Below are 226,038 nucleotides of genomic sequence, written 5' to 3'. Positions count from 1 at the left end.
TCGTGCTGTTCCTCGTCTTCGTGCTCTACCCCATCATCTACAACGTCCAGGCGAGCCTGCTGGACTGGGACGGAGTCAACGCCGGCACCTTCGTGGGGCTGGGCAATTTCGTCAAGCTGCTGCAGGATCCGATCTTCCTGACCGCCCTGCGCAACTCGGCGTACTGGATCCCCCTGACCATCGTGCCGCAGGCGGTGATCGGCTTCCTGCTGGCGATGGCCCTGAACTCCACGCTGCGAGGCAGCTCGGTCTACCGGGCCCTGTTCTTCATCCCCGCGGTGCTCTCGCCCGTGGTGGTCGGGATCGTCTGGCAGCGGATCCTCGACCCGTCCAGCGGTGTCATCACGGCAGCCACCCGCGCGCTCGGGCTCACGGGGATTTCCACCGACTGGCTCTCCGACCCCCACACGGCCATCTTCGCGGTCATCGCCGTGAACATCTGGATGTGGACCGGCTTCTCGATGCTCTTCTACCTCGCCGGGCTGCAGCTGGTGGACACCAGCGTGTTGGAAGCGGCCAAGATCGACGGCGCCAGCGGGCTCCAGACCGTGACCCGCATCATCTTCCCCCTGCTCCGGACGACGCACCTGTCGTTGCTGTTGCTCGGCATCATCGGCTCTCTCAAGACTTTCGAGTTGGTCTACGTCCTCACCCAGGGCGGGCCCAACAACTCCAGCCAGATGCTGCCCACCTACGGCTTCCTGCAGGCCTTCCAGCTCCAGAGTGTCGGCTACGCCTCGTCCATCAGCGTCGTCCTGATCATCATCGCCGTGGCCAGCTCGTTGGGGATGGTCCGGGTGTTCGGTTCCGGCTTCGTGACAGGAGACAAGCGATGAGCTCGGTGCAGGACCCCGCCGCCCGCCCGATCAACCCACCGCGAAGTGAGAACGCCGGCCCCGCGCAGCGACGACGGACGCGCCGCAGCGGCCCCTCGCGCTGGGTGCATGCCCTGCTGGTGCCGATGGCCCTGCTGTGGATGGTGCCGGTGATCATGACGATCGGCTTGTCCCTCATGCCGGCGTCCAACCCGTCCACCACGGCGCTCGGCCTGCTGCCCGAAGCTCCGTCACTGTCCAACTACGTCCTGGTCTGGCAGCAGAACCCGTTGCTCAAGCACCTGCTCAACAGCCTGCTCATCACCGTCCCGTCCGTCGTGATCGTCGTCGTGGTCGGCTCGATGGCGGCCTTCGCACTGGCCCGGCTGAGGGTGCCGCTCAAGGCACTGCTGTTCGCCGTCCTGATCCTGGGCCTGGTGCTGCCCATGTCCGGCATCGTGGTGGCCGTGTTCAAGATCCTCCAGGCCATGGGGCTCTACGACTCCCTGGTGGGCCTGGTGCTGGTCTACTCCGCGCTGGGTCTGCCGTTCGCCATCATCATCATCAGGACCGCCTACCTGGCGATCCCCATCGAGATCTTCGAGGCCGCGCACGTCGACGGGGCCAACGTCTGGCAGATCTTCTGGCGGCAGTACTTCCCGCTGGCCAAACCCGCTCTCGCGGTCGTGGTGATCTGGCAGGTGATGATGTCGTGGAACGACTTCCTGCTGCCACTGGTGACCCTGGGCAACAACGACATCAAACCCCTGACCCTGGTCCCGCTGGCCTACCGCGGAATCTTCCTCAGCCAGCCAGGCGCACTCTTCGCCGTGCTGGTGCTCATCTCCGTGCCGGTGGTCGCGGTCTTCGTCGCCGTGCAGAGATACCTGGTCAACGGCCTGGCCGGGGCGGTCAAGTAAGCCCCCTGCGCGGCTCTGCGGCCGCACGTCAGCCCGACTCCGGTCCCCTTCTCCCCCTCCCAGCAGTATTCGCACCTCCACACACTCATCGTGGTGGCAGGAAGGAACAACCATGGACTTCAACGGCCGCTCCATTCTCGTGACCGGTGCGAGCGGCGGCATCGGCGGCGCCACAGTGCGCCACCTCGTCTCCGCCGGGGCCGCCGTGGTCGCCGCGGGCCGCTCCGAGCAAGCCCTGGCGGCCCTGGCCGAGGAGACCGGCGCTCGACCCCTGGTGTTTGAGCTGGACTCCGAGGACAGCGTCCGCGATGCCATCGCGGATCTGGATCTGTGGGGCCTGGTGAACTGCGCCGGCTTCGGCGGCGAGATCGCCACCCCGATGGACACCGACCTCGACGTCTTCGACAAGGTCATCCGCGTCAACACCCGCGGTGCGCTCACGGCGACGAAGTACGCATCACGTTCCATGATCCGCGGCGGCCGCGGCGGCGCCATCGTCAACGTCTCCAGCCAGGCCGGCCTCGTGGCCTTCGACGGTCACATCTCCTACGCCGCGTCCAAGGCAGCTCTGGACAGCATCACCCGCGTGAGCGCACTCGAGCTGGGCAAACACGGCATCCGCGTCAACAGCGTCAACCCCACCGTGGTCATGACACCCATCGCCGAGGGGCACTGGAGTCAGCCCGAGGTCGCCGAACCGGTCCTGCGTGCGATGCCGCTGGGCCGCTGGGCCACCCCTGACGAGGTGGCAGCCCCCATCACCTTCCTGCTCAGCGACGGCGCCGCGATGATCACCGGCATCACCCTGCCGATCGACGGTGGCTACACGTGTCGCTGAGCGCATACGACGAACTGGACGTCATCGGCGGAGGCGCCGCCTCGGTGGACCGGATCCTGTTGGTCGACGCCCCCCTCGGTGACAGCAAGGGGCGCGTGCTGCTGGAACAGGAGCGCTACGGCGGCAACGTCGCGACCGCGATGGTCGCTGCCGCCAGAGGCGGCGCCACGACCGCGTTCGTGGGGCACCTCCCGGCGCGGGACGTCGAGCCCGGCCTGTGGCAGTGCCTCCGGCACAACGGGGTGCGCCTGGACCTGGCCCGTACCGCCCCCGGCCAGCCGGGTATACGCGCCACCATCCTGGTGGATCCCGATGGCCGGCGGTTCATCGCCGTCGACGACGACGCACCCATCGGCCTCCCCGACGACCTGGATCTGGAGCTGGTCCGCCACGCCAAGGTGCTCCTGCTCGACGGCTACGCGGTGCCCGCCGGCGTCCGGGCCGCCCGAGCGGCGCGGGAGGCCGGCCGCGGCGTGGTGCTCGACCTGGAGAAGGTGCACCACCCGGAGACCGAACTGCTGGTCGACCTCAGCGATCACCTGGTGCTCCCGGAGAGTTTCGCCGTCCAGTGGACCGGCACGAACAGCCCCGCCCGAGCCATCGCGGCGCTCTGGCGGGCGGACCGGTGCGCGGTGGTCATCACCTGCGGGGACCGCGGCGCCTACTTCGTCTCTGCGGACGACGGCACCGCCCTCGGGACCGGTGTCCTGGACCGCATACAGCACCAGTCGGTTCCCCCCGTCCAGGTCAAGGACACCACCGGGTGCGGGGACGTCTTCCACGGCGCCTACGCCGCTGCCCTGGCGCGCGGACTGCCCATCGCCCAATGCGTGGCCGGGGCCACCGCCGCCGCCGCCGAGTGCGCCACCCGCGTCGGCGGCATACCCGCCGACAGCTGACCACAGGACCCGAGGTGACCATGTCCCCCATCACACCCACCCGGCCGCGGCTGAACACGTCCACCGCCTCGTCGGCCAGTCAGGACACACAACGACCCGGCTACGACCGCGACCTGGTCAGCCCGGGGGTGGTCCACATCGGGTTCGGTGGCTTCCACCGCGCCCACCAGGCGGTCTACCTCGACGACCTGTTGGCCGTCGACGACGGCGCCCGGGCCTACGGCATCTGCGGGGTCAATCTGCTCCGGCAGGACGCCGCCATGGCCGAGATGATGCGCGCCCAGGACAGGCTGTTCGTCGTGGCCGAACGGGGCGCGGACGGGCAGCGCTGCCGCGTGGTCGGGTCGGTGGTCGAGTACCTGTTCGCCCCGGATGAGAGCGAGAAAGTGTTGGCGCGCATGGCCGATCCCGCCGTGCGCATCGTCTCGCTCACCATCACCGAGGGCGGCTACTGCTACGACCCGGCCACCGGGTCCGTCGATCTCTCCGACGACGTCCTGCAACACGACATCGCGGACGCCCGCACCCCGCGCAGTGCTTTCGGCTTCCTGGCCGAGGCCTTGCGCCGCCGCCGCTCGGCGGGGGTGCCGCCGTTCACGGTCCTGTCGTGCGACAACGTGCACGCCAACGGCGACGTCGCCCGGCGCACCCTGCTCGCCTTCACCCAGGCACAGGACCCCGACCTGGCCGCCCACGTCGCCGAGGACGTCGCCTTCCCCAACGCCATGGTCGACCGCATCACCCCGCGCACCGCCCCGGCCGACCTCGAGGCCGTGGCCGAGGCCACCGGTCTTCACGACAGCTGGCCCGTGGTGTGCGAGCCCTTCCGGCAGTGGGTGGTCGAGGACCACTTCCCCCAGGGACGCCCGGCGTGGGAGCGGGTCGGCGTGCAACTGGTCGAGGACGTGCGCCCCTACGAGCAGATGAAGATGCGGCTGGTGAACGCCGGTCACCAGACGATCTCCTACCTCGGGCTGCTGCTGGGTCACGCCGACGGGGCCGGCGCGTCCGCCGATCCCACCGTCCGACGGCTGTTGGGTCACTACCTGCTGCACGAGGGGGCGGCGAGCATGCCCGCTCCACCTGGCGCCGACCTGCGGGCGTACTCCGCCGCGGTGATCGAACGCTTCGCCAACCCGGCCATCAGCGACAGCATCGAGCGGTTGACGATGCAGTCCTCCACGACCTTGCCCACCTTCGTGGTGCCGGTCATCCGGGACCTCGTGGCCGCCGGCCGTTCGTTCGGCGCCGCGACGGTGGTGGTGGCCTGCTGGGCCCGCGCCTGGGAAGGCATCGACGACTCCGGTCGTCCCATTTCACTGACCGACGCCAGAGCCGACGACCTCTCGGCGCGCGCACGCAGATCGCAGGCCGACCCCCTCGCGCTGATCAGCGGCAACCCGATGTTCGGCGAGCTGGGGAAGTGCGCGGAGTTCACCGACCGCTTCACGCGGGTGTTGAGGACCATGCACCGTGTCGGCGTACGGGCTGCGGTCGAGGCCGAGTTGGCGGAGCTCGAGCGCTCGTGAGGTGGCGGCGGCGCCGCGGTCCTGGAAGGGACGGCCGGCCCCGCGCTATAGGGGCAGCAGGCTCGACGACCCGCCATGACTCCACCCAGGTCGCATGAAGACCCGCCCAGCTACGGTCGCCACGTGCCCCCGCCGACCGCTGCGTCCACCCGCCGCATCCTCTACGCAGGCTTCGCCACCCGGCAGCACAGCGGAGGCGTGCACGTCCTCACCCAGCACGTGCAGCTGCTGCGGGCGGCCGGGGAGCAGGCCTGGCTGTGGCTGCCCGACGGCGCCGAGCGGCCCGGCTGGTTCGACGCCGACGTGCCGGTGCTGTTCGGCGATCGGGTGCCCGTCGGGGCGGACGACCTGCTGGTGGTCCCGGAAACCCCGACCGTCCAGGGCCTCGATCCGGCTCCCGGCGCCCGCACGGTGATCTTCGACCAGAACCACTTCTACACGTTCGCCGCCGGCGTCCCCGGGGACGATTTCCCCGGCTGGGTCCGGCCGCCCGCGATGTGGGCGGTGACTGCGGAGAGCCGGGACGTGCTCGCCGCAGCCCTGCCGCACCTACCCGTCGCCCTGGTCCCGAACATCGTGGACGGGGACACCTTCACCCCCCTACCCGCTGATCGGCTGCGGGTCTGCTGGTTCCCCCGCAAGCGCCCCCGCGAGGCATCGCTGCTCCGCCTGCTGCTGCGCAACGACCCCCGCTCCGCCGGGGTGGACCTGGTCGAGATGGTCGATCTGCCGCGGGCGGACGTGGCCCGCACCCTCGGCACCGCGACGGTGTTCCTCGCCCTGGGCCACAGCGAGAGCTTCGGGCTGCCGGTCGCCGAGGCGCTGGCCGCGGGGTGCCTGGTCGCCGGTTACGACGGGGGCGGCGGGCACGAGTTGTTCGACGCCCCCGGGGCGTGGCGCATCCCCGAACAACGACCACTCCTGCTGCGGGACACGGTGTTCGACCTGCTGGCCCGGTCCGGTGAGCTGGCCGGGGTCCGGGCGGCGAACCGGGAATGGGTCCTGGAGCGCTACACCCGGGAGCGCACCGCGGGCGCGTTGCTCGCCGCCGTGGCGGAGGCGTTCACCCGGCCCGGAGAAGCCACCGAGGCCACCCATCCGGCGGCCTGGCTGGACACCCTCGGGCCCCAGTTCACCGCCTGGGCATGAGGGACACCGACACGATCGAACTCAGCGGAGGCGGAGGGATTCGAACCCCCGAGGCTTTTGACACCTGGCCGCTTTCAAGGCGGCTTCCTTCGGCCACTCGGACACGCCTCCAACAGCACGAAGCCTAACCCGGGGCTCAGCGCAGGCGACGCGGCTCGATCACGGTCTCCCGGGCGGTGCCGATGCCGTCGGCGTCCACCTCGCGGACCACCCGGTAGGCCGCGCAGTTCGGCCGGTCCGCGACCGCCTCGACCATCTCCGTCCCCCGGTAGACCAGCCCCACGCCGTCGTCGGTGGCGTACCCGTCGGCGAGGGTGCCGTCGGCGATGAGCGAGTGGTAGAGCGGGCGACGCTGGCGCTCTGAGTCGTAGTGCACCCCGTTGGAGAACGGCAGGAACCCCAGCCCGTTCGTCACCGGGCGCAGGGTCGGGCCGAACGAATCGGTGGTGCCGCCCAGGTGCCAGCACAGCGAGCCGGCGGACACCCCACCGAGCACCACCCCGGCCTCCCACGCCGCGCGCAGGTGCTCGTCCCACCCGTGCAGCCGCCACAGCGCCAGCAGGTTGGCGACCGAGCCGCCGCCGACCCAGACCACGTCCTGCGCCAGCAGGTGCCCGCGCACGTCGTCCACGTTGGGCATCGAGAAGACCTCGAGATGCGAGGGCCGGAACCGGGCGGACAACGCGGAGTACATCGTGGTGATCACCGCGGCGTCGTCCCCGGTGGCCGTGCCCACGAAACACACCTTCGGAGTCCCGGTGGCGCCGGACAGATCGGCGGCCAGGTCGAACACCGGGCCGGCGTCCGCGTCGTAGCGGTCGCGTCCCCGGGAATCGAGCCCGATCGAGGTGGCCAGGATCGTGGGAGTGTCGGCTGCCATGTCGCCGAGGATAGGTCGACGGCCCGACCCCCTCCCGCCAGGTACGCAGGCCCCGATCGCGGTTACAGTTCGCTGCAGATCCGGCGCCCATTCCGGGCACGTCGGGCGATACTTCGCGCAGCGCGATCCTGAGAACGAGGTAGCCATGGACTGGTGGGTGTGGTTGATCATCGTGGTGGTGATCGTGGTCATCGCGGTAGGGGCCTTCATCGCCCTGCAGGCCAAGCGGAAGTCCGGCGGTGTGATCATCAACGACCGCTCGCGCCGTAAGGGCAAGGGATCCGGCCGATGAGCGTGCTGCTCCGCTCCAGCGAGATCACCAAGAAGCCCGTCGTCACCTACGGCGGTGAGGACGTCGCCCAGATCAAGGACGTCGTCTACGGCGCCAACGGCGGCCACGTCGAGGGCTTCACCCTGGCCGGGCGCGGGCTGTTCGCCGGCCCCCTCAAGACGGCCATCGCCTGGTCGTCGGTCGTCGGACTGGGCCCCGACGCGGTGATCATCGCCGACGAGTCCAGCCTGGTCCCCACCGACGCGATGCTGGAGTCCGCGGTGGCCTCCGGCGCGGCCCCCGGCGGCGGCGACGTGCTGGGATCCCAGGTGCTCACCGACGACGGCACGGCGCTGGGCACCGTCGTCGACGTGATCATCGAGGTCAGCAAGTCCGAACAGGCCGATGTCGTCGGCTACGAGATCGACCCGGCCGAGAGCCTGGGCCGCGGCAAGAACCGACTGCTCATCCCGCTGCCGGACACCCTGGCCGCCTCCGGCGAGCACCTGATCGTGCCGGCCGCGGCCCGGGACTTCGTCCGGGACGACCTGGCCGGGTTCGGCGCAGCGGTGGAAGACTTCCGAGCACGGATCAAGGGGCAGTGATGTTGTTCTCCGACACGAAGAGCCACAAGGTGGTCGCCACCGACAGCGCCGAGACCGTCGGCAAGGTCGCCGAGTTCGTGGTGGATCCGGCCGAGCACCGGATCATCGCGCTGGGCCTGAGCAAGACCCCGGGCGACGGGAACATCCTCCCGTGGTCGAGCATCAAGGGCTTCGGCGCGGACGCGGTCACCGTCACGCAGGCCGACACCCTCGTCGTGCCCGACGCCCAGGTCACCGCGCTCAGCGGCAAGAACAAGGTGCTGCTCAAGAAGCGCGTCCTGGACACCACGGGCCTGGGCCGCGGCTCCGTCCGTGACGTGGAGTTCGACGGGACCACCGGGGTCATCACCTCGCTGGTGCTGGACGCCGAGAGCATCCCGGGCGACCGGCTCGTCGGCATCGGCTCCTACGCCGTCATCGTCCAGGCCTGATCGACGCCCCTCCGGGGCCTGAAGGGATTCCCGTGTCCACTTCCCCAGCCCCGGCGAGCACCACCGACACCACCGGCCGGGCCCCGCTCAGCGGGCCCGGCTGGTGGAAGTCGGCCGTGGTCTACCAGATCTACCCGCGCAGCTTCGCCGACTCCGACGGCGACGGGATCGGTGACCTCGGCGGGATCATCGCCAAGCTCGACCACCTCGCGCAGCTCGGCATCGACGTGCTGTGGCTGTCCCCGGTGTACCCGTCACCGCAGGACGACAACGGGTACGACATCAGCGACTACCAGGACATCGAGCCGTTGTTCGGCACCCTCGAGCAGTTCGACGAGCTGCTGGCCGCCGCCCACGACCGTGGCATCCGACTGGTCATGGACCTGGTCGTCAACCACACCTCCGACGAGCACCCGTGGTTCACCGCGTCCCGCTCGAACACCGGCGACCCGAAACGGGACTGGTACTGGTGGCGTCCGGCCCGGGAGGGGTTCGAGCCCGGGACCCCCGGCGCCGAGCCGAACAACTGGTCGTCCTTCTTCAGCGGACCGGCCTGGGAGTTCGACGAGGCCTCCGGGGAGTACTACCTGCACCTGTTCTCCCGCAAGCAGCCCGACCTGAACTGGGAGAACCTTCAGGTCCGGGAGGCCGTCTACGCGATGATGCGCTGGTGGCTGGACCGCGGCGTCGACGGCTTCCGGATGGACGTCATCAACCTCATCTCCAAGGACACGGCGCTGCCCGACGGCCGGCCCACCGGGGACGGCCTGGGTGACGGCACGGCCTCGTACACCTGTGGCCCGCGCATCCACGAATTCCTGCACGAGATGCACGAGCAGGTGTTCGCCGGCCGGGACGCGGTGCTCACCGTCGGCGAGATGCCGGGGGTGACCGTCGAGGAAGCCGCACTCTTCACCGACCCCGAGCGGGCCGAGGTCGACATGGTCTTCCAGTTCGAGCACGTCGGGCTCGACCAGGGCGCCACCAAGTGGGACGTGCTGCCCCGGGACCTGCTCGCCCTCAAGCGGAGCTTCGGGCGCTGGCAGGACGGGCTGGCCGACCGCGGCTGGAACAGCCTCTACTGGAACAACCACGACCAGCCGCGTGCGGTCTCCCGGTTCGGCGACGACGGTGAGTTCCGGGTGGCCTCGGCCAAGACCCTGGGCGCGGTCCTGCACCTGCACCGCGGCACGCCGTACGTCTACCAGGGCGAGGAACTGGGCATGACCAACGCCCCGTTCGACGGCCCGGGCGCCTTCCTGGACATCGAGTCGGTGAACCACTACGCCGCGGCCACCGCCCTCGGCGCGAACGGCGACGACGTCCTCGCCGCGCTCCGGGTGATGAGCCGGGACAACGCCCGCACCCCGATGCAGTGGGACGACTCCCCCCACGGCGGGTTCACCACCGGCACCCCGTGGGCCCCGGTCAACCCCAACACCACCGAGATCAACGCGGCCGCCGCGCTGGCCGATCCCGACTCGGTGTTCCACCACTACCGGGCGCTGGCCGATCTGCGGCACTCGGTCCCGGCGGTCGTGCACGGCGACTTCACCATGCTGCTGCCGGACGACCCGACCGTCTACGCGTTCACCCGTCGACTCGACGACGTCACCCTGCTCGTCGTCGGCAACTTCTCCGGATCACCGGCGACCGTCGACATCCCGGACGCCGCCGACTGGGCCCGAGCCGAACTGCTGCTCGGCACCCACCCGGTGGATGCCGGCGCCGGGCTCACCCTGCAGCCGTGGGAGTCCCGCGTCCTGCGCCGCTGACGTCGCGCTCGCTCAGTACTGCCCGGCGGCGGCGTTGCCCCGGCGCTCGGCGATGTCGTCGCGGGCCACGTACTTCGCCACCGCCTCGGCGGTGAGCGGAGCGACGCCGCCGACGGAGTAGGCCGCCGTGCGGACCTGCGCGCCCTTCACGGCCATGGCCGAGATGCCGTCCACCCCACCGACCGTCGGCGCCGTGACCACGATGCCGTGGTTGCCGAGCAGGATCAGCGCCGGCAGCTCCCCGGTCTCCTCGACGCGCTGCACCAGGGTCCGGTGGAACACCCGGCCGAGGTCGATGCCGGGCTGGGCGTACGGCACGAACAGCGGCTGCCCGATGACCACGGCCTCGTCGGAGTAGACGTGCCGGTCGAACGCCGTCTCCGCGTGCACCGAGCTGAGCAGCCCGACGATCGCGGTGGGGTGGGTGTGCCCGACGAAGGCGATGGGCGAGACCGCTTGCACGGCAACGTGGACGAGCGCCTCGATGGATCCTCGCCGCCGCTTGCCGGCGATCTCCCCGGCGTCCAGCGCGGCGGTGAGATCGGCCTGGGTGCTGGCCGGATCGGTGATCAGCGCCTGCAGCTCCTCGACCTCGACGACCACGAAGTCCTCCGCCGTGGCCGCGGCCATGTGCACCCCGGAGGCCTTGACCGCCAGGCGGCCGTCCGGCAGCAACTGGGAGGTGTTGCCCTCGGCCAGGATCACCAGATCGCGTTCGGGACGGCCGAGGGAGCGGGTCAGCTCGATCAGTTCGGCGGTGACGAGTTCGGGCGCATAGATCGCGGTCATCGGGATCCCTCCGGGGCACGGCGTCGGCGGCAGGAGCCGCACGGTACCGCGAGCGTTCACACCCCGGGACCGGCAGGCCCCTGCCGGCGGCTGCTCCTTCCCCCGCACATCACGGGCGAAACACCCCGACGCTGCCACCATGACCCATCTGCACACCCCCGGTCCCCGAATGGCCGATGACGCACGCACCACCGACCACCCCGGCCGGGGACGGACAGGAGCATCCGCATGGCATCCACCGGAACCACCCGCCCGACCGTCGCGGTCATCGGCAGTGGTGTGGCCGGGTTGACCGCCGCCCACCTGCTGGAACGCGACTACGACGTGCACCTGTTCGAGGCCGACGACCGGCTGGGCGGACACGCGCACACCCACGACGTCACCACCTCCGACGGCGGCGTCGCCCGCCTGGACACCGGCTTCCTGGTCCACAACGAACGCACCTATCCCCACCTGATCCGGCTGTTCGCCGAGCTCGGCGTCGCCACCCAGGACTCCGAGATGTCGATGAGCGTCCGCTGCGACGGCTGCGGACTGGAGTACGCCGGCGCTCGGGGCGTCCGGGGCCTGTTCGCCCAACCGAGCGCCCTGCTGCGGCCCCGTTATCTCTCCCTGCTCGGCCAGGTCAAGCGGTTCCATCGCGAGGCCCGTGCCGAGCTGGCCCGACCGGACACCGGCGAGCTGACGACCCTCGGTGAGTTCATCGATCGCGGCGGGTACTCCGAGTACTTCGCCCACCACTTCCTGCTGCCGGTGGTGTCCTGCGTCTGGTCGTGCGGTTTCGACGGCGCCCGCGCCTACCCCGCGCGCTACCTGTTCGCCTTCCTCGAGCACCACGGCATGCTCGCCGTCACCGGCTCCCCCCAGTGGCGCACCGTCGTCGGCGGATCGCGCACCTACGTCGACGCGGTCGCCGCCCGACTGACCGCGGTGCGGACGTCCACCCCGGTCCGCGCGGTCCTCCGGCACGCCGACGGCGTCAGCGTGTGGGACGACGCCGACCGGGTGCACGAGGTCGACCGCATCGTGGTGGCCACCCACCCCGACCAGGCCCTGGCCCTGCTCGGTGACGCCACCGCCGAGGAGAAGCAGGTGCTGGGCGCATTCGAGTACACGACCTCGGACACGGTGCTGCACACCGACTCCCGGCTGCTCCCCCTCGCCTCGGGCGCCCGGGCGTCGTGGAACTACCAGATGGATTCCTGCGCCTCCGACGACCGCGCGGTCAAGGTCACCTATCACCTGAACCGGTTGCAGCGGGTGGACGATCGTCGCGACTACCTCGTCACCCTGAACGACCCCGGCACCATCGACCCGGCCACCGTCATCGACCGGATGACCTACGCCCACCCCACCTACACCCGGGAGTCGGTGGCCGCCCAGCAGCTGGTGCCGTCGATCAACACCGAACGGACGGCGTTCGCCGGGGCGTGGCAGGGCTGGGGGTTCCACGAGGACGGATGCGCGTCGGGGGTGCGGGCGGCCGCCGCCCACGGGGTGACCTGGTGAGCCTGCTCGTTTCCCGGGCCGGTGGGGCGGCGCTGCCGGAGGCGGAGCCGGCAGCACTGCCCGTGCGCGAGCCGGTGGGCGGGCCACGATCACGGGTGGGTCGGACGGCGATGATCTACCGGGCCCGCACGGTGCACCAGCGGTTCGCCGAGGCGCCGGGCGCCACCCGGCGACGGTTCGCATACGCCACGACCAGCTGGCTCATCGATGTGGACGCTCCGCCGGTGCCACCACGCCCGCTGGCCCCGTTCGCCCGGTTCCTGGCCGCGGACCACCTCGGCACCGGGCCGACCCTGGCCGGCAACGCCCGCGCCCTGCTCGCCGAGCACGGGATGGCTGCGGACACCATCCTGCTGCTCACCGGCCCGCGCATCCTCGGGCACGTGTTCAACCCGCTGTCCGTCTTCTACTGCCTGCGCGGCGGGGAGACCGTGGCCGTGCTCGCCGAGGTGCACAACACCTACGGCGGGCGGCACGTGTACGTGCTGCGTCCGGACGCGACCGGCCGGGACGAGGTCGACAAACAGTTCTACGTCTCGCCCTTCCTGCCCTCCGGCGGGCGCTACCGCATGCGGGTACCGGTGCCCGGTGACCGGCTCAGCGTGGCCGTCACCCTCGAGCAGGACGGCCGACCCCTGTTCGTCGCCACCCTCACCGGCGCCGGCTCCCCCGCCACGGCGGGCCGCCAGCTCGCCACTGCGCTGCTCCGCCCGCTGTCCACCCTGCGGACCAGCGCACTCATCCGCTGGCAGGGCATCCGCATCTGGCTCCGCCGCATCCCCGTGCAGCCCCGCCCCGCCGACGCCACGGCGGACGAGCGGGGCCGCTGAGGGGTGAGCTCCGGGGGGAAGCCGGGCCCGCGTTGCTCCGAGCACCAGGCGTTGCTCAGCGGAGGGAGCGGTGCTCACGGCCGGCCGCGAGCAGCGCGCCCCGGAACGAGCAGGGACGTCCGGGAGACGCGGATGCGATGGAGCGGGTGAGCCGCAATAACCGCGCCGTCAGTGGTTGCTACCGGTGGCCACCAGGACCCCGCCGAGGCCGACCATCATGACGCCGCCGCCCGCGGTCATCTGCGACAGACGGCGCGGGTCACGCCCGAACCACCCGCGGGCCGTCCCTGCGATCAGTGCCCACACGCTGTCGCAGCACAGGGCGATCGCGGCGAACAGGCAGCCGAGGACCGCAAGCTGCACGGGCACCGAACCGGCGTCGCGGCTGACGAACTGGGGCAGGACCGCGACGAAGAACACGAGCGTCTTGGGGTTGGTCGCGCCCACGACGATGCCCTGCCAGAGCTGTCGACCACTGCTGGGCACCCGCGCCGCACCCGACGGCAACCCCGTCCGGCCGTGACGGTGGCGGATGGCCTGGACACCGAGATACACCAGGTAGAGCGCCCCGACGATCTTCACCGCGATGAACAGCGCGACGGACTCGGCGATCAGTCGACCGAGCCCCACAGCCGTCAACACCGTCGCCGGCAACGTCCCGATGGCGTTCCCGAGCACCGACAACAACCCACCGCGCCGCCCGTACGCCAGCGAGCGGCCGATGGTGAACAACACGCTGGGGCCAGGGATGACGATGAGGACGACGGCGGCGAACGCGAACGCCACCGCATTGGGCAGAGGCACCATCGCTGACTCCCACGCTCGCAGGCCGCGGCACGGACCGCGCGCACACCTGGCGGAGACGCTAGCTCATGGGCCGACCCGACAGGTCACGACGACGGCGGCCCCGTGGCGGAGTCTGCGCGGCCGCCGCCTCACCCCGTCGGGGACAGGCATCTCAGCGCACGGACGGTGCGGTGAGGGTGTGGAGGTCGAGCAGGGAGAACGCCTGGTCCAGCTGATCGGACAGGGCGTCGACACCGCCGGCCCGGCCGGCCATCACCCAGCGCCGCACGCAGAGATGGACGGCCAGCAGGGCGAACTCGGCCAGTAGGAGCAGGCGCAGGTCGTCGGCGGGACGCTCCAGCCGCTCCGCCACCCCCGCGCTGATCATCCCGACGAGGACCTCGTCGCTGGCCCGGGCGGCCGCCTGGAGCTCGGGTTCGGTCTCAATCAGCACGATGTAGTCGTCGCCGCCCTCGGCCAGCCGGATGGCCAGCGCCCCGAGCACCCGGCGCAGCAGGTCCGCGAGGTCCGTGTCGGCGGGGGCGGCCCGGACCAGATCGAGGAGGTCGTCGGCCCAGCCCTCGCCGTGGGCGGCCAGGCATTCGGCCTTGCCCGCGAAGTAGTTGGAGAACGTCCGTCGGGAGACACCCACCCGCTCGGTGACGTCCAGGACGGTGAACTGGGCGTACCCGAGGGTGAGGGCCAGATCGGCGGCCGCCGCGGTCAGGGCACGGCGGGTCGCATCCTTCTTGCGCGCCCGCAGCCCAGCACGGTCCGTGACCTTCACGGACGCACAGTAACAGCCGGGGCACAACGGGCACCCTCGTGCGATCCGGCAGGACGAGGCACGACGACGATGCCGGTCGACATGCCTAGAGTGGTTCGTCCGCGCGGCCCGCGCACCGGCGAACGAGGGAATCCATGAAGTTCAACGAACGCGCACGACTGGACACCTCCCAGGTGCAGGACCGCCGCGGCAACGGTGGTGGTGGTGGTGGTGGTGGCTTCGGCGGCGGCGGTGTCCGTCTCCCCCGCGGCAAGGGCGGTCTGGCCGCCGGCGGCGGCGGCATCGGTCTGATCGTCATCGTGGTGATCGTGCTGTTCAACGTGTTCGGCGGGTCCGGGGGCGGCAGCACCACGGACACCTCGGGCGGTGGTCTCGGCGGGCTGCTCAGCAACGGGCTCGGCGCCGTCGGTCAGGGCCAGACGGCGGACAACGCCACCCTCGACCAGGAGTGCCGCACGGGCGCCGACGCGAACACCAACGACGCCTGCGCGGCGGTGGCCGTCATCAACTCCGTGCAGGCCTACTGGGCCGACGCCCTGGCCGCCTCGGGCACCACCTACCGCGAGGCCGACACCGTCTTCTACCGCGGCCAGACGCAGACCGGCTGTGGCACCGGGTCGTCGGGGATGGGGCCGTTCTACTGCCCGGCCGACACCACGGTCTACGTCGACCTGACGTTCTGGGACGACCTGCGCACCCAGTTCGGCGCCAACGACGCGGCATTCACCCAGGCCTACGTCCTGGCGCACGAGTACGGGCACCACGTGCAGAACCTGCTCGGCACCTCCGACCAGGTCGGCCAGGCCACCGGACCCGACTCGGGCTCGGTGCGACTGGAACTGCAGGCCGACTGCTACGCCGGCACCTGGGCCGACCACGCCACCACCGTGCCGGGTGCGGACGGCGAGGTGCTCATCACCGAGATCACCGACGCCGACATCGCCGCCGGGGTGGAGACCGCCGGCAAGATCGGCGACGACTCGATCATGGGCCGCAACGGCGGCCAGGTCGACACGTCCCGGTTCAGCCACGGCAGCGCCGAGCAGCGGCAGAAGTGGCTGACCACCGGCCTGCAGAGCGGGGACCCGGCCGCCTGCAACACCTTCGACACCGCCGACCTGGGCTGAGCCGACTCCCGGGGACGGCTCGGGTCAGGGCAGGGCGGGGTCCGGCCGGGAGCCGCGCCCGGAGAGCACGATCGCCCCGCAGATGGCCGCGATGCCGACCACCTCGGCGGCGGACGGGATCTGCTGCAGCGCGAATGCTCCGGTGATGGCGGCGGTCACCGGGAGCAGGGCCAGCAGGATGGCGAAACGCGCCGCGGCCGTCCGCCGCAGCACGAGCTGTTCGAGCACGTAGGGCACGACCGAGGACAGCAGGGCGATGCCCAGCAACACCAGCAGCCGCCGCGGATCGGCCCGTACGCCGTCCCAGCCGAACACCACCAGGGGCGACCAGACGATCGCGCCGGCCGTCATGCCCACCGCGAGCGAGTCGACCCCGTTGCGGACACCGGCGATGCGTCGACCCAGCACGATGTAGCCGGCCCAGGTGATCGCGGAGACGGCGATCGCGGCCAGCCCGATGAGGGTGCCCGTCCCCGAGCCGGTCTCCAGGCTGACCCCGGCGAGCAGCACCACCCCGGACGCGGCCAGCACGATCCCCAACCGCTCCCGCCAGTGCCGCCCGGTCATGGCCGCGACGCCCACCGGGCCGAGGAACTCCAGTGCGACCGCCGTGCCCAGCGGCAGGTGCGACAACGCCAGGTAGAATGAGACGTTCATGGTGGCCAGCACGATGCCGAAGACCGCGGAACCGGCCAGCTCCCGCCGCGACCAGCCCAACCGCCACGGACGGCGCCAGGCCAGCAGTACCAACGCCGACACGGCCAGCCGCCACCAGGCCACGGAGACGGCCGGGATGACGGCGAACAGCCCGATGGCCAGCGCCGCCCCGTAGTACTGGGTGAACCCGGAGACCAGGAAGAGCACCGGCGCGGGGATCGCCCCCGTAGGACGAGATCGAGGCACTCGGGCACCCTACGGCGGTGCGGACGCCGACCCGTCCACCGCCGCCCCGGCCGACCTGGCCACCACCGGCGTCGCCGGGAGCCGTCGGTCGGCCGGGCTAGCCTGGGGCCCATGAAGGCCGTGGTGGTGACCGCCCCGTCGCAGGACGGGCAGAACCCGACGTTGTCCTGGCAGGACGTGCCGGACCCGGCGATCGGGCCGGGCGAGGTGCTGCTGGAGGTGACCGCGTCGGCGGTCAACCGGGCCGATCTGATGCAGGCGCAGGGGCAGTACCCACCGCCGCCGGGCGCCTCGGACATCCTCGGGCTGGAGTGTTCGGGCCGCATCGTCGAGATCGGCACGGACGTCACCGGCTGGGAGATCGGCCAGGACGTCTGCGCACTGCTGGCCGGCGGCGGGTACGCCCAGCGGGTCGCGGTCCCGGCCGCCCAGCTGCTGCCGCTGCCCACCGGCGTCGACCTTCTGCACTCGGCCGCACTGCCCGAGGTGGCCTGCACGGTCTGGTCGAACCTGGTCATGCTGGGCGGCCTGCGCGACGGCCAGACCCTGCTCGTGCACGGCGGCTCGTCGGGCATCGGCACGATGGCGATCCAGGTCGGACGGGCCCTCGGCGCCGTCGTCGCGGTCACCGCCTCCCGCGCCACCTCACTGGAGGCCTGCCGGGAGCTGGGCGCCGAGATCGGGATCAACTACCGCGACGAGGACTTCGTCGAGGCGTTGCGCGCCGCCACCCAGGGCCGCGGCGCGGACCTGATCCTCGACGTCGTCGGGGCGAAGTACCTGTCCCGCAACGTGTCCGCGCTGGCCGACGGCGGCACCATCGTGGTCATCGGCATGCAGGGCGGCCGCACCGCCGAACTCGACCTCGGGGCCCTGCTGGCCAAGCGCGGCCGGATCGCCGCCACCGCCCTGCGGTCCCGCCCGGTCACCGGGACGGGGTCCAAGGGCGACATCGTCGACGCCGTCACCCGCCATCTGTGGCCGCTGATCGCGGACGGCAGCGTGCGGCCCGTCGTGGACTCGGTGTTCGACGCCGCCGACGCCCAGGCCGCGCACCAGCGGGTCGCCGAGGGCGGACACGTCGGCAAGGTCCTGCTGCGCATGCCGTGACGGCGCCCGCTGCCACACCGCCGACGGACGATCCGTCCGACACCCTGACGTCGAACGCCCCACCCGACACCCGACCCAGCACCGACACCGGAACACCGAGGAGACAGCAGTGAGCGAACCGACCAGCCAACGGGTCGTCGTGGTGGGCCAGGACGGCCAGCCCGTGGGAGTGGCCGAGATCCCCGCCCACGGCCAGCCCGACGGCACCCCGGACGGCGGGCCGGGCGCCCTCATCGGTGAGCCGGCCAAGGTCATGCGGATCGGCACCATGATCAAGCAACTGCTGGAGGAGGTGCGGTCGGCGCCCCTGGACGAGGCCAGCCGCGCCCGGCTCAAGCACATCCACCAGCAGTCGGTGCAGGAGCTGGAGGACGGACTGGCCCCCGAGCTCCGCGAGGAGCTGGAACGGCTGTCGCTGCCCTTCTCGGAGGATTCGACCCCGTCGGACAGCGAACTGCGCATCGCGCAGGCGCAACTGGTCGGCTGGCTGGAGGGCGTCTTCCACGGCCTGCAGACAGCGTTGTTCGCCCAGCAGATGGCCGCCCGGGCCCAGCTCGAGCAGATGCGCCGCGGCCTCCCGCCCGGCGGTGGCTCCGGCGACCAGGGCGGCAGCGCTCTCGGCGGCGGGACCGGCCAGTATCTCTGACCACTCGCCGCCGGTGACCCGGCGCCGAGCTGACCGGGGCGGTACGTCACGCGGTGTCACACTGACCCGGTGACCAGCCCGGACGACCGCGCGATCCCGAGCAGCAGCGCCGTCGGGCCGGGAGGGCCGGCAGCGCAACCGTCATGCACGGAGACAGCCATCCTGGAGACAGCCGCCCCGGAGGCGGGGCCGGGCACAGGCGTCCAGGCCCCTCCGCCGACCGAGGCGGACCGGGTGCCAGGGACCGTCACGGCACCCACGCCGGGCACGGCAAGCACCGTCAGCCGGCGAGTCGCCAGGGTGGCCGGCGAGGGCTTCACCCGGCTCGCCGAGCTGACCCTCATCGGCATCGGCCTGTTCGGCCTGTTCACCGAGTGGGACATCGAGGACGTCGAACTGCTCCTGCTGTTCGACCTGGTGGCGATGGTCTACCTGACGGTGGGCCTGGTCGTCGTCCGGCGCCAGCGCCGACCCACGCCCCTCGACCGCGCCGTGCTGCGCCAGCGGCTCCGCTTCGACCTGCTGTTCTCCGTCACCGCCGCGCTGATCGGGCTCTACTCGGCGCTGACCGTGGCCGCGTCCGACCCGGACCCGGAGAACGCCGAGGTGATCACGGCGGTCGGGGTGTTGACCGTGGTGCTGTCCTGGATGCTGCTGCACGCCGGCCACGCCCGGCACTACCGGAACGTGTACGCCCGGCTGGGCGGGGGGCTGGAGTGGCCGGTGGCCACCCCGAACCCGGCCCGTCCGCCGAGCACGCGCCCCACCCCCCGGCAGCTGGACTTCGTGTACTTCGCCTACGCCATCGGCACGTCGTTCGGCGCCACCGACGTGCTGGTCACCGAACGGGGCATGCGCTGGTCTGTCCTGCTGCACTCGTGCCTGGCGTTCTTCTTCAACGCCACCGTGCTGGCCTTCCTGATCAGCCGGCTGTCGTCGCTGTAGCGCCCGGGACCGTCACAGCGCCCGGGTCTCCTGGTGGTCGCCGTCCGGATCCAGCACCGCCGACGAGACCGTCCCGGCGGCCACCGCGGCGGCGACCTCCTGGATGCGGCCCTGCAGCATGGGGGTCGCCTCGTCCCAGACGGTTCCGGCCGCCGCGTCGGCCCGGCGTCGGGCGATACCGGCGAGCGTCTCCAGCACGACCCGGTTGCCGAGGATCGCGGTGACGTCCGAGACGTCGTACGGCGGGGCGACCTCGACGATCTCCAACCCGACCAGGTTGCTCTCCCGCCCGATCCGGCGCACCGCGTCCAGCAGTTCGCGCCCGGTGAACCCACCCGGCTCGGGCGTGCCGGTTCCCGGGGCCATTCCCGGGTCGACCACGTCGATGTCGACGGACAGGAACACCCCGTCGGTGTCCTGCCCGGCCGAGGCGATCGCCTCGCCGAGGACCTCGTCCAGGCCGCGGCGGCGGATCTCGGCCATCTCGTAGCCGCGCATGCCCTGCTCCTCCATCCAGGCGAGCTCGGGCGGTTCGGGCCAGTAGCCGCGCAGGCCGATCTGCAGGAAACGATCCCCTCGCACGGCGCCGCTCTCGATCACCCGCCGCATCGGCAGGCCGTGGCCGACCAGCGAACCGAACTGGATGTCCCCGGTGTCGGCGTGCGCGTCGAAGTGGATGACCGCGATCCGCCCGTACCCGAAATGCTCGGCCAGGCCGGTGATGTCGGCCATGGCGATGGTGTGGTCACCCCCCAGCACGACCGGGATCTTGCCGGCCGCGGCGAGCACCTGGACCGCGTCCTGCAGCGCACGCAACGAGCGGGGCGTCTCGGTCGGGGCCATCTCGACGTCACCGGCGTCCACCACGCCGAGGTCGAGCAACGGGTCCACCCGCAGGGCCAGGTGCGGCCGTGATCCGGTGTGCTCGGAGTAGTCGCAGGTGCGCAGGGCCAGCGGGCCCATCCGCGCCCCGGACCGGTAGGAGGTGCCGGAGTCGTAGGGGGCCCCGAGGATCACCGCTGCCGCGTCCGCGTAGGAGGTCGGATCCCCCAGGTCGCATCGGGGAACTCCGGTGAAGGTGACATCGGGACCGAACATCACGCCGTAGCGCGCCATGCTGTTCCTCTCGCGGGCCGCTCGATCGACCAGCCGCCGCCGACCCAGCTTGCCAGCGCGGCCCAACGGAACCCAATCGGCGCCGGCGAGGCCGGACCCGACTCTTGACGCGGCACTTGTTTATTGCAAGTGTCAGCGCATCCCACTCCGGGCCGACCTAGAAGGAGACCGCGATGATCTCGATGTTCGTCAACCTGCCGGTGACCGATCTGGAGCGCGCGAAGGCGTTCTACACGGCGCTCGGGTTCAGCATCAATCCGCTGTTCACCGACCACAACTCGGCCTGTGTCGTCGTGGAGAAGGACCACAGCTACTTCATGATCTCGGTGCGGGAGTTCTTCCAGTCCATGTCGGTGCTGCCCATCGGCGACCCCGCGGTGAGTCCCTCGTCCTCCACGGCGATCTTCCTGGACAGCCGGGAAGCGGTCGACGAGGCGGTGTCGGCCGGGCTCGCCGCGGGCGGTGCGGAGCCGGCCCCGGCCCAGGACTTCGGCTTCATGTACCAGCGGGGGCTCACCGACCCCGACGGCAACGTCGTCGACTTCGGGTGGATGGACCCGGTCGCCGCCGACCAGGGGCCGGCGGCCTTCGCCGAGCAGCAGGCCTGACTGCGTGGCCGCTCGCGAGTACGGGCAGTACTGCGGGATCACCCGGGCCCTGGAGCTGATCGGCGAGCGCTGGGCCCTGCTGCTCGTCCGTGACCTGCTCGTCGGCCCACGCCGGTATTCCGAGCTCGCCGCAGGGCTCCCCCGCATCCCGACCAACATCCTGGCCGCGCGGCTCAAGGAGTTGCAGGACGCCGGCATCCTGCGTCGCGCACCGCGTTCCCGCGTCATCGTCTACGAGCTGACCCCCTACGGCCGCGAGCTCGAGCCCGTGGTGCTGGCGCTGGGCGCGTGGGGGTTCAAGGCGATGGGCGACCCGCGGGACGAGCAGATCATCACGCCCGACTCGATGACGATGGCCCTGCGGACGGCATTCCGCCCCCTGGTGGCGGCGGACCTGCCGGCCACCGTCTACGCGACCCGGCTCGGCCCCGCCGAGCTGCTCGTCCGGGTGGACGGGGCCGCTCTGGCGGTGACCCGCGGGGACGGACCGGCCGATCTGACGTTCGCCGCAGGTCCGGGCATCCGCCGACTGATCTCCGGCGAGCTCGCCCCGGACCGCGCGATCGCCACCGGGGTGGTCGAGGTGCTGCACGGACGGGGGGAACTGCTCGACCGGTTCGCGAGCACCTTCCACCTGGCCGCCGCGTGACCGGTCCGGTGGCTCAGGAATCGAAGCCGAGCCCGAACCGGTCCAGCGTGCGCAGCCACAGATTGCGCTGACCCTCGTTCGCGTCCGCCCGGGCCACCGACCACTTGGTCAGGTTGATCACCCCGGACCGCAGCGGCTCGGGCGGGAAGGGCACCGGCTTCTCCCGGATGGTTCGCATGCTCGTCAGCTCGGTGCGCGCACCCGACAGCAGGTCGAGCATCACCTGCGCCCCGAACCGCGACGAGCCCACCCCCAGTCCGGTGTAGCCGACCGCGTAGGCGACCCGGCCGCCGAAGGCCGAGCCGAAGAACGGGAAGAAGCGGGAGCAGGTGTCGATGACCCCGCCCCAGGTGTGGCTGAATCGCAACCCCTCGAGCTGCGGGAAGGTCTGGAAGAAGTGCTCGGCCAGGGTCTGGAAGGTGGCCGGGCGCTGGTCCAGGGACGGGTCGATGCGGCTGCCGTAGTGGTAGACGACGTCGTAGCCGCCCCACAGGATCGTGTTCTCCTCGGTGAGCCGGTAGTAGTGGAACTGGTTGCCGGCGTCGGACAGCCCCTGCCGGTCCTTCCAGCCGATGGACTCCAGCTGGGCCGCGGTGAGCGGCTCGGTGACCATCGCGTAGTCGTAGACCGGGACGACGTAGGGCCGGATGCGCTTGAGCAACGGCGGAAAGGCATTGGTGGCCAACGCGACCCGGTCGGCCAGGATGCTGCCGTGGGCGGTCGTCAACAGCATGCCCGGACCCTGCGGGGTCAACGTGTCGACGTGACTGTCCTCGAAGATCCGCACCCCGAGCGACGCGCACGCGTCGGCCAGCCCCCAGACCAGCCGGGCCGGGTCGACCAGCACGGTGTTGTCCTTGCTCCACAGTCCGGCCCGGTACGTCGGGGAGGACACCTGGGCGCGGGTGGCGTCCCGGTCCAGCAGGACGGCGTCGTCGCCGAAATCGAGCATCCGCTCGTAGTCGACGCGGAGGTCCTCGACCTGGTAGGGCTCGGTGGCGATCTTCATCTCGCCGTTGCGCTCGAGCTTGCAGTCGATCGCGAAGTCCTCGATGGTCCGGACGATCCCGGCCAGGTTGTCCCGGCCCAACCGCTCCAGCCGGGGCATGTCGGCCGGGTACCACTCCATCCCGTTGGCCTGGCCGTGGGTGAGCGAGGCGGTGCAGAAACCCCCGTTGCGGCCGGACGCCGCCCAACCCAGCCGTTCCCCCTCGAGCACCACCACGTCGCGCGACGGGTCGGCCTGCTTGGCGAGCAGCGCCGTCCACAGGCCCGAGTACCCACCCCCGACGACGACCAGATCGGCCCGGGCCGTCCCGGCGAGCGGGGGGCGGGGATCGGGGGCGTCGACGTCGTCGAGCCACCAGCAGAGCGGTTGGGCGTCACGGAGCGAGGCGGCGGCCGGGGCACTCGGTCTTCGACCCGGTGGGGCGGAGACCGACGCGCCGGCGGGAAAGGGCCGGGGAGTCATGACCCATGGTGACCGCTGGCCGGGTGGGACGGCAAGGTCCCGGCCGGGGGGCGTCGTGGGTCACCCGGGCGTGTCGGGGCGCCGGCACCCCCGACGCTCCCCGACACTGCCGGGCATGCGACTTCGACCGGTCCTGCGCGAGAACGACGAGGGCGGCGACACCGACCGGATCGGTGCCCTGTCCGACGGCGTGGTGGCCATCGCCCTCACGGTGCTCGCGCTGACCCTCACCGTGCCCACGGTGGGCGGCTCACCCCAGCAGTTGTGGGCCGCACTGGTGCTGAACGGTCGGGAGTACGTCACGTTCCTGTTCTCGTTCTGGCTCATCGCGCAGCTGTGGATGGTGCACCGTCGGGTGCTGCCGCACTTCTCCGCCATCCCCGCCGCGGTGGCCTGGTGGAACTTCCTCTACCTGGGCGCCATCGTGGTGCTGCCGTCCACGGCCAACCTGCTGACCGACAACAGCGACAACCCGGTGGCCGTCACGCTCTTCGCGGCGAACCTGGTGCTGTCCTCGCTCGGCCTGCAGATGATGTCGGTGGCGGCCCGCCGGGCCGGGGTGCTCACCGGGTTCGACGACGAGTCCTGGGCCCGCAACCGCGTCCGGGCCCTGACCATCCTCGCCGTCCCCCTGCTGGTGATCGCGGTGTCCTGGTTCGACGCGTCCACCGCGGAGTGGTTGTTCGCCCTGATGTTCTTCCAGGAGGTCCCGGCCGCCCTGATCTCCCGGGCCCGGTCGCGGCGGTCCTGACCGCCCCCGGCCCACCGACCCGGGGGCGTGCCATGCTGGCCGCATCCTGATCCAGCGCACTCCAGGGGGCCGCGATGAGCACGCCGACGACCGATCTGCACGACCTGTCCAGCCTGGTCGGGGAGCCGGCCGGGGCCGCCGAGATCGGCAGCCGGGCCGCCGAGCACCTGTGGATGCATTTCACCCGGATGGGCACCTACGAGCACGCTCCGGTCCCCACCATCGAGCGGGGCGACGGCGCGTACATCTGGGACTCGAACGGCAAGCGGTACCTCGACGCGCTCTCCGGACTCTTCGTCGTGCAGGCCGGTTACGGCCGCGAGGAGCTCGTGCAGGCGGCGACCACGCAGATGCGGAAGCTGCCGTTCTTCCCCATCTGGTCCTACGCCACCCCGCCCGCCGTCGAGCTGGCCGAACGGCTCGCGGCCGCCGCTCCCGGCGACCTGAACAGGGTGTTCTTCACCTCGGGCGGCGCCGAGGCGGTGGAGACGGCCTGGAAGTTGGCCAAGCAGTACTTCCGGCTGACCGGGAAGCCCGGCAAGTACAAGGTCATCACCCGCACGGTCGCCTACCACGGCACCACCCAGGGAGCGCTGGCCCTCACCGCCGTCCCCGGCTTCAAGCAGGCGTTCGAGCCCCTCGTGCCCGGGGCCGTGCACGTGCCGAACACGAACTTCTACCGAGCCCCCGAGCATCTCGCCGACGACGAGAAGGCGTTCGGCCGGTGGGCCGCCGGCCGGATCGAGGAGGCGATCCTCATGGAGGGCCCGGATTCGGTGGCCGCGGTGTTCGTCGAACCCGTGCAGAACGCGGGCGGCAGCATCCCGCCGCCGCCCGGGTACTTCGAGACGCTGCGCGAGATCTGCGACCGGCACGACGTGCTGCTCGTGTCCGACGAGGTGATCTGCGCCTACGGCCGGCTGGGCACGCTGTTCGGGGCGGACAAGTACGGCTACCTCCCCGACATCATCACCAGCGCGAAGGGTCTGACCTCCGGCTACTCGCCGCTGGGCGCGGCCATCGTCTCCGACCGCATCTTCGAGCCGTTCCGCACCGGCACCACGGTCTTCCCGCACGGTTACACCTTCGGCGGGCACCCGGTGTCCTGCGCGGTCGGTCTGGCCAACCTGGACCTCTTCGAGCGGGACGACCTGCTGGGCAACGTGTCCCGCAACGAGAACGTGCTGCGCGCCACCCTGGACGGGCTGCGGGACATCCCCATCGTCGGCGACGTGCGCGGGGACGGCTACTTCTTCTCGATCGAACTGGTCAAGGACCAGGGCACCCGGGAATCGTTCAGCAAGGCCGAGAACGAGCGGGTGCTCAAGGGCATGGTCGCCAAGGGCCTCTACGAGCACGGGCTCTACTGCCGCGCCGACGACCGCGGCGACCCGGTGGTGCAGTTCGCCCCGCCGCTCATCTGCGGTCCGGCCGAGTTCGACGAGATGGCCGGCATCCTGCGGACCGTGCTCACCGACGCGTGGAACCGGCTGTGACGTCCGTCTGACCCCACCCGAGCGTCCGCGCCCCGGCCGACGGCTCGGAGCGCGGACGGCGGCGACGGTCAGAGCGCGGTCAGCGGACCCGGAGCCGTCGGGTCGGGCTCGGGCCCGGTCGGGTCCGGGAAGGTGCCCGGGGCCGGCTCCAGCGGGTGCGGCTCGGCGGGCGGCAGCGGCACGGGCGGCCCGACCGGGTCCGGAGCCGGACCGGGCTGGGCCGGACCCGGCGTCACCGGATCGGTGCCCGGCGTCGGCAGGCCGGGGGTGGGCAGCGGGCCGGGGACGTCCGGATTCGGACTCTGCGGGATCGTCATGTCGGCCAGTGTGCCCCGCCGTCGCCGGCCGCGCCCGGCTGCGCCGCGCTCAGAACCAGCGTTCGAGCACCTGCGCGACGCCGTCCTCGTGGTGCTCCGGCGCGACCTCGTCGGCCACGGCGTGCACGTCCGGATGCGCGTTGCCCATGGCCACCCCGTGGGCGGCCCAGGCCAGCATCTCCAGGTCGTTGGGCATGTCCCCGAACACGATCGTCTCGGCCGCGCTGATCCCCCACTGCCCGGCCAGCCGGGACAGGGTGGCGCCCTTGTTGACACCGGCCGCGGCCACCTCGATCAGTCCGTCGTCGGAGGAGTAGGTGACGTGCACGTCGTCCCCGGCAACCTCGCGGGCGGCGACGGCGAGGGCCCGGGAGTCGTGCCCCAACCGGATCAGCAGCTTGGCCGCCGGTTCGGAGAGCAGGTCGTCGCGGTCGGTGAGCTGGAACTCCGCATCACCCCACGGGTGGTCGTAGCTGCGCTCGGCCCAGCACGATCCTGCATCCACCCCGAGGCGCTCGACGGCCAGCGCGGTGCGGCCCGTTCGCGCGTCCAGGGCGCGGACGAAGTCGGTCATCACCGTGGTGGTCAACGGGGAGGTGCCGACGATGTCGCGGCGGCCGACGTCGAAGACCACGGCCCCGTTCAGGCAGACGGCGGTGCCGGTGAAGCCGGTGTCCAGCACGGGCTGCAGCCACCAGATCGGGCGGCCGGTGGCGACGACGACCCGCACCCCGGCCTCCTCCGCCCGGCGCAGGGCGTCGGCGTTGCGGCGGGACACCCGGCCGTCGGCGTCCAGGAGGGTGCCGTCGAGATCGGTGGCGATCATCCGGGGCGGGGCGGTCAGGCCGCCCGGTGACGGGGTCGGACGTGCGGGGGCGGTGCTCACCGCCCCATTGTCCGCCATGGGTCCGACCGGCCGGTGCCGGCCGTGCCTCCGCGGGTCAGCCGGCCGCCCCGGCACCCCCGCCCGTCCACCGCTCCTCGACCCGGCCGAACCGCCAGTAGGCGGCCGACGCGCCCCACACGACGAGGAACGCGGCGACGACGAGATAGCCCACCAGATCCAGCCCGAGCCCGGCGATCCAGGTGGTGAGCGGGTCGGTCAGGCCGGCCCGGTCGTGGACCACCGAGACGAGTTCGATGAGGCCGATGATCAGGGCCACGGCCACCGACAACCCGGTGGTGGTGAGGTTGACGTAGATCCGCCGCACGGGCCGGATGACCGACCAGCGGTAGGCGGCCTGCATGACGGCGCCGTCCAGGGTGTCGAACAGGCTCATCCCGGAGGCGAAGAGCAGCGGCAGGACGAGCACGGCGTACCAGGGCAGCCCGGTCGCCGCGCCGGTGCCGGCCAGCACGAGCAGGGAGATCTCGGTGGCGGTGTCGAAGCCGAGCCCGAAGAGGAACCCCAGCGGGTACATCTGGCCCGGTCGGCGGATGCGCCGCAGCGCCGGTCGCAGCAGCCGGGTCAGCAGGCCCCGGGACTCCAGCGCCTCCTCGAGTCGGGCCTCGTCGAGCTCCCCGCCGCGGGCCTTCCGCCACACCCGCAGGATGCCGAGGAAGGCGACCAGGTTGATCAGGCCGATGAGGACGAGGAACAGCCCGGAGACCGACACCCCGATGACGCCCAGGGTCTCGTGGGCGGTGGACCCCTCGTCGACCAGGGTGCTGACCACCGAGGCGCCGGCGGCCACCAGCACGGCCATCACGAAGACCACGCTGGAGTGACCCAGGGAGAAGAACAGCCCGACGCTGACCGACGGCCGACCCCGGGCGACCAGGGTGCGGGTGGTGTTGTCGATGGCGGCCAGGTGGTCGGCATCGAAGGCGTGCCGGACACCGAGCACGTAGGCGGTGAGCGCCAGGCCGATCCCGAAGACCGAGTCACCGACGGTGAACCCGCCGGGGAGGACGGCCACGAACAGCACGCCGAAGGCCAGCACGTGCAGGGCCGCGACGATCGCGAGGGCCCCGGCGGTGCGCCGCCGCCACTCCCGCCCGCCGGTGATCGCCGGGGGCAGCACGGGTTCCGCCGACGCGGCGGCGGGTGATGCGGCGTTCATGGTGTCGCGGTCTCCAGGTCCGGGTCGTGGGGCACCACCGCGCGCGCTGACCCCGGGGTCAGCGCTTGCCGGCGTCCGGTCCCCAGGCCGCGAGCACGGCCGTCTCGATGACAGCGGCCACCGCGTACAGCACGATCGACGAGACGACGGCGAGGACGACGACCGTCCACACCCCGCCGTAGTTGCCCTGGCCCTTGTACGTGGACAGCACGCCGCCCAGCCCGTCGAACCCGGACAGCCACTCGGCGAGCATCGCGCCCACGATGGCGCCGGGGACCGAGATCCGCACCGAGGCCAGGAACTGCGGCAGCGCGGAGGGAACCCGCACCTTGAGCAGCGCGGTGAGGGGCGATCCACCGTTGACCCGGATGACGTCCAGCGACTGGGGCGAGGCGGACCGCAGCCCCAGGGTGATGTTCACCAACGCCGGGAAGAGCACGACGATGGCCGCGATGGCCGCGATGCCGAGCTTGCCCTGACCGAAGATGAGCAGCAGCACCGGCGCCATGGCCACCAGCGGGACGGACCGCAGCAGCATCGCGATGGGCATGAACGCGACCTCGAACGGCTTGAGCAGCACGAAGCCGGCCGCGATGACCAGGGCGATGACCAGTCCGGTGACGAAGCCGATCGCCGCGTCGAGCAGCGTGGTGCCCAGGGCGTCGAAGGCCCCGGACCGCGCCATCTCGGCCGTCATCGAGGCGGGGCGGATGCCCGCGGCGGGCTTGGCGCTGAACAGGTACGCCCACACGTCGCCGGGCCCCTTGCCAACGAACTTGCTGACGTCGAACAGCTTGAGCAGGCCGATCCACAGCAGGCAGAGGGCACCGAGGGACACCACGATGGTGACCACGGCGACGCCCGCGCGCTTGGCGGCGGCGCCGACCACCGACGGCGTCCGGGTCGACTCCGCCGCCGGGGTCGACGCCGGGGTCGGGGCGCTGCCAGTGGTGACGGGGGACGCGGTGGTGGTCATGAGCCGCTCCGGGAGGTCGAGCCGCCGGACCACGGCGTGACGAAGCGGCCGACGAGGCCGACGGCGGCGTAGCCGGCTCCGGCGATCAGGCCGCTGGCGATGGCCAGGTACCACAGACGGGGCGCGTCGGACTGGGTCTGCGCCGCGATCAGCGCTCGGCCCAGGCTCGAGTCCCCACCGCTGCCGAGGTACTCGGCGAGCACGGCGCCGAGGAAGGCGGCCGGGGCGGAGATCTTCAACGCGGCGAACAGGTTCGGCAGGGCCGAGACGATCTGCACCTTGCGCAGCTGCGCCCATCGCGAGCCGCCGTAGGCCCGGACCAGATCCATGCTGGCGCGCGGAGCGGCCCGGAACCCGAGCAGGCAGCCGACCACGGTGGTGAAGAAGACACTGAGCGCGGCCAGCACGATGGAGGCGCCCTGCGGCGCGTCCCGGCCGGCCACGATGACCAGGATGGGACCGATCGCCACCAGCGGGATGCAGTACGTGGTGATGGCGATCTGGGTGACCACGCCCTCCAGCACCGGGATCAGCAGCACCGCGGTGGCCAGCACGACGGCGGCCAGGTTGCCCCACAGGGCGCCCCAGAGCGCGGCCCCGATGGTGCCCTTCGCGTTGTTCCAGAGGGTCTGCCACTCGTCGCCGTTCAGGAACAGCGCGAGGACCGAGGTCGGGCTGGGCACCGAGCCGCTGGCCTGCCACAGGGTGGCCGAGGCCAGCCACCAGACACCGACGATGACGACCACGCCGACGAGGCCACCGGCCCAGGCGGGCACGGTGAACCCCCGACCCGGCGCGGGCGCCGGTCCGGACGGCGGGGTGGTGACCGGTGCGGGCGCGAGGGTGCGCGCCTCACTCATCGCCGGCCGCCCCACCGGACGCGCCGCGACCGAACAGGATCTCCGACAGCTGGTCGACGTAGGCGTGGAACTCGGGGGTGCGCATGAGGTCGGGGGTGCGGGGCCGGGGCAGGTCGATGGTGACGACCTCGGCGACGCGGCCGGGCCGGGGGCTCATCACGGCGACCACGTCGGACAGGAAGACGGCCTCGCTGATCCCGTGGGTGACCATCAGGGTGGTCGCGGGCTTCTCGGTCCAGATGCGGAGCAGCTCGACGTTCAGCCGCTGGCGGGTCATGTCGTCCAGGGCGCCGAACGGCTCGTCCAGCAGCATGACGGTGGGCTTGACGACCAGGCAGCGCGCGATGGCGACCCGCTGACGCATGCCGCCGGACAGCTGCGCCGGCTTGGCGCCCTCGAACCCGGTCAGCCCGACCAGCTTGATCAGGTCCTCAATCAGGCCGGGCTCGGGGCGGATGCCGGCGACCTCCAGCGGCAGCCGGATGTTGCTGGTGACCGACCGCCACGGCAGCAGGGCGGCTTCCTGGAAGGCGATGCCCAGCTCGTGGTTGCGCTGGATCTCCGTCGTGGACTGCCCGTTGATCAGGGCCGCCCCCGAGGTCGGCGTCTCCAGGCCGGCCAGGATGCGCAGGATGGTGGACTTCCCGCAGCCGGACGGCCCGAGCAGGGACAGGAACGAGTCCCGGCGGGTGCCCAGGTGCGTGTCGGTCAGCGCCGTCACGGACTTGCGGCCCATCGTGAAGACCTTGCTCAGGCCCTGGATGTTGATCCCGGTGGCGGCCCAGGGCTGGGCGTCCGGGTCGGTGGTGCTCAACGCCGTGGTGTCGTTCGCGCCGGCCGGAGCGGTGCCGGCGCCGTGGGCACCGTCGGTGAACCGTGTTGCCTGCGGGGCGATCTCGGTCTCCGGCATCGTCCGGGCCTCTTCCCTGTCGAGTCTTCTGGGGTCGTGCGGTGGTCCGCGCCGGGCCGTCCCCGCCGCGACCAGGATCGGCCGCGGCGGGGTGGGGGTCAACCGGTGATCAGGTCGGGGTTCTCGGTGTAGACCTCGTCGAGCAGGCTGAGGTCGAACAGGGTGGCGGCGTCGATGGTGACGCCGACGAGGGCGAGCGCCTCGATGATCTGGGCCTGCAGGGCCTCGGTCAGCGTGAACAGACCGTTGGCCGCGGTGTCGGCGCTGGCGACCAGTTCGTTCTGCGCGGTGGCCTGCTCGGTCTGCCCCTCGACGTTCAGACCCAGGTCGGCGCCGTAGGTCTCGACGACCAGCTTGGCCGAGCCGGCCGGATCGGCCACGGCGTCGGTCCAGCCGCGGATCTCGGCCTTCAGGAACGCCTTCAGCTTCTCGCGGTCGCTGTCGATGGTGTCCTGCAGGACGGTGAACGTCTCCGCGGTCAGCGGCAGGCCGTTGTCGGCGAACGCGAGCACGACGGGGGTGAAGCCCTGGGCCTTGACGATGAACGGCTCGTTGACCGTGTAGGCCATGAACCCGTCCACGGTCTTCTCCGTCAGCGGGCTGGGCTCGTACTGCACGACGGTCTGGGTGAGCTCGGACGGGTCGATCCCGTTGGCCTTCAGGAAGCCCTCGAAGATCGTCTGGTTGGTGCCGGCCTGGATGCCCAGGGTCTTGCCCTTGAGGTCCTCCGGCGTCCGGATCGGCTTGCCCTCCTCCAGCGAGAGGATGCAGAAGGGGTTCTTCTGGAAGGTGCTGCCGATGATCTTCAGGGGCGCGCCCTGCTCGACGATGAAGCGGGCGGTCGCGTCCGGGGCGGACAGGCCGACGTCGACCGTGCCCGCCAGGACCAGGGCGTCCGCGCTGTCCACCGGGCCGGTGACCAGGTCGACCTTCGAGAAGCCGGCCTCGGTGTAGTAGCCCTTCGAATCGGCGAAGAACTCGCCCGCGAACTCGATGTTCTTGATCCAGGACAGCTGCACGGCGATGTCGCCGTAGGTGCCGGGCGCGACGGCCCCGGCGGCCGAGCTCGCGGCGGTCGCGCCGGAGGACGCGGCGCTGCTCGCTGCGGAGGAGGCGGCCGACGAGGCACTGCTGGTGGCCGTGGTGCCGCCCGACGAGCAGGCGGCCAGGGCCCCGACACCGGCGGCGCTCAGGCCGGCCAGCCGCAGGAACGAGCGGCGACTGGACAGGTGGGCGGCCAGACGCGCCGGGGACTGCGGGTCACGAGGGGACATGCGGGCGACTCCTGGGGCTTCGGGCGTCCCTGCCCCGGGCGGGGACGGACGGGTGGGACTCGGCGGAACGAACTCTTCGGTCGATCTGGGCGGGACGATCTCTTCGGACGATCTGGGCGGGACGATCAGGACGGGCCGCGCGCGTGGGCGACCCACCCCGTGTTCCGACTGTCCGAATCTAGGAACGGCATGCGCCGGTGGCGTGAAGCCCACGTAACAGCCACGTTGCACGGCGCCGTCGGAGACCTCACCACATCCCAGTCGTCACTGTGCGCAGTCGGACGGACGGGCAGGGCGATCAGCTGAGTGCCGCGGCGCGCACACCGGGCCAGACGCCCAGGAGCGGCGAGCCGGCCGTCTCCGACCGGACACTGCGCAGCAGAGTGCCCGGCCCGGCCAGCTCGAAGCGGGAACCGGGGTCGGCCGGAGCGTCGGCGGGGACCTCGGCCAGCCGTCGTCCCAGGACGGCGATGGTGTCGAGCACGCGGGCCGCGCCGAGCACGCCGGTCAGGCCGCGGTCGACGGGGTCGGCCAGGTCGAGGTCCTCGGCCAGCAGCGGATGGCCTGCGAGGTCGGCCCGGGTCACCGATCGCACCGCCCCGCCCCGCTCCCCCGTCCGCCCGAGCACCAGCACGTCGCGCACGGTGGCCGTGGCGCCCTGCGCCAGGGAGATGTCCAGGGTGCGCACCGTGTTCGCCCCGTCGGCGACGACGAACGGCTCCCCGGACCAGACCAGGGTCCCGCCCGCCTCGACCGACGCCCGCACCGTCCAGGACGACGCCTCCCCGGCCGCGTCGTAGGCCACCGTGCCGGCGATCTCCACCACCTCGAGCCAGGCTCCCGGGCCCACCGTCAGCGCGACATCCACGTGGTCACCGCCGAGCAGCAGTGCCCCGGTGGCGACCAGCGCGACCGAGGCACCGGTGTCGGTGACGCGCATCGGTCGGGGGCTGAGCTGCCCACCGCGCAGGTGCACCCGGGCACGTCCGGGCGCCGCCCGGACGCCGACCTCGATCACGCCTGAGCGGGACCGTGCGCGTGCCGGGTGCGGTCGCGCAGGGCGAACGCCGGGCCCGTCGCCGGGGGCTCGTCGCCCGCGACCGGGTGGGTGGTGCCGTCGGCGTGGGTGTGGGGCTCGTGCGTATGGGGCTCGTCGTGACTGTGCGCGTGCCCGCCTTCTTCGTCGGCGTGACTGTGCACATGTCCCCCGCCTTCTTCGTCGGCGTGACTGTGCACATGCCCCCCGCCTTCTTCGTCGGCGTGACTGTGCACATGTCCCCCGCCTTCTTCGTCGGCGTGGAAGTGCGGGGCCATCGGGCCCGGGTCGACGGGGACGTGGGAGCCGCCGCGGAACTCGGCGAGCAGGCCGCGCAGCCAGGCGGTGAGCTGGTCGACGGAGTCGCGGTCCAGGCGGGACAGACCCAGCACGGGGCGCCCGTCGCGGGCGGCGCTGGCGTCGGCGACCATCTGCGGCACGTCGACCCCGACGTACGGGCCGAGGTCGGTCTTGTTGACCACCAACAGGTCTGCCCGGCCGATGCCCGGCCCACCCTTGCGCGCCACGTCGCCGCCGCCGGCCACGTCGAGCACGAAGATCTGCGCGTCGACCAGGGCCGGGGAGAACGTGGCGGTCAGGTTGTCGCCACCGGACTCGACGAGAACGACGTCCAGCGGGTCGAAGTCGGCCTCGAGGTCCTCGACGGCGAGCAGGTTCATGGTGACGTCGTCGCGGATCGCGGTGTGCGGGCACGCGCCGGTCTCCACCGCGCGGATGCGCTCGGGGTCCAGCACGCCGGCGGACTTGAGGAACCGCGCGTCCTCGTCGGTGTAGATGTCGTTGGTGATGACGCCGAGGTTGAGCTCGCCGTTCATCTCGCGGCAGATCAACGCGATCAGCGAGGACTTGCCGGTGCCCACCGGGCCGGCCACACCGAGCCGGAAGGACCGGGTGGCGACGGGGGCCTCGTGGACGTGGTCGTGGATGTCGGTCATCTCAGGCCTCTCAGGCACGGAACAGCCGCTGGGTCGACAGGGCATGGACTTCGGCCCACTGCTCGAGCAGGGGCGCACCGCGTGCGGGGATCTCCGCCACCTCGCGGAGATCGGACAGGGCGCTCACCATACGCTCGATCTCCGGGGCGGCCCGGACCACCCACAGCGTCGCGAGCACGGGGTCGGTGGGCTCCAGTTTCAGTGCGGCGGCACTCACCGTCTGCACGTCCTCGTAGCCCATCAGCCGCACGAGCTGCGCCGCGGACAGGCCGGCGGCGGCCGCGGCCGCACCGAGTACGACCGCCCGGCCCGGTCGGGTCAGGGCGGCCACCGCACAGATCCCCGCGTCGGTCGGCCACACCCGCCGGACCAGCCGCAGGTAGCCACGGCCCAACATGGCGGAGACCTCGCGCAGCGCCGGTGACACGGTGCGTGCCCGCCAGGCCGCGTCCACGGCGGCCAGACGCTCCGTGAGATCGGTGGGATCGGGGTCGTCCAGGGCGACGCGACGGGCGACCACGGCGGCGCCGGCCTCGACCGCGGTGACCGTGCGCAGACGTGCGGTGAGGTACCCGGGCAACTCGGCCATGGACATCCCCGCCCGCAGAGCGGGTTCCAGCCCGGCGGACTGGGTGTGGGCGCCGGTCGGCAGACGCGCGTCGGCCAGCAGCATCATCATCAGCTCGGCCGCGCCGCCCGTCTCGGCGGGCGCGGACGTTCGGGCCGGAAGGGTCGACGGCTCGGTCGGGGCGGGCACCCCTGCACCCTAGGGCGCGCAGCGGCGCGGCTCAGACCTGGACGGCGTTGCCGCAGATGCCGCAGACCTCGACGGTCTGCTTGGCCCAGCGGGCGAGCGGGATGAAGAACACGGTGAACTGCTTGGACTGCTGGATTCGTGACCACTGGGTGGTGTTGTTGCAGCGCCCACAGGTGCGCACCTGCCCCGCACCCAGATCGCGCTGCTTGCTGCCGAATCCGAAGAGGAAGAACATCCCTCCACCGTACGGAGCGGATGCGGCCGGCCCCGTCACGACGGACGGGGCCGGCCGACGATCAGTTCAGCGCCCGGGTGCTCGCCGGCAGCACGCCGCCGCCGACGATGTCCGCGGCGGCGTCCTGCAGCGCGGTGAGCGCGACGCGCTGGGTGAACGGGCCGGTGGAGACCCGGGCGACGCCCAACTCCTGCAGCTCGCGGGCGGGCAGCGCCGCGCCGGGCGGGCTGATCAGGGTGAGCTTGCGGGGCCCGAGAGCATCGGCCACCACCCGGATCTCGTCACGGTCGACGAGGCGGGGCACGAAGACGACGGGCGCGCCGGCGGCCAGGAAGGCCTGCCCACGGCGGATGACCTCATCCAGCAGGGCGGTGCGGTCGGCGTCCTCGTCGGCCAGCACCAGGGCATCGGTCCGCGCGTTGAGCACGAAGTCGATACCGGCGTCCCGGCCGGCCTTCAGCACGGCCTCGACGGCGGCCACGGCCTCGTCGAGCGGCTTCATCCGGTCCTCAAGATTGCCGCCGACGACGCCGAGCTCGATGGCCTTGGCGGCGGTGGCGCCGGCATCGCCGTAACCGGATTCGAGATCCATCGACACGGGGACGTCGACGGCACGCACGATCCGGCCGACCATGTCGAGGTGCAGCTCGAGGGGGATGTTCTCGCCGTCCTCGTAGCCGAAGGTGGCGGCGATGGAGTGGCTGGCCGTGGCCAGTGCCGTGACCCCGGGGACGGCGGTCACGGTGGTCGCGGAGATGACGTCCCACACGTTCGCCAGGACGAGGATCTCGGGGGCGGTGTGCAGGTCGAGGAGGGTGCGGGCGTTGCGCTGGAGATCGGTCACCGGGCCCAGGGTAGGTGACGCCCCCGGGGCCCGGTGGCCCGGTCAGAACATCGAGTAGAGCTGGGCGAGCGGCAGCACCGAGGCCGGCGCCGGCTCGACCCGTTCGCCGTCCACGTCGATCGCGAACGTCTCCGGATCGATGTCGATGCGGGGCAGCGCGTCGTTGTTGATCATCTGCGCCTTGCCGACGTCGCGGGTGGGCTTGACCCCGACGAGCTTCCGGCGGAGCCCGAGCCGGTCGGCGAGCCCGTCCTCCAGGGCCCGCGGAGCGACGAAGGACACGGACAGGTCGGCGCCCACGTCCGCGGTGAGCGCCGGGCGCATCAGCACCGGCTGCGGGGTGGGGATGGAGGCGTTCGGGTCACCGAGCGCGCCCCAGACCAGGCCGCCGCCCTTGATGACCACGGACGGCCGGATGCCGAAGAACTTCGGCTCCCACAGCACGAGGTCGGCCATCTTGCCGGCCTCCACCGACCCGATCTCGTCGTCCAGGCCGTGGGCGATGGCCGGGTTGATCGTGTACTTGGCGATGTACCGCCGGGCCCGGAAGTTGTCCGCCGGCAGCCCGCCGCCGATATCGCCCCGGCGTGCCTTCATGACGTGCGCCACCTGCCAGGTCCGGGCGATGACCTCACCGATCCGGCCCATCGCCTGGGCGTCGGAGGAGGTCAGCGAGATGGCGCCCATGTCGTGCAGGATGTCCTCGGCCGCGATGGTCGTCGCCCGGATGCGGGACTCGGCGAACGCCAGATCCTCGGGGACCGCCGGGTTCAGGTGGTGGCACACCATCAGCATGTCCAGGTGCTCGTCCACCGTGTTGACGGTGTGCGGCAGCGTCGGATTGGTCGACCCGGGGATGACGTGGGCCAGGCCGGCCAGCGTGAGGATGTCCGGCGCGTGCCCGCCGCCGGCCCCCTCCACGTGGAACGCGCTGATGGAACGTCCGGCGATGGCGTCGATGGTGGAGGCGACGTAGCCGGCCTCGTTCAGCGAGTCCGAGTGCAGGGCGACCTGCAGGCCCCAGTCGTCGGCCGCACGCAGCGCCGCGTCGACCGCGGCCGGGGTGGAACCCCAGTCCTCGTGCACCTTGAACCCGCCCGCGCCGGCCAACGCCTGCTCGGCCAGGCCCGCCACCGAGGTGGTGTTGCCCTTGCCGAGCAGCAGCAGGTTGATCGGGTACGGGTCGATGGACCGGTGGATCTGCCGCAGGTGCCAGGCCCCCGGGGTGACGGTGGTGGCCTTGGTGCCCTCGCTCGGCCCGGTGCCACCGCCGCCCAACGTGGTCAGCCCGGTGGCCAGCGCCTCGACGATCTGCGACGGGGAGATCAGGTGCACGTGGGTGTCGATGCCGCCCGCGGTGAGGATCTTGCCCTCGCCGGAGATGACATCGGTGCCCGGTCCGATGACCAGATCGGGGTGCACGCCGTCGGCGATGTCCGGGTTGCCGGAACGGCCGAGCGCGACGATCCGGCCGTCCCGGATCCCGACGTCGGCGCGGACGATGCCCCAGTGGTCGAGCACGATCGCATTGGTGATGACGGTGTCCAGCGCGCCGTCGGCGCGGGAGGTCTCGCCCTGCGCCATGGACTCGCGGATGGACTTGCCGCCGCCGAACACGGCCTCCTCACCGCCCGCGGTGAGGTCCTGCTCGATCTCGATCCACAGATCGGTGTCGCCCAGGCGGACCTGGTCGCCGACGGTGGGGCCGTAGAGGGCCGCGTACTCGGCCCGGGAGATCTGCACCATCAGGAGGCTCCGTCCAGGTCGATCTGCTCGGCGGTCTTCAGCTGTCCGCCGGGTACCCGGCGGGCCCCCTGCAGAGCCACCGCGTCGATGGTCCGGGAGGCACCCGGCTCGAACCGGCGGGAGGTGCCCGAGGGGATGTCGAGGCGGAAGCCGTGCGCGGCGTCGCGGTCGAAGTCCAGCGCGGTGTTGGCGTCCGGCAGGTGCAGGTGCGAGCCGATCTGCACGGGGCGGTCGCCGGTGTTGGTGATGGTGAGCTCGATGCGCTCGGCGGCGGTGCGCCCGGCGTTCAGCTCGATGGTGCCCTCGGCGACGCGGACGGCGCCCGGTCCCTGGGCGGAAGTGCCTGCCATGTCCGGCCTCTCAGGCGATCGGGTGGTGGATGGTGACGAGCTTGCGACCGTCGGGGAAGGTGGCCTCCACCTGGACGTCGGGGAGCATCTCGGCGACCCCGTCCATCACCTGCTCGCGGGTCAGCACCTCGCGACCGGCCTCCATCAGATCGGCGACCGTGCGGCCGTCCCGCGCCCGCTCGATGACCCAGGTGGTCAGCAGGGCAACGGTTTCCGGGTAGTTCAGCTTCACACCGCGGTCGAGGCGGTCGCGGGCGACCATGCCCGCCACGGAGAGCAACAGCTTCTCGGTGTCCGACGGGGTCAGGTGCACGTGCCGCCTCTTCTCGCCCACGACCCGGCGCGTCCGGGCCTGCGCCGCCGTCCCCGGAGGGCACCGCGGCCGATCACGTCAGCAGCACGCTAGGGCATCGCCTCCCGCACTGCCCGGGCAGTCTGCGCGAGCCGGGTTACCGCCAGATGACGCCCGGCCGGAATTCCCTTCCCGTCCTACCGGCGACTTCCTACGATGCCGCCATGCCGCTGATCCTGGAACAGGTGAACATCGACGCCCGTGACCCGGTCGGCCTCGCCCGGTGGTGGGCCACCGCACTGGGCTGGGTCGACGTGACCGATCCGGCCGACACCGCCGGCGCCGACGATCCGGAGGACCTCTGCGAGATCCGCCCGGCTCCGGACCAGCTGCCCGGCCTGCTGTTCATCCGCGTACCCGAGGGCAAGACGGTGAAGAACCGGCTGCACCTGGACTTCCGGCCGGACGACCAGGCCGCCGAGGTCGCCCGGCTGCTGGAACTGGGCGCCCGCCGGGTGGACGTCGGCCAGGGCGACCCGTCGTGGACGGTGCTGGCCGATCCGGAGGGCAACGAGTTCTGCGTGCTGTCCGGCCGGGGCTGACCGGCAGGACGAGCCGGTCCGGGTCGGTGTCGACCCGGACCGACCCGGGTCAGTGCTGCGGCATGCGTGCGGCCTCGCCCCGTGGCTCCACCTGGGGGGATTCCCGCACGGCGTCGTAGGCCGCGAGCGGTTCGTTCTCGAGCTGCTTGCGCTGCTTGTCGGAGTTCAGCAGCAGGTTGAGCAGGATCGCGACGATGGCGCCGGCGCTGATGCCGGAGTGGAAGATCGTCTTGAACCAGGTCGGGAAGGCGTTGTAGAAGTCGTCGCGGACGACCGGGATCATGGCGATACCCAGCGCGATCGCCACCACCAGGATGTTGCGGTTGTTGAACTTCACGGTGGACAACGTGCGCACCCCGCTGGCCGCGACCATGCCGAACAGGGCGATGCCGGCGCCACCGAGCACCGGCTGCGGGATGCCCTCGACGAGCGCGCCCATCTTGGGGGTGAGCCCGAGGATCAGCAGGACGCCGCCGGCGAACGTCGCGACGAACCGGCTGCGCACCCCGGTGATCGAGACCAGGCCGACGTTCTGGGCGAACGCGGTGTACGGGAAGGTGTTGAACACCCCGCCGAGCACGGTGGACAGGCCGTCCGCGCGCAGGCCGTCGGCCAGCCGGCCGCCGTCGATCCGCACGTCCACGATCTCGCCGATGGCCAGGATGTCGCCGGTGGTCTCGGTCATGATCACCAGCGCAACGATGCACATCGAGACGATGGCGGAGACCTCGAAGATCGGGAAGCCGAAGTGGAACGGGGTGGTGACGCCGACCCAGTCGGCCGAGCCCACCTTGGTCCAGTGCGCCTGGCCGAAGGGGATGGCGACCAGGGTGCCCACCACGATGCCCAGCAGGATGGAGATGCGGGCCAGCACGGGCGGACCGAACCGTTCGATGAGCACGATGAACAGCAGGACCCCGGCGGCCAGTGCGACACCGGCCGGTTCGGCCCCGTCCTCGGTCACGATGCCGCCGGCGGCCCAGTTCGCGGCCACGCCCATCAGCGACAGGCCGATGATGAGGATGACGGTGCCCGTCACCAGCGGCGGGAAGAAGCGCACGAGCCTGGCGAACAGCGGGGCCATCAGCATCATGAACACGCCCGAGGCAATGACCGACCCGTAGATGGCGGCCACGCCGTAGGTGGACCCGATGACGATCATCGGCGCCACCGCCGCAAAGGTGCAGCCCTGCATGAGCGGGAGCCGCACGCCGAACCACTTGAACCCGATGGACTGGATCAGGGTGGCGATGCCCGCGACGAACAGGTCGGCGGTGACCAGGTAGCCGAGGTCGTCCGGGTTCAGCTTGCCGGCGGCGATCAGCGCCCCGCCGACGACCAGGGGAACGGCCACGGCCCCGGCGTACATGGCCAGGACGTGCTGCAGGCCGAGCGGGATGAGCTGCCGCCAGCCGGGCAGCTCGTCGACGGACTCCAGCGGCCTGCCGTCCGCGCCCATCCTGCGCCTGAATCCCATGACGACCCCCTCGACCCGACCGGGGCGGTCGGTCCGCCCCCTCCGGGTCAGGACGGTCCCGCCCGGATGTTGCCGGTGCCGACCCCGCCGGGTGAAGGACGCGTTAAGCAGCGGATATACCGGGCGCGGGGGACGGACGGATCAGACGAAGCCGGCCACGCCGTCCCAGGCGGTCGGGGCCGGCGGCGCGTCGTCCCGGAGCACGGACGCCTCGATGAGGCCGTACGGGCGGTCGGCGGCGTAGAAGACCATGTTCGGGTTGTCCAGGCCCCACTTCTCCAGGTCGACCAGGAAGTGGTGCTTGTTCGGCATGGACAACCGGATCTCGGCGACCTCGGGGTGCGCGGTCAGCACGGCCTCGCCCATCGCGAAGAGCGTCTGCTGCAGGGACAGGCTGTGCACGGTCGCGAACTTCTCCAGCATGACCGCGCGGATCGCGGTGAAGGCGGCGTCCCAGTCGACGTCGACACCGGTGTACCGCCAGCGGGCGGTGACCGAGGTGGCCATGATGCGGTCGGTGGTCTCGACCAGCGAGGTGTACGGGACGTCCGGGAAGCCCCAGAACTCGCTGCCGGTGCTCTTCAGGACGACCAGGCCGGCCACCCCGGAGATCACCTGCTCGTCGTCGCCGTCCTTCATGACCAGCGCCGTCCGCACCTCGGCGGACCCGCGGACGAAGGAGTGGTCGTGGGCACCGTCGGGGGTGTGGATGCGGTCCCACCCGTACTGCTCGATCTCCATCCGCGCGCCGGTGACCTGCGGGTAGGGGCCGACGAAGTGCCGGGCCAGGCGCAGCGCGAACTCCTCGACGGTGCTGAAGCCGCCGGTGCGGGCCAGGGCGTAGACGGTGTTCTTCTGGGTGTCCGTGGCGATGATCGCGCTGTTGTCACCCGTGGCGAAGGTGGACGAGAAGTCCCCGATGAGCTGACTGGTGACGTTGACGTCGGTGATCACGTGCACCGGGGTGCTCCGGTCGACGTGCACCATGCGCACCTCGGCCTTGCCGTACTGGTTCGGTCCCAGGACGATGCCCATGGCGCGCCTCCCGCGTTCGTGATCGGCCGGGCCCGTCCCGACGACCTGTGCCGCATGGTGCCGCAGCCGTGTGTCGGGCGGGTGTCCGGGGCGTCAGCGCTCGGAACGATCCGCTGCCCCGCTCGGTCAGCTGCCCAGGTAGGTGGAGTACGAGTACGTGCTGACCAGGACGGGCACGTGGTAGTGCTCCCGGGCGCCGTCGAGCAAGACCTGGACGGCGATCGTCGGGAAGAAGACGCTGCCGTGCTCGGCGGCGAAGTACCCGCCGGTGGACAGCACGATGCGGTACTCCCCCGCCGGCAGCGGGTCCCGGTTCAGCCGGCCGACCCGGCCGTCGGTGTCGGTGCTGCCGTGGCCGAGCACCCGGACCGATCCGTCCGGACCGACGCCCTCCAGCACGGCGGGGATCCCCGCGGCCGGCCGGCCCCGGACGGTGTCCAGCACGTGGGTGGACAGCCGCTCCACGGTGCCGCTCACGCCCCGACCGCCTTGTCCAGCCGCAGCGCCCCGATCTGGCCGAGCTCACCCAGGACGACGTCCCGTTCCTCCTCGGGGGTGTGGGTCAGGCGTTCCCGGAGGGCGGTCAGGATCTCGTCCCCGCTGCGCCCGGCCGCCGAGATCAGGAAGATGTGCCCGAACCGCTCCTCGTAGGCGGCGTTCCCGGCGGCGAGGTCGTCGATCTGGCCGGCCTGCACGCCGGACTGCTCATTCCCCGACCAGGCGGCGTCGACACCGGACCCGCCGGCGCGCTCGCCGATCCGGGGGTGGCGGGCCAGGGCGGCGGCCGCCTCCTCCCAGGTGATCAGGGCGGTCCGCCCGGTGGCCGAGGCGTCCAACGCGACGCGATCGGGGTAGGGCCGTCCGGCGGCGACGGCGTCCACCCAGCTCGGCACGTCCAGGCAGGCGGTGAGCAGCTCGCGAACGGTCGCGGGGTCGGCGGAGTTGAACTCGGCCAGGCTCATCACGGGCGGGGTCGGGGCGCTCATGGGGTCGTCCTCCGGGGTGGGGTCGGGGTGGGGCGGCCCGGCCAGCATCCCAGGTGCGGGCTTGCTGTCCGGCGGGCGGTCGAACGGACCGGTGTCGTCGGGCAGATCGGCCAGCACCGTCTCCAGCCCCTGCATGTGCCGTCCGGAGATCTCCAGCAGGGCCGCCCGGTCCCGGGCCACGAACGCGGTGAACATCTCCGCGTGCTCGGCGTGCAGGTGGGTGCGCTGCGCCCCGGAGAGCAGGGTCATCGGCCGGAACGGTTCGGTCATGTTCCACGCGGATTCGAGCATGGTCTGCAGCCGAAGCATGTGTGCGGGCCGGATCAGCGCCAGGTGGAACACCCGGCTCTCCCGGTGGTAGGACCGCACGTCGTCCGCACCGATGGCCCGGTCCATCGCCCGCAGCGCCGCCTGCGCTGCGGCGTCGTCGGCGGGCCCGGCCCGGCCCACGGCAGCGGCCAGCGCGGCGGACTCCAGCACCCCACGCACCAGGTACAGCTCGGCGAACTCCGCCCGGGTCAACCGGGCGACGGCGTAGCCGGACCGGGGGCGGTGGTCGACCAGGCTCTCCCCGACCAGCGTCTTGAGCGCCTCGCGCACCGGGATGCGGCTGACACCGAACTGTTCGGCCACCTCGTCGAGCGGGATGGGCGTGCCCGGCGGTACGTCCCCGGACAGGATCACCCGCCGCAGCTCGGCCAGGATGGCCTGCTGCGAGCCGCCGGGGTGCTCCGGGGCGAGCAGGGCCAGCAACGCGGATCGTCGGGGTGCAGCGACCACGGTGATCCTCCCCCGCCGCCCGGTGCCGCGCCCGCCCATGATCGTCCCGTCGGGGCCGGTCCGCACCCGGGGCTGCCCGCCGGGTGAACCGGCGGGCAGCGTGGGCGTCCTGGACGGGCGGCGGGCCGGGGCGCGGCTCAGAGGGTGACGACCTCCGCATCGGCCGGCGACGTGGGCTTCACGCGGCGGCTCAGCACCACGTGGATGACGAAGCCCAGTGCCGCCCCGAGGAACCAGCTGAACGTCGCCCAGTAGGCGGTGCCCAGGAAGACGAGCAGCAGGGCCACCACGGCGCCGACCGCGGTGGCGACGATGGCGATCGGGTTGTAGCCCTTCGTGTAGAAGTACGCCCCCTTCTCGCTCATCGTGTACAGGTCGTCGACGATCACCTGGCGCTTGCGGACCAGGTAGTAGTCGGCGATGAGCACCCCGTACAGCGGCCCGATGAACGCACCGAGGATGTCCAGCGTGTAGTGCATCGTGGTGGGCGAGTTGAACAGGTTCCACGGGGTGAGCAGGACGGAACCGACGGCCGCGATCATGCCGCCCATCCGCCAGCTGATCCGCTGCGGGGCGACGTTGGAGAAGTCGAAGGCCGGCGAGACGAAGTTGGCCACGATGTTGATGCCGACGGTGGCGATCATGAACGTCAACGCACCCAGCACGATGGCGAAGGTGTTGCCCAGGCGGCCGACCGTCTCGACCGGGTCGATGATGAGCTCGCCGTAGACCGGCCGGGTCGCCGCGGCGGTGACCACCACGATGACCGAGAACACCAGGAAGTTGACCGGCAGGCCGAGGAAGTTGCCCTTCTTGACCGCGGCGAAACTCTTGCCGTAGCGCGAGAAGTCGCCGTAGTTGAGCATCGGGCCGGAGAAGTAGGAGACGACCAGCGCGATCGCGGAGATGATCACCGGCACGATGGCCCAGCCGGTCAGCGTGATGCCGTCCTCGGCGAGGTTGAAATCGATGTTCGACCAGCCGGCCTTGACCACCAGGTATCCGCAGAGCAGGAACATGACGACGTAGACGGCGGGGCCGCAGAAGTCGATGAACTTGCGGATGGCCTCCATGCCGCGCCAGAACACCAGCGCCTGGGCGACCCACATGATCGCGAACCCGATCCAGCCGAGCAGCGACAGGCCGGCGAACCCGTAGGCGGCCTTGTCGCCGTAGGGGGCGAGGTTCGGCCACACGCTGATGGCCAGGATGACCAGGGACGCCGAGGCCAGGTAGGTCTGGATGCCGTACCAGGCCACCGCGATCAGCCCACGGATGATGGCCGGGATGTTGGCCCCGAGCACACCGAAGGGCACCCGGCAGGCGACCGGGTAGGGGGCGCCGATGGCCTGGCTGGGTCGGGCGACCAGATTGCAGAGCAGGTAGACGATGCCGATGCCGACGAGCAGCGCGACCAGCACCTGCCAGGCGGCCAGACCCAGGGCGAACAGGCTGCCGGCGAAGACGTAGCCGCCGACGCTGTGCACGTCGGACATCCAGAAGGCGAAGAAGTTGTACGCCTTCCAGTTCTGCTTCTTCAACGGCGCGAGATCCTCGTTGGTCAGCCTGGGGTCGTACCCGGGCTTGATGAGGCCCACCCCGGCCGGGTGATCGGCGTCGGGGGCGGCACCTCCCTGCGGTGCAAGGGTGTCGGTCATCGTTGTGCCTCCGGGTCCGCTGGTCACTCCAACGAGGGAAGGCTAGGACCGGACTGTTGCGCCGTGATGACCGTGCGGATATATCTGCTCACCGCCTGCCCACTCGGGGCCGGGAACCGGGCGGGTGTGCACCGGTTAGATTTCCCGGATGGCAGACCGACCCGAGACCCCCGTGACCGACGACGCCGCGGTGACCGCCGCGACCGCACCCGTCCGGGAGGTGCTGGGGTGGGGCCAGTTCGGTGAGGCCTCCCGCGAACTCGCCCACCAGGTCGCCGACAGCGGGTTCGACGCGGAGATCGTGCTGGCCATCGCCCGGGGCGGGCTCGTCCCGGCCGGGGCGCTGTCCTACGCCCTGGGCCTGAAGGCGGCGGGCACGCTGAACGTGGAGTTCTACACCGACATCGAGACGACCCTGCCGGATCCGATCGTGCTCGAGCCGTTGCTGGACACGAACGCCATCGTCGGCAAGCGCCTGCTCGTCGTCGACGACGTGGCCGACTCCGGGCGCACCCTGGCCCTGGTGATGGATCTGGTCCGCGGCCACGGCGCCGAAGCCCGGTCGGCCGTGCTCTACACCAAGCCCAGGACCATCGTGCAGCCCGATTTCTCCTGGCGGGAGACGGACAGGTGGATCACGTTCCCCTGGTCGGCTCTGCCGCCCGTGAAGCCGTCGGCTCTGCCGCCCGTGAAGCCGTCGGCGCAGTAGCGCCGGTCAGCGCACGGGCTCGAGCACCTCGCGGCCGCCGAGTCCGGGGCGGAGCGCCTCGGGGACGCGGACGGACCCGTCCGGGAGCTGGTGGTTCTCCAGGATGGCCACCAGCCACCGGGTGGTGGCCAGGGTGCCGTTGAGGGTGGCCGCGGTCTGCGGCTTGCCGTCCTCGTCGCGGTACCGGACGTTGAGGCGGCGGGCCTGGAACGTCGTGCAGTTCGAGGTCGAGGTCAGCTCGCGGTAGGCCTGCTGGGTGGGTACCCACGCCTCGCAGTCGTACTTGCGGGCGGCGGAGGTGCCGAGATCGCCGGCGGCGACGTCGATGACGCGGTAGGGCACCTCGACGGCGGCGAGCATCTCTTCCTCGAAGGACAACAGCCGCAGGTGCTCGGCGGCGGCGTCCTCCGGCTTGCAGTAGGAGAACATCTCGACCTTGTCGAACTGGTGCACCCGGATGATGCCGCGGGTGTCCTTGCCGTAGGAGCCGGCCTCCCGCCGGAAGCAGGAGGACCAGGCGACGTACCGCTGCGGGTCGGCGGCCAGGTCGAGGATCTCGTCGGAGTGGTAGGCCGCGAGCGGCACCTCGGAGGTGCCGACCAGGTACAGGTCGTCGGCGGCCAAGCGGTACACCTCGTCGGCGTGCTCCCCGAGGAACCCGGTGCCCTCCATCGACTCGGGCTTGACCAGCACCGGCGGGATCATCGGGATGAAGCCGTGCGCGACGGCCTTGGCCACGGCCAGGTTGAGCATCGCCCACTGCAGCTGCGCACCCACGCCGCGCAGGAAGTAGAAGCGCGCGCCGGAGACCTTCGCCCCACGTTCGGTGTCGATCGCGCCCAGCGCCTCGCCGAGATCGAGGTGGTCGCGGGGGGTGAAGTCCATCGTCGGGACCTCGCCGACGTGCCGGATGACCTCGAAGTCCTGCTCACCGCCGGCCGGGCCGCCGGCCACGATGTTGGGGACGATGCGGTGCGCGGCGGCCAGTTCGGCCTCGGCGGCGGTCTCGGCGGCCTCCGCCTCCCGGACGGCGACCGACATCTCCTTGCCGCGGGCCAGCAGAGCGGGGCGGTCGGCCGGGGCGGCCTTGCCGATGGTGCGGCCGAACGCCTTGTGCTCGGCGCGCAGGGCATCGGCGGCGGACACCGCCGACCGCCGGTCCGCGTCGGCGCTCACCAGCCGGTCCACCACGGCGGGGTCGGCCCCGCGGGCCTGCTGGGAGGCCCGCACGGCCTCCGGGTCGGTCCGGACGATGCGCAGGTCGATCACGGCCCAGACTCTAACCCCGGCCGGCGGGCGCTCCGGGCGGCCGTTCACCCGCCGGGCACCGCGCGCCCGGCACTATGGATGCATGGCTGTCAGCATGACCCGCGCCGAGTTCGACGTCCTGGTCTCCGAGGCACTGGACCTCATCCCCGACCGCTTCACCGCCACCATGGACAACGTGGTCGTCCTGGTCGAGGACCACCACCCCACCGAGAACCTGTACGGGCTCTACCACGGGGTGGCCCTGACCGAACGGACCTCGTCGTACTCGGGGTACCTGCCGGACACCATCACCATCTACCGCACCCCGATCCTGGCCCACGCGGCCGACCCGGAGGCCGCCCGCGAGCAGGTGGCGACCACGGTCATCCACGAGATCGCCCACCACTTCGGCATCGACGACGACCGGCTGGACGAACTCGGCTGGGGCTGACCCCGGCAGGCGCGGCCGGTCCCGGACCGGCCGCCCGGCGGGACCACCCCCGACCCCACTACGCTCCGCGGACCGGACCACGAGGTGCGGGCCGGCTCGTCCCGGACCCGTGCCGCCGTGGTCCGGCCAGACACGACACCGGATGCGCCCCACCTGTTGAGGAGAACCATGCCGACGATCGCCGTCATCGGGGAGATCATCGCCGATGCCGTCCTGCCCGCCGACGGGATCTCCGACGGGGTGGCGCGGCTGACCGTCCACCCGGGCGGCGGGCCGGCGAACACCGCGACGGCCCTGTCCCGGCTGGGCACCCACGCCCGGTTCGGCGCGCGCATCTCCGGCGGCGCCCTCGGCGCGCTGTGCCGGGCCAAGCTGGAGGAGTCGAAGGTCGACCTGTCCGCGGCGGAGACCGCGACCGAGGCGGCCTCCCTGGCGATCGCCCGCCTGGACGCCTCGGGTGCGGCGTCCTACGAGTTCTACGTGGAGGGCACCGCCGACTGGGCGTGGACGCCGGAGACCCTGGCCCCCGTCGTCGACGGCCCCTTCCCGGCCGGCACCGGCGCCCCGGTGGCCGTGCACACCGGATCGCTGGCCCTGGCCCTGCAGCCCTCGGGACGCGCCATCGAGGACCTGCTGGGCCGGGCGCGGGAGCGGATGACCACCTCGGTGGACCCCAACCTGCGGCCGCTGCTCGTCCCGGTCGAGGACTACCGGCAGAACATCGACCGGTGGGTGGGCCTGGCCGACCTGGTGCGGCTGTCCGAGGACGACCTGGAGCTGCTCTGGCCGGGCTGGACACCGGAACGCTGCCTCGACCACCTGCACCAGCAGGGGGTCGTGCTGGCCATCGTCAGCCTGGGGGCCGAGGGCGCGGTGGCCTCGCTGCGCGGGGAACAGGTGCGGGTGCCCATCGCCCCGACCACCCTGGTCGACACGGTCGGCGCCGGCGACTCGTTCCAGGGCGGGCTGCTGCACCACCTGGCCGAGAACGGGCACCTGGGCGGGCGGCTCGATCGGCTGGACCTCGAAGGCCTGACCGCCGCGCTCACCTTCGCCTCGCGCGTCTCGGCGATCAACTGCTCACGCGCCGGGGCGAACCCGCCCTGGGCCGCCGAACTGGACTGACGGGTCCCCCGGTCGGGGCCGTCCGGGCGGCAGGATCACACGCGCCCGGACTTGTCGTTCGACCCTCTGATCGCAGGCGCGTTCACGCAACGGGGGCGCGTCCGCAGATCGCAGGCGCGTTCACACAACGGGAGCGCGTCCTCTGATCGCAGGCGCGTTCACGCAACGGGGGCGCGTCCGCAGATCGGGGGTGCGTCCGCAGATCGGGGGCGCGTCCGTTCCCGGTGTGAGGGGCCCTCAGAACGGGTCGGTGGACGGTTCGCCCGCCGGGCCCTCGCCGTCCGGGTCGTCCACCGCCGGGCCGCCGAGCGGCTGCCCGAGCCAGGTGTCGATCATCCAGCCGCCGGCCGGGTCGGCCTCCAGGGCGACCACCCCGGTGTTGGGCAACCGGTTCCGGATGCCGAAGTCGGCGTCCACGTTGAGTCCACGCACCGTGGCCCACACCCGGATCGCCGCGCCGTGGCTGACCACGGCGACCGTGTCCCCCGGTGCCGTCCCCGCGGTCACCCGACGCACCGCGGCGTCGTACCGGGCCAGGAACTCGGTCCCGCTGGGGCCGCCGGGCATGCGCCGCTCGTGGTCGCCGGTCATCCAGGTGTGCAGCACGTCGAGATAACCCTGCACGGCCTCGTCGTCGCTGCGCATGACCCAGTCGCCGGCGGAGACCTCCCGCAGGTCGTCGTCGACGAGCACCGGCAGACCGTGGACCCGGGCCAGCGGCGCGGCCGTCTGCTGGGCCCGCAGCTGGGAGGACGCATGGAGCGAGGTGATCAGCTCGCGGCCCAGGACCTCCGCGACGGCCTCGGCCTGCTCGACGCCCAGCTCGGTGAGCGGCGGGCCGGGGACCTCGGTGTCGAGCTGACCGGCGACGTTGCCCGGCGTCTGGCCGTGCCGGATGAGCAGCAGGCGGGTCATGACCAGGCTCCGTTCTGCCACTGCGCCACCGTGCGGGCGGCAGCGGCGTAGGCGGAGTCCGTGGCGTAGCGCGCCGCGGGGGCCGCGGCCCCGGAGCGGCGGGCATAGGAACCCAGCAGGCGCGGGAGGGCACCGCGGCGGGTGAGCGCGGCGGCCACGTCGGCCAGCGCCGGATCGGCGATGTGCCCCTCGGCGTCGACCAGGAACACGTAGTCCCCCAGGCCGTTCCGGGTGGGACGGGACTCCAGCCGCGTGAGGTTGACGCCGCGGGTGGCGAATTCGCTGAGTACGGCCAGCAGGGCTCCGGGTTCGTTGTCGACGGACAGCATCATCGACGTGCGGTCGTTGCCGGTCGGGGCGGGCGGCGGCCCGGGGCGCCGCAGCAGCACGAACCGGGTGACCGCGTCACGCACGTCACCGATGTCCCGGGCCGCGGCGATCAGTCCGTAGGTGTCGGCCGCGACGGGTGCGGCGGCGGCGGCGTCGAGCTCGCCGGCGGCCACCGCGGCGGCGGCCGCGGCGTTCGACGCGTGCACCACCGTCTGTGCCGCGGGAAGCCGGTCGGCGAGCCACCCCCGGATCTGGGCGAGTCCGTGCGGATGGGCCCCGACGGTGCGGACGTCGTCCAGCGAGGTGCCGGCGCGGACGAGCAGGTCGAAGGTCACCGGCACGTAGGCCTCAGCCACGATCATCAACGGCGCGCCGTGGATCAGCTCGTCCTGGGTGAGGGGGACGGCGCCCTCGACGGAGCTCTCCAGGGGGACGCACGCGGCCTCCACCTCACCGGATCGCAGGGCGGCCAGAGCGGCCGAGACACCGGCGGCGGAGACCAGCTCGGGAGGCTCGGGGAGGGTGGACGCCAGCTCGCAGGCGGCCTGCTCGGTGAAGGTGCCCTCGGGCCCGAGATAGGCCCAGCGCACCGTGCTCGTCACCCGGCCCACCCTAGTCAGCGTCCGTGACGCCGCTGTCGCCCGCCGCTCGGACGGGGGCGCGGGAAGGGGACCGGCCCTGCCCACCGCCCCGGCCGTTCCCATCCGGCTCACACGGGCCCGCGCCTACCCTGGTGGTCGCCATGACGAGCCCACCCTCCCCCGCGCCGCCCGGGGCGCTGACCCCGCGTCCGGAGACCGCCCGGTCGATCCGCATCGAGATCGCCCTGGTCTTCCTGGTCACCCTGGGCAGCAGCGGGATCCTGGCCCTGCTGCAGCTGATCGACTCGCTGCAGAAGGAGCAGCCGCTCGCCCAGCAGAGCGTCTCGATCGTGGTGCAGCGGGCCGAGGTCCCGCTGCTGGACCTGTTCATCCAACTGGCGCTGGTCGTCCGCGGTGTGGCCTGGGGCGGGCTCGGGCTGTACCTGCTCTGGCGGGCCGGGGTGAACCTGCGGACCCGGCTCGGCCTGGACCGCACCCGCCCGGGGAAGGATGCGCTGGCCGGGGTGGGACTGGCCGCCGCGATCGGAATCCCGGGTCTGGCCTTCTATCTCGTCGCCGTGGCCATCGGCATCAACCTGACCGTCGCGGTCACCACCCTGGACGACACCTGGTGGCGCATCCCGGTACTCGTCTTCACCGCCTTCGAGAACGGTTTCCTGGAGGAGATCCTCGTCGTCGGATACCTGCTGACCCGCCTGGACCAGCTGGGCGTCCGCCCCTGGGTGGCCATCGCGAGCAGTGCCGTGCTGCGCGGCAGCTACCACCTCTACCAGGGGTTCGGCGGCTTCCTCGGCAACGCGATCATGGGCGTGGTGTTCGGCTACGCCTACCGCCGGTGGGGCCGCATCTGGCCGCTGGTCATCGCGCACACCCTGCTCGACGTGGTCTCGTTCGTCGGGTACGCGCTGCTGAAGAACCACGTCAGCTGGCTGCCGTGATCGCGCCCGCTCAGCCCGCCGGGGTGATCCGGACCCCGACCCGGTAGTCGGCCCGCTCCCCCGGCTCCAGGTACGGCAGCACTCCCGCGGCGCGGGCGACCGCGCGGCCGTCCATGGTCGGCACGTTGCCCGGTTCGATGCCCAGGGCGTAGAGACCGGCCCGGGCGGAGCGCCACTGGAACACGTACGGCAACTGGGCCGGGTCGACCTGCACGGTCAGGGCGCGGCCGATGGACGGGGTGGTGACGGTGACCTCGCCGGGGCGGTCGGTGGGCAGGTCGTGCCGGAACACCTGCTCGGGCTCGCCGGGCAGCGGCTCCGGGAACCGCGACCAGGTGCCCAGGCCGCCGCGGGCGGTCTCGTCGCGCGGTGTCGGCTCCTCCGGCGGCCCCGGCCGGGAGACCTCGATGGTGCTCGTCCCGTCGAGCATCGGAAAGCCGAGGTTGAGGTGGTACAGCATCATGTGCGGCCACCGGGTGCGCCCCTGGTTGGTCACCGCATCGGTGATGACGAGCGTGTCACCACCGAGGTCGATCGAGACGGTGCGCCGCCAGTCGAGGTCCTCGCCCACCAGCCGCCACTGGCGCATCCGGCCGGACGCGGTGAGCCGGTAGGCCCCGTCCACCCATTCCGTCCGCACCGCCACCTCGTGGGCGGACAGGTCGGCGGCGCGACCGTGCTGCGGGAGGTGCTGACCGGCGTCCTGCGTGGGCAGTCCGTAGCTGTCCAGCCCGCAGGTGGTGAGCAGGCCGGCGCCGAACCGGCGGGCGAACTGCTCGTCGGATCCGTCCGGCACGGCCGGGGTGCGGATCGCCGGGGTGCAGAACCCCAGCGGCACCCCGTCGTAGGCGACTGCACCGAGGTCGAACCCGCGGTCCGGCAGGATCTCGACGTCGAATCCCCGTGCGGCGCTCAGCCGGATCCGCCGGCCGCCGTCGGCCAGGGTGTACTCGTCGGCGCGGGCGACCTGACGCAGGTCCGTGACGCGGTCGGCGAGATGGGCGGCGGTCCAGCCGGCGGGGTCGGTCATCCTCGGGAGCCTAGAGCGACACCCCCGGACCGACCGACCCGCGCCCGGACCGGTGACCGATCAGCGCAGCGTGAACTGCCGCCCGAGGATGCCGTCGCGGGCCCGCCGCTGGGCGTCGGTGAGCGGTTCGTCCGAGGCGAGGGCGACCTCCAGGCGTGCCGCGAAGGCGCGGACCGGCTCGGTCCACTCCGACGGGTGCGCGTCTCGGTCGAGGTCCCACACCGGGACCAGGCAGCCGTGGGCGCGGAACGACCCGACGTACCGGGTGCCCTCGCCCAGGTCGAGCTCGCCGGCGGCGGCCACCCGGGCCAGTGCCGCCATCAGGGTCTGCTCGTCCTCGGGCCGGACCCAGCGCAGATGCGCCTTGTCGCCGGTGTCCACCCAGTACGCGCCGGGGAGGTCGGCGATCTTGGCGCTCGGCATCACGGCGCCGTTGGCCCGCTCGAGCGACGCGGCCACCTCGCTGCCGGGCTCCGGATCGCTCTCCAGCCACCAGCCGAAGTCCTCGTGCACGGTGACCTGCAACGGCTCGTCCACCACCAGATCGGCCCACCGCGGTCCGAGGGTGGCCCGGCCGACCACGGCCAGGACGGACGACGGCTCGGCGGCCAGCGCCCATTCCAGGGCGGTGGCGAGGTCACGGGCCAGGTCGCCGGAGTGGGTCTGCACCTGCAGACCCAGCAGCACCGAACCGTCCGAGCGGGTGAGGGCGGCGGCAGCACCGGGCAGCACGGTGGCCAGGGTGACCGACGGCGTGGGAAGCGTGCCGGCACCGTCCGGCGCGGCGGCGTCATCAGCCGACGCCGCGGCGGCCCGCAGGGTGAGCGGGGCGGTCGCGGACGGCACGAACTCGCGCAGGGCGATCAGCTCGGTCTCGGCGGCCAGGCCGGCGAACGGACGGGACACGATGAGATCGGCCGGATCGGACCCGCCGTGGCAGGCCTTGTACCGGCGGCCGGACCCGCAGGGACAGGGACGACGGGGGCTCTCGGCCGTCAGGGTGGCGGAACCCGCCGGGGAGGCGGCCGCACGGCGCGCAGTCTTCTTGGACACCTGCCCCACGGTAACGGACCGCTCAGGGGGCCCCGGGTGCACCGACAGCGGGGACGGGTCCGGGCCGTGGGCCCGCCGGACCGCCCTCGCCGACGGGGTGGTCGACGGACGGGTGGACGATCGCTGGAGGTGCGACCCGCGGCGAGCCGGCCGTGACGGCCGCGGCGCGGGTCGGCGCCGGATCCGCGACGCGCCATCCGGGATGGGGCGGGCCGGCCGGAGTGAGCAGTCGGGCGAAGCGGCCGAGCACGGCGGCGCCGAGTCCGGCGACCAGGGCGGCGGTCAGGTCCACCGCGACGTGCAGCTCCACCGTGTCGGCGACGGCCTGGAGGCTGCCCGCGGAGCCACGGACGAGCGCGGCGAGGACGAGAACGCCGTTCAGCACCCACGCGGCCCACCAGACCGACACCAGGCGGGACGGGCGGGCACCGCCGGGTGGCTCCGGATCGGCCGCCCGCACGATGAGTCGAGCATCGATCTCGCCGACGATCACCCCGGCCCCGTAGAGATTGGCGACGGGAGCTAACAGCCACCCGGCCACTTCGCCGGGGCGTCGTGACGGGAGTCGACCGGACCGCCGGGCGGCGTCGCCGTGCAGCCGGACCAGGACGGGGACGGCGGCCACGGCGGTGGCGACCGCGGCGACCAGCAGCACCAGGCCGGCCGAGGTGACCAGGGCGTCGTTCACCCGGACGACCGAACCGGACAGCACCTGGGTCCGGCCGGCGAGCAGCAGGGCGAACCGCCAGGCCTCGGCGCCGGCGGCGATCACGGCGAGAACGGCGGTGGTCACCGCCATAACGGCGGCGAACCGCAGTCGCCGGACGGACGGGGCGGCGGGCGCAGCCTCTCCCGGGGCGGGCACCCAGACCGCGGCCGGGAAACCCCACCGCGGTGGGTAGGGACCGTAGCCGGGCGGCCCGCTGTAGCGCCGTCGTCGTGCTGCCGGCCGGGGCGCCGACTCGCGGAGCGGCGGGGGGTGGGCGACCCAGCGGAGCCGGGGCAGCGGTGTTCCACAGTTCAGGCAGGTCGTCGGCCCGGCGGGGTGCCCCCACCCGCACCGCGGACAGCGGCCCGGCTCGAGGTGACCGCCGCCCGGGCGTCCCTGCGGAGACGTCATGGAGCTACCGGTCAGATCACTTCGGGGGTGGCATCGCCCTCGGCGACGAGCGGTCGACCGGACGCCGCCCACACGCCCATCCCGCCGGCCACGTTGACCGCGTCCCAGCCCTGCCCGTTCAGGTACGCGGTCACCCGCGCGGAACGGCCACCGGAACGGCAGATCACGTACAGCGGGTCGCCCTCGGGGACCTCGTCGAGCCGACCGGCCAACTCGGTCATCGGGATGTGCGTGGCGCCGGGAGCGTGCCCGGCTGCCCACTCGTCGTCCTCGCGCACGTCGAGCAGCCTGGCGTCGTCGGGCAGGTCCGGAACCATCACCTCGGGGATCTCCACTGAGCTCACCCTCCCATCCTGCCACCGCACGCACCGATCCGGCCGCGGGCCGGGGCGTGAGCACCCCATCGCCCGGTGGGCGTCGGGGCGGGCCAGGGAGGGAATCCGGGTGGCCGGCGATCACCGCCCGGTGGGGGTGCGCGCCCCCGTTGTGGTGACTGCCCGTTCGGATGACTCCCGTGCGGGTGGACTCCGTGCGCAGCTCTCGCCCGCGTGCCCATCGGGCTGCTAACTTCATGCCAGCGCAGCACCCGGAGATCGCCCGGCCCGCCCCCTCCCAGGGGTCGACCACCCCGGCGAAGATCGTGCAGATGCGCGGGAATCCTGCTCTGTCGCAGTGTTTTCCGGCATGCGCCCAGGCCGAGCCCCGTCGGGCGAGGACCTCCCCAGCAGTACCCGCGTCGTCACCCCGTCACCCGACCGGCCGGCCCCTCACCGACCCGTCCTCCGGTGTCGTTTTCGTTCGCCTCTCCGCGATCAAAGGAACTGTCATGGCCCTCTCACGCACCCTGCGTACCGCCGGTACGGCCTTCACGGCCGGACTGACCTCCCTGCTCCTGCTCGCCTCCGCCCTGCCCGCGTCGGCCCAGACCCTCAGCGCCGCAACCGCTCTGCAGTCCGCGCCTCCGTCGTTCTCGGCGTCCGGCCTGTCGGTGACGACCACGACGACCGGCGCCACCGGCACCGTCACCCTGCGGGCCACCGAGCCGACCACCGCCCAGCTGGCCGGCATCTGCGTGATCGACTCCGCCGGTGTCTACCGCGACTTCCCCCGGGACGCGGACGTGCAGATCACCCCGGCGGGTTTCACCAACACCAAGACCCGGAACTACGACCCGGGCACCTACACCTACTGGGGCTGCGCCAAGGTCAACGGCGGCTGGTACAACATCGGCGAGCGCAAGACGTTCACCGTCAGCTCCACCCCCAGCGGCCCCATCGTTCCGGTCGGTCACACCACATACAGCACAACGGGTCTCACCGCGACGGTCACCGGCACCTCGGCCACCGCCTCCGTCCGGATCAGCTCCTCGCAGCCCATCACGGCCAGCGACGTCGGCATCTGCGTGGTCAATGCCGCAGGCGCCAACCGCAACTTCCCGCAGGACCAGAACATCACCCTGAGCCCGTCGGGGTACCTGCAGGTCAAGACCCGCGCCTTCGACCCCGGCACCTACACCTACTACGGCTGCATCAAGGTCGGCGGGGGTTGGTACAACGTCGGGGAGAAGAAGACCTTCGTGGTGGACGTCCCCACGAGCGGCCCCATCATCCCGGTGGGCCCCACCACCTACGGAGCCAAGGACCTGTCCGCGGTGGTCACCGGGCAGTCCGTCACCGCCAAGGCCACCCTGACCGCCACGCAGTACGCGACCGCCTCCGACGCGGGCATCTGCGTCAAGGACTCGGACGGGATCAACCGCAACTTCCCGCTGGAGAAGGACGTCCTGCTGTCCCCCAACGGATATGCCGAGACCGCCACCGCCTCGTTCGACCCCGGCACCTACAGCTACTGGGGCTGCGTCAAGATCGGCGGTGGCTGGTACGACGTCGGCACCAAGCAGAGCTTCACCGTCGCCGTGCCCACCAGCGGACCGATCTACCCGATCTTCACCACCACCTACGGTGCCACGGATCTCTCGGCGGTGGTCACCGGCCAGTCCGTGACCGCCAAGGCCACGCTGACCACGACGCGCTACGCCACGGCCTCCGATGCGGGCATCTGCGTCAAGGACTCGGACGGCGTCAACCGCAACTTCCCCCTCGAGAAGGACATCCTGCTCACCCCGGGTGCCGGCTACCTCGAGACCGCCACGGCCTCCTTCGATCCCGGGACCTACAGCTACTGGGGTTGCATCAAGGTCCAGGGCGGCTGGCGGGACGTCGGCGAGCGCAGGACGTTCACCGTCGCCGTGCCCACCAGCGGACCCATCGTCCCCATCTTCCTGTCCTCGTACGGCGCCACCAACCTGTCCGCGGTGGTCACCGGCCAGTCCGTCACCGCGAAGGCCAACCTGACCACCACCCGCTACGCCACCGCCTCCGACGCCGGCATCTGCGTCAAGGACTCCGACGGCGTCAACCGCAACTTCCCCCTCGAGAAGGACATCCTGCTCACCCCCGGTGCCGGCTTCGCCGAGACCGCCACAGCCTCCTTCGATCCCGGGACCTACAGCTACTGGGGCTGCGTGAAGGTGGGCGGCGGCTGGAACGACGTCGGCGAACGCAAGACCTTCACCGTGGCCGTGCCGACCAGCGGCCCGATCTACCCCATCTTCAACACCACCTACGGCGCCACCGACCTCTCCGCCGCCGTCACCGGCCAGTCCGTCACCGCGAAGGCCACCCTCACCACCACCCGCTACGCCACCGCCTCCGACGCCGGCATCTGCGTCAAGGACTCCGACGGGATCAACCGCAACTTCCCCCTCGAGAAGGACATGCTCCTCAAGCCCACCGCGGGGACCGTGGAGACGGCGACCATGTCGTTCGACCCCGGTACCTACACCTACTGGGGCTGCATGAAGGTCAACGGCGGCTGGAACGACGTCGGCGAACGCAAGACCTTCACCGTGGCCGTGCCCAGCGGCCCGATCATCCCGATCTTCCAGACCACCTACGGAGCCACGAATCTCACCGCTGCGGTCGACGGCGCCAAGGTCACCGCCACCGCCTCGATCACCGCTTCCCGACTGGCCACCGCCAGCCAGGTGGGCATCTGCGTCAAGGACGCCAAGGGCATCAACCAGGACTTCCTGAAGGACGAGAACATCCTGCTCAGCCCCACGGCGATGCCGTTCACCAAGACCAAGGTGTTCATCCCCGGCACCTACACCTACTGGGGCTGCGCCCAGGTGGCCGGCGGCTGGTACGACTTCGGGGCCGTGCAGAGCTTCACGGTGAACGCCGTCAGCCACGTCGACGCCACCGCCAGCGGCGAGGAGATGCCCAAGGGCGACCTCCCGGGCTTCGCCCAGATCTTCTCCGAGGACTTCGGCACCGACCAGGCGGCCGGCGAGTTCCCGGGCCGCTACGGCGCCAAGTGGCGGAGCTACGACGGCTTCCCCGACACCTCGCAGAACGGTGACTACGACCAGGACATCATCACCGTCCACGAGGGCGTGCTGGACATGAACCTGGGCACCGGTGCCGACGGCCGACCCAAGAGCGCCGCACCGATCCCGCTGATCGACGAGAGCGGCAAGGTGACCGGCCAGACCTACGGCCGCTACTCCGTCCGCTTCCGCGCCGACAACCTGCCCGGCTACGGCATGGCCGGCCTGCTGTGGCCGTCCTCCGGGGTGTGGGCCGACGGCGAGGTCGACTTCCCCGAGGGCGGGCTGGACAGCAACATCTGGGCCTACACGCACTGCATCGGCAACCCCCAGGTGAACTGCTCCTACCTGGACACCGGGGTCGGCTTCAGCCAGTGGCACACCGCGACCATCGAGTGGACGCCCGGCAAGCTCGTCTACATCCTCGACGGCCGCGTCCTGCAGACGGTCACCAAGAGCGTGCCGACCAAGGCCATGCAGTGGGTGCTGCAGACCGGCACGCACGGTGAGGTCCCGGACGCCGCCACCTCGGGCCACGTGCTCATCGACTGGGTCAGCGTGTGGAAGTACACCGGCTGACCCCCACGACCGGGGCCCGGGAGGCGGCCCCCTGATCCGGACACCCCGTCGGTCATCCCCCTGACCGGCGGGGTTTCCGGCGTCGGAGGCCGGGGGGCGTTAGGTTGACCGGCGGGCCTCCCGACGGGCGGGACCGCCCGGAGGTGAGGGGTGCGTGGTGGGAGCGTTCTGGCACGGGTTCGCCAACATGTCCGCGGTCCAGCAGAACGGTGAGCTGGTCATGCACCGCGGCGAGGGGGCGCAGATCTGGGACGCCCAGGGACGCCGCTACCTGGACGCCACGGCGGGCCTGTGGTTCGCCAACGTCGGGCACGGCCGGCAGGAGATCGCCGACGCGGTCGCCGCGCAGTTGGGCCGGCTGGCCCACTACTCGACCTTCGGGGACTTCTCCGTGGACACCACCGGGGAGCTGGCCGAACGGCTGGCCACCATCGCCCCGGTGGCGGACAGCAAGATCTTCTTCACCTCGGGGGGCTCGGACTCCATCGACACGGCGGCCAAGCTGGCCCGGCGGTACTGGGTGGAGCGGGGTCGGCCGACCAAGACGATCATCATCGGGCGGACCAAGGCCTACCACGGGATGCACGTCGCCGGAACGGCTCTCGCCGGTATCCCGGGCAACCACGAGGGCTACGGCGAGCTCATGCAGGACGCGCTGACCGTCGGCTGGGACAGCGGCAAGGACCTGCTGGAGGCGATCGAGCGGCTGGGCGCCGACCGCATCGCCGCCTTCTTCTGCGAGCCGGTGATCGGGGCGGGCGGGGTCTACCCGCCGCCGGCGGGCTACCTCGACGAGGTGCGGCGCATCTGCCGCGACCACGACATCCTCTTCGTCGCCGACGAGGTCATCACCGGGTTCGGCCGGATCGGCGGCTCCTGGTTCGCCTCGGGCAAGTTCGACCTGCAGCCGGACATCATGACCACGGCCAAGGGACTGACCTCCGGTTACGTGCCGATGGGTGCGGTGTTCGTGGCGCCGACCGTGTGGGAGCCGTTCTTCACCCCGGGCGGGCAGACCTGGTGGCGGCACGGCTACACCTACGGCGGGCACGCCGGTGCAGCCGCCGCGGCCATGGCCACGCTGGACATCATCGAGCGGGAGGACCTGCTCACCGTCGCCGACACCCTGGCCGCGCGGATGCACGAGCTGCTCGCGCCGCTGGCCGACATCCCCGGGGTGCACGAGGTCCGCAGCGGCACGGGCGCGCTGGCCGCGGTCCAGCTGGCCGACCCGCCCACGGCGATGGCCACCGCCGCCGCCCTGCGGGGCCGCGGGATCGCCACCCGGGCGGTGGGCGCCGGCGGGGTGCAGGTGTCGCCGCCGTTCGTCATCACCGACGGCGAACTCACCGAGATCGTGGACGCGCTCACCGCGGTGCTGACCGCCGGGTGACCCGGTGGTCGCGACGGATCGGCCGGTCCGGTCGGCTCAGTACGCGCCGCGCCCGGCGACCACCGCCTTCACCGTCTTCACCATGATGGTGAGGTCGCCCGCCACGGACCAGTTCTCGACGTAGTAGAAGTCGAGCCGGATGCGTTCGGTGGCACTGACGTCGGAGCGGCCGGAGACCTGCCAGAGGCCGGTGATGCCCGGCTTGACCAGCATGCGGCGCTCCAGGAAGTGCCCGATCTCGGCGCCCTCCCCCGGAACGAGGGGGCGTGGCCCGACGATGCTCATCTGGCCGGTGACGACGTTGAACAGCTGCGGCAACTCGTCCAGGCTGGTCCTCCGCAGGAAGGCCCCGAGCGGGGTGACCCGGGCGTCGGACGCGGACTTGTAGAACACCTCGTGCTGCTGACCGGCGGTGCTGCGGGCCTGGTCGACCACCCGGTCGGCGCCGACGGTCATGGACCGGAACTTCCACACCCGGAACCGCTCCCCCGCCCGACCCACCCGCTCCTGCCGGAAGAAGATCGGCCCCGGGTCCTTGACCGCGATGGCCAGGGCGACAGCGAGCATCACCGGCGAGAGGACCAGCAGCCCGACCCCGGCGACGGACAGGTCCAGGGCCGTCTTGAGGACCAGCTTGGGACCCCGGAAGCGTGGCTCCTCGACGTGCATCAGCGGGAGACCGGCCACCGGCTTGATGTGGATGCGAGGGCCGGCGACATCGGTGAGCGAGGGCGCCAGGCACAGCCGGATGCCGCTGCCCTCCAGCTGCCAGCCGAGCCGGCGCACCTCCTCGGACCCGAACTGCTCGGAGGAGGACACCGCGACTGTGTCGACGCCGGAGGAGCGGATGGCGGCCAGGACGTCGCCGAGATCGCCGATCACCGGGAAGCCGCCGACATCGCCGGTGGGCCCGACTGGGCCGATCCCCGTCGTGGGCAGGCACAGCGCCGACACCCGATAGCCGAAGTCCGGGGCCGAGCGCAGTCGGGTGGCCAGGTCGAGCGCGCTGCGCCGACTGCCGACGACGAGCACGTTGTGCAGGTGGGTCCCGGTCCGGCGGTGCTCGCGGAGCAGCAGCCGCCACACCCAGCGACCGGCCAGGATTCCGACCAGACCCAGCGGGAGGGCGAGAACGAGGTAACCGCGGGCGATGTCGAGACGGCCCAGGTACGACACGATCGCGATGAACCCGAACAGGTACAGGGAGGCGTTCACCACCCGGTGGTACTCCCGGGGACCGGAGCCCAGGATCTTGCGGTCGTACCCGCCGTTCACCGCGAGCGCCAGCATCCACAGCACGACGAGAACGCCCGAGACGGCCCAGTAGTTCAGGTCCGACATGCCGGCAATGGTCACGTCGAAGACCGACTCGAACCGGATGCCCTGCGCCAACAGCACCATCGCGGTGACCACCACGAGATCGGTCAGGAAGAGGTGCCGGGCGTAGGAGGTGACCCAGCGACCGCGTGGGCGGGGCAGGGGTTCGGGATCCGGCCGGTGGGTGGCGGACACGGGCTCAGGTGGCTGTGGTGCTCCGGGAACCTGGAACGGATGTTCCCGGGTCACGGGCAGTGCCGAGGTGACGGTGATGACCGGTTCGTAGGATCGCCAGTGGTCGGCAGCGGTGGTCGGGGTAACCCGGTCGGAGGCCGGCTGAGCCTCGTGGTCCGCACGCATCCCCTCGACCCCCGTCCGTGTCTCGATGTCCTGCGGCGCTGTTCTCGGCCGCGATCTACTGTCCGCGCGGTGCATGGACCGGCGGCGGGGACCCGGGCCCCCACCCGGGTCGGCAGGCGTCAGATCTGCGCCTGGACCTCGGCCTGCGTCATGATGCGAGCGAGCTGGGGCGGCAGCACCTCGGCCTTCCAGCCCAGATCGGCGTGGGCGCGGGAGGCGTCGCCGACCAGGGAGTCGACCTCGCTGGGCCGCAGGTACCGGGGATCGAAGCTGACGTGGTTCTGCCATTCGAGGTCGACCGCCGAGAAGCAGAACTCGAGGAAATCGCGCACGGTGTATGAGGTCCCGGTGGCCAGGACGTAGTCGCGCGGAGTGTCCGCCTGCAGCATGCGCCACATGCCCTCGACGTACTCCTTGGCGTAGCCCCAGTCGCGGACCGCATCGAGATTGCCCATGAAGAGGGTCTCCTGCTTGCCCGCGGCGATCGCCGCTGCCGCCATGGCGATCTTCCGGGTCACGAAGGTCTCGCCCCGGCGGGGTGACTCGTGGTTGAACAGGATGCCGTTGACGGCGAACAGGTCGTAGGCCTCGCGGTAGTTCCGGGTGATCCAGTACGAGTAGACCTTTGCCGCACCATAGGGCGACCGCGGCCAGAACGGGGTGTCCTCGTTCTGCGGAGGCGGTGTCGCGCCGAACATCTCGGAGCTGCTGGCCTGGTAGAAGCGGGCGGGCACACCACTGGCCCGGATGGCCTCGAGGAGCCGGGTCGTGCCGAGGCCGGTCGTCATGCCGGTGAACTCCGGCTCGTCGAACGACACGCGCACGTGCGACTGCGCCGCCAGGTTGTAGACCTCGGTCGGCTGGATCCGCTCGATGAGGGTGACCAGCCGGGATCCGTCGGTCAGGTCGCCGTGGTGCAGGAAGAGCCGCGCCGCCGGGTCGTGCGGGTCCTGGTACAGGTGGTCGATCCGCGCGGTGTTGAACGTGGACGACCGACGGATCAGCCCGTGGACCGTGTAGCCCTTCTCCAGCAGCAATTCCGCCAGGTACGAGCCGTCCTGGCCGGTGATCCCGGTGATGAGCGCGGTCCTCGCCGGCCGTTCCGTTCCGTGCGTCACCCTGAGCTCCTCTTCGCTTACTAACTGTGCGGAACACTAGGAGCGAGAGGGTGTGCCCGGCGTAATTACTCGGCTACACAGCGGCAGAACCATCAATCTGAGACCATCCCCGCCGTGACCGACACGCAGCGTTTCCCCCTCCTCCCCGGGACCCGGGTGTACGTGGCCGGCCATCGTGGACTGGCCGGCTCCGCTCTGTGGCGGGCGCTGGAACGGCGCGGGGTCGGCACCCTCACCGGCAGGACCAGCGCTGAGCTCGACCTGCGCGACCGTGACGCCACCATGGCCTTCGTGGCCGAGGCACGGCCGGACGTGATCATCGACGCGGCGGCCAGGGTCGGGGGCATCCTGGCCAACAGCACCTACCCGGCCGACTTCCTGTCCGAGAACCTCCGCATCCAGGTCAACCTGCTGGACGCGGCCCGCGCCGTCGGCGTCCCGCGCTTCCTCTTCCTGGGATCGAGCTGCATCTACCCGAAGTTCGCCGAACAGCCGATCCGTGAGGACTCCCTCCTCACCGGACCCTTGGAACCCACCAACGACGCGTACGCCATCGCCAAGATCGCCGGCATCCTGCAGATCCAGGCGATCCGCCGCCAGGACGGCCTGCCCTACATCTCCGCGATGCCCACCAATCTCTACGGGCCCGGTGACAACTTCCACCCCACCCAGAGCCACGTGCTGCCGGCGTTGATCCGGCGATTCGACGAGGCCGCCCGGCGGGGCGACCCGACGGTCACCTGCTGGGGCAGCGGCACACCGCGACGGGAGTTCCTCCACGCGGACGACCTCGCCGACGCCTGCCTCCATCTGCTCGAGTTCTACGACGACCCCGCACCGATCAACGTGGGGACCGGGGTCGACCACACCATCGCCGAGATCGCCGGCATGGTCGCCGACACCGTCGGGTTCGGCGGGACGATCGAGTGGGACACCGGCAAACCGGACGGGACCCCGCAGAAGCTGCTGGACGTCTCCCGGCTGCACGGCACCGGGTGGACCTCGTCGGTGGACCTACCCACCGGGCTCACGCAGACATACCGCTGGTACCAGGACCATCGTGAGGCCTCAGCCGATGGCCGGCCTCGTTCCTGACGTCGCGGGCATCAATCGATGCTCGCCGAGGAGCAGGAACGGTTCGCCCCTTTGACGTAGAGCCAGATGACGGCGAGAAGGAACCATCCGATGTTCACGAAGGCCCGGGTCTCGACGAGGTCGCCCAGCACGAGGATGACGACGATCTGGAGCGCCCAGGCCGCCGGTCCGCTCGGGTCCGAAGCCGCACGCCGCAGAACCAGGACCACGAGGCCCGCCAGGTAACCGAGGGCGACGACGAGACCGACGACCCCCAACTGGAGTGCCACTGCCAGATAACCGTTGTGCGTGCTGCGAACGTCGTATCCCGAGAACGCCGCGATGACTGCTGCCGGCGAGTCGTCCGCTCCCAGGACATTGCCCCATCCGAAACCGAGGAGGGGGCGTTCCCGCCATGCCGTGACCGCCCCCTGCCAGATCTCGGTCCTGCTGAGGAAAGTGTCCTCGCGGTCGAAGGCGTCCAGCAGACGTGACCAGGACAGTGTCGCGGCCAAGGCGATCAGCAGGGCAGCGCTCGAAGCGGCGAGGGTCACCATCGAGCGAACCTCGGGGCTGAGACCGCGCAGCAATCTGACCCAGAGATACAGAGCGACGGACACTGCCACGAGCGCCAGCGCGCTCACCGAACTCGCACCCAGCATGCCGAACCCGAAGATGGGGACCCACCACAGACTCGACCGATACCCACCACGGATGGCACAGGCGGCCAGGTGAGTGACCAGTGCCAGAGCGATGACGTAGGCAAAGCCGTTGCGATGTTCGTAGATCCCGCGGATGGCTCCAGCGTTGACGTCGCGCTGGGTCACCCCGATCGACGGGATCAGGAACGCCACGACGAGACTCAGACACACCACGGCTTTCAATGCCCTGTCCGCGAGCTGGATGAAGCGCTCGAACGACAGGACGGTGACGATGGATCCGGCCATCCCGAGCGGGATCAGCATGGCCGCGATCTCAGCCAGACCGGAGCTCTCCCTCCCGGCGGCGTTGACGACAGCGGATGCAAGCGCGCACATCACGAAGACGACAGTGGGCACGGGTGGGGCGGTCGGTCTGATTCCGACCAGCAGACCGACGACGAGCAGGACGATCCCGACCAGCGCGATCACCGTGCCGCTCAGTCCCTGCGGTCGCGGGTACATCAGGATGACCGCGACGGTCATCACCTCGGCGACGCGGCGCGCGGCGAGGTCCCTGGTGGGACGGCCGTGTCGTGGACCGGGGGATCCGGACGGAGGTCTCGAGAGTTCAACGGTCATCGGCCAGTGCCTTCCGGACGCAGAGCCAGCCGGTGACGGCTCCGGCGGAGTACCCCAACAGGCTTGCCAGCGCGGCGCCGTCAGCACCGAATGCGGGTACCAACGCGACCAACGCGACGACGGACACACCCGCGCCCACCGCGGCCACACCGATGAGTTGTCTGCGCAGGCCGAGAACGACGACTGCCGCATGCGCCACATCCAGGAAGACGAGAGCGACAGCGGCGAAGCTCAGGATGCGAAGGACGGACACTGCATCGCCATAACCCGGCCCGAAGAGGATCTGCACAATCCACGGACTGCCGACGGACGCGAGCACGCCCGCGGGAACCACCAGGAACGCGATGATCCGCATCTCCAGCCTGAGCCCGGCGCGCGCGTCATCGCCGAAGAGCGCAGCCTGGACACGCGACTTGAACGCGCCCGAGATCGCCAGCACGGAGATGCTCAGGGACGAAGCCGCGGCATAGACACCGACCTGCTCGGAACTCGCGAACATCTGCACTGCGAGGATGTCGCTGCGCAAGGTGATGCTGGTGAGCACGGAGAACAACAGCAGGGGCGCTCCGCGGCGGAGCAGTACCTGATACTGCCCCCGGCTCGACGGGACGGAGACCACAGAGCCGGGCCTGCGCACCATTCGACCGAGCACGATCGCCCCGGCGAGTGCAGTCGTCATCTGCACGGCTGCCATGGCGCTCGTCGCATTCAGGACGGCCGCCCACCACAAGGCCGACAGCGCCAGGACGCGCAGTGCGGCGGCCATCGCACTGGAGTACGCGGGGAGGGCGATGCGTCCCAGGCTGACGGCTGCGGACCGCCACAGCTGCGATTGGGTGATGACGGGCACCAGCACCGCGGCTGCGAGCGACAACGCGAAGTCCAGCCGGAGTGCGAGCATGACCGCCACCGCCAGCAGCGAGGTGACCACCGCGCCCAGCAGAGCGACCCTCGCGGCCGCCCGATAATTACCTGACCCCTCCCTACGATCGGCGAGATACACCTCGGCCTGGCCGCACGCACCCACGGCAGCCGCGAAGGAGACGACCGCCTGGGCCACCCCGAAGTCACCGCGGGCGTCAGGTCCCAGACCCTGCGCCAGGACCGGAGCCGTGATGAAGATCGCGAGTGGGCCTGCCCCGTAGAGTCCGAGTTCCTGGACACGGCGCCACTTGTCACGCCATGAAGTACGGACAGCGACCGTGCGGTGGCGCCCTTCGATGTCAGTCACGAGGCACTCTGATCCACCCCGGCAGTACGAGACCGCGGTCGCGGGAACGCTCGGTGAACCATGGTTCCGGACAGATGACCGTGACCGGCTCACCCAGGTAGACGCCCCACCAGGAGAACGTGCTGTTCGACAGCACCACCTCCTTCGCGCGGGCGATCGTGGCCAGGTCATCGAAGTGGTCGTTGCCGGACGGGGGCAGGATGCGGTGCGCGGGAAAACCGAGCGAGGTGGCGAACGATCGACACCACGCGGGATCGTCGCTGACGAAGGCGATCGGCAGGGACGGATCGAGTCGGCGGATGGCCCTGCGGAAGTACTGCTCGCTGCAGACGCCGAACAGTCGCCGATATTTCTCGTTCGAGACGTAGTCGCCCCGCCGAATGTGAACAGCGGCATAGTTCTCGGGCAGGGACGCGACCGCACCGCCCGCCGGGAGCCGGGTCCGGACGCGCTCCCTGATGTTCTCCCGCTGCGCGAACAGGAGATCGGGCTCCTGGAACAAGCCGGCCAGGCGCGGTGACCGGCCGGACCCCAGGACGACACGAGCAGCCCTGAGGTCCCCGCATCGGCGGGTGGCCCTCGGCCTCCGCAGCGCGATTCGCTTGACCAGGCCCAGTGGCACCCGAGGCAACCATCGATGCGCAGACGACCAGAGCCTGCGCGTGAGCTCTCCGGGCTCGACGAGCCGCTCGTGATCGGACAACCGGTCCACCTGGAGTCCCCGACCATCCGGTCGACAGACCAGCGATGCGTCCAGGATCAGAGGAACACCGTGTTCATCGGCGAGCACCCGTCCCGCGCTCCACTGGAAGAGCTGGTTGGCCAGACCTCCGGAGAGTTCCACCTCGACATGTCGCCTGCTCATCGCACGCCCCCGGCGGAGCGTGCCACGGCTGCCGGGTCGACCGTGCGCATCAGCGCACGCGCGAGGTGCCGCCTCGGGATCAGCCCGGACAGCGCGATGACGGTCGGGCCCGGCGCGGGTAGCCGCCGGTGCCTCCAGACAGCGCTGACCGCGCCCCTGACCCCGACCACGGACCTGCCATCCAGCGCGTACCGGAGGGTCTGAGCGGTCACGAAGTCCACAGCCGTGGCCCCGGAGATGTCACGATCCCACGCCTGTATCCACCGTAGCGAGGACTCCCAGTCCGAACTGGCGGAAATCGACCCATCGCTGTTCGCATGAATGCGGACCCCGACGGAAGGTATGTGAGCGAAATGCGCATCTGCATCGCGTTGCAGCCGGAGAAGCCAATCCCAGTCCTGGTGGCGGGGCAGGTCCTCGTCCCAGGGAATCCGCCGAGCCAACTCTCTGGTCAACAGGAGGGTCGATGTGTAGAAGGCCGCCCGATCGATGGATGGTCGGCGCCGCCGGAAGAGATACTCCTCGATGCGCTGTGGGGGGGAAGCCAGCGTCCGCGGGACCGGCACAGAACTCCGGCCGGTCGACGGGTCGACCTGGACTATCCGGCAGCTCAGCACAAGCTCGTCGGCGCCGGCATGCATGCGCTCGACCTGTTCGTCGAGTTTGTGGGGCAGCCATTCGTCGTCGTCGTCCAACAGGCCGAGCAGGACTCCGGTCGCCGACGAGATCCCGAGGTTCCTGGCATGCCCCCCGCCCCGCCCGCCTCCCGTCCAGACGATCCGGTCGACGCCGTCGGCGGTCAGGCGCTCGGCCCTCGCCTCCGACTCGGGAGTCTTCGGGCGGTCGATCACGACGACCACCTCGACCCGTCCGTCGTACGACTGGGATCGGACCGAGCGGACGGCACGCTCGAGCTGGTCCCGCAGGACCGTCGGGATGACGACGGAGACAGCTGGCCGGGTCCCCACGGTCATCGGGCGTACTCCTGCACATAGTTCCCAGTCATGCTGCGGACCATTCCGACGGCCTTCGGAACATGCATCAGGGTCAGTGCCGCCCGGCGGGGTGCGACGACGGCGAAGACGGGCCCCAGAACGAGCCCGACGAGCAGACGCGCAGCGGCGACCCCGGCGACGTAGGAACGGGGCCGCTCGCGGGACAGCAGGCGTCCGCTGACGTTGCCGAGCCGGACCCCGCGGCGCCACAACCATCGCCATGTCGCCCGCTCCGGTGGAACACGTTCGTACACAACAGCTTCGTCGAGCCACCGCATCCGAATCCCGAGCCTGCGGAGACGCCAGAAGAGCTCGGCGTCACTTCCACCGGTCCGGGAGAAGCTCTCCCTGAAGTGGTCGCCCTCCAGGCGTCTCAACGCCTCCACGGTGACGATCGAGTTGTTCGTCGCCGGCCACCGGACGTCGTCCCCCGTGCGTGCGCGCGGGCGTTGGAAGAACCTCAGTCGAACGATCAGCGGAGAAGCAGATTCCGGCAGGATGGGAATGACGGGCCCCACGATCACATCGGCGTCGAGTCCGTCCAGGGCGCTGATCATCGATTCGAGCCATCCCGCACCGACCGTCTCGTCATCATCCACGAAGGCCACCGCGGTGACGTCGTCGATCACCATGCCGACCGCGCGGTTGCGCGCAGCGGCGATCCCCGGATTCTCCTCGAGCAAGTAACGAACGGACGGGAACTCCCCGGCCACGACCCGTGCCGAACCCAGGGGGTCGTTGTCGACGACCACGACCACGTGCCGCCCGGGCTCGGTCTGCGGCACGACTGTCTGCAACAACTCTCGGAGCAGACCCGGACGGCGGTAGGTCGCGACGGTCACCGCGACGACGTGCCGTGAGGGGGTGGGAACTACCTCAGATCCAGATCGGCTCATGTGGTCGATCAGCGGGTGTGCTCGGGCTCGAGCGTCATGTGCCTGCCGCCCGCAGTGCCCGCCGGCACGTCGCGCTCCACGGCAGGCACCCATGCGGACGGGTCGTCCTTCGACACCTGGAGGAATCCTCTGGCGCTGTGCTCGGAATCAGCGACGTAGTACCCGTAGCCGTAGTGGGCGTAGGAATCCACACCCTTGGCCGGAACCATGTTCAAGATCGATCCGAGCAGGCGGGCGTCGACCGCCGTCAGCGCAGCGACGGCCGCTTCCACCTGCGCGCGCCTGGTCCTGCCATGCCGGACGACCAGGATGGCGCCGTCGGCGGCCGCCGCTGCGATCGCCCCGTCGGTGACGGGCAGCAGGGGCGGGGTGTCGATGACGATGACGTCGAACCGCTGTTTCATGTGGTCGAGCACCTCGTGCATCCGTCGACCGCCGAGCAGTTCGGACGGATTGGGCGGGATACTTCCGCTGGGCAGGACGGTGAGGCTCGCCCGTCCCCATGGCTGGAGGACCTCGTCGATGCTCACCTGACCGGCGAGCACGTTGGTCAACCCGACCGCACCCTCGATCCCCAGGTAGTCCGCGACCCTCGGCCGACGGAGGTCGGCTTCGATGAGCAGCACGCGCTGACCTGCTTCGGCGAACGTGAGCGCCAGGTTGGCGGCTGTGTTCGACTTCCCCTCCTCCGCCACCGACGAAGTCACCACCAGGACCTTGACCGGGTTCTCCACATCGACGAACTGCAGGTTGGTCCGAAGCTGACGGAACGCCTCCGCGCGGATCGAGTGGGACCGATCGTCGGTGAGCAAGGGAGAGGCCTTGGCCGTCCCGTCGAACGGGACCACCCCCAGGACTGCGCCGCCACTCGTGGCCTTCACGGTGTCGACGGACCGCACCGAGGTGTCGAGGATCTCACGGAGAGCGGCGATGCCGACACCGGCCAGCAGCCCGGCGATCAACGCCAACCCGAGGTTGACGAACGGCTCCGGCCTGACCGCGGCGGGGTTGAGCGTGGGTGCCGACGTCACGACGAGGTTGACCGCGGGCGCGAGGGAACCGGGGGAGGTCTCGATCGAGGCCACGAGATCCACGAGTTGTCGCGACACGGAATCAGCGATCTGAAAAGCGGTCTCGGGCGAACCTGCCGTCACGGATGCGGTCAGCAGGACGGTGTTGAGGTCTCCCTTGGCCGAGATGGCGCTCTGCACCTGTCCTGTCGTCATCGGGAGACGAGTCTCCTGCAACACCAGGTCGGCCAACGACTGGCTGTCCAGGAGCTGCACGTAGGAGTTGACCCGCTTCTGGGCGAACTGATCCGCCTGATAGGCGCCGGTGATCTGTTCGGTCGGGGTGCGGACGAAGAACGTCACCGAACTGGCGTACTGCTTCGGGGTCAGGACCGTCACCAGGACGCCGATACCGAGCGCGACGGCCGTGGTGACCAGCACGATCCACCAGTTCTTGCGGAGCGCTCTGACCCAACCACGCACATCCATGAGGACCCTCTCGACCGCGCATCACCCGTCACCGGAAGGATCTGGCGGTCGCGCCGGATCGGTCCTCGGGGAGAGGACCCCTGTGATGCCTCGCTGTAGAGAGTCGCGCACGCACTGTCACGCCCGGGTAAGAGGCGGGTACGAGCCGGTCTCCGCGTCAGGTCAGCCCTCTGCATCGTCCTCGTACGGTCGAGGTCTCCGTTTCGGGCCATCGGCCGAGACTCCGCCCGGCTCACGCAAAAGCCCCGGCCGGCACCGCGAGAGCGGTGTCGACCGGGGCCGGGGCGTATCGGGCCGGAGCCTGATGGGGACTCAGCTTTGGACGTGCCCACCCTTACGACGGATGGCGCCACGGGTGCCGAAGAACAGCAGGCCCAAGCCGGCGACGAGAGCGGCGCCGCCGATGGCGATCGGGCCGGCGATGGAGGCGCCGGTGCTGGCCAGGTAGGAGCCGTTGGGGGCGACGGCGATCACGTTCTTACCGGCGACGGTGGTGGTGGCGACGGCGGCCCAGCCGCTGTCGCTGTCGGTCCCAGTGACGGTGACGACGACCTCGCCGCTACCACCACTGGTCTCGCCTCCGGCGGAGACGACGACCTTGCCGGCGTGGCTGGGGGTGAGCTCGTGCCGGATCTTCCCGTCGGCGTCGGCCACCACGACGATCGTGTCGGCCTTCACCGCATCCTTGCCGTAGTAGACGATGTTGATGGTGACGTTCTCCCCGGCGACGAAACCCTCGCCATAGAAGATGATCCCGTTGTTCACGATGATCGTGCCGTTGTTGACGCCGACGATGACGCTGCCGTTGGCGACCTCGGTCGGGCCGTTGGAAACCGGAGTGGTGGAGCCGGTGGACTGGATGGTCACCTGCGACAGCAGACCGGAGCGCATGCCGCTCGCGGACACGGAGTAGGAACCGGAGAGGACCAGCGGCACCGGGACGCTCAGGGTGCCGTCGTCGTTCGCGGTGACCAGCGCGGCGAAGGTGGTGCCGTCCGGTGCGGTGATGACGACGTAGACGACCTCGCCGGCGTCGAAGCCCGTCCCGGCGACGGTGGCGACCCCACCGGCCGGCGCGGAGGCCGGCGCGGAGATCTGCGGGTCCCCCGGATCGCCCTGGCCCGGGTAGTTGGTGGGATCGGCGGACGCCATTCCGGAGAATGCGAACAATCCGATGATCGCGATGAACAGTGACACGACAGCTTTACGCAGCATTGGTTTTTCCCGCCCCTGGAAGAAATGTGACCCCCCATGGCGATGCCGGCGGGGGAATCCGACAGGGCAGAGCATATGGCCCCGATCCGGGCCGTTTCCGGGCCAGCGCCCGCCCCCGTCACCGGCTTTCCCCCTCCCGTCATCCCGACAGGTGACGCGACTGAAGGCGGGAAGTTCGGCACCGGTCCGGCCATCACGGTGAGTAGCGTGAAGGACATGTGAAGGGCCTGAGAGCCACCCTCCCGGCACCTGTGGCGTGCGTCACAAGAAGTTGCGCTCCGTGATAGGCACCCCACAGGACGCTTACACAGCGCACGGGGGCCACGCGGCGTGGACCGGAGGCAGACGGCGGTGTCGAGGTCAGGAGGTCGGAGCCGGGCAGACCGGGAAGGACGTCGGCGTCAGCTCCCAGGGCCGCACCCCCGGCGTGACGACCAATTGAGTCGACAGTTCGTCGGTGCCGGTCAGCGAGGGTGCGGGGCCCAGCACGCGGACGGTCACCGTCCGCGATTCCCCGGGCATCATCGTCAGCGTGGTCGTCCCGACCTCGCGTCCCTCGTCCTCCCCGCGGCGCATCGTGGTCGGGGCGCCTTCCTGCGAGGCCATGACGATTCCCCCACCGACCGGGGCGAAAACCAGCAGATTGGTGCGCAATGCGTAAGGCGCCCCGCCCAGCTCCAGCCCCAACACGTACGGGGGCAGGCCGGACGACGGAGCGCGGTAATCCAGCGTGACCGCGACGTCCAGGGCGCGGCGGCCGTCGGTGCCGCATTCCCCGGGGGTGACCGACACCGAGTTGTGCAGGTAATAGCCCAACTTCGCCCCGGTGCCGTCGTTCAGGAACACCCCGATGCTCGGGTGCGCAGGGTCGGTCGGGAGCGAACCGGACAGGCTCGTCGCGGCCAGATCGTCCTGTTCGTCGGCCGTCGCGCTCCACACCATCAGCCGGCGTTCCTGGACCGCCCGACGCAGGCCGTCCAGGACGGTCCGCGCACTGCCCGCACCGGAGGTGACCGCGTCGAAGGCCCGACCGGTGGCCCCGGCGAGGAAATCGTCCCGGGCCGACTGGTCCTCCTCCGGGAACAGGTCGTAGGCCTGCTTGAGCAAGACCTCGGCCACGTTCTCGCTGGTGATCGCCACCCCCTGGCCGACGTCGATGGCCGGGATGCCCTTCATCAGATAGGACAGGGCGACCGGATCGACGGCCAGCACGCCGTCCACCGCCGTCCCGGTCCGCGTCGTGTACATGGTGGCGAAGATCGAGGCCGCCGTCGGGAAGTCCGGGGTGAAGTTCACGTCCTGCGGATAGATGGCCATCCCGGTGGTGTACAGCTGCTTCTCGTTCTCCGGCAGCTCCACCAGCGGCGGGCGGAACTCCTTGAGCACCCGGCTCGGCGCACCCTGATCCAGGATGTCGATCCGGCCGCCGTCCGCCCGCACCAGGGCGAACGAGCCGAAGATCCCGCCGGTGGCCCGCGGTTCGGCCAGGTTCTGGAACACGACGAGATAGGTGCGCGGACCGTCGGCGCCCAGCATGGGCGGCAGCAACCGGGCCGCCCGCGCTCCGGTGGCCGTGACGGCGGCTGCGTCGTCGAGCTTGCCGGCCAGGGTGACGACCGCGGAGTCCACCTGGCCGACCAGATCGGACCGGTCGATCGCGGCCAACCGCGTCCGGGACGCGACGACCTCGGCATCGGCCGCCTGCAGCAGCGGTGCCACCGTCTGCAGCGGGGCCAGGTCGATCGCGCCGTCCCGGGGGGACAGCGCAGCCGGGTCCAGCGTGGTCGCGATCTGCACCAGTGACGGCATGACGGTGGTGGACAGGCCGTCCACCACGGTGGCGACCTCGCCGATGGCCCGCAGGTTCGCTCCGATCAACGGAACCGAGCCGGCCAGACGGTAGACCGGGTCCTGGGTCGCCGACCGAGCGGCGGCCGCCTCCTGCTGGAGGCTCGCCACGGTGCGGGCGGTGGCGTCGCCGTCCAGGGCGGTGATGTCCTGGAGTTGATCCTGCAGGGTGCTCACCTCGGCGGCCGCCGCCTGCAGGTGGGTGTAGGCCTGGTAGGCCCGCCAGCCCACCCACCCCATGGCTGCGAGCACCGCGACCCCGGCACCCAGCATGACGAAGCCGATGACGCGCCGCCGCCCACCCGTGGGAGCGGCGGGCGCGACCGGGGAGTCCGTCGGGGAGTCGGCGCCACCGTCGGTGTCGAGACCGTGTCCCACGGACCCGTCCACACCCGCACCACCGTCGACCGGATCCGGCTGCCCCGTCGTGCCCGTCATCGATTCATCACGATCGGTGACTCTAGGGAGACCGACCGTTAAATGACCGGTAGGTGATCGATGCGCTTCACCCGGCCGGTACGGCGCAGGGGTCGCGCCCGTCCACCGTGGTCACCCACGGATTCACCCCGGGGGACAGCACGAGTGCGGGCGGCCCGGTCGACCCGTCCGCCGCGGTCACCACCCGGAACACCACCGTCCGGCTCTCCCCCGGCCCGACGTCGAACGCCACCGGCGTCACCGGGCGTCCGGAATCCGTGCCCGCGGCGACGGCCACGGCGACGCTGTCCACGGTCGCGTCCTGCACGCTCGACCCGGTCGGGGCGTACAGCAGCAGCTGCAGCCCGACCCGGTAGGGCTGGGCGCCCGTACCCAGCACGGAGGCGGGCAGACCGGCGGGGGGCGAGCCGTCGTTCACCGTGACGGCGACGTCCCACGAACGTCGTCCGTCGGTGCGGCACTCCCCCGGCACCAGGGAGGCCTGGTTGTCGAGGTAGAACCCGAGCTTGCTGCCGGTCGTCTCGTTGAGGAAGACCCCGAGCGACGGGGCCAGCGCGGCCGCGGGGGCGCCCACCCCGCCCGTCCCGCCCAGCGAACCGGCCACGCTCGTCGCGGCCAAGTCCTCCTGCTCCCCCGTCGCGGCGCTCCACACCAGCACCCGGCGTTCGGCCGCCGCCCGCGCCAGACCGGCCATGATCAGGTCGGCGTCACCCGTGCCCTCGGTGACCGCGCTGAACGCCCGGCCCGTCGCCCGGGCCAGGAAGTCGTCCCGCTCGGCCGCGGACACGGTGGGCCGGCCCTGCGCCGCGCCCGGTTCGGACAGCAGCAGCGGCACCGCGTTGTCGGCCGTGAGCACCACCCCGTCGCCCACGTCCACCGGCCCGGTGCCGGCGAGCATGTACGAGAGCGCGACCGGATCGGTGGCCAGCACCCCGTCCACCGTGGTGCCGGTGCGCTGGGTGTACATGGTGGCGAAGAGCGCTGCCGCGGTGGGGAAGTCGGCCGTGGTGTTCGCGTCCCGCGGGTCCTGGGCCAGGGCATCGGTGAACAGGCCCTGCTGGTCCGCGCTCACCGGGACGACCGGGCGGTCGAAGAAGCCGAGCGTCGTGCTGGGCGCACCCTGACCGACGATGGTCATCTCCCCGCCATCGACCCGGACCACCGCGTAGGACCCGAACACCCCGCCGGTGGCCCGCGGCTGGGCCGGGTTCTGGAACGCCACCAGGTAGGTCCGGGGCCCGGACGCCCCCAGCATCGGCGGCAGCAGGCGCGAGGCCCGCGCCGCGGTGACCGTCACCTCGGCGGCGTCGTCGAGCCGGCCGCCGAGATCGGTGACCGCCTGGTCCACCGAGCCGACCAGCCACCCCCGGTCGATCGCCCCGACCCGGGCCCGGGAGGCCTGCACGGCCACATCGGCCTGCTGCAGGACGGGAGCCAGTTGCTCCAGCGGGGCCAGTTCGATCCGGCCGTCGCGGGGGGCCAGATCAGCCGGGGACAGCGCCCCCGCCACCTGCACCAGGGAGGGCATGACCCCGGTGGACAGACCGTCCACGGTGAGGGTGATCTCTCGGATCGCGTCCAGGTTGTCGCCGACCACCGGCACCAGGGTGACGAGGCGGAAGAGCGGATCGTCCACCGCAGCCCGCGCCGCCGCCGCCTCCACCTGCACTGCCCGGACCACCGAGGCGGTGGCCACCGGATCGACGGACGAGATGTCGGTCAGCAGGTCCTGCGCCCGGCTGACCTCCTGGGCCGCGGCCGTCAGATGGGTGTACGCCTGCCAGGTGCGCCAGCCGACCCACCCGCCGACGGCGACCAGTACGACCAGCAGACCGAGCGCGGACAGCAGGACGATCCGGCGGCGCGACGGACGCGACTCGGACACGTCGAGGGCGGGGGTGGGGGTGACCGGCGCCGCCGCGGACGGGTCGGGCGCGCGCTTGCCCGCGAAGGTGACCCCGGCGACCGGCGGGACGTAGCTGGTGACGGCGAACCGGTCGGCACCGGGACCGCGGGGCGGCGGTACCGAGCCGTCCGGCGGTCGCCGCTGTCCCGGCAACCGCTCGTCGGCACCGGCGGGGACGCCGGGACGAGGCGACCCGTCCACCGTCCCCGGCGGCACGCCGTCGCGGTGCCGACCGTGCACGTCGACCGGCGCATGCTCCTGCGGCATCGGTCTCCCCCGTCCCTCGACACCCGACCGGGACGGACGCTACCGGCGGAGGGACACAGAAGGGTCACGCGCGGTCATGAGCCGTGGGACGAACGTCCTGTTGTCACCCCGCCGGGTGGTTGGTCGTCACCCGCCGTGGTGACACGCGCCGGTGGCCACGGCCGCTCCGGGCGGTCACTTGTCCAAGCGGGACCGGCGTCGATCGGCCAGCAGTCGACCGCCGGTCTGACAGGTCGGGCAGTACTGGAAGGACCGGTCGGTGAACGACACCTCGGCGACCGTGTCGCCGCACACCGGGCAGGGCAGGCCGGTGCGGGCGTGCACCCGCAGACCCGTGCGCTTCTCCCCCTTGAGCCGGGCCGCCTCCATCCCCTGGGTCCGGTCGATCGCATCGGTCAGCACGGCGTGCATCGCCGCGGACAGTCCCGCCACCTCCTCCTCGGTGAGGCTCTTGGCCGTCGCGAACGGGGACAGCCGGGCCACGTGCAGGATCTCGTCGGAGTAGGCGTTCCCCACCCCGGAGAGCACCGCCTGATCGGTCAGCACCGTCTTGAGCCGACCCGGTCGCCCGCGGAGCACGGCGGCCAGGCCGTCCCGGTCGAGCGACAACGCGTCCGGCCCGAGCGCGGCCACCCGCGGCACATCGGTGGGTGTGCGGACCACGGCGACGGACACCGACTTGCGCGTGCCGGCCTCGGTGATGTCGAAGCCGGCGCCGTTCTCCAGCCGTAGGCGCAGCGCGATCGGCCCGCCCATCTTCGGCGGTACCGCCCCGAGCTGGTCCGACCAGCGCAGCCAACCGGCCCGGGCCAGGTGGATCAGGACGTGCAGTTCGGGCTCCGCCGCGCCGGCGGTGTCGACGGCGGCCGGTACGGACGGCACGGTCACCAGGTCGACGTACTTCCCGTGCCGGGTGGCATGCGCGACCGTCCGGCCGACCAGGGCCGACACCGGCGGGTCGTAGGTGGTGAGCACGTTCAGGGCGGTGACCATCACCGAACCGATGCGATGACCGCCCGCGTGCTCGGTCAGGAACGACGCCAACGCGGTGACCTCGGGCAGCTCCGGCATGGCGCCATCCTGCCGTCGCCCGCGCCCGTCCCGCCAGGGCCCGGTGCACACCCGGCCGACCCGGGCCGACCTAGCATCGGACCGACGGGCCGATCACGGCCGCCGCGGGACGTGCCGGAGGCCCCATGGACGTGCAACGCCCCGCCGGGGACGGCCGACCCGCCGCGGACGTCGGAGCCGCCCCGCGGGACGGCCGGCTGACCGAACTCGACGTGCTCCGGGGACTGTGCATCGTCAGCATGGCCACGGCCCACCTCGCCGCCGGCAGCGTGAGCTGGCAGCTGCTGCACGCCGCGGTGTGGATCGACGGCGCGGTCGGCTTCGTCTTCCTGTCCGGGCTGGTGCTGGGGATGGTGCAGCGCGGGCGGGTCGACCGCCGGGGGCCCGCCGCGGCCTCGCGGGCCGTGCTTCGCCGGACCGGGGTGGTCTACGCCGGGCACGTGGCGCTGTGCCTGCTCGCGTTCGCGGTGGTCGCCCTCGATCCGGCCCGCTCCGCGCGGCTGGGATCGGTGGAGCTGGCCGGTGGCACCGGCCCGGCCCTGCTCTCCACGCTGACCCTGCGGATCAACCCGGCGTACGCGTCGATCCTGTCGCTCTACGTGGTGCTGCTGCTGGGGGCCCTGCTGGGCACCGCCCTGCTCCGCCGCGGCCTCTGGCCGGTGGTGCTCGGGCTGTCCGCCGTGCTGTACGCCGTCGGGTTGATCTGGCCCACGCCGTTCACCTTCACCCCCCGTCCGGGGGTGCCCGGCGCGGTGAACGCGGCGGCCTGGCAGTTGCTGTTCGCCCTCGCCCTGTGCCTGGGCTGGGCGTGGCGCAGCCCGCGAGTGCGGGCCTGGGTGGGCCGACCGGACATCGGCCTCGCCGCGGCGGGCCTGGTCGTCCTGCTGGCCGTGGCGGCCTGGTGGATCGAACTGACGCAGCGAACCCCGCCGGCGGCTGTTCGGCTGGTGTTCGGGGAGGGCACGCTGGGACCGGGCACCATCGCCATGGCCGTCCTCGCGTTCCTGGCGCTGCTGCCGGCGGCCCGCTGGGCCACCCGCGTCGCCCCCGCGGTCATGTCTCCGCTGGCCCGCATCGGTCGGCACTCGCTGGACTGCTATCTGATCCTGAGCACCGTCGTCCTCGTCACGCCCAGCCTGTTCCGCGCGGACCCGAGCTCCCCGACGGGCGACCTGCTCGTCCTGGAGGTGCTGCTGGTCTGCTGGATGTGGTCGCTGCTGCGCGACCGGTGGGCCGGGCGCTCGCGCGCCCGGCCCGGTACCGCTGCCGTCAGTGGGCGGCCGGCGCGCTGACGCCGGTGCCCACCGAACAGGCGACGCCCGTGCCGGCCATGCTGCAGTAGCCGTAGGGCACCTTCTGCAGGTACTGCTGGTGGTAGTCCTCCGCGTAGTAGAACGCGGTGAGCGGGGCGATCTCGGTGGTCACCGCGCCGAGCCCGGCCGTGCGCAGCTGCACCTCGTAGGCGTCGCGGCTGGCCTGGGCCTGGGTCGCCTGCTCCGGCGTCGTCGTGTAGATCGCCGAGCGGTACTGGGTGCCGACGTCGTTGTGCTGCCGGTTCAACTGGGTCGGGTCGTGGTTCTCCCAGAACGCGACGAGCAGGTCGCCGTAGCTGATCCGGGCCGGGTCGTAGACGACCTGGACCACCTCGGTGTGCCCGGTCCGCCCGGAGCACACCTCCTCGTAGGACGGGTTCTCGGTGAACCCACCGGCATACCCGGCGGCCGTGCTGTACACGCCGGGCAGCTGCCAGAACAACCGCTCGATCCCCCAGAAGCAGCCCATGCCGAAGACGGCGGTGGCGTACCCGGCCGGCCAGGGGCCGATGGTGGGGGTGTCCAGGACGGTGTGCCGGCCGCGCACCGGGACGGCCTGGTCCCGGCCGGGGAGTGCGGTGTCGGGGGTGGGCATGTCGGGCTTGCGGCCGAAGAGACTCATGTCCTCCAGCGTACGAGCGTGCTGCAACCCGGCCCGGCGGGCGATCCACCTACCCTCGCGGGACGGCCGGTGACCGGTCCGTGGACGAGCAGTGCCGGGTGACCCGGACGACCGAGAGGCCACCCTGACGATGCCGGACCCGTCGATCCCCCACCCGTCCGTCCCCCACCCGTCCGGCTCCCACCCGGTGGGGTCCCACCCGACGACGTCGGACCCGGTGACCCCGGACCCCTGGGCACGGAGCACCGGCGACCGCCGCGACCCGGCCGGTGACCTGCCGACCGGTCCGCTGCCCGTCGTCGGCGACCGGGCCGCCACGCCGGCCATCTCGGCGGCACCGGACCCGTGGTCGGACCGGTCGGCGCCGGCCCGCTCGGGTGCGTCGGAGCGCGCGCACCGGCCCAGAACCCCGTGGACCGTCACGGACGTCCTGGCCGGACTGGGTGTCGCCCTGCTGCTCAGCATCGTGCTGGCCGTGCCGTTCACCCTGGACGGCGGGCGCACCGGGATCACCGCACTGGTGGTCGCCGGTCTGCTGCCCATCTGGGGCGGGCTCACGGTGGCCGTCCTGTGGGCCTCGCGTGCCCACGGCTCCGGTCACCTCGCGTCCGATCTCGGACTGCACTTCCGCTGGATCGACCTGGCCATCGGGCTCGCGGCGGGTCTCGCCCTGCGGATCGCCTCGGTGGTCGTCGCCGTGGTCGTCACGGCGATCGCCGGCAGCCCGGCGACGGGGAACTCCCCACTGCCGCTCGCCGGGTCCGGCACCGGGGCGGTGGTGGTGGTCGCCGTGGCCACCGTGCTCATCGCCCCCGTCGTCGAGGAGCTCTTCTTCCGCGGCCTCGGACTCCGTGCCACCCTGGCCAGCTGGGGTCGCCGGGACGCCCGGGCCGGCACGCCCGGCCGCGACCGGCGCACGGGCGCCGCCCTGGTGACCGCGGTGCTGTTCGCCGTCCTGCACCTGTCCGAGGTGGCCGACGGGGTGTCCCTCGCCGTCCTGTTCCCCACCCTCGTGCTGGCCGGGCTCGTGCTGGCGGCGTTGACCCTGCGGACCGGCCGGCTCGGACCGGCGATCGTCACCCACGTCGTCTTCAACGGCACCGCTGTGCTGGCCGCCCTGCTGATCGGCTGACCGACCGCACCGCACGACGGTTCGCGCTCGGGTCGATCCACCGTCGATTCGCGCCCGGGGCCCCCGGGCCTTCCCCGCAGTCGGCCGGCTCAACCCGGCCGCCGCCAACTCCCGGCCCGACCGGGCACTCCGGTGCGCCCGCTGCTCCGAAGACCGATCGTCCCTCCACAGGGATATCACTCTCCGCGGGTATGAAGTACGCACAGTCACTGCATCATCTGGAGGTCGGTCGTGGCCCTGTTGAGTCCCCACCACACGCGAGCCATCCCGCGTCCCGCCCAGGGAGTGTGGCCGGGCCTGTTCGACGTGCCGGCCGCACGGGCCCACGCCACCATCGCCCGGGGACTGGTGCGCACCGCCGTCCGGAACCTGCCGATCACTCTCGCCTTCCCCGACGGCTCCACCTGGGGCACCGGCGGGCCGCGCCTGGAGGTCGTGCGACCCGAGGCGTTCTTCGCCCGGGTCGGCCGGGACGGGCTGATCGGCTTCGGCGAGGCCTGGATGACCGGCGACCTCACCACCGGCGGCTGGCACGCCCCGACACCCGGCCGCCGGTCCGCCGAGCCGCCCGCCGCCGGTCTGAACGCGGCCACCGACGAGCTCGCCGACGCCCTCACCGTCCTGGCCCGGCGGATGTCGGTGCTCATCCCCGCGCCGGTGCAGAAGCTGCGGCGCGCCTGGCAGAGCCGCCCGCCGCGTTCGGAGGAGAACACCCCCACCGGCGCGCAGGAGAACATCCACCGGCACTACGACCTGTCGAACGAGCTCTTCGAGACGTTCCTGGACCCGACGATGACGTACTCCGCCGGCTGGTACGAGCCCGGCGACGACCTCGAGCGCGCCCAGCTGCGCAAGATCGACGGGGTGCTCGACCTGGCCCGGGTCGGCCCGGAGATGCGGATCCTGGAGATCGGCTCGGGCTGGGGTGCGCTGGCCATGCGCGCCGTGCGGGAGCGCGGCTGCCGGGTCACCACCCTGACCCTGTCCGAGGAACAGAAGGCGCTGGCCGAACGCCGGATCGCCGAGGCGGGCCTGGCCGACCGGATCGAGGTGCGACTCGAGGACTACCGGGTGCACGCCGCCGGCCACTCGGGGGCCTACGACGCGGTGGTCAGCGTGGAGATGGTCGAGGCCGTCGGCGAGCGGTACTGGCCGGACTACTTCCACAGCATCGACCGCATGCTGGCCGACGGCGGACGCCTGGGCCTGCAGAGCATCACCATCGCGCACGACCGCCTGCTGGAGACCCGCAACGGATACACCTGGGTGCACAAGTACGTGTTCCCGGGCGGGCTGCTGCCCTCGTTGACCGCCATCGACGACGTGCTCGCCGGGCACACCAGCCTGCAGGTCCAGGAGACCCGGCGGCTCGGCCCGTCCTACGTGCCGACCCTGCGGGAGTGGCGTCACCGCTTCAACGCCGATCTGCCCGCCGTCCGTGATCTCGGCTTCGACGAGACCTTCATCCGGATGTGGAACTTCTACCTCGCCTACTCCGAGGCCGGCTTCGCCGCGGGGTACCTCGACGACTGGCAGCTGGGGATGGCCCGGCCCTGACCACACGCCTCCGGGTGGGTCCGACCCACCCGGAGATGCCGTCTAATCACTCCCCCGGGTCACCCGACGTCGACACTGGTACGCCGAACGGGTGAATACCCATCCCGACCCGGCCCTGCCCCATCCGCTCCGTGACCCCGCCCCGAATCCCTGGCACATCCGCGACCGCGGACATCAGCGATGGTCGGCAGTGGGAGAGGAGCTCATGGGAACGACGTCACAGGGTTGGCTGAGCGCGGATCCCTTCCTGCGCCGCCTCCGCCGTCCCCGCCCGTCGACCGTTCCCACCCGGATCGGTGACGCCGCGCCCGCGGCCCCGTGGAGCCGCCGCCCGCCCCTGGGCCCGCGCCCTGCCGGGCACGGCGCGCACTCCGTGCTCGCCCCTCCGGTCCACCCGTCGACCACCCCGCCGTCCTCGTCCAGCCCGGGAGACACCGTGTCCGCTCCGCAGCCGCCGCGTGACCGCTCGCCGCACGACTCCCCCGCGCTCCCGGTCGAACCGGACGTCGCCGGCAGTACGGCCGGTCGACTGGCCCGCCGGGTGACCGACGGCGCGGCCCTGGCCTGGCGACGACGGTCCGCCACCCCGGCCGACGCCCCGGCCGACCCGGCCCCCGCCCTGCCCACCCAGCCGACCGATCGGGACGGGGACCTCCCGGAGGGCGGCCGCACGGACGCCGACACCGCCGTGGTCGCCGGCCGTTCCCTGGCCCTGCAACAACTGCTGGACGAGTACGGCCCCGCCGCCGGACCGCTCACGGCCGGCTCCGGGCGACCGACCGAGAGCCTGTCGGCCGAGACTGCCGGCTCCATCGCGGCCGCAGCCGCCGCCGGGACGACCGCGGAAGCCACGCCCACAGCCATCACCACCCCACCCATCACCACGAAGATCACCACCGACGAGACGGAGCCCTCCGTGGCCCACGACCACGGCCCGACCACCGATGGATCGGCCCTCCCGGGCCGGTCCGCTGCGGACGGCCCGCCCGCCCGGGGCAGCATCGCCACTCCCCGGCCGTTGGCCGCCGCCCTGCACCACCCGGACGCCGGCAGCGCCGCATCCGCTCCCGCCACCGGACCGGCTTACGCCCGGGACCACGCCAGCAGTGCGCCCCGGCACCGTCGTCGACCGTTGGTACTGGCCGCCGCGGTCGCCGTCGCACTCACCGCCGGGATCGGTGTGGCCGCCAGCACCCTGATCGGGTCCACGGACGCCACGCCGGCCGCTGAGACGCCCGTGGTCCGCGTCCTGGACACCGCGTCGTTCAGCCCGGAGGCGAGCGCGCCCGCCACCACCGACCCGGCGGGGACCACCGCCGCCGCGACGACCGCCCCGGCCACCCCCACCGCCCAAGTGCCGGTGATCATCCCGACCGACGCGCCGACCCGCCCGGCGGACACCGGTTCGGCCGTGGTCAGTTCACTGGCTCCCGGTGAGGCCGGGTTCGGCTGGCCCACCACGGATCCCGCGACCGGCTGACCTGAGCCCGCCGGTCGCCCGGTGATCCCGGGCCCCGGCACCCCCGACCCGCTGCGTCGCCGCCGGATCGTCCGGACCCGGAGGGGTGGGTCCGGACCCCGCGGCGGCGTGGCTGCCCCGACCGGATCCGCCCGGCCGCCGCCCACTGCCTACCCTGGGGCGATGAGCGAACGCGTCCTGCGCCGTGTCGGCGACTCCGGACTGGCCGTCTCCGCCATCGGCCTGGGCTGCAACAACCTCGGCCGGGCCCACACGGCGACATTCGAGCCGGCCGGTGCGCAGGCCCTGGTGAACGCCGCGCTGGACGCCGGTATCACCCTGTTCGACACCGCCGACATGTACGGCCGGGACGCCGGGCGCAGCGAGGAACTCCTCGGCCGCTCGCTCGGCGCCCACCGCGCCGAGGTGGTGGTGGCCACCAAGTTCGGCATGGACGCCCGGGGTGCCAACGGGCCCGACGACGGAGCCCGCGGCTCCCGCCGGTACATCCGGGCCGCCGTGCACGCCTCGCTCCGGCGGCTGGGTACCGACTGGATCGACCTCTACCAGCTGCACGAACCCGATCCGGCCACCCCGCTCGACGAGACCCTCGACGCCCTGGACGATCTCGTCCGCGCCGGGACCGTGCGCTACTTCGGTCACTCGAACTTCGCCGGGTGGCAACTCGCCGATGCCGACCACCTCGCCCGACGCGCCCACCGCACCCGGTTCGTCTCCGCGCAGAACGAGTACTCGTTGCTGAACCGGGATGTCGAACGCGAGCTCGTCCCGGCGGCCCGCGCCTTCGGGGTCGGCATCCTGCCGTACTTCCCACTGGCCAACGGGCTGCTCACCGGCAAGTACCGGCGGGACAGCGCACCCGCGGGCAGCCGGCTGCGCGAGGCGAAGCCGCACCTGTTGGACACCGCACCCTGGGCCGCACTCGACGCCCTGCAGGCGTTCGCCGACGCCCGCGACCTGACCATGGTGGACGTGGCCTTCGGCTGGTTGCTGGCCCGGCCGCAGGTGTGCAGCGTCATCGCCGGGGCCACCAGCCCCGAGCAGATCCGGGTGAATGCGGCCGCTACCCGTTACGTCCCCACCGCGGACGACCTGGTGGAGATCGACGGCATCTTCCCCCCACCCGGGGTGTAACGAATCGCGGGGTGCACTCACAGTCAGCAACAGCGTGCGCTGATTTCATCACCCTGAGTCAGATTCACCCTTGACTCGCCTCGCGCCATGGCGTTGGCTGAGGGGGCAGAGAAGCACAGGAGACACCCGCCGACCCCGTGCGGAGAGCCACCCCGGCCGGCCGCCGGGTGGCGCCGGGGATCGCGCACACCCGATCGCCGACGCGGCTCAGACCGTGGCGACACACCGGTGACCCGCCCGTCCCGCTCGTCCGGGTCCGGGACGCAGGAACCGGTCGCTCTCTCTCGCCGACGCTCGGGCGTATCCCGGGCCCGACGTCCGGGCACGGCCGTCCGCCCCCCGGAACACCCCGCGCCGCACCCTGTCCGCTCCCGCCGCACCTGCACCCCGCACCCGCACCTGCACCGCCGAATCCCCGCGGCTCGTCCGCGATCACCGATAGTCCTGATCAGCAATCGAGAGGCGATACCGATGTCCGTTCTGCTCGCCGAGCGCGCCCTGTCCACCGCGACCCACGTCCTGATCTTCGCCGAGCGGCCGACCACCCGGGTGATCCTCACCAAGCGGCTCGCGTCCGCCGCCCCGGGTCGCGAGACCCGTTGCGTGACAACGATCGCCGACCTCATCGAGCAGTACTCGCAGCACCCCGGGGACCTCGTGCTGGTCGGTGTGCACCGCGGCCAGCCGGCCGGTACCGAGCCGATCAGCCAGCTGCTGCGGATCTTCCCGGCGGCCATGATCATCGCCTTCGGCTCCGTGGAGGACACCCGGGAACTCACCGCCGCGGTCTCCGCCGGCGCCCGCGGTCTACTGCTGTCCACCGACGAGGAACGCCTGTCCACACCGGGGTTCTCGTCCTCCCCGCTGTCCGCGGTCGGCAGTGACGGCAGCGACCTGTCGCCGCTCAACGGGCCGCGCAACCGCGCCCGCACGCCCACCGAGCGCGAGCTCCAGGTGCTGCAGGGCATGAGCCAGGGACGCTCCAACGGGGAGATCGGCAAGGACCTGTTCCTGTCCGAGGACACCGTCAAGACCCACGCCCGCCGGCTGTTCAAGAAGCTGGGCGCCAACGACCGCGCCCACGCGGTCGCTCTCGGCTTCCGCGGTGGGCTCGTCGCCTGACCTACCGCTGGTGCGGGTGACCGACCGCGGTCGGCGGGACGAAGGTCTCCTTGATCGACCGCGGCGAGGTCCACCGCAACAGGTTGGCCGCCGACCCGGCCTTGTCGTTCGTCCCGGAGGCCCGACCGCCGCCGAACGGCTGCTGGCCGACCACCGCGCCGGTCGGCTTGTCGTTCACGTAGAAGTTCCCCGCCGCGAAACGCAGGGCGGCGCCGGCGGTCTGCACGGCGGCGCGGTCCCGGGCCAGGATCGACCCGGTCAGTGCGTAGGGGGTCGCCGAGTCCACTTCCCGCAGCACGGCGTCGAACGCGTCGTCCGGGTAGACCGACAGCGACAGGATCGGCCCGAAGTACTCCGCGCAGAACGCCTCGTCGCGGACGTCGCTGCCCAGCAGCAGGGTCGGCCGGACGAACCAGCCCACGCTGTCGTCGTACGTGCCGCCGGCCAGCACCTCCAGCGAGTCCGTGGCGTGCGCCCGGTCGATCGCCGCGGCCAGCCGCCGGAAGGACCGCCCGTCGATGACCGCCGAGGTGAAGTTGCCCAGGTCCTCGACGTCGCCGACGGCCAGCGCCTCGGTCTGCCCGATCAGGTCGTCCCGCAGGGCCGGCCACATCGACTCCGGGACGAACGCGCGCGAGGCCGCCGAACACTTCTGCCCCGAGTACTCGAACGCCCCGCGGATCAATGCCGTGCGCACCGCGTCGACGTCGGCCGAGGCATGGGCGACCACGAAGTCCTTGCCACCGGTCTCCCCGACCAGCCGCGGGTAGGAGCGGTAGCCGGCGATGTTCTCCCCCACCGTGCGCCACATCTGCTGGAACACCGCGGTGGAACCGGTGAAGTGGATGCCGGCCAGGTTCGGGTCGGCCAGCAGCACGTCCGAGATGTCCGGGCCCTGACCCGGCAGCAGGGTGATGACGCCGTCGGGCAGCCCGGCCTCCCGCAGGATCTGCAGGGTCAGGCTCGCCGCCAGCTGCTGGGTCGGCGACGGCTTCCAGATCACCACGTTGCCCATCAGCGCGGGCGCGGTCGGCAGGTTGCCGGCGATGGCGGTGAAGTTGAACGGGGTGACCGCGTAGACGAACCCCTCCAGCGGGCGGTGGTCGGTGCGGTTCCACGTGCCGCGGGCCTGCGCCACCGGCTGCTCGGCCAGGATCTGCCGGGCGAAATGCACGTTGTAGCGCCAGAAGTCGATGAGTTCGCAGGCCGCGTCGATCTCGGCCTGGTACACCGTCTTGGCCTGACCCAGCATGGTCGCCGCGTTCAGCCGGGCCCGCCACGGACCGGCCAGCAGATCGGCCGCGCGCAGCAGGACGGCGGCCCGTTCGTCGAACGGAGTCTCCCGCCACGCCCTGGCCGCGGCCAGCGCCGCGGTGACCGCGTACCGGGCGTCCTCACCCGTGGAGTGCGCGCTGATCCCCAGCACCCGGGCGTGGTCGTGCGGGGCGCGGACCTCGAACGGCTCACCGGCCGGCATCCGCGACTCCCCCGCGATCACCGCGGGCAGCTCCATTGGATCGGCGAAACCCTGCAGCGCCGCCAGGATCTCCGCGCGCTCGGGACTGCCGGGGGCGTACTCGCCGATGGGCTCGTTGACCGGCGGCGGCGGGGTGGTGACTGCGTCCACGACGTTCTCCTCGTGTTCGGGGGTGTGCAGGTCAGTTGCGCGAGATCAGCGAGCGCAGGAAGAACAGCAGGTTGGCCGGGCGCTCGGCCAGCCGACGGGTGAGGTAGCCGTACCAGTCGGTGCCGTAGGGCACGTACACCCGCACCTGGCGTCCCTCGGCGCGCAGCCGCAGCTGCTCGTCCGGCCGGATGCCGTACAGCATCTGGTGTTCGAAGGAGTCCGGGGTGCGACCGAACTCCTCCACCAGAGACCCGGCGATCTCGATCATGCGGGGGTCGTGGGTGCCGAGCATCGGGTAGCCCTGCCCGGCGAGCAGCAGGCGCATGCAGCGCACGTAGGCCAGGTCGACGGCCGCGGCGTCCCCGACGGAGACCGAGTCCGGCTCGGCGTAGGCACCCTTGACCAGCCGCACGCGCGATCCGGGCCCGGTGAGGTCGGCGAGGTCACCGGGGGTGCGCCGGAGCATGGCCTGCATGGCCACCCCGACATCCGGGAAGTCGGCGCGCAGGTCGCGCAGCACGGCGAGCATGCCGTCGATGGTGGTGTGGTCCTCCACGTCCAGGTTGACCCGAGCGCCGCAGCCGTACGCGGCCTCGGCGATGCGGCGCACCCCGTCCAGCGCCAGCGCGGGCCCGTGCGGGGAGGTGCCGGACGGCGGCACGGCCTGGCCGACCGCGGAGAGCTTCACCGACACCTCGGCGCCGCGCGCGAGGCCTGCGTCGTCGAGGGCGGTGAGCAGGGTCAGGTACCCCTGCACGGTGCGACCGGCGGCCGCCGCGTCCAGCGTGTCCTCTCCGAGGTGGTCCAGGGTGACCCGGAGGCCGTCCGCCTGCAGTCGGGCCACAGCGGCCAGCGCATCTGTGGTGGCCTCGCCGGCCACGAACCGCCGGACCACCGACCGGGTCACCGGGGCGTGGGTGACGGCGGTGCGGACCTGCGCACTGCGGGACGCGACCAGGATGGGGGTGCGGAGCAGATACACGACGGGACCTCCTCGGGGCCGGGAACCGGACGGCGGCACTGCCGCCCGGGACCGCCGGCTAATCGTTCAACTGACCGATTAGGCGATACGCTGACCGTAGCAGCTCGACGCCACACGGAACAGGACCGGACGAGGGAGCCCTGATGACCCAGCACGCCGCTCCCCCGACACCCACGCCGTCGGCGCCGGCTCCGACGGCTCCGACGACACAGCCGCCGCCGGCCCGCCGCCGGCAGGCCCCGGAGGTGCGGCGCCGCATGCTCACCGAGGCCGCCCGCGGCGTGATCGCCGAGCGGGGCCTGCATGCGGTGACCCTGCGGGACGTCGCCGCCGCGGGCGGGGTGGCCGTGGGCACGGTGACGTACCACTTCCAGGGGATGGCCGACGTCCTCGCCGAGGTGCTGCGCACCGAGATGGCGGAATTCTCCGCGCCCATCCTGGCCCGTGCGGCGCAGACGGGTGGCCGAGCCGGATTGGACCTCGTCATCGATGGGCTCCTGGCCTCGGACACCGCGACCCACGACCACTGGATGCTCTGGCTCGACTTCTGGGCGCTGGCCGCCCGGTCCCCCGTCTACGCGGCGTGGCAGGCCGAGGTCTATCGGGATCTGCACGCCCTCGTCCGCGCCTGTCTGCCCGGGCAGGGCGGGCGGAACGCCGACCGGGCGGTGGAGTTCGTGGCCCTGCTCGACGGCCTGGTCGTCCAGTGCTACCTGCCCGGCGGCCCGCTCACCCCGGCGCGGGGGCGCACCATCCTGCGGTCGTTCCTCACCGCGATGGACGGCTGACCCGCGGTCGGCTCAGCGCAGCAGCCGCAGGCCGGGCCCCGCGGTGGCGCCGAGGACCAGCCAGATGCCGGCGGCGGCGAAGAGCAGGGTGCCCACTTGCCACGCACTGCCGGGCATGCCGTCCCGGCCGAGCAACCCCTGCCCGACGATCAACGCCGCGGCCCCGGCGGCCATGGCCACCGCGGCCGCCCGCACGAAGAGGGTGAGCATCCGGCCCGGCGCCGCCCGGAGCTCGTTCCACCACGTGCACAGCACGATCACCGCGGCGGCCAGCACGGCGATCGACCCGGCCGTGGCCAGGCCCGTCCCCCAGGCGACGGATCCGCTGACCGGCCCGATGGCATCCCCGTCCCGGGTGAAGTAGCGGACGGTCACCCAGAGGGTCCGGCTCAGCGGCAGTCCGCCCGGCACGTCGATCACCGTCACGGGCTGCAGCAGCCCGATGAGCACGAGCAGCAGCGGACCGAGCGCCTGCTGGAGCCGGACGGTGCGGCGCAGGCGCAGCAGCTCCAGGGTGATGCCGGTGAGCGGCGGCAGCCCGGCCGGCGCGACCGCCGAGCGCGGTACCGGCGGGGTCGGCACGGGACCGCCCACCGGTGCGATCCAGGTGGCGTCACCCACGCGCACACGCGTCGGCGCGTGCCGTGCCGACAGCAGGTGACTGCTCACCCGGACCCCCGTTCACCTCACCGGGTGCGCGGAGCCGCTCCCAGGACAGGAGGTAGTTCGGTGCCGGTGCCGCCGAGGACGTGTCGGTCCAGGAAATCGGACACCACCTGGTACCAGACCTTCGAGTTCTGCGGGCTGAGCACCCAGTGGTTCTCGTCCGGGAAGTACAGGAACCGGTGATCGGTGGTGCCGTCGTCGGCGGCCGGGCGGCCCGAGTCGGCCAGCAGCTCGTACCAGAGCCGCAGGCCCTCGCCGATCGGGACGCGGTAGTCCTTGTCGCCGTGGATGACCAGCATCGGGCTGACGATGTCGGTGACGAACCGGTGCGGGGAGTTCTCCGCGGCCATCTGCGGGGTCATCTCCCGCTGCCAGTAGTACGCGGCGTCGGTGGTCGGGCCGAACTGGTCCAGGGCCCACAGGCTGGCGTGGGTCACGATCGCCCGGAACCGGTCGGTGTGCCCGGCGATCCAGTTGGCCATGTACCCGCCGAACGAACCGCCCATCGCCGCCGTCCGCGACGCGTCGATGTCCGGGCGCGCCTCGGCCACGTCGGTGACGGCCATCAGATCGGTGTACGGGGCGGCACCCCAGGCACCCCAACCACGCTGCACGAACTCCTGCCCGTATCCGGTGGACAGCGCCGGGTCGGGCAGCAGCACCGCGTACCCCTGGGCGACCAGCAGCCACGGGTTCCACCGCCACGACCAGGCGTTCCACGAGCCGAGCGGACCGCCGTGCACCCACAGCAGCAGCGGCGCCGGGCTCTCCGGGCCGGCGCCCTCGGGCAGGGCCAACCACGCGCGGGTCGGCGGGGTGTCGCCGTCGGCCCCGGTGCTGATCTCGGTGAGCCTGCCAGGCAGGGCTGGAGATGCGGCCGGGGCGGGCAGCGCGGTGACCCGGCCGCGCTGACCGGTGGTCAGCTCGATCCGCACCGGATGGGCCGGGGCCAGATAGGAGGTGCGTAGAGCGAAGAGCGCACTGCCGTCCGGCGCGACGCGGACGTCGGTGAACACCGCGTCCTCGTGCGTCAGCTGCTCCACCCCGCGGCCGGGTTCGGTCAGGTGGACGAGGAACACCGGGCCGCGGCCCCGGTCGTCGGCGGTGACCACCAGGGCGGAGGAGTCCGGAAGCCAGCTGATCGAGGACGGCCAGCGGTCCCAGTCGCCGGCCAGATCCTGCACGGCCCCGTCGGCCAGATCGACGATCTGCAGGGTGGTGCGCGGAGCCAGGTGCGGGGTGGAGTCGCTCTCCCGCAGCAGAGCCACCCGGCTGCCGTCCGGGCTGAACCGGGGGGTGCCGAGATCGGCGCCGGGGTCGGCGAGCAGCACCCGGACCTCCCCGGTGGCCCGGTCGATCAGGTGGAGCTCGCTGCGGAGCGAACCGCGGGCCTCCGGCCGGCGCCAGGTCAGCACGATGCGGGAGCCGTCCGCGGTCAGGTCGAGATCGGCCTCGCGGAGCGCCTGACCGGGGGTGGGCGTGAGGTCGGTGATCGGCTCCGCGGGGGCACCGTCCGCGGGCAGGGCCGCGGTGAACAGGTGCGGCGCGCCGGGACCGAGATCGGCGTCCCAGAACCGCACCGGATAGCCGGTGTGCAGCACCGCGGACACCTTCAGCTTGGCCCGCTCCTTGCGCAGGGCGGCATCGGTGGTGCTGTCGTCCTCCCCGCCGGCACCCTCGGGCGTCGCGTTGGGCAGCACGTCCCCGCAGAACGCGAGCACGTCGGCGTCGCGGGCGGCATGCACCCGCCCGAGCCCACCCGGACGGGAGAGCACCTGCCGGCCCTCGCCGCCGTCCCGCGGGAGCAGCCACAGCGACGTGGGCACCGGGTCGCCACCGTCAGCGGCGGCGTCCGGATCGGGGCGGGCCGAGGTGAACAGCACATCGCCGGCCGCGGAGAAACCCGCCGCCGACTCGCCCTTCGCGCCGCGGGTCAGCCGGCGGGCAGGGGCCTCACCGGCCGCGTCGATCTCCCAGACCGCACCGGCGTACGCGGTGCGGGCCGGATCCAGGGTGGACACCGTGGTGATCAACCGGGTGCCGTCCGGGGAGAGGGCGAGCCCACCGACGCGGGGCAGCGCCAGGTAGGCGTCCAGGTCGTGGAACGGCGTCGCGGGCGGGGACTCGACGGCGGGATCGGCCGTCTCGGGCTGTGCTGTCATCCCCGAGTCCTACCACCGGCGGCGCGGTCGTAGGGTGGCCGACAGTCCGCCGGCGGGCCCGTTCAGCCGTTCGCCGCGCCGGTGTCCCCCGATGCTCCGGAGGTCAGCGATGCAGCTCACCGACACGTCCGCCCTGGTCACCGGGGCCGCCTCCGGGTTGGGAGCGGCCACCGCCCGGGCCCTGACGCACGCCGGGGTGCGGGTGGTCGGACTCGACCTCGCCGACGGGTGGGACCGCGGCGGTCGACCCGACGACATCCTGTGTGCGGACGGCGATGTCACCGCCGCGGCCGACGTGCGGGCCGCGGTGGACCGGGCCGCCGGGGAGGCCGCGGCCCCGCTCCGGCTGGCGGTGAACTGCGCCGGGATCGCCACCGCGGGCCGGGTGCTGTCCCGCCGGGGCGTGCACGATCTCGACATGTTCGCCCGGGTCGTCTCGGTCAACCTGATCGGCACGTTCAACGTGCTGCGTCTGGCCGCCGAGGCGATGGCGACGACCGCACCGGTGGACGCGGCCGGCCAGCGGGGACTGATCGTCGACACGGCCTCGGTGGCCGCCTTCGACGGGCAGATCGGCCAGATCGCCTACGCCGCGTCCAAGGGCGGGGTGGCCGCGATGACCCTGCCCGCCGCGCGGGACCTGGCCTCGTCCGGGATCCGGGTGATGACGATCGCCCCCGGCGTGCTGGACACCCCGATGATGGCCACGGTGACCCCGGAGTTCCGCGAGTCCCTCGCGGCGACCGTCCCGTTCCCGCCGCGACTCGGCCTGCCCGAGGAGTACGCGGCGCTGGTGCTGTCGCTCGCCGCGCAGGACTACCTGAACGGCGAGACGATCCGGCTGGACGGCGCCCTGCGGATGGCGCCGCGCTGAGTGCCGGTCAACGGGGCAGCCGTTCGAGCAGCCGGACGCTCACCTCGTCGCCGGCCCCCTTGCCGATCACGGCCCGCAGCGGGCCGGCGATCGGCAGCTTGTGCCGCCCGTCGCCCAGGGCCATGAACGAGCTGGTGAACGGCACCCCGTCGACGGTGGCGCGCACCTTGACCAGGCCGCGGGTGCCGAACCAGGTGACCGAGTCGGGCAGCACGACGTAGGTCCAGCCGCCGCGGGCGGGGCTGCACTCCAGCGTCGCGACGAACGTGCGGTCGAGCGCGCCCACCCGGGTGCCGTCGGCGGGTGCGTGCGGGGTTTCGGTCATGGGGGCCTCCGGTCCTGGGCTGTGGACGGTGGACCGCGGCGGCCCGGCCCACTCATCGGTGCCCACTCCGCGGATCGTCAGGAGTCCTGCGACAGTTCGTCGACCGTGGGCACGTCACCGGACCGTTCGGTCACCCACCGGCGGACGGCCAGCGTGGCGCGCACGTCGTCCTCGTTGTACTCCAGCAGCCGACGGGCGGTGACCGGGTCGGGCGGTCCGTCCATTCCGGCCGCGGCGCGGTACCAGGACAGCGAGTTCTCCCCGCTGGGATCCTCGTCCCGGTAGGCGAATCCGGCGATCGGCGCGACCGCCTTGAGCCGCAGCGAGCCCACGGCCAGGAAGTCCCGCCTGACCTCGGCGTAGAGGTCGACCCACTGCGCCGACCGGCAGAACGCGTCCACCTCGGCCGCCGAGGGCATGCCCGGCACGTCCGGGTACTGCCGGGGCGCCGACCGCATCCAGCGTTCCTCCGCCGAGGCCGACCAGCAGTAGGCGGCGAAGGTCAGACCCGCCGCGGCGGCCCGTCCGCGCAGGTCGGTCAGGTGCGCCCAGAACGCGGCGAACACCTCACCGGCTGCCCGGCCGGGCAGCCGCGCCCAGGTGGCGAAACCGGTGAACCCTTCGGGCACGCCGATGGGAACCCCGGACAGGAACGTCCCCCAGAGGTAGGCCCCGTCCTCGAGGTAGGACTCGGAGTCCACGTCCAGCTCGACGTCCGCCCGCAGGACGCCCGGCACCGCGGCCCGGCGGACGAGGGGGAACCCCTGTTGCCGGGCGCGCGCCCGCACCCGGTCCCGGCCGGCGGAGACACCGCCCAGTTCCAGTGCGGCCACGGTGGCCGGGTCCAGCCCGGCGAGCTGGTCGACCGTCCGCACCCCGACCGCGTGCAACGCGGCCACCTCCGCGCTGCCCACCAGCAACGACACGTCCCCCGCCGCCTCCAGCTCGGGTTCGCACCGTGGCCACCAGGGGCATCGACGGCATTCCGACACCCGCGACGGCAGGGCCAGCACCCCGCCCGCGCCCGCGGCCCGGGCCACCGCGAGGCGGTCGGCGAACCGCCGGTCGTAGTCGGCCAACGGGGTGGAGATGCGGGGTGCGACTCCGCCACCCGTCCCGCCCGCCCGGGGCACCGGCGCCGGGTCCAGGTCGTGCCAGAGGATGGTCTCGTCGTCCGGCGGCAACCCGTCGGCGGCCCCGTGACCGATCACCCCGCCCCGCAGATCGGGCGAGGCCCAGCCGAGATCCTGCAGCAGCCGCACGTGGTGGGCCAGGGCCAGCGCGTCGTCGCGGTGCCGGCGGGCCTTGCGCAGCGGATCCGCCCGGACGGCCAACGGGTCGGACACCGGGGAGGTGGGGGCGCCGCCGCCGCGGTCCAGGGTGCGGTGGGCCCGGATCAGCACCGGCAGATAACCCCGCCCGTCCCAGATGAGCAGATCGGGCCGACCGACCCGGGTGGCGCTGTGCAGCTGGGCACCGAGGACGACCGCGGGGCGCTCGTCGCCCACCGGGGGGAACGGCGCCGGTGGACGGTCCGGCGCGAGGTCCGGAAAGCGGTCTGCGGCGGTGCCCGACGGGAGGGACGGGGCGAGGTGCTCCAGGACGGCGAGCCGGTGGACGCGGGCGTCCTCGCGGCGCTGTTCCCCGGCAGCGCTGACCGCCGGGAGGCGGGCGGCCGGGTCGGCGTCCAGATGCACCCGACGCCGGCAGCGGTCCGCGGCCGTCGCACCCAGCCGGACGGTGCCGCCGCCCGGGTCGGGGCGCGGGCCCGGGGTCGGTGAGGTCACCGGGGTCAGCGTAGGTGGGCAACCGACGGTCACCACCGACAGCGGACGGGCGCGGCGCACGACCGATCGACCTACGCCTAGGCTGACCACAGCAGCGGATCCGTCCACCGGGTCCGGCCCGATCGACCCGAGGGGAGCAGCGTGGCACTGTTCAAGCGGCGCACGAAGTCCGCGAAGTCCGCATCCCGCTCGGCCACGCCGACCGTCACCACCACCGGCAAGGTCAAGAAGAAGGACCTGAAGAAGGTGCAGAAGGCGGTGTCCACCCGACCCGCCAACCTGGTCAACACCCTGCTCGATCCCAAGACGGCCCGCCGCGGCCTCACGATCGTCAAGCTCGTCGGCCCCACCGTCACCCCGCTCGCGATGAGCGCGTCCGTGGGCATCCGCGGCCTGCTGGACGACCGGCGGGCCCGGCAGCTCGGCATCGACCCCACCCGCATCGGCACCTACCGCGGGCCGACGGGCACCGTGGCCGCCCGCATCGACGGACTCACCGCCTCGGTGGAGAACCTGCTCAGCCGGCGCAGCGGCGAACCGCCCGTGGTCCGCTTCTGCGACGCCGCCCACCGCCGGCTGGATGACCTGTCCACGGCGATCGACGCGGCCGCGTCCATGCCCACCGGCCGCCGCAAGGCCACGATCAACGCCGTCACCGGTGACCTGAACCAGATCGACGCCGATCTGATGACGTTCCTGGTGGCGCGGCCCGCCCCCTGACCGTGCCCCGCCCGACGCTCGACCCACGGCCCCACCGGACGTCCGCACGGACCCCCCGGTCGGTCGCGTCGACCGCCGTTCCCGCCTCCCGCGGCTGGCGGATCGTCCGCACCGGGATCTTCGCGGTCACCGCGGCCCAGCTGGCCGCCCTCGGTCACCTCGCGGGCGGCGGCCCTGCTCCCGACCGTGCCCTGCTCCTGCTCGCCGTCGCGGCCGCGGCGATCGGGCTGCACCCGCTGACCCGCCGGCGGCTCGGCCTGCCCGTCCTGCTCGCGGCCACCACCGTCGCCCAGCTGCTCTTCCACGTCCTGTTCATGCTCGGAGCGCACCCGGCCGGGACGAGCCGGATGGCCGGCGCGATGTCCGCCGAGTCGATGTCCGCCGACTCGATGACAGCCGGCACGATGTCCGGAGCCGCCTCGTCGGCCCCGATGGTGGCCTTCCACGTGCTGGCCGCGGCGGCGACCGCGCTGCTCCTGGCCCGTGGCGAGACCGCGCTGTTCCGGCTGTTCGCCGCCTGGCGGCGCACCGTGCTGCGCGCCGTCGGCCGGCCCGCCGTCCGTGTCCCGCTGCGCTGGAGTCCCGCTCCCGCCCGCGACGTGGCCGTCCTGATCGGCGCCCGACTGGCCGCCGTGCGCGTGGTGCGCGGACCCCCCGGAGTCGTCCCGGCGCGTTGAGCGCCGCCGCTCCGTCCCCGATCGACCCGCGTGTCCGCGGGTCCGGTCCCCCGCGGGTGTGCCGGCCCTGCCGACCCCGCATCCTCCGTTCCGAGAAGGACTCCCGTGTCTGCACCGACCCTGCCCGCCGCACCGACCCCTCGCCCCGCCCGCCGGCTGCTGCACCGCCTCGGTGGTCTGGCCGCCCTCACCGCCGTCGGCCTGTTCGCCGGCGCCGGGGTCGCCGCCGCCCACGTCTCCGTCGCCGCGTCCTCCACCGAGGCCGGCAGCTATTCGCTGCTCACCTTCCGGGTGCCCAACGAATCGGCCACCGCCGGGACCGTCGCGGTCAAGGTGGAGATCCCCGCCGACCACCCGCTGGCCTCGGTCTCCTACGAGGCCGTGCCCGGCTGGACGACCACCGTCCAGAAGGACACCCTGCCCAGCCCGGTCGTCCAGGGCGACCTGACGCTGACCGAGGCCGTCTCCTCGGTCACCTGGACCGCCGATGCCGGCACCAGCATCGAGCCCGGCCAGTTCGCGCGGTTCGCCCTGTCCGTCGGCCCGCTGCCCGACATCGACGCCCTGACGTTCCCCGCCGACCAGACGTACAGCGACGGCAGCGTCGTCCGCTGGGCCGACCCGGAGAACGCCGACGGCAGCGAGGCCGAGCACCCGGCGCCCTCGTTCACCATCACCCCCGCCGCCACCGGCGCGGACGCAGACCACCATGGCGGCGCCACCGGCAGTGCCCCAGCGACCGGCACCACCGAGGTCCCCGCCGTCACCGACACGGCCACCACGGCCGCCGCCACCGCCGACGACACCGATTCACCGGCCCGCACGCTCGGTATCGTCGGCATCGTCGTCGCGGCCGTCGCGCTGCTCACCGCGGCCATCGGTCTGCGGCGCCCCCACCTGAAGAAGGACCCCTCGTGACCCGACCCCCGACCGCACGGCCGTCCGCCGCTCCCCGCGTGCTGGCCCGACTCGGTGCGGTGCTGGCCGTCGTCGTGCTGGCCGCGCTGGGCCTGGCCGGCCCGGCCGCCGCGCACAACGTGCTGACCAGCAGCAACCCCACCGACGGGTCGGTGCTGGACGCCGCCCCGCAGACCGTCACGCTCACCTTCGACCAGCCGGTGCAGAACTTCGAACCGGTCGTGGTGGTGACCGGACCGGACGGGACCGAGTACCAGACGGGTACCCCCACCGTGCTCGGGACGTCCGTGGAGATGTCGGTGGGCACGCTGCCCGTCGCCGGGGCGTACGCGGTCGCCTACCGCATCGTCTCCACCGACGGGCACCCCGTGCAGGGCCAGCTCGCCTTCGAGCTGTCCGCGGCGGCCGTCACCACCGGACCGTCGGTCGCCCCCACGCCGGAGAGCAACACGGCGTCCTCGTCGACCCCGTCCTCGAGTGCGCCGTCACCGGCCACGTCGTCGGCGGCCACGTCGTCGTCGACAGCCTCGTCGTCGGCCACCTCGTCGTCGTCGACAGCCTCGTCGTCGGCCACCTCGTCGTCGTCAGCCTCATCGGCGGCTGCGTCGACCTCGGCCGCCCCGTCGACGGGGCAGACCACCGGTTCCACGGCGGTCACCCCCGCGGCGAGCAGCGGTGGGTTGTCCGGGTGGATCTGGGCGGCCCTGGTCGTGGCGGCGCTGCTGGTCGTCACCGCGGTCGTGCTCATCGCCCGCCGACCCCGGCGGTCCTGACCCCGCCCGTCGATCGGCCCGTCCGGCCCCGTCTGATGATCTCCACGATCAGCGGGCGGGGCCGTTCGTGTCCCCGGTGAGGGTCAGGCCGCCTCCAGGGCCAGCAGCGCGCGCTTGACCTCCGCCCCACCCAGATAGCTGCCCGGTGATCCGTCGGCCCGGACCACCCGGTGGCACGGGATGAGCAGGGGCAACGGGTTCCGCGCACAGGCGGTGCCCACGGCCCGGACGGCCCGGGGGCTCCCGGTGACCGCCGCGATCTCGGCGTAGCTGCGCGTGGCGCCGTATCCGATGCCGCGCAACGCGGTCAGCACCTGCTGCCGGAAGCCGGACACCCGCAGGTCCAACGGGAGATCGAAGCCATGACGTCGGCCGCGCAGGTACTCGTCGAGCTGCCCGGCCGCGACGGCCACCGCGGCCGGCGCTCGTAGGATGCGTGGCCCGATCGTGGCAGCCAGCTCGGCCAGCACCTGGTCGTGGTCCTCCCGCGCGAACGCCACCCGGACGACGCCCTGCCCGGTCGCCGCCACCAGCAGCGCGCCGATCGGGGTGTCCACGATGTCGTAGCCGACGTCCAGCAGACCCGACCGTTCGGCGTCCGCAGCGAGGGCGGCCCGGAGCCCGGCCAGATCGTCGGCCAGGCCGCGGTCGAGCGCGGTGTGCAGATCGGTGCGGGTGTCGGCGCTGGTCATGGGGTCTCCTGGAGGGTGGACGAGGAGCGGATGCGGGAGCGCCGCAGCGCGGCGATGCCGTCGGCGGAGGCGCGGCGGGCCGCGGCGACGGTGCCGCCGGTCAGCTCGGCGACCTCGCGGAACGGCAACCCGAGGACGTGGTGGTAGGCCACCGCCTGCCGCTGCCGGTCGGGCAGGGCGGCCACCGCGGCCCACAGGTCGTCGTCCGGGGTCGGCACGGGCGGCGGTGGGCGATCGGGCAGGTGGGCGAGCGGGACGGGCGCCCGGGACCGGGCCCGCAGCGCGTCCACGGCCTTGCGATGCGCGATGGTCACCAGCCAGGCCTGCACGTTGGCGTCGGCCGGCAGGGCCGGATAGGCGGTGAGCGCGGACAGGAACGTCTCCGACCACGCGTCCTGGGCGTCCACCGGGCCGAGCAGCGCCCGGCAGACGCGCAGCACGGTCGCCCCATGGACGTCCACGACGGTCTGGAACGGCGGCAGGCTCATGACGGGTAGACGGCCCGGGGGCGCGGAACGTGAGGTCGCGCGTCAGGATCGGCCCCTCGGTCCGTCCGGGCACCGGACGTCGCGTCCCACGCCCGAGGTCGATGACGGACAATCACCGGGCCATCCTGCCCGCCGGGGACGGCAGGCGGACCCGCGCTCCGCCCCGTCCCCGTGTCCGTCCCGTCCCCTCGCCCAGGGAGTTCCCATGGTCAGCCCCGCATCCCCCGCCCGTCCGAGCGGCGAGGACGACCGTCTGCTCGACTTCGGCGTCGCCGCCCGGTTGCCCTCCGGAGGGTTCGGCTGGCTGGACGAGCGTGGCGGCGTCGACGACGGCCACCCGGTGCAGACCTGGATCACCGCCCGGATGACGTACGTGTACTCCCTCGCCCATCTCCGGGGCCGACCGGATGCCGCCGCGCTGGCCGACCACGGGGTCGCCGCGCTCACCGGTCTGCTGGCCGACGGGCGCTTCGGCGGCTGGTACGCGGCCGACCCCGGCCCCGACACCACCGACACCACCGGTGACGGGGCGCGGGACAAGCGCGCGTACGAGACGGCGTTCGTGCTGCTCGCGGCCTCGGCGGCGACCGCGGCCGGGCGACCGGGCGCGGCGGAGCTGCTCGACCAGGCGATCGCCGTCATCGAGGGGCACTTCTGGCGGGAGGACGACGGCCTGGCCGTCGAGGTGTGGGACCGCCCGTGGCAGGAGCTCGAGGCCTACCGCGGCGCGAACGCCAACATGCACCTGGTCGAGGCGTGCCTGGCCGCGGCCGACGTCACCGGGAACGACGTGTGGCGGCACCGGGCGCTGCGCATCGCGGAGAGCCTCATCCACGGGCATGCCCGCGCCCATCAGTGGCGGCTGCCCGAGCACTACGACCCGCAGTGGAACGTGCTGCTGGACTACAACCGGGACGAGCCGGCACACCCGTTCCGTCCCTACGGCGCGACGGTCGGCCACTGGCTGGAGTGGGCCCGCCTGCTGGGACACCTGCACCTGGGCCTTCAGGACCCGCCGGCCTGGCTGCTCGCCGACGCCCGCTCGTTGTTCGACGCGTCGATCGCCGACGGCTGGGCGGTGGACGGGGCCGACGGGTTCGTCTACACCGTCGACTTCGCCGGCGTCCCGGTCGTCGGTACCCGCATGCACTGGGTGCTGGCCGAGGGCATCGGCGTCGCCGCCGTGCTCGGGCAGATCACCGGGGACGAGCTGTACGCGACCTGGCTGGACACGTTCTGGCGGTACGCCCAGGACCATCTGCTCGACCGGGAGCTCGGGAGCTGGCACCACGAGCTGGACGAGCAGAACCGACCCAGCTCCCGGACCTGGCAGGGCAAGCCGGACATCTACCACGCCTACCAGGCGGTCCTGCTCTCCGAGGGACCGGCGGCGACCAGCTTGATCGCGGCCGCCACCGGCCGGTGACGGAGGGTCTGTGGGGTCCGGCGGGACCCGGTGGAACCGGTCAGACGGCCTGCAGCAGAGCCGTCAGGGGCCGACCGGACCCGGCCGGCACCGCGCTGACCGCAGGTGCGACGGGGTTCGCCGGAGCCGCGTCGCGCCACGTCGAGGAGGAGGCCGTCGGGGACGTGGTCCACCCGGGTTCGGCCACGGCGGCCGGGACGACCATGGCGATGGACGCCACGGCGATGAGGCCGCAGACGGCGCCCAGCAGGCGTCGGGTTGGGGATCGGTGCATGCCCACACTCCACCCCGGGGGCATGAGCGCCGCCCCACGACCAACCCGACCCGGAGTGACCGGCAGGTGAACACCGGCCGATGACACGCGCCGTTGACCGGCCAGGGTCGGGACCGGGGCGTCAGGCGCGGACGAAGTCCGGGTCGAGCTGCGTCAACCGAGCCGATTCGTCCCACAGCCAGGCCGCGTCACCCTCGTTGCGGGCGCCGGCGGACAGCTTGGCCCGCTTCGGGGCACCCCGGGCGAGCAGGGCCGGGCCGATGAAGTCGCCGTTGCGCACGCTCGGGTCGGTGGCCGCGAAGAGCTGCGCGCGGGCCCCCTCCTGCGGGGAGGAGCCGGCCAGCGCGGTCGCCTTCCGGGCCAGCTTGACGCTCCACCCGGCGCCGTCGTCCCGGCTGAACAGTTCCGTCGCCGACCATCCGGGGTGGGCGACCGCCGAGACCACCGACGAGCCGGCTTCCTGCACGCGGCGGGCCAGCTCGACCCCGAACAGGGCGGTGGCCAACTTGGACTGCCCGTAGGCACCCATCGGGGTGTACCCGGGGGCGGTGCCGAGCATCTGGTGCAGTCGGCCCGCGCCGTAGTGGGCGATCGAGCTGAGCTGGATCACCCGCGCCGCCGGCGCGAGCACCGGCCACAGCTGCGCGGTGAGGGCGAAGTGGCCCAGGTGATTGGTGCCCATCTGACGTTCGAACCCGTCGGCCGTGGTCTCCGGCTGCGGCACCATCATCACGCCCGCGTTGTTCATCAGGACGTCCAGCGGCTCGTGCTCGCGCAGGTGCGTCGCCGCCTCCGCCACGCTGGCCAGATCGGCCAGGTCGAGCCGGACCAGCTCGACCCGGGCGCCGGGCACCTGCGAGCCGATCCGCTCGACCGCGGCGCGACCCTTGCCCAGATCGCGGACGGCCAGCACCACCTGGGCACCGGCCGCGGCCAGGGCCGACGCGCTGGCCAACCCCAGGCCGGTGTTGGCCCCGGTGATCAGCGCGCGCCGTCCGGCCTGGGACGGCAACCGACGATCGCTCACGAACGCTCCTGCATCGGCATGATGACCTCGCGGACGATGAGGATGCACGCGGCGGCGACCGGCACGGCCAGGATGGCGCCGGTGACGCCGAGCAGCGAGCCGCCGACCAGGATGGCCACCACCACGGCTCCGGTGGAGATGTCCACCGTCCGACGCATCACCCTCGGGTACAGCCAGTACGCCTCGAACAGGTGCTGGCACAGGTAGAACACGCCCGCCCCGATGCCCACCGGCAGCGAGATGGTGAAGCCCAGCAGGGTCATCGAGACGCCGATGACGATCGGCCCGACCACCGGCACGAAGTCCAGGACGGCCGCGCCGAGGGCGATCGCCCACGGGTAGGGCAGGCCGACGACGGCGGCGAAGACCCCCGCCACGATGCCCGCCTGGATGGCGATGATGGTCGCCCCGCCCAGGTAGCCACCCATCTGCTTGAGGACCTTGTCGCCCAGGTAGGAGACCCGGGGACGCCGGGACGCGGGCGCCAGCCGCCAGGCCGCGGCCTTGATCTTCGGGAACCCGGCCAGGAAGTACAGGGTCAGGATGAGCACGATCAGCAGGTCGACCAGGATGCCGGCGACGGTCACACCGGCGGTGAGCAGGCTGGTGGACGCCCCGCTGACCAGGCTCTGCACGAAGCTGGAGCTCTGGATCTGCTGCAGCAGGCCGTACTTCGCGTCCAGCTCCTGGATCCACTGCTGGTTCTGCAGATCGGTGATCAGGGTGGGCACCGAGGTGACGAACGAGGCGACCTCGTTGACCACCGGCGGCACGATCGCATACGCGGCGCCGGCCAGGACGCCCAGCAGGATCAGGAAGATCAGCATGACGGCGAGGCCGCGCTTCCAGCCCCGGCGCACGAGCCAGCCGACGGGCGGATCGAGACCGATGGCCAGCAACGAGGCGACGGCGATGACGATCAGGGTGCCGCGGATGGTGTCCAGCGACTGGTAGGTCACGAAGGCCAGCAGCACGCCCAGCCCGCCCAGGAAGCCCCACCGGAACGGCGAGAACGTCGTCCGCTCGCGGTTCCGTGGCGCGTCGGGCACCGAGGGATCGGCGGCGGCCGCGGCCGCCGCCTCCGCGCGCAGGGTGCGCTCGGCCATCACCCGGGTGGTCACCGTGGACACGGCCGCGCGCAGGCCGGCCCGGCGGCGCCCCCGCGTGTCGGCGTCGGCGCCGTCGGGCCCGCCCGGGGCCCCGGACTGCTCGGACTGCTCGATCCGGTCCAGCGCCTCGTTCAACGCGGTGGTCAGCTCGTCCTGGAAACCGGCGGTGTCGGCGGCCGGGGGGACGGCAGCGCCGGGGGTGGGTGCGGCAGCCGGGGCGTCGCGGACGGCGGCCGGGACGTTCGGGGTCGGGGGAAGCGGAGCGGACGCGCTCGGCGGGTTCGGGGCCGGGGTGGTGACGGCACCGGGAAAACTCTCGGCCGGGACGGGCCCGCTCGTGGTCACGCCGCCGCGATGAGGTCGCCGTACTCGGGGTGGCGCTCGGTCAGCCACCACTGCACGTACGGACAGGTCGGGACGATCTTCACCTGCTGCTCGCGGGCGGCGTCCATGGCGAACTGGACCAGGTCGGAGGCAACCCCGAATCCGCGCACGGCGGGATCGGTGAAGGTGTGCACCACGTTCCACTTCCCGGGCAGGCGGCGGTAGTCGATGACGGCGACCTCGTTGCCGTCGACCAGCATGCGGAACCGTCCGGAGTCGGCCAGGTGCTCGAAGGAACGGGTGCGCGTCGGACCCGAGCCCAGCGGCTCACCCCGGGTGATGTCACTCTGCGGAGCTTGTTCGGTCATCGCCGATTCCTTCCTCTGCGGCCGCCACTGAGCTGCGGCCGCCCGATTGATCGGGAAGATCGTGGCACACCGGACCCACTCCCACGAGGGCACGGTGACTCACGACTCCCTGGCAGCCCGCCCGGACCGGCCCGGATGCGCGTCGGCGGGCGCCCGGGCGGGTGGACCGGCGTGGTCTGCCCCTCCAGCATGCCCGTCGACGCCGGTGGGCGTCGTCTCCCACCGAAGTGGACGGCGTTGTCGTCCCCACTTCGTATGCTGATGACCGCGCCCGGACCGCGGATCCCCGCCCGGCACCCCGCCCGGCCCGGCCGGCAGCTCGATCTCGAGGAGACCCCATGCACGTGCGTCGACTGCTCCCTGCCCTGGTGGGTGCCGGTCTGCTGACCGTCGCCGCCTGCGGCGGCACGTCCGGCACCACCACCGTCTCCTCCCCGGCGACCTCCGGCGCGGCCGTGTCCACCACCGCGAGCACCCCGACCTCGGGGGCGTCCGCGAGCACCTCCTCCTCGGCGGCGGGCTCGGCCACCGAGACCGGGACGATGTCCGGCGGTTCGTCGGCGGCCACGGGCGCGGCGGTCGCCCTGCCTGCCGACTGCACCCCCGACCAGCTCGCCACCCGGGTGCCGGGCACGTTCACCTTCGCCACCGACGAACCGGCGTACGAGCCGTGGGTGGTGAACAACGACCCGGCGAGCGGTGACGGCTTCGAGTCCGCGGTCGCGTACGCGGCGGCGGAGAAGCTCGGCTACACCCGGGACCAGGTGGCGTGGACGCGGGTGGCGTTCAACCAGGCCCTGGCCGGCACCGGCGAGTCGTTCGACGCCGACGTCAACCAGTTCACCATCACCCCCGAGCGGGCCCAGGTGGTCGACTTCTCCAGCGGCTACTACGACCTGACCCAGACGGTGATCACCGTGGCCGGCTCGCCGATCAGCGGCGCCACCACCATCGACGCCCTCAAGGGCGCCCGGCTGGGCGGTCAGATCGGCACCACCAGTCTGACCGCGATCAACGAGCAGATCGTCCCCACCGAGGCGCCGGCCGTGTTCGACACCAACGAGCTCGCCGCCCAGGCCCTGCAGAACGGTCAGATCGACGGGCTCGTCGTCGACCCGCCGACGGCGTTCTACCTGACCGCGGCGCAGCTCACCGACGGCCAGATCGTCGGCCAGCTGCCCCCGGCCGCCCAGCCCGAGCAGCTCGGCATGCTGCTGGCCAAGGACTCCCCGCTGACCACCTGCGTCAGCGCCGCCGTGGACGCGCTCCGGTCCGAGGGCACGCTGGACGCGCTGGCCGACGAGTGGCTGCCCACCCGCACCGTCACCGAGCTGAGCTGATCCGCCGGTGACCGACCGGATGTCGGCGCCGACCGGGCGGGCGGCCTGGGCACCGTCCGCCGTGCAGCAGGAACGGCTGGCCTACCGGCGCCGCCGGACCCGCCGGTCGGTCACCATCGCCGCCGTGTCGACGGTCGCGGTGCTGCTCGTCGTGGGCGTCGGGCTGGTCAACACCCCCGGCTGGCCCCGGTTCACCCGGACGTTCTTCGACTTCTCCTACGGCTGGGAGGTGCTGCCGAAGATCGCCGAGGGGTTGTGGCTCAACGTCCGGCTGATGGTGGTCTGCGAGATCGCCATCCTGATCGTGGCGTTGTCGGTGGCCCTGCTCCGCACCCTGCGCGGCCCGGTGTTCTTCCCGCTGCGCGCCGCCGCCACCGTCTACACCGACCTCTTCCGCGGCCTGCCGCTGATCCTGGTGCTGCTGCTGCTGGGCTTCGGCATGCCGTCGCTGCGGATCTCCTGGCTGCCGTCTTCGGCGTTGTTCTGGGGGTGCGCGGCGCTGGTGCTGACCTACGGCGCATACGTCAGCGAGGTGTTCCGCGCCGGCATCGAGTCGGTGCACCCCAGCCAGCGCGCCGCGGCCCGCTCGCTGGGCCTGTCCCACGCGAAGACCATGCGGTTCGTGGTCGTGCCGCAGGCGGTGCGCCGGGTCATGCCGCCGCTGCTCAACGATCTGGTCGCCCTGCAGAAGGACACCGGGCTGATCTCCGTGCTCGGCGTCATCTACGACGCGGTGCTGCAGGCCCGGATCGCCACCGCGACGACGTACAACTACACGCCGTACGTGGTGGCCGGTCTGCTGTTCGTCCTGCTGACCATCCCGCTGACCCGGCTCACCGACTGGGTGGCGCGGCGGCAGGGCTGGTCGGGCACCGCCGGGGGAACGGTGTGACGGGGCCCGCGGACCAGCCGCTGCTGCGGATCACCGGGTTGCGCAAGGCCTACGGCGACGCGGTGATCCTGAACGACCTGGACCTGGCCGTGCAGGCCCACCAGTGCGTGGCGCTGATCGGGGCGTCCGGTTCGGGCAAGTCGACGCTGCTGCGGTGCGTCAACCTGCTCGAGGTCGTCGACGACGGCGTCATCGAACTGGACGGGCAGGACATCACCGATCCCCGGGTCGACGCCGACGAGGTGCGTGGGCGGATCGGCATGGTGTTCCAGTCGTTCAACCTGTTCCCGCACCTGTCCGTGCTGGACAACCTGACCCTGGCCCCGCGCCGGGTGCACGGGATCGCCCGCCGGGAGGCGGAGCAGTCGGCCAAGGAGATGCTCGACCGGGTCGGCCTGGCCGACCGGGCCAGCGCCCGGCCCGACCAACTCTCCGGCGGGCAGCAGCAGCGGGTGGCCATCGCCCGGGCGCTGGTCAACCGGCCGCGGCTGATGCTGTTCGACGAGGTGACCAGCGCCCTGGACCCGGAGCTGGTCGGCGAGGTGCTCACCCTGCTCGCCGAACTGCGCCGGGACGGGATGACCATGCTGGTGGCCACCCACGAGATGGCCTTCGCCCGGGAGGTCGCCGACCAGGTGGTCTTCCTGGCCGACCAGGGCATCGCCGAGGCGGGGCCGCCCGCGCAGGTGCTCGGCGATCCGACCGACCCGCGCACCCGACGGTTCCTGCGGCGGGTGCTGCCCGATCTGAGCTGACGGGCGCGGCCCTCAGGACCCGCCGGTGACCGTCCAGCGGGGCCCGTCGGGGGTGTCGGTGACCTCGACGCCCAGCTCGTGCAGCTCGTCGCGCACCCGGTCGGCCTCGGCGAAGTCCCTGGCCGCACGGGCTTCCTGGCGGCGGGCGACCAGTTCCTCGATGGCGGCCACGTCCTGCTCGAGCATCCCGTCCGGGACGGTCGGGCCCGCGTCCCCGGCGACCACGGCGTCGGCCGGTCCGGCCAGGCCGAGACCGAGCACGGTGTCCGCGGCCAGCGCGACGGTGCGCTGCTCGGCCGGGTCCAGGTCGCTGCGCAGCATCGTGGTGACCTCGGCCAGGGCGCGCGGAGTGTTCAGGTCGTCGGTGAGCGCGGTGTCGATGCGGGTCAGCCACTCCCGGCCGGCCGGGGACAGCGTCCCGGCGATCTCGTCGAACGTCGTCCCGACCAGGGGTGCACCGGCGGGGACACGGGTGCGCAGTCGGCCGAGGGCGGTGGCCGCACCCCGCAGCCCGGCCTCGGTGAAGTTCAGCTGGCGGCGGTAGTGGGCGGTGAGCACCAGGTACCGGAACGCCATCGGGTCCAGTCCGGCGGCGGCCACGTCGGAGAGCAGCGGCATCCGGCCCGCGGACTTGGAGATCTTCTGCCCGCCGGAGAGCAGGAACTCGTTGTGCATCCAGGTCCGCACCCAGTCCGCCGCGGGGATGCCGAGATAGGCCGCGCTCTGCGCCATCTCGTTGACGTGGTGGATCTCGCGGTGGTCCACCCCGCCGGTGTGCAGGTCGAACGGCGAGCCGAGCAGGGCCAGGCTCATCACCGAGCACTCCAGGTGCCAACCGGGCACGCCCGGGCCCCACGGGGAGTCCCAGCGCATGACGCGGCGCTCGTCGGGGGTGTCCGAGCGCCACACCGCGAAGTCCGCCGGGTGGCGCTTGCCCTCCTCGCCCAGGTCGCGCTGCTCGACCAGGCCGGCCTTGGCCTTCGCCAGCAGGCCGTAGTCCGGGTCGAGGGAGGTGTCGAAGTACAGACCGCTGGGCAGACGGTAGGTGTAGCCGCGCTCGTCGAGCACCCGGGCGAACTCCACCATCTGCGGCACGTAGTCCGAGGCCCGCGGCTGGTGGGTCGCCGGCAGCACGTTCAGGGTGGCCAGGTCCTGGCGGAAGAGCTCGGTGTAGTGGTCGGTCAGCTCGCGCACCGAGCGCAGCTCGCGCCGAGCGGCCGCCTCGATCTTGTCCTCGCCGAGGTCGGACTCCCCCACCGTGTGGCCGACATCGGTGATGTTGACGACCGACTCGACGGCGTACCCCGACCACTGCAGCGTGCGACGCAGGACGTCGCTGAACAGGTAGGCCCGCAGATTGCCCAGGTGCGCCTGGGAGTACACGGTGGGCCCGCACGAGTACATCCGGACCGGTCCCGACGTCAGCGGGACGAACGCCTCCGCCCGGGACGTGAGCGAGTTGAACAGCTGCAGACCCACGACGCCCTCCCCCGCTCCCTGTCGGCGGCCCCGCCGCTCGACCGGTGGAACCCTACCGTCGGCCCCCGCGCGCACCGGTGTCCGCGCCGTCGGGGCCGGCCGGGGAACCGGCGGCGAGCAGGGCCCGCAGTTCGGTGACGGCGGCCCGGCCCGCGCGGCTCGCGCCCACCGTGGACGCGGAAGGGCCGTAACCGATCAGATGCACCCGGGCGTCCCGCGCGGCCCGGGTGCCGACCAGCTGCACCCCGCCGGCCGGTGAGCGCAGCCGCAGCGGGGCCAGGTGGGCCAGGGCGGGCCGGAAGCCGGTGCACCACAGCACCACGTCGGCCTGCTCCTCCCGGCCGTCCGCCCAGCGCACCCCGTGCGGGACGAGCTCGGCGAACATGGGCTGCCGCCGCAGCACGCCCGACTCCCGCGCCCCCCGGGTGGCCGGCGTCAGCGGCAGCCCCGTCACCGACACCACCGACCGGGGTGGCAGCCCCCGCTCGACGCGCTCGGTGACCATGGCGACGGCCGCCCGGCCCAGCTCGGTGGTGAACTCGCGGTCCACCCACACCGGTTCGCGGCGGGTCACCCAGGTGACGGCCGCGGCCACCGGTTCGATCTCCAGGATCAGCTGGACGGCGGAGATGCCGCCGCCGACCACGACGACCCGCCGACCGGTGAACGGGCCCGGGCCGCGGTAGTCGTGGGTGTGCAGCTGGCGCCCGGCGAACACCTGCCGACCGGGCACGGTCGGCCAGAACGGTCGGGTCCAGGTGCCGGTGGCGTTGATCAGCGTGCGGGCGGTGAACTCCGCACCGTCGGTCGTCCGGGCCCGCAGCAGCCTGTCGACCGAGCGCACGTCCCGCACCTGCACCGGCCGCCGGACCCGCAGGTCGAAGCGCCGCTCGTACTCGGCGAAGTACTCCGGCACCGCCTCGCGGGCCGGTCGCTCCGGCGGGCCGGGCGGTACCGGCAGCCCGGGCAGCTCGCGGATGCCGTTGACGGTGGCCATGGTCAGGGTGGGCCAGCGGTGCCGCCACGCGCCACCGGGGCCGGTCTCCGCGTCCAGCACCAGGAAGTCGGTCCCGGTCCGGGCCAGGTGGTGCGCGGCGGCCAGACCGCCCTGGCCGCCGCCGACGACGAGGACGTCCACCACGGGCGGGCGGTCCCCGGTCGAGCCGGCCGTCAACCCGTGCGCTGGGCGGGCAGGGCCGGCGCGGTGACGACCACGGCGGCCGGGGTGCTGGTCCACAGCGGGCCCGACCACCCGGTGGGGTCGTCGGCGTCCGGGACGGCCGTGCGCAGGCGGTTCGGGCAGACCCGCGCGGCCTTCGTCGCGTACAGCTCGGCGTCGGCCCGTTCGAACAGATCGGCGGGCTGGTCGGCGGGCGAGGTGGCCTCCGCCCGGCCGACGGACGCACCGACCACGACGCGATGCGGACCGATCCGCATGGGCGCGGCGATCGCGGTGCGGATCCGCTCGGTGATCATGTCGACGTCGCCGTCCGCCGGGTCCCGGCCGTCCGACGGCAGCGGACCACCGCCGAGCAGCACGGCGAACTCGTCGCCGCCGAACCGGGCGACCATGTCGCGCTCGGCCCGGGTGACGGTGCCGAGCCGGTCCGCCACCTCGATGAGCACCTGGTCGCCGACCACGTGGCCGAACTCGTCGTTGACGGCCTTGAAGCCGTCGAGGTCGACGAGGAGGACGGCGACGCGGTGATGGGTGCGGTCCAGCCGGGCGAGCTGGGTGCGCAGCCGAGCCATCAGGGCCGCCCGGTTGGCCGCCCCGGTGAGCGGGTCCGTCCCGGCCAGGACGGTCCGCACCCAGGCGGTCCGCACCGCCTCGAGGGACCCGATGGTGGCCACGGCGATGAGCGGCAGCAGCCACGGCACCTGCAGGGCGGCGACCGCTCCGACCGGGGCGATCAGCCCGATCATGGTGGCCAGCCGGCCCTCCAGGCAGCCGGCGAGGTACTCGCGGATGGTCTGCTGCCCGATGAGGACGTAGGCCAAGCCGATCAACAGGATGTTGACCGCCTCCACGACGACCAGCAGCAGCACCCCGGCGGCGATCAGCGTCCAGACCCCCGGATCGGCCGGTTGCGTCCACCCGCCCAGCTGCGGACTCCCCAGGGCGACGAGGACGAGCGCCGCGACGACGCCCTGCAGGCCCCACATGAACCCGTTGAGCACCACACGCCACCACCGCCGGCGCAGGCCGCACAGCAGACCGCTCAACAGGAACAGGACGGCGGCGGGCGGCCCGTAGGCCATCAGGGCGGCGATGGACAGCGGGGCGGAGACGACGACGCTCTCCACCCCGGGCACCCCCTGCATGCGGGACAACCACGGGTAGAGATCGGCCAGCACGATGAGCAGCAGGAGCCCGATGAATCCGGGTTCGGTCCAGACCTCGTCCAGGGACGGGCCGGGAGCCCCGGATGCGGCCCAGACCGAGCCGACGCAGGCGAGCACGATGGTGATCAGCAGGAACCAGCGGAACGGCCGAGGCGTCCGGTGCAGCGGGAGCTGCAACGGACCCGGCGTCGTCGCGTGCACCATCGCCGACACCATCGGCGAGGAGCCGGTGGACATCAGGCCTCCTGAGCGGGCAGGGGGTCCGGGTCCACCACGAGGGACCCCCGCAGGCCGGGGTGTCGCACGGTGCGGGCCGACAGCAGGGAGTCCATGTCGCCGTCGGTCAGTGCCGTCCACGACGCCACGGGCCACGCCTGCCCACCCTGCCCGGTGACGGTCCACAGCGGCTGGACGACGACGGCGGGGCGGGCGGCGCGCTTCTCCCGGTACATGTGGCGGTCGGCGAGCTCGAGCAGGTCGGCCGGGCGGGTGCGGTGGTCGCTGCCCACGGCCCACCCCACCGAGCCGCCTGCGTCGATGACGTGGTCCCGGATGATCTGCGGTTCGGCCAGGGCCGCCCGGATGCGGCCGGCCACCTCGGGCAGCGCGGCGGCGGGGGTGCCGGGCCCGGTGAGCACGGCGAACTCGTCCCCGCCGATCCGGGCGACCAGGTCGCGCGGGCCGGCGGCGGCGAGCAGCCGGCGCCCGATGCCGACGAGCACCTCGTCGCCGACCAGGTGCCCGTAGGTGTCGTTCACCGCCTTGAACCGGTCCAGGTCGATGAGCAGCAGACCGACCACCGGGTCACGGCGGCTCAGCTGGGCCAGCCGCAGGGCGAGCCGGCGGGTCAGGGTGAGCCGGTTGGCGAGCTGGGTGAGCGGATCGGTGCGGGCCTGCGCGGTGGACCGCAGCAGGGTGCTGCTGAGGTGGTTGACCGCGACGACGATGACCACGACGAGCAGCACCACCGGGGGGTGGAGGACGGCCAGCACGCCGATCAGCGGGGAGAGAGCGAGCCCGGTGCCCCAGACGCGGGCGGTGCGCCCGAGCTGGTGGACCTGGTGCCGCCAGGTGCTGACGCCCAGGGCGACGAGCACCAGGCCCTGCAGGACGGCGTGGGTGATCAGCACCACCGCGGTCAGCACCAGTCCGGCCACCAGCAGGCCGGGGGCGTCCGGGACGGGGAGGGTGATGGGCCCGGCGAGCAGCCACTCGGCGACCCCGGCCACGGTCAGCCCGATCCAGCCGAAGACCAGCATCGAGACCCACGGCCGCCACCACGGACCGGAGCGACGGGCGAACTCGACGGCCAGGCCGCTCAGCGGGATGAACAGGGCGGCCTGGGCCCCGAAGGCGATGACGGCACCCAGGGAGGACGCCACCGACCACGCGAAGGTGACGTTGGCCCGGACGTCCCGCATCCAAGGCACCAGCGGATAGAGGTCGGCGACCACGATGAGGACGGCGAGCGCGAGGAACCCCGGCTTGCCGAACAACTGGGGCACCGTGGGCGGCTCACCCAGGATGACGAGCAGGGTGGCGCCGACGACGAGGCCGACCGCGCCCACCGCGAGCAGCAGGCGGAACGCCGGCGGTGTTTCGCGCAGGGGAGCACCGAGGGGATCGGACCGATGGTCCACCACCCACCCCCCGTCGCCCTTCCGGAAATGACCGCCCGCACGTGCTGACCGGTAACAGTAACCGCACTGACGGTAGTCAGGGCGGTGTCCGGACCCGGTCAATCCATCTGGTTGATGCATCCCCCCCGCTGGTCACCGAGCGCATCCGCGCCGAATCACCCGAAGGGGTGACCCGCGGCCCGGACCGCCGCGTGCGGCCCGCCCCCTCGACTCCGACCGAAGCCGGACCGCCACAGGGCGGCCCGCGGCCCGCGCGGGCATGCTGTCGGTTGCAGGACCCGCGGCGGCCGGCCGGGGTCCCCGGGGTGGACGGGGCGGCTGATGGCCGATGCCGACGTGATCGTCGTGGGGGCGGGCCTGGCCGGTCTGGTCGCCGCCGCCGAGGCCGCCGACGCCGGGCGGTCGGTGATCATCCTGGACCAGGAGCCGCCCGCGTCGATCGGTGGGCAGGCCTGGTGGGCCCTGGGCGGGCTGTTCCTGGTCGACAGTCCCGAGCAGCGCCGGCTCGGCATCCGGGACTCCGCCGAGCTCGCCCGGTCGGACTGGATGAACACGGCCGGATTCGACCGACCGGAGGACCACTGGCCGAGGCGCTGGGCGGAGGCGTTCGTCGACTTCGCCGCCGGGGAGCAGCGGGCGTGGCTGCGCAGCCAGCGGATCGGGCTGTTCCCGCTGGTCATGTGGGCCGAGCGCGGCGGCGCCCTGGCCACCGACCCGGGCAACTCCGTCCCCCGCTTCCACCTCGCCTGGGGCACCGGCCCGGCCGTCCTCGTGCCTTTCCTGCGCCGGGTGATGGTGCACGTGCGCACCGGCCGAGTGACCCTGCGCTTCCGGCACCGGGTGACCGAGCTGAGGCCCGGCGGACCGGCGCGGGTGGCCGGCGACATCCTCGAACCCAGCACGGCCGCCCGCGGCGAGGACTCCGGCCGCGGCGTGGTCGGCGACTTCGCGCTCGAGGCCGGCGCGGTGATCGTGACGACCGGCGGCATCGGCGGCAACCACGACCTGGTCCGGGAGAACTGGCCGGGCGGGCCGGACGCCGCGCCGGCCGAGCTGATCTCCGGTGTGCCGGCGTCCACCGACGGGCTGATGCTGCAGGTCACCGGGCACGCCGGGGGCAACGTCATCAACCGCGACCGGATGTGGCACTACCCGGAGGGCCTGCGCAACCACACCCCCGTGTGGAGCGGGCACGGCATCCGGGTGCTGTCCGGGCCGAGCCCCCTGTGGTTGGACGCGACCGGCCACCGGTTGCCGGCCCCGCTCTACCCGGGGTTCGACACCGGTGCGGCGCTGCGGCACATCACCGCGACCGGTCACAGCCATTCCTGGTTCCTGCTCGACGCCCCGACCATCGCCAAGGAGTTCTCGCTGTCCGGGTCCGAGCAGAACCCGGACTTCACCGGCAAGTCGGTGCGCGGGCTCATCGCCCGGGCCCGAGGCGCGGGGGCGCAGCCCACCGTGCAGGCGTTCGTCGACGCCGGGGTGGACGTGGTGACCGCCGGCACCCTGCCAGAGCTGGTCACCGGGATGAACGCGCTGACCGGGACGGACCTGGTGGACGGGGCCGAGGTCGAGCGGGTGGTCCGGGCCCGCGACGCGCAGGTCCGCACCGAACTGGCCTGCGGCATGGGCAAGGACGGCCAGCTCACCGCCACCATCGCGGCCCGTCGGTACGTCGGCGACCGCCGCATGCGCACCGTCGCGCCGCACGAGATGCTGGACCCGGCCGCCGGGCCGCTCATCGCCGTCCGGCTGCACGTGCTGACCCGCAAGACCCTCGGCGGGCTGGAGACCGATCTGGACGGCCGGGTGCTCCGGCCCGGCGGCGAGCACCTGCCCGGCGTCTACGCGGCCGGTGAGGCCGCCGGATTCGGCGGCGGCGGCATGCACGGGTACCGGGCGCTGGAGGGCACGTTCCTCGGCGGCTGCCTGTTCTCCGGCCGGATCGCGGGGCGGGCGGCAGCGGCGGCCACCTGACCGGTCGGCCCGGCTCAGACCAGGAGCTGGTGCTCGGCGAGCTCCCGGTAGAGCGCGTCGGCGCCGAGCAGCTCGTCGTGCGTGCCCACCGCGCGGACCCGGCCGCCGTCCAGCACCACGATCTGGTCGGCGTCGGCCACCGTGGCGAGCCGGTGCGCGACGACGACCAGCGTCCGGCGCTGGGCGACCGCGTCGATCGCCTCCCGCAGGGCGACCTCGTTGCGCGAGTCCAGGCTGGCCGTCGGCTCGTCCAGCAGCAGCAGATCGGGGGCGGCCAGCAGGGACCGGGCGATGGCCAGGCGCTGCCGCTCGCCACCGGACAGCAGGATGCCGTCCTCGCCGACCTGGGCGGCCAGCCCCCGCGGATCGCGTTCGAGCACCCCGGTCAGGTTGACCGCGGCGAGCACCGCCACGCATTCCTCGTCGGTCGCCTCCGGGGAGCCCAGCCGCAGGTTGTCGGCCAGGGTGCCGGCCAGCACCGGGGAGTCCTGCTCGACGTACCCCATCCGGGCCCGGGTGGCGGCGCGGGAGCTGCGCCGCACGTCCCGCCCGTCCAGCTCGATCGTGCCCGCGGCCGGGTCGTAGAACCGCTCGATGAGCGCGAGGATGGTGGACTTGCCGGCGCCGGACGGCCCGACGATCGCGGTGCGGGTGCCGCGCTCCACCCGGAAGCTGACCCCCCGCAGCACCGGGACGCCGTCGTAGTCGAAGCTGACGCCGCGGAACTCCAACGCCGGGGAGGCCGGATCCACCGGGACCGGGCCGGCATCCGTGCTCGCCGACTCCGGCTCGGACTCGGACTCGGGGTCCAACGCGGTGATCTCCCGGATCCGGATGACCGCCCCGAGCGCGTTCTGGATCGCCGTGTACGCCTGGAAGACCCGGCCCAGCGGCATGATCATCATGAACAGGTAGAGGATGAACGCCACCAGCTCGGACACCTGCATCGAGCCGGTCGCGACGCGGTAGCCACCCAGTCCCAGCACGGCGATGAACGCGCCCTGCAGGGCGATGCCGACCACCGGCTGGATGAGCGCGGCGATCTTGGCGAGCCGCACGCCGGTCCCGTACGCCTCCGTGGCGATCCCGTCCACCGCCGCGGTCTCCCGGGCTGTCGCACCGGCGGCGCGGATGGTGCGGACCCCGGGGATGGCCCGGGCCACCGCGGCGCCGAGCAGGCCGACCTGAGTCTGCGCCAGCAGGGTCAGCTTCTGGATCCGCCGGCCCAGGAACACCACCATCAGCGTGGCCAGCAGCACCACGGCCAGGGTCACCCCCAGCAGCAGCGGGTCGATCAACGCCATGGCGATCGCCGAGCCGAGGAAGACCAGGGAACCGGCCACCGCGTCGACCAGCCCGGAGGTGACGACGGTGCGCAGCAGGGTGGTGTCCGAGCCGACCCGGGAGACCAGGTCACCGGTCCGGCGGGTGTCGTACTCGGCGATGGGCAGGGACAGCATGCGCTGCACCAGATCCCGCCGGGTCCGCAGCACCACGGCCTCGGCCGTGCGCTGGAGCAGGAACTGCTGGACGCCGTTGACGATCGCCCCGCCGAGCAGCAAACCGACGAGCAACGCGATCACCGGGCCCATCGACCGGCCGTTCTGCACGGCGTCGATGACCACCGAGACGGTGGCCGGCTGGGCCACGGCAAGGGCGGCGCCGACGATCGAGATGCCCGCGACGATCAGCAGGATGCGGCGGTGCGGGCGCAGGTACGGCCAGAGCTCGGCCATCCTGGCGCGCTCCCCCGCGGGGGGTCGGCCACCCCGCCCGGTCGTCCCGGTGCCTCGGCCGCCGCTCTCACTGCCCGTGCTGTCCACGTCTCCACCGTGCGTGTCGGGCGCACCGGGGTCAACGGCATTCCGCCCACAGCGTTCTCCCGGTCGCAGGGTGTCGGCTCCCGCCCGGCCCGCTGGTCCGCCGGGCTGCGCCTTGGCCCGCGCGCGCCCGTCCTCGGCCGTTCCCCGCGAACCGCACCGGGCGCATGATGTCCGCATGACGACCCCCGACCGGCCCGTGCGCATCGCCGTCCAGCTCCAGCCGCAGCACGCCGACTACGCGCAGATCCGGGACGCGGTCCTGCGCGCCGAGGACGCCGGCGTCGACGTGGTCTTCAACTGGGACCACTTCTACCCGCTGTACGGCGAGCCCGACGGGAAGCACTTCGAGTGCTGGACGATGCTCGCGGCCTGGGCCGAGCAGACCGAGCGGGTGCAGATCGGCGCGCTGGTCACCGGCGGCGGGTACCGCAACCCCGACCTGCTGGCCGACATGGCCCGCACGGTGGACCACATCTCCGGCGGCCGGCTGATCCTCGGCATCGGCGCCGGCTGGTTCGAGAAGGACTACGACGAGTACGGCTACGAGTTCGGCACCCCGGGCAGTCGCCTGGCGCTGCTCAAGGACTACCTCCCGCGGATCGACGCCCGGCTGAAGAAGCTCAACCCGGCCCCGCTCGGGGACGTCCCGGTGCTCATCGGCGGGGGCGGCGAGAAGAAGACCCTGCGGATGGTCGCCGAGCACGCCAGCATCTGGCACGCCTTCGGCGACGTGGAGACCATGGTCCGCAAGAGCGGCATCCTCGCCGAGCACTGCGCCGCCGTCGGCCGGAACCCCGCGGACATCGAGCACTCCACCGAGGTGAGCCGATCCGACGAGACCACCGCGAACGCCCTGCTGGACGCCGGGTTCACCCTGTTCACCGTGGGCGTCGGCGGACCGGACTACGACCTGGCCGGCGTGCGCGACTGGCTCACCTGGCGGGACGCGGTGAACGCCGGCTGACCCCGGGACCGATCCGTTCCGGAGCGCATCAGGCCTGGTCAGCGGACGTCGAGGGACGCCCGGGCGGTGACCCGGAACCGCGCGTACAGGCCGTGTTCACTTTCCGTCGCGATCCGTGACGAAATTGTCACATCACGAGTTGGTATCACGGGGCAACACCGGACCCTCCGAAAGCCATATAACAGACGAGTGGGTCGACCCGTTCCTGGGGTCGGCGTCTCGGGGGGAAGCCGACGGTCGCGAGGGCGATGAGTCGTGCCCGGGATCCAGGGCGATGTCCGCCCCGAGCACCCGGCTCCGCCCTACCCGTCTCGCCAGAGGATCCATCCATGCAGGGAACGACCGTCCGGTCCCGCTCCACTCCGCACCCCGTCGACCCGGCCCCCGGATCCCGCACCCGTCCCGGACGGCACGCCGCCCCGGACGATGTCGCGGACCCCGCCCGGACCCAGGTTCACCTGCCCGACCTGCTGGACTCGGCCGAGCCGCTGCTGTTCGACGACGAGGACCTGCAGCTCCCCCCGCCCGACCCGACCGCTCACGGCGCCCTGCGCCTGCCCGACGGCCGGGCCCTGGCCTGGGGTGAGTACGGCAACTCCCGCGGCCTGCCCTGCGTGCTCATCCCCGACCGCCTGTCCTCCCGGATGGCACCGGGCTGGCTGTTGCACGACACCGCCCTGCCGGCCAGCACCCGCCTGCTCGCCCTGGACCGCCCGGGCATCGGCGCCTCCGATCCCATCGGCTTCGGCGGTACCGAGCAGCCGGCGGAGGATCTCCGCCGCCTCGTAGAGACCCTCGCCGTCGGCCGGGTCGCCGTCATCGGCGTCGGGCACGGTGTCGGGGACGCCCTGGCCTTCGCGTCCCGCTATCCGGGCATGGTCGTCTCGGTGACGGCCGTGTCCGCCGGGCTGCCGCCGCAGGCCCCGGCCCGTCGCGGGCTGCGCGGGCTGCTCTCCCGCGGTCCTCGCACCCATGCCGGGCATCTCGCCGGCTGGGTCACCGCCGCCGGGCACGACGCCGATCTGACCTCGTTCACCGTCTGGGAGCGGCTGGTCGACCGGCTGGATCCGGACGCACGCGCCGAGCTCGGCGAACGCTGGCTGGAGGTGGACTTCCGTCGCGCGGTGGCCGCCGACGCCGCCCAGCAGGGCGGCCCGTGGACCGTGCCGGCCTCGCCCGTCGACGACCCGTCCTGGGCACAGGAGGCCAGAGGCGTGCGCGCGCCGGTCCATCTCTGGCTGGGCCAGCGCGAGGCCGTGCTCGCCGCGGCCCGGCTGCAGGCCGAAGCCGCCGACCGACCGGACTGGCGGGTGACCCGGGTGGCCGGGACGTCCGCGCTGCTGTCCGCGTGGCCGGAGATCCTGGCCGATGTGACCGCGTCGTTCCAGGCCGGGCCGGACGCCCGATCGGTCAGCTGATCACCAGGGCGCGGAGCGACAGCACGTCCGGCAGGTCCCGCGCCACGGTGGTGAAGGTGAGCTCGCCGCCGACGTCGGTGCCGGCGAAGACCGATCCGGACCGGGTACCGAGATAGATCCCGGCGGGATCGGCGGTGTCCGTGCAGGCCGCGTCCCGCATCACCGCCGACCACACCGGATCCGTCGGCAGACCGTCGATCTGCTCCCGCCACGTCCGGCCCGCGTCGTCCGACCGCCACACGGCGAGCTGTCCGCCCGGAGGCAGCCGCTCCACGTCGGCCACCAGCGGCAGCACGAAGACCGTGCCCGGACGGTGCGGGTGGGCCAGGACGGAGAAGCCGAAGTCGGCCGGCAGCCCGGCACTGATGTCGGTCCAGTGCACCCCGCCGTCGTCGGACCGGAACACCCCGCCGTGGTTCTGGGCGAACAGCTGCGCGGGGTCGGCCGGGTTGCGCACCGCCTTGTGCACGCACTGGCCGTGGTCCGGCGGCTCCTCGCCGGGCAGGAAGTCGGCCCGGATGCCGGAGCTGCGTGCCTGCCAGGACACCCCGCCGTCCCCCGTGCGGTACACCCCGCCCGTCGACATGGCCACGAGCACGTCGTCCGGGTCGGTGGGGTGCGGCAGCACCGTGTGCACCGCCTGGCCCCCACCGCCCGGCGCCCAGGTCGGCCGGTGGGGGTGATCCCACAGCCCGTCGACCAGCGTGAACGAGCCGCCGCCGTCGGTGCTGTGGAACAACGCCGACGGCTCCGTGCCCGCCCACACCTCGCCCACCCCGATACCCGGGGTCAGCTGCCAGACGGCGGCCAGGGTCGCCTCCGTCCGCTCCGGGAAGCGGATCGCGTCCACCGGTCCGGCGGTGAAACTCGCGCCGAGGTCGTCGGACACCAGCACCCGCGTGCCGTAGACCCAGCTGGTGCTGCCGGCGTACAGCCGCGGCCCGTCGCCCGGTCCCCGCGGGTCGACGCCCACGGCGGACACGTTCTCCATGAGCAACTGCGGCGGGTCCATCCGCCACTCGCGACGGTCCCCGTCCGAGCGGGCCACCCACAGACCCTTGCGCGTTCCGATCAGCAGCACGGTCTGGGACATCGCGCACCCCCGGCGGTGACGAGGACCGGCCGGTGCTCCACGGCACGGGGCCGGAATCAGGACGGGACGGAGCCTAACGCCGCACCCCGGGTGGGTGCCCGTCGATCATCACCGCAGGTCGGCGACATCCGGCGGGTCAGGTCCGGGTCAGACGCGGGCCGCCCCCAGGGCCCGCCCGGCCTCGCGCGCGGCCGACCGGGCCCGCTGGTGCAGGTCGGCGGCGGCGTCGGCGAATACGTCCAGGGCGGGGTTCACCCCGACCAGGGTGAACTCCCGCTCCACGACCGTCAGGTCGGCGCCCCAGACGTCGGCCAGGATCCGGCGGAGGTAGGGGGTCGAGTGGTCCCAGCCCTCCCGCGGGGTGCCGGCGCTGTAGTTGCCGCCGCGCACGGTGGCCAGCACCGTCGGCTTGCCCTCGAGCAGCCGCGACCCGGGGCCGCTGCCGGCGATGACCAGATCGGCCCAGGCCTTCAGGTGCTGCGAGACCCCGAAGTTGTACAGCGGGACGGCGATCAGCACCGCGTCGGCCGCGGTGAGTTCGTCGACGAGCACCGCCGCCAGTTCGAGCGCGAGCCGCTGGGCGTCGGTGCGGTCGGCGTCCGCCACCGACGCTCCCGCGGTCGCGTGCGCCCAGCTGTCGGCCGGCAGCGGCTCGGTGCCGACGTGCCGGCGCACGACCGGGTCACCCGGGTGGTTGCGGCGCCACTCCTCCTCGACGATGTCGGCGATCTCGCGGCTGGCCGAGCCGTCGACTCGGATGCTGGCGTCCAGGCGGAACAGGGTCATCGGGAGTCCTCACGTCATCAGTTCATGCTTGAACCATCACTGTAGCGCTAAAGTTCACCCATGAAGTCACCGACCGAAGATCTGCGTCCGGACCCGGCCGACCCGGCCGACCCGGCCGACTGCGACTGCGCAAGCGGCGACGGCACTCCCAGCGGCCTGAGCGACGCGGATGCCTGCACCCGGTGGTTGACCGGCGACGAGCAGGAGGCCTGGAAGGGCGCGGTGGCGCTGGCCCTGCTGTTGCCCGGGCCACTGGACGCCCAGCTCCAGCGGGACTCCGGGCTCAGCCTGTTCGAGTACCTGGTGCTCAGCTCGCTGTCGATGCGGCCCGACCTCACCACGGCGATGAGTGACCTGGCCCGGTTGGCCAACGGGTCGCTGACCCGGTTGTCCAACGTGGCGCGACGCCTGGAGAACCGCGGCCTGATGACCCGGCGACCCGCGCCGGACGACGGCCGCACCACCCTGGCCACCCTGACCGCGGCCGGCCTGCGCACCGTCCAGGAGGCCGCCCCGGGCCATGTCCGGGCCGTGCGCGAGGTGCTCGTCGACCGGCTGGACGCCGATCAGCTGCGGACCCTGGCCGAGATCGGTGCCCTGCTCGCCGACCCGGCCCCGGGGGGTCAGGCCGGTACGCGGGACGCGGGTGGAGCCGACGGGCCGGGACCGTCCTGCTGACGGTCCCGGCCGGGGCGGTCAGGCCCCCGGGGTCACCGGCGGCAGCTGCCGGGTGCGGATGAGCTCGGCGTACCAGCGGGCCGAGTCCTTCGGCGTGCGCTCCTGGGTGTCGTAGTCGACCCGGACGATGCCGAACCGACGCTCGTACCCGAACGCCCACTCGAAGTTGTCGAGCAGCGACCAGACGAAGTACCCGCGCACGTCGGCCCCCGCGTCCATCGCCGCGCCGACCGCGTCGATGTGCCGGTGCAGGTAGGAGGTCCGGTCCGGGTCGGGCACCCGGGTGCTGCCGTCCTCGGCGGTGACCACTTCGTCGTCGAACGCGGCACCGTTCTCGGTGATCATCAGGGGCAGATCGGGGTAGGTCCGGGACACCGAGGTGAGCAGTTCCGTCATCCCGGAGGGATCGATGTTCCAGCCCATCGCGGTGTACGGGCCGGGCTGGGTCAGGAAGTCGACGTCGTCGGTCCCGATGAACGGGGTGGCCGTGGACTCGCCGTGGTTGCTGGCGCCCTGGCGCTCGCTCACCCCGTCCCACTGGGTGGCCCGCGCGGTGTTGTAGTAGTTCACGCCCAACACGCTGAGCGGCACCTGCGCGGTGGCGGTGTCGCCGTCCTGCACGAAAGACCAGTCGGTGATCGAGGCGGTGTCGGCCAACAGATCGGCCGGGTACTCACCGTCGAGCATGGGGCCGAGGAAGATCCGGTTGCCGACGGCGTCGACCCGCCGGACGGCGTTGCGGTCGGCCGCGGACTCCGGGTCGTCGGGCCGGGTGACGTGCAGGTTCAGCGTCACGGAGACCTTGGCCTGCTCACCCAGCACGGCCTTGACGGCCCGGCCGGCCAGCCCGTGGGCGAGGTTCAGGTGGTGGGCGGCCTGCAGCGCGGCCAGCGGCTCGGTGCGGCCGGGCGCGTGCACCCCCGAGCCGTACCCGAGGAAGGCCGCGCACCACGGCTCGTTGAGCGTGGTCCAGGTGTCGATGCGGTCGCCGAGCCGGCCGGCCAGGTGTTCGGCGTACTCACCGAACCGCAGCGCGGTCTCCCGGTTCGTCCAGCCACCCTCGTCCTCCAGGGCCTGCGGGAGGTCCCAGTGGTAGAGCGTGACGACGGGGGTGACCCCGGCCTCGAGCAGGGAGTCGGTGAGCCGGGAGTAGAAGTCCACGCCCCGCTGCTCGAACGCCCCGGACCCGGTGGGCTGGATCCGCGGCCACGCCACCGAGAAGCGGTAGGCCTGCAGGCCCAGCTCCTGGATCAGCACCACGTCCTGCGGCCACCGGTGGTAGTGGTCGTCGGCGACATCGCCGGTGTCCCCGTTCAGCACCTTGCCCGGCGTCCGGGAGAACGTGTCCCAGATGGACGGACCGCGGCCGTCCTCGTCCACCGCCCCCTCGATCTGGTACGAGGCGGTGGCGGATCCCCAGAGGAATCCGTCGGGGAAGCGGCGGGGGGTGGGTGCCGTCATGGCGATGCGTCCTCCTGCTGGGCGAACCGTGCGGTGGGATGGGGGATGGAAGCGTTTTCATCCGTCCTGGCGGCCCATCCTGCCCCGTCCGCGGTGCCCCGGCGACCCGGCCCCCCGACGCCTGCGACAGTGACGCCATGGCTGCCGACCGCTCGCTGAACCGCGAGATCCTGCGGCTGGCGGTGCCCGCCCTCGGCGCGCTGCTGGCTGAGCCGGCGTTCCTGCTGGTGGACGCGGCCATCGTCGGGCACCTGGGCACCGACCAGCTGGCCGGTGTCGGCGTCGCCTCGGTGGTGCTGGCCACCGCGGTCGGGCTGGCCGTCTTCCTCGCCTACGGCACGACGGCCCAGGTCGCCCGGTCGCTCGGCGCCGGCGACCCGGCCCGAGCGCTGGAGTTCGGGGTGGCCGGGCTGTACCTGGCCGCGTTCCTCGGCCTCGCCACGGCCGCCGTGCTGGCCCCGCTGGCCCCCGTCCTCGTGCGCGGTCTCGGTGCACCGCCGGGCGCCGCCGGGTACGGCACCACCTTCCTGCTGATCTCGGTGGCCGGGTTGCCGGCCATGCTGGTGGTGCTGGCGGCCACCGGGGTGCTGCGCGGGCTGCAGGACACCCGCACCCCGCTGTGGGTCGCCGCGGGCGGGGCGGCGGTCAACGTCGCGCTCAACGTGCTGTTCGTCCTGGGATTCGGCTGGGGCGTGGCCGGCTCGGCCGTGGGCACGGTGATCACCCAGTACGCGATGGCCGCCGTCCTGGTCACCGTGGTGCGCCGGGCCGCACGGCAGGCCGGCGCCGGGCTGCGTCCGCACCGCGGCCGGATCACCGGGGCCGGCACGGCCGGCATCCCGCTGTTCGTCCGCACCCTGACCCTGCGGCTGGCCATCGTGGCCACCACCGTCGTCGCCGCCCGCCAGGGGGTGGCCGCGCTCGCCGCCCACCAGGTGCTCACCGCGATCTGGAACTTCCTCGCCCTGGGCCTGGACGCGCTGGCCATCGCTGCACAGGCCCTGACCGGGCGGGCCCTCGGGCAGGGCAACACCGTGCAGGTGCGACGGCTGACCGGGGTGCTGTTGCGGTGGGGTCTGGCCGCCGGCGCCGGGGTGGCGGTCATCGTGCTCGCCCTGTCCACCGTTCTCGGCGGGGTGTTCTCCCCCGACCCCACGGTGCGGGCGGCGGTGGCCGCCGCGGCGATCATGGTGGCCCTCGGGCAGCCGCTGTCCGGGTGGGTGTTCGTGCTCGACGGGGTGCTCATCGGCGCCGGCGACGGCCGCTACCTGGCCTGGGCCGGGGTGGGCACGCTCGTGGTCTACCTGCCCGCCACCGCCGCGCTGGTGATCTGGCCGCCGGGCGGCACGGCCGGGTTGGTGTGGCTGTGGGTGGCGTTCACCGTGGCGTTCATGGGCGCCCGCGCGCTGACCCTGGGCCTGCGCCTGCGGTCTGAGGCGTGGCTGGTGACCGGGGCCTGAGCTCGCCCGCCGGCCCGGGCCCGGGGCGCTGCGCTGTTACGGTGCGCGGCGTGAGCGCACTGGACGAGGTCGGCGAGCGGGACGGCTGGCGATGCTGGATCTGTGACGAGCCCGTGGACCCCGACAAGTCGGTGAACGACGCCCGCGGGCCGAGCGTCGACCAGTACTACAGCGCGCAGAAGCCGGCCAAGGGCGCCAAGCCCGGTCCGGAACGGCTGGCCCACCGGGCCTGCAACACCCGCAAGGGCGCCGTCACCCCGGTGATCCGCTGGCCCGACGCGCTGTTCGTCTCCGACCCGGCGGTTCTGCTGACCACGGTGGAGCGGCTGGGCCGCAAGGGCGGTCGCGAGGTCGTCGGGCGCTGCCCCGGCCCGGCGGACGCCGAGCAGGGTGCCGCCTGGCTGCGCGACCGACTCCCCCGCCTGGCCCCGACGCTGACCCTCGAGGTCGGCGTGGAACGCGGCGGCGGGCAGCACCTGCTGGTGCTCAGCGCAGGCCGCTGACCTGCGCCCCGTCCGTGGACCCGGTGACCGACCTCGAGTTCTGGCCCGATCACGGGCCGGGGCCGCTGTGGATTGGCGGCGCCCCCGCCGATCTCGACGCCCTCGGGCTCCCCGCCGCGCTCGTCGACCGCCTGCGCACCTGGAACGCGGGATACGCGGAGGACCGCCTGCCCGTGGACGGTCCCGGCGACCCGCACTACCTCGGCACCGGCGTGCGCCTGCTCCATGACGTCCGCGCGGCGCTGACCGGCCGCTTCCGGGTGGGCGTCACCGAGCCCTGGTGGGACGGCACCGTCGACGCCTGACCCGTGGTCGGTGACCCGTGACCCGCTCAGTCCAGCGCCACGCAGCGCGAGTGGGCGCGGGCGGAGTCGTCGTCGGTCACGCCCAGCACGGTGAACGCGTCGACGTGCACCCACGGGCCCTCGCCGGTCCAGCCCTCCGGCGGTCCGGCGCGGTGCCCGAGCAGGACCAGCCCGTCGTCGGCGCGGGAACCGGCGTGCACCGTGGCGGCGAACTCGGCGGCGCCGGCCTCGTCCACGACGACCAGGTCGAACCGACGCTGGGCGAGCATCGGGTCGGTCAACGTCGACATCGTGCACCCGACGACGGGGGCCTCGGTGGCGACCCGGCGCCAGGCCGCCTCGTACTCGTCGTCCAGCCGGATCCGCCGGCGGTCCAGCTCGCGCAGCAGCCGGTCCAGGTGGTGCACCCGCTGCTCGAACCGCTCCCGGTCCTTCAGCAGGTCCAGCACCCCGCGGCGCTGGGCGTCCTCCACGATCTGGTGGGCGTGCGGCATGACGCGCGTCTGCGCCAGGAACGACTCCAGCTGACGCTCCACGTCGGCCAGGCCGCGGGCCACGTCCCGCTCCTGCTCGGCCCACCGGGCGTGTTCCAGGGCGAGTTCCTGGCTGCTCGCCCGGGCCGCGGCCCGGGCGAGCTCGTCGGCCCGCCGGGTGCGGACGGCGTCCTGCGCGTCCTGCGCTCCCGACCGCTGTGCGGTCAGCCGGGTGGCGGCCTCCTGCCAGGCGGCGGTCGCGGTGGCCAGCTCGTCGGCCGCGGCGGCCTCGTTCTCCTCGAGGCGGCGGATCTGCCAGGGCAGCCACGGTGGCCGGTTGGTGAGCGCGTCGTGCAGTTCGGCGTGCACGGCGGCCAGTTCGTCGCGATGGGCGGCCAGATCGGCCACGGTGGCCTCGGCCCGGGCGAGGACCTGGGCCCACTGCTCGGCCTGGCGTTCCGCGTCCTGCACCGAGGCCACCGCATCCTCGTGCCCGGCGGCCTGCTCCCGGGCCTGCTCACGGCGACGGGAGACGGCGGCCAGCTGCGCGGCGATCTGCTCGGTGCGTTGCAGCAGGCGGTCCCGCCCTGCGGTCAGCAGGGAGGTCTGCTCCGCCGCGTGCACGGCAGCCTGCGCCTGGTCGAGCCGCTCGACGTCCTCCTGGGCCAGGGCGGCGCGGATCCGGTCCATGGCCTCGCGGTCGGTGTGCGCGTGGTTGGCGCGGGCCTCGTCGTCGAGTTCCCGGAGCCGGTCGTCCCGCCGGACGCGCACCGCCGCGGCGCGATCGAGGGAGAGCCACCGGTGGCCGGCGATGTCGGGATGGGCCACCCCCTGCGCGGCCTCCGGGTCGGCGTCCACGTCGGGCACCCGCACGGCCACACCGGGCCGGCGCTGGGCGGGGCCGGCGAGGGAGAGGTCGATCAGCACGGCGTCGACCGGGCCGGGCACGGGCGCGGTGACCAGCACCGTCTTCCCGGCGGCGAGCGCCCGGTGGACGGCCTCCACCACGGTCTCGGTGCGCCGCTCGCCGGGCTCGCCCCACACCAACCAGCCGCCGCCGGTCAGCGTGGCGGCCAGGGCGCGGGCCTGCGCGGCGTCCAGGTGCCCGGGGTCGACCGTCCGGTCCAGGCCGCGGGCCGACCACAGATCGGCGACCCGGGCCCCGCGGTGCGCAGACTCCAGCTGGGTGAGCATCCGCCGCTGTCGGTCCAGCTGCTCGTCCTGGGCGTAGCCGACCCAGACCAGGTCGGCGCCCGGCAGCTCCGCCCGGACCTCGGGCGTCACCTCCAGCACCAGGTGATCCCCGGTGGAGGCGTACTTCAGCTCCAGCGGGACCCGCCGCGGCGGGGTCACCGGCCAATCGGGGTCTGTCCCACCGGCCGCCGCATCGGCGTCGCCGCTGGCGTCCATCAGCACGAAGGCCCGGGTGTCCCACCCGCCGGGCGGGGTGTGCCGGGGGGTGAGGTGCAGCAGGCTGCGGTCGGGCATGTCCTGCGCCTCGGGCACCACCGGCCGGATGCGGGACACCTGCGCGCGTTCGGAGATGGCCGCGCGCAGGCCGAGCACGGCCTCGGCCCGGATCTCCAGCCACGTCAGCGGACGCCCGGCGGGGGCGTCGGGACGAGGGGTGACGCGCTCGGACACGGCGGACTCCTGGGGATCGGGAGGGGTGGAACGGGGCACGGCAGCCCCATCCTTCCAGGCGCCGACGGGGCTCCGACCCACCGGCGGGCCGGCCGCCGACCACCCCGGCCCGACCTCACCGCGCCCGGGCCATGCCCCGTTCCACGGCGTCGATCAGGTAGGGCCGCAACGACTCCGGCGCGATGGTGGTGTCCACCGAGCCGACCCGTTCGGCCCGCTCGATGGTGTGGATGGCCTCGAACTCGCCGGCCACCTCACCGAGCTTCTCCGACCGGACGGAGGCCCGGACGTCGGCCAGCTCCACCCGCAGCCGGCCGCGGTCCGCGGCGGGGGCGGCGGCCACGGCGGCCTCCAGCTCCCGCACCCGGGGGTCGGCGGCGGTGCGGGCGTTGACGTCGCGGGTGAACACCACGGCGGCGGCCGGCGCGCCGCCGAGCACCGAGGCGAACGAGCCCTCGACGGCGACGACCTCCATGTTGTCGTTCAGGGCGCCGGAGAACACCACGAAGGCGCCGCCGTGGTACCGGGAGATGACGCAGAAGACGATCGGCCCGTCGAAGTTGACGATGGCCCGGCCGATCTCGGCGCCGTACTCCAGCTGCAGGTTCCGCAGTGACTCCGGGGAGCCGTCGAACCCGGACAGGTTGGCCAGCACGACCAGCGGGCGGTTGCCGCTGACCGCGTTGATGGCCCGGGCGACCTTCTTGGACGACCGCGGGAACAGCGTTCCGGACGTGAACAGGTCGGGTCCGTCGGCGGGCAGCGCGCCCCGCCGCGGGATCGGCCGTGACTCGATGCCGATGACCTCGACCGGATGTCCGCCCAGGTGCGCGTCCACGACCACCCCGGTGTCTGCCTCGGCCATGCCGGCCCACCGCTCCAGGGTCGGGTGGTCCTGGTCGACGATCGACTCGATGACGGTCCGGATGTCGAACGGCTTCTTGCGCTCCCGGTTCTTCTCCACCGAGAAGATGTCGCCGACGGTGGTGAAGTCGCTGTCGGCCAGGGCGTGCGGGTACTCGCGGACGTCCCGCTCGCGCGGGTCGGTGGTGACCGCCGGGCGGGGGAACCGCTCGCCGGGGGCCAGGTAGGCGTGCTCGTAGTGGGCGAACAGGATGTCCACCGCGGCACGCAGGGTCGGCGCCCAGTACTGCGCCTCGCCGTTCGGGCCCATGATCCGGTCGTAACCGCCGATGCCGAAGTTGTCCTCGGCGGACACCCCGCCGGAGTAGTCCAGCGAGTGCTTGCCGGTCAGCACCATCGCACTGTCCGGGGTCATCACCAGGATGCCCTTGGTGTGCGGCAGCATCGTGGCCTCGGCGTTCCAGTACGGCTGGGCGCCGACGTTGATGCCGGCGACCACGATGTTCACCTCGCCGCCGTCCTGGGTGAAGGTGATGAGCCGGCGCAGCGCACGGGCGACCGCGTCCATGTTCTCGGTGCCGCTGTCCATCGAGATGGTGGCGCCGGAGGAGAGCGTGAACCACTCCACGGGGATGCCCCGCTCGGCCGCGAGATCGACGGCCGCGACGATCAGCGCGCACTCGGCCACCGCCACGGTGCCCAGCGCCTTGGTCGGGTCACCGAACAGGGCGACCCGCTCCATGCCTTCGGGGTAGCGCTCGGTCGGCGCGCTGACCAGGCCGGCGACGATGCCGGCGCGGTTGCGGCCGTAGGGGCGGTCCACCGGTGTGAAGGCGCCGTCGGTCAGGTCGTACTCGACGAAGCTGCCCTGCTCGCCGGTCAGCAGCGGGACGATCTCGTAGGGGTAGACGGTGCCGCGGGCCGCGGACCGCTGGACCTTCTGGGTGTAGTCGTCGAGCGGGGCGATGGGTTCCGTCGGCGGGTCGGTGACCTGGACGGACAAGCCGCGACCGGGGGCCTCCCGGAAGCTGAGCGCGACGGCCCGGACGGGCAGGTCGGGCCGCTCGCGGAGCTTGGCCAGGACGGTGATCTCCTCCAGACCCGCGCCAACCGACAGCGGCACGCTGCCCCGGGCGAAGCCGATGAGCTCCCGCAGCGGCAGCTCGATCGTCGGCCACACGTGCAGGATCACCCTGTTCGCGTCCAGCCGCTGCCGGGTGCCGCGGGTGGCCTGCACCCGCCGGATGCTGTCCAGGCAGGCGGCGAGCATCCGCTCGGCGGCCGGGAAGGCGATGACGGCGCCGGACGCGTCCCGCAGCGGGGTCACGTCGCGGACGGCGGCCAGGGCCACGAGTCGCTCGTCGGACGGGTTGTCCGGCGCGACGCAGTGCACCAGGTACACGTCGTCGGCGGCGGGCAGCCGGGTGCCGACGAAGTTCTTGAGCCGCCAGAGGTCCAGCCGCTGGGCGATCAGCGGGTGCAGGCCGCGGACGATCCGCTCCTCGGCCACGCCGGTGTCACCGGTCGGGCGGAAGGTGAACTGCTCGACGCCCTGGTCGGGTCCGCTGACCACGCTGACGGTGACGCGGCGGCCACGGGCCAGCACCGGGACGGTGTCGACGGCCGCGCGGAGCTCGTCGGACACCGCCTCGGAGTCGGCGGGGCGGTCGGGCCAGGAGAGGTAGATGTCGGTGACGACCTGGGTGGGATCCGCGGCCGTGGCCGCCACCTCGGCGATCGCGGCCAGCGAACCGGCGAGGCCCGGGTGGTCGGCGACGGTGGACACCAGGTGCAGGGTGCGGCCCTGCAGTTCGAAGTCACCGACCACGGCCGGCCGGCCGGCCAGCTCCCGGGTCCGCAGGTTGGTCAGCTGCCGGATGGAGTAGTACCGGCGGGTCATCGCCTCGAGCATCGGGGCGAGCTCGACCCCCCCGGCCAGCACCTGCTCGGCGAGCACGCCGATGAGCGGCTCCGGGCTGTTCTCCATCGTGCGCATGCGCTCGAGGTGGTCCGCGGCGTGCGGGTTGGCCGCGAGATAGCCGAGCTCGGCACGGATCTCGCGGTAGACCTCGGTGCGGGCCTGCTCGATCAGCGGCCGGTCGAACACCCGGAACCGGACGTTGCGGGCCAGGTCGCCGACCACCGGGTAGCGCAGCTGGGTGGCCACGATGAGTCGCTCGATGACCTCGCCGACCTCCTCGCGGACGCCCTCGTCCAGGACGGCGTCGACGGTGAGCCAGCGCTGCAGCAGGGCGGTGACCACCGGGATCTGGTCGGCACCACGGTCCAGGGCCAGGAAGACGCGGAACACCGCCTCCTCCAGCGGGTCGCCGGTCTCGTCCTCGGCCACGCCGTAGTGGGCGAGCACGCGGGCCAGGCGCTGGCGGAACGAGCCGGGCAGCCCCTCCCGGTCCGCGTCCAGGGAGTGCAGGTAGGTGTGGAAGTACTCGCGGGGGCTGTGCACGCGCTCGTCGGAGTCGTGCTCGTCGCGGGCGGGCCGGTTGCGGGACAGCTCGCACAGATCGGCGAAGGTGGCCAGCAGGGACAGCTCGGCGCGGACCAGCTCCCGGTCGTCGTCGGGCACGGCGGCCCGGTGGGTCTCGTACTCGGCGGACAGCTCGCGGGCCCGCTCGGCCGACACGTCGTAGCCGGTGACCAGCCCGCGCAGGGCGGTGAGGGCGGCCAGGGCGCGGGCCCGCGCATCGTCCTGCGACTCCTGGGCACCGGTGGTGAAGATGATGGTCGGCCGGGACGAGGCCGCGACCCCGTCGTCCGCCCGGTCCAGACGGACCAGCGGCGCCCCCGCGTCGACCTGGGAGTTCACCCCGGCCAGCACCTCGCGGACGCGGCCGGCGTAGGGCGCCCGCACGGGCGTCTCCATCTTCATGCTCTCCAGCACGGCGACGGTGTCCCCGGCCTGCACGTCGCTGCCCACCGTGACGGGGATGGCCACGACCACGGCCGGCGCGGACGAACGCAGGATGCCGCCCTCGTCCTGGCTGACCCGGTGGCTGACCCCGTCCACCTCGACCAGGCTGGACGCCTCGCCGGTGACCGAGACGACGGCGTGCCGGCGCCCGGCGACGACGATGCGGCTCTCGTGGGCGGACAGCCGCTCCACGGTCACCGGCACCATCTGCTCCGCGACGTGCACCCGGAACTCGCCGGGGCTGACCTCGAACACCTCCAGGGAGTAGGAGTTGCCGAGGTGGCCGAGCTCGACGGTGCGCCCGACGGTCTGCGCCGCGCGCGGGCGACCGCCGCGGGCCGACCGCAGGAACGCGTCCCGGGCCTGGGACTCCGCGCTCTCGTAGGCGTTGACGGCCACCGCGAGGAGCGCGACGTCGGCACCGGGGGCGAGCACGGTCTCGTCGACCGCGCCGACCCGGTCGAGCCAGGCGGTGTCGGCGGTGCCGTCGACGACCTCGGGCCGATCGAGCAGGTCGAGCAGGAACGACTTGGTGGTGGTGCCACCCCGGAGCACCACGGTGGTCTCCCGCAGCGCGCAGCGCAGTCGGGCCATCGCCTCCGAACGGGTCCGGCCCCAGGCGATGATCTTGGCGACCATCGAGTCGTAGTCCGGCGGGATGACGTCGCCGGTGGCGATGCCGGTGTCCACCCGGATGCCGGGCCCGCTGGGCAGGGTCAGCAGCTCGACGGCACCGGGCGAGGGGGCGAACCCGGCGTCGGCGTCCTCGGCGTTGAGCCGCGCCTCGATGGCGTGGCCGAACGGCGGCGGCACCTCGCCGGTCAGCCGCTCCCCGTTCGCCACCCGGATCTGCAGTTTGACCAGGTCCAGGCCGGTGGTCTCCTCGGTGACCGGGTGCTCGACCTGCAGTCGGGTGTTGACCTCCAGGAACGCGAAGGTCTTCTCCTGCGGCTGGTACAGGAACTCCACGGTGCCGGCGCCGCGGTAACCGGCCGCCCGGACCAGGGCGGCGGCCCGGGCCGCCAGATCGGCGGACTGCTCGGGGGTGAGCGCGGGTGAGCTGGACTCCTCGATGAGCTTCTGGTTGCGCCGCTGGATGGAGCAGTCGCGCACGCCCGGCGTCCACACGGTGCCGTGGTTGTCGGCCATCACCTGGACCTCGATGTGCCGGCCGCCCTGCACGAGGCGCTCCATGAAGATCACCGGGTCGCCGAAGGTGTGCTGGGCCTCGATCCGCACCCGCTCGAGCGAGGGCAGCAGCTCGGCCGGGTCGCGCACGATGCGGATGCCGCGCCCGCCGCCGCCGCTGCGGGCCTTGAGGATGAGCGGGAACCCGATCGCTGCCGCGTGCTCCAGCGCCTGCTCGGGAGACTCCACGGGGCCGCCGCTCCACGCGGCGACGGGCACGCCGTTGGCCTCGGCCATGATCTTGGCCTGCACCTTGTCGCCGAGCATCCGCATCGCCTCGGCGGGCGGGCCGATGAAGGTGACGCCGATCCGCTCGCACAGTTCGGCGAACGTCGGGTCCTCGGCGACGAAGCCCCAGCCGACCCAGGCGGCGTCGGCGCGGGCGGCACGCATGGCGCGTTCCAGCTCGGCGTGATCCAGGTACGGGCTGCCCAGCGAACCCTTGTCGCGGAGCACCACGGACTCGTCGGCGGCCCGGACGAACAGGGCGCTGCGCTCGGCCGCGGTGTGCAGCGCGATGACGCGGATGCCGTACCCGAACTCGGCGTTCAGTTCCCGTACCGCGCGGATGAGCCGGACGGCCGGCTCACCTCGGTTGATCACGGCGATCCGACTGAACATCAACGCTCCTTCACGGGCAGCTTCCGGACGACCGACGGCAGGGTGGCGACCGCTCCGGGGGACGAGTGTTCCACGACCCTCCGACGGCCGTCACCGAGCGACGCACCGGGGGTCTTGACCCCTCGGCATGGTGGGGGTTTACTCAACACGTCAGTTGAGCAACAGATCCATTGAAGAAGAGGCCTCGATGGTCGACGACCGGGACATCCAGGCCGGCCTCGACCGCGCATTCCTGGCCCTGGCCGATCCGGTCCGCCGGGCGATCGTCGCCCGGTTGAGTCGGGGTCCGGCCACCGTCACCGAGCTGGCCGAGCCGCACGCCATCAGCACCCAGGCGGTCTCCCGGCACATCCAGGTGCTCGAGCTGGCCGGTCTGGTCACCCGGTCCCGGGACGCCCAACGGCGCCCGGTGCACCTGGCCCCGGCCGCACTGGCCGAGCTGACGGCCTGGATCGACGAGCACCGGCTCGCCCACGAGCGACGCTTCCGCGCCCTGGACGCCGTGCTCACCGCGACGCGCACACCACCCACCATCACCCCGGGCACCCACCCGGCAGAGCAGGAGGAGCCATGAGCAACCCCGTCCACATCGATGCCCCCGAGGGCGTCCCGTTCATCGAGATCCGACGCGAGTTCGACGCCCCCGTCGCCGCGGTCATGAACGCCCACCGGGACCCGGACCTGGTCCGGCAGTGGCTGGGCCCGGACGGCTACGAGATGGCCGTCGACACCTGGGACTGCCGCAGCGGGGGCAGCTACGCCTACGTGCACACGGACCCGGCCGGCGCGCTCTTCGGCTTCCGCGGTTCGTTCCACACCGTGCGGGACGACTTCATCGTGCAGACCTTCGAGTTCGACGGCTGGCCCGATGTCGTCTCGCTGGAGACGCTGACGCTCACCGCCCTGGACGACGAGCGCTGCGCGCTGCGGATCTGGTCGACCTATCCCACGGTCGAGGCTCGCGACGGCATGGTGTCCAGCGGCATGGAGCACGGGCTGACCCAGGGCTACGCCAAGCTGGACGGACTGCTGGCCTGATCCAGGTCCACCCCGACGAAGACCGGCTCGGGGTGCAGCCGCACCCCGAAGGCGGCGTGCACGCCGTCCCGGATCTCCCGGGCCAGCGCGAGCAGGTCCTCGGTGCTGCCGCCGCGGTTGGTCAGCGCCAGGGTGTGCTTCGACGACAGGGCGGCGCCGCCCCGCGGGCCCGGGTGCCCCTTGGTGAAGCCGGCCCGGTCGATCAGCCAGGCGGCGGACAACTTCACCGTGCCGGGATCGGCGCCCGTCACGGGATAGGACGGGTAGGTGACCTCGGCGCCGAGCCGGGCGCGGATGGCGCTGTCGGCGTCCCGCGCGCGCTCGGCGTCCAGGATCGGGTTGGTGAAGAACGATCCGGCGCTGCGGGTGTCCGGGTCGGCGTCATCCAGCACCATTCCCTTCCCGCGGCGCAGCTCGAGCACGGCGGTGCGCACATCGGCGGCGGGCGCGGTGCCGCCGAGCGGGACGCCCAGACTGCGGGCCAGCTCGGCGTAGCGCACCGGGACCTCGTCACGGGTGAGCGCGAAGGTGACCGCGGTGACCACCGCACGCTCGCTGCCGCGCAACACCGACGTCCGGTAGCCCAACTGCAGCTCGTCGGCCGTCAGGACAGCGGCCCGGTGGGCAGTGCGGTCGTAGACCTCCACCGACACCAGCGTGTCGGCGATCTCGCTCCCGTACGCGCCGACGTTCTGGACGGGGGTGGCCCCGGTCGATCCGGGGATGCCGGAGAGCGGCGCCAGCTCGCCGTACCCGTCGGACACCGTGCGGGCGACCAGGGCGTCCCAGTCCTCGCCCGCACCGACGGTGACCAGATCGCGACCGGGGACGACCGGGTCGGGAGCGACGGCGTATCCGCTGATCTCGATGCGGACCACCGGGCAGGGCACCCCGTCGTCGGCGACGACGAGGTTCGACCCGCCGCCCAGCACCAGCACCCCGGTCCCCGCGGCGTCGGCCGCCCCGACCAGGTCGGCGACCTGCCCCGCGGTGCGGGCGCGGTGCAGCGCGGGGGCCGGGCCGCCCAGGTGCAGGGTGGTCAGCTCGGCCAGCCGGACGGGCACGGCGGGGGTGTCGGCTTCGGCGGTCGAGGTCACCGTCACCAGGGTAGAGCCCGGTGTTCGCGCGGGCGGCTCGTGCCGGTCACGCGGAGACGCCCGGCGGACCCTGGGGGATCCGCCGGGCGCCCACCGGCCCGGGGTCAGGCCGAACTGCCGCTGCCCGCGTAGTTGGCCTTGGCGTGCTTGCGGACCTCCTTGTAGTACCGGTTGGCCACGGCGTAGCAGGCCTCCCGCTTCAGGCCGGCCTTGTAGGCGTCCCGGCAGTCGATGCGCATGTTGTTCTTCAGGAAGTTGTCGCAGGTCAACCGATCCCACCCGCTGATGGAGCTGTAGCAGCGGTCGTGCAGCAGGCAGGACCCGTGGAAGTCGGCCTTGCCCCAGTGATCCGGGATCCACCAGCTCTTCCAGTTGTTGTTCCCGGGCCCGCACCAGTCGTCGCCGGCCGAGGACGCGGAGCTCGCAGCGGCCACAACCGCACCGTTGATCGTCGGGGCCGCGGCCACCGCCGACGACGGACCCGCCGCGGACGCCGCGGGAGCGAGCATGCCGCCGAGCAGCAGGGCGCAGCCGACGAGCAGGATCACCGCCATCCCGCGTCGTGAACGATTGTCCGGCAACACTTCTCGATCCATCTTCTGCTCCCTGTCCCGGGGTGGAGTACCGATGGCAGAACTGTGACAGCTCGGCGGGATCGGGCCCAGAGCAGGAACGGAAAAGTAAATTCCTTATCTCCTGGACGGCTCCGTCGATCGGCCGGAGGGCGGCGCGAGCGGCGGCCCGCGGACACCGGCGTTAACCTCCGGCCATGGCGCGACGCTCGGCGGAGCAGACCCGACAGCTCCTGTTGGACACCGCGGTGACGATGCTGCACGAGCAGGGCCCCGCCGCCGGCGTGCTCCACATCCGCCTCAGTGAGGTGGTCGCCCGGGTCGGGCTGACGACCGGTGCCGCCTACCGGCTGTGGGACGACCAGCGGGACTTCCACGACGAGCTCGCCGTCGTCGCGCTGCGCTGGCGCGACCGGTCGCTGTGGGATCGGACCGAACGGGCGGTGGCCCCCGCGGTGGCGGCCGCTGCGCCGCTGACGGAGGTCCTCCGACAGGGGGCTGCAGCGAACGTGCAGACCCTGCCCGACGACGCCGGCATCCTGCTGGTCCTCGCGCTCCGGGCGACCGCCCATCACCATGCGGCGCTGAGGCGGGCGGTGGCCGGCCGCCGTGCGGAGGCCGTCGAGGCCTTCGGCCGGCTCTACCTGCGGGTGATGGAGGCCTACGGTCTCCGGCTCCGACCGCCGTTCACCGTCGACCACCTGTGTGCCGCGTTCACCGCCGTGGTCGAGGGATTCGGTGTGCAGACGGCGGCCGGCGAGGCGCCGCCTACGGTCCGGTGGGCGGCCGACGGGACCGACGAGCAGGACTGGAGCCTGCTGGGGGTGTGCCTGATGGGGGTCGTCGACCGGATGACCGAGCCGGCCGCGGCCCCTCCGGGTCCCGGGGAGTGACCCGTCCCCCACCGCCCCGATGCGCCCCGACACCGCTGCCGCGGGGATGATCGGGGGGACCGCCCGCCCCGACCCCCAGGAGCCTCCGTGCCCACTCCGCTGTCCGTCCGCCAGGAGTTCGACGTCCCCCCGGCGCAGCTGTACGCCCGGCTCAAGGACCGTGATTTCGTCACCGGCCGGTTGAACGCCTCCGGTGGCCAGGACCCCGAGGTGGTCAGCCTGGACGTCGTCGGCGACGACATCACGATCGTCACCCGGCAGGGCATCCCGGCCGCGATCCTGCCGTCGATGGTCTCCGCGATGATCCCGGGTGACCCGGTGACGGAGCGGACCGAGACCTGGCGCCCCGTCGCCGACGGTTACGAGGCGACGTTCTCCGTGGTCGTCAAGGGTGCTCCGGCATCGTTGAAGGGGACAATGGCGTTGCGTCCGATGGGGACGGGCACCGAGCTCGTCGTCGACGGTGCGGCCAGCGTCCCGATCCCGCTCTTCGGCGCCAAGGTCGAGAAGATGGTGGCCGAGCAGGTCGAGGGTGTGCTGCGCCGCGAGGAGCGGTTCATCAAGGCCCAGCCCGCCGGCTGACCCGGCCGGCGCGAGCCGCCCACCGCACCGACAGCAGGACGAGCACCCCCACGCGGGGTGGAGCGAGGAGATCGACGATGGCCGGCGAACCGGGCGAACTGTTCGAGCTGCACCTGGAGCGACCCGAGCTCGACGACCTCGGCAACCCCGTGCTGGTCGTCGCCCTGGACGGGTACATCGACGCCGGCGGCGGTGTCCGGCTGGCCGTGTCCGCCCTGCTGGAGTCCCTCGAGCACACCCCGGTGGTCACCTTCGACGTCGACCAGCTCATCGACTACCGGGCCCGGCGTCCCGCGTTGACGTTCCACGACAACGCCTACACCGCGTACCAGGCGCCGACCCTGCAGGTGCATCGGCTGGTGGACGAGGGCGGCACCCCGTTCCTGCTGATGTCCGGCCCGGAGCCGGACGTGCAGTGGGAGCGGTTCATCCGCGCGGTCGCCCAGGTCGTCGACCGGCTGAACGTGCGGATGACGGTCGGGCTGCTGGCCATCCCGATGGGTGTCCCGCACACGCGCCCGACGGGCATGACCCAGCACTCGTCACGGCCCGGGCTCCTCCCGCCCCAGGAGGACCGCACGGGCACCATCCAGGTCCCCGGGCACCTCGGCGGTCTGCTGGAACTGCGGTTCGGGCAGGACGGCCGGGACGCGATCGGGTTCGCCGCGCACGTCCCGCACTACCTGGCCCGCTCGGAGTACCCGGAGGTGGCCCGCACCCTGATCCAGGCCACCGCGGACGCCTGCGGACTGCTGCTGCCGACCAGCTCGCTGGACGCCGCGAGCGCCGAGCTGCGCACCCAGCTGGCCGAGCAGATCGCCGAGAACGGCGAGGTCGCCGACGTCGTCCGGGCGCTGGAGGAGCAGTACGACGCGTTCGCCTCGGCCTCCGGTCGCGGTCTGCTGGCCGAGTCGGCGCCGCTGCCCACGGCCGACGAGCTGGGTGCCCAGTTCGAGGCTTTCCTGGCCGATCGCGAGCCGCCCACCGGCTGACCGGGGCCCCCATCGGGGTGCCCGGGCCGGCCCCCCTCCCCGGCGACGTACCGTCTGGTCGTGGCCAGACCTCCCCGCACGAAGAACGGCGTCCCCGAACGCCGGATCGCGCTGCCCGAACGCCGGGAGTACGGGCCGTTCGTGGCCATCGGTTTCCGCATCCTGATCGCCCTGAGCTGTGTGGCGATCACCGCGGTCGTGGTCTACCTGGAGCGGGACGGGTACCGCGACGTCGACGGCAAGGTCAACAGCCTGCTGGACGCGTTCTACTACGCCACCGTCACCCTCTCCACCACCGGCTACGGCGACATCACCCCGATCACCGACGCCGCCCGGCTCACCAACATCCTGCTCATCACCCCGTTGCGGTTCCTCTTCCTGATCGTCCTGGTCGGCACGACGATCGAGGTGCTCACCGAGCGCAGCCGTCAGCAGTTCCGCTACAGCCGCTGGAGGAAGCGCGTGAAGAAGCACACCGTGGTCATCGGGTACGGCACCAAGGGTCGGTCGGCGGTGTCCGCGTTGCTCGACCAGGGCTACCCGGCCGACCGCATCGTGGTCGTCGACCTGGACGGCGCCAACATCAAGGTCGCCACCGGGGACGGCTGCGTCGGGGTGATCGGCGATGCCCGCCGCGAGGAGGTGCTGCGGCAGGCGGCCATGTCCTCGGCCGACAAGGTCGTCGTGGCCACCGACCGCGACGACACCTCGGTGCTGGTGACGCTGACCGCCCGGCGGCTGGCGCCGCACGCCACCATCGTGGCGGCCGCACGCGAGGAGCAGAACATCGCGGTGCTCAAGCAGGGCGGCGCCGACGTCGTCATCCCGACCGCGGAGTCGGCCGGTCGGTTGCTCGGGCTGTCGATCATCGCCCCGAACGCCGGTGAACTGATGGAGGACCTGCTCGAGCCGGTCGCCGGGCTGCAGATCGCCGAGCGCGAGGTGCGTCCGGAGGACGTCGGTCTGTCCCCCGCCCGGCTCACCGCGCAGGGCGAGATCGTGCTGACGGTGATCCGCAACGGCGTCCACCACCGGTTCGACTCCGGCGGGGTCAAGGTCTTCCAGCCCGGGGACCGCATCGTGGTGATCCGCGGCACCGGGATCGAGTCGCCCCCCGAAGAGGACGGCGGCGCCGGCGCGGAGCGGCGCCGGGACCGCAACACGGCCTGATCGACGACGGTCGTGGCCCCGGGGTCCGGGGCCGACCGGTCACCAGCCGATCTCACCGCACGAGGTGTGGTCGGCCGGCTCGACCTGCAGGGTGGCGTGCGCGATGGCGTGCTGGAGGGCGAGCACGTCCCGGGCCTGGTCGAGCACCCGGTGGGCATCGACCCCGGGCGTGGTGACCAGGTGCGCGGTGGCCACCGTCATGCCGGAGGTGAGCTCCCACAGGTGCAGGTCGTGCACGGAGACCACGCCCTGCACGGCGCCGAGGTCCGCCGCCACGACACCGACGTCGACCCCGTCCGGGACCTGCTGCCCGAGCACCCGCAGCACCGACCGGCCCAGGCCGACCGCCCGCACCAGCACGAACACCGCGATGATCAGGGCCACGACGAGGTCCCACACCGAGGAACCGGTCCACGCGATGAGCCCGGCGGCGATGATGACGCCGATCGAGCCGGCCGCGTCGCCGAGCACCTCGAGGTAGGCCGCACGCAGGTTCAACGACTCCTTGGACCCGGCCTTGAGCAGGATCAGCCCGACGGCGTTGATGGCCAGCCCGATCAGCCCGACGATCAGCAGGGGCAGCGAGGACACCGCGACCTCGCCGCCCTCACCGGCCCGGCCGACCGCCTCGACGATGACGAAGACGCCCACTCCGAGCATGAGCAGCACGGTCAGCCCGGCGGAGAACACCTCGGCGCGGTACCGCCCGTACGACCAGCGGCCGGTGCCGTCCGGGCGGGCGGCGATCCGGGTGGCCAGCAGCGAGGCACCCAGCGCGACCACGTCGGTGGCCATGTGGCCGGCGTCGGCGATCAGCGCGAGCGAATTGGTGACGAGCCCGACGACGAGCTCCACGACGAAGAAGCCGGCGGTGAGCGCGAAGGTCACCGCGAGGCGGCCGCGGAAACGTCCGGCCGTCGAGGCCGACCCGCCGTCCGAGCCCCCGTTCCCAGCGCCGTGGCCGCCGTGGCCGCCGGAGTGCCCGTGGTGCCCGCTCATCGCCCGGCCGCCCGGAGGGGATGGACGACATCGTTCGCAGGAGCGTGCACGGCGGTCCGTTCGGCCGGGGCCCGGCGGGGCCTGGAAGGGTGCACCCGCGGAGGCAGGCTGCCCATTGTCACCCATCGACCGTCGCCCGTTCGGAGGATGTGGGGCACCCCGCATCCCAGCGACGGGTCACCGGCCGCCGGACAGGGCAGGATGACCGGGTCCCCGTCGTCGAGACCGTGCGGCGGAACGATCGTGCGACCCAGAAGGACCGAGGACGCGATGACCGCTCCCGATTTCTCCCCCCGCTCCGCCGCGGCCGGCGTCGAGCTGGCCCGCAGCCTGGCCGACAATCCGGAGGTCACCCAGGCCCTGCACGCCCTGGTCGAGATGGCGCTGGCCGCGGGGATCTGCGACGAGGCCAGCGTCACCCTGGTCGGCAAGGACGGATCGGTGGATTCCGCGGCGGTGTCCTCACCGTCCGCCGGGGAGGCCGACGCACTGCAGTACGAGCTGGGCGAGGGCCCGTGTCTGCGGGCCGCGGAGACGTCGGGCGTCTGGGTGGTCCCGGACACCCGGTCCGACGCGCGTTTCCCGCGCTGGGGGCCGGCGGCGGCCGATTCGGGTGTGGGCGCGACGGTGAGCGTGCACCTGTTCACCGAACGCCGCGCGCTGGGCGGGCTGAACCTGTACCGGGCCGCGGCCGGCCCGATCTCCGAGGACGACATCGAGGCCGCCCGCATGGTGGGTGCCCACGCATCGGTCACGCTGGCCCGGCTCCGTACCGAGCGGGAGCTGTGGCGGGCGGTGGACGCCCGGCACCTGATCGGGCAGGCCCAGGGCATCCTCATCGAGCGGCTGGGGCTCACCCCCGAACGCGCGTTCGCCGTGCTCAAGCGCTACTCCAGCGACCACAACCGCAAGCTCAACGACGTGGCCCGCGATCTGGTCAACACCGGGCAGCTGCCCGGGCAGGCCCGCCCGGCGGCCCGGGCCGACGTCGATCTGCAGGACGCGGACTCCGCCGGCTGAGCGCATCCGCGGACCGTCCGCAGGCCGGCCCGGCGCCGATCAGGCGCAGGCGGTGCGCAGCTTGCCGGTGATGTCCCGCAGCCAGCGGGAGATCTGCATCTGGCTGACGCCGACCTCCTGCGCGATCTGCGACTGCGACCATCCGTGCTGGAAGCGCAGGTCGACGACCTTGCGCTCCTGGTCGCTGAGGATGCTCAGCAGCCGCTCCACCGCGAGCCGGTCCTCCACGCGGGCCAGGTCGTGGTCGACCTCGCCGTAACTCTGGGCCATCACCCAGCCGGTCCCCGCGTCCGCGTCCAGCGACGGCGGGCGGCAGAGCGCCACCGCGGTCCGGGCCTCGGCCACCGCCGCGGCCGACACCCCGACGATGCGGGCGATGTCCGGGTCGGTCGGACGCCGCCCGTGCCGCTGCCAGAAGATCTGCTCGGCGTCGCCGATGGCCACCCGCAGTTCCTGCACCCGGCGCGGCGGGCGCACCGTCCAGGAGTGGTCGCGGAAGTACCGCTTGATCTCCCCGGAGATGGTCGGCACCGCGAACTGCAGGAAGTCCTCGCTGCGGTCGGGCAACCAGCGCGCCACCGACTTGACCAGGCCCAGGCTGGCCAGCTGCTCGAGATCGCCCCGCTCCACCCCTCGGCCGCGGTAGCGGGCGGCGATGGACCGGGCGACCGGCAGGTACTCGCGGACGACGACCGCCCGGCGACGGGCCTGCTCCCCGGCGTCGGTCGACTCGGTGATGTCGGCGAGCAGCTGCATCATCCGGCGGGCCCGCTCGGGCGAGGGCGCCGCCGCGATGGTGGACGGCGGCCTTGGGGCACCGGCCGACCCCGCGGATCGGGGTGCGGTCCCCACGCGGTCCAGGGGGGCCTCGTCGGCCGACTCCTCGCCTCCAGCACCGTGTGCAGCGCTCTGCGCATCGGTGAACTGCGCGGCGGCGAACTGTGCGGCAGCGGCGAACCGTGCTGCTGCGGATGCCGACGGGGTGGGGTCCGACCGCCCGTCGAGCATGCTCGGCACAGGGACGGGCGTCTCGGGTCGGATCAGGGTGGGGGCGCTCAGGGGTGCCATGGAAGTCTCCCTCGAGAAATAAGACTTCCTGGCTGCCCTGCTGAACCAGAGAAGGACGAGTATGGCCGACGCACTCGACGGTCGCGCCGAGGCCCGGCGGTGCTACCGGTCGGAACGGCCCGGCGCGGTGACCACGTCGCTCTGCCCGGTGGTGGTGATCTGGTCGCGGCCGGTGCCGTCCCCGGTCTGCTCCCCGCCGCTGAGGACGAGGACGAGGATGACGGCGATGATCACTGCGACGAAGGCGATCGCGACGTACAGCAGCAGGAAGCGCTTGCCCCGGGCGCCGGGGCGGGCGGGCGATCCGGACCGTGACGTCTGCGTCATGTGGGGGGTACCTCGTTCTCGACATGCGGCGGTGCGGCGCCGGTCTTCTCGACGCCCTCTGCTCGGCCACACCACTACCGGCCCGTGGTCGGCGGCGGATGCATGATTCCGCTGTCAGGATCGGGGAATGACGATCGGACACACGCGACCGCTCCCCCCGGGTGCGCCACCCGGCGCGGGCCTGCCACCGGGCTTCGTGCTCGGGGTGACCAGCACCGCCGCGTCGGTGGAGGGGGACGACACCGCCGGCGGCCGGACCCCGTCGGTGTGGGACGTGGTGGCGCTGGCGCCGGGGCGCATCGCCGACGGCAGCACCCCCGCCGTGGGCGCAGCGCTGGCCGACCACTGGCCCGGTGATCTCGCCCTGCTGACGGGGCTGGGGGTGCCGGCCTTCCGGATGTCGCTGTCGTGGTCGCGGCTGCAGCCCGGCGGGCGCGGGTCGGCCGCCGCGGCCGGCGTCGAGTACTACGACCGCATGCTGGACTCCCTGCTCGCCGCCGGGATCGCCCCGTGGGTGACGCTGCTGCACTGGGACCTGCCCCTGGAGCTCATGCAGGAGGGCGGCTGGCTGGCCCGCGACACGGCCTCGGCGTTCGCCGAGTACGCGGCACTGGCCGCCGAGCGGTTCGGCGACCGGGTGGCCGCGTGGATCACCCATGACGAGGCCGTGCTGCACACCGCGTACGGCTACGCGGTGGGGATCGACGCCCCGGGGCTGACCCTGCTCGGCTCGGCCTTCGCCACCACCCACCACCAGTTGCTGGGGCACGGTCTCGCGGTGGCCGCCCTGCGGGCGGGGAGCGGGGCCCCGGTGGGGATCGCCAACCACCACACGGCGGTCGCCCCGGCCACCGGCGCCGTCGCCGACCGCGGCGCGGCGCGGTGGTACGACGGCTACCACAACCGGCAGTTCACCGATCCGCTGTTCCTGGGCCGGTACCCGGGCGCGCTGCTCCGGGCGCCCGGTGTGGACGAGAGCGTCGTCCAGGACGGCGATCTCGCCGTCCTGGCCGCTCCGCTGGACTTCTACGGCGTCGGCTACTACTCCCCCACCACGGTGACCGCGGTCCCCGAGAACCGCTCCGTGCCCTTCTCCCTGGACCATCCCGCCGACGCCGCGCACACGGACAACGGCCACCCGGTCGACGCGGCCGGGCTGACCACCGTGCTGACCGACCTGACCGCGCGGTACCCCGCTCTCCCGCCGCTGGTCGTCACCGGGAACGGCGCCGCGTTCGACGACCGGCCGGATCCGGCCGGCGGTCAGCGGGACGACCGGGCGCGCATCGCCTTCCTGGACGATCACCTGGCCGCGGTGGTGGCCGCGCGCGCGGCGGGCGCGGACGTGCGGGGCTACTTCCACCGGTCCCTGCTGGACGGGTGGGAGTTCGCCGACGGGCACACCGCCCGGTACGGCCTGGTGGCCGTGGACCGGGCGGATCTGTCGCGTCGGCCCCGGGCGTCGTTCCACCACTACGCCGACCTGGTCCGGCGTCACCGAGCCACGCACCCGACCGGTCCCGGTCCGGTGTGGCCGGCACGCTGATCGACCACCGGGACCGGGACGCGGGTCACCAGCGTTCGACGGTCACCGTGTTCAGGCTCTCGGCCGGCAGGTGGAAGGTGTCCGCCTGCGGGACGTACCGGGCCGCGTAGAGGCCGTCCACCCGCGGGACGAACAGGGCCACGCCGCCGCGCAGGATCCGGGTGGTCCCGGCCTGCTGGCCGTTCTCCAGGGTGACCGTGCCGCGGGGGGTGAGTCCGCCCGCATCCGCGGTGACCACGGCCAGCACGACCTCCACCACGCCGATGCGGACCGGGACGAGCACCAGCGTGGTGGCCGAGGCCGTCACCGTCACGGTGGCCTCCGCGGACACGGCGAGCACGGCCGCGTCCGCCCCGACCACACGGGCCCGGACGGGGTAGTCCCCCGGGGCCAGGGTGATCGGCAGCGTCAGCTGCGCCACGCCGCCGGTCACCGCGGCCGAACCGAGAACCGTGTCCCCGGAGGCGAACTCGACGGTGGTGGCCCCCGTCCCGGTGACCGTCGCGGTCAAGGTCACCGGCGCTGCACCCCACACCTGCCCGGCGGCGGAGGCGGCCAGGTCGACGGTCACCGCGGGAGCCGGCTCGGCGCCGGCGTCCAGGGCGAGGACGACCGGGTCGTGGTCGGACGACCGGTAGGGGTCAGGGGCGTAGAAGAGCGTGCCGTGGGTGTTGTACCGGCTGTACTCCAACGCGACGGACTCACCGGAGTTGATGTTCCAGATGTCGGCGCCGGTGGCCCGGTCCAGCGTGGCCCGGTCGACCAGGATGTGGTCCAGCGAGCCGGACAGCCCGGAGAACGAGTAGGACGAGGTCTCCACGTCGAGCTCGGGCTCCACATCGGCGTAGCCGGCGTCGGCGAGGAGGCGGATGGGATCCTCCTGGCCGTAGGAGTTGAAATCGCCGACGAGCACGGTGGCCAGCGGGTCGCCGGCCTCGGTGGTGTCGACCGTCGGCAGCCAGTCCGCCAGGGCCTGCGCCTGGCGGGTCCGGGCCCCGTTGTAGGCACCGGCGCCGTTGCCGGTGTCCACGTCGTCGCCGGTCGCCCCGGTCGCGCTCTTGGACTTGAAGTGGTTGACCACGAACAGGAACGGCTCGCCGTCGTAGGTCGGCGTGAAGACCTGACCGAGCGGCTCGCGGGCGTTGGCGAAGGCCTGCCCGTCGTCGCTCTGCGTCCCCAGGGCCCGTGCCTCACCGGTGCGGGTGACCATGGCGGGCTTGTAGATGATCGCGTTGGTGATGACGTCCATCCGGTCCGCCGGCGGCAGTTCCGCCGACGACGGGTTGGCCGCCCAGGTGCCGGCGCCGTCCCGCGCGTTCAGCGCGCCGACCAGGGTCTGCAGCGCCTCGTCCGGGGTCTCCCCCAGCGCGGCGGAGTTCTCGATCTCCATCAGGCCGACGACGTCGGCGTCCAGCGCGCTGATCGCGGCGACGATCTTGTCCTGCTGACGCTGCAGGTCGGCGGCGTCCCAGGCGCCGCGCTGGGCGCAGTCGTCCCGCACGGTGACGCCGTCGCCGGCCCGGTCGGTGTACGGCTCGCAGGTGGCCGTGTCGGTGCCCAGGGTGGTGAAGTAGTTCAGCACGTTGAACGACGCGACCCGCAGACCCCCGTCGCCGAGATCCTCGACATCCGGTGCAGCGGTGCGGGTGTCGGCGAACTCGACCGGGACGGCCGGGTCGCCGGCCACCACGGGGGCGGTGGGCTGGAACTTCCAGGCATTGTTGCGGCGATCGACGATGACGTCGCCGGTAAAGGTCACCGGGGCTCCGACCCGGACGGGGGCGGTGAGCGAGACGTACGGCGGGGTCAGCGCGCTGTTCGCCGGCCGGAGGAAGTCGATCGACGACCCGTCGTCCAGGGTGACCGCCCGTTCGGCGTTGTCGGCGGCGACGGCGAGCGCCTCCGCCGATCCGGGCACGGCGACCTCGGTGGGCTGGACCAGCGGCACCCCGCCGGCGGCCAGACCGACCTCGCCGTACTGGTTGGTGGAGTACGTGTTGGTCACGGTGAACTCACCGGTCGGCCGGACGAGGACGGACTCCAGCGCCTCGCGCTCGGCGTCGGTGGTCGGCCAGCCGGGCAGTTCGGTGGCGGTCACCGGAGCGGCGGGGTCGGCGAGCACCTCGACGACGTCCGCCTCGATCTCGGTGAGCCCGTTGAACTCGACCACCTCACCGGTGACGGTGACGTGGTCTCCGACGGCCACGGTGGCGGCCAGGGCGGGGGCGTACACCCAGATCGCCACGGACGCGGCGGGCGGATCGAGCGGGAGCGGTCCGCCGGTCCCGGGGGTCTGCAGGGCGAACCCGCCGAGCCCACCGGTGGGGAAGGCCGCGGTGACCACCCCGGCCGTGCTCACGCTCTGCCCGACCAGGGGCGACGCGTCACCCTCGCCCTGGATGTCGGCGATCGGTACGAGATCGCCCGGGGCGGCGGCGGCGGGCCCGACCGGGACGAGCAGCCCGGCCAGGACGAGGGCCGTTCCGGCCACCGCGGTGCACCGGGTACGGATGAGAGCCACGATCGAGTCCCCGTTCAGCAGGATCCACCGTCGGAGCGCGCACTGTGGCGCGTTCTTCCGGCAGGGTGTGTGGATCGTGTGAACGCTAGACGAGGGCACCGACAGCCGCCCGGTGACCGGGCAGCTGTTCACCGGGCGGACATGTGCCGGTCGGCCGCCCTGCCGACCGGGATCAGGTGACCACCGGCAGCTCGGCCAGGGCCGAGCTCAGCTCGTGGTGCAGGGACGGACCCGCGGTCAGGAAGCGGGTCGGCCCGCCCGGCAGCTGGACCAGCGCGGTGAACACCGCGCCGGCCTCCTGGGCGATCAACCCGCCGGCGGCGGCGTCCCAGGGCTGCAGGCCGACCTCGTAGAAGGCGTCCAGCTTGCCCGACGCGACCCAGCACATGTCCAGTGCCGCGGACCCGGTCCGGCGGATGTCCCGCACGGTGGGCAGCAACGCGGCGATCACCTGGCCCTGCAGGGCACGGCGGGCCGGGTCGTAGCCGAAGCCGGTGCCCAGCAGGGCCTGGCCCATCGGGATGGGGTCGACGACCTGCAGGCGTTCGCCGTCGCAGAAGGCTCCCTCGCCGCGGACGGCGCTGTACTCGCGCCCGGTGCCCGGGTCCAGCACGACGCCGACCAGAGCGCCGTCCCCGTCCTCGACGGCCACGCTGACCGAGAAGTTGCCCAGGCCGTAGAGGTAGTTCACCGTCCCGTCGAGCGGGTCGACCACCCAGCGCAGCCCGGAGACCGACGGCCGCGACGAGCCCTCCTCGGCGAGCAGGCCGTCGTCGGGACGCTCGGTGGTGATCATCTCGACCAGCACCGCCTCGGCGGCCAGATCGGCGGCCGAGACCGGGTCGGTGGCGGTGGACTTCGTCCGCAGGCCCTCGATGTGGCCGTACCGGCGCATCAACTCGGCCCCCGCGGCGGAGGCGGCCCGACGAGCGAGGTCGAGCAGGGCGGCGGTGTCCACCGGGGAGTCCGCGGAGCTGGCGGCGTCAGGGGTGTGGGTCGTCATGGGGTCCATCCTTCCCCTGCCGGGTCCCACCAGCTCACACCCGGCCCCTCACACCCGCCGTCTCACACCCGCCGTCTCACACCACGGCGGCGTTGATCCGGTCCACCAGTGCGCGCGGGTCGGCGACGGTGAGGACCAGTTGCTCGAAGCGTTCCCCGGCCAGCGTGATGACCACGGTGTCGCCCGGGGTGCTCACGTTCCAGAACGAACGCTCGCCGTCGTGGACGAAGGTCCCGGCCCACTTGCCGGGCACGGCCAACCCGGGCCGGCGGATCCCCTTGGGCTCGGCATTGGCGCCGGGATCGAAGGTGGCGCCGCGGACGTGGTCCAGCGGGATGTCCAGGCATCGGGTGAACGACCAGATCTTGTCCAGCCCACGGGGTTCCACGCGCAGGGTGGTGTCGGAGACGGTGACGGTGTTCATGGGTCCTCCTCGGGGAGTGCCGGTGGATGAGGCGGTGCAAGTCCGGGCCGGTTCGGGCCGGTTCGGGCCCGTGGGCCGGTTCAGGTCGCGATGACCGGGGCGGGCGCCGGGGTCGCCGCGCCCAGGCCGGCCCGGTCCAGCAGGCGGGTCCCGAGCACGACCGCCGCGTCGGGTCGGTCGGCGAGCCACTCGCCGACGATGCTCCGGACCTCGGTGTCGCGGGGAGCGAGTTCGAGGGTGGCGACCAGCAGCAGATCCAGGACGGCCGGCTCACCACGGCCGGGGCCGGGCTCCTCGCGACCGGGATCACCCGGCTCGGCGGGGACCGACCGGGCCCGCAGGGCGGCGACGAACAGACCGCGCTTGCTGCCGAACGCCTGGTAGAGGCTCCCCCGGTGCAGGCCGGTGGAGCGGACCAGATCGTCCAGGGACGTGCCCTCGAAACCGGTGGCCAGGAACGACTTCGCGGCGCGGCCCAGCACCTCGGCCTCGTCGAAACTCCGGGTGCGTCCCATGCGATCGACCGTACGGATACTTGATCGACCAGTCAAGAACGAACGGTCAAGAATTCGGGCGGGCCCGCAGTGCCACCCCGGGACGCCCGCTCCGCGAACGGGCGCCCGTCCGGACGCCGTCACTCGACGCCGATCATCACCTCGGTGGACTTGACGAGGGCGGTGGCCGGGCTGCCGACGCGCAGGTCGAGCTCCTCGACGGCCTCCTTGGTGATGGACGCGGTGATGATCTGGTCACCGCCGTCCAGCGCGATCTTGACGGTGGCCATCACCGCGCCGACGGTGATCTCGGAAACAGTGCCGCGCAGCTGGTTCCGGGTGGACAGACGCATGGGGACTCCTCGGTACGTGGATGGATCGGCTTCAGGACGGCTGTGCGGTCCGGGACGGTGGTTCGGCCCCGCCCTCGGGAACGGCGGAGCGGCCGGCAGCGAGTGGGGCCGGCGGGAGGCGAGCGAACCGCTCGACCGGGGCGGACCACGTCCGGTACCCGGCCGGCATCCCCGGGCCCGGGTGATCATGCTGGTCCCGGCCGTCGTCCGGGCCCGGCCCGGGCGTGCAGGCCGACCTCGGTGGCCTTCACGGCGAACCAGGCGGGCTGGCCGGGGACGAGGTCGAGGTCGGCGACGGCGGCCGCGGTGATGTCCGCGAACACCGCGGCGCCGCCCGGACCCTCGGCGTGGATCCGCACCACGGCCCCCCGGGACTCGACCTCGGTGACGGTGACGGGGAGGTGGTTCCGCGGGCTGCCGGTGGGCGGATCGCGATGGACGGCGACCGCTGCCGGGGTGAACAGGGCGACCGCGGCGCCGCCGTCCCGCACGTCGTCGTCCGGTCGCCCGTGCAGGGTCAGGCCGTCCCCGTGCAGCGTGTCGGGCGCCGGGCCGGTCCCGCCCGCGATCCCGGCGACCAGATTGATGTCGGCGAGGCGGGCCGCGAAGGCGGACCGGGGGCGGGCCAGCACTTCCCGGGTGGGCCCGTCCTCCACGATCCGGCCGGCCTCGACGACCACGGTGCGGTCCGCGAGGGCCAGTGCGTCGAGGATGTCGTGGGTGACCAGCAGTGCCGTCCGCGCGGAGTCGCGCAGCACGCGACGGAGCAGCTGGCGGAGGGCGGGGGCGACGGCGATGTCCAGCGCGGACATCGGCTCGTCGAGCAGCAGCAGGTGGGGTTCCGCGGCCAGCGCCCGGGCCACCGCGATCCGCTGGGCCTGCCCACCGGAGAGCTGGGCGGGCCGCCGGCCGGCCAGCTCGGTGGCGTCCACGGCGTCGAGCCACCGGTCCGCCGCCGCGTCGGCGTCCCGACGGGAGGTACCGGTGCTACGCGGTCCGAAGGCGACGTTCGCCCGGGCGGTCAGGTGCGGGAACAGCATCGCTTGCTGGGCGAGCAGGACGGTGCGGCGACGGTGGGGCGGGACGAAGACGCCACGGTCGATGTCGACCAGGGTCGTCCCGTCGAGAACGAGGCGCCCGGTGTCGGGGCGGAGCAGCCCGGCCAGCACGGAGAGCAGGGTCGACTTGCCGGCGCCGTTGGGCCCGAGGACGGCGACCACCTCTCCGGGCACCAGATCGAGCTCGAGCCGGACGTCCCGGTCCTCGACCGTCATCTCGAGGTGCGTCGCCCCGGTGAACACGGGGCCCGCGCCGCTCACAGCGCTCCCTCCGCCTGCCGGGTGCGGGTGGCGACGACGATGACGACGGCCACCACCACCAGCACCAGGGACAGGGCGACCGCGGCGTCGGCGTCGTCCTCGCGCTGCAGGTAGATCTCCAGGGGCAGGGTCCGGGTGACCCCCTGGAGACTGCCGGCGAAGGTCAGGGTCGCACCGAACTCGCCCAGGGCCCGCGCGAAGGACAGCACCGAACCCGAGATCAACGCCGGCAGCACCAGCGGGATGGTGACGCGGCGCAGCACGGTGGTGGGTCGCGCGCCGAGCGTGGCCGCCACCGCCTCGTAACGCTGCCCGGCGGTACGCAGCGCTCCTTCCAGGCTCAGCACGAGGAACGGGATGGCCACGAAGGTCTGGGCCAGCACCACGGCGGTGGTGGAGAACGCGATGCGGATCCCGAGCACCTCGAGCCACTGCCCGAGCAGCCCCCGCCGGCCGAAGGTGTAGAGCAGGGCGATGCCGCCGACGACGGGCGGCAGGACGAGCGGCAGCAGGACGAACGACCGGAGGACGGCGAGCCCCCGGAAGCTGCCACGGGCCAGGACCAGGGCCATCGGGGTCCCGAACAGGACGCACAGCACGGTGCTGGCCAGCGCCGTCCGCAGGCTGAGCGCGAGTGCGGCCCGCGAGCTCTCGGAGGTGACCAGGGCACCGAAGTTCCCCCAGTCGACGCGCAGCGCCATCGCGACCAGCGGCAGCAGGATGAACACCGCGGTGACCGCCGCGGGGACGAACAGCCAGCGCGGCAGTCCGGACAGCGAGCCCGACCGCCGGCGGGAGCGGCGGGCCGGCTCCGGGGAGCGGGAACTCCGGGACGGGGACGTCGTCAGGGTGGCGGTCTCCTGTCGGACTCGGCCGGCCATCAGCCGGCAGCGGCGAACCCGGCTGCCTCCAGGACTGCCTGGCCCTGGGGCCCGGTGACCAGGTCGACGAAAGCCTGCGCCGCGGCGGCGTTCGCCGAGCTCCGCAACACGCCGATCGGGTAGGTGTTCACCGCGCCCGCGGACTCCGCGAAGGGCACGGCCGTCACCTTGGCTCCGGCGTTCGTCGCGTCGGTGACGTAGACCAGGCCGGCGTCGGCTTCGCCGGTCTCGACCTTGTTGAGCACGTCGGTGACCGACTGCTCCTCGCTGACCGGGGTCAGGGTCACCCCCGTGGCGTCCTCGACCTTCTTGGTGGCCGAACCGCAGGGGACGGCCGGCGCGCAGATGACCTCGCTGACGCCTTCCCGGGCCAGGTCGGCGAAGGAGGTGATGCCCGCGGGATTGCCGGGCGGGGTGACGATGGTGAGGGTGTTGGTCGCGAAGTCGACCGGCGCCCCGGTCACCAGGTCGGCGTCGGTGGCCTTGGTCATGGTGTTGGTGTCCGCGGAGGCGAACACGTCGGCCGGTGCTCCGCCCTGCAACTGGGTGACCAGGTCGGAGGAACCGGCGAAGGCGAACACCACGTCAGCACCCGGGTTCTCGGCCCGGTAGGTCTCCCCGATGGCGGTGAAGGTGGCCTTCAGCGACGCCGCGGCGAAGACGGTGATCGTGCCGGACGCGGACGCGCCGGAAGTGGCGGTCGCCGCGCCGGAGGAGGTGGTGGCCGCCGCAGCGCTGGTCGCAGTGGTCGTGCCCGAGGTCGCCGTTGCGGAGGTCGCCGTCCCGGAGGTGACCGCGCCGGAGGAGGGAGCGGGGGCTGCCGGACTCGCCGAGGCCGCCGGCGTCGACGCACCGGTGGAGCCGCTGCCGGCTTCGCTGCCGGAACCGCACCCGGCGGCGAGCAGGCCGACGGCGGCCAGTGCGGCGATCAGCAGACGGGGACTGGACGTCACGGGTCTCCTCCAGGGGGAAACGGTTCGACAGGCCCGCAAGGACGGACCTGCCGGCAATCCGTGGGTACGGAGCTGCTCCCAAGGCTACTGCCGCATCTCCGGATCCATGACTCCTCTGAACCCGAAGGCTCGGAGACGGTGATCGGGCCGGGTTGGCCGGGGTGGTCACGCTGCGGTAGGCAGGGCCGGGCGGCGCCGATCCGGGCCGTCCACTCATCGGCAGCAGCAGGAAAGGCCACGACATGAGCACCACGGACGCAGCCGAGTTGGTGACGGCGATCCAGGAGCAGGAGCGGACGCTGGTGTTCCCGGCCTTCACCCTGACGGACGCGTGGACGCTGGGCAGTCTGCTGGTCGCCCGGGCGCGGGCAGCCGGGGCACCGGTGGCCGTCGACATCCAGATCGGCGAGCAGCAGGTCTTCCACGCCGCACTCCCCGGGTCCTGTGCCGACAACGACCAGTGGATCCAGCGCAAGATCCGCACCGTTCGCCGGTTCGGGGTGTCGTCCTACCTGGTGGGGCGGCGACTCGCCGCCGCGGACAAGGACTTCGCCGCGTCGACCCTGCTGGATCCGACGGTGTTCGCCGCGCACGGTGGCGCGTTCCCGATCACCGTGGCCGGGGTCGGAGTGGTCGGCACCGTCGCGGTGTCCGGGCTCCCGCAGGCCGACGACCACGCCCTGCTGGTCGCGGTGCTGACCGAGCACCTGGGGCTGGATCGCGGCGACTGACCGTCGGTCCCGCGGCGCTCGGGCATCATCTCCGGCGTGACCAGTGACGATCGCCGCGGCCAGGACCGATCCACCCAGCAGGGCGAGGAGGACGTCCCGGCGCACGTCAAGGTGGGCAACCGGGCCCTGGAGATCGCCGAGGGCATCGTCTACGTCGGCATCGCCGTTCTGCTGCTGGTGGTGGCCATCGCGGTGCTGGTCGCCGCAGCCCGGCAGGTGCCGGCCGTGTTCACGTCCGACACCGCGGGCGCGGCGGCCCTGGAGATGCTGGACACCCTGCTGCTGGTGTTCATCGTGGTCGAGCTGCTGTTCGCCGTCCGGATCACCATCGCCCGCCGCGAGCTGATCGCCGAGCCGTTCCTGCTCGTCGGGATCATCGCCTCCATCAAGGAGATCGTGGTGCTGTCGGTGAAGGCGGCCGACGAGCTGGGCAAGGGGGCGGTGTTCGCCGATTCCATCCGGGAGATCGCCGTGCTCGGTGGGCTCGTCCTCGTCCTCGGCGTGACGGCCTGGTTGTTACGCCTCAAGGAGCGGGAGCCCGGCGAGGGGGACGAGGGCGGCCCGTACACCCCGGACCGGGGCAGCGAGCCGGCGGGCGGCAGCGAGCAGCGCGAGCGCACCTGACCGAGGTCGTGAGCCGGCGGGCGGCAGCGAGCAGCGCGAGCGCACCTGACCGAGGTCGTGAGCCGGCGGGCGGCAGCGAGCAGCGCGAGCGCACCTGACCCGTCATCGGTGCACACACCACTCGACGAACCAAGACCCTGGGCCGGGCGCCCGGCGGTGATCGAGACATCGTGCGGTTCCACCCCCGTCGGGCGGATCGGCGCGCAGGTGTGCCGTGCACCGGCCGGTCCGCCGGTAGCCGACTCCCTCCGCAGATCCGTGTTCCTCACGACGCAGACTCGCCGCGCCGCGGTCGCCGGGATCGGGAATCTGCCGGTATGACGAGGCGGGCCTGTGGGCCCGGTCCGACGCCGGTCAGAACGGCGGAGGGTCGTCATCGGGTGTCCTCGTCGGGGAGTGGTCGCCGCTACCCGGATGACCATCGGAGCCAGCGACCTCGACGCGGCGGCGCGGCACGGAGCGCAGGTGCTTGCGGAGCATTCGAGAGATCCGGTCCTCCTGTCGCTCGACGAGTTCGAGGTCGGCAGCATCCGCAACATCCGCAGCATCCGCAGCATCCGCAGGGTCCGCGGGATCGGGGCTGTCTCTGTGGCTGTCACTGTCGCCGTCCGGTCCGCTTACCCCGGCGCATGCGTCGGCGTGCTGGCTGGCCCACCCCACGGGGACGGCGACCTGCCGCGGTGGGTCGAGATAGCTGTGACCCGTGGGGCTGGTCCAGCTCACCCCGAGGCCAGCAGGATCGGAGGCGGTCGGAGGGTTGCGACGCAGGGACCAATCGGCGTGGTGTTTGAACAGGTGGTGGCGCCGACACAGCGGGTCGGTGTTACCCGTGGTGGTGGGACCACCCGACCGGGGATTCCGGCGGTCGAAGCGGTCGCGGTGGTCGATGTCGCACCGCCAGACCGGTTGTCGGCAGGACGGGAACCGACAGGAGTCCGCCAGAGCCGACACCTGGTCCCGCAGATCCTGCCGGGGGCGGTACTGGTGGGACCCGGCGGAGATCACCGCACCGGTGACGGGTTCGGCGAGCAGTGCGGTGATCGTGCTCGCCGAGGCCGCGATGCTGCGGGCCATCCCGGCGGTGACGGCGCCGTGCCCGGCGAGATGTGCCGGCAGGTCGTCCAGGCCGGCCAGGGTCTGCAGACCAAGGGTCACCTGCAGATGGGGGCGACGGCCCTGCCGGGACAAGCGGCGCGTGGGGCGAGCGGCCGCCCTCGAGACGGCGAGGGCCGGGGCCGGGCCGGAAACCGACGGAGCCGGGTCGGAATCGGCAGTTGCCGGGGCAGACGCGGAAGCCGAGACCGTGGCGGCCTCCGAGACAGCCGCTGCCGGGGCCGGCTCGCAAACCGAAACGACGGCTGCCGGGCCGCGAGGTGTGGCTGCCGGGGCCGGCGTCGGTGCGGGAGTCGACACAGCGATCGACGGGGGCGAGACGGAGGCGGCGCGGCTGTCATCGACATCGCTTTCGACAACGGTTTTCTCGCGGACGTCGACACCGGCGTCTTCGTCGGAGGTGAGGTAGTCGGCCAGATCGATCTGCCCATGGGTGAGGATCTGATCGGCCAGGTCGGCCAACGCATCCGCCCGCCGCGCACCGATGGGCCGGTCGTCGTCGCTGAACCCGCCGGTGTGCGTCGCGAGCAGATCGGCCAGCTGGAAGATGCCGACCGCGCCGTCCGCGGCCAGGTACGCCCTCACCGTGGACATGCCCTCTCGGCCGGGAAGCACCACGAGTTCCCGCTCCCGCCGCGCCTGCTCGTGTCGTTCGGTAGCCCCGCGGGGATCGACCGCGATCACTGCTGTCCCCACTGCCTTGCGCGTCGCTGCCGTCGACTCGGTCCGGGCGATCGGCAGCACCCGCTCCTCGACTCCGGCCGTGAGGTGCGCCGGGAGCGGGGAGGTGAAGTCGGCGATGACTCGCGCCTTGCCTCGATCGATCGTGCCCTCGGACAGAGATCGCAATGTCGCCGGGAGGTCGGTGCACATCCGGATCGCGTCCCGCACGCGAACCCCGGCGGTGACCGGGGAGATTCGAAGGATCGCTGCGACTTCGCCGGCGGCCATCGACTGCGCGGCTTCGGGCACGAAGCCGGCCACCGTGTCCCCACCGGGTTCCCCGATCAGGTACTGCCCGGCCAGCCGGCGGGCCAGCCCCGTCGGATCACCGGCCACCCCCGGCACAGCCAGCGCGGCGAGAGCACGCATCTGCCAGGCCGACACCGCCGACATGACGCGCTCGGATGCTGCGACCGCGTCCACCAGCGCAGCCCCGCCCAGCTCCCCCGGATCACCGGACAGCAGGCCGACCGCCTCCGCCAGCCCGGCCGACGGCGCAGCACTCACTGCGCCTCCGCAGTCGTCCGGCTCGTCGTTCACGTGTTCGAATCTAGTCATGTGAACTCGTGGTATCCAGACCTCGGACGGGTGGTGCGGGTCCACTGCGCTTCCCCCAGTTCGACGGAGCGACGACCACGACCTGCAGCGACGAAGACGCGGCGGCCTGGGTGGCGGCGAGGACTCCCGGCCTGTGGTCCACCCGTTCCGACCTCACCGGACCAGTCCACCCGACCCACCCCGTGCCGGTCCACCGTGCCCGAACGGTCCAGAGGCCCGACCCACCCTTGCCTGCTGACTCGACCCCGTCATGCCTCCCGGTCCGCGCCCGAGCCCACCCACCCGGTCCGCCGCGTCGCCCGGTCGCTCTCCCCCTACGCTCGTCCCATGGATCTGCGCATCTTCACCGAACCTCAGCAGGGCGCCTCGCACGCGGACCTGCTCGCGGTGGCCCGGGCCACCCGGGACACCGGCTTCTCGGCGTTCTTCCGCTCCGACCACATCCTGGTCATGGGCGACGGTGACGGGTTGCCCGGTCCGTCCGACACCATGGTCAGCCTCGGGGTGCTGGCGGCTCAGGTGCCGGACATCCGGTTCGGCACCCTCGTCGCCTCGGCCACCTTCCGACACCCGTCGATGCTGGCGATCGCCGCCGCCCAGGTCGACGAGATCTCCGGCGGGCGGCTCGATCTGGGCCTGGGATCGGGTTGGAACGACGACGAGCACCGTGCGTACGGGATCGATTTCGGGTCGGGCTTCGGAGAGCGGTTCGATCGGCTGACCGAACAGCTGGAGATCCTCACCGGGCTGTGGGCGACACCGGTCGGGCAGACGTTCGACCACACCGGGACGCACTACACGCTGTCCGGGGCACCCGGTCTGCCCAAGCCGGTGCAGTCGGTGCACGGCACGCCGAAGGTGCCGATCATCGTCGGAGGCCACGGCCCCAAGCGCACCCCGGCGCTGGCCGCCCGGTTCGCCGACGAGTTCAATGTCGGTTTCTCCCCGCTCGAGCTGGTGCTGGACCGGTTCGAGAAGACCCGGCAGGCCTGCACGGAGGTGGACCGCGACCCGGCCGACCTGGTCTACTCCGCCGCCTTGACCGTCTGCTGCGGACGGGACGACGCCGAACTCCGGCGCCGCGCCGACGTCATCGGCCGCGACCTGGGTGGACTCGGCCAGGGCGATCTGGCCGGAAGCCCGGAGCAGATCACCGACACCCTGGGCCGTTGGGCGGAGGCCGGGGTGCAGCGGATGTACCTGCAGATCCTGGATCTCGCCGACCTGGACCACCTCGCCCTGCTCGGCGAGACCGTGCTCCCGGCGCTCCGCGACGCGTGACCGGCGTCCGGCTGCTGCTGCTCGCCGACACGCACCTGCCCAAGCGGGCGAAGGTGCTGCCGGAGCAGGTGTGGGCCGAGGTGGACCGGGCCGACGTGGTCGTGCACGCCGGGGACTGGGTGGACGTGGACCTGCTCGACGAGCTGACCGGACGCACCGACCGGCTGATCGGGGTGGTGGGCAACAACGACGGCGCCGACCTGCGCGCCCGACTGCCCGAGGTGGCCCGGGCGGAGATCGCCGGCGTCCGGTTCGCCGTGGTCCACGAGACCGGCGGCCGGGCCGGGCGGGAGGCGCGTGCCGACGCCGCGTTCCCGGAGACCGACGTGCTGGTGTTCGGGCACAGTCACATCCCCTGGGACAGCACCACTCCGGCCGGGATGCGGCTCCTGAACCCCGGCTCCCCCACCGACCGCCGCCGACAGCCGTTCTGCACCTACCTGACCGCGACGGCCGACGGCGGCGCGATCAGCGATGTGGTCCTGCACCGGCTGCCGCCGCGGGCCTGACCCACGGATAGCCGGTACCGCCGTGCGCACGGGCGGAGATGAGTTCCGGGCCTGCGGACGGTCCACCGTTCCGGCAGCGCCACCATGGGTGCTGATGGTCGGTCGCTCGCCGAGAACCCGGATGCGGGTCCCGGGCGAGCGCTCCGGTCGTTCCGGGATCGTTCAGGAGGTCGTATGTCCCTCGTCCGCGTCCACAACTTCTCGGTGTCGCTCGACGGCTTCGGTACAGGTGCCGACCAGAGCCTCGACGCCCCGTTCGGTCACGCCGGCTCCCGTCTCGTGGACTGGGCGGTGACCACCCGCACCTTCCGGGAGATGGGTCTCCCCGGTGACACGCCGGGTTCCGTCGGTGTCGACGACGCCTTCGCCGGTCGCTGGGGCGCGGGAGTCGGCGTGGAGATCATGGGACGCAACAAGTTCGGGCCCCAGCGCGGTCCCTGGACGGATGAGGAGTGGAAGGGCTGGTGGGGCGACGACCCGGTGTTCCACACCCCGGTGGTCGTGCTGACCCACCACCCCCGACCGGTGCTCGAGATGGCCGGCGGGACGACCTTCCACTTCGTCGATGCCGAGCCGGTGGCCGCACTGGAGCACGCGCGAGCCCTGGCCGGCGACCTCGACGTCCGGATCGGCGGTGGCGTGGACACGGTCCGCCAGTTCCTCCGGGCCGACCTCGTCGACCATCTGCACGTCGTCGTGGTGCCGGTCGTCCTGGGCCGGGGCGAACGCCTCTGGGACGGACTGGAGGGACTGGAGACCCGCTTCGAGATCGAGACGACACCGTCGCCGTCCGGCGTCGTCCATCTGACCTGCACCCGCCGGGATCCCCGGTAGCCGGGGGCGGAGGGCCCCGCCGGCGCTGTCCCCGTCAGCTCCGGACGTCGGCCTCCGCGTGCAGGAGAACGCCGTCGAGGTCGAACAGGGCGGCGGGGTCGTCCATCCCGTCGGTCAGGTCGGCCTGCGTGAGGGGCTGGTCGTGACCCACGACGAGGGCGATCCCGGCCGTCGGCTGCAGGCCGGGGACGTGGGCGAGTGACTCCAGGCCCGTCCTGCGCATGAGTCGGTGGACGGCCCGGCCGAGGTGGCCGACGTCGTCCGCCGCCTCCGGCCAGATGTCCCAGGAGGCCGCACGGCCGGCGGCCAGGACGGCGGCCTCGGAGGTCACCCGGAAGTCGTGCCGGACCAGCACACTCACCCGGCCGTCCTCGGCGTCGAGGTCCACCGCGTCGCCGTCCTCCTGCACGTCATCATCGCCGTCCACCCCGTCGTCCTCGTCGTCCAGCATCAGCGAACCGCAGGGCCCGCTGGTGGACGAGAACGACAGCTCCGCATCGCTCATCGCGACCAGCCGGGAGCGCACCGCGCGCTCGGCCCGGTCGATCATGGGCTCGTCCGCGGCGCTCGACGCCGCCGCGACCATGGCCACGTAGGCCTGCAGAGCCGCGATGGCCGACTCGGCGGTCCGGACGAAGTCCGCCCGTGTCCCGTCGGTCCACAGACCGGCTTCCCACTCCTCGTCGTCCATGCCGAGAACCTATCGACGGACCGCCCGGGTGACCCGTGGGCATCCGGGCGGGACGGCGCGTCCCACCTACGACGCCAGCCGCGCCTGCTCCCGACGCGCCACCCGCCTGGCCTGCTGCACGGCGGGGTCGGCCACCGGCGCCGAGGCGATGAGCGTGCGGGTGTAGGGATCGGCGGGGGCGCCGAGGATCTGGGCGCGGGTGCCCTCCTCGACCACCCGACCCTGGTGGAGCACGACGACGCGGTCGCAGAGCTGGTCGACGACAGCGAGGTCGTGGGTGATGAACAGGCAGCCGAACGCCAGTTCCTGCTGCAGGGTGCCGAGCAGTTCCAGCACCGTGGCCTGCACGGAGACATCCAGTGCGGAGGTGGGTTCGTCGGCGATGAGCAGTTGCGGGTGCAGGCTGAGGGCCCGGGCGATGGCCACCCGCTGCCGTTGCCCGCCGGACAGCTCGTGCGGGTACCGGTCGGCCCAGGCCGCCGGCAGCCGCACCGACTCCAGCAGCTCGTCGACCCGACCGGCCAGCTCCCGGCCCCGGATCCCCCGGTGCACCAGCAGCGGCTCCCCGACGGACGCGCCGACGGTGTACCGGGGGTTCAGGGCGGCGGCCGGGTTCTGGAACACCGTGCCGATCCGCTGCCGCGCAGCACGCAGGGCCGAACCGCGCAGGGCGCTCAGATCGGTGCCGTCGACCAGGATCCGCCCGCCGCTCGCCGGGACGAGCCCGAGCACGGCGCGGCCGATGGTCGACTTGCCGGAGCCGGATTCCCCGACCAGGCCTACGATCTCGCCGGGCGCGATGGTCAGGCCGACACCCTGCACCGCGTCCACGCTGCGTCGCCTGCTCTTGTACGTCACCCGGAGGTCGGTGATCTGCAGCGCCGGGGTGACACCCACCGAGCCGGCGGACGGCGACCCAGCCTCGGGAACGACCTCCGGGCTGAGCCCGGACCCGATGCGCGGCACCGTGTTCAGCAGCATGCGGGTGTACTCCGCCTCGGGCGCGGCGAACAATTGCCCGGCCGGGGCCTGCTCCTCGATGCGCCCGTCCCGCATGACGACGACGCGGTCGGCGACGTCGGCGACCACGCCCATGTCGTGGGTGATGATCAGGATCGTGGTGCCCAGCCGGTCCCGCAGATCGACGAGCACGTCCAGGATGTCCTGCTGCACGGTGACGTCCAGCGCTGTGGTCGGCTCGTCGCCGATGAGCACGTCCGGCTCGCACGACAACGCCATCGCGATCATGATGCGCTGGCACTGGCCGCCGGAGAACTGGTGCGGGTAGTCCCGCAGCCGGGCCCGGGCCTCCGGGATGCCGACCAGGTCCAGCAGTTCCACCGCGCGATCCGCGGCGGCCGTGCGGGACAGCTCTCGGCGGTGCCGGCGGATCGCCTCCACCAGTTGGGACCCGATGGTGAACACCGGGTCCAGGGCGCCGGCCGGGTCCTGGAAGATGAACGCGATCCGGTCACCGCGCACCTCCCGCATGGCCGGCTCGTCCAGCGTGAGCAGGTCCACCCCGTCGAGCAGGATGCTGCCGGAGATGGTGGCGGACCGGGGCAGCAGCCGCACGGCGGCCAACGCGGTGACCGTCTTGCCGGATCCGGATTCGCCGACCAGGGCGATGATCTCGCCCCGGGCGATGGCGACGTCGACCCCGTGCACCACCTCGGTGGACCGACCGGCACCACCGAAGGCGATGCGCAGATCGACGAACCGGAGCAGCGGGGTGGGGCTCGGGTCGGGCTTCACGATTCCTCCGCGGGCGGGACGTGGCTCTGCAGGTGGGCGCGCCAGTCCTGGAGCATCTGCTGGTTGTAGCCGCCGAGCCAGGACATGTACTCCCGGGCCACCAGCACCCGGTGCCGTGCGGCACCCGCCAACGGCAGCTCGGCCCCGGCGGCGCCGAGCACGTTCTCCATCCGGAACACCCAGCGGCGCTCGCCGGACAGGAAACCGCCCCAGATGTCGTCGTCCGCGGCGAAGTAGTGCGAACGGTCCCCCGGTACCCGGTGCCGGCGGATGAAGCCCTGGGTGACCAGGTTGCGGGTGGCCATCGAGACGGCGCCGGCGGCGACCCCGAGCACCCGGGCCAGTTCGGCCGACGGCACCCGCTCGGCCGAACTGATCAGCAGGTAGGCCATCACCCGGCCCTCCATGCGCCCGTACCCGCCCTCGTACCAGTTGTCGGCGAAGTCCTCCACGAACGCCCGGACCGCCGCGCTCATCTCGGGCTCCGGTGACTCCGGCTGCCTGCTGATCATGGCGGTTCCCCCTACGGCGTGACTCACGATGCCGGGCCCGTCCCGGCGCCCGTGGTCGCCGATCGTCCCATCTGCGCCCGCCGCCGGGCCCGGAAGTCCGCCTCGGGCCACGCGGTCATGCCGCCCATCCGGATCTCGGTGATACGGCCGCCCTCCCGGGTGAAGATCACCGGCTCACCGGCCGACCCGAAGCCCGGTCGGGCCGGCATGAGCAGGCGGTCCGGGCCGAGAACGGTCAGCTCGACGACCTCCTCGGTCGGGTCGTCCTGCTCGGGATGCAGCAGCACCAGCCGCTCCCCCATCCGGGCGATCACCACGCGCCCGAACCCGCCGACCATCGTGGTCACGAAGGAGTCCAGGTCCACCGGGTCGGTGGCGTCCTCCGGCGCGGCCGGGGGCGGCAGCGCCCGCTTGGCCAGGGCCAGGTCGATCAGCTTGATCACCCCGAGGGCGATCGGGTGCGCGGGCCCGCGACTGGCGTTGGTGAGCACCGAGACGACCAGGGAGGCCTGCGGATCGACGAACGTGCGGGTGACGAAGCCGGGGAAGCCACCGCTGTGCCCGACCAGCGCCCGGGTCCCGACGGTGTGCAGCTCCAGGCCGAGCCCGTACCGGCCCAGCTCGGTGGTCCCGGCCATGACGACGGATTCGGTGCGCTGCATCAGCCGCTTGTCGGTGTCGGAGAGCAGCCGTTCGTCCCCCTTCACGTGGGCCCCGGCGTACGCGGTGAGATCCTCAGCGCAGGCGACGAAGCCGGTCGCCGCGGCCATCGCCCCGGTGGACGGGTTGCGCAGCACGAACATCTCGTCATCGCCGTCCAGCAGCAGCGAGTGCCCCGACGCGAGCTCGTCGGCCGGCACCCCGTCCACGTCCGGGTGGACCCGCGGGAGCTCCAGCACGTCGAGGATCTCGCTGCGGACGAACCCCGCGAAGTCCTGCCCGCCGACCCGCTCGATGATCGCCCCGACGATCGAGTAGCCGTAGTTGCTGTACTTGAAGTGCTCGTTGCGGCCGAACGTCGCCCCGTCCCGGTGCAGATCCGCGAACAACGTGTCGCTGTCCGGGAAGTCGCGGGTCAGCTGCCAGTAGTCGCAGTCGTCGCCGTCCCGGATGACCCCGCCCTGGTGGCCGATGAGTTCGCGGACGGTCCGGTCGGCCAGCGGGGTGTCGGCCAGCTCGGGCAGGTGGGTGCCGACGGTGTCGTCCAGACGCAGGGCCCCGCGGGCCGCCAGCATCATCACCGCGGTGGCCGCGAAGGTCTTGGAGTGCGACGCGATCCGGAACAGGTGCCGGGGGGTGAGGTCCACGCCCTCCGCCAGATCGGCGCTCCCGGACGCCCCGCTGATCAGCAGCTCACCGTCCACCCGGACCGCCACCTGCACCCCGGGAACCCGCAGCATCCGACGCCGCAGGTCGACCCACTCCTGGACGAGCCCGGCGACCTCCTTCACGGCGGCGGCGAGCTCCGCCCGGTCGGTCGACGCGGGCGCGGTGGTGACCGTGGTGACGGTCGTGGTGGTGGTCTGGGTCATCTCGGTCGCCTCGTCGTCGGGGTGGCCACCGCGGAGACAGCCTGCGGCGGAACATGTCTGGTCGGACAGTAGGTGGAGCGGATCGTCATCAGCGGGTCCGGGGGTCCAGCGCGTCCCGCACCAGGTCACCCAGCGCGATCAGGGCGATGACGGTCGCGGACAGGAACAGACTGGGGAACAACAGCATGTACGGATAGTTCTGGAACCGGGCCTGCGCGGAGGCCAGCTGCAGCCCCCAGCTGATCGACGGCGCCTGCAGCCCGACACCGAGGAAGGTCAGCGTCGACTCGGCGACGATGACCGACCCGATCATGATGGTGGCCACGGCCAGCACCGGGCCGATCGCGTTGGGCAGGATGTAGCGCAGCAGGATGCGACTCGTCGGCAGGCCCATCGCCCGGGCCCCGTGCACGAACTCCGCGTCCCGCACCTGGCGGACGGAGCTGCGGATCAACCGGGCCATGGTCGGCCAGGAGAACAGGGCGAGCACGGCCGAGACCACCAGCACGGTGCGGTCGGCGGTGGAGTTCAGCACCACGATGGCGCCCAGGATGAACGGGAAGCCCAGGAAGACATCGGTCAGCCGGGACAGCAGACCGTCCAGCCAGCCGCCGCGGTACCCGGCCAGCGTCCCCACCACGATGGCGACCAGCAGGGCCATCGCCGTGCACAGCAGACCGATGCTCAGCGAGGTCCGAGCGCCATAGATGACGTTGCTGTAGATGTCGCAGCCCTGCAGGTCGGTGCCGAAGGGATGGCCGGAGCTGGGGGCGTCGGCGCTGAGGGTGATGTCGCAGTCCCGCGGGTCGCCGTTGCCGAACAGCCCGGCGATCGGCCCGGGGAGCACCGACAGCAGACCCAGCAGGCCCACCACCACCGCGCACGCCCAGAACAGCGGCCGGCGTCGCAACGTCGGCCAGACCCCGCGCTTGCCCATGCCACCGGTGGCGGCGGCGTCCTTCATCAGCAGATCAGTCACGTCGGATCCTCGGGTCCAGCAGCGAGTTGGCGATGTCCACCAACGCACTGATCACCAGGAAGATGATGACGAGTGCGGTCGACACGCCCACCACCACCGGCCCCTCGTGGTTGCGGATGGCGGAGAACAACAGCTGCCCGATGCCGGGCATGTTGAAGATGCCCTCGACGATGATCGCGCCGCCGAGCAGGTACCCCAGGTCGATGGCGGCGAAGGTCAGCACGGGGATGCCGGCGTTGCGCAGCACGTGCACCCCGACCACCCGCCGTTCCGACAGGCCCTTGGCCCACAGCGTGCGGACGTAGTCCGAGCGGACGGAATCGATGACGCTGCCCCGCATCAGCCGGGACACCGCGGCCAGTCCGAACACGGCCAGGCAGGCCGCGGGCAGCAGGAACGCCACCGGCCAGCCCTCCTGCGTACCGGCCACCGGGACCCAGCCCCAGTTCACCCCGAGCAGCAGCTGCGAGGTCACCGCGACCACGAAGATCGGGATCGAGGAGATGACGATGGTGCCGAGCAGCACGGCGCGGTCGATCGTCCCGCCCTGCCGGAGCCCGGAGATCAGGCCGAGTCCGGCGCCGATGACGACCTCGAGCACCCAGGCGGTGAGCGCCAGCACGATCGTCGTGGGCCAGCGACTGGCCATCCGCTCGGAGACCGAGCGGCCGGTGAAGTCGGTGCCCAGGTCACCGCGGAACACCCCGGTGAGCCACCGCCAGTATTGCGAGATCAGCGGGTCGTCCAGGTGGTACCGGGCGCGCAGGGTGGCCACCACCGTCGCGGGCAACGGGCGGTCACCGGCCAGGGAGGCGATCGGGTCGCCCTTGAGCGCGAAGACCAGGGCGTAGATGACGAAGGTGACGCCGATGAACACGACGAGCAGTTCCAGCAGCCGACGCAGGACGAAGCGGGTCATCGCCGACCGCCGAGCACGGTGCGGACGAGTCGCCCGAGAACCCCCGGCGTGCTGATGTTCTGTGCGGACGGGGTGGGACACGACCGGCCCGGGGCCCACCCGCCCGTCGGCACCACGGGGGTGCCGACGGGCGGACGGAGCGCCTGGGGGTGCGGGATCACGAGACCGTGATCCCGGCCCACACCGGCGAACCCTGCGAGGACGGCAGCGCGGTGATCTTCTCCGACGTCACGAACATGTACTTCTCGTAGAACATCGGGATGATCGGCAGCTGCTCGGCCAGCACGGCCTGGGCCTGCTGGTAGAACTCGATCGCCTTGTCCTGGTCGACCTGACCGTCGGCCTGGGCGATGAGGTCCTGGACCTCCTGCGGCTGCAGGGCGGAGCAGTTCGTGCAGCCCCCACCGCCGCCGGGCACGAAGAACGCCTTGAGGGTGTTCTGCTGGCTGGGGTACAGCGCGCCCCAGCGGGAGAAGTACGGGCCGCCGATCTGGGCGTCCGTGCGGATCTGGGCGAACTCGGCGAAGTCTGCGGTGGCCTTGGTGGTCACGTCCTCGATGCCCAGGTTGCGGCGGATCTGGTTGGCGTAGGCCTTGTACAGCTCGTCCAGGCCGAACCCACCGGGGTAGGTGATCTCCATGGAGCCGGTCCAGCCGCCGGCGGCGTCCAGCAGCTCCTTGGCCTTCGTCGGGTCGTAGGTGCACCACTCGCCGCAGGCGTTCTCCGGGGTGCCGGGTTCGGTCGGCGGGGTGAACGAGGTGGCCGGGGTGTACTTGCCGGCGTAGATCGCCTCGTTGATGGAGTCCCGGTCGATGGCCATCGAGATGGCCTGTCGCACACGGACATCGGAGTACCGCGGATCCCAGGTCGGCAGACCCAGGAAGGCGATGCCCGGCGCCTCGTTGACGTAGAGCCGATCGCCGAAGTCGGTGACGGCGGAGACGATCTTCTCCGGTCCCACGCCCACCACGTCGACGTTGCCGGCCAGCGCGTCGGTGTAGGCGGTCGAGGTGTCCGTGTACATCTTGAACGTCACCGTCTCGGTCTTCGCCGGGGTGCCGGCGTAGTCCGGGTACGCGGTCAGGACGATGTCCTGGTTCTCCTCGTGCGGCGTGGTCATCATGTACGGGCCGTTGCCGATGGGCTGCTTGTTGTACGCGTCCAGATCGGTGAACGCGGCCTTGGGCATCGGGAACAGGCCGGTCATCGCCTGGCTGAGCTGCAGCGGGAACTGCCCGTCGGGGGCGGACAGCTGCACGGTGAAGGTGGTGTCGTTGACGACCTTCAGACCCGACATCTCCTTGACGGTCGGCTCGCCGGTCTCGGGGTTGAGGTCGTCGTACCCGACGATCTCGGCCAGCTGGCCGGAGTTCGCCCACGCGTTCGGGCCGTAGGCGGTGGCGTTCCAGGCGTCGACGTAGGACTGCGCGGTGACGGGCTCGCCGTTGTGGAACGTCCAGCCCGAACGGAGGGTGATGGTCCAGGTCGTGGCGTCGTCGCTCTCCACCGATTCCGCCGCCGCCATGGTGACGGTTCCGTCGGTGGCCACCGAGGTCAGCGAGGTGTACATCGCCATGTCCTGGTCGTAGGCGGTGATCTGCTTGCCCGGGTTGAGGTCTCCCGGTTCGGTCGTGGACACGATGTACGAGCTGCCGGCCACCGTGCCCGTGGCCTCGGCGCTCCCGGCGGCCGACGAGGCCGAGGTGCCGGCCACAGCGGCCGTGCTGGAGCTGCTCGAGGTGTCGGTGGCGCCGCCGACCGCACAACCGGCCAGCAGGGTGGTGGCCACCGCCGCCCCCAGGACGGCTCGGGCCATCCGGGTCCGTGTCTTGAGATTCATGGGTGCCCTTTCGCAACGGCGACACGGGACCGTCGCCCGCAGGCACATCACAACCTTCAGAAATTTCTGAAAGATCAGGCAGGTGTTAAGTCCTCATGAAGCCGCCGACGCACCGCCGTCCGGGGCCGGGGCGACCGGTCGGGCTAGTTTCTCGACGACCTCGGCACCGGGCAGCCCGGCCAGGGCCGCCCCGTCCAGCACGATCTTCGAACCGCGGATCCCGGAACCGATGACGACGGGGCCCGCGGCGACCACCGCCGCGTCGATCAGCACCGGCCAGCCCGCGGGCAGCCCGATCGGGGTGATCCCGCCGTACTCCATGCCGGTGTCGGCGACGGCCTGATCCATCGGGGCGAAGGAGACCTTGCGGACGTCGAGCCGCTTGCGGACCACGTTGTTGACGTCCGCGCGGGTGGTGGCCAGCACCACCGCCGCGGCCCAGCGCTGCTCGCCGTCCCGCTTGCCGGTGACGACCACGCAGTTCGCCGACGCCGCCTCGGCCACGTCGTAGGCCGCGCAGAACGCCGCCGTGTCGGCCAGCTCGGCGTCGATCGGGGCCACCGCGACCTCGGACGCGGGGGGCCACCCGGCGAGAGCGGCGGCCACCGGGGCGGCCAGCAGGTCCGGACGGGACAGGGCGGGAACGGACGCCAGCGTGCCCAGCGTGGGCACCGGACCGGACGGGTCGGCCGCAGGAGAGGTCATGCAGCTCAGCCTGTCACGGCCGCGGTTCCCATTCCCGGAGCAGAAACGGGAGCAGCCCGGTGACCACGGCCACGGCCGGCGCCGCCGGTACCTGCGCGACGAGTCCGGCCGCGTCGATCCGCCCCTTGCACCCGGCCGAAGCCCTCGGCGCAGTCGTGGGCGAGCATGCCGTCGTGGGCGCCGGACGAGCCGGCGCACGGGGAACGGCCACACGGGCGGTTCGGGGCGTCGACGGAACGGCATGCGAGGATGCTGGTGCGCTCGCATCGGTGTGGACAGGGCCGAACAGGACCAGCGGAGCCGTCACTCGCTGGGGTCGTTTCAGCCCGTTCGGGTGGTTTTCGGTGTCGCTGCGTGACGATCGTCATGTCCGATTCGACGGAATCTTCGGTCATGCTGGATGCGGGTCGATCTCCGCCGTGGGGGCCGGACACCGATCCGCGTCGCCGACGCACCCGCCCGATCCGGGCCCGGACAGAGACGAGTCGCTCCATGAAATTGATGCGCAACCGCATCCGCCCCTACGCGTGGGGTTCCCGCACGGCCCTGGCCGAACTCCTCGGCGAGCCCAACCACACCGGCGAGCCGCAGGCCGAACTCTGGATCGGCGCGCACCCCGACGATCCCTCCATGCTGGTGTGCGAGGCGCCGACGGGAGCCGATTCCGGCACCCACAGCTGCGATGCCGCCGGCACCTCCCTGGCCCAGGCCATCCAGGCCGACCCGCACGGCACCCTCGGCTCGGACGTCGCCGCCCGCTTCGGCGCCCGCCTGCCGTTCCTGCTCAAGGTGCTGGCCGTCGCCGCTCCGCTCTCGCTGCAGGCCCACCCGTCGGTACCGCAGGCCAAGGCCGGGTACGCCCGCGAGGAGGCGGCCGGGGTGCCGCTGGACGCCGGCCACCGCAACTACAAGGACGAGGGCTCGAAGCCCGAGATGATCTGCGCCCTGACCCGTTTCGAGGCCCTGTGCGGGTTCCGCAAGCCCGCCCAGACGGTCGAGCTGATGACGGCGCTGGTGGTGCCCCGCCTGCAGGCGCACATCTGCCTGCTGGCCAGCCGCCCCGACGCCCGCGGCCTGCGCGCCATGTTCGGCTCCTTCCTCTCGCTGGACGCCGCCGTGCGCGCCGAGCTCATCCGCGAGGTGGTGGTGGCCTGCGCCCGCAAGGTGCGCGAGGAGGGCCCGTTCGCCGCGGAGTACCGCACTGCGATCGAGCTGGCCGAGCAGTACCCCGGTGACGCCGGCGTGCTCATCTCGCTGATGCTCAACCGGATCGTGCTCGCCCCCGGTGAGGCGCTGTACGTGCCCGACGGCAACCTGCACGCCTACCTCTCCGGCACCGGCGTGGAGATCATGGCCAACTCCGACAACGTGCTGCGCGGCGGTCTCACCGGCAAGCACGTCGACGTCCCCGAGCTGACCTCCGTCATGGACTTCACCGCCAGCGTCCCCGCCGTCCTGCGGCCCGTCACCCGCAGCGACGCCGAGTACGACTACCCGAATCCGGCCGGGGAGTTCCAGCTGTCCCGCCTCGAGCTCGACGGCACCGGCCCGGTCGAGCTCGGCCACGAGGGCCCGCAGATCGTGCTCGTCATCCGCGGCGAGCTGACCGCCCATCACGAGGACGGCACCACCGTCACCGTGCGCCGCGGCCAGTCCCTGTGGATCCCGGCCACCGACTCCGGCGTCACCATCACCGGCGACGCCATCGCCTTCCGTGCCACCGACGGCCTGTCCACGATGGCGCTGACTGCCTGAGCCGGTTCGAGACCGGCCCGGTCAGGACCGCGACAACCCCCGTCGCACCGTCGAGCGCACCCCGGCGGCGCCGGTGCCGACCACCGCGCGGGCCAGCGCCCGGCGGGCGGGGGTCGGCAGCGCCGGGCCGAGGCGGACCATCGCCGTCGCGACCTGCACCGCCGGCGAGGTGGGGTCGAGGTAGGCGCTCCACGTCGCCGCGGGCAGGGTGAAGAAGCCGCCGAAGAACTCGTCGGTGCGTTGCTCGTCGAACCGCAGGAGCACCTCGCGGCCGAGCGCGAGCAGGGCGCCGGTGCCGGTGGGACGCAGATCCTCGATGGCGGCGGCGAGCCGTCGGGGATCGGTCTCGGCGGCCACCGCGTCGGCGATCCGCGGGGCCAACCGCAGGACCGGGGCCAGGCTGTAGCCGGTGGCCGGGTGGATCATGCCCGCCGCCGCCCCGACCCCGATGCCCGAGCCCCGCCGGGAGGGCGCGTCCAGCGGGATCGTCACCCGCTCCGGCTCCCCGGCGACGGTCAGACCACGGTGCCGGAGCAGTGCGTGCAACCGGTCCCGGAGGTGGGTCAGCGGCACCGGGGGGCGACCGGCGAGCGATGTCGCCTCGAGCAGGGTCGTGCCGTCGGCCAGCGGGAAGCCGTAGAGGAACGCGGGCGGCTGGGGGGTGTCCCGGTCGCGCAGCGCCACCCAGTCCATGAGCAGGGCCGTGCCGTCCGGCACGAGCTCCTGCACCGGCCCGGTGACCCGCTCCCCCCACGCCCGCTGCTGCGCGGTCCCCCGTCCGGCACCACGGGCGTCGACGACCACGTCGGCGTGCACGGTGGCGCCACCCTCCAGGGTGAGAACCGCCGGCGGCCCGGGGACGACGCCGGCCACCCGCCCGCACCGCGTGGTCGCGCCCGCGTCCGTCAGGCGCTGCAGCAGGGTGGCGTGGAGGGCGGCGTTGTCCAGCCGGGAGTAGCCGCGACCCAGCTCGACCGTCCCCCCGGTGGATGTGCGGACGACCGTCTCGGGATAGACCTGGGTACCGAGATCGGGCGTCCTGCACTCTGTCCCGCCGACGACCGCATCCAGGGCGGGGAGCTGGTCCGCCCACATGCCGTAGGTCGGTGTCCACGGGCGGAAGTGCGGAGCGATGATCTCGACCGCCAGACCCCGGGTGGCGCAGGCCAGCGCCGTGGCCAGCCCGGCCGGCCCGGCTCCCATCACCACGACCCGCCGCCGCGCCTGCATCCGTGCCCCCCGCTCCCGGGCGGGTGGCCGCCGTCGGGTCCCCACGGTACGGCGGCCGGATCCGGCCGCGTCCCGGACCTCAGACCGGCTGCTCCGCGGCGCCCTGCTCGGCGTGCTCGTCCACGGTCCGCGAGTCGTCCATGGTCAGCGCGCCCACCACCGCCAGCACGCCGACCAGCACGGTCAGCGCCAGGTACGCGACGCGCTCGCCGTGGAAGTACGAGGTGACCAGAGCCGGACTCCAGGCGCCGAGCGGCAGCGCGGACACCACCAGGGCGGCGATCAGCGTGCCGATCAGCGCCGTGCCGATGCTCGTGCCCACCTCCTGAGCGGTGTCGTTCAGCGCGGCGCCCAGCGACGTCCGGTTCTCGGGCATGGCGTCGATCAGGCCGACGGCACAGATCGTCATCACGGTGCGGAGGCCGACCGTCATGATGACCATGCCGACGGCGACGGCCAGGTAGCCGTGGTCGACGGCCCAGGCGAGCCAGGCCAGGCCGAGGGTCAGGGCCACGGCACCGATCAGGCAGGCCGCCCGGCGCCCGTACCGCGCGACGAGATGCTCGGTCAACGGGGTGGCGGCCAGCATCGTCACGATGAACGGCAGATTGGCCATCCCGGCCTTGATGGGGCTCCAGCCGTAGGCGTACTGGAAGTGCAGGATCAGGCTGAACATGACTCCGGCCATGGCCAGCGACGTGCCGAGCTGGGCCAGTGTGGCGCCCCGGATGGTGCGGTTCGCGAACACCTTCAGGTCCAGCATGGGCGCGGCCGCGAGCCGCTCCCGCACCACGAAGCCGACGACGGCGACCACCGCGCCGACCGCGGACAACAGGGTGGTCACGGACAGCCACCCGTGCTCGACGCCGCTGGTCAGCGTCCAGCAGGCCAGCCCGATGCCCAGGACGGTCAGGGCCGCGCCCGGGACGTCGAGCGCGTCGGCGGTGAGGTCGGCGGGGCTGTCCTTCGCCACGCCGAGTCGCACGCCGACGAAGGCCAGGAGCGCGAGGGGCGCGTTGGCCAGCAGCAGCCACTGCCAGCCCACGTGGGCCAGGGCGGTACCGCCGATCAGCGGTCCGAGGATGAAGCCGCTCATCCCGACGACGATCATCACCGTCATCGCGCGCATCCGCAGCGCCTGATCGCTGAAGAGGCGGAACACCAGCGAGTTGGTGATCGGCGCCATCGCGGCGGCGGCGATGCCCAGGCCCGCCCGTAGGGCGACCAGCTCCCCGGTGCTGCCGACCCAGAGCACGGCCAGGCTCAGCAGGCCGAACGCGGCCAGCCCGATCTGCAGGACGCGGCGGCGGCCGAACCGGTCCGCGACGGACCCGGCGGTCAGCAGAAGCCCGCCGAACGTCAGCGAGTAGGCGCCGGTGATCCACTGCAGGGAGGTGGTGCTGCCCTGCAGGTCACGGCCGATGGTCGGCAGGGCGATCGTCAGCAGCGTGTTGTCCACCATCTCGACGAAGAAGGCGAGACACAGCGCGGCCAGCGGGATCCAGGCCGCACGCAGGGACGTGTAGACGCGCGGGGCGGCGGCCGCGGGCGACTCGACCGGCCCGCCGGCGGGTGCCGCGGCGGGGTCGAGGGGGGTGGACCGGGGTGTAGTCATGGCAACCTCCAGCTATCGAACCGCGTTCGATAACCGAACGCTGTTCGAGACAATAGAACCGCGTTCGATAGAGTGCAAGGGTGACCCAGACGGAGCCTCCGCGTACCTCCCGCCGCCGCGCCTCGCACTCCATGGAGGCGGTGCTGACCGAGGCCGTCGGGCTGCTGGACGAGGCCGGCGAGCCCGCCTTGACCTTCCGCGCGCTGGCCGCCCGGCTGGGCGGGGGCGTCGCCAGCATCTACTGGTACGTGCAGAGCAAGGACGAGCTGCTCGACCGCGCCGCCGACCACGTGATGGCGACCGTGCTCGCGGACACCGAACGGTTCGTGACCGATCCGGACCCCATCGACGCGATCCGGGGCATCGGCGTCACCCTGTACGACGCCGCCGTCGACCGGCCCTGGCTGGGCAACTACTTCATGCGCAACACCGGTCAGCAGCCGAACTCGCTCCGGCTCTACGAACGGATCGGCGGCCAGGTCCTCCGCCTCGAGCTGACCCCGCGGCAGTCGTTCCACGCCGCGTCCGCGGTCGTCGGCTTCGTCGTCGGACTCGCGGCCGACATGGGACAGGAACCCCCGGCCGAGGTGCTCAGCGGCGAGGTGGACCGCGACGAGTTCATGAACCGGATCGTGCAGCAGTGGCGCGACCTCGACCCGGCCGACTACCCGTTCCTGCACACGATCATCGACGAGTTCGTCGTGCACCAGGACACCGACCAGTTCCGCGCCGGGTTCGACCTGTTGCTGGACGGGCTGCGCCGACAGGCGGCCGGGCGCTCGAGCTGAGCTTGCCCCCCGGCCCACGACGCCGACAGCGCCGACAGCGCCGACGGAACGGTCAACCGGCCGCGCGGAGCAGCCCGACCGGGGCGGGTACCACCGGGCCGAACGGCAGGACCGGGGCGGGCCGCCCCGGCGGATGCACCACGCCCTGGCCGAGGTCGGCGGCCACGGCGTCCTGCACGAACCGGGCCAGCATGCGGCGGTCCGTGGCCGGGTGCCCGGTGCCCGGGATCGCGGGCACGCACGGCAGCCAGTGCACCTCGACCACCACTCCCGGCAGCCGGACCACCCGGAGAACCGACTCCCACATCGTCATCTCGCCCGTGAAGGCGGCAGCGGCGGTCGGTCGACCGCTGGTGTCCCGGTACTGCAGGGTGACCGGACTGACCGGGACGGCGGCATCGAGCGCGGCCTGGAACGCGGCCCGGCGGAAGGGGGCCAGCGAGCTCCCGCAGCGGGTGGTCGCCTCCGGGAAGACCTGCACCCGGTGCCCGCGCCGCAGCGCCGTCGTCATCTCCGTGACGGAGGCGGGCAGGGAGCGCCAGGAATCCCGGTCCACGAACAGCGCTCCGGACCGACGGGCGACCGCCCCGACGACCGGCCAGCCGCAGACCTCCCGTTTGGCCACCGGGCGGGTCGGTGCGCAGGCGGCGAGCACCAGCAGGTCGATCCACGAGACGTGGTTGGCCACCACCAGGGTCGGGCCGGGGCGGACCCGACCCTGCATCCGCACGTCGATGCCGAGACCGGCGAGCAGCAGGAGCGTCGCGGCCAGGCACAGCAGCACCACCGCCGCGTGCAGCAACCGACCGATGACGACCGCCCCGCCCACCCGGTGGTCCGTCCCCGGGCGCCCCGGAGACCGGTCCGCCCGGTCGGCACAGCCGGATCGGCAGCTGGGGAGCCGGCAGGGGGTCATCGGCCGTCGCGCCCGGCTGCGATCTCCAGACCGCCCCGCCCGCCGGCGGTCCCGTCCCATGTCTGCAGCACGGCCTCACCGCCCAGGAAACGCCGGAGGTAGCGCTGATCGGCAACGGCCAGGTCGAGCAGCACGAGGAAGTCCGCACTGCCCAGGGCGTCGTCGTGGGCGGGCGGGCCGCACACCCACGCGCCGAGCCGCAGGTACCCCCGGATGAGCGGCGGGATGTCGGCGCGGGCCGGCCGGGGAGTGCCGCCCAACGGCAGGATGCGACGGGGCCGACAGCGACGCCACGGCGGCGCGAGATGGTTGTCCCGGACGAGATCCCAGACGGCGGCGGCATTCCCGGCCCCGTCGGCCAGCGGCACCGAGGCGCAGCCGAGCAGGTAGCGGTGACCCGTCAGGTGCAGGTAGCGGGCGATCCCGCCCCACAGCAGCGCGATCGCTCCCCCGCGCCGGTGGTCGGGGTGCACGCACGACCGTCCGGCCTCCACCGTCTCGTCGAGCAACGACTCCAGCGGGGCCAATCCGAACTCGCCGTGCGCGTACAGGCCGGTGGCCCGTGGGTCGGCGTCGTTGGCGTGCGGCGGCAGCAACCGGTAGGTGGCCACCGCCTGCGACGGCCCGTGGTCGGTGTCGAACCAGACGATGAGGTGGTCGCAGCGATCGTCGAACTCGTCGACATCCCGCCCGCTGCGACAGATGTCGGCCCCGGCACCGTCGGGGGTCGAGCCGAACTCGGCGAGGAAGACGTCGTGGCGCAGCCGCTGGGCCGCGTGCACGTCGCTCGCATCGGTGTCCAGGGCGAGTCGGTAGCGGCCGGCCGGCGTACCGGTCCCGGTCGCCGTCGCCCGGACGGTCGCAGAGGTGGTCGGGGGCCGAAGCAGATCGGACACGCTCACGTCGTGAGCGTGCGACGGCCGGGCGACCACCACCCCCTCGTCCGGGTGTGCGGCGTCCGACGAACGGGTGAACGTCGTGCGCCCTGCCCCCCGAGCGCTGCCTGCCGCAGCGGCGGGGCGTCAGCCGGTGGACACGACCGCCGCGGCACACCGGGCGGCCAGGACCGCGACCGCGTCCCGCAGCGCCGGCGGGTCCAGCACCGTGAACTCGACGCCGTACCGGGCGATCGACGCGGCCAGCCCGTCCCAGGACCACGATCCGGCGGACAGCTCACAGCGGTCGGGGCCGAGGGCGACCAGGGTCGCGTCACCCACGTACGGGGCGATCTGCGCCGCGGGGGCGTGCAGGGTGACCCGGCCGTGGCACGGCCAGGAGTCGCCGGTGCGCGATCCACGGAACAGCCCGGTCACGAAGCTCGCCACGTCACCACCCGGCACCGGGCGCGGCGTGAACCGCGGCCCGGTCGGCATCCGTGGGGTCATCCGGTCGAGGCGGTAGGTGCGCCAGTCGGCCCGGTCCAGATCCCAGCCCAGCAGGTACCACCGTCCGTCCCGGCTGATCACCTCGTGGGGCTCGGCCCGACGAGCCGGCCCGTCCGGTCCGACCGTGCCGTCGGCCCGCGCGTGGTCGAAACGCAGCACCTCCCGTGCGCGCACGGCATCGGTCACCGCGACGAGCACCGCCGGATCCACCTCGCGAGGGGAGGCGCCGGACCGGACGGCGGTGACCCGGACGGAGTCGATGCGGTGACGGAGTCGGGTCGGCATGACCTGCCGGAGGGTGGCCAGCGCCCGGGCAGCGGCCTCGGCGACCCCCGCCCCGGCCGCGGGCACGAGCTGCAGGGCGACCACCAGGGCGACGGCCTGCTCGTCGTCGAACAGCAGGGGCGGCAGGTGCACGCCGGCGTCGAGCCGGTACCCCCCGTCCGGCCCCTTGCTCGCGGCGATCGGATACCCCAGCTCGCGCAGCCGGTCCACGTCCCGCCGCACCGTCCGTGGACTGACCTCCAGGCGTTCGGCCAGCACCTGGCCCGGCCAGTCCCGCCGGGCCTGCAGGAGGGACAGCAGTGCCAGCAACCGTTCCGACGTCCCGCTCATGGTCATCATCTTCGCCCGAGTAGCGGCCAGGAGCTGACCGCTACCGCTGACAACCTGGCCTCAGGCCACACGGGCCGCCCATCGAAAGAGACAGGACCCACCATGAGCATCACCACCGCCGTCCACCTGAACTTCCGGCGCCAGGCCCAGGAAGCGCTGACCTTCTACCGGTCGGTCTTCGGTGGTGAGCTGACCCTGGCCACCTACACGCAGGCGCAGATGCCCGTGGCCGACGACGAGGGCGACCTGATCGCCTGGGGCGAGGTGCGCTCCTCCGACGGCTTCCACGTCATGGCCTACGACGTCCCCGCGGCGCGGGCCCACGACGCCGGCATCGACCCGGTCTTCGTCTCCGTCCGCGGGAACGACGAGAAGGAGACCCGGCGGTACTGGGCCGGCCTGGCCGACGGCGGCACGATCAAGGCCGATCTGGGCCCGTCCGGCTGGGCGCCGCTCTACGGGATGGTCACCGACCGCTTCGGCATCACCTGGATCCTGGACGTCACGGCCCCCTGGGCCGGCTGACGCGCGCCGGGGGCGGGCGGGACCACCTCCCGTCCGCCCGGGTGATCACCGGCCCGGGACGTCCGGGAGATCGGGGCCGTCCAGCACTCGGCCGATCGCGGCGGCGAACGCTCCCGGCGCCTCCCGCGGCACGAAGTGGCCGATGCCGGGGAGCCGGGTCAGCCGGACGTCGGCTTACCACTCGTCCAGCCGGTCTGCCCAGGCGCTCGGGAACAACGGATCGAACTCCGGCCAGAGCGCCTCGACCGGGATCGCCGGCCGCTCGGCGGAGGGCGGCGGCTCCTCGGGCCGGACCGTGGACGGATGGGGACGCGATCGGTACCAGGCGATCGAGGCGGTGAAGGCCCCCGGCCGGGAGTACAGCTCGACCAGACGCCGCAGATCCTCCGCGGGCACCGGATGGCCGGGTCCGGACCAGTGCGTCCAGATGTGCTCCAGGTAGGCGGCGACCGCGGCGGGCTGCCCGTCGAAGAGCCGGTCGGCCAGATCCAACCGGTGCAGCACCTGGTACCAGAACTCCCGCTGCACCGGTGCCGCGAGCAGCCGGTCCCCCGCGCCGGGCAACGGTGGGGTCAGCACCAGCGCGGCCACCCGGTGCGGCGCCAGGGCCGCCAGCTGCTGGCCGATCCGGCTGCCGATGTCGTACCCGCCGACCACCGCCCGTTCGACACCCAGCTCGTCCAGCAGATCGAGCACCCCGGCGGCCTGCGCCTCCACCGAGAACGCCCGGACGTCCGCACCGTCGTGGAAGTCGGACTCCCCGAAGCCCCGCAGGTCCGGGGTGATGACCGTGGCCCGGTCGGCGAGCAGCGGGACGACCGCGGCGAAGTCGTGCCGATCCCCGGGCCAGCCGTGCAGCAGCACGACGGCCGGCCCGCTCCCGGCCCGTTCGTGGGCCAGCCGGTAGCCCTGGAACGGGCGGGAGAGGGGGACGACGGTGCCGCCCGCGACCGCACGCCGCTCAGACATTTGTCGACCCGCCGGCCAGCGCCACCGCGGCACGGACCCCGGCCAGGTAGTCCTGCGGGCATTCCCAGGCCGCGAAATGACCGCCGTGCTCGTGCTCGGTCCACGCGCGGACGTCGAACATCCGCTCGGCGAACGCGCGGGGGGCGTTGACCAGGTCCCGCGGGAAGACGGTGAACACCGCCGGCGGCGGGAAGCGGTCCGGCCGCACGACCTGATCCACGTACGGGGTGAACGAGGTGCCGATGGCGCCGCTCACCCAGTACGCGGTGACCCAGGTCAGCAGGTCCTCCCGGGGGAAGACCGATTCCACGTCACCCCCGCAGTCGCTCCAGCTCCGCAGCTTGTCCACGATCCACGCGGCCAGACCGGCCGGGGAGTCCCCGAGCCCGACAGCCAGGGTCTGCGGTCTGGTCGACTGCTCGTGGGAGTAGCCGCCCTCGCGGCGCTGCCAGTCCTGCCCCCGGGCCAGGTAGGCGCGCTCCTCGTCGGTGGCGTCGTCGGCGAGGCCGTCGCGCAGGAAGTGGTGCTGGGAGACATCGGTCAGGTGCAGCGCCGCCACCCGCTCCGGGTACTCCGCGGCCAGCACCTCGGCGACATCGCAGCCGACGTCACCGGCGGAGACCACGAACCGCGGGAAGCCCCACTCCGTCATGGCCGCGGCCAGCAGATGGGCCGTGTCCGCCGCCGACATCCCGACCGGTCGGGTGGGTGCGGCGAACGGGTAGCCGGGGAGCGCCGGCACGACCGCGGTGAGATCGGCGGACCCGGCGAGCACCCGGGTGAATCTGAGCACCGAGTCCGGCCAACCGTGCAGGAACAGCACGGGCAGGCCCGGGGTCGATCCCGTCCGGAGCACCGCCCGGACCGCGGAGTCCCCGACACCGGCGACCGCCCAGGGCAGTTCGCGCACCGTCCGCTCCGCAGCGCGCCAGTCGTACTCGTCCCGCCACCACGTGACGAGCTCGGTCAGATAGCCCGGATCGACCCCGCGGGACCAGCCGTGACCGGCGGGGAGGGGAACGGCACGGAAGGCGGCCAGCCGGGCCCGGAGGTCGTCCAGCACCGCCTCGTCGACCGCCGGGGGTGCTGCGGGGGGCAGGGCCATGACGGGGGTCCTCTCGTGGGGGGCAGTCCCGACCACGACCGTGGCGACCTGCCCGCACTGCCGCCGGTCGGCGACTCCCGAACCGTAACCGGTCAGACCGGTGTCAGCAACCGGTTCGACCGGTGCCTGCCCACCCTGTTCACCTGACCTGCGGCGACCGCCCGGGTCCCGGGATGGAGTCGCCCGGCCACCGGAGGCGGGACAATGGTGGACGTGACCGATCTGGCGACCCTCGACCCGACGACCGATCCGACCCCCGCGGCCGGGCCCCCGGCCGGCGCGCAGGCGGCCCCGTTGACGGTCGGCCCGTACAAGGTCTGGCCGCCGGTGGTCCTGGCCCCGATGGCCGGCATCACCAACGCCTCGTTCCGCCGCCTGTGCCGCGAGTTCGGCGCCGGGCTCTACGTCTGCGAGATGATCACCACCCGGGCCCTGCTCGGTCGCAGCGCGAAGACGATGGAGATGATCCGGTTCGAACCGGAGGAGCACCCGCGCTCGCTGCAGCTCTACGGCGTGGATCCCGACGTGGTGGCCGCGGCCGTCCGGATGGTCGTCCAGGAGGACCTCGCCGACCACATCGACCTGAACTTCGGCTGCCCCGTCCCCAAGGTGACCCGCAAGGGCGGCGGCTCGGCCCTGCCGTGGAAGCGGCGCCTGTTCACCGAGATCGTCCGCCGCGCGGTGCAGGAGGCCGGCGACGTCCCCGTCACCGTGAAGATGCGGATCGGCATCGACGACGACCACATCACCTACCTCGACGCCGGGCGCATCGCCCAGGACTGCGGGGTGGCCGCCGTCGCGCTGCACGGGCGCACCGCGATCCAGCACTACTCCGGTACCGCCGACTGGTCGGCCATCGCCCGGTTGAAGGAGGCCGTCACCGAGGTCCCCGTGCTCGGCAACGGCGACATCTTCGCCGCGTCCGACGCCCTGGACATGATGGCGCGCACCGGTTGTGACGGCGTCGTCGTCGGTCGGGGCTGCCAGGGCCGGCCCTGGCTCTTCGCCGAACTGGCCGCCGCGTTCGACGGCCGCCCCGCCCCGGCGGCCCCGGATCTGCGCTCCGTGGCGGGCACGCTGCGTCGGCACGCCGAGCTGCTGGCCGCGGAGATGGGCGAGGACCGCGGGATGCGCGATCTGCGCAAGCACATCGCCTGGTACCTCAAGGGTTTCGCGGCCCCGTCCGAGGTACGCCGTGAGCTGGGCATGATCTCGAGCCTGGCCGGCCTCGACGAGCTGTTGGCCCGCCTCGATCTCGACCAGCCCTTCCCGGCCGCCGCCGACGGGCCCCGCGGACGGCAGGGTTCCCCCCAGGCCAAGGTCCACCTGCCCGAGGGCTGGTTGGACGACCCGGACAGCCTGGCCGTGCCCGAGGGGGCCGAACTGGACGCCGGCGGCGGCTGAGCATGACGTGGCGCCGACCCGTCCGGTGGAGCGGCGCCGTGCCCGGCCTGGCCGCGCCGGTGCTGGCCGCCTCGGTGCTGGTCCTCGGCGCGTGTGCGGATCCCCCGCCGTCCGCCCCGGTCACACCGATCGGATCCGTGGAGATCACCGCCGCCCTGGACGTGGTCAATGCGGCGACGGGGTCCGCGGCGGCGCAACGCGCCGCCCTGGCCTCGGTCACCGACCCGGCCGGCCGCCCGGCCCTGGACCGCTGTCCCGCGGCGACACGGACGGTGCGGTTCCAACCGGTGCTCGGAGCGGTGACGGCAGCCCCGGGTTTCACCGACGCCGAGGGCCACAGCCTGCCGGGCACGGCGGTCGCCGTGCCGACCCTGGTCCGGGTGTATGCCGACGGGGCCCTGTCGACCACCGAGATCACCGTCCTGCACGTCGGTCTCGTCGATGGCACCGCCCGACTGGCCCCGCTGTGCCTCGGCTGACCGAGCCATGAACCACCGCTGACCGACGCTGATCACATCTGACGCTGCGTGACCGGCCTGTTGCGGCAACCGCAGTTCAGGGGCTTGACGGCCGCCGAATGGGCACCGTCCGTATCATGGGGGTGCGCTGACTGTCCTGGATCGGCCCCCCGGCCCGGATGCTCGTGCCCGCTCCCCCGTCCGACGCCCCACCGTCGCGACCCGGTGCGCGTGGAGGCCCGATCCGAGCCCGGTACCGGGTTCCGCCGACGCAAGGAGACGACGTGACCGACGGGCCGGCCAGTGCTGGGCAGCCAGGGTCCCTCGACCCCGCCCCCTCCCGCGGTCCGCACGCCCACCGGGGCGGCTGGATGGCCGGACACACCGTCGTCGCGCTGTTCTCCGTCCTGGTCCTGCTGGTCACCGGGGTGGAGTGGTTCATCACCTCCCGGTTCGACTCCGGATTGGCCGACAATCGAATCAGCGCGATCGTCTCGGACGACACCCACCTGTCCACCGCGACGGCCGCCCCGGGCGGCGGTACCTCCACCAGCGACGGCGAGGCGGTCCCGTCCTTCCCGGCGGAGAACATCCTGCTCTTGGGCTCGGACACCCGGGCCGGGGCCAACGCCGACTCCGGCAACTCGGATTCGACCACCGAGGACGGCGTCGCCAACTCCGACAGCCTGATGCTCGCGCACATCAGCAGCGATCGGCACATCACCGTGCTGTCCATCCCGCGGGACACGATGATCCCGGCCCCCACCTGCAACACCTGGAACAGCCAGACCGGTGAGCTCAACGACCGGATCGAGCCGGTCAGCGAGGGCACCCGCTGGCACATCAACTCGGCGTTCTCGGTCGGCGGGCCGCAGTGCACCGTGCGCGCCGTGCAGGCGCTGACCGGGCTGCGCATCGACCGGGTCATCGGCATCGACTTCGCCGGGTTCAAGAACATGGTCGACGCCCTCGGCGGGATCTCCGTCAACATCTGCGGCCCGATCGTCGACGCCGAACTGCAGACGGTGGTGGCGGCCGGCGGCGTGCAGACCATCCACGGCGATCAGGCCCTCAGCCTGGTCCGGGCCCGGAAGGTGATCGGCGACAACGACTCCGACCTGTCCCGGATCCGCCGCCAGCAGGTCGTGCTGTCCGCGATCCTCAAGCAGGTCACCGCGGCCGGGACTCTGCTGAACCCGGCGAAGCTGAACGCGTTCCTGCAGGCCTTCACCGACAACACCTTCACCGACAACGTCACCCTCGACAACCTCGTCACCCTGGCCCAGTCGTTCGGAAATCTCGATCCGGCCAAGGTCACCTTCTACACACTGCCCACCGTGCCCAGCACCCGTGAGTCCGGGGCACTGGAGGTCGACGACAGCAAGGCCCCGGCCGTGTTCTCGGCCCTGCTCAACGACCAGCCGCTGCCCGGCGAGCAGCCGGTCGCCACCACCCCGGCCGATCCGTCGACCATCCCGGCGCCGTCCACTCCCGACACCCCCGCACTGCCGTCCACGATCACCACGGACCCGGCCGACGTCGCCGTCCAGGTCGTCAACGCGACCGGACGCACCGGGGTGGCCACCGCGATGATGACCGCCCTGAACGACGTCGGCTTCGCCGTGACCGAGGACGATCTGCGCGTGCAGGACACCGAGCAGTCCGACCTCGTCGTGGAGTACGCCACCGGTCAGCAGGACGCGGCGCTCACCGTGGCCGCCAGCCTCGAGGGGGCCGGACTCGTCGAGGTGCCCGGACTGGCCGTGCCGGTGCGTCTGATCGTCGGCTCCTCGTGGGACGGTGCCGCCCAGCCGGTGTCGGTCGGTGCGGACACCCCGACCTGGATCACCACGGCGGCCGCTCCGACCGGCACGGACGACCTCGCGAGCACCGGGGCCGCCCCGTCCGGAGACGCCTCCACGCTGGGTTCGACGGACCTGCCGTCGGTCAACGCCGGGCAGGCCCTCTGCGCGTAGGGCCGCTGCCCGGCCCGAGCCCCGCGCAGGGGCCGACGGCGGATGCCGTCGGCCCCCCGCACCGCGATCACGGGGTCGGCATGCCCCCATCGACGTGCAGGGTCTCGCCCACCACGTACGACGACTCACCGCTGGCCAGGAACACGTACGCCGGTGCGAGCTCGGCCGGCTGCCCCCAGCGTCCGAGGTAGGTCTGCTCCCCGACGCTCGGCAGGGCCTCGGGCTTCTGCCCGCCCGCCGGCTGCAGCGGGGTCCAGATCGGCCCGGGCGCGACGGCGTTCACCCGGATGCCCTTCGGGGCGAGCTGCGCCGCGAGGCCCTTGGCCAGGTTGTTCACCGTCGCCTTGGTCGCCGCGTAGTGCACCAGACCCGGCGACGGTGCGTAGGCCTGGATCGAGGTGGTGTTGATGATCGTGGAGCCGGGCACCAGGTGCGGCACGGCTGCCTTGGTGATCCGGAAGGTCGCGTAGACGTTGGTCTTGAACGTCTCGTCGAACTCGTCGTCGTCTAGGTCGAGGATCGAGTCGACGTTCTGCTGCTTGCCGGCGTTGTTCACCAGGATGTCGAGCCCGCCCAGGCCCTCGACGGCCTTGGCCACGAGCTCCTCGCACCATTCCTTGGACGTGATGTCGCCGGGCAGGGCCACGGCCGTGCGTCCGGCCGCCTCGATGAGACCGACGATGCGCTGCGCGTCCACCTCCTCCTCCGCGAGGTAGGAGATCGCGACGTCGGCGCCCTCCCGGGCGAAGGCGATGGCGACGGCCGCACCGATGCCGGAATCACCGCCGGTGACGAGCGCCTTGCGACCCTTCAGCCGCCCGGAGCCCCGGTAGGAGTCCTCACCGTGGTCGGCGGGGACGTTCTGCGCCATCTCGGCGTCCGTGCCGGCGCCCTCGAGGTACTGCTCGCTCGGCTTCCGGTCGGCGTAGAGCTTCGTCGGGTCCTGCAGGGTGTGCTGGTCGGTCATCGGAACGACGGTACGCACCGGTCGATCGCACCGGCCCGCCGTCCGGCCCGGACCCCGGTGGCCCCTGGCCGTTCACCCGGAGTTCACGGCGACCCGTGACCTGGCCAGACTTACATCGGTAAGCTCTGTCCATGCGCCAGGCCTACCAGATCAGCCTCTCCTATCTCGGGGACAACGGCTCGAAGATGTGTGACATCGCGAGCAATTGTCTCCGCGATGCGACCAAGGCGATGCTGGACACCGATCTCAGCCTCGCCGAGGCCGTCATCGCCTCCGATGTGCAGCTCGACGAGATGCGCGCGATCGCCGAGACGCACGCCATGGAGCTGCTGGCCCTGCAGTCGCCCGTCGCGTCCGACCTGCGCACCGTCGTGTCCGCCCTGTGGATCGTCGCCGACCTGCAGCGCATGGGCGCCCTGGCCATCCACGTCGCCAAGGCGGCCCGCCGCCGTCACCCGGCCCCGGTCATCCCGGCCCAGCTGCGCCCCATCATCGAGCGGATGGGCTCGGTCGGCGTGCACCTGGCCGACCAGGCCGGCGTCGTGCTGCGCACCCGGGACGTCGAGCTCGCCCGCCGCCTCGAGCAGGAGGACGAGCTCATGGACGATCTGCAGCGGCAGATGTTCGCGGCCATGCTCTCCCCCACCTGGAGCCACGGCGTCGCCGCCGCCGTCGACATCTCGCTGCTGGTCCGCTTCTACGAGCGCTTCGCCGACCACGCGGTCGCCGTGGCCCGCCGCGTCATCTTCCTGGTCACCGGCGAGAACGTCGGCGGGGACACCACTCCCGCCCTGACCGCGCCCGAGCGCTGACCCACCCGTACCGAACGCCGACAGCCCGGCACCACGACCCGTGAGGGTCGGGTGCCGGGCTGTCGTGTGTCCGGGCCACGTCAGGCCGGGACCGCCAGTGCCGCCACGGAATCGGGGGACGCGGTCACCGAGGTACCCGGACCCAGGTGGCGGGCCCGGTCCGACGAGATGTGCACCGTGAGGACGAGCCCGTCGCCGAGCTCGACCCGGGTGCGACCGAACGCGCCCAGGAAACTGGTCGAGACCACCACACCGTCCCCCGGCCCGGCGGGTGCCCCGGGAGCGGTGGGTACCAGGTGGATCGACTCGGGTCGCAACAGCACGCGCACCCGACCGTCGACCGCCGAGCCGGGGAGCAGCGGCACCGAGCGGCCCAGCACCTGGACGTATCCGGCGTCGGCGACACCCGGGACGCTGTTGCTGATCCCGATGAACGACGCCACGAACGGCGTCGCCGGGCGGGTGTAGATCGCGTCCGGGGTGTCGATCTGCTCGAGCCGGCCGTCCCGCATGACGCCGACCCGGTCGGCGACGGCCAGCGCCTCCTCCTGGTCGTGGGTGACGAACAGGGTGGTGATGCCGACCTCGGACTGGATGCGCCGGATCTCCTCCCGCAGCTGCACCCGGACCTGCGCGTCCAGCGCGGACAACGGCTCGTCGAGCAGCAGCACCCGCGGCCGGATGGCCAGCGCCCGCGCCAACGCGACCCGCTGCTGCTGACCGCCGGACAGCTGGTGGGCGTACCGGCCGGCGGCCGAACCCAACCCCACCAGTTCGAGGTGTTCCTCGGCCGCCCGCCGACGTTCGGCGCGGCCCTGCCCGCGCAGCCGCAACCCGAACTCGACGTTCTCCCGCGCGGTCATGTGCGGGAACAGCGAGTAGGCCTGGAACACCATGCCCATGTCCCGCTTGGCGGCCGGCACCCCGGTGAGGTCCAGCCCGGCCACCCGCAGGGTGCCCTCGTCGACGTCCTCGAGTCCGGCCAGGGCGCGCAGGGCCGTGGTCTTGCCGCAGCCGGACGGGCCGAGCAGCACCACCAGCTCGCCGGGGGCCAGGTCGAGGTCGAGCCCGGCGAGCGCCTGCACGGAGCCGAACCGCCGGCGCAGACCGCGCAGCTCGACCGGGACTCCGGTCGGGGCCGCGACATGAGCTGCAGCCGAACGCTTGTCGGGGGCGGACGTGTCGAGCTGCTGGACCATTCAGGACTCCTTGCGGGATGCGGTACGGCCCGGCCGGCGGCGTCCGCTGATCAGCGAGAGGCCGAGCAGCAGCACGAAGACCAGGACGAGGGCGAGCAGGGCGATGGCGGTCGCCAACCGGGGTTCGGCCTGCGACACGGTGTAGATGCCGGTCTGCAGGTTGTTGCGGCTGAGCAGCGACGCGACGGTGAACTCGCCCAGCACCAGGGCCACCGACAGGAACGAGGCGGCCAGCAACGCGCCCCGCAGATTGGGCAGGATCACCCGCCACACCAACGTCCACCAGCCGGCGCCCAGACTGCGGGCCGCCTCCGAGAGGGTGGTCACGTCGATGGCCGCCAGCCCCGCGTCCAACGACCGGTAGGCGAACGGCAGCACCAGGATCACGTAGGCGAAGCACAGCCAGATCGCCGACGTCGACAGCACTTCCGACACCCCGCGGTAGATCGGGGCCAGCCCGACGACCAGCACGATCGCCGGGATGGTCAGCGGCAGCAGGCAGAGGAACTCCATGGTGCGACGCAGTCCCGGCACCCGCATGCGCACCCAGATCATGGTGGGCACCAACAGCACCGCCATCAGGACGACGGTCAGCACGACGAGCACCGCGGAGGACAGCAGGCCGTCCCACAACGGCCGGTAGCGGCTGGAGAGCTGCTCCGGATCGACCAGCGCCGCCCACGCCTTGCCCGTCCGCTTCCCACCGAGAGTGCGGGTGGAGAAGTCGAGCATCGCGATCAGCGGGATGAGGAAGAACGCCAGCACCGGGGTGAGAACCGCCCAGCGCAGCAGTGCCGCCCGACCGCGACGGCCGAGCCGCCGACGGCCGGTCCCGGGGGGCGTCGGGGACGGGCGGGCGGCCGCGGGTGAGCGGTCGGTCGCGGTCGTCATCGCAACCACCGCGCGCTGCGCCGGCCCAACCAGGCATACCCGGCCATGACGACGGCGACCACGACGACCATGCCCAGGGCCAGGGCACTGGCCAGATTGCCCTGACCGAGGTTGACGTCGCTGATCAGGGCGCCGCGGATCTGCAGCGGCACCAGGGTGTTGTACTGCGTGATGAGGGCGGCCGCCGTGGCGTAGGCCGAGAAGGCGTTGGCGAACAGCAGCAGCGCCGACCCGAGGAACGCCGGCGCCAGCAGCGGGCCGCCGACCCGACGCCAGAACACCCATCCCGTGCCGCCGAGACTCTCGGTGGCCTCCCGCCACTGCGGGCGCAGGCCCTGCGCCGCGGGCAGGAAGACGATGACCATGAGGGGGATCTGGAAGTACGTGTAGACCAGCACCAGGCCGGGGAACTCGTACAGCCATCCCCCGGTGGAGGCGACGCCGACGTCGGCCAACAGGGTGGTGACGAGCCCGGTGGTGCCGACGGTGGCGATGAAGGCGAAGGCCAGCATCACCCCGCCGAACTGGGCCAGCACCGAGCAGGCGGCGACCACGACCCGGCGCAGCACCCCGTCGGCCCCGGCGGCCAGCACCACGGCCACGACGCCGCCGACCACCGCGCCGATGACGGCGGTGATCGCCGACAACGCGATGGACTGCACGAACGCGTCACGGACCGACGCGGAACCCATCTCGCGGAAGTTGGCCAGGGTGAACCCGTCCGGTCCCCGGAAGGCGCCGACGGCGACGAGAACCGTGGGCAGCAGGAGGAACAGGGCCAGGTAGGCGAAGAACGGCACCGTGGGCAGCAGCGCGCCGGCCCGGACCCGGCTCCCCCGCACGGGGGGAGCCGGGTCGGTCGACGCGACACCGAGCGGTGCGAGGCCGCCGGCGGGGACAGGGGTCGCGACATCCATGACGGAGGGGGATCAGCTCCCCATCGCGGTGGCCCACTGGGCCGTCAGCACGTCGTTCGCCGCGGTGGTCTGGGCCGGGGTCAACGTGGTCAGCTCACCGTCGGCGGTCGGCAGGTTCGCCGCGACCGACTGGTCGAGAGTGCCGTCGGCGACCATGGTGTCGTACAGGACGGGCTTGGCGCCGCCCTTGACCCAGAGGTTCTGCGCCGCGGGCGAGTACAGGAACTCCTGCCACAGCCGGGCTGCGGCCGGGTGCGGGGCGTCGGCATTGATGGCCTGCACGTAGTACGAACCGAGCGCGGCACCGGAGGGGATGAATGTCTTCCACTCGATGTCCTCGTCGGCCAGCGCCTTGGTGTACCCGAGCTGGTTGTACGACCAGTCGAAGACGACGCCGGTCTGCCCGGAGAGCACGGTGGCCGGGGTGGGATCCAGCGGCAGGAACGAGCCGGACTCCTTGAGCTTGCTGAACCAGGACACGCCCGCGCTGATGTCGTCGGCGCTGCCGCCCGAGGCCAACGCGGCCATGACGACACCGTTGAACGCGGCGCCCGCCTCCGTCGGGTTGCCGTTCAGGGCCACCGCATCGGCGAACTTCGGATCGGACAGCTGATCCAGCGAGGTGATCTCGCCGTACTTGGTGGCGTTGTACCCGACCGTCATCAGGCCGGTGTAGTCGTTGACCCACTTGCCGTCGGGGTCCTTGTTGCCCTCGGGGATGGAGTCGAACGTGGCCACCTTGTACGGGGCGAACGAGGCGACGTTCTCGGCGGCGACGGCCGGGCCGAGGTCGAAGACGTCGGGGGCCTTGTCGGTGCCCTGGTTGGCCTGCGCCGCCTGGATCTCCTGGGCGGAGGAGGCGTCGGGCTGCTGCGACTCGACGGTGATCCCGGGGTAGGTGTCCTGGAACAGTTGGATGATCTCGCCGTAGTTGGCCCAGTCCGGCGGCAGCGCGATGACGTTCAACGCGCCCTCGGCGGTGGCCGCGGCGACCAGCCCGTCCATGCCGCCGAAATCGGCGACCGACGTGGCGGTGGCGGCGTCACCCGACGCGGCGGAGCCGCTGCCGGAGGCGGTGGTCGAGCTCGAGCCGGCCGAGCCGGACGCGGCCGAGGTGGTGGCGGCCATCGACGACGCGGCCGCGGAGGTGGCCGCCGAGGTGGCCGCCGCGGACCCGGTGGTCGAGGACCCACAGGCGGTCAGCAGCAGGGCGCTCGCGGCGGCGAGGGCGGCGACCCCGTACGGGGTGCGACGGGAACGGGACATCAGGAGCACTCCGGAGTGAACATTCCCGGCACGTTCCGCCATCCGGATGCCGCGGCGGTGACCGTCCGTGGGACCACGTCTGGACGGCAGGTGAACCGCTGGCTCCGCCGGACGATGGCCGAATCGGTGGGGCGCGATTTCCCCCACAGAGACGTCACCGCCACGGCGGGTTCGAACTCCCCGTCGCACAGGCTTTCTCGAGAACCGGATGGGTGGCGCCGCGGAGGTGTACCGTTCAGAGGAGTAAATTCTCCCAGGACCACGCCCCGCCGGGTCGACCCTGCGACAGGGATCGAAGTGGTCTGATGGATGTCGTCGATGCGTTCCGGGCTGCCGCCGACTCGGCGATCGACCGCCACCCGCAGTGGGGCGATCCGGCCCTGCTCGCCACCCGGCTGTCCTGGGCCATCGCGGCCGTCCTGCACTCCGATGGCGCCGGCCTCAGCCTGTCCTCCGGGGACGGGCTCCGGGTCCCCCTGGGGTCCAGCAGCGAGCCCGCCGCCCTGGCCGAACGCCTGCAGTTCACCACCGGTGAGGGACCCTGCCTGGAGGCCGAGACCACCGCGGACCCGATCATGGCCACCGAAGCGGTGATGACGCACACCTGGCCGATCTTCGCCGGGCGACTGCTGATCGAGACGCCCTTCCGGTCCATCTTCTCCGCCCCCGTCGCCGGCGTCGGGACGATGGACGTCTACTTCACCGGCCCCGCCGGGTGTCTCACCGTCCCGGTGGGTGATGCCGTGCTCGTCGCCGAGCAGGTCAGCGCCGCCCTCAGCGACCCCCGGCACGTCCGGACGATCGAGAACGAGGTGACCACCGGGGACGCCGGAGGTCGGCACCTGGTCAACATCGCCATGGGCATGCTGACCCAGGCCCGCAGCATCTCCTTCCCCGACGCCCTGGCCGCACTCCGGGCGCACGCCTTCGCCGCCGATCTCACCCTGGAGCAACTGGCCGACGCCGTGGTGGCCGGCACCGTTCCCGTCGGGGATCTGCTGCCCTGAGCGGCGCCGGTCGGGTGTCTGCCGGCTGCGGAACGGCGCTGCAGGTCCCCCTCGGTCCGGGCCGGCGTCCGGGGTCGTGCTGGTTGTCCTCGCCCACCCACCTCGGGCAGAGCGAGGTGACCCGAGGACGTGCCGCTCTCGGCAGGGCGGCACCGAGCTCCGTCACCTGCCCGCACACCGACCAGGGTCTCGGCTTGCGACACACCTGGTTCCCTACGATGCCCGAGTGGGCACGACAGCGGGTTCCATCACCTGGCAACCGCTGACCGCTGCCGACCTTCCGCTGCTGGCCGGCTGGCTGCGCGATCCGCAGGTGGCGCGGTGGTGGAACCACGAGTACACCGCGGAAGCCGTGGAGCGGGACTTCGGCGGGAGCGTGCGGGGTGAGGAGCCCGGCGAGGACCTCGTCGTGTCGCTCGACGGACTCGCTGTCGGGCTGCTGCAGCGCTCGGTGATCAGCGACTACCCGGGAGAAGTCGCCGAGTTCGCGGCGATCGTCGACGTGCCGGACGGGGCCGTCGAGCTCGACTACCTCATCGGCGATCCGTCGCTGCGGGGTCGTGGACTCGGGCCGCGGATCATCGCGATGGCCGTCGAGCGCACCTGGGACGACCACCCCGCCGCCTCCGCCGTGCTCGTGGCTGTGGTGGCCGCGAATGTCGCGTCGTGGCGGGCGCTGGAGAAGGCGGGCCTGCGGCGGATTGCCGAGGGAGCCATGGAACCGGACAACCCGGTGGACGACCCGCTCCACTACATCTACCGGGTGGACCGGCCCGTGCGACCGGCCCGGGCGTGAGCAGGTCCTGCCCGATCATCCCGCGGAGGACGGTCATGTCTCCGGGTCCGAGACCCACCCCGGTCACCGGGTGAGCGGGTCACCGGCCGTCAACCGGTCAAGCGGCCGGGAGGCGCCGCGTGGCCAAGACGGTGAGGGCCTTCCCGGGTGCCCGGTCCCGGCCCATCAGTTCCACCTCGGCCAGAGCACCGGCGATGGTGTCCGAGCCGCGGAAGAGGTCGGCCAGTTCGGCGAGGTGCCCCATCGATCCGTCCCAGAGCTGCAGCACCCCGTCGGTGAACACCAGCAACGTGTCCCCCGGGTCCAGATGGGCAGTGCGGATCCGTGCGGTCGAACCGGGCAGCACTCCCAGCGGCAGGTCCGGGGTCCCCAGGTGTTCGTGGCCGCCGGCGGCTCGCACGATCAGTGCCGTGCCGAGACCGGCATCGACGAAGGAGATCTGGCCGTCGCGGTGGATCCGGCCGTGGAAGACGGTTGCGTAGGACCCGGTGCGCTCGAGCTGGTCCTCGACCAGGACAGTGGTGTCGCCGACCAGGTCGGCGAGTTCTCCCCGAAGGCTCAGGGCGGCCACCGTGGCGCCGATCATGGCGGCGTTCAACCCGGCCGCCGAACCGGTGGCCATCAGATCGCCCAGGGTGATCTCCAGGGTTCCCGGGAGCGACCGCCAGTGGACGAAGTCGCCGCGCAGGCCCACCGACGGGACACTGAGCACGCCGTTGTCGTAACCGGGCAGCCAGGGGGCCTCGGCCGGACCGGCGGCTCGTTGGGTGGCGGTGGCGAGGTCGTGATCCTCGACCGCGGCCAGTTCGCGTTCCACCCAGTGGGCCATCTCCTGCAGCAGCGCGGCCTGCTGCGGAGAGAAGGTGCGCGGTGTGGTGTCCAGGACGCACAGCGCACCGACTCGTTGTCCGGTACCGACGGTCAGCGGGTAGCCGGCGTAGAACCGCAGGTGGGGGTCCCCGGTGACCAGAGAGTTGTGCTCGAACCGGGTGTCGGCCAATGCATCCTCGATCACCATCGCGTCCTCCTGCTGCATGGTGTGCGCGCAGAACGATTCCTCGCGGGTGACGTTGAGGTCGGCGGGGCCCCGCTGGGACACCGCGAACTGCCGGTCGGCACCGACCAGGGACACCGCCGCCATCGGCATGCCGAACACCGTGGACGCCATGCGGGTGATCCGCTCCAGGCGCTCCTGCGGGGCGGCGTCGATCAGGCGCAGTTCGCGGAGAGCCTGGAGCCGGACGATCTCGGCTTCGGCGTCTGTTCCTGGCGCGCTCGTCGGAGATGCGTTGACCATCGTCCACCCCGCTGTCGGCATTGCCGCTCGATCGTCAGCCGCGTCCAGGGTGAACCCGTGGATCTGGTGACGCGCGGTGGTCGGACATTAACCAGGGGTTGCGTTTTGTCCCGGTGAGCCGGGCAGGACACTGCTCCCGAGCCTTGGTCGTTCCCCGTCGAACGCCAACCGCGTCGAGCCTGTGCCCCGTCGGAGGGACCCGCCAGGACGATGCGGGGCATCCTTGGTGACGCCGCCGCCGGGGGTTCACCCAGTGGTGGTCATCCGGATGTGTGTGCTGGGCAGGCTTGCCCGATGAACCCCCAGGCCGGCATCCCCCGCCGCACTCTGCTCAAGGGCGGGGCCGCCACCGCCGCTGCCTTCTCCCTCGCCGCGATGACACCACCGTGCTGCGGCGGGGCACGACACCCACCAGCGCCGCCCGGGACCACACCGTCAAGGTCGTGGTCGACAGGCTCACCCCCTACACCCGGTACTTCTTCCGGTTCTCCGGTTGCGGGGCCACCTCTCCGGTGGGACGGACGCAGACCGCGCCGGACGAGGCGGGGGTGACCCACGCACTCCGGCTGGCCTTCGTGTCCTGCAGCAACTACACCGGCGGCTTCTTCACCGCCTACCGGGGCCTGGCCGCCCGGGACGACCTCGATGCGATCCTGCACCTCGGCGACTACGTGTACGAGTACGGCAACGACCCGGGCGAGACCGGGGTCGCCGGCTCCGGCGACCGGTACGGCCCGGCCGGCCTCATCGGCGTCCGCGACCACAAGCCCGAGACCGAGATGGTCTCGCTGGCCGACTACCGCATGCGCCACGCGCTCTACAAGACCGATCCCGACGCCCAGGCCGCGCACCGTCGGCACCCCTGGATCGTCATCTTCGACGACCACGAGATCGCCAACGACGCCTACGCGACCGGCGCGGAGAACCACGAAGCCCAGGACGACCCGGACACGTCGTACACCGGCCCCGGGGAGCCGGCCGGGGTGCGGGCCGAGGGCGATTTCCTGGCCCGCCGGGCCCGGGCCTTCCAGGCCTACATCGAGTGGATGCCGATCCGGGCTGCCCGAGCAGTACCAGCCCCAGCCGCACCGGGGGCGACAGTTCTTCCGACGTTTCAGCTTCGGCGATCTGGCCGACCTGTCGGTCATCGAGACCCGGCAGAACCGCAGCCAGCAGGTCCCCACCACGGCGAACGGGCTGGTCAACCCGGCGCTGGCCGACCCGAAGCGGCATCTGCCCGAACCGGACCAGCTGGCCTGGCTGACCGCCGGGGTCGAGAAGTCTCGCAAGTGCTGGCATCTCATCGGCAACCAGACCGTCTTCGCCAAGGTCTACGCCGTCCCCCGCACCGGGGTCCTCCCCGGCCAGGTGTTCAACGCCGACCAGTGGGACGGGTACCAGGCCGACCAGGCCACCCTGCTGGCCGCCATGGGACGGGCGACCACGAACCCGGTCGTGCTCACCGGGGACATCCACTCCTCGTGGGCCAACGACCTACCTCGGGACACCACGACCTACCCGGTTGACCGGAACTCGGTCGGCGTGGAGTTCGTCTGCCCCTCGGTGACCAGCAACGGTTTCAAGGAGGCGCTGGGGTCGGCGGCCGCCGCCCAGGGCGCCACCGCCGCGTTCCAGACGGTCAACCCGTGGGTGCGTTTCCTGGAGGGCATCGGACACGGGTTCGCCGTCCTGGACGTCACCCCGGAGCGGGTGCAGACCGACTATTTCTCCATCCGCAGCAACGGCGACAAGGGCCTGGCCGTCGACCCCCGCCTCGATCCGAACGCCACCGTCGGGTACGAGACGTCGTACGTGTCGCTCAAGGGTTCCCGCCGGGTCACCGGGCCCGTCGCCCAGCTCGGCGCCCGACGCGACGACCCGCGCCCGGCCCGGCGTCCCGGACAGGGCTGAGAACATGTCGACGACCCCGCAGACACCCGCACACGACGCAACCGGCGAACCCGGTCCGCGAGATCCGCTGCGGCGCAACTTCTTCCGCGCCGCTGCGCTCGGCGGGGCGGCGGTGCTGTTCTCCACCGCGACCCCGGCCGCCGCGGCCGGGGTCGCCGGCGGGCTCCGGGTGTACGTGGTGGTCGTCGACGGCACCCGGCCCGACGAGATCGGCCCGGTGTTCACCCCCCGGTTGCACCGACTGCGCACGGAGGGCACCTGGTTCCCGAACGCCCGTTCGCTCCCGGTCATGGAGACCATCCCGAACCACGTCATGATGATGACCGGGGTGCGGCCCGACCGGTCCGGCGTCCCGGCCAATGCGGTGTTCGACCGCGCCGAGAACGTGGTCCGTGACCTGGATCGCCCGTCCGACCTGCAGTTCCCGACCCTGCTCGACCGGGTGGCGGCGACGGGCCGGACGACCGGGTCCGTGCTGTCCAAGAAGGATCTGTTCGGCATCTTCGGTACCCGGGCCACCACCCGCTGGGAGCCGTTCCCGCTCCTGCCGATCACCGAGCACGCCCCGGATGTCGCGACCACGAACGCGCTCCTCGCCATGGTCGACGGGGTCGATCCGGATCTGGTCTTCGTCAACCTCGGGGACACCGACCGGGTCGGGCACAGCGATGTCACCGGGACCACCGTGACGGCGGCGCGCACGGCGGCCCTGCTGAACACCGACACCCAGGTCGGCCGGTTCGTCGACCACCTGCAGGCGACCGGGCGCTGGGAGCGCTCGGTGCTGCTGGTGCTGGCCGACCACTCGATGGACTGGTCGCGGCCCGACAGCTTCATCTCGGTGAACCAGATCCTGCAGGCCCGCCCCGACCTGCAGGCCGGGGTCCGGATCGCCCAGAACGGCGGGGCGGATCTCCTGTACTGGTTGGGGTCGTCGGCCTCCCGTCCGGCGGCACTCGCGGACATACGCCGGCTCGTCACGGCGCACCCGGGCGTGCTGTCCGTGCGGACCCCGGCCGAGCTGCGGCTCGGCGCCCGGGCCGGTGATCTGGTCGCGTACTGCCGGCCGGGCTGGCGGTTCACCGACCCGACGCCCCTGTCCAACCCCATACCGGGGAACCACGGGCACCCGGCGACCGAGCCCATCCCGTTCCTCGTCGCCGGCGGCCATCCGGCCGTCCGCCGTGGTCGGGTGGTCGAGCAACGGGTCTGCACGATGGACATCGCCCCCACCGTCGGGCCCATGTTCGGTCTGGCCGCACCGCCCGGCGGGTACGACGGGTCCGCTTTCAGCAGCGCGTTCTCGGTCACCCAGCACTGACCCGGGGCCCCGTCCTGCGTCCGTTCGGGTGGCGTGGTCGTTCACCTCGGGGCTGTAGCTTGCCCACGGTCACGATCACTGGGAGCGAATGGGACAACCCGGTGGAGAGCAACGAACCGATCCTCTGCGACGTGCAGGGTGGTCCGGCGAACGGCCGGCAGATCCGGGTCGCACCGGACTCGACGGAGACCCGTCTGCCGGCGGCGAGCGTCATGGTGCAGGTCGACAACCACACCGACGCCAAGGTCGTCACCGTGCAGTACCGCCGCGGGGAGATCTCCGACGACACGCATCGCTGGGTGTACCGGCCCGCACCGACCGGCTGACGCGACCCCGAGCGGCTCCGACGCGGCCCGGGGCGCAATGCGCACCGTGCCGATTCCCGACGCAGATGCCGTCACCCTGCGGGGCGACCAGAGTCGGTGCATGACTGGTCTGGACGCCGCGGGTGCTCGACGAGTGAGACCTCGCCGGCCGACCGCCCCGCGTCCACGCGCCGTTCACCACGCCGTCGATCGTCTTCGCCATCCTCACGGCGGGGGTCGCGTGCAGGAGATGGTGTGACGAGATGGCAACGCGCCTGGTGGGCCTTCACCGGACGTCCGATCGCCGGTACCGGGAGAGCCCGGCCGATGCGACCACCGGCCTGGTGGCCCACCGTCCGACGGGCCGGTCCGCAGGACCGGACCGGCCCGGACTCCCCCGCCGCGGACCGGCCGGGGGCTCACCTCCCCGGGTGCGCCCACTGTGCGCTCGGTCCCGCCTCGACCGAGTCGGCCCCCGAGCCGACGATCAACGGGTCGGGCCGGCCGACGAGATCCCTGTCCTTGTCGGCGTAGTCGAGCGTGGCCAGCACGTGCCGGATGGCGTTGATGCGGGCCCGCTTCTTGTCGTTGCTCTTGATCACCGTCCACGGGGCGTAGGGGGTGTCGGTGGAGAAGAACATCGCCTCCTTGGCCGCGGTGTAGTCGTCCCACCGGTCGAGCGAGGCCAGGTCGGTCGGACTGAGCTTCCACTGCCGCACCGGGTCGATCTGCCGGATGACGAACCGGGTGCGTTGCTCGGCCTGCGTCACCGAGAACCACAGCTTGATCAGGTGGGTGCCGCTGTCGACGAGCATCCGCTCGAACTCCGGCGCCTGACGCATGAAGTCCAGGTACTGCAGCCGCGTGCAGTAGCCCATCACCCGCTCGACCCCGGCGCGGTTGTACCAGGACCGGTCGAACAGGACCATCTCCCCCGCGGTGGGCAGGTGGGCCACGTACCGCTGGAAGTACCACTGCCCCAGTTCCCGCTCGGAGGGCTTGTCCAGCGCCACCACCCGCGCCCCACGGGGGTTGAGGTGCTCGGTGAAACGCTTGATGGTGCCGCCCTTGCCGGCGGCGTCCCGGCCCTCGAAGAGCAGGACCACGCGCTGGCCGGTGTCCTTGATCCACCGCTGGAGCTTGAGCAGCTCGATCTGCAGCGCCCGCTTGGTCGACTCGTACTCGTGCCGAGTCATCAGCTCGTCGTACGGGTAGTCCTCCCGCCAGGTCAGCACGGGCTTGCCGTCCGGGCCCAGCAGCACGGGGTCGTCACTGCGGTCCTCGTCGAAGTCGACCTCGAAGGCGCGGAAGCCCGACAGGTCGGTGAAGCGGTCGAGTCCGGTCGGGCCGGGCAGGGTGTCGGTCATCGGGAGTTCTCCAGTCGTTCCGCGGATGGGGGCGCAGGCCGTGGCGGGGTGTCGGGCGGCCGCGTCGCACCGGGCGCCGCCCCAGGGTGCGACCCGCCGAGGTGGCGATCAACGCCGCACGGATGAACACCGCGCGACGAACCGGCCCGGAGCGCGGGCAGGCAGGAACACAGCGGGGGACGGACCTCTCGGCCCGTCCCCCGCTGCGGTGGTGGTGATGCGCCCGGTCGTCGGGCGAGCGTTCCGGCTCAGCCGAAGCGGCCGGAGATGTAGTCCTCGGTCGCCTTCTGCGACGGGTTGGAGAAGATCTTCGCCGTCTCGTCGTACTCGACCATGCGGCCCGGCTGGCCCACGCCGGCCAGGTTGAAGAAGGCGGTCCGGTCGGAGACCCGGGCGGCCTGCTGCATGTTGTGGGTGACGATGACGATCGTGTAGCTCGACTTCAGCTCGCTGATCAGATCCTCGATGGCCAGCGTGGAGATGGGGTCCAGGGCCGAGCAGGGCTCGTCCATGAGGAGGACCTCGGGCTCCACGGCGATGGCCCGGGCGATGCACAGCCGCTGCTGCTGCCCGCCGGACAGGCCCGCACCCGGCCGGTTGAGCCGCTGCTTGACCTCCTCCCACAGGTTCGCGCCGACCAGCGATCGCTCGACGATGTCGTCCAGCTCGCGCTTGTTCTTGCGGGTGCCGGCGATCTTGTACCCGGCGATGACGTTGTCGTAGATCGACATCGTCGGGAACGGGTTCGCCTTCTGGAACACCATGCCGACGGTGCGCCGCACGTTCACCGGGTCGACACCCGGGCCGTACAGATCCTCGCCGTCGAGCATGACCTTGCCCTGGACGCGGCCACCCGGGATGACCTCGTGCATGCGGTTGAGCGTCCGCAGGAAGGTCGACTTGCCGCAGCCGGACGGGCCGATGAAGGCGGTCACCGTGTTGGGGGCGATGTTGACCGACGCGCCCTCCACGGCCAGGAAGTCGCTGTAGTAGACGTTCAGGTCCTCGACGTCGATGCGCTTGGCCATGTCAGATTCCTTCTGCGACTGCGGGTGTGGAGGCGATCAGGGTCAGGGGTGCGGGGCCGCGCATCAGCGCGCCTTGGGCTGGAAGGCCCGGGCCAGCAGTCGCGCGCCGATGTTCAGGATCAGCACGAGCAGCACCAGGGTCAGCGCCGCGCCCCAGGCGCGGGCTTCGGTGAGGTCGTTGGACGTGGTGCCGGCCCGCTTGCCGAGCTGGTCCCACACCATCATCGGCAGGGTGGCCTGGTCACCGGAGAACGGATCGTTGTTGATCCGGCTGGTGTAGCCGACGAGGAGGATCAGCGGGGCGGTCTCGCCGGTGACGCGGGCGACGGCCAGCAGCGCGGAGGTGATCAACCCGGACAGCGCGGTGGGCAGCACGACCTTGAGCACCGTGCGCCACTTCGGCACACCGAGCGCGTAGGACGCCTCCCGCAGGTCGCGCGGGACGAGCTTGAGCATCTCCTCCGAGGAGCGGACCGCCACCGGCACCATCAGGATGGCCAGCGCGATCGCGCCCGCCGCACCGAACGGGCGCATCCCGAATCCGAGCAGCAGGAAGGTGTAGACGAACAGACCGGCCACGATGGACGGCACCCCGGTCATCACGTCGACGAAGAAGGTCACCGCCTTGGCGAACGCGCCCCGGCCGTACTCGACGAGGTAGATGGCGGTGAAGATGCCGATGGGCAGGGCGATCACGGCGGCCAGGGCGACGATCTCCAGCGTGCCGATGAGGGCGTGGTAGAGCCCGCCGCCCTCGCGGCGGCTGGTCACCCCGTTCATCGACTTGAAGAAGAAGTCGCTGTTGAAGACGGTGACGCCCTTGACGGTGATGTAGCTCAGGATCAGCACCAGCGGGACCAGCGCGGCCACGAACGAGCTGCAGATCAGGGTGGAGGCGAAGCGGTCCTTGGCCCGACGGCGGCCCTCGACCGAGAACGACCACCCGGTGAGCACGATGATGAACAGGGCGGCGGCGGTGAAGAAGGCGGTGCCCCACCCGGTCCAGCTGAGCAGGGTGCGGATGCCCAGGGCGAGCACCACCGCGACCCCACCGGCCGCGTACGGGGCCCAGTTCGGGATCCGCGCACCCACCAGGTCGGAGGTGACCGGCTTGCCCCCGGCCTCGCGCTGCAGGGTCGAGGTGGGGCGGCTCATGACGTGAACTCCTTGCGTCGGGCGATCACGATGCGGGCGGCGGAGTTGACCACCAGGGTGATGACGAAGAGGAACAGGCCGGCGGCGATCAGTGCGGCGATGGCGACGGGACTGCCGCCCGCCTCACCGAACTTCAGGGCGATGGTCGACGCGAACGTGTCGCCGCCCGGTTCGGTCAGGTGCCAGTTGATGCGGAACCCGGAGTTGAGCACCAGGGCGACCGCGATGGTCTCGCCCAGGGCGCGGCCCAGGCCCAGCATGGCGGCCGAGATCATGCCCGCGCGGCCGAAGGGCAGGACGGCGGTGCGGATCATCTCCCACTTGGTCGCGCCCAGCGCCCAGGCCGCGTCGATGGTGTCCCGCGGGACCTGCAGGAACACCTCGCGGCTGACCGCCGAGACGATCGGGATGATCATGATGGCCAGGATGATGCCGGCGATCAGCAGGGACTTGCCGTACTGACCGGCCGTCGTGGCGGTCTGGTTGTCGAAGAAGGGCAGCCAGCCGAAGTAGTCGCTGAGCCACTTCTGGAAGCCCTGGGTCTGCGGGATGAGGAAGTACAGACCCCACATGCCGAACACCAGGGACGGCACGGCGGCGAGCAGGTCGATCACCGCGCCCAGCGCGGTGGCCGCCCGGCGGCGGGCGTAGTGGGAGATGAAGAGCGCGATGCCGATGGCGATCGGGACGCCGATGAGCATGGCGATGAACGCGGAGACCACGGTGCCGAAGAACAGCGCGGCCATGCCGAACACCGGCGGGCTGGCCTGCGGGTTCCAGGTCTGCGTGGTGAAGATGTTGCCCTCGTTGTCGGTGAAGGCCGGGATCGCCTTCCACACCAGGAACACCGCGATGGCCGCCATCACCACCAGCAGGATGCCGCCGGACCCGGCCGCCAGGCCCTGGAAGACCTTGTCGCCGATCCGGACGGAGGACCCGGTGATGGTGCTGCGCCCGGACCCGTCGGCCGACCGCTGTCCGGGCCGGTCGAGGACGACCGGCGGCGTCGTGCCGCCTGCCGCAGCTCCAGCCACGGGTCCGTGACCGCCTGCGGTGGCGGCCAGGCGGGAGGCGACCGCGTCGGTGGCCTCGGTCTCGTGCGCCTGCGCGGCGCGATGGAGCTCGGCCTCGGCCTCGGCCTGGTCGGGGTCGGGCCGACCGTTGTCGTCGGTCATCGACGCCTTCCCGGGGGTGTTCGCCATGTCTCCTCGTTGCGAGCGACGGGTGGGGCTGCGGTCATGGAGTAGATGGTGGGGCATCGGGGCCCGCACCGCGGTGAAATCTCGTTCCGGAGATCCGGAGCACCGGTCCGGCCACCTGCGTGGCCGGACCGGGGAACGGCCCCACCCGCGTCGTGCTGTGCGGGTGGGGCCGGTCGGGTCAGCTCAGGGAGGACACGGCCTCGACGACCTGCGTCTGGATCTCGCTGGGCAGCGGAGCGGCGCCCAGGTCGGTCAGCACGGCCTGACCGTCGGTGGCGGTGTACCCCAGGAAGGACTTCAGGATCGCGGCGTTGTCACCGTTGCCGGCGGAGCACACGATCTCGTAGGTGACCAGGACGATCGGGTAGACCCCGGACTCCTGGGTCGCGTAATCGAGCTTGAGGGCGAGGTCGGGAGCGGTCCCGGTGACCTCGGCCGCGGCCACCGCGGCACCCGCGGACTCGGCGGTCAGCTCGACCGCGCCGGCGCCGTTGTCGATCTTGGCGACGTTCAGGCCGTCGTCGACGGCGTAACCCCACTCGACATAACCGATGGAACCGTCGGTGCCGGCGACCTGCTTGGAGACGCCGTCACTGCCCTGGGCGGCGACGCCACCCGGAGCGGCCCACGCCTTGGCGGCGTCGAAGGTCCAGGCGTCGGGCGCCGCGGCCTTGAGGTACTTGGTGAAGTTCTCCGTGGTGCCGGAGTCCTCGGCGCGGTGCACGGCCTGGATGGCCAGCGCCGGCAGGGTGACACCGGAGTTGATCTCGGCGATCTCCGGGGCGTCCCAGCTGGTGATGGAGCCGTTGAAGATCCCGGCCAGCACGGCCGGGGTCAGGGTCAGATCGCTGACACCGGACACGTTGTAGGCCAGGGCGATCGGCCCGGTGACCATCGGCAGGTCGATCGCGGTGTTGCCGGCACAGCGGGAGTCCTTGGCCGCAGCGGCCTGGTCCTCCTTGAGCGCGGAGTCCGAGCCGGCGAAGTCGACCTGGTTACCGGTGAAGTCCTGGATGCCCTTGCCGGAGCCGCCGCCGCCGTAGGCGTTGATCTCGGCGTTGCACAGGGAGTTGTAGTCGGCGATCCACTGCTCCATGACCTTGCCCTGGGCGGTGGAGCCCGAGGAGCGCAGGGTGCCCTCGGCGCAGGTGAAGCCGGCGCCCTCGAAGGTCAGCGCGGCGCCACCGGCGGTGGAGCCGGCGGCCGAGCTCGAAGAACCCGAGCTGCTCATCGCGGCAGAGCTGCTCGCGGACCCGGAAGCCGAGCTCATCGCGGAGCTCCCGGCCGAGGCGGCCGAGCTCGCGGCGGAACTGGCGGCCGAGGTCGCCGGCGCGGCGTTGTTGTCACTGCCACAGGCGGCCAGGGTGAGTGCCCCGGTGGTCACCACTGCGAGGAGCAGCGGAGCCCTCATCCATCTCGTCTTCACTCTGGTTGTCCTCCATCGGATCGGTCGGGGATGCACGATCCCCGGCAGGCAACGGGCGTTCACGTCAACCCGTCAGATGGGAAAGCTAGGAGGGCACGGTGACCGGACGGCCGGGGTCTGGTGAACGGGAGGTGAACGAGAACATCGGTCAGATCCGCGCCAGCGGTCTTCTTCTCGCCTGCGTCTACCGCGTTAACGGGGTGAAACGCCCCGAGGGTCCGCCACTGCGGCTACTGGTAGACACGTCACATTTCGGCAATGTGGCACACAGCGTCACGATCTGCGGTGTTCCGACGCCAGTGACAGGCCCCCACCCGAGTATCCCACTCACGGAGAGCGACAGGCTCAACACGATCACCGACGGACGAAGGGCCCCGACCGTGACGGTCGGGGCCCTTCGGCGTGGAGCGGCGGTGGCTCGGGAGAGAGATGTTTCAGTGGAATGCCGGGACGATCAGGTAGATGCCATAGGCCACGATCAGCGCCGAGACCGTCATGCACGCGTAGCCCAACGGCCGGTTGGCGGCCCGCCCGGCACCCCGACCGCCCTGCGCGTCCGCGGTGGACAGGGCGGCGACGCCGAGGGAGTAGATGCCGACCACCAGGGCGGCAGCCACGATGGTGACGACGGCCACGAGGCCGAGCGATGCCCAGTCGATCTTCATGTGCGGTGTCCTGTCTTCCGGGGGATCAGACCGAGGCCGGCGTACGGGCGGTGTCGCTCGCGTTGACCGACACCTCGTGGTGGTCGTTCACGTTCGAGGCGTCCACCGGGTTGCGGCGGGAGAACTTCCAGATGGTGAAGATCGCGGCAGCCAGCGCGAGGACGACCACGATCAGGCCCCAGGTCCCCTTGTCCGCGACGAATGCTGCGGCCGCACCGACCAGCGCGGCGGCCGGGAGGGTCAGCAGCCAGGCGTAGGCCATCTTGCGGGCCACGGTCCAGCGCACCTCGGCGAGCTTGCGGCCGATGCCCGTCCCGATGATCGAACCGGAGGTGACCTGGGTGGTGGAGAGCCCGAAGCCCAGGTGGGAGGAGGCGAGAATCGCGGCGGCCGAGGAGGTCTCGGCGGCGAAGCCCTGCGGGGACTGGATGTCCACGATGCCCTTGCCCATCGTCCGCATGATGCGCCAGCCGCCGGAGTAGGTGCCCAGTCCGATGGCCAGGCCGGCGGTGAGGATCACCCAGAACTGCGGGCCGCTGCCGCTGGCCTGGTAGCCGGCGGTGATCAGCACCAGGGTGATGACACCCATCGTCTTCTGCCCGTCCGAGGTGCCGTGGGCCAGGGCGACCAGGGACGCGGACACCGTCTGGCCGTGCCGGAAGCCGGCCTCGGCGCGCTTGTCGGCCCGCTGGGCGGCGATCTTGTAGGCCAGGAAGGTGGCCAGGGCGGCGGCGATCCCGGCGACCACCGGGGCGACCACGGCGGGCAGCAGGATCTTGGAGATCACCGTGCCGAAGTGGACACCGGAGGCGCCGGCGCCGATCAGCACGGCGCCGATCAACCCACCGAACAGGGCGTGGGAGGAGCTCGAGGGCATCCCCAGCAGCCAGGTCAGCAGATTCCAGACGATGGCGCCGACCAGACCGGCGAACACCATCAGCGGTGTCACCTTCGCGTCGTCGACGATGCCGCCGGAGATGGTCTTGGCCACCTCGGTGGACAGGAAGGCCCCGGCCACGTTCAGCACGGCGGCGATGAGGACGGCGACCTTGGGCTTGAGCGCCCCGGTGGCCACCGAGGTGGCCATCGCGTTCGCGCTGTCGTGGAATCCGTTGGTGAAGTCGAACACCAGGGCGGTGATGACCACCAGCGAGACGATGAACAACGTGGTGTCCACGAAGTCTCTTTCTGCGCGCAGGGGTACCCGGGCGCGGAGACGCCGGGGAGGTGGAGAGTGTCCCGGGAAAGAAGAGGGTCTGCACGGACCCGCCCCGACATCGGCGTCGGCGGCCGGACACGAGCCGCCGGGACGTTCCGGGCGCTTACTTCTACCGCCTGGAACACCCAGGAGGAAAGCCCGGGAGGCCAGAGGCAGTCAAGGTTCACCCTGCGTTCACCGAGCCGGGGGAACCGGACGACCGGAGTGGGCGTTGCGTGACATTCCGCCACCGTCCGCAGTTCCCGGGTCGGTCAGCGGCTGTCCGGAGCCCCCGCGGACCGGGACCAGACCACGTTCTCCTGATGGACGGTGAAACTCCACCTCTCGTACAGCTCGACGGCGCGGGTGTTGTCCGCCTCGACGTAGAGCATCACCGTGCGCAGACCACGGCCGGCCAGGTGGTCGAGCCCCGCCACCGTGAGCGCCCCGCCGAGCCGGCGGATCGGCGACAGCGGGTCGACCGCCAGCACGTACACCTCACCGATCGGGCCACCCGACGTCCCGGCCCCCGCCGCGTCGGCCGGAGGTGGCGTGGGATCGACGGGATGCACCTTGGTCCAGTGGAAGCCGAGCACGGTGTCGTCGTCGGTCACGGCCAGCAGCAGGCCGGCCGGGTCGAACCAGTCCTGGGCCATCTCCAGTTCCAGGCCGGGGAGGTCGAGGCGGCCCTGCTCCGGATGCCAGGCGAAGGCCCGGGCGTTGACGCCGAGCAGGGCCTGCTCGTCCCGACCCGGTCGGAACGCCCGGAGGCGCACTCCGGCCGGCAGATCGGGGGCGACGGGCGGCGGGCCCGTCCGCCGCATCTGCAGCAGGGTGCGCACCCGGACCAACCCGGACCGCTCCGCCAACGCGGCGGCGGCGGGCAGGTTGCCATGGGCCCAGACCCGACCGGCGCGGTCGAGGGCACTCGCGAGCAGGGCACCCCCGCGACCCCGGCCCCGGTGGTCCGGGTGGACGACCAGCTCGGCGGGATCCTGCTCGGGCGCGACGGCGAGGCCGAGCAGCGTCCCGTCGTCGGCACGCAGCGCGACCCGGGCCGGGGCATGGTCGGTGGTCAGGGCTTCCAGGAGATGCCCGCCCAGCGGTTCCACGCCGTCGACGTCGCGGGCCGCAGCCACCAGGGCCCGCACCTCGGCGGTCAATCCGGGCTCGGCACCACTCCGCCAGTCGACGCTCACGCGGACGAACTGGAGCTGGTGCTCTCGTCCCGACGCAGACTCCGCGCCGGCGGCACCATCTTGTAGCCGACGTTGCGCACCGTGCCGATGAGCGACTCGTGCTCGGACCCGAGCTTGGCGCGCAGCCGCCGGACGTGCACGTCGACCGTGCGGGTGCCGCCGAAGAAGTCGTAGCCCCACACCTCGGTCACCAGCTGCTCGCGGGTGAACACCCGACCCGGGTGCTGGGCCAGGAACTTGAGCAGCTCGAACTCCTTGTACGTGAGCTCGAGCGGGCGCCCGCGCAGCCGGGCCGTGTAGGTGTCCTCCTCGATGGTGAGGTCACCCAGGCTGATCAGGCCGGCGTTCGCCGAGGCCCCCGTCCGGGCGGCGAGCAGCCGCAGCCGCGCGTGCACCTCGGCGGGCCCGGCGCTGGCCAGGACGACATCGGCGACGCCCCACTCGGGGCCGATCGCCACCATCCCGCCCTCGGTGACGACGGCCAGGATGGACACGGCCAGCCCGTCCGCGCCGAGCAGGCGGCACAGGGTGCGTGCGGCGGCGAGATCGTGCCGGGCGTCCAGCAGGACGAGGTCGTACGGACCGGAGGTGACCAGCGAGGCGGCCTCCGGCGCCGCGGCGCGCAACCGGACGGGCAGCAGGTCGAGGGCGGGCAGCACGCCGGCGGACGTGGGGTCACCGGTGAGGAGGAGCAGGTCCACAGCATCTCCCCTCGTCCACGGATTCGGGACGGATCGGTCGAGAGCGGGGTGCCCACCGGGGTGGGCGCGGGTCGGCGACGTTTCGGAAAGTCTAACGGCAGATGACGCACCGTCCCGGCGCAGACCGGCCCGCCACCCCCGGGGTGCGGGGAAAGTCGGCCGAGTCACACAGGCCACCCGAGGGCGCGTTCACGGAACGTCACCGATACACGGCGGGATGCCACAATCAGTCATGCGCAAGCTCATCGTCGCCGCCGTCGTCCTGCTCGTGCTGCTGGTCGGCGCGGACGTCGGTGGGCGGCTGATCGCCCAGCGGGAGATCAGCAAGGCCATCGAGCGCCAGCTGACCGTGGGCGAGCCGGTCAGCACCCGCATCCACGGCTTCTCCTTCCTGTGGCAGGCCCTGCAGGGGAACTACGACGCCCTCACGCTGACCGTGAACCGGCTGGAGGTACCGCAGATCCGGAACGCCGACGTCGCCATCGACCTCCGCGACATCACGCTGCCGCTGTCCGACGCCCTGTCGGGCAACACCGACAACCTGGCCGCCGCCACGGGGACGGCCCGGGTGGTCATCTCCGCGGCCGACCTGAGCGCGGCCGCCGGTGGACGCGCCCTGACCCTGGCCCCCGCCGCCGACGGCGCCATCGCGGTGACCACCACCGCCGAGGTTCTCGGCCAGACCGTCGGCATCACCGCCACGGTCGACGCGAGCGTGGTCGACGACGTGCTCACCCTGCGGGTGGAGGGGCTGGGCGCCGGAGCCGACGGGCCGGCGCTGCCCAGTGACCTCACCGCCTCGCTGAACGGGGATCTCTCACTGAGCGTGCCGCTGGCCGGCCTGCCCTTCCCGATCACCGGCGCGACGGCGAGCGTGGTCGACGGCGACCTGGTGCTCAGCGCCGCCGCCGCCGACATCCGCGCCGCCGACCTGCGCTGACGTCCCGGCCCGCCTCGGGCCACGGCCGCCACCGGCCCGGTCGCCGACCGTGGCGGGGCCCCCTGACCGGGGCTGATACCGTGACCCCATGGGCCCGTTGCTGACCAGTCGGCGCGCCGTCGACCTCGTGCGGGTGGGCAGCGCGCTCTGTTGTCCCTCCGGGCACCAGGTCTGACCCTCCGGTCGACCTCTCCGCAGCCGCTTCCGCCCCTCCGGCGACGCGCGGTCTGACGGAACCCCCGAGACCTCACCGTCCGGGTCTGCCCTCTCTCCTCCCCCCGTGGCCGCGCCCTGCGGCCGTGCGTCCACGCACCAGTTCCACCGATCCCAAGGAAACGGAGCACCACCATGAGCCGCGAGGACTCCCTCGTCACCACCGCCTGGGCCCAGGACAACCTGGACACCCCCGGCCTGGTCTTCGTCGAGGTCGACGAGGACACCAGCGCCTACGACACCGGCCACCTGCCGGGCGCGGTGAAGATCAACTGGAAGACCGAGCTGCAGGATGCGGTCCGCCGCGACTTCGTCGACCGCGAGGGCTTCGAGAAGCTGCTCTCGAGCAAGGGCATCTCCAACGACGACACCGTGGTGCTCTACGGCGGCAACAACAACTGGTTCGCCGCGTACGCCCTCTGGTACTTCAAGCTCTACGGCCACGACGCGGTGAAGCTCATCGACGGCGGCCGCAAGAAGTGGGAGCTGGACGGTCGTCCGCTCACCACCGACGTGTCGCAGCGGACGCCCACCTCGTACACCGCGGCCGAGCAGGACCTGTCGATCCGCGCGTTCCGCGACGAGGTCGTCGCGGCCATCGGCACCCAGAACCTGGTCGACGTGCGCTCCCCCGACGAGTTCTCGGGCAAGCTGCTCGCTCCGGCGCACCTCCCGCAGGAGCAGGCCCAGCGCGGCGGCCACATCCCCACCGCCCTCAACGTCCCGTGGTCCAAGGCCGCGAACGAGGACGGCACCTTCAAGTCCGACGCCGAGCTGGCCGAGCTGTACGGGTCGGTCGGGCTAGACGACAGCAAGGACACCATCGCCTACTGCCGTATCGGCGAGCGCTCCAGCCACACCTGGTTCGTGCTGGCCGAGCTGCTCGGGAAGAAGAACGTCAAGAACTACGACGGCTCCTGGACCGAGTACGGCTCGCTGATCGGGGTGCCGGTCAAGACCGGCGCCGAGTCCTGATCCCTGCCCGGCAGCATTCCGCCCGACCCGTTCCCGAAACCCGACCCGCACCGACCCGAAGGACCTGACATGTGTGGCGCACCCGAACAGACCCTCGATCTGCCGCCCGGCACCAACACCGTCGACCAGGCGGTTCTGCAGGGAAAGGTGCTGCACGGCGCCGACCCGGTGGGCGGGGCCTTCGTCCGACTGCTGGACGGCACCGGTGAGTTCACCGCCGAGGTCGTGAGCTCGCCCGCCGGCGACTTCCGGTTCTACGCCGCGCCCGGTTCGTGGACGGTGCGCGCCCTGTCCCGCTCCGGCAACGGCCAGGCCAGCGTCACCACCGCCACCGGCGTGTACTCGGTCGACGTCGTCCTGGACTGATCGAGTCGGTCCGGCCGGCCTGCTCCACCCCGACCGGACCCGCCACCGCCCGGCCACCGGCACGGGTGGTGGGTCCGACGCCGCGGTGTCCCTCCGGATGCCGCGGCGTCGGCGTGTCCGCACCCGCCGCGTGGTGGTGAGCCCGGGCACCGCGCAGGCCCGCCCGTCACCTGGACCGTTAGGGTGGACCCGTGCTGGAAATCTTCTACACCGGACTCCTCGTCGTCGTCGGGATCGCGGTCATGTGGTTCGCGGGCTACGTCGTCTACCGGCTGCTGCGCGAGGACCGATGACCACCCCCGAGTCCGGTCCCCCGCGGACCGCCCAGGACATGGCCGACCTGGTCGCCGCCGAGGCCACGGCCGGCGAGCGCGTTCCGGTCGAACCGCACAACGCGGCCGAGCGGGAGGTCGACCCCGCTGCCGGGGACACGATCCCCGCCCTGCTGCAGGAGTCCGATCAGCTGGAGACCCCGGAGCGATGACCGACCCCGCTCCCGGCGCTCAGCGCGGCAGCGGTGACGCCGCCGTCGAAGCCGCCCTCCGTCGGTCGGCCGGCACCGCCGCCCTCAACCTGGAGGACGTGCCGACCCTCCCGATCGAGGGCGACACCGCCAACCTCCGCCTCGGCGCCGAGCTGAACCCGGCCTGCCATGTGCTGCTCCCGCTCGTCGGGGTATGGCGCGGCGAGGGCGAGTGGAACTACCCGACCCTGGACGTCCCCCGGCGCTACGGCCAGCAGATCACCATCTCCCACGACGGCCGGGAGTTCCTGCGGCACGAGGCGATCACCTGGCTGCTGCCCGTGCCGGCACCGGTGGCGGACGGGGACGACGAGACCGCCGCCGGCGACGTTGCGGCGGCCGAGTCCGCCGAGAAGCCCGAGCCCGCTGACCGACCCGAGCCGGCCGCCCGCGAGGTCGGCTGGTGGCGTCCCCAGCCGGACGGCACGATCGAACTGGTCATCGCCCATTCCGAGGGCGTGGTCGAGCTGTTCTACGGCACCTCCCGCACCCTGACGTCCTGGACCTTCGGGAGCGATGCGGTGATCCGGACGGCCAGCGCCCCCGAGGTGACCGGGGCCAGCCGCCTGTACGGGATCGTCGACGGCAAGCTGGCGTACGTGGAGGAGCGGGCGACCGCCGAGCACGAGCTGCAGCCACACACCTCGGCCCTGCTGGAACGCATCATCGGCTGAGCGCGGCCGGGTCGGTCAAGCAGGTGCGCCGGGTGCCACCGGCTCCCACGGATGGCCACCGATGGGCGGTTCCGTGCGACTGTTGCCTGTCCAGCCCCGCTCGCCAGGAGTCGCCGTGAACGTGCCCGCCCCCACCCCGCCCGACCAGCCGCCGTCGGCACTCCTGTCGGAACCCTCGTCGGAGCTCCCGCCGGCGCCCCGGCCGGAACCCTCGTCGGACACCATCACCGGCTCCGTCACCCCCGGCATGCGCATCGCCGCGGCCTGGTCGTGGCGGTTCCTGGTCGTGGTGGCCGCTCTGGCCGTGGTGCTCTACGCGGTGGCGTTCCTGTCCGAGATCACCATCCCGATCGCCATCGCGCTGCTGCTCAGTGCCCTGCTCAACCCGGTACGGCGCTTCCTGATCACCCAGGGCTGGCGGCCGGGACTGGCCGCGACCACCGTCTTCGTGGTCGGTCTGCTGCTCGTCGCCTGCGTGATCTTCCTGGTCGTCCGGCAGCTCATCTCCGGCGCCCGTGATCTGGCCGACCAGGTGACGGCCGGTATCGACCAGGTGCGGAACTGGCTGGTCACCGGACCGCTCAAGCTCTCCGAGGACCAACTGACCGGCGCGTTCGACTCGATCAAGCAGGCCGCGAAGGACAACCAGGACACGCTGACCAGCGGCGCGGTGAGCACGGCGACCACCGCCGGGCACGTGGTGACCGGGCTGGTGCTCGTGCTGTTCGTGCTGTTCTTCTTCCTGCGCGACGGGCACCGGATCTGGACGTGGCTGGTCGGGCTCGCCCCGCGCAAGGCCCGCACCCGCATCGACGGGGCCGCGCAGAAGGCCTGGACCACCCTGGCCGGCTACGTGCGGGCCACCGTCTTCGTCGCGTTCGTGGACGCCGTCGGCATCGGCATCGGCCTGCTCGTCGTCGGGGTGCCGCTCGCCGTCCCGCTGACCGCCCTGGTCTTCCTGGCCTCCTTCATCCCCATCGTCGGGGCCCTGGTCAGTGGGGTCGTCGCCGTGCTGGTCGCGCTGGTCACCGTCGGGCTGGTCAAGGCGATCATCATCCTGGCCGTGGTCATCGCCGTGCAGCAGCTGGAGAGTCACGTCCTGCAGCCGGTCCTGCTGGGCCGGGCCGTGCACCTGCACCCGCTGGCCGTGGCCCTGGCCATCGCCGGCGGCGTGCTCACCGCGGGCATCGTCGGCGCGCTGCTGGCCGTCCCGCTGATGGCCTGCCTGAACGCCGCGGTCAAGCACCTGGCGGGGAAGGACTCCCCCACCGCCGGCAAGGACCGGGTCGAGGAGCACCTGGAGAGCCGGGAGTAGTCGGAGACCGAGGCCTGAGGGCCCCGGACACCGACAGGCAGAAGGGGCGCCCCCGGATCTCCGTGGGCGCCCTTCCTGTCCGTCCTGCGGTCAGCCCTTCAGGGCTGCGGAGACCACGTCGCGGGCCTCGGCCTGCACCTGGGCCAGGTGCTCCGGCCCCTTGAAGGACTCGGCGTAGATCTTGTAGACGTCCTCGGTGCCGGACGGCCGGGCGGCGAACCAGGCGTTCTCCGTCGTCACCTTGAGCCCGCCGATGGCCGCGCCGTTGCCCGGGGCGGTGACCAGCCGGGCGGTGATCGCCTCGCCGGCCAGGGTGTCCGCGGTGACGTCCTCCGGGGAGAGCTTGGCCAGCTTGGCCTTCTCCGCCTTGGACGCGGGCGCGTCCACCCGGGCGTAGGCCGGATCGCCGAACTTCTCGGTGAGCTCCCGGTACCGCTGGCTCGGCGACTTGCCGCTGACCGCCTGGATCTCGCTCGCCAGCAGGGCCAGCAGGATGCCGTCCTTGTCGGTGGTCCACACGGTGCCGCGGGTGCGCAGGAACGACGCCCCGGCGGACTCCTCGCCGCCGAAGCCGATCGATCCGTCGATCAGGCCCGGCACGAACCACTTGAAGCCGACCGGCACCTCGTCCAGACGGCGGCCCAGGTCGCCGACCACCCGGTCGATCATCGACGAGCTGACCAGGGTCTTGCCCACCCCGGTGTCCGGCGACCAGCCGTCGCGGTTCCGGTACAGGTAGTCGATGGCCACGGCCAGGTAGTGGTTCGGGTTCATCAGCCCGGCGTCGGGGGTGACGATGCCGTGCCGGTCGGCGTCCGCGTCGTTGCCGGTGGCGATGTCGAACTCCGAGGCCCGCTTGACCAGCGAGGCCATCGCCGACGGGGACGAGCAGTCCATCCGGATCTTGCCGTCCCAGTCCAGCGTCATGAACGCCCACCGCGGGTCGACCGTCTCGTTGACGACGGTCAGGTCCAGCCCGTACCGCTCGCCGATGGCGCCCCAGTAGGCGACCGACGCGCCGCCGAGCGGGTCGGCGCCGATGCGTACGCCGGCGTCCTTGATCGCCTGGATGTTCAGCACGTTCTCCAGGTCGCCCACGTAGGAGGCCATGAAGTCGTAGAAGCCGGTGGTGTCGGCCCGCCGTGCCTGCTCGTACGGCATCCGCTTCACCTCGGCGAGCCCGCCGAGCAGGATCTCGTTCGCGCGGCCGGCGATCTGCGCGGTGGCGTCGGAGTCGGCCGGGCCGCCGTTCGGCGGGTTGTACTTGAAACCGCCGTCACGGGGCGGGTTGTGGCTCGGGGTGACCACGATGCCGTCGGCGAGCCTGCTGGTGCGCTTGCGGTTGGCCTTGAGGATGGCGTGCGAGACCGACGGCGTCGGGGTGTACCCGTCGGAGGCGTCCAGCATCACCGTGACGCCGTTGGCCGCGAGCACCTCCAGCGCGGTGGCCTGCGCGGGCCCGGAGAGGGCGTGGGTGTCCGCCCCCATGAACAGCGGTCCGTCCGTGCCCTGCTCGGCGCGGTACTCGCAGATCGCCTGGGTGATGGCCAGGATGTGGTCGCGGTTGAACGCGGTGTCGAACGCCGAACCGCGGTGACCGGAGGTGCCGAACACGACCTTCTGCTCCGGATCGTTCGCATCCGGGTGGAGGTCCTCGTACGCCGTCAGCAGGGCGTCGACATCGATCAGATCGCTGGCCTGGGCGGGCTGTCCTGCGCGTGGATCCATGCCGGTATTGAACCGGACGGGGCGCATCCCGGCATCACCGGGCGCCCTGCGGGCCCAACAGCTCCCCCTCGGCGAGGGCCAGGGACAGGCCGGCCCCGTCCGCGGCGGTCACCGTGGGCGCCGACCCGGGGCGGACCCGCTTGTCCGCGGCCTGGGTGTTGCCGGCCAGCACCTGCTGGGCCGGGGTGAGCAGCCGGATGGCCACCGCGGCCACCTGGTCGGGGCACGCGGCGGCGAACTCGGCGTAGAGCGCGGGGTCGTGCTGCCCGTCGTCGCCGACCAACAGCCAACGCACGCCGGGAAGCTCCTGCGCCAACCTGCGCAGCGCGGATCGCTTGTGCTCCTGGCCGGACCGGAACCAGCCGGTGTTCGTCGGCCCCCAGTCGGTGAGCAGCAGCGGGCCCTCGGGGAAGCCGTTGCGGGAGAGGAAGCGTGTCAACGTGGCGGCCACGTTCCACGCCCCGGTGGACAGGTAGACCACCGGGGCTCGGGGATGCCGGGCCAGGACGTCGGCGTAGAAGCCGGCCATCCCGGGCACCGGCCGGCGGGCGGTCTCCCGCAGGACGAAGGTGTTCCAGGCAGCCACCAGCGGTCGGGGCAGCAGGGTGACCAGGACGGTGTCGTCGATGTCGCTCACCAGGCCGATCTGCGGACCCGGCGCGACCACCAGCACCCGGGTCACCGCGTCCGGCCCGTCGGTCAGCCGGAGCGGAACCTCGTGCCAGCCCGGGCCGAGGGCGGCGGGCACCGTCCGGTCCAGATAGCCGCCGCGGGCGGTGACCAGCCGGTGTTCCCGCCCACCCAGCCGGACGGTGACCTCGGCGTCGGGAACGGCCACGGCCAGGAAGCGCCGCCAACCGCGGGCGGCCCGCTGCCGCCCCGCCGTCCGCGGGTCCCCGGCCTCCCGGGCGCTGGGGTCCGCCCCGGCCGCACCCGGCGGGGTCAACACCACCCGCGCGAGGATGCGGGCGAACCCGGCGGAGTCCGCCGGGTCCCCAGCGCCCCCAGTGCCCACGGCACCGGCGGAGCCGTACCCGCTGTACGGGACGATCGCCGGCCGCCAGCCGCGCCGCCGCAGCAGCGTCCCGACGACCGCGAACACCCGGTCCTCCAGGCGGGCGCCGATGTGCGGGCGGGCCGACGCGGCGCCGCTCCCCGGCCGCTCCCCCTGGGGCGTCCCGGATGGGGGCCGGCTCATCGGCGGTCGCTCGTCGCGCGCGGGCCCGACCGCTCAATCCGCCGCGACCCCCGCCGTCCCCGACGGGTGGACCGGGCACCGACAGCGCTCACCGGGGGACGTCGAGCAGATCGGCCAACTCCCGGTTCAATGCCCGCGCGAGGGCGGTGTCCTCGCGCGGGACCCCGTCCACCGCGGTCACCGGGGCCAGCAGGCGAGCGCTGGAGGCCAGCCACAACCCCTGCGCCGCATGCAGTTCCCCGACCGGAACCGGGCGCCGCTCCGTCCGCCAGCCGGCGCGCTCGGCCGCGGCGAACAGCGTCCGCACGGTGATGCTCTCCAGCACCCCCTGATCCGGCGGGGTGACCAGCGTCCGCGGGGCGTCCTGGGGAACCAGCACCACCGAGGCGGTCGGCGCCTCCAGCACGTGCCCGTCGGCGGCGCTGAACACCGCGTCGTCGGCGTCGTGCTCGTGCGCCCACCGCAGCGCCGCCATGTTGATCGCGTACGAGATGGTCTTCGCCCCGGACAGCAGCCACGGGTGATCGGCCCCGGCCGCCGAGGAGAACCCGCGCGGCAGCAGCACGATCCGCACCCCGTCCTCCCGCTGGGCGATGCTGGCCGCGGCCAACGGTGCCCCGGTGACATAGCAGGTCGGCCCGGCGCCGTCGGGCCCGCGGGTGGCGGCGAGCCGCAGCACCATCTCCCGGCCGCCGGTCCACGCCCGGAGGATCGCGTCGACCCCCCGGCGCCAGTCCGCCTGCCCCGGCAGGACCAGGTCGATCATCGCCGCGGACCGGAACAACCGGGCGAGGTGGTCGTCGAGATCGCGGGGGCGGCCGTCCACGGCCAGGGTGGTGTCGAAGATGCCGTCCCCGCGCAGCACCCCGAGGTCGTCCGGGCGCAGCAGCGGCGTGGTCACCGGGACGAGGGTCCCGTCGAGCAGCGCCACCAGGGTCGTCGGTCGGGTCTCGTCGGCAGGCACCGAACCACTGTAGGAGGGCCCGGTCGGCGCCGCGGGAACCGGGTCAGAGCTTGCGCAACCGGATCCGGCTGACCGCGTGGTCCGGCCCCTTGACCATCACCAGGGAGGCCCGACCCCGGGTGGGCAGGATGTTCTCGGTCAGGTTGGGCTCGTTGATCGAGCCCCAGATCCGCTCGGCCAGCTCGACGGCCTCGGTGTCGGTCAGCGCGGCGAACCGGTGGAAGAACGACTGCGGATCGGCGAAGGCGGTCTGCCGAAGGCTGAGGAAGCGTTCCACGTACCACCGGCGGATCGAGTCGATGTCGGCGTCCACGTAGACGGAGAAGTCGAAGAAGTCGCTGAGCGACAGGGCGGCCTCGCCCTCCTCGTCGAGCTGGGCCGGCTGCAGCACGTTCAGTCCCTCGACGATGAGGACATCGGGGCGGTGCACCACGATCTCCTCGTCCGGGACGATGTCGTACGTCAGGTGGTCGTACCGCGGTGCCCGCACCTCCGCCGCCCCGGACTTCACCGCGGCCACGAAGCGCAGCAGGGCCCGGCGGTCGTAGGACTCGGGGAAACCCTTGCGGTCCATCAGCCCCCGCGCCTCCAGCACCGCGTTGGGGTAGAGGAACCCGTCGGTGGTGATGAGCTCGACGCGCGGGGTGTCCGGCCAGCGGGCCAGCAGCTCGCGGAGCACCCGGGCGGTGGTGGACTTGCCGACGGCCACCGACCCGCCCACCCCGATGACGAACGGGGTGCGGGCGGCCCGCTCCCCCAGGAACGTCGAGGTCACCCGGTGCAGGGTGCCGGTGCCGGCGACGTAGAGGTTGAGCAGTCGGGACAGCGGCAGGTAGACGGTCTCCACCTCGGCGAGGTCGATCGGGTCCCCCAGACCCGACAGCCGGGTCAGCTCGTCGGCCGAGAGCGGCAGCGGAGTGGCCCGGGCCAGCGCGGCCCACTCCGCCCGGTCCATGTCGACGAACGGGGAGAGGTCCTCGTCGAAGACGGGTCGGCGGCCGGGGGCGGTCCGGCGGCCCGGGCGGGGCTCGGTCACCGTCCCGCCACGGGGCGCGTGCCCGCCGACTCGAGCGGGCAGGGTGGGGGTGTCCGGCGCGGCGGACACCGCCTCGTCGTCGGGCATGGGGCTCATTCAACCGGTGCCGGGCCCCGCAGACCCGGCGCGGCGGTGTGACCTCTCCCGCACCACGGCCCCCGACCCCCTCGTGACCAGCGAGGACGAGCACGGCCGCGCCCCGGTGTCGCCCCGGCGACCTACCATCGGGGCATGTCCGTCACCCCGTCCGCCGCCGGCTCGTCACCACTGGATCCCACCGGCCCGGACGGCCCCGGCTCGCACGGTGCGACACCGGCCGACACGTCGCCGCCGGTCACCACCGAGCTGCCGGTGACCGTCCTGGACGGCGCCGCGCCCGGCCCCGCTCCCACCGTGCTGCCCTCCCCCCTGCTGGGTCTGCCGGGTGCCGTCGCCGGCACCGGCCGGGACACCGGGCTGGCCTGGCACTACGGCGACCCGATGGGCGAGCAGCGGGTCACCACCCTGCGCACCGGGTTGTTCGACACCTCCACCCGCGGCCGGCTCACCGTCACCGGACCGGACCGGCTCACCTGGCTGCACACGCTGACCAGTCAGTTCCTCTCCACCGCGGCCGACGGCACGGTGACCCAGGCGCTGGTGCTCAGCCCGCAGGGCCACGTCGAGCACCACATGAACGTCACCGTGCTGCCCGACGCGGTCCACCTGGACACCGAGCCCGGCGCCCACGAGGGCCTGCTGGCCTATCTGACCGGCATGGTGTTCTGGTCGAAGGTGGAGATCGCCGACCGGACGGCCGACCTCGGTGGGCTCCTGCTCGTCGGACCGACCACCGCCGAGGTGCTGGGCCAGGTGCTCGGCGCGGGCACGCAGCTCCCCGGGGGTGCGGACACGGCTGTCGTGCTGCCCGCCGGCGGGCCCCAGGGGTGGCTCCGGCGGACCACCGCGGGCACCGAACTGGTCGTGGCCCGCGGCGATCTCGCCGCCCTGGCCGCGCAGCTGGTCCGGGCGGGTGCCCGCCCGGCGGGCACCTGGGCGGCCGACGCCCTGCGCGTGCTGGACCGGCGGCCGCGCTGGGGCGTGGACACCGACGAGCGCACCATCCCCAACGAGGTCGAGTGGCTGCGCACCGCGGTGCACCTGAACAAGGGCTGCTACCGCGGCCAGGAGACCGTCGCCCGGGTCGACAACATCGGCCGGCCGCCCCGCCGGCTGGTGCTGCTCAACCTGGACGGGTCGATGGAACGGCTCCCGGAGACCGGTGACGCCGTGGTCAGCGGCGCGGGCCGGGTCGTCGGCAGGCTCGGCACCGTCGTGCACCACCACGAGGACGGCCCGGTCGCCCTCGCCCTGCTCAAGCGGGCCATCGAGCCGGGGGTGCCGTTGCTGGCCGGTGGGGTGGACGCCGTGATGGACCCGGCCGACGCCCCGGAGCCGGAGACCGCACCCCGATCGGCGGTGGACCACCGCGCCCTGCGGTCCGTCCGCCGTCCCTGACCCCGCCCCCCACGAGGAGACGCGCATGACCGCCGTCGCACCCGCCACCCCCCGCCTCGTCGACATCGACGCGATCCGGGACGCCGCCGAACGCATCCGGCCCTACGCCGTGCGCACCCCGCTCCTGCCGTCGCCGTGGCCCGGGCTGTGGCTCAAGCCGGAGAACCTGCAGGCCATCGGCGCGTTCAAGATCCGCGGGGCGGCCACCGCCATCTCCCGCCTCGACCCGGAGGTCCGGGCCCGGGGTGTGCTCGCGCACTCGTCGGGCAACCACGCCCAGGCCGTGGCCTTCGTGGCCCGGGCGTTCGGCATCGACGCGCACATCGTCATCCCGGACAACGCCCCCGAGCGCAAGATCCGGGCCACCCGGGACCTGGGAGCCACCGTCGAACTGGTCCCCGTGGCGGAGCGGTTCTCCCGGCCGCTGGAACTCCAGGCGCAGACGGGCAAGGCGATGATCCCGCCGTTCGACCACCCGGACATCGTCGCCGGTCAGGGCACGGTGGGGCTGGAGATCGTGGAGGACTTCCCGTCCACCCCCGGCGCCGACGGACCGGTCGAGACGATCCTGGTGCCGGTGTCCGGTGGGGGTCTCATCTCCGGGGTGGCCGCGGCGGTCGCCGCCCTGCTGCCCGACGTGAAGGTGGTCGGCGTGGAGCCCGCGCTGGCCGGGGACGCGGCCGAGTCGCTGCGCACCGGGCGCCGGGTGGCCTGGGAGCCGGCCGACACCGCCCGCACCGTCGCCGACGGCCTGCGCACGTTCAGCATCGGCGAGCTGCCCTGGCAGCACATCTCCACCCAGGTGCACGACATCGTCACGGTGTCCGAGGAGGAGATCCTGGACGCCACCCGAGAGCTGGCCCTGCGGGCGCGGCTGCTGGCCGAGCCCAGTGGCGCGGTGAGTGTGGCGGCGTACCTGCACCACGCCGACCGGCTGCCCGGCGGCCGGACGGTGGCGGTGGTCTCGGGTGGGAACATCGATCCCGCCCTGCTCGGTCGCCTGCTCACCCAGCCCTGAGCCGGAGCTGATCCTCGAGGTCGACCGTCCGTCCCGTACCGCCTGCTGTTGGAGGAAGTCCGTGTCCCGTCCCCCCGTCGAACTCGTGCACGTGCTGCGGTCCGGCTTCCACGAGTGCAGCCACTACGGGTCCATGGTCGTCACCGGCCCGGACGGCGCGATCCTGCACGAGGCCGGTGACCCGTCCGCCGCGGTCCTCCCCCGGTCGTCGAACAAGCCGTTCCAGGCGGTGGCCATGCTGCAGGCTGGTGCCGATCTGGCCGGCGCCGACCTGGCCCTGGCCTCCGCGTCGCACTCCGGCGAGTCGATGCACGTGACCCGGGTGCTGGCCATGCTCGAACGGGCCGGGCTCACCGAGGACGACCTGCAGTGCCCGCCGGCGCTGCCGATGGAGGAACAGGCCAAGCGGGCGGTGCTCGCCGAGGGGGGCGAACCGCGGCGGGTCTACATGAACTGCTCCGGCAAGCACGCCGGGATGCTGCTGGCCTGCGTCGCACAGGGGTGGGACACGGCCACCTACCTCGATCCCGAGCACCCGCTGCAGCGGTCCGTCCGCGCAGTGGTGGCCCGACTGGCCGACGAGGAGCCCAGTGCGGTGTGCATCGACGGGTGCGGGGCTCCGCTGTTCGCCATCCCGCTCACCGCACTGGCCCGCGCCTTCGGTCGGGTCAACGCGGCCGCGCCCGGCACCGTGGAGCAGACCGTCGCGTCGGCCATGCGGAACAACCCGGAGATGGTGGGCGGCACCGGCCGCGAGGACACCCGGCTGATGGCCGGCCTCCCCGGACTGCTGGTCAAGGGAGGTGCCGAGGGGGTCCACTGCGCCTCGCTGCCCGACGGCAGCACCGTCGCGGTGAAGATCGCGGACGGTGGCGACCGGGCCCGCATGCCCGTTCTGGTCGCCGGTCTGCGGCGGCTCGAGGTGCCCACGGACGAGGCCGGGGCCGCCCTGCTCGACGAGCTGGGCACCGGGGTCGTGCTGGGCGGAGGGCGCCCGGTGGGCACCGTCCAGGCCGCTCCGGCCGTCCGCTGAGACCCCCGTCCGACCCGCCGGACGGAGCCGGTCGGGGCCTGTCGCGAGGATGCTGTGTGCGCACGCGGAAACCCTGTATCGTTGTGACCACGACAGATATCTGATCCCGGGGCCGCCACCTGTGGCCGCCCCGCTTCTTACGTGCAAGGGGGTCCGCCATGGGGCGAGGCCGTCAGAAGGCAAAGCAGACGAAGGTGGCGCGGGAGCTCAAGTACTCCTCGCACAACATCGATGTGACTGCCTTACAGCGCGAGCTCACCGGAGGCCCGGTCCACCAACCGCCACCGGTCGTTCCCGACAAAGACGAGGAAGAGGATCTGTACGCCTCCCTCGCCTCGCGGTACGACGTCGGTGAGGACGACGACGACGCCGACAGCCTGATCCCCCGACGGACCCAGGCTCGCTGAGCAGACATCGCCCCGCTCCCCGAGCGGGCACATCACCGAGGAATGGGTCGCTCCGACTGGAGCGGCCCATTCGTCGTGTTCGCCCCCGAACAGCCCGCACCTGTCCGGAACCCGCGGGCCATGCGTGAGTCCGGCGTGAGCACGGGGCACTAGGTTCGGTCCGCGCACACCCCGGTGCGTGGTCGGGAGTCCTCGTGCGCATTCGTTCCCTGCTCGTCCCCGTGCTGACCGTGCTCCTGGCCGGCGGCGGTGTCGCACAGGCTGCGCCCACCGACGCAGTACCCGGCACGACGTCGACCACGGACACCGTCCTGTCGATCGCGGCCGACGCCGACGCCGAGGGCACGGCGGCCGTGACCGCCGACCCGGTGGGCGTCCATTCGGTCCTGGTCATCCGGGCCTACTGGACGGCCCCCGACTCGCTGACCGCGGCCCAGGCACGCACCGCCGTCATCGACACCCCGAACGCGTGGTATCGCGAGATGTCCTACGGCAGCTCGGGTTTCACCGGTGATGTCATCCCGGACTGGGTGCGGATCACCGGACCGGTGAACAGCGACTCCTGCTACTCCGACACCTACTCCATCCGGGACCAGGCGCTGGCCGCGGCCCTGACCCAGGGGTACGACGCCGGGCGCTACGACCGCACCGCCATCTACTTCCCCCGTGCCGCCTGCAACGACGCCGCCGATCCCGCGGGGTGGGCCGTCGTCGGCGGCCGGGACCTCTGGTTGGACGGTTGGACCCTGCCGGACACCGTGGTGCACGAGTTCGGGCACCTCGACGGGTTGGACCATTCCCGGGCAGCCCGTTGCACCGATCCGGTCACCCACGTGCCCGTGGCGCTGGCGCCGGTCGCGTCCTGTTCCTTCACCGACGACCCGACGGAGCTGATGGGGGCGTCGGGCCGGTCGCAGTTCAGTGCACCGCAGAAGAACCGGGTCGGCTGGCTGGCGGGCCGGACGGTGACCCTGACCCCGGGGACGTCGGCCCGCCTGACCCCGCTGGAGACCGGGTCCGCCCGGAACGCCGCCGTCCTGACCACACCGACCGGGCGCCGGTACTGGGTCGAGTACCGGCAGCCGATCGGCCTGGATGCGGAGTTGGACCCCGGCCTGACCTCCGGGCTGATCCTGCGCATGGAGGATCCCGGGTACGCCTCCACACCGGTCCTGCTGGACATGACGCCGACGACCGACAGCCTCACCGACTGCACCCTGGGCGCCGGCCGCTCGTGGCGGTCGCCCGACGGCTACACGTTCACCGCCTCGCAGGTGGACGCGACCGGCGCGACCGTCACCGTGCAGACCGCCGCCGCCCTCGGCGCCCCCACGGGCGTCACCACCCGCCAGGACAACACGGCCGGCACGGCCACCCTGACCTGGGCACCCCCGGCCACCGACGGCGGCCGCCCCGTCACCGGCTACCGCGTCTCCCGTGACGGCACCGGCTCCACCGGAACCCCCGCCTGGTCGGCGTGGATGCCCGCCGACGCCCGCACCCGCACCTTCGTCAACCTCGCCCCCGGCACCCCGTACACCCTCACCGTCCGCGCCGTCACCGCCGCCGGCGACGGACCACCCGCCACCCGGACCGTCACCATGGCCCGCACCGCGGGCGTGCCGACCCAGGTGACCGCCACCCGTCAGGACGCCGCCGGGACGGCCACCCTGACCTGGGCACCCCCGGCCACCGACGGCGGCCGCCCCGTCACCGGCTACCGCGTCTCCCGGAACGGCACCGGCTCCACCGGAACCCCCGCCTGGTCGGCGTGGATGCCAGCCGACGCCCGCACCCGCACCTTCGTCAACCTCGCCCCCGGCACCCCGTACACCCTCACCGTCCGCGCCGTCACCGCCGCCGGCGACGGACCACCCGCCACCCGGACCGTCACCCTGGCGGCCCGATGACCACCCCCGGCACAACCGCACCGGCGCCCCACCTGGGCATCTAGTTCCGCTGGTTCTGTTGGTTCCAGCCCCGGACGTACCCTGATCCCGGCTTGCATCCGCCGGACGCGGGTGGGCCCGGAGGGAGCTCCCGGTGGGTCGGGTCATCGCCGTGGTGAACCAGAAGGGCGGCGTCGGGAAGACGACGACGTCCGTCTCGGTGGCCGCCTGCGCTGCCGAGTCCGGTCGCTCAGTGCTCCTGGTCGACACCGATCCGGAGTCCGACTCGACGCACTGGCTGGCCGGTTCCCCGGACGACGGCGCCGTGATGGACGTGCTGACCGGGGCCCTGCCGCTGGACGCGATCATCCGCACCACCGGTGTCCCCGGCCTGGATCTCGCCCCGGCCGACACGGATCTCGTGCTGGCCGAACGCACCCTCGGCAACCTGGTGGGTGCCGAGCGCCGACTGGCCACCGCGATCGCCACCGTCGCCGACCGGTACGACCTCGTGCTGGTGGACTGCCCGCCGTCCCTCAACCTGCTGACGGTGGGGGCCCTGGTCGCCGCGGACGAGGTCCTGGTCCCGGTGGCCATGGGCTCGTTGGAGATCGACGGCCTGACGACCCTGCTGCCCACCGTGGAACTCACCACCCGTCGACTCAACCCCGGGCTGCGGCTGGCCGGGGTGCTGCCGATCAAGGTGCGCCACCGGCAGCGGATGAGCCTGGACGTGCTCGAGGTGCTCCGCGGTCGCTTCGGGGAGCGGGTGCTGCCGCCGATCCGGGACGCGGTGACGGTGGCCGAGGCCGCCTCGGCCCAGCAGCCGATCACCGTCTACGCCCCGGACGACGACATCACGCAGGACTACCGCGCAGCCACCCACGCGCTGCTGGACGGGAGAACCGGATGAGTCCACACCGCCGCGGCGGCCTGGCCCGCAACCCGCTGGCCACCCTGGTGCCCGACCCGGCGGCCCTGCCGCCCACCCCGGAGCCGCCCGCCACGGAGCCGCACACCCCCGTGGCGGCCGACTCCCGGCCGGCCGACACCGAGCCGGCGGTGGCGACACCCGCACCCGCCGCACCCCCCACCGGGGACGCCGGGGAAGGACCGGCCGGCCCACCGCGCAAGCCGGTGAAGTTCGGCGGGTACATCGACCCCGCGATCGCCGATCAGGTGCGGGACACCCTGGTCGCGCTCGGTCCGGAGTGGACCGTCGGGGAGTTCATGGAGCAGGCGTTCCTGGCCTTCATGCACGCCAAGGAGGACGAGCTGAACGAGGGGCGGCCGTTCCCGCACCGGCGTCGGGACAAGCTGCGGACCGGTCGTCGGGTCGGCTGACGTCCGTGGCGCCGCGAGCTCAGCGGAGGTCGAGGCGCATGAGGACGCGGGGGAATCCGTTCAGCACGGAGCCGGTGTCCGCCGCCTTGGTGAATCCCGCCCGGTCGAACATGGCCCTCGTCCCCACGTAGGCCATCGTCAGGTCGACCGTGCGGCCCTCGTTGTCCACCGGGTACGCCTCGACCACCGGCGCCCCGCGCTCGCGGGCGAAGGCCACCGCGCCGGCGATGAGGTGATGGGCGATACCGGTGCCGCGATGGCCGGGGCGCACCCGCACGCACCACAGCGACCAGACCGGCAGGTCGTCGAGGAGGGGTATGCGTCGGTTGCGGGCGAAGGTGGTGGCGGCCCTCAGGTGCACGGCGGCCCAACCGACGACCTCGTCGCCGTCGTAGGCGAGGACGCCGGGCGGGATCTCCTCCTGCAGGAGCTGCCGGACCCGGTCGCCCCGGGCCGGCCCGGTCAGGGCCTGGTTCTCCGCGGACGGGATGCGGTAGCTCAGGCACCAGCAGACGTTGGCGTCCGGGCGCTTGGGCCCGACCAGGGTGCGGACATCGTCGAAGTCCGTCGCCGGTCGCACCTCGATGCCCATGGCCGGCATCGTGCCACCGGCCCGCCCGCCCCGCCCGGGGCGTGGTCGGTCAGAAGCGGGGGTGCTCTCCGGTCAGGGTGACCCGGGCAGCGTCGTCCGACTTCTCCACCGTGCCCAGCACGACGGCCGGTAGATGCCGCGCGGTGAGGATGGCCCGGGCGCGGTCGACGTCGTCCGCCCCGACCACGGCGACCATGCCGATGCCCATGTTGAAGGCCTGCTCCATCTCCTCGCGGCCGACCCGGCCATGCCCGGCGATGTAGCCGAAAACCGGCAGCGGGGTCCAGCTCTGCCGGTCCAACCGCGCGGTCAGCCCGGCGGGGATGACCCGGGCCAGGTTGCTGACCAGGCCGCCGCCGGTGATGTGCGCGTAGGCGTGCACATCGGTCTCCCGGGCCAGGTTCAGGCAGTCCAGCGCGTAGATGCGGCAGGGCTCGAGGAGCTCCTCCCCCAGGGTGCGGCCGAACTCCTCGACGTGTCCGTCCAGCGGCAGGCGCGCGATGTCCAGCAGCACGTGCCGGACCATCGAATAGCCGTTGGCGTGCACGCCGGAGGAAGCGAGACCCAGCACGACGTCGCCGGGACGGACCTTGTCCGGTCCGAGCACGAGGTCGGCCTCGACCACGCCCACCGCGGTGGCGGCCAGGTCGTAGTCCTCGTCGGCCATCAGTCCGGGGTGCTCCGCGGTCTCCCCGCCGACCAGTGAGCAGCCGGCCTGGACGCAGCCGTCGGCGATGCCGGAGACGATGCTCGCGATCCGCTCGGGCTCGACCTTGCCGCAGGCGATGTAGTCCTGGAGGAACAGCGGCTCGGCGCCGCAGGCGACCAGGTCGTCGACGACCATCGCGACGAGGTCGATGCCGATGGTGTGGTGCACGTCCATGGCCTGGGCGATGGCCGTCTTGGTGCCGACGCCGTCGGACGACGAGGCGAGCAGCGGGTCGCGGAACTTGTGCACCGGGAGACGGAACAGCGAGGCGAAACCGCCGATGCTGCCGACGACCTCGGGCCGGTGGGTGCGGTCGGTGAACGGCCGGATCAGGTCGACGGCGGCCTCGCCGGCCGCGATCGAGACACCGGAGCCGGCGTAGGTGGCCCCCGGGCCCATGGAATGGCGGGTCATCTGCGGTCCTGCTCCCCTGCGGTGGGCGGCCGTGGTGGCGCCCGTCTCGTGTCCGGAACTGCTCGTGGTGGTGGTCGTGCTGCCGCCCGCGACTCAGGGACGGCTGAGGGCGTCGGCCGCCCCGTACCCGGCGCCGGCGACCGGTGCGGCATCGCCGGCGACACCGCGGGCGATCCCCTCCAGCACGTGCTTGCCGATCTGGTCGGGGATCGGGATGGGGTACTCGCCGGTGAAGCAGGCCGTGCACAGCCGGTTCTTCGGCTGCTCGGAGGACGCGACGAGGGCGTCCAGGGACACGTAGCCCAGGGTGTCCGCACCGATCGACCGGCGGACGGCCTCCACGTCACCGGCGTTCGCGATGAGCTCGGCCCGGGAGGCGAAGTCGATGCCGTAGAAGCACGGCCAGCGCACCGGCGGTGAGGCGATCCGCACGTGCACCTCGAGGGCCCCCGCCTCGCGGAGCATGCGCACCAGGGCGCGCTGGGTGTTGCCGCGGACGATCGAGTCGTCCACCACCACCAGGCGTTTGCCGCGGATGACGTCGCGCAGCGGATTCAGCTTGAGCCGGATGCCGAGCTGACGGATGGTCTGCGACGGCTGGATGAAGGTGCGCCCGACGTAGGCGTTCTTGACCAGTCCCTGGCCGTACGGGATACCGGAGGCCTGCGCGTAGCCGATGGCCGCAGGGGTGCCGGACTCCGGGGTGGGGATGACCAGATCGGCCTCGACCGGGGCCTCGCCGGCCAGCCGCCGGCCGATCTCCACCCGGGTGGCGTGCACGCCCCGACCGGAGATCGTCGTGTCGGGCCGGGCCAGGTAGACGTATTCGAACACGCAGCCCTTGGGCTCCTGCGGGGCGAAGTGCTCGCTGCGCAGGCCGTCCGCGTCGATGGCCAGCAGCTCACCCGGTTCGACCTCGCGCACGTAGGACGCGCCGACGATGTCCAGCGCGGCGGTCTCCGAGGCGACGACCCAGCCGCGGTCCAGCCGACCGAGCACCAGCGGGCGCACGCCGTGCCGGTCGCGGGCCGCGTACAGGGTGTGCTCGTCGGAGAAGACGAGGCAGAACGCGCCCTCGAGGGAGGGCAGCAGCTCCAGGGCGGCGGCCTCGAGTCCGGCATCGGCGGACTTGGCGGCGAGCAGGCGGGTCAGGATGTCCGAGTCGGTGGTGCACTTGGACCGACCGTTGCGGCCGGGCAGCGCGGCGACGCGGGCGGCCAGTTCCATGGTGTTGACCAGGTTGCCGTTGTGGCCCAGGGCGATGCCCGACCCGACGTCGGTGATGGCGAAGGTGGGCTGGGCGTTCTCCCACGTGGAGGACCCGGTGGTGGAGTACCGGCAGTGCCCGACGGCGATGTGGCCCTGCAGGGACGACAGCGTCTGCTCGTCGAAGACCTGGGAGACCAGGCCGAGATCCTTGAACACCACGATCTGGCTGCCGTCGGCGACGGCGATGCCGGCGGCCTCCTGGCCTCGGTGCTGCAGTGCGTAGAGGCCGTAGTAGGTCAGCTTGGCGACCTCCTCACCGGGGGCCCAGACACCGAAGACGCCGCACTCCTCCTTGGGTCCCTGGTCGGTGGCCGCATCCATCTCGGGGTCGACGGGGGCCGCCCCGGACAGCGGGGACACCGCAGTGAGGGGGAGGGACCGCCGGGAGTGGACCGCGCCTGCCACCGGGTACGGGTGAGAGTCGGGCGTTGAGCCAGTGACCACGTACCGTGCTCCTCTACGAGGCATCGTGTGAGGGAAGTGCAGCGGTACCCGATGGTACCCGGTCGGGCACCCCCTCCCGCCCCACCCTCGCCGACCTGGGCCGATGCGCCGAGCCGCCGCCACCGGGGACACCCCCCGCAGTGACCCCCCCGGAACGGGGTACTCGATCAGCACGACCGTCGGCCCGCATCGGGGCCCCGACCCGCACGGAGGACAGATGAGCCAGTCCCGGCCCTCGCAGGAGGACCCCACCACCCGGCACCCGGAGCCCGACCGGGAGGGCGAGCAGATCGCGCACCCCGGGCTGACCGGCGACATGCGGGACGAACCCGACCACGGCGAGGAGTCCTACGTCGGCCACGACCGGCTGACCGGGCGCCGCGCCGTCGTCACCGGCGGGGACTCCGGGATCGGCCGGGCGGTCGCCATCGCCTTCGCCCGGGAGGGTGCCGATGTGCTGATCTCCTACCTGCCCGAGGAGCAGGAGGACGCCGACGAGACGGTCCGGTGGATCGAGCGGGCCGGCCGCAAGGCCGTGGCCTTCCCCGGCGACATCCGCGACGAACGGGTCTGCGACGAGCTCATCGCGACCGCGGTCCGCGAACTCGGCGGGCTCGATCTGCTCGTCAACAACGCCGCGTACCAGGTGGCCCAGATGGGCGGCATCGCCGACATCAGCACCGAGCAGTTCGACCGGGTGCTCAAGACCAACCTCTACGCCATGTTCTGGCTGTGCAAGAAGGCCCTGCCCCACCTGGAGCCCGGTTCGACCATCATCAACACCTCCTCGGTCCAGGCCGTCACCCCCTCGCCGGAGCTCCTGGACTACGCGACGACCAAGGCCGGCATCCTGAACTTCAGCAAGGCCCTGGCCGGAGAGCTCGCCGAGCGGGGCATCCGGGTCAACGTGGTCGCCCCGGGCCCGATCTGGACGCCGCTCATCCCGGCGACGATGCCGACGGAGAAGGTCGAGTCGCACGGGGAGAAGGCTCCGCTGGGGCGTGCCGGGCAGCCGGCCGAGGTGGCCCCGGCGTACGTGTTCTTCGCATCGAAGGAATCCAGCTACATCACCGCCGAGGTGCTCGGCGTGACCGGCGGCTCGCCCGTCACCTGAGCCGGGCACCCGGGGGCGGGTGGCCCGGCCACCCGTCCCCCGCCGGCACAGCCGTGATGGGTACCGTCGGCGCGACGACCGGCCGGACCCCCGTCCGGCCCGGGTGCGGAGCGGTCAGGAGGATGCGTCGTGGACGCTCAGCTGCTTCAGACCCCTGTCCGCAACGGCAGGAACGCGGCCAGATCGGCCCGGGTGCCGCTGGCGCTGACCCGCCCGGCCGCTCGTGCCGCGGCCCACGTCAGCCGGCCGGACACCAGGGCCAGCCAGGTCGCCGCGTCGGTCTCCACGACATTGGGCGGGGTTCCCCGGGTGTGCCGCAGACCCTCGACGGCCTGCACCGCGGCGAACGGGGGGACGCGGATCTCCACGGATCGGCCGGGCTGGA

At 72.6% G+C, this 226,038-nt stretch carries 210 protein-coding genes, 1 tRNA gene and 4 pseudogenes (2 of these 215 cut by a window edge); 92 read left to right on the top strand and 123 right to left on the bottom strand.

Translation table 11 applies throughout. The features are described from left to right. The 6 genes from J2S58_RS15135 to J2S58_RS15110 form a co-directional block, all read left to right on the top strand. Window positions 1-836, top strand: partial view of a carbohydrate ABC transporter permease gene (locus tag J2S58_RS15135; RefSeq protein WP_205257953.1) — the 3' portion only. 55 nt of this gene lie to the left of the window's left edge; 836 of the gene's 891 nt are visible here — the last part of the coding sequence; its start codon lies beyond the left edge, outside the window; it ends in the stop codon at window positions 834-836. Next, window positions 833-1,735: a carbohydrate ABC transporter permease gene (locus J2S58_RS15130; RefSeq protein ID WP_205257952.1), complete on the top strand. Its 903-nt coding sequence runs from the start codon at window positions 833-835 to the stop codon at window positions 1,733-1,735. The genes J2S58_RS15135 and J2S58_RS15130 overlap by 4 nt, the downstream gene beginning before the upstream one ends. A gap of 112 nt (window positions 1,736-1,847) precedes the next feature. Beyond that, window positions 1,848-2,573: an SDR family oxidoreductase gene (locus J2S58_RS15125; RefSeq protein WP_205257951.1), complete on the top strand. Its 726-nt coding sequence runs from the start codon at window positions 1,848-1,850 to the stop codon at window positions 2,571-2,573. Then, window positions 2,564-3,472, top strand: coding sequence for a carbohydrate kinase family protein (locus J2S58_RS15120; protein WP_205257950.1), 909 nt, complete (start codon window positions 2,564-2,566; stop codon window positions 3,470-3,472). Before J2S58_RS15125 ends, J2S58_RS15120 begins: the two co-directional genes overlap by 10 nt. A 20-nt stretch (window positions 3,473-3,492) precedes the next feature. Beyond that, window positions 3,493-5,001 carry a mannitol dehydrogenase family protein gene (locus J2S58_RS15115; RefSeq protein WP_240189304.1) on the top strand — a complete coding sequence of 503 codons (1,509 nt, stop codon included), beginning with the start codon at window positions 3,493-3,495 and terminating at the stop codon, window positions 4,999-5,001. A gap of 123 nt (window positions 5,002-5,124) precedes the next feature. Continuing rightward, the gene (locus J2S58_RS15110) at window positions 5,125-6,150 is read left to right on the top strand and encodes a glycosyltransferase family protein (RefSeq protein WP_205257948.1); all 1,026 of its coding nucleotides are present in this window, start codon (window positions 5,125-5,127) and stop codon (window positions 6,148-6,150) included. A gap of 25 nt (window positions 6,151-6,175) precedes the next feature. Here J2S58_RS15110 and J2S58_RS15105 read toward each other — a convergent pair. Together J2S58_RS15105 and J2S58_RS15100 are read right to left on the bottom strand one after the other, a co-directional pair. Then, a tRNA-Ser gene (locus tag J2S58_RS15105) sits at window positions 6,176-6,261 on the bottom strand. 25 nt (window positions 6,262-6,286) lie between these two features. Further along, window positions 6,287-7,030 (bottom strand): Type 1 glutamine amidotransferase-like domain-containing protein, encoded by a 744-nt coding sequence (locus tag J2S58_RS15100; protein WP_205257947.1) that lies wholly within the window; start codon window positions 7,028-7,030, stop codon window positions 6,287-6,289. 145 nt (window positions 7,031-7,175) lie between these two features. Between J2S58_RS15100 and J2S58_RS15095 the strand changes: the two genes are divergently transcribed. From J2S58_RS15095 to J2S58_RS15080, 4 genes are read left to right on the top strand one after another with little or no spacing between them, the layout of a single operon-like run. After that, window positions 7,176-7,322, top strand: coding sequence for a hypothetical protein (locus tag J2S58_RS15095; protein ID WP_205257946.1), 147 nt, complete (start codon window positions 7,176-7,178; stop codon window positions 7,320-7,322). After that, on the top strand, window positions 7,319-7,906 hold the full coding sequence (locus tag J2S58_RS15090) for a PRC-barrel domain-containing protein (RefSeq protein ID WP_205257945.1): 588 nt from the start codon (window positions 7,319-7,321) through the stop codon (window positions 7,904-7,906). Before J2S58_RS15095 ends, J2S58_RS15090 begins: the two co-directional genes overlap by 4 nt. Further along, window positions 7,906-8,337, top strand: coding sequence for a PRC-barrel domain-containing protein (locus J2S58_RS15085; protein WP_205257944.1), 432 nt, complete (start codon window positions 7,906-7,908; stop codon window positions 8,335-8,337). The genes J2S58_RS15090 and J2S58_RS15085 overlap by 1 nt, the downstream gene beginning before the upstream one ends. 32 nt (window positions 8,338-8,369) lie before the next feature. After that, window positions 8,370-10,112 (top strand): glycoside hydrolase family 13 protein, encoded by a 1,743-nt coding sequence (locus J2S58_RS15080; RefSeq protein ID WP_205257943.1) that lies wholly within the window; start codon window positions 8,370-8,372, stop codon window positions 10,110-10,112. A gap of 12 nt (window positions 10,113-10,124) precedes the next feature. On the opposite strand, the gene J2S58_RS15075 is transcribed toward J2S58_RS15080, so the two are convergent. Then, window positions 10,125-10,901, bottom strand: a complete 777-nt coding sequence (locus tag J2S58_RS15075) for a class II aldolase/adducin family protein (protein WP_205257942.1) — start codon at window positions 10,899-10,901, stop codon at window positions 10,125-10,127. A gap of 228 nt (window positions 10,902-11,129) precedes the next feature. On the opposite strand from J2S58_RS15075, the gene J2S58_RS15070 reads away from it, so the two are divergent. Then, on the top strand, window positions 11,130-12,410 hold the full coding sequence (locus tag J2S58_RS15070) for an NAD(P)/FAD-dependent oxidoreductase (RefSeq protein ID WP_205257941.1): 1,281 nt from the start codon (window positions 11,130-11,132) through the stop codon (window positions 12,408-12,410). Then, entirely contained in the window at window positions 12,407-13,240 is an 834-nt protein-coding gene (locus J2S58_RS15065; RefSeq protein WP_205257940.1) for a DUF1365 domain-containing protein, read from the top strand. The genes J2S58_RS15070 and J2S58_RS15065 overlap by 4 nt, the downstream gene beginning before the upstream one ends. A 168-nt stretch (window positions 13,241-13,408) precedes the next feature. Here J2S58_RS15065 and J2S58_RS15060 read toward each other — a convergent pair whose 3' ends face one another. Both J2S58_RS15060 and J2S58_RS15055 read right to left on the bottom strand, forming a co-directional pair. Further along, a complete protein-coding gene (locus tag J2S58_RS15060) occupies window positions 13,409-14,047 on the bottom strand; it encodes a LysE family translocator (RefSeq protein WP_205257939.1) in 639 nt (212 codons plus the stop codon). Between the two features lie 151 nt (window positions 14,048-14,198). Further along, window positions 14,199-14,813: a TetR/AcrR family transcriptional regulator gene (locus tag J2S58_RS15055; RefSeq protein ID WP_205257938.1), complete on the bottom strand. Its 615-nt coding sequence runs from the start codon at window positions 14,811-14,813 to the stop codon at window positions 14,199-14,201. A 134-nt stretch (window positions 14,814-14,947) separates the two neighbouring features. Here J2S58_RS15055 and ypfJ point away from each other — a divergent pair, with 134 nt between their 5' ends. Beyond that, on the top strand, window positions 14,948-15,940 hold the full coding sequence (gene ypfJ, locus J2S58_RS15050) for a KPN_02809 family neutral zinc metallopeptidase (RefSeq protein ID WP_205257937.1): 993 nt from the start codon (window positions 14,948-14,950) through the stop codon (window positions 15,938-15,940). Between the two features lie 24 nt (window positions 15,941-15,964). On the opposite strand, the gene J2S58_RS15045 is transcribed toward ypfJ, so the two are convergent. Continuing rightward, the gene (locus J2S58_RS15045) at window positions 15,965-16,843 is read right to left on the bottom strand and encodes an EamA family transporter (RefSeq protein WP_306828768.1); all 879 of its coding nucleotides are present in this window, start codon (window positions 16,841-16,843) and stop codon (window positions 15,965-15,967) included. 111 nt (window positions 16,844-16,954) lie between these two features. Here J2S58_RS15045 and J2S58_RS15040 point away from each other — a divergent pair, with 111 nt between their 5' ends. From J2S58_RS15040 to J2S58_RS15030, 3 genes are all read left to right on the top strand, one after another. Then, the gene (locus J2S58_RS15040) at window positions 16,955-17,953 is read left to right on the top strand and encodes an NAD(P)H-quinone oxidoreductase (RefSeq protein ID WP_205257936.1); all 999 of its coding nucleotides are present in this window, start codon (window positions 16,955-16,957) and stop codon (window positions 17,951-17,953) included. A 109-nt stretch (window positions 17,954-18,062) separates the two neighbouring features. Beyond that, entirely contained in the window at window positions 18,063-18,599 is a 537-nt protein-coding gene (locus tag J2S58_RS15035) for a bacterial proteasome activator family protein (protein WP_205257935.1), read from the top strand. Between the two features lie 300 nt (window positions 18,600-18,899). Beyond that, window positions 18,900-19,544: a DUF1345 domain-containing protein gene (locus J2S58_RS15030; protein ID WP_205257934.1), complete on the top strand. Its 645-nt coding sequence runs from the start codon at window positions 18,900-18,902 to the stop codon at window positions 19,542-19,544. A 12-nt stretch (window positions 19,545-19,556) separates the two neighbouring features. On the opposite strand, the gene speB is transcribed toward J2S58_RS15030, so the two are convergent. Then, complete coding sequence (speB, locus tag J2S58_RS15025; protein WP_205257933.1) at window positions 19,557-20,660, bottom strand: agmatinase; 1,104 nt, start codon at window positions 20,658-20,660, stop codon at window positions 19,557-19,559. A 173-nt stretch (window positions 20,661-20,833) separates the two neighbouring features. Between speB and J2S58_RS15020 the strand changes: the two genes are divergently transcribed. Both J2S58_RS15020 and J2S58_RS15015 read left to right on the top strand, forming a co-directional pair. Beyond that, complete coding sequence (locus J2S58_RS15020) at window positions 20,834-21,268, top strand: VOC family protein (protein WP_205257932.1); 435 nt, start codon at window positions 20,834-20,836, stop codon at window positions 21,266-21,268. A gap of 4 nt (window positions 21,269-21,272) precedes the next feature. Then, window positions 21,273-21,917: a winged helix-turn-helix transcriptional regulator gene (locus J2S58_RS15015; protein ID WP_205257931.1), complete on the top strand. Its 645-nt coding sequence runs from the start codon at window positions 21,273-21,275 to the stop codon at window positions 21,915-21,917. A 13-nt stretch (window positions 21,918-21,930) separates the two neighbouring features. Here J2S58_RS15015 and J2S58_RS15010 read toward each other — a convergent pair whose 3' ends face one another. After that, window positions 21,931-23,388: an NAD(P)/FAD-dependent oxidoreductase gene (locus J2S58_RS15010; RefSeq protein WP_205257930.1), complete on the bottom strand. Its 1,458-nt coding sequence runs from the start codon at window positions 23,386-23,388 to the stop codon at window positions 21,931-21,933. Window positions 23,389-23,503: 115 nt separating this feature from the next. Between J2S58_RS15010 and J2S58_RS15005 the strand changes: the two genes are divergently transcribed. Together J2S58_RS15005 and J2S58_RS15000 are read left to right on the top strand one after the other, a co-directional pair. After that, window positions 23,504-24,139, top strand: coding sequence for a TMEM175 family protein (locus J2S58_RS15005; protein ID WP_205257929.1), 636 nt, complete (start codon window positions 23,504-23,506; stop codon window positions 24,137-24,139). 173 nt (window positions 24,140-24,312) lie between these two features. Further along, window positions 24,313-25,635 carry an aspartate aminotransferase family protein gene (locus J2S58_RS15000; protein ID WP_344470541.1) on the top strand — a complete coding sequence of 441 codons (1,323 nt, stop codon included), beginning with the start codon at window positions 24,313-24,315 and terminating at the stop codon, window positions 25,633-25,635. A gap of 68 nt (window positions 25,636-25,703) precedes the next feature. Here the strand turns inward: J2S58_RS15000 and J2S58_RS14995 are convergent, their stop codons facing one another. The 15 genes and pseudogenes from J2S58_RS14995 to J2S58_RS14925 form a co-directional block, all read right to left on the bottom strand. Further along, entirely contained in the window at window positions 25,704-25,952 is a 249-nt protein-coding gene (locus J2S58_RS14995) for a hypothetical protein (protein ID WP_205257927.1), read from the bottom strand. 49 nt (window positions 25,953-26,001) lie between these two features. Further along, on the bottom strand, window positions 26,002-26,838 hold the full coding sequence (locus tag J2S58_RS14990) for an HAD family hydrolase (RefSeq protein WP_205257926.1): 837 nt from the start codon (window positions 26,836-26,838) through the stop codon (window positions 26,002-26,004). A gap of 55 nt (window positions 26,839-26,893) precedes the next feature. Then, window positions 26,894-28,015 (bottom strand): Nickel transporter NicT, encoded by a 1,122-nt coding sequence (gene nicT, locus J2S58_RS14985; protein ID WP_205257925.1) that lies wholly within the window; start codon window positions 28,013-28,015, stop codon window positions 26,894-26,896. A gap of 58 nt (window positions 28,016-28,073) precedes the next feature. After that, entirely contained in the window at window positions 28,074-28,991 is a 918-nt protein-coding gene (locus J2S58_RS14980) for an ABC transporter permease (protein WP_205257924.1), read from the bottom strand. Continuing rightward, window positions 28,988-29,851, bottom strand: coding sequence for an ABC transporter permease (locus J2S58_RS14975; protein WP_205257923.1), 864 nt, complete (start codon window positions 29,849-29,851; stop codon window positions 28,988-28,990). Before J2S58_RS14975 ends, J2S58_RS14980 begins: the two co-directional genes overlap by 4 nt. After that, a complete protein-coding gene (locus J2S58_RS14970; RefSeq protein WP_344470539.1) occupies window positions 29,844-30,587 on the bottom strand; it encodes an ABC transporter ATP-binding protein in 744 nt (247 codons plus the stop codon). The genes J2S58_RS14975 and J2S58_RS14970 overlap by 8 nt, the downstream gene beginning before the upstream one ends. Before the next feature lie 272 nt (window positions 30,588-30,859). Continuing rightward, window positions 30,860-32,035: an ABC transporter substrate-binding protein gene (locus J2S58_RS14965; RefSeq protein ID WP_205257921.1), complete on the bottom strand. Its 1,176-nt coding sequence runs from the start codon at window positions 32,033-32,035 to the stop codon at window positions 30,860-30,862. Window positions 32,036-32,333: 298 nt separating this feature from the next. Next, window positions 32,334-32,975, bottom strand: coding sequence for an urease accessory protein UreD (locus J2S58_RS14960; RefSeq protein ID WP_240189297.1), 642 nt, complete (start codon window positions 32,973-32,975; stop codon window positions 32,334-32,336). A 254-nt stretch (window positions 32,976-33,229) separates the two neighbouring features. After that, window positions 33,230-34,027 (bottom strand): annotated as a pseudogene (gene ureG / locus J2S58_RS14955) (urease accessory protein UreG); the annotation flags it as partial. A 10-nt stretch (window positions 34,028-34,037) separates the two neighbouring features. After that, window positions 34,038-34,784, bottom strand: a complete 747-nt coding sequence (locus tag J2S58_RS14950; RefSeq protein ID WP_306828755.1) for an urease accessory protein UreF — start codon at window positions 34,782-34,784, stop codon at window positions 34,038-34,040. Window positions 34,785-34,815: 31 nt separating this feature from the next. Next, window positions 34,816-35,019: a zinc-ribbon domain-containing protein gene (locus J2S58_RS14945; protein ID WP_205257919.1), complete on the bottom strand. Its 204-nt coding sequence runs from the start codon at window positions 35,017-35,019 to the stop codon at window positions 34,816-34,818. Window positions 35,020-35,080: 61 nt separating this feature from the next. Then, window positions 35,081-35,863 (bottom strand): isocitrate lyase/PEP mutase family protein, encoded by a 783-nt coding sequence (locus tag J2S58_RS14940; protein WP_205257918.1) that lies wholly within the window; start codon window positions 35,861-35,863, stop codon window positions 35,081-35,083. A gap of 42 nt (window positions 35,864-35,905) precedes the next feature. Then, window positions 35,906-37,609, bottom strand: a complete 1,704-nt coding sequence (locus tag J2S58_RS14935; protein ID WP_240189246.1) for an urease subunit alpha — start codon at window positions 37,607-37,609, stop codon at window positions 35,906-35,908. Next, on the bottom strand, window positions 37,609-37,959 hold the full coding sequence (gene ureB, locus J2S58_RS14930; RefSeq protein WP_205257917.1) for an urease subunit beta: 351 nt from the start codon (window positions 37,957-37,959) through the stop codon (window positions 37,609-37,611). The genes J2S58_RS14935 and ureB overlap by 1 nt, the downstream gene beginning before the upstream one ends. 10 nt (window positions 37,960-37,969) lie before the next feature. Then, on the bottom strand, window positions 37,970-38,272 hold the full coding sequence (locus tag J2S58_RS14925) for an urease subunit gamma (RefSeq protein WP_205257972.1): 303 nt from the start codon (window positions 38,270-38,272) through the stop codon (window positions 37,970-37,972). 203 nt (window positions 38,273-38,475) lie between these two features. Here J2S58_RS14925 and J2S58_RS14920 point away from each other — a divergent pair, with 203 nt between their 5' ends. Continuing rightward, entirely contained in the window at window positions 38,476-38,853 is a 378-nt protein-coding gene (locus J2S58_RS14920) for a VOC family protein (protein ID WP_205257916.1), read from the top strand. Between the two features lie 49 nt (window positions 38,854-38,902). Here J2S58_RS14920 and J2S58_RS14915 read toward each other — a convergent pair whose 3' ends face one another. From J2S58_RS14915 to J2S58_RS14895, 6 genes and pseudogenes are all read right to left on the bottom strand, one after another. Beyond that, a complete protein-coding gene (locus J2S58_RS14915; protein WP_205257915.1) occupies window positions 38,903-40,330 on the bottom strand; it encodes a nucleobase:cation symporter-2 family protein in 1,428 nt (475 codons plus the stop codon). 141 nt (window positions 40,331-40,471) lie between these two features. Next, window positions 40,472-41,365, bottom strand: a complete 894-nt coding sequence (gene pucL, locus J2S58_RS14910) for a factor-independent urate hydroxylase (RefSeq protein WP_205257914.1) — start codon at window positions 41,363-41,365, stop codon at window positions 40,472-40,474. Between the two features lie 126 nt (window positions 41,366-41,491). Further along, the gene (gene uraH / locus J2S58_RS14905) at window positions 41,492-41,842 is read right to left on the bottom strand and encodes a hydroxyisourate hydrolase (protein ID WP_205257913.1); all 351 of its coding nucleotides are present in this window, start codon (window positions 41,840-41,842) and stop codon (window positions 41,492-41,494) included. Next, a pseudogene (uraD, locus tag J2S58_RS19230) lies at window positions 41,839-42,327 on the bottom strand (2-oxo-4-hydroxy-4-carboxy-5-ureidoimidazoline decarboxylase); the annotation flags it as partial. The pseudogene uraD and the gene uraH, both read right to left, overlap by 4 nt. Window positions 42,328-42,420: 93 nt before the next feature. After that, window positions 42,421-43,170 (bottom strand): annotated as a pseudogene (locus tag J2S58_RS19225) (GntR family transcriptional regulator); the annotation flags it as partial. A gap of 98 nt (window positions 43,171-43,268) precedes the next feature. After that, entirely contained in the window at window positions 43,269-44,789 is a 1,521-nt protein-coding gene (locus J2S58_RS14895) for an NCS1 family nucleobase:cation symporter-1 (protein WP_205257912.1), read from the bottom strand. Window positions 44,790-44,937: 148 nt separating this feature from the next. On the opposite strand from J2S58_RS14895, the gene J2S58_RS14890 reads away from it, so the two are divergent. After that, window positions 44,938-45,498, top strand: coding sequence for a phosphoribosyltransferase (locus tag J2S58_RS14890; protein ID WP_205257911.1), 561 nt, complete (start codon window positions 44,938-44,940; stop codon window positions 45,496-45,498). A gap of 6 nt (window positions 45,499-45,504) precedes the next feature. Here J2S58_RS14890 and serS read toward each other — a convergent pair whose 3' ends face one another. After that, complete coding sequence (serS, locus tag J2S58_RS14885; protein WP_205257910.1) at window positions 45,505-46,767, bottom strand: serine--tRNA ligase; 1,263 nt, start codon at window positions 46,765-46,767, stop codon at window positions 45,505-45,507. Between the two features lie 82 nt (window positions 46,768-46,849). Here serS and J2S58_RS14880 point away from each other — a divergent pair, with 82 nt between their 5' ends. Then, a complete protein-coding gene (locus tag J2S58_RS14880; protein WP_205257909.1) occupies window positions 46,850-47,197 on the top strand; it encodes a metallopeptidase family protein in 348 nt (115 codons plus the stop codon). Window positions 47,198-47,365: 168 nt separating this feature from the next. Beyond that, window positions 47,366-48,322, top strand: coding sequence for a carbohydrate kinase family protein (locus J2S58_RS14875; RefSeq protein WP_205257908.1), 957 nt, complete (start codon window positions 47,366-47,368; stop codon window positions 48,320-48,322). Window positions 48,323-48,559: 237 nt separating this feature from the next. Here the strand turns inward: J2S58_RS14875 and J2S58_RS14870 are convergent, their stop codons facing one another. Beyond that, window positions 48,560-49,237, bottom strand: a complete 678-nt coding sequence (locus tag J2S58_RS14870; protein ID WP_205257907.1) for a histidine phosphatase family protein — start codon at window positions 49,235-49,237, stop codon at window positions 48,560-48,562. Then, on the bottom strand, window positions 49,234-50,178 hold the full coding sequence (pheA, locus tag J2S58_RS14865) for a prephenate dehydratase (protein ID WP_205257906.1): 945 nt from the start codon (window positions 50,176-50,178) through the stop codon (window positions 49,234-49,236). The genes J2S58_RS14870 and pheA overlap by 4 nt, the downstream gene beginning before the upstream one ends. Window positions 50,179-50,309: 131 nt before the next feature. On the opposite strand from pheA, the gene J2S58_RS14860 reads away from it, so the two are divergent. Beyond that, window positions 50,310-51,107, top strand: coding sequence for a CPBP family intramembrane glutamic endopeptidase (locus J2S58_RS14860; RefSeq protein ID WP_205257905.1), 798 nt, complete (start codon window positions 50,310-50,312; stop codon window positions 51,105-51,107). Window positions 51,108-51,117: 10 nt separating this feature from the next. On the opposite strand, the gene J2S58_RS14855 is transcribed toward J2S58_RS14860, so the two are convergent. From J2S58_RS14855 to J2S58_RS14840, 4 genes are all read right to left on the bottom strand, one after another. Next, on the bottom strand, window positions 51,118-52,137 hold the full coding sequence (locus J2S58_RS14855; RefSeq protein WP_205257904.1) for a DUF4432 family protein: 1,020 nt from the start codon (window positions 52,135-52,137) through the stop codon (window positions 51,118-51,120). 60 nt (window positions 52,138-52,197) lie between these two features. Next, entirely contained in the window at window positions 52,198-53,190 is a 993-nt protein-coding gene (locus J2S58_RS14850; protein ID WP_306828742.1) for a DUF5926 family protein, read from the bottom strand. Between the two features lie 22 nt (window positions 53,191-53,212). Further along, window positions 53,213-53,983, bottom strand: a complete 771-nt coding sequence (locus J2S58_RS14845) for a DUF4328 domain-containing protein (protein ID WP_205257903.1) — start codon at window positions 53,981-53,983, stop codon at window positions 53,213-53,215. Window positions 53,984-54,321: 338 nt separating this feature from the next. After that, the gene (locus J2S58_RS14840) at window positions 54,322-54,654 is read right to left on the bottom strand and encodes a rhodanese-like domain-containing protein (RefSeq protein WP_205257902.1); all 333 of its coding nucleotides are present in this window, start codon (window positions 54,652-54,654) and stop codon (window positions 54,322-54,324) included. A 482-nt stretch (window positions 54,655-55,136) separates the two neighbouring features. Here J2S58_RS14840 and J2S58_RS14835 point away from each other — a divergent pair, with 482 nt between their 5' ends. Further along, complete coding sequence (locus J2S58_RS14835; protein ID WP_205257901.1) at window positions 55,137-58,280, top strand: glycoside hydrolase family 16 protein; 3,144 nt, start codon at window positions 55,137-55,139, stop codon at window positions 58,278-58,280. 187 nt (window positions 58,281-58,467) lie between these two features. Further along, window positions 58,468-59,673, top strand: a complete 1,206-nt coding sequence (locus J2S58_RS14830; RefSeq protein ID WP_240189289.1) for an aminotransferase family protein — start codon at window positions 58,468-58,470, stop codon at window positions 59,671-59,673. 36 nt (window positions 59,674-59,709) lie between these two features. Here the strand turns inward: J2S58_RS14830 and J2S58_RS14825 are convergent, their stop codons facing one another. Both J2S58_RS14825 and gmd read right to left on the bottom strand, forming a co-directional pair. Beyond that, window positions 59,710-61,185 carry a sugar transferase gene (locus J2S58_RS14825; RefSeq protein ID WP_205257900.1) on the bottom strand — a complete coding sequence of 492 codons (1,476 nt, stop codon included), beginning with the start codon at window positions 61,183-61,185 and terminating at the stop codon, window positions 59,710-59,712. Window positions 61,186-61,469: 284 nt separating this feature from the next. After that, window positions 61,470-62,468 (bottom strand): GDP-mannose 4,6-dehydratase, encoded by a 999-nt coding sequence (gene gmd / locus J2S58_RS14820; RefSeq protein ID WP_205257899.1) that lies wholly within the window; start codon window positions 62,466-62,468, stop codon window positions 61,470-61,472. A 114-nt stretch (window positions 62,469-62,582) separates the two neighbouring features. Here gmd and J2S58_RS14815 point away from each other — a divergent pair, with 114 nt between their 5' ends. Further along, a complete protein-coding gene (locus J2S58_RS14815; RefSeq protein ID WP_205257898.1) occupies window positions 62,583-63,563 on the top strand; it encodes a GDP-L-fucose synthase family protein in 981 nt (326 codons plus the stop codon). Window positions 63,564-63,574: 11 nt separating this feature from the next. On the opposite strand, the gene J2S58_RS14810 is transcribed toward J2S58_RS14815, so the two are convergent. From J2S58_RS14810 to J2S58_RS14765, 10 genes are all read right to left on the bottom strand, one after another. Continuing rightward, window positions 63,575-64,726 carry an O-antigen ligase family protein gene (locus J2S58_RS14810; RefSeq protein WP_205257897.1) on the bottom strand — a complete coding sequence of 384 codons (1,152 nt, stop codon included), beginning with the start codon at window positions 64,724-64,726 and terminating at the stop codon, window positions 63,575-63,577. 85 nt (window positions 64,727-64,811) lie between these two features. Next, on the bottom strand, window positions 64,812-66,053 hold the full coding sequence (locus J2S58_RS14805) for a lipopolysaccharide biosynthesis protein (RefSeq protein ID WP_205257896.1): 1,242 nt from the start codon (window positions 66,051-66,053) through the stop codon (window positions 64,812-64,814). Beyond that, the gene (locus J2S58_RS14800; protein WP_306828735.1) at window positions 66,046-66,843 is read right to left on the bottom strand and encodes an alpha-1,2-fucosyltransferase; all 798 of its coding nucleotides are present in this window, start codon (window positions 66,841-66,843) and stop codon (window positions 66,046-66,048) included. The genes J2S58_RS14805 and J2S58_RS14800 overlap by 8 nt, the downstream gene beginning before the upstream one ends. 71 nt (window positions 66,844-66,914) lie before the next feature. Then, window positions 66,915-67,892 carry a glycosyltransferase family 2 protein gene (locus J2S58_RS14795; RefSeq protein ID WP_205257894.1) on the bottom strand — a complete coding sequence of 326 codons (978 nt, stop codon included), beginning with the start codon at window positions 67,890-67,892 and terminating at the stop codon, window positions 66,915-66,917. Next, window positions 67,889-68,755 carry a glycosyltransferase family 2 protein gene (locus J2S58_RS14790; RefSeq protein ID WP_205257893.1) on the bottom strand — a complete coding sequence of 289 codons (867 nt, stop codon included), beginning with the start codon at window positions 68,753-68,755 and terminating at the stop codon, window positions 67,889-67,891. The genes J2S58_RS14795 and J2S58_RS14790 overlap by 4 nt, the downstream gene beginning before the upstream one ends. Window positions 68,756-68,817: 62 nt before the next feature. Continuing rightward, window positions 68,818-70,308 carry a tyrosine-protein kinase domain-containing protein gene (locus J2S58_RS14785; RefSeq protein WP_205257892.1) on the bottom strand — a complete coding sequence of 497 codons (1,491 nt, stop codon included), beginning with the start codon at window positions 70,306-70,308 and terminating at the stop codon, window positions 68,818-68,820. A gap of 312 nt (window positions 70,309-70,620) precedes the next feature. After that, window positions 70,621-71,505: a hypothetical protein gene (locus J2S58_RS14780; RefSeq protein ID WP_205257891.1), complete on the bottom strand. Its 885-nt coding sequence runs from the start codon at window positions 71,503-71,505 to the stop codon at window positions 70,621-70,623. Between the two features lie 378 nt (window positions 71,506-71,883). Next, a complete protein-coding gene (locus J2S58_RS14775; protein WP_205257890.1) occupies window positions 71,884-73,809 on the bottom strand; it encodes a DUF4012 domain-containing protein in 1,926 nt (641 codons plus the stop codon). Window positions 73,810-73,876: 67 nt separating this feature from the next. Then, window positions 73,877-75,982 carry a DUF4012 domain-containing protein gene (locus J2S58_RS14770; RefSeq protein ID WP_205257889.1) on the bottom strand — a complete coding sequence of 702 codons (2,106 nt, stop codon included), beginning with the start codon at window positions 75,980-75,982 and terminating at the stop codon, window positions 73,877-73,879. A gap of 174 nt (window positions 75,983-76,156) precedes the next feature. Continuing rightward, window positions 76,157-77,053 (bottom strand): Fpg/Nei family DNA glycosylase, encoded by an 897-nt coding sequence (locus J2S58_RS14765; protein WP_205257888.1) that lies wholly within the window; start codon window positions 77,051-77,053, stop codon window positions 76,157-76,159. Window positions 77,054-77,178: 125 nt separating this feature from the next. Between J2S58_RS14765 and opgC the strand changes: the two genes are divergently transcribed. Then, the gene (gene opgC / locus J2S58_RS14760) at window positions 77,179-78,345 is read left to right on the top strand and encodes an OpgC domain-containing protein (RefSeq protein ID WP_205257887.1); all 1,167 of its coding nucleotides are present in this window, start codon (window positions 77,179-77,181) and stop codon (window positions 78,343-78,345) included. On the opposite strand, the gene msrA is transcribed toward opgC, so the two are convergent. Beyond that, entirely contained in the window at window positions 78,323-78,988 is a 666-nt protein-coding gene (gene msrA / locus J2S58_RS14755) for a peptide-methionine (S)-S-oxide reductase MsrA (protein ID WP_205257886.1), read from the bottom strand. The two genes, opgC and msrA, sit on opposite strands and share 23 nt — an antisense overlap. Window positions 78,989-79,205: 217 nt before the next feature. Here msrA and J2S58_RS14750 point away from each other — a divergent pair, with 217 nt between their 5' ends. The 5 genes from J2S58_RS14750 (at window position 79,206) to J2S58_RS14730 (ending at window position 85,413) form a co-directional block, all read left to right on the top strand. Beyond that, the gene (locus tag J2S58_RS14750; RefSeq protein ID WP_205257885.1) at window positions 79,206-80,120 is read left to right on the top strand and encodes a type II CAAX endopeptidase family protein; all 915 of its coding nucleotides are present in this window, start codon (window positions 79,206-79,208) and stop codon (window positions 80,118-80,120) included. Window positions 80,121-80,351: 231 nt separating this feature from the next. After that, window positions 80,352-81,677, top strand: coding sequence for an SAM-dependent methyltransferase (locus J2S58_RS14745; RefSeq protein WP_205257884.1), 1,326 nt, complete (start codon window positions 80,352-80,354; stop codon window positions 81,675-81,677). A 436-nt stretch (window positions 81,678-82,113) separates the two neighbouring features. Next, window positions 82,114-83,157, top strand: a complete 1,044-nt coding sequence (locus J2S58_RS14740; protein WP_205257883.1) for a hypothetical protein — start codon at window positions 82,114-82,116, stop codon at window positions 83,155-83,157. Between the two features lie 162 nt (window positions 83,158-83,319). Then, window positions 83,320-84,291 (top strand): aldo/keto reductase, encoded by a 972-nt coding sequence (locus J2S58_RS14735; RefSeq protein WP_205257882.1) that lies wholly within the window; start codon window positions 83,320-83,322, stop codon window positions 84,289-84,291. Window positions 84,292-84,762: 471 nt separating this feature from the next. Continuing rightward, window positions 84,763-85,413, top strand: coding sequence for a response regulator transcription factor (locus J2S58_RS14730; protein WP_306828725.1), 651 nt, complete (start codon window positions 84,763-84,765; stop codon window positions 85,411-85,413). 1 nt (window position 85,414) lies between these two features. Here the strand turns inward: J2S58_RS14730 and pruA are convergent, their stop codons facing one another. Together pruA and J2S58_RS14720 are read right to left on the bottom strand one after the other, a co-directional pair. Continuing rightward, entirely contained in the window at window positions 85,415-87,040 is a 1,626-nt protein-coding gene (gene pruA / locus J2S58_RS14725) for an L-glutamate gamma-semialdehyde dehydrogenase (protein WP_205257881.1), read from the bottom strand. Between the two features lie 31 nt (window positions 87,041-87,071). Beyond that, a complete protein-coding gene (locus J2S58_RS14720; protein ID WP_205257968.1) occupies window positions 87,072-88,016 on the bottom strand; it encodes a proline dehydrogenase family protein in 945 nt (314 codons plus the stop codon). A gap of 149 nt (window positions 88,017-88,165) precedes the next feature. On the opposite strand from J2S58_RS14720, the gene J2S58_RS14715 reads away from it, so the two are divergent. Next, the gene (locus J2S58_RS14715; protein WP_205257880.1) at window positions 88,166-88,810 is read left to right on the top strand and encodes a TetR/AcrR family transcriptional regulator; all 645 of its coding nucleotides are present in this window, start codon (window positions 88,166-88,168) and stop codon (window positions 88,808-88,810) included. Between the two features lie 12 nt (window positions 88,811-88,822). On the opposite strand, the gene J2S58_RS14710 is transcribed toward J2S58_RS14715, so the two are convergent. Beyond that, window positions 88,823-89,404, bottom strand: coding sequence for a hypothetical protein (locus J2S58_RS14710; protein ID WP_205257879.1), 582 nt, complete (start codon window positions 89,402-89,404; stop codon window positions 88,823-88,825). Between the two features lie 92 nt (window positions 89,405-89,496). Continuing rightward, window positions 89,497-91,638: an alpha/beta fold hydrolase gene (locus tag J2S58_RS14705; protein ID WP_205257878.1), complete on the bottom strand. Its 2,142-nt coding sequence runs from the start codon at window positions 91,636-91,638 to the stop codon at window positions 89,497-89,499. Window positions 91,639-91,747: 109 nt separating this feature from the next. Between J2S58_RS14705 and J2S58_RS14700 the strand changes: the two genes are divergently transcribed. Continuing rightward, the gene (locus tag J2S58_RS14700; RefSeq protein ID WP_205257877.1) at window positions 91,748-92,512 is read left to right on the top strand and encodes an SDR family NAD(P)-dependent oxidoreductase; all 765 of its coding nucleotides are present in this window, start codon (window positions 91,748-91,750) and stop codon (window positions 92,510-92,512) included. Window positions 92,513-92,519: 7 nt separating this feature from the next. Here the strand turns inward: J2S58_RS14700 and J2S58_RS14695 are convergent, their stop codons facing one another. Together J2S58_RS14695 and J2S58_RS14690 are read right to left on the bottom strand one after the other, a co-directional pair. After that, window positions 92,520-92,837, bottom strand: coding sequence for a DUF1905 domain-containing protein (locus J2S58_RS14695; protein WP_205257876.1), 318 nt, complete (start codon window positions 92,835-92,837; stop codon window positions 92,520-92,522). Window positions 92,838-92,914: 77 nt separating this feature from the next. Continuing rightward, window positions 92,915-94,624 (bottom strand): TM0106 family RecB-like putative nuclease, encoded by a 1,710-nt coding sequence (locus tag J2S58_RS14690; protein ID WP_205257875.1) that lies wholly within the window; start codon window positions 94,622-94,624, stop codon window positions 92,915-92,917. A gap of 141 nt (window positions 94,625-94,765) precedes the next feature. On the opposite strand from J2S58_RS14690, the gene J2S58_RS14685 reads away from it, so the two are divergent. From J2S58_RS14685 to J2S58_RS14670, 4 genes are all read left to right on the top strand, one after another. Then, entirely contained in the window at window positions 94,766-95,344 is a 579-nt protein-coding gene (locus J2S58_RS14685) for a DUF6474 family protein (RefSeq protein ID WP_205257874.1), read from the top strand. 2 nt (window positions 95,345-95,346) lie between these two features. Continuing rightward, complete coding sequence (locus tag J2S58_RS14680) at window positions 95,347-96,021, top strand: hypothetical protein (protein WP_205257873.1); 675 nt, start codon at window positions 95,347-95,349, stop codon at window positions 96,019-96,021. A gap of 105 nt (window positions 96,022-96,126) precedes the next feature. Continuing rightward, on the top strand, window positions 96,127-96,939 hold the full coding sequence (locus J2S58_RS14675) for a YcnI family copper-binding membrane protein (protein WP_205257872.1): 813 nt from the start codon (window positions 96,127-96,129) through the stop codon (window positions 96,937-96,939). After that, window positions 96,936-97,712 (top strand): copper resistance CopC family protein, encoded by a 777-nt coding sequence (locus tag J2S58_RS14670; protein WP_205257871.1) that lies wholly within the window; start codon window positions 96,936-96,938, stop codon window positions 97,710-97,712. Before J2S58_RS14675 ends, J2S58_RS14670 begins: the two co-directional genes overlap by 4 nt. An 83-nt stretch (window positions 97,713-97,795) precedes the next feature. Here J2S58_RS14670 and J2S58_RS14665 read toward each other — a convergent pair whose 3' ends face one another. Together J2S58_RS14665 and J2S58_RS14660 are read right to left on the bottom strand one after the other, a co-directional pair. After that, a complete protein-coding gene (locus J2S58_RS14665; RefSeq protein WP_205257870.1) occupies window positions 97,796-98,404 on the bottom strand; it encodes a methylated-DNA--[protein]-cysteine S-methyltransferase in 609 nt (202 codons plus the stop codon). Further along, complete coding sequence (locus J2S58_RS14660; protein WP_205257869.1) at window positions 98,401-98,892, bottom strand: RNA polymerase sigma factor; 492 nt, start codon at window positions 98,890-98,892, stop codon at window positions 98,401-98,403. The genes J2S58_RS14665 and J2S58_RS14660 overlap by 4 nt, the downstream gene beginning before the upstream one ends. Window positions 98,893-99,097: 205 nt before the next feature. Between J2S58_RS14660 and J2S58_RS14655 the strand changes: the two genes are divergently transcribed. Beyond that, window positions 99,098-100,318 carry an AGE family epimerase/isomerase gene (locus tag J2S58_RS14655; RefSeq protein ID WP_205257868.1) on the top strand — a complete coding sequence of 407 codons (1,221 nt, stop codon included), beginning with the start codon at window positions 99,098-99,100 and terminating at the stop codon, window positions 100,316-100,318. A gap of 40 nt (window positions 100,319-100,358) precedes the next feature. Here J2S58_RS14655 and J2S58_RS14650 read toward each other — a convergent pair whose 3' ends face one another. The 4 genes from J2S58_RS14650 to J2S58_RS14635 form a co-directional block, all read right to left on the bottom strand. Further along, a complete protein-coding gene (locus tag J2S58_RS14650) occupies window positions 100,359-100,592 on the bottom strand; it encodes a hypothetical protein (RefSeq protein ID WP_205257867.1) in 234 nt (77 codons plus the stop codon). A gap of 121 nt (window positions 100,593-100,713) precedes the next feature. Then, complete coding sequence (locus J2S58_RS14645) at window positions 100,714-101,619, bottom strand: oxidoreductase (RefSeq protein WP_205257866.1); 906 nt, start codon at window positions 101,617-101,619, stop codon at window positions 100,714-100,716. Beyond that, window positions 101,616-103,073, bottom strand: coding sequence for an AI-2E family transporter (locus tag J2S58_RS14640; RefSeq protein WP_205257865.1), 1,458 nt, complete (start codon window positions 103,071-103,073; stop codon window positions 101,616-101,618). Before J2S58_RS14640 ends, J2S58_RS14645 begins: the two co-directional genes overlap by 4 nt. Next, window positions 103,070-103,420 carry a GNAT family N-acetyltransferase gene (locus tag J2S58_RS14635; RefSeq protein WP_205257864.1) on the bottom strand — a complete coding sequence of 117 codons (351 nt, stop codon included), beginning with the start codon at window positions 103,418-103,420 and terminating at the stop codon, window positions 103,070-103,072. Before J2S58_RS14635 ends, J2S58_RS14640 begins: the two co-directional genes overlap by 4 nt. Window positions 103,421-103,758: 338 nt before the next feature. Between J2S58_RS14635 and J2S58_RS14630 the strand changes: the two genes are divergently transcribed. From J2S58_RS14630 to J2S58_RS14620, 3 genes are read left to right on the top strand one after another with little or no spacing between them, the layout of a single operon-like run. Continuing rightward, complete coding sequence (locus J2S58_RS14630; protein ID WP_205257863.1) at window positions 103,759-104,760, top strand: ABC transporter substrate-binding protein; 1,002 nt, start codon at window positions 103,759-103,761, stop codon at window positions 104,758-104,760. Between the two features lie 19 nt (window positions 104,761-104,779). Further along, entirely contained in the window at window positions 104,780-105,652 is an 873-nt protein-coding gene (locus tag J2S58_RS14625) for an amino acid ABC transporter permease (RefSeq protein ID WP_275889522.1), read from the top strand. Next, window positions 105,649-106,407, top strand: coding sequence for an amino acid ABC transporter ATP-binding protein (locus tag J2S58_RS14620; RefSeq protein WP_306828712.1), 759 nt, complete (start codon window positions 105,649-105,651; stop codon window positions 106,405-106,407). The genes J2S58_RS14625 and J2S58_RS14620 overlap by 4 nt, the downstream gene beginning before the upstream one ends. A 12-nt stretch (window positions 106,408-106,419) precedes the next feature. Here J2S58_RS14620 and cysS read toward each other — a convergent pair whose 3' ends face one another. Genes cysS through J2S58_RS14600 form a run of 4 tightly spaced genes read right to left on the bottom strand, consistent with a single transcriptional unit; the run spans window position 106,420 to window position 111,872 of the window. After that, the gene (cysS, locus tag J2S58_RS14615; RefSeq protein ID WP_205257861.1) at window positions 106,420-107,886 is read right to left on the bottom strand and encodes a cysteine--tRNA ligase; all 1,467 of its coding nucleotides are present in this window, start codon (window positions 107,884-107,886) and stop codon (window positions 106,420-106,422) included. A gap of 52 nt (window positions 107,887-107,938) precedes the next feature. Beyond that, entirely contained in the window at window positions 107,939-109,027 is a 1,089-nt protein-coding gene (locus J2S58_RS14610) for an NAD(P)-binding domain-containing protein (RefSeq protein WP_205257860.1), read from the bottom strand. 29 nt (window positions 109,028-109,056) lie between these two features. Further along, window positions 109,057-110,469, bottom strand: coding sequence for a GGDEF domain-containing protein (locus J2S58_RS14605; protein WP_205257859.1), 1,413 nt, complete (start codon window positions 110,467-110,469; stop codon window positions 109,057-109,059). After that, complete coding sequence (locus tag J2S58_RS14600; RefSeq protein WP_306828708.1) at window positions 110,469-111,872, bottom strand: GGDEF domain-containing protein; 1,404 nt, start codon at window positions 111,870-111,872, stop codon at window positions 110,469-110,471. Before J2S58_RS14600 ends, J2S58_RS14605 begins: the two co-directional genes overlap by 1 nt. 321 nt (window positions 111,873-112,193) lie before the next feature. Here J2S58_RS14600 and J2S58_RS14595 point away from each other — a divergent pair, with 321 nt between their 5' ends. Further along, window positions 112,194-113,852 (top strand): FAD-binding dehydrogenase, encoded by a 1,659-nt coding sequence (locus J2S58_RS14595; RefSeq protein ID WP_205257858.1) that lies wholly within the window; start codon window positions 112,194-112,196, stop codon window positions 113,850-113,852. 14 nt (window positions 113,853-113,866) lie between these two features. Here J2S58_RS14595 and J2S58_RS14590 read toward each other — a convergent pair whose 3' ends face one another. Next, window positions 113,867-115,588: an ABC transporter ATP-binding protein gene (locus tag J2S58_RS14590; protein WP_205257857.1), complete on the bottom strand. Its 1,722-nt coding sequence runs from the start codon at window positions 115,586-115,588 to the stop codon at window positions 113,867-113,869. 262 nt (window positions 115,589-115,850) lie between these two features. Here J2S58_RS14590 and J2S58_RS14585 point away from each other — a divergent pair, with 262 nt between their 5' ends. After that, complete coding sequence (locus tag J2S58_RS14585) at window positions 115,851-116,639, top strand: LLM class F420-dependent oxidoreductase (protein ID WP_205257856.1); 789 nt, start codon at window positions 115,851-115,853, stop codon at window positions 116,637-116,639. Between the two features lie 329 nt (window positions 116,640-116,968). Next, complete coding sequence (locus tag J2S58_RS14580; RefSeq protein ID WP_205257855.1) at window positions 116,969-118,057, top strand: alpha/beta fold hydrolase; 1,089 nt, start codon at window positions 116,969-116,971, stop codon at window positions 118,055-118,057. Here J2S58_RS14580 and J2S58_RS14575 read toward each other — a convergent pair. Together J2S58_RS14575 and J2S58_RS14570 are read right to left on the bottom strand one after the other, a co-directional pair. Next, entirely contained in the window at window positions 118,050-119,150 is a 1,101-nt protein-coding gene (locus J2S58_RS14575; protein WP_205257854.1) for a beta propeller repeat protein, read from the bottom strand. The genes J2S58_RS14580 and J2S58_RS14575 overlap by 8 nt on opposite strands. A 147-nt stretch (window positions 119,151-119,297) precedes the next feature. Continuing rightward, window positions 119,298-119,936 carry an FMN-dependent NADH-azoreductase gene (locus J2S58_RS14570; protein WP_205257853.1) on the bottom strand — a complete coding sequence of 213 codons (639 nt, stop codon included), beginning with the start codon at window positions 119,934-119,936 and terminating at the stop codon, window positions 119,298-119,300. A 60-nt stretch (window positions 119,937-119,996) separates the two neighbouring features. On the opposite strand from J2S58_RS14570, the gene J2S58_RS14565 reads away from it, so the two are divergent. Continuing rightward, complete coding sequence (locus J2S58_RS14565) at window positions 119,997-120,614, top strand: MarR family winged helix-turn-helix transcriptional regulator (RefSeq protein WP_205257852.1); 618 nt, start codon at window positions 119,997-119,999, stop codon at window positions 120,612-120,614. An 18-nt stretch (window positions 120,615-120,632) separates the two neighbouring features. Here J2S58_RS14565 and J2S58_RS14560 read toward each other — a convergent pair whose 3' ends face one another. Beyond that, on the bottom strand, window positions 120,633-122,075 hold the full coding sequence (locus J2S58_RS14560; RefSeq protein ID WP_205257851.1) for a GH1 family beta-glucosidase: 1,443 nt from the start codon (window positions 122,073-122,075) through the stop codon (window positions 120,633-120,635). 137 nt (window positions 122,076-122,212) lie between these two features. On the opposite strand from J2S58_RS14560, the gene J2S58_RS14555 reads away from it, so the two are divergent. The 3 genes from J2S58_RS14555 to J2S58_RS14545 are packed head-to-tail and all read left to right on the top strand — an operon-like array spanning window position 122,213 to window position 124,343. After that, window positions 122,213-123,535, top strand: a complete 1,323-nt coding sequence (locus tag J2S58_RS14555) for an MATE family efflux transporter (protein WP_205257850.1) — start codon at window positions 122,213-122,215, stop codon at window positions 123,533-123,535. 50 nt (window positions 123,536-123,585) lie between these two features. Next, complete coding sequence (locus J2S58_RS14550) at window positions 123,586-124,038, top strand: hypothetical protein (RefSeq protein WP_205257849.1); 453 nt, start codon at window positions 123,586-123,588, stop codon at window positions 124,036-124,038. A gap of 23 nt (window positions 124,039-124,061) precedes the next feature. Then, window positions 124,062-124,343, top strand: a complete 282-nt coding sequence (locus J2S58_RS14545; RefSeq protein WP_205257848.1) for a hypothetical protein — start codon at window positions 124,062-124,064, stop codon at window positions 124,341-124,343. A gap of 26 nt (window positions 124,344-124,369) precedes the next feature. Here the strand turns inward: J2S58_RS14545 and J2S58_RS14540 are convergent, their stop codons facing one another. Together J2S58_RS14540 and J2S58_RS14535 are read right to left on the bottom strand one after the other, a co-directional pair. Continuing rightward, window positions 124,370-126,499: an AAA domain-containing protein gene (locus J2S58_RS14540; RefSeq protein WP_205257847.1), complete on the bottom strand. Its 2,130-nt coding sequence runs from the start codon at window positions 126,497-126,499 to the stop codon at window positions 124,370-124,372. A 76-nt stretch (window positions 126,500-126,575) separates the two neighbouring features. Continuing rightward, window positions 126,576-132,062, bottom strand: coding sequence for an ATP-binding protein (locus tag J2S58_RS14535; RefSeq protein ID WP_205257846.1), 5,487 nt, complete (start codon window positions 132,060-132,062; stop codon window positions 126,576-126,578). Window positions 132,063-132,249: 187 nt separating this feature from the next. Here J2S58_RS14535 and J2S58_RS14530 point away from each other — a divergent pair, with 187 nt between their 5' ends. Then, window positions 132,250-132,636, top strand: coding sequence for an ArsR/SmtB family transcription factor (locus J2S58_RS14530; RefSeq protein WP_205257845.1), 387 nt, complete (start codon window positions 132,250-132,252; stop codon window positions 132,634-132,636). Further along, entirely contained in the window at window positions 132,633-133,100 is a 468-nt protein-coding gene (locus J2S58_RS14525) for an SRPBCC family protein (protein ID WP_205257844.1), read from the top strand. Before J2S58_RS14530 ends, J2S58_RS14525 begins: the two co-directional genes overlap by 4 nt. Here J2S58_RS14525 and J2S58_RS14520 read toward each other — a convergent pair. Then, window positions 133,070-134,206, bottom strand: a complete 1,137-nt coding sequence (locus tag J2S58_RS14520) for a UDP-N-acetylmuramate dehydrogenase (RefSeq protein WP_275889520.1) — start codon at window positions 134,204-134,206, stop codon at window positions 133,070-133,072. The two genes, J2S58_RS14525 and J2S58_RS14520, sit on opposite strands and share 31 nt — an antisense overlap. 95 nt (window positions 134,207-134,301) lie before the next feature. Then, on the bottom strand, window positions 134,302-134,793 hold the full coding sequence (locus tag J2S58_RS14515; RefSeq protein WP_205257842.1) for a hypothetical protein: 492 nt from the start codon (window positions 134,791-134,793) through the stop codon (window positions 134,302-134,304). Window positions 134,794-134,966: 173 nt separating this feature from the next. Between J2S58_RS14515 and J2S58_RS14510 the strand changes: the two genes are divergently transcribed. From J2S58_RS14510 to J2S58_RS14495, 4 genes are all read left to right on the top strand, one after another. Beyond that, window positions 134,967-135,662: a TetR/AcrR family transcriptional regulator gene (locus tag J2S58_RS14510; RefSeq protein ID WP_205257841.1), complete on the top strand. Its 696-nt coding sequence runs from the start codon at window positions 134,967-134,969 to the stop codon at window positions 135,660-135,662. Between the two features lie 87 nt (window positions 135,663-135,749). Beyond that, the gene (locus J2S58_RS14505; protein ID WP_205257840.1) at window positions 135,750-136,244 is read left to right on the top strand and encodes a DUF2505 domain-containing protein; all 495 of its coding nucleotides are present in this window, start codon (window positions 135,750-135,752) and stop codon (window positions 136,242-136,244) included. A 77-nt stretch (window positions 136,245-136,321) separates the two neighbouring features. Then, window positions 136,322-137,236, top strand: a complete 915-nt coding sequence (locus J2S58_RS14500; protein WP_205257839.1) for a PAC2 family protein — start codon at window positions 136,322-136,324, stop codon at window positions 137,234-137,236. A gap of 54 nt (window positions 137,237-137,290) precedes the next feature. Beyond that, window positions 137,291-138,406, top strand: a complete 1,116-nt coding sequence (locus J2S58_RS14495) for a potassium channel family protein (RefSeq protein WP_370881875.1) — start codon at window positions 137,291-137,293, stop codon at window positions 138,404-138,406. A gap of 39 nt (window positions 138,407-138,445) precedes the next feature. On the opposite strand, the gene J2S58_RS14490 is transcribed toward J2S58_RS14495, so the two are convergent. Further along, window positions 138,446-139,405: a cation diffusion facilitator family transporter gene (locus J2S58_RS14490; RefSeq protein ID WP_205257838.1), complete on the bottom strand. Its 960-nt coding sequence runs from the start codon at window positions 139,403-139,405 to the stop codon at window positions 138,446-138,448. A gap of 270 nt (window positions 139,406-139,675) precedes the next feature. On the opposite strand from J2S58_RS14490, the gene J2S58_RS14485 reads away from it, so the two are divergent. Then, window positions 139,676-140,425, top strand: a complete 750-nt coding sequence (locus J2S58_RS14485; protein ID WP_205257837.1) for a GAF and ANTAR domain-containing protein — start codon at window positions 139,676-139,678, stop codon at window positions 140,423-140,425. 39 nt (window positions 140,426-140,464) lie between these two features. Here J2S58_RS14485 and J2S58_RS14480 read toward each other — a convergent pair whose 3' ends face one another. Together J2S58_RS14480 and J2S58_RS14475 are read right to left on the bottom strand one after the other, a co-directional pair. Then, a complete protein-coding gene (locus J2S58_RS14480; RefSeq protein ID WP_205257836.1) occupies window positions 140,465-141,493 on the bottom strand; it encodes a sigma-70 family RNA polymerase sigma factor in 1,029 nt (342 codons plus the stop codon). Between the two features lie 102 nt (window positions 141,494-141,595). After that, on the bottom strand, window positions 141,596-141,820 hold the full coding sequence (locus J2S58_RS14475; RefSeq protein WP_205257835.1) for a hypothetical protein: 225 nt from the start codon (window positions 141,818-141,820) through the stop codon (window positions 141,596-141,598). A 127-nt stretch (window positions 141,821-141,947) separates the two neighbouring features. On the opposite strand from J2S58_RS14475, the gene J2S58_RS14470 reads away from it, so the two are divergent. After that, window positions 141,948-143,366 (top strand): glycoside hydrolase family 1 protein, encoded by a 1,419-nt coding sequence (locus tag J2S58_RS14470; protein WP_205257834.1) that lies wholly within the window; start codon window positions 141,948-141,950, stop codon window positions 143,364-143,366. Window positions 143,367-143,391: 25 nt separating this feature from the next. On the opposite strand, the gene J2S58_RS14465 is transcribed toward J2S58_RS14470, so the two are convergent. The 8 genes from J2S58_RS14465 to modA form a co-directional block, all read right to left on the bottom strand. Beyond that, window positions 143,392-145,887 carry an ExeM/NucH family extracellular endonuclease gene (locus J2S58_RS14465; RefSeq protein WP_205257833.1) on the bottom strand — a complete coding sequence of 832 codons (2,496 nt, stop codon included), beginning with the start codon at window positions 145,885-145,887 and terminating at the stop codon, window positions 143,392-143,394. A 172-nt stretch (window positions 145,888-146,059) separates the two neighbouring features. Then, on the bottom strand, window positions 146,060-146,890 hold the full coding sequence (locus J2S58_RS14460) for an inositol monophosphatase family protein (RefSeq protein ID WP_205257832.1): 831 nt from the start codon (window positions 146,888-146,890) through the stop codon (window positions 146,060-146,062). 76 nt (window positions 146,891-146,966) lie between these two features. Continuing rightward, entirely contained in the window at window positions 146,967-147,314 is a 348-nt protein-coding gene (locus J2S58_RS14455) for a hypothetical protein (protein WP_205257831.1), read from the bottom strand. A gap of 80 nt (window positions 147,315-147,394) precedes the next feature. Then, window positions 147,395-147,829, bottom strand: coding sequence for a TetR/AcrR family transcriptional regulator (locus J2S58_RS14450; RefSeq protein ID WP_205257830.1), 435 nt, complete (start codon window positions 147,827-147,829; stop codon window positions 147,395-147,397). A 119-nt stretch (window positions 147,830-147,948) separates the two neighbouring features. Continuing rightward, a complete protein-coding gene (locus tag J2S58_RS14445; protein WP_205257829.1) occupies window positions 147,949-148,161 on the bottom strand; it encodes a TOBE domain-containing protein in 213 nt (70 codons plus the stop codon). 185 nt (window positions 148,162-148,346) lie between these two features. Beyond that, the gene (locus tag J2S58_RS14440) at window positions 148,347-149,435 is read right to left on the bottom strand and encodes a sulfate/molybdate ABC transporter ATP-binding protein (protein WP_205257964.1); all 1,089 of its coding nucleotides are present in this window, start codon (window positions 149,433-149,435) and stop codon (window positions 148,347-148,349) included. Window positions 149,436-149,476: 41 nt separating this feature from the next. Beyond that, entirely contained in the window at window positions 149,477-150,361 is an 885-nt protein-coding gene (locus tag J2S58_RS14435) for an ABC transporter permease (protein ID WP_205257828.1), read from the bottom strand. After that, complete coding sequence (gene modA, locus J2S58_RS14430) at window positions 150,361-151,314, bottom strand: molybdate ABC transporter substrate-binding protein (RefSeq protein WP_306828681.1); 954 nt, start codon at window positions 151,312-151,314, stop codon at window positions 150,361-150,363. Before modA ends, J2S58_RS14435 begins: the two co-directional genes overlap by 1 nt. Before the next feature lie 242 nt (window positions 151,315-151,556). On the opposite strand from modA, the gene J2S58_RS14425 reads away from it, so the two are divergent. Together J2S58_RS14425 and J2S58_RS14420 are read left to right on the top strand one after the other, a co-directional pair. Continuing rightward, window positions 151,557-152,045 carry a heme-degrading domain-containing protein gene (locus J2S58_RS14425; protein WP_205257827.1) on the top strand — a complete coding sequence of 163 codons (489 nt, stop codon included), beginning with the start codon at window positions 151,557-151,559 and terminating at the stop codon, window positions 152,043-152,045. Between the two features lie 36 nt (window positions 152,046-152,081). Then, a complete protein-coding gene (locus tag J2S58_RS14420) occupies window positions 152,082-152,669 on the top strand; it encodes a phosphate-starvation-inducible PsiE family protein (RefSeq protein ID WP_306828678.1) in 588 nt (195 codons plus the stop codon). A 354-nt stretch (window positions 152,670-153,023) separates the two neighbouring features. Here J2S58_RS14420 and J2S58_RS14415 read toward each other — a convergent pair whose 3' ends face one another. Next, on the bottom strand, window positions 153,024-155,063 hold the full coding sequence (locus J2S58_RS14415; RefSeq protein WP_306828676.1) for an HNH endonuclease signature motif containing protein: 2,040 nt from the start codon (window positions 155,061-155,063) through the stop codon (window positions 153,024-153,026). A gap of 327 nt (window positions 155,064-155,390) precedes the next feature. On the opposite strand from J2S58_RS14415, the gene J2S58_RS14410 reads away from it, so the two are divergent. The 3 genes from J2S58_RS14410 to J2S58_RS14400 all read left to right on the top strand — a co-directional run bounded on the left by J2S58_RS14410 (window position 155,391) and on the right by J2S58_RS14400 (window position 157,687). Then, on the top strand, window positions 155,391-156,344 hold the full coding sequence (locus J2S58_RS14410; protein ID WP_205257825.1) for an LLM class F420-dependent oxidoreductase: 954 nt from the start codon (window positions 155,391-155,393) through the stop codon (window positions 156,342-156,344). Next, window positions 156,341-156,853 (top strand): metallophosphoesterase family protein, encoded by a 513-nt coding sequence (locus tag J2S58_RS14405; protein ID WP_205257824.1) that lies wholly within the window; start codon window positions 156,341-156,343, stop codon window positions 156,851-156,853. The genes J2S58_RS14410 and J2S58_RS14405 overlap by 4 nt, the downstream gene beginning before the upstream one ends. A 174-nt stretch (window positions 156,854-157,027) precedes the next feature. Continuing rightward, the gene (locus tag J2S58_RS14400) at window positions 157,028-157,687 is read left to right on the top strand and encodes a dihydrofolate reductase family protein (protein ID WP_205257823.1); all 660 of its coding nucleotides are present in this window, start codon (window positions 157,028-157,030) and stop codon (window positions 157,685-157,687) included. Window positions 157,688-157,721: 34 nt separating this feature from the next. Here J2S58_RS14400 and J2S58_RS14395 read toward each other — a convergent pair whose 3' ends face one another. The 8 genes from J2S58_RS14395 to J2S58_RS14360 form a co-directional block, all read right to left on the bottom strand. Continuing rightward, on the bottom strand, window positions 157,722-158,378 hold the full coding sequence (locus J2S58_RS14395; protein WP_205257822.1) for a hypothetical protein: 657 nt from the start codon (window positions 158,376-158,378) through the stop codon (window positions 157,722-157,724). A 66-nt stretch (window positions 158,379-158,444) separates the two neighbouring features. Next, entirely contained in the window at window positions 158,445-160,133 is a 1,689-nt protein-coding gene (locus J2S58_RS14390; protein ID WP_306828671.1) for a dipeptide ABC transporter ATP-binding protein, read from the bottom strand. After that, complete coding sequence (locus tag J2S58_RS14385; RefSeq protein WP_205257821.1) at window positions 160,130-160,645, bottom strand: GbsR/MarR family transcriptional regulator; 516 nt, start codon at window positions 160,643-160,645, stop codon at window positions 160,130-160,132. The genes J2S58_RS14390 and J2S58_RS14385 overlap by 4 nt, the downstream gene beginning before the upstream one ends. A 23-nt stretch (window positions 160,646-160,668) precedes the next feature. After that, window positions 160,669-162,177, bottom strand: coding sequence for a serine hydrolase domain-containing protein (locus tag J2S58_RS14380; protein WP_205257820.1), 1,509 nt, complete (start codon window positions 162,175-162,177; stop codon window positions 160,669-160,671). Window positions 162,178-162,265: 88 nt separating this feature from the next. Beyond that, window positions 162,266-163,156: an ABC transporter permease gene (locus tag J2S58_RS14375; protein WP_205257819.1), complete on the bottom strand. Its 891-nt coding sequence runs from the start codon at window positions 163,154-163,156 to the stop codon at window positions 162,266-162,268. Beyond that, window positions 163,149-164,075, bottom strand: coding sequence for an ABC transporter permease (locus J2S58_RS14370; RefSeq protein ID WP_205257818.1), 927 nt, complete (start codon window positions 164,073-164,075; stop codon window positions 163,149-163,151). Before J2S58_RS14370 ends, J2S58_RS14375 begins: the two co-directional genes overlap by 8 nt. A 157-nt stretch (window positions 164,076-164,232) precedes the next feature. Next, window positions 164,233-165,915 carry a peptide ABC transporter substrate-binding protein gene (locus J2S58_RS14365; RefSeq protein WP_205257817.1) on the bottom strand — a complete coding sequence of 561 codons (1,683 nt, stop codon included), beginning with the start codon at window positions 165,913-165,915 and terminating at the stop codon, window positions 164,233-164,235. 93 nt (window positions 165,916-166,008) lie between these two features. Then, on the bottom strand, window positions 166,009-166,620 hold the full coding sequence (locus tag J2S58_RS14360) for a YbaK/EbsC family protein (RefSeq protein ID WP_205257816.1): 612 nt from the start codon (window positions 166,618-166,620) through the stop codon (window positions 166,009-166,011). Between the two features lie 492 nt (window positions 166,621-167,112). Between J2S58_RS14360 and manA the strand changes: the two genes are divergently transcribed. Then, on the top strand, window positions 167,113-168,375 hold the full coding sequence (gene manA, locus J2S58_RS14355; RefSeq protein ID WP_240189241.1) for a mannose-6-phosphate isomerase, class I: 1,263 nt from the start codon (window positions 167,113-167,115) through the stop codon (window positions 168,373-168,375). Window positions 168,376-168,396: 21 nt separating this feature from the next. Here the strand turns inward: manA and J2S58_RS14350 are convergent, their stop codons facing one another. Both J2S58_RS14350 and J2S58_RS14345 read right to left on the bottom strand, forming a co-directional pair. Then, window positions 168,397-169,605 carry a lycopene cyclase family protein gene (locus J2S58_RS14350; protein ID WP_205257815.1) on the bottom strand — a complete coding sequence of 403 codons (1,209 nt, stop codon included), beginning with the start codon at window positions 169,603-169,605 and terminating at the stop codon, window positions 168,397-168,399. Between the two features lie 79 nt (window positions 169,606-169,684). Then, window positions 169,685-171,220: an MFS transporter gene (locus J2S58_RS14345; RefSeq protein ID WP_205257814.1), complete on the bottom strand. Its 1,536-nt coding sequence runs from the start codon at window positions 171,218-171,220 to the stop codon at window positions 169,685-169,687. Between the two features lie 131 nt (window positions 171,221-171,351). Between J2S58_RS14345 and J2S58_RS14340 the strand changes: the two genes are divergently transcribed. After that, window positions 171,352-172,008, top strand: a complete 657-nt coding sequence (locus tag J2S58_RS14340; RefSeq protein ID WP_205257959.1) for a TetR/AcrR family transcriptional regulator — start codon at window positions 171,352-171,354, stop codon at window positions 172,006-172,008. Window positions 172,009-172,060: 52 nt separating this feature from the next. Here J2S58_RS14340 and J2S58_RS14335 read toward each other — a convergent pair whose 3' ends face one another. The 3 genes from J2S58_RS14335 to J2S58_RS14325 all read right to left on the bottom strand — a co-directional run bounded on the left by J2S58_RS14335 (window position 172,061) and on the right by J2S58_RS14325 (window position 174,924). Then, window positions 172,061-172,837, bottom strand: coding sequence for a lysophospholipid acyltransferase family protein (locus J2S58_RS14335; protein ID WP_205257813.1), 777 nt, complete (start codon window positions 172,835-172,837; stop codon window positions 172,061-172,063). Between the two features lie 83 nt (window positions 172,838-172,920). Next, a complete protein-coding gene (locus tag J2S58_RS14330) occupies window positions 172,921-173,826 on the bottom strand; it encodes a GNAT family N-acetyltransferase (RefSeq protein ID WP_205257812.1) in 906 nt (301 codons plus the stop codon). Between the two features lie 120 nt (window positions 173,827-173,946). Beyond that, on the bottom strand, window positions 173,947-174,924 hold the full coding sequence (locus J2S58_RS14325) for a helix-turn-helix transcriptional regulator (protein ID WP_240189240.1): 978 nt from the start codon (window positions 174,922-174,924) through the stop codon (window positions 173,947-173,949). A 102-nt stretch (window positions 174,925-175,026) separates the two neighbouring features. On the opposite strand from J2S58_RS14325, the gene J2S58_RS14320 reads away from it, so the two are divergent. Then, the gene (locus tag J2S58_RS14320) at window positions 175,027-175,449 is read left to right on the top strand and encodes a VOC family protein (RefSeq protein WP_205257810.1); all 423 of its coding nucleotides are present in this window, start codon (window positions 175,027-175,029) and stop codon (window positions 175,447-175,449) included. 174 nt (window positions 175,450-175,623) lie between these two features. Here the strand turns inward: J2S58_RS14320 and J2S58_RS14315 are convergent, their stop codons facing one another. Both J2S58_RS14315 and J2S58_RS14310 read right to left on the bottom strand, forming a co-directional pair. Continuing rightward, window positions 175,624-176,418, bottom strand: coding sequence for an alpha/beta hydrolase (locus J2S58_RS14315; protein WP_205257809.1), 795 nt, complete (start codon window positions 176,416-176,418; stop codon window positions 175,624-175,626). Continuing rightward, a complete protein-coding gene (locus J2S58_RS14310) occupies window positions 176,411-177,523 on the bottom strand; it encodes an epoxide hydrolase family protein (RefSeq protein WP_205257808.1) in 1,113 nt (370 codons plus the stop codon). The genes J2S58_RS14315 and J2S58_RS14310 overlap by 8 nt, the downstream gene beginning before the upstream one ends. A 204-nt stretch (window positions 177,524-177,727) precedes the next feature. Here J2S58_RS14310 and dusB point away from each other — a divergent pair, with 204 nt between their 5' ends. The 3 genes from dusB to J2S58_RS14295 all read left to right on the top strand — a co-directional run bounded on the left by dusB (window position 177,728) and on the right by J2S58_RS14295 (window position 181,361). After that, window positions 177,728-178,927 (top strand): tRNA dihydrouridine synthase DusB, encoded by a 1,200-nt coding sequence (gene dusB / locus J2S58_RS14305; protein ID WP_205257807.1) that lies wholly within the window; start codon window positions 177,728-177,730, stop codon window positions 178,925-178,927. A gap of 38 nt (window positions 178,928-178,965) precedes the next feature. Further along, window positions 178,966-179,406, top strand: a complete 441-nt coding sequence (locus tag J2S58_RS14300) for a hypothetical protein (protein WP_205257806.1) — start codon at window positions 178,966-178,968, stop codon at window positions 179,404-179,406. Between the two features lie 263 nt (window positions 179,407-179,669). Next, complete coding sequence (locus J2S58_RS14295; RefSeq protein WP_205257805.1) at window positions 179,670-181,361, top strand: LCP family protein; 1,692 nt, start codon at window positions 179,670-179,672, stop codon at window positions 181,359-181,361. Window positions 181,362-181,428: 67 nt separating this feature from the next. On the opposite strand, the gene J2S58_RS14290 is transcribed toward J2S58_RS14295, so the two are convergent. Further along, window positions 181,429-182,328, bottom strand: a complete 900-nt coding sequence (locus J2S58_RS14290; RefSeq protein WP_205257804.1) for an SDR family oxidoreductase — start codon at window positions 182,326-182,328, stop codon at window positions 181,429-181,431. A 131-nt stretch (window positions 182,329-182,459) separates the two neighbouring features. Here J2S58_RS14290 and phoU point away from each other — a divergent pair, with 131 nt between their 5' ends. Further along, a complete protein-coding gene (phoU, locus tag J2S58_RS14285) occupies window positions 182,460-183,140 on the top strand; it encodes a phosphate signaling complex protein PhoU (protein ID WP_205257803.1) in 681 nt (226 codons plus the stop codon). Between the two features lie 80 nt (window positions 183,141-183,220). On the opposite strand, the gene J2S58_RS14280 is transcribed toward phoU, so the two are convergent. Genes J2S58_RS14280 through J2S58_RS14265 form a run of 4 tightly spaced genes read right to left on the bottom strand, consistent with a single transcriptional unit; the run spans window position 183,221 to window position 187,413 of the window. Beyond that, on the bottom strand, window positions 183,221-184,339 hold the full coding sequence (locus tag J2S58_RS14280) for an ABC transporter ATP-binding protein (protein ID WP_205257802.1): 1,119 nt from the start codon (window positions 184,337-184,339) through the stop codon (window positions 183,221-183,223). Continuing rightward, window positions 184,340-185,230 (bottom strand): ABC transporter permease, encoded by an 891-nt coding sequence (locus tag J2S58_RS14275; protein ID WP_205257801.1) that lies wholly within the window; start codon window positions 185,228-185,230, stop codon window positions 184,340-184,342. Beyond that, window positions 185,227-186,147, bottom strand: coding sequence for an ABC transporter permease (locus tag J2S58_RS14270; RefSeq protein WP_205257800.1), 921 nt, complete (start codon window positions 186,145-186,147; stop codon window positions 185,227-185,229). Before J2S58_RS14270 ends, J2S58_RS14275 begins: the two co-directional genes overlap by 4 nt. 12 nt (window positions 186,148-186,159) lie before the next feature. Then, on the bottom strand, window positions 186,160-187,413 hold the full coding sequence (locus tag J2S58_RS14265) for an ABC transporter substrate-binding protein (RefSeq protein ID WP_240189239.1): 1,254 nt from the start codon (window positions 187,411-187,413) through the stop codon (window positions 186,160-186,162). 305 nt (window positions 187,414-187,718) lie between these two features. Between J2S58_RS14265 and J2S58_RS14260 the strand changes: the two genes are divergently transcribed. Together J2S58_RS14260 and J2S58_RS14255 are read left to right on the top strand one after the other, a co-directional pair. Further along, entirely contained in the window at window positions 187,719-188,420 is a 702-nt protein-coding gene (locus J2S58_RS14260; RefSeq protein WP_205257799.1) for a hypothetical protein, read from the top strand. Between the two features lie 226 nt (window positions 188,421-188,646). Then, the gene (locus J2S58_RS14255; RefSeq protein ID WP_306828653.1) at window positions 188,647-189,216 is read left to right on the top strand and encodes a GNAT family N-acetyltransferase; all 570 of its coding nucleotides are present in this window, start codon (window positions 188,647-188,649) and stop codon (window positions 189,214-189,216) included. A gap of 97 nt (window positions 189,217-189,313) precedes the next feature. Here the strand turns inward: J2S58_RS14255 and J2S58_RS14250 are convergent, their stop codons facing one another. Next, complete coding sequence (locus J2S58_RS14250; protein WP_205257798.1) at window positions 189,314-190,513, bottom strand: PP2C family protein-serine/threonine phosphatase; 1,200 nt, start codon at window positions 190,511-190,513, stop codon at window positions 189,314-189,316. Window positions 190,514-190,785: 272 nt separating this feature from the next. On the opposite strand from J2S58_RS14250, the pseudogene J2S58_RS19220 reads away from it, so the two are divergent. From J2S58_RS19220 to J2S58_RS14235, 4 genes and pseudogenes are all read left to right on the top strand, one after another. Beyond that, window positions 190,786-191,568, top strand: a pseudogene (locus J2S58_RS19220) (alkaline phosphatase D family protein); the annotation flags it as partial. Then, window positions 191,513-192,424, top strand: coding sequence for an alkaline phosphatase D family protein (locus J2S58_RS14245; RefSeq protein ID WP_344470531.1), 912 nt, complete (start codon window positions 191,513-191,515; stop codon window positions 192,422-192,424). The pseudogene J2S58_RS19220 and the gene J2S58_RS14245, both read left to right, overlap by 56 nt. Before the next feature lie 4 nt (window positions 192,425-192,428). Continuing rightward, entirely contained in the window at window positions 192,429-193,745 is a 1,317-nt protein-coding gene (locus J2S58_RS14240; protein WP_205257796.1) for an alkaline phosphatase family protein, read from the top strand. A 101-nt stretch (window positions 193,746-193,846) separates the two neighbouring features. After that, window positions 193,847-194,071 carry a hypothetical protein gene (locus tag J2S58_RS14235; protein WP_306828650.1) on the top strand — a complete coding sequence of 75 codons (225 nt, stop codon included), beginning with the start codon at window positions 193,847-193,849 and terminating at the stop codon, window positions 194,069-194,071. Between the two features lie 398 nt (window positions 194,072-194,469). Here the strand turns inward: J2S58_RS14235 and ppk2 are convergent, their stop codons facing one another. The 9 genes from ppk2 to J2S58_RS14190 all read right to left on the bottom strand — a co-directional run bounded on the left by ppk2 (window position 194,470) and on the right by J2S58_RS14190 (window position 203,991). Next, entirely contained in the window at window positions 194,470-195,417 is a 948-nt protein-coding gene (ppk2, locus tag J2S58_RS14230; RefSeq protein WP_205257794.1) for a polyphosphate kinase 2, read from the bottom strand. 248 nt (window positions 195,418-195,665) lie between these two features. Continuing rightward, window positions 195,666-196,445 carry a phosphate ABC transporter ATP-binding protein PstB gene (pstB, locus tag J2S58_RS14225; RefSeq protein ID WP_205257793.1) on the bottom strand — a complete coding sequence of 260 codons (780 nt, stop codon included), beginning with the start codon at window positions 196,443-196,445 and terminating at the stop codon, window positions 195,666-195,668. A 63-nt stretch (window positions 196,446-196,508) separates the two neighbouring features. Next, window positions 196,509-197,600 carry a phosphate ABC transporter permease PstA gene (pstA, locus tag J2S58_RS14220; RefSeq protein WP_205257792.1) on the bottom strand — a complete coding sequence of 364 codons (1,092 nt, stop codon included), beginning with the start codon at window positions 197,598-197,600 and terminating at the stop codon, window positions 196,509-196,511. Next, entirely contained in the window at window positions 197,597-198,802 is a 1,206-nt protein-coding gene (gene pstC, locus J2S58_RS14215; RefSeq protein ID WP_240189238.1) for a phosphate ABC transporter permease subunit PstC, read from the bottom strand. The genes pstA and pstC overlap by 4 nt, the downstream gene beginning before the upstream one ends. 178 nt (window positions 198,803-198,980) lie before the next feature. Then, window positions 198,981-200,213, bottom strand: a complete 1,233-nt coding sequence (pstS, locus tag J2S58_RS14210; RefSeq protein WP_205257791.1) for a phosphate ABC transporter substrate-binding protein PstS — start codon at window positions 200,211-200,213, stop codon at window positions 198,981-198,983. A 449-nt stretch (window positions 200,214-200,662) separates the two neighbouring features. Next, entirely contained in the window at window positions 200,663-200,893 is a 231-nt protein-coding gene (locus tag J2S58_RS14205; RefSeq protein WP_205257790.1) for a hypothetical protein, read from the bottom strand. Window positions 200,894-200,918: 25 nt separating this feature from the next. After that, complete coding sequence (locus J2S58_RS14200; protein ID WP_205257789.1) at window positions 200,919-202,070, bottom strand: inorganic phosphate transporter; 1,152 nt, start codon at window positions 202,068-202,070, stop codon at window positions 200,919-200,921. A gap of 293 nt (window positions 202,071-202,363) precedes the next feature. Continuing rightward, the gene (gene mshD, locus J2S58_RS14195; RefSeq protein ID WP_205257788.1) at window positions 202,364-203,290 is read right to left on the bottom strand and encodes a mycothiol synthase; all 927 of its coding nucleotides are present in this window, start codon (window positions 203,288-203,290) and stop codon (window positions 202,364-202,366) included. Next, window positions 203,287-203,991 carry a winged helix-turn-helix transcriptional regulator gene (locus J2S58_RS14190; RefSeq protein ID WP_205257787.1) on the bottom strand — a complete coding sequence of 235 codons (705 nt, stop codon included), beginning with the start codon at window positions 203,989-203,991 and terminating at the stop codon, window positions 203,287-203,289. The genes mshD and J2S58_RS14190 overlap by 4 nt, the downstream gene beginning before the upstream one ends. Before the next feature lie 217 nt (window positions 203,992-204,208). Between J2S58_RS14190 and J2S58_RS14185 the strand changes: the two genes are divergently transcribed. The 7 genes from J2S58_RS14185 to J2S58_RS14160 all read left to right on the top strand — a co-directional run bounded on the left by J2S58_RS14185 (window position 204,209) and on the right by J2S58_RS14160 (window position 208,997). Then, entirely contained in the window at window positions 204,209-204,931 is a 723-nt protein-coding gene (locus J2S58_RS14185; RefSeq protein ID WP_205257786.1) for an LmeA family phospholipid-binding protein, read from the top strand. 88 nt (window positions 204,932-205,019) lie between these two features. Continuing rightward, window positions 205,020-205,106, top strand: coding sequence for a putative leader peptide (locus tag J2S58_RS19215; RefSeq protein ID WP_370881874.1), 87 nt, complete (start codon window positions 205,020-205,022; stop codon window positions 205,104-205,106). Window positions 205,107-205,279: 173 nt separating this feature from the next. After that, window positions 205,280-206,119 (top strand): sulfurtransferase, encoded by an 840-nt coding sequence (locus J2S58_RS14180; RefSeq protein ID WP_205257785.1) that lies wholly within the window; start codon window positions 205,280-205,282, stop codon window positions 206,117-206,119. A gap of 69 nt (window positions 206,120-206,188) precedes the next feature. Next, the gene (locus J2S58_RS14175) at window positions 206,189-206,485 is read left to right on the top strand and encodes a DUF1416 domain-containing protein (RefSeq protein ID WP_205257784.1); all 297 of its coding nucleotides are present in this window, start codon (window positions 206,189-206,191) and stop codon (window positions 206,483-206,485) included. Between the two features lie 289 nt (window positions 206,486-206,774). Continuing rightward, the gene (locus tag J2S58_RS14170; protein ID WP_205257783.1) at window positions 206,775-206,969 is read left to right on the top strand and encodes a hypothetical protein; all 195 of its coding nucleotides are present in this window, start codon (window positions 206,775-206,777) and stop codon (window positions 206,967-206,969) included. Continuing rightward, entirely contained in the window at window positions 206,966-207,682 is a 717-nt protein-coding gene (locus tag J2S58_RS14165; RefSeq protein ID WP_205257782.1) for a heme-binding beta-barrel domain-containing protein, read from the top strand. Before J2S58_RS14170 ends, J2S58_RS14165 begins: the two co-directional genes overlap by 4 nt. Window positions 207,683-207,797: 115 nt before the next feature. Then, the gene (locus J2S58_RS14160; RefSeq protein ID WP_205257781.1) at window positions 207,798-208,997 is read left to right on the top strand and encodes an AI-2E family transporter; all 1,200 of its coding nucleotides are present in this window, start codon (window positions 207,798-207,800) and stop codon (window positions 208,995-208,997) included. A gap of 90 nt (window positions 208,998-209,087) precedes the next feature. On the opposite strand, the gene pgm is transcribed toward J2S58_RS14160, so the two are convergent. The 4 genes from pgm to coaA all read right to left on the bottom strand — a co-directional run bounded on the left by pgm (window position 209,088) and on the right by coaA (window position 214,010). After that, window positions 209,088-210,725, bottom strand: coding sequence for a phosphoglucomutase (alpha-D-glucose-1,6-bisphosphate-dependent) (gene pgm, locus J2S58_RS14155; RefSeq protein WP_205257780.1), 1,638 nt, complete (start codon window positions 210,723-210,725; stop codon window positions 209,088-209,090). A gap of 34 nt (window positions 210,726-210,759) precedes the next feature. Further along, the gene (locus tag J2S58_RS14150) at window positions 210,760-211,923 is read right to left on the bottom strand and encodes an App1 family protein (protein ID WP_205257779.1); all 1,164 of its coding nucleotides are present in this window, start codon (window positions 211,921-211,923) and stop codon (window positions 210,760-210,762) included. Between the two features lie 88 nt (window positions 211,924-212,011). Beyond that, window positions 212,012-212,887 (bottom strand): aminotransferase class IV, encoded by an 876-nt coding sequence (locus tag J2S58_RS14145; RefSeq protein WP_205257778.1) that lies wholly within the window; start codon window positions 212,885-212,887, stop codon window positions 212,012-212,014. A 43-nt stretch (window positions 212,888-212,930) separates the two neighbouring features. Next, on the bottom strand, window positions 212,931-214,010 hold the full coding sequence (coaA, locus tag J2S58_RS14140; RefSeq protein ID WP_205257777.1) for a type I pantothenate kinase: 1,080 nt from the start codon (window positions 214,008-214,010) through the stop codon (window positions 212,931-212,933). A gap of 144 nt (window positions 214,011-214,154) precedes the next feature. On the opposite strand from coaA, the gene ygfZ reads away from it, so the two are divergent. The 7 genes from ygfZ to J2S58_RS14105 all read left to right on the top strand — a co-directional run bounded on the left by ygfZ (window position 214,155) and on the right by J2S58_RS14105 (window position 221,111). Continuing rightward, window positions 214,155-215,420: a CAF17-like 4Fe-4S cluster assembly/insertion protein YgfZ gene (gene ygfZ, locus J2S58_RS14135; RefSeq protein WP_205257776.1), complete on the top strand. Its 1,266-nt coding sequence runs from the start codon at window positions 214,155-214,157 to the stop codon at window positions 215,418-215,420. A gap of 25 nt (window positions 215,421-215,445) precedes the next feature. After that, on the top strand, window positions 215,446-216,438 hold the full coding sequence (locus J2S58_RS14130) for a threonine ammonia-lyase (protein ID WP_205257775.1): 993 nt from the start codon (window positions 215,446-215,448) through the stop codon (window positions 216,436-216,438). Between the two features lie 61 nt (window positions 216,439-216,499). Beyond that, the gene (locus J2S58_RS14125) at window positions 216,500-217,471 is read left to right on the top strand and encodes an asparaginase (protein ID WP_205257774.1); all 972 of its coding nucleotides are present in this window, start codon (window positions 216,500-216,502) and stop codon (window positions 217,469-217,471) included. Between the two features lie 158 nt (window positions 217,472-217,629). After that, entirely contained in the window at window positions 217,630-217,878 is a 249-nt protein-coding gene (locus J2S58_RS14120; RefSeq protein WP_205257773.1) for a DUF3073 domain-containing protein, read from the top strand. Between the two features lie 194 nt (window positions 217,879-218,072). Further along, complete coding sequence (locus tag J2S58_RS14115) at window positions 218,073-219,788, top strand: fibronectin type III domain-containing protein (RefSeq protein ID WP_205257772.1); 1,716 nt, start codon at window positions 218,073-218,075, stop codon at window positions 219,786-219,788. A gap of 133 nt (window positions 219,789-219,921) precedes the next feature. After that, on the top strand, window positions 219,922-220,680 hold the full coding sequence (locus J2S58_RS14110; RefSeq protein WP_205257771.1) for a ParA family protein: 759 nt from the start codon (window positions 219,922-219,924) through the stop codon (window positions 220,678-220,680). Then, window positions 220,677-221,111, top strand: coding sequence for a hypothetical protein (locus J2S58_RS14105; protein WP_205257770.1), 435 nt, complete (start codon window positions 220,677-220,679; stop codon window positions 221,109-221,111). Before J2S58_RS14110 ends, J2S58_RS14105 begins: the two co-directional genes overlap by 4 nt. A 19-nt stretch (window positions 221,112-221,130) precedes the next feature. Here the strand turns inward: J2S58_RS14105 and J2S58_RS14100 are convergent, their stop codons facing one another. From J2S58_RS14100 to purF, 3 genes are all read right to left on the bottom strand, one after another. Further along, entirely contained in the window at window positions 221,131-221,703 is a 573-nt protein-coding gene (locus J2S58_RS14100; RefSeq protein ID WP_205257769.1) for a GNAT family N-acetyltransferase, read from the bottom strand. A gap of 49 nt (window positions 221,704-221,752) precedes the next feature. Next, complete coding sequence (gene purM, locus J2S58_RS14095) at window positions 221,753-222,826, bottom strand: phosphoribosylformylglycinamidine cyclo-ligase (RefSeq protein ID WP_240189237.1); 1,074 nt, start codon at window positions 222,824-222,826, stop codon at window positions 221,753-221,755. 93 nt (window positions 222,827-222,919) lie between these two features. After that, entirely contained in the window at window positions 222,920-224,416 is a 1,497-nt protein-coding gene (purF, locus tag J2S58_RS14090) for an amidophosphoribosyltransferase (protein WP_205257954.1), read from the bottom strand. Between the two features lie 340 nt (window positions 224,417-224,756). On the opposite strand from purF, the gene J2S58_RS14085 reads away from it, so the two are divergent. Continuing rightward, window positions 224,757-225,653: an SDR family oxidoreductase gene (locus tag J2S58_RS14085; RefSeq protein WP_205257768.1), complete on the top strand. Its 897-nt coding sequence runs from the start codon at window positions 224,757-224,759 to the stop codon at window positions 225,651-225,653. 146 nt (window positions 225,654-225,799) lie between these two features. On the opposite strand, the gene J2S58_RS14080 is transcribed toward J2S58_RS14085, so the two are convergent. Continuing rightward, window positions 225,800-226,038 carry the 3' portion of a sterol carrier family protein gene (locus tag J2S58_RS14080; RefSeq protein WP_205257767.1) on the bottom strand. The gene runs 133 nt beyond the window's last position, so only the last 239 of its 372 coding nucleotides appear in the window; its start codon lies beyond the right edge, outside the window; the stop codon is at window positions 225,800-225,802.

It is taken from the genome of Nakamurella flavida, assembly GCF_030811475.1.
Classification (GTDB): domain Bacteria; phylum Actinomycetota; class Actinomycetes; order Mycobacteriales; family Nakamurellaceae; genus Nakamurella; species Nakamurella flavida.
The sequence above is the reverse complement of the archived record's forward strand: the minus strand, read 5'-3'. Positions and strand labels throughout refer to the sequence as shown.

Excerpts from the sequence above, each read along its gene's own strand:
- J2S58_RS15130 (WP_205257952.1), top strand. The coding sequence starts at position 833 with ATGAGCTCGGTGCAGGACCCCGCCGCCCGCCCGATCAACCCACCGCGA.
- J2S58_RS15125 (WP_205257951.1), top strand. The coding sequence starts at position 1,848 with ATGGACTTCAACGGCCGCTCCATTCTCGTGACCGGTGCGAGCGGCGGC.
- J2S58_RS15115 (WP_240189304.1), top strand. The coding sequence starts at position 3,493 with ATGTCCCCCATCACACCCACCCGGCCGCGGCTGAACACGTCCACCGCC.
- J2S58_RS15100 (WP_205257947.1), bottom strand. The coding sequence starts at position 7,030 with ATGGCAGCCGACACTCCCACGATCCTGGCCACCTCGATCGGGCTCGAT.
- J2S58_RS15095 (WP_205257946.1), top strand. The coding sequence starts at position 7,176 with ATGGACTGGTGGGTGTGGTTGATCATCGTGGTGGTGATCGTGGTCATC.
- J2S58_RS15090 (WP_205257945.1), top strand. The coding sequence starts at position 7,319 with ATGAGCGTGCTGCTCCGCTCCAGCGAGATCACCAAGAAGCCCGTCGTC.
- J2S58_RS15085 (WP_205257944.1), top strand. The coding sequence starts at position 7,906 with ATGTTGTTCTCCGACACGAAGAGCCACAAGGTGGTCGCCACCGACAGC.
- J2S58_RS15075 (WP_205257942.1), bottom strand. The coding sequence starts at position 10,901 with ATGACCGCGATCTATGCGCCCGAACTCGTCACCGCCGAACTGATCGAG.
- J2S58_RS15070 (WP_205257941.1), top strand. The coding sequence starts at position 11,130 with ATGGCATCCACCGGAACCACCCGCCCGACCGTCGCGGTCATCGGCAGT.
- J2S58_RS15060 (WP_205257939.1), bottom strand. The coding sequence starts at position 14,047 with ATGGTGCCTCTGCCCAATGCGGTGGCGTTCGCGTTCGCCGCCGTCGTC.
- ypfJ (WP_205257937.1), top strand. The coding sequence starts at position 14,948 with ATGAAGTTCAACGAACGCGCACGACTGGACACCTCCCAGGTGCAGGAC.
- J2S58_RS15040 (WP_205257936.1), top strand. The coding sequence starts at position 16,955 with ATGAAGGCCGTGGTGGTGACCGCCCCGTCGCAGGACGGGCAGAACCCG.
- speB (WP_205257933.1), bottom strand. The coding sequence starts at position 20,660 with ATGGCGCGCTACGGCGTGATGTTCGGTCCCGATGTCACCTTCACCGGA.
- J2S58_RS15020 (WP_205257932.1), top strand. The coding sequence starts at position 20,834 with ATGATCTCGATGTTCGTCAACCTGCCGGTGACCGATCTGGAGCGCGCG.
- J2S58_RS15010 (WP_205257930.1), bottom strand. The coding sequence starts at position 23,388 with ATGACTCCCCGGCCCTTTCCCGCCGGCGCGTCGGTCTCCGCCCCACCG.
- J2S58_RS15005 (WP_205257929.1), top strand. The coding sequence starts at position 23,504 with ATGCGACTTCGACCGGTCCTGCGCGAGAACGACGAGGGCGGCGACACC.
- J2S58_RS15000 (WP_344470541.1), top strand. The coding sequence starts at position 24,313 with ATGCATTTCACCCGGATGGGCACCTACGAGCACGCTCCGGTCCCCACC.
- J2S58_RS14995 (WP_205257927.1), bottom strand. The coding sequence starts at position 25,952 with ATGACGATCCCGCAGAGTCCGAATCCGGACGTCCCCGGCCCGCTGCCC.
- nicT (WP_205257925.1), bottom strand. The coding sequence starts at position 28,015 with ATGAACGCCGCATCACCCGCCGCCGCGTCGGCGGAACCCGTGCTGCCC.
- J2S58_RS14980 (WP_205257924.1), bottom strand. The coding sequence starts at position 28,991 with ATGACCACCACCGCGTCCCCCGTCACCACTGGCAGCGCCCCGACCCCG.
- J2S58_RS14975 (WP_205257923.1), bottom strand. The coding sequence starts at position 29,851 with ATGAGTGAGGCGCGCACCCTCGCGCCCGCACCGGTCACCACCCCGCCG.
- J2S58_RS14970 (WP_344470539.1), bottom strand. The coding sequence starts at position 30,587 with ATGGGCCGCAAGTCCGTGACGGCGCTGACCGACACGCACCTGGGCACC.
- J2S58_RS14965 (WP_205257921.1), bottom strand. The coding sequence starts at position 32,035 with ATGTCCCCTCGTGACCCGCAGTCCCCGGCGCGTCTGGCCGCCCACCTG.
- J2S58_RS14960 (WP_240189297.1), bottom strand. The coding sequence starts at position 32,975 with ATGCGCGTCACCGACACCGGTGCCTCGGTCGCGCTGGTCGCCACCGGG.
- J2S58_RS14945 (WP_205257919.1), bottom strand. The coding sequence starts at position 35,019 with ATGTTCTTCCTCTTCGGATTCGGCAGCAAGCAGCGCGATCTGGGTGCG.
- J2S58_RS14935 (WP_240189246.1), bottom strand. The coding sequence starts at position 37,609 with ATGGTGCAGATCTCCCGGGCCGAGTACGCGGCCCTCTACGGCCCCACC.
- ureB (WP_205257917.1), bottom strand. The coding sequence starts at position 37,959 with ATGGCAGGCACTTCCGCCCAGGGACCGGGCGCCGTCCGCGTCGCCGAG.
- J2S58_RS14920 (WP_205257916.1), top strand. The coding sequence starts at position 38,476 with ATGCCGCTGATCCTGGAACAGGTGAACATCGACGCCCGTGACCCGGTC.
- J2S58_RS14915 (WP_205257915.1), bottom strand. The coding sequence starts at position 40,330 with ATGGGATTCAGGCGCAGGATGGGCGCGGACGGCAGGCCGCTGGAGTCC.
- pucL (WP_205257914.1), bottom strand. The coding sequence starts at position 41,365 with ATGGGCATCGTCCTGGGACCGAACCAGTACGGCAAGGCCGAGGTGCGC.
- J2S58_RS14895 (WP_205257912.1), bottom strand. The coding sequence starts at position 44,789 with ATGACCGACACCCTTGCACCGCAGGGAGGTGCCGCCCCCGACGCCGAT.
- J2S58_RS14890 (WP_205257911.1), top strand. The coding sequence starts at position 44,938 with ATGGCAGACCGACCCGAGACCCCCGTGACCGACGACGCCGCGGTGACC.
- J2S58_RS14880 (WP_205257909.1), top strand. The coding sequence starts at position 46,850 with ATGGCTGTCAGCATGACCCGCGCCGAGTTCGACGTCCTGGTCTCCGAG.
- J2S58_RS14875 (WP_205257908.1), top strand. The coding sequence starts at position 47,366 with ATGCCGACGATCGCCGTCATCGGGGAGATCATCGCCGATGCCGTCCTG.
- J2S58_RS14870 (WP_205257907.1), bottom strand. The coding sequence starts at position 49,237 with ATGACCCGCCTGCTGCTCATCCGGCACGGCCAGACGCCGGGCAACGTC.
- J2S58_RS14860 (WP_205257905.1), top strand. The coding sequence starts at position 50,310 with ATGACGAGCCCACCCTCCCCCGCGCCGCCCGGGGCGCTGACCCCGCGT.
- J2S58_RS14855 (WP_205257904.1), bottom strand. The coding sequence starts at position 52,137 with ATGACCGACCCCGCCGGCTGGACCGCCGCCCATCTCGCCGACCGCGTC.
- J2S58_RS14835 (WP_205257901.1), top strand. The coding sequence starts at position 55,137 with ATGGCCCTCTCACGCACCCTGCGTACCGCCGGTACGGCCTTCACGGCC.
- J2S58_RS14830 (WP_240189289.1), top strand. The coding sequence starts at position 58,468 with ATGTCCGCGGTCCAGCAGAACGGTGAGCTGGTCATGCACCGCGGCGAG.
- J2S58_RS14810 (WP_205257897.1), bottom strand. The coding sequence starts at position 64,726 with ATGACCGTCGCGGTCATCCTGATGTACCCGCGACCGCAGGGACTGAGC.
- J2S58_RS14795 (WP_205257894.1), bottom strand. The coding sequence starts at position 67,892 with ATGACCGTGGGGACCCGGCCAGCTGTCTCCGTCGTCATCCCGACGGTC.
- J2S58_RS14785 (WP_205257892.1), bottom strand. The coding sequence starts at position 70,308 with ATGGATGTGCGTGGTTGGGTCAGAGCGCTCCGCAAGAACTGGTGGATC.
- J2S58_RS14775 (WP_205257890.1), bottom strand. The coding sequence starts at position 73,809 with ATGACGGGCACGACGGGGCAGCCGGATCCGGTCGACGGTGGTGCGGGT.
- J2S58_RS14770 (WP_205257889.1), bottom strand. The coding sequence starts at position 75,982 with ATGCCGCAGGAGCATGCGCCGGTCGACGTGCACGGTCGGCACCGCGAC.
- J2S58_RS14765 (WP_205257888.1), bottom strand. The coding sequence starts at position 77,053 with ATGCCGGAGCTGCCCGAGGTCACCGCGTTGGCGTCGTTCCTGACCGAG.
- opgC (WP_205257887.1), top strand. The coding sequence starts at position 77,179 with ATGGACGTGCAACGCCCCGCCGGGGACGGCCGACCCGCCGCGGACGTC.
- msrA (WP_205257886.1), bottom strand. The coding sequence starts at position 78,988 with ATGAGTCTCTTCGGCCGCAAGCCCGACATGCCCACCCCCGACACCGCA.
- J2S58_RS14735 (WP_205257882.1), top strand. The coding sequence starts at position 83,320 with ATGAGCGAACGCGTCCTGCGCCGTGTCGGCGACTCCGGACTGGCCGTC.
- J2S58_RS14730 (WP_306828725.1), top strand. The coding sequence starts at position 84,763 with ATGTCCGTTCTGCTCGCCGAGCGCGCCCTGTCCACCGCGACCCACGTC.
- J2S58_RS14715 (WP_205257880.1), top strand. The coding sequence starts at position 88,166 with ATGACCCAGCACGCCGCTCCCCCGACACCCACGCCGTCGGCGCCGGCT.
- J2S58_RS14705 (WP_205257878.1), bottom strand. The coding sequence starts at position 91,638 with ATGACAGCACAGCCCGAGACGGCCGATCCCGCCGTCGAGTCCCCGCCC.
- J2S58_RS14700 (WP_205257877.1), top strand. The coding sequence starts at position 91,748 with ATGCAGCTCACCGACACGTCCGCCCTGGTCACCGGGGCCGCCTCCGGG.
- J2S58_RS14695 (WP_205257876.1), bottom strand. The coding sequence starts at position 92,837 with ATGACCGAAACCCCGCACGCACCCGCCGACGGCACCCGGGTGGGCGCG.
- J2S58_RS14665 (WP_205257870.1), bottom strand. The coding sequence starts at position 98,404 with ATGACCAGCGCCGACACCCGCACCGATCTGCACACCGCGCTCGACCGC.
- J2S58_RS14660 (WP_205257869.1), bottom strand. The coding sequence starts at position 98,892 with ATGAGCCTGCCGCCGTTCCAGACCGTCGTGGACGTCCATGGGGCGACC.
- J2S58_RS14655 (WP_205257868.1), top strand. The coding sequence starts at position 99,098 with ATGGTCAGCCCCGCATCCCCCGCCCGTCCGAGCGGCGAGGACGACCGT.
- J2S58_RS14650 (WP_205257867.1), bottom strand. The coding sequence starts at position 100,592 with ATGCACCGATCCCCAACCCGACGCCTGCTGGGCGCCGTCTGCGGCCTC.
- J2S58_RS14635 (WP_205257864.1), bottom strand. The coding sequence starts at position 103,420 with ATGACCGAACAAGCTCCGCAGAGTGACATCACCCGGGGTGAGCCGCTG.
- J2S58_RS14630 (WP_205257863.1), top strand. The coding sequence starts at position 103,759 with ATGCACGTGCGTCGACTGCTCCCTGCCCTGGTGGGTGCCGGTCTGCTG.
- J2S58_RS14625 (WP_275889522.1), top strand. The coding sequence starts at position 104,780 with ATGTCGGCGCCGACCGGGCGGGCGGCCTGGGCACCGTCCGCCGTGCAG.
- J2S58_RS14605 (WP_205257859.1), bottom strand. The coding sequence starts at position 110,469 with ATGTCCACCGGCTCCTCGCCGATGGTGTCGGCGATGGTGCACGCGACG.
- J2S58_RS14595 (WP_205257858.1), top strand. The coding sequence starts at position 112,194 with ATGGCCGATGCCGACGTGATCGTCGTGGGGGCGGGCCTGGCCGGTCTG.
- J2S58_RS14590 (WP_205257857.1), bottom strand. The coding sequence starts at position 115,588 with ATGGCCGAGCTCTGGCCGTACCTGCGCCCGCACCGCCGCATCCTGCTG.
- J2S58_RS14585 (WP_205257856.1), top strand. The coding sequence starts at position 115,851 with ATGACGACCCCCGACCGGCCCGTGCGCATCGCCGTCCAGCTCCAGCCG.
- J2S58_RS14580 (WP_205257855.1), top strand. The coding sequence starts at position 116,969 with ATGCAGGGAACGACCGTCCGGTCCCGCTCCACTCCGCACCCCGTCGAC.
- J2S58_RS14575 (WP_205257854.1), bottom strand. The coding sequence starts at position 119,150 with ATGTCCCAGACCGTGCTGCTGATCGGAACGCGCAAGGGTCTGTGGGTG.
- J2S58_RS14570 (WP_205257853.1), bottom strand. The coding sequence starts at position 119,936 with ATGACCCTGTTCCGCCTGGACGCCAGCATCCGAGTCGACGGCTCGGCC.
- J2S58_RS14565 (WP_205257852.1), top strand. The coding sequence starts at position 119,997 with ATGAAGTCACCGACCGAAGATCTGCGTCCGGACCCGGCCGACCCGGCC.
- J2S58_RS14560 (WP_205257851.1), bottom strand. The coding sequence starts at position 122,075 with ATGACGGCACCCACCCCCCGCCGCTTCCCCGACGGATTCCTCTGGGGA.
- J2S58_RS14555 (WP_205257850.1), top strand. The coding sequence starts at position 122,213 with ATGGCTGCCGACCGCTCGCTGAACCGCGAGATCCTGCGGCTGGCGGTG.
- J2S58_RS14535 (WP_205257846.1), bottom strand. The coding sequence starts at position 132,062 with ATGTTCAGTCGGATCGCCGTGATCAACCGAGGTGAGCCGGCCGTCCGG.
- J2S58_RS14530 (WP_205257845.1), top strand. The coding sequence starts at position 132,250 with ATGGTCGACGACCGGGACATCCAGGCCGGCCTCGACCGCGCATTCCTG.
- J2S58_RS14525 (WP_205257844.1), top strand. The coding sequence starts at position 132,633 with ATGAGCAACCCCGTCCACATCGATGCCCCCGAGGGCGTCCCGTTCATC.
- J2S58_RS14515 (WP_205257842.1), bottom strand. The coding sequence starts at position 134,793 with ATGGATCGAGAAGTGTTGCCGGACAATCGTTCACGACGCGGGATGGCG.
- J2S58_RS14510 (WP_205257841.1), top strand. The coding sequence starts at position 134,967 with ATGGCGCGACGCTCGGCGGAGCAGACCCGACAGCTCCTGTTGGACACC.
- J2S58_RS14500 (WP_205257839.1), top strand. The coding sequence starts at position 136,322 with ATGGCCGGCGAACCGGGCGAACTGTTCGAGCTGCACCTGGAGCGACCC.
- J2S58_RS14490 (WP_205257838.1), bottom strand. The coding sequence starts at position 139,405 with ATGAGCGGGCACCACGGGCACTCCGGCGGCCACGGCGGCCACGGCGCT.
- J2S58_RS14485 (WP_205257837.1), top strand. The coding sequence starts at position 139,676 with ATGACCGCTCCCGATTTCTCCCCCCGCTCCGCCGCGGCCGGCGTCGAG.
- J2S58_RS14480 (WP_205257836.1), bottom strand. The coding sequence starts at position 141,493 with ATGGCACCCCTGAGCGCCCCCACCCTGATCCGACCCGAGACGCCCGTC.
- J2S58_RS14475 (WP_205257835.1), bottom strand. The coding sequence starts at position 141,820 with ATGACGCAGACGTCACGGTCCGGATCGCCCGCCCGCCCCGGCGCCCGG.
- J2S58_RS14470 (WP_205257834.1), top strand. The coding sequence starts at position 141,948 with ATGACGATCGGACACACGCGACCGCTCCCCCCGGGTGCGCCACCCGGC.
- J2S58_RS14460 (WP_205257832.1), bottom strand. The coding sequence starts at position 146,890 with ATGACGACCCACACCCCTGACGCCGCCAGCTCCGCGGACTCCCCGGTG.
- J2S58_RS14455 (WP_205257831.1), bottom strand. The coding sequence starts at position 147,314 with ATGAACACCGTCACCGTCTCCGACACCACCCTGCGCGTGGAACCCCGT.
- J2S58_RS14450 (WP_205257830.1), bottom strand. The coding sequence starts at position 147,829 with ATGGGACGCACCCGGAGTTTCGACGAGGCCGAGGTGCTGGGCCGCGCC.
- J2S58_RS14445 (WP_205257829.1), bottom strand. The coding sequence starts at position 148,161 with ATGCGTCTGTCCACCCGGAACCAGCTGCGCGGCACTGTTTCCGAGATC.
- J2S58_RS14440 (WP_205257964.1), bottom strand. The coding sequence starts at position 149,435 with ATGACGGTCGAGGACCGGGACGTCCGGCTCGAGCTCGATCTGGTGCCC.
- J2S58_RS14435 (WP_205257828.1), bottom strand. The coding sequence starts at position 150,361 with ATGGCCGGCCGAGTCCGACAGGAGACCGCCACCCTGACGACGTCCCCG.
- J2S58_RS14425 (WP_205257827.1), top strand. The coding sequence starts at position 151,557 with ATGAGCACCACGGACGCAGCCGAGTTGGTGACGGCGATCCAGGAGCAG.
- J2S58_RS14415 (WP_306828676.1), bottom strand. The coding sequence starts at position 155,063 with ATGACTAGATTCGAACACGTGAACGACGAGCCGGACGACTGCGGAGGC.
- J2S58_RS14410 (WP_205257825.1), top strand. The coding sequence starts at position 155,391 with ATGGATCTGCGCATCTTCACCGAACCTCAGCAGGGCGCCTCGCACGCG.
- J2S58_RS14400 (WP_205257823.1), top strand. The coding sequence starts at position 157,028 with ATGTCCCTCGTCCGCGTCCACAACTTCTCGGTGTCGCTCGACGGCTTC.
- J2S58_RS14395 (WP_205257822.1), bottom strand. The coding sequence starts at position 158,378 with ATGGACGACGAGGAGTGGGAAGCCGGTCTGTGGACCGACGGGACACGG.
- J2S58_RS14385 (WP_205257821.1), bottom strand. The coding sequence starts at position 160,645 with ATGATCAGCAGGCAGCCGGAGTCACCGGAGCCCGAGATGAGCGCGGCG.
- J2S58_RS14380 (WP_205257820.1), bottom strand. The coding sequence starts at position 162,177 with ATGACCCAGACCACCACCACGACCGTCACCACGGTCACCACCGCGCCC.
- J2S58_RS14370 (WP_205257818.1), bottom strand. The coding sequence starts at position 164,075 with ATGACCCGCTTCGTCCTGCGTCGGCTGCTGGAACTGCTCGTCGTGTTC.
- J2S58_RS14365 (WP_205257817.1), bottom strand. The coding sequence starts at position 165,915 with ATGAATCTCAAGACACGGACCCGGATGGCCCGAGCCGTCCTGGGGGCG.
- J2S58_RS14360 (WP_205257816.1), bottom strand. The coding sequence starts at position 166,620 with ATGACCTCTCCTGCGGCCGACCCGTCCGGTCCGGTGCCCACGCTGGGC.
- manA (WP_240189241.1), top strand. The coding sequence starts at position 167,113 with ATGAAATTGATGCGCAACCGCATCCGCCCCTACGCGTGGGGTTCCCGC.
- J2S58_RS14350 (WP_205257815.1), bottom strand. The coding sequence starts at position 169,605 with ATGCAGGCGCGGCGGCGGGTCGTGGTGATGGGAGCCGGGCCGGCCGGG.
- J2S58_RS14345 (WP_205257814.1), bottom strand. The coding sequence starts at position 171,220 with ATGACTACACCCCGGTCCACCCCCCTCGACCCCGCCGCGGCACCCGCC.
- J2S58_RS14340 (WP_205257959.1), top strand. The coding sequence starts at position 171,352 with ATGGAGGCGGTGCTGACCGAGGCCGTCGGGCTGCTGGACGAGGCCGGC.
- J2S58_RS14325 (WP_240189240.1), bottom strand. The coding sequence starts at position 174,924 with ATGAGCGGGACGTCGGAACGGTTGCTGGCACTGCTGTCCCTCCTGCAG.
- J2S58_RS14320 (WP_205257810.1), top strand. The coding sequence starts at position 175,027 with ATGAGCATCACCACCGCCGTCCACCTGAACTTCCGGCGCCAGGCCCAG.
- J2S58_RS14315 (WP_205257809.1), bottom strand. The coding sequence starts at position 176,418 with ATGTCTGAGCGGCGTGCGGTCGCGGGCGGCACCGTCGTCCCCCTCTCC.
- J2S58_RS14310 (WP_205257808.1), bottom strand. The coding sequence starts at position 177,523 with ATGGCCCTGCCCCCCGCAGCACCCCCGGCGGTCGACGAGGCGGTGCTG.
- dusB (WP_205257807.1), top strand. The coding sequence starts at position 177,728 with ATGGTGGACGTGACCGATCTGGCGACCCTCGACCCGACGACCGATCCG.
- J2S58_RS14290 (WP_205257804.1), bottom strand. The coding sequence starts at position 182,328 with ATGACCGACCAGCACACCCTGCAGGACCCGACGAAGCTCTACGCCGAC.
- phoU (WP_205257803.1), top strand. The coding sequence starts at position 182,460 with ATGCGCCAGGCCTACCAGATCAGCCTCTCCTATCTCGGGGACAACGGC.
- J2S58_RS14280 (WP_205257802.1), bottom strand. The coding sequence starts at position 184,339 with ATGGTCCAGCAGCTCGACACGTCCGCCCCCGACAAGCGTTCGGCTGCA.
- J2S58_RS14275 (WP_205257801.1), bottom strand. The coding sequence starts at position 185,230 with ATGACGACCGCGACCGACCGCTCACCCGCGGCCGCCCGCCCGTCCCCG.
- J2S58_RS14270 (WP_205257800.1), bottom strand. The coding sequence starts at position 186,147 with ATGGATGTCGCGACCCCTGTCCCCGCCGGCGGCCTCGCACCGCTCGGT.
- J2S58_RS14265 (WP_240189239.1), bottom strand. The coding sequence starts at position 187,413 with ATGTCCCGTTCCCGTCGCACCCCGTACGGGGTCGCCGCCCTCGCCGCC.
- J2S58_RS14260 (WP_205257799.1), top strand. The coding sequence starts at position 187,719 with ATGGATGTCGTCGATGCGTTCCGGGCTGCCGCCGACTCGGCGATCGAC.
- J2S58_RS14250 (WP_205257798.1), bottom strand. The coding sequence starts at position 190,513 with ATGGTCAACGCATCTCCGACGAGCGCGCCAGGAACAGACGCCGAAGCC.
- J2S58_RS14240 (WP_205257796.1), top strand. The coding sequence starts at position 192,429 with ATGTCGACGACCCCGCAGACACCCGCACACGACGCAACCGGCGAACCC.
- ppk2 (WP_205257794.1), bottom strand. The coding sequence starts at position 195,417 with ATGACCGACACCCTGCCCGGCCCGACCGGACTCGACCGCTTCACCGAC.
- pstB (WP_205257793.1), bottom strand. The coding sequence starts at position 196,445 with ATGGCCAAGCGCATCGACGTCGAGGACCTGAACGTCTACTACAGCGAC.
- pstA (WP_205257792.1), bottom strand. The coding sequence starts at position 197,600 with ATGAGCCGCCCCACCTCGACCCTGCAGCGCGAGGCCGGGGGCAAGCCG.
- pstC (WP_240189238.1), bottom strand. The coding sequence starts at position 198,802 with ATGGCGAACACCCCCGGGAAGGCGTCGATGACCGACGACAACGGTCGG.
- pstS (WP_205257791.1), bottom strand. The coding sequence starts at position 200,213 with ATGAGGGCTCCGCTGCTCCTCGCAGTGGTGACCACCGGGGCACTCACC.
- J2S58_RS14205 (WP_205257790.1), bottom strand. The coding sequence starts at position 200,893 with ATGAAGATCGACTGGGCATCGCTCGGCCTCGTGGCCGTCGTCACCATC.
- J2S58_RS14185 (WP_205257786.1), top strand. The coding sequence starts at position 204,209 with ATGCCACAATCAGTCATGCGCAAGCTCATCGTCGCCGCCGTCGTCCTG.
- J2S58_RS19215 (WP_370881874.1), top strand. The coding sequence starts at position 205,020 with ATGGGCCCGTTGCTGACCAGTCGGCGCGCCGTCGACCTCGTGCGGGTG.
- J2S58_RS14180 (WP_205257785.1), top strand. The coding sequence starts at position 205,280 with ATGAGCCGCGAGGACTCCCTCGTCACCACCGCCTGGGCCCAGGACAAC.
- J2S58_RS14175 (WP_205257784.1), top strand. The coding sequence starts at position 206,189 with ATGTGTGGCGCACCCGAACAGACCCTCGATCTGCCGCCCGGCACCAAC.
- J2S58_RS14170 (WP_205257783.1), top strand. The coding sequence starts at position 206,775 with ATGACCACCCCCGAGTCCGGTCCCCCGCGGACCGCCCAGGACATGGCC.
- J2S58_RS14165 (WP_205257782.1), top strand. The coding sequence starts at position 206,966 with ATGACCGACCCCGCTCCCGGCGCTCAGCGCGGCAGCGGTGACGCCGCC.
- pgm (WP_205257780.1), bottom strand. The coding sequence starts at position 210,725 with ATGGATCCACGCGCAGGACAGCCCGCCCAGGCCAGCGATCTGATCGAT.
- J2S58_RS14150 (WP_205257779.1), bottom strand. The coding sequence starts at position 211,923 with ATGAGCCGGCCCCCATCCGGGACGCCCCAGGGGGAGCGGCCGGGGAGC.
- coaA (WP_205257777.1), bottom strand. The coding sequence starts at position 214,010 with ATGCCCGACGACGAGGCGGTGTCCGCCGCGCCGGACACCCCCACCCTG.
- ygfZ (WP_205257776.1), top strand. The coding sequence starts at position 214,155 with ATGTCCGTCACCCCGTCCGCCGCCGGCTCGTCACCACTGGATCCCACC.
- J2S58_RS14130 (WP_205257775.1), top strand. The coding sequence starts at position 215,446 with ATGACCGCCGTCGCACCCGCCACCCCCCGCCTCGTCGACATCGACGCG.
- J2S58_RS14120 (WP_205257773.1), top strand. The coding sequence starts at position 217,630 with ATGGGGCGAGGCCGTCAGAAGGCAAAGCAGACGAAGGTGGCGCGGGAG.
- J2S58_RS14105 (WP_205257770.1), top strand. The coding sequence starts at position 220,677 with ATGAGTCCACACCGCCGCGGCGGCCTGGCCCGCAACCCGCTGGCCACC.
- J2S58_RS14100 (WP_205257769.1), bottom strand. The coding sequence starts at position 221,703 with ATGGGCATCGAGGTGCGACCGGCGACGGACTTCGACGATGTCCGCACC.
- purM (WP_240189237.1), bottom strand. The coding sequence starts at position 222,826 with ATGACCCGCCATTCCATGGGCCCGGGGGCCACCTACGCCGGCTCCGGT.
- purF (WP_205257954.1), bottom strand. The coding sequence starts at position 224,416 with ATGGATGCGGCCACCGACCAGGGACCCAAGGAGGAGTGCGGCGTCTTC.
- J2S58_RS14085 (WP_205257768.1), top strand. The coding sequence starts at position 224,757 with ATGAGCCAGTCCCGGCCCTCGCAGGAGGACCCCACCACCCGGCACCCG.